This window comes from Kaistia defluvii (genome assembly GCF_040548815.1).
In the GTDB taxonomy this organism is placed as follows: domain Bacteria; phylum Pseudomonadota; class Alphaproteobacteria; order Rhizobiales; family Kaistiaceae; genus Kaistia; species Kaistia defluvii_A.
In genome coordinates this window covers 56,429-285,027 of the sequence record NZ_JBEPSM010000002.1, presented here as the reverse complement: position 1 = coordinate 285,027, position 228,599 = coordinate 56,429, and the positions used below count along the sequence as shown (strand labels likewise).

The following is a 228,599-nucleotide window of genomic DNA, read 5'->3' as shown; positions in this document are numbered from 1 at the left end:
CGCGGGCCGTCCCGGGCGTCGGAAGGCCCCCGCTTAATCGTCTTCGCCGTTGCCGGCGTCGCGCTCCACCACCGGAATGGCATAGGCGCCCGACAGCCAGCGGTGCAGGTCGACATCCTTGCAGCGCTTGGAACAGAACGGATAGAAGGCGCGGACGGTATCCTTGCTGCAATTGGCACAGCGGCGCGGCGCACGCAGCGGCAGGATCTCCGCGACCTTGGGAGTGGCGGGCTTCTTGGGTGCTGTCATGAATCTGTCCTTAACTCAGGCCGGCCCAAGCCAGCCCTTGCGGACGGGAAAACCCTCCCCGTCCAGCATCGCGATCGTCTCGTAAAGCGGCAGGCCGACCACGGAGGTGTAGGAGCCGACCAGCTTGACGACGAAGGTGCCGGCAAGGCCCTGGATCGCATAGCCGCCGGCCTTGTCGCGCCATTCGCCGGACCCAAGATAGGTATCGATTTCCTGCCGGCCAAGGCGCTTGAAGCGCACCTTGCTCTCGACCAGGCGCTGGCGGACGGATCCCTTCGGCGTCAGCAGGCAGACCGCCGTGTAGACACGGTGCGACCGGCCCGACAGGAGGCGGATGCATTCTGCCGCCTGGTCGTGAAACTCCGCCTTAGGCAGGATGCGCCGGCCCACCGCCACCACGGTATCGGCGGCCAGGATATAGGCATCGGCGAATTCGGGCGTGCGCGCCGCCATGGCGCGGGCTGCGTCCGCCTTGCTGCGCGCCAGCCGCTTGGCGAGGCTGCGCGGCAATTCGTTCTTCAGCGGGGTTTCGTCGACCGAGGTGGGCAGGAGACTGTCCGGTTCCAACCCTGCCTGGGCGAGTAGCTGCAGCCGTCGCGGGCTGCCCGATGCAAGCAGGAGTTTGGCAGTGCCTGTCATTCTTCCGTCCGGTCGATTGTCGGGTGGCGCCACGGGGATCGCCCGTGGCGGAGCGGCGGGACCGTAGCCGAATTGCCGAGGCAAGGAAACAGATCGTGACAGGCCGCGTGCGCCCTACCCGCTCGGCAGCGGAACCCAGCCGAAGCGGTCCTTGATGCGGCGGCGCAGCTGGTCGCGTACATCGCGGTAGGCATCGAGAATCTGCTCGCGCGTGCCATCGACCAAGGTCGGGTCGGGCGTCGGCCAGTATTCGACCGTCACCGCCATGGTGCGCGTCAGCTCCAGCGCGCGGTGATGCGCCTGCGGCGAGAGCGTGACGACAAGATCGAAATTCGTATCCTCGAGTTCCTCGATCGTGTGCGGCCTGTGCCGACCGAGATCGAGGCCGCTCTCCTCCATCACCACGGTGGCGAAGGGATCCGGCTCGCCCTTGCGCACGCCGGCGGAAGCAACGTAAAGGCGCGGAAACAGCTGCGTCGCGATCGCTGCGGCAATGGGCGAGCGTATGGCGTTCATGCCGCACATGAACAGGACGGAGGCCGGTGGCCGCTGATCGCGGGGCTGGAATACACCCGGAGCATCGGCTGCTTCCAAGGCTCAGCCTTTCCAGTGCAGCGCGCAGACCAGCGTGAACAACCGCCGCGCCGTCTCGAAATCGACCAGGATCTTGCCCGCCAGACGCTGCATCAGCAGATGCGAGCCGTCGTCATGCACGCCGCGCCGGCCCATGTCGATCGTCTCGATCTGGCTCGGCGTCGCGGTGCGGATGGCGGCGTAGTAGCTGTCGCAGATCAGGAAATAGTCGCGCACAATCTTGCGCAGCGGGGTCAGCGACAGCGCGTGCAGGATCAGCGGCGCGTCCTGCTCGTCGCGCACGTCGAACACCAGCCGGTTCTCGCGGATGGCGAGATGCAGCCGGTAGGCGCCGGCCGGATAATCCGGCAGCGTGAAGCGATTATCCTCGACCAGATCGTAGATCGCGATCTGGCGCTCGTGGTCGACATCGGCCGAGGCCCGGCCCAGCGTCGCCCCGTCGAGGGCGACGGCAACGAGCTTGCCGGCGATCTCGGATTCGGAAGCGCTGGCCATGTCGGGTTCCGCTTTCATCGATCGGCGGCTCGATCCTGCTACAGATTGAGCCGGATCGCCACCGATCGCGCATGCGCGCCGAGGCCCTCGGCCTCGGCCAGCGCGATGGCGGCCGGACCGAGAACGCGGAGCTGCTCCGGCCCGGTGCGCAGGATCGAGGTGCGCTTCATGAAATCGAGCACCGAAAGGCCCGACGAGAAGCGGGCGGAACGCGCCGTCGGCAGCACATGGTTGGAGCCGCCGACATAATCGCCGATCACTTCCGGCGTCGTGCGGCCGACGAAGATCGCGCCGGCATTGCGCACCTTCCGGACCAGCGGCTCGGGATCGGCGACCGCGATCTCCAGATGCTCCGGCGCCATGCGGTCCGACAGCGGCACGGCGTCGTCCAGCGAGGCGACCACGATGACGGCGCCGAAATCGCGCCAGCTCGCCGCCGCGGTTTCTCCGCGTGGCAAGGTCTTCAATTGCCGCTCGACCGCGAGCTCGACGGCATCGGCGAGCTTCGGATCGTCGGTCATCAGGATCGACTGCGCGGCTGTGTCATGCTCGGCCTGCGCCAGCAGATCGGCGGCGATCCAGTCCGGATCATTGTCGCCATCGGCGATCACAAGCACTTCCGACGGGCCTGCGATCATGTCGATGCCGACCGTGCCAAACACCTGCCGCTTCGCCGCCGCGACATAGGCATTGCCGGGACCGACGATCTTGTAGACCGGCTGGATCGTGTCCGTGCCATAGGCGAGCGCCGCCACGGCCTGCGCGCCGCCGATTCGATAGAGCTCGTCGACGCCGGCCAGGCGGGCCGCCACCAGCACCAGCGGGTTGATGACGCCGTCGGGGGTCGGCACGACCATCACCAGGCGATCGACACCGGCGACCTTGGCCGGCACCGCGTTCATCAGCACGGAGCTCGGATAGGAGGCCGTGCCGCCCGGCACATAGAGGCCGACCGCCTCGATCGCCGTCCAGCGCGAGCCGAGCTCGACGCCGAGCGCATCAGTATAGCGGTCATCGACCGGCTTCTGGCGGGCATGGTGCGACTGGATGCGGTCGCGCGCCAGCACCAGGGCGGCACGGGTGCGGTCATCGACGCGCTTGTCCGCCGCTTCGAACTCTGCTTCCGAGACGCGCAGCGCATCGGCGGTCAGCTCGAGCCGGTCGAAGCGGGCCGTATAATCGAGCACGGCGGCATCGCCGCGCGCGCGGACATCGGCGAGGATGCCGCGCACCGTGGCGTCGACATCTTCCGACACTTCGCGCTTGGCGGCGAGCAGCGCGCGGAAGCGCGTTTCGAAATCGGGATCGGTTTGGGACAGGCGAATGGCCAAGACGTCGGCTCCTCAGATGCGCGCGACGTCTCTAGCGCGGTTCGGGCGGGCGGGAAAGGCCGCAAGCGCGTTCCGGGTCTTGCGCAGCCTCCAGGGCCGCGCAATCCACTCAGGCGGACTGTTCGTCCAGGCGGTGCTCGGGGCAGCACTGGGTGGACCAGGCCGGGCCGAGATCGCGAACCGCCGCCTCGATGCACTCGACGTCGAGCGCGATGGCGCCGCCGCCGGCGAAGATCAAGGTGATGGTGCCGGCCGGCTCTTCCTTGCCCTCGAAGGCGATGGCGAGAAGATCGAGCACGGCGTCGGGCCGGCTGCGGTCGATGCCGGTCGAGCGGACGGCGAGCACGCGGTCGAAATGAAAGCCCGAACGACGGCGCTCCCAGTTCTTCTTGCGCGCGTTGCCCTCGGGCTGCTTTTCCCAGACGAACCGATTGATGACGCCGGCAAAACGCTTCTCCTTCGGAATGAAGGCGATGTCGCCAACCTTCAGAACGGCGTCCTGAACATGCGCGGACACGACGGCGAGGTCTTCTGCGTCAAACGCGGCGAGTTTAAGCTGATCCATGAGCACACCTGTCGGCCTGTTTACTTGAACCGACAGGTAGGGTCTGTGTGATCGGACCGCAACAGGGCAATTGCACCGCGCGGCCCGTCTGCAGGGCTTTTGATCGATCTCAGCCGGAAATCCGCTCGATCGTCGCGCCGCAGCGCGAGAGCTTGTCTTCCAGCCGCTCAAAGCCTCGATCGAGATGATAGACGCGGTTGACGATCGTCTCGCCCTCGGCGACGAGACCGGCGATCACCAGCGACACCGAGGCGCGCAGATCGGTCGCCATTACCGGCGCGCCCTTCAGCCGCGGCACACCGACCACGGTCGCCTTCTGGCCATCCAGATGGATCTCGGCGCCGAAGCGCGCCAGTTCCTGCACGTGCATGAAGCGATTCTCGAAGATCGTCTCGCGAATCACCGACGTACCCTCGGCCCGCGTCACCAGCGCCATCAGCTGCGCCTGCAGATCGGTCGGGAAGCCGGGGAACGGCTCGGTCGAGATGTTGACCGGCTGCAGATCGGCGCCATTGCGATAGACGCGCAGGCCCTCATTGGTCTCGGTGATCTCGGCGCCGACCTCGCGCAGGATCTCAAGCGGACGCATCAGCGTATCGGCGCGCGCGCCTTCCAGCAGCACGTCGCCGCCGGTCATCGTCACGGCCATGGCATAGGTGCCGGCCTCGATGCGGTCGGGCATCACCGAATGGCGCGCGCCGTTCAGGCGGCTGACGCCCTCGACGCGGATGGTCGAGGTGCCGGCGCCATGGATCTTGGCGCCCATCTTGATCAGGCATTCGGCGAGATCGACCACTTCCGGCTCGCGCGCCGCGTTCTCGATTGTAGTCTCGCCCTTGGCGAGGGTGGCCGCCATCAGCGTCACATGCGTCGCGCCGACCGTCACCTTCGGGAAGACCACGCGGGCGCCCTTCAGGCCGTTCGGGGCGCGAGCGATGACATAGCCGCCTTCGATGTCGATTTCGGCGCCCATGGTCTGCAGCGCCTCGAGGAACAGGTCGACAGGCCGCGTGCCGATGGCGCAGCCGCCGGGCAGCGATACTTTCGCAAAGCCCTCGCGCGCCAGCAGCGGGCCGATGACCCAGAAGCTCGCGCGCATGGCCGAGACCAGCTCATAGGGCGCGGTGGTGTCGACGATGGTGCGGGCGGTCAGATGTACCGTCTCGCCGGAAAGCTCGGCCTCGCCGAGGCGCTTGCCTGATACCGTCATGTCAACGCCGTGATTGCCGAGGATGCGCTTCAGCTGCGCCACGTCGGCGAGGCGCGGCAGGTTTGCCAGCGTCAACGTCTCGTCGGTCAGCAAGCTCGCGATCATCAGCGGCAGAGCGGCGTTCTTGGCGCCGGAGATCGGGATCGTGCCGTTGAGACGCGCGCCACCGACGATGCGGATTCTATCCATGAGAAGCCAAGCCTTTCCGAAGCGAAGGTGTCGAGCGGCGGCCCTGCATGAAATCGTGCCCCACCCCGAATGGTCTGTCGCTCTAATGCAGGAATGAGGCCGATACAAGGAAAAGCCGGCTATGGCATCGCGCGAGCCGGCCCGATCGCCCTATTCGCTGTCGCGCGCGGCCCTGGCGGCCGCTTTGCGGCGGGAAAGGTTGGTCCGCAGCGCCGCCGCGAGCCGTTCCTCGCGCGCCTTGGCGGCGCGGGCGACCGAGGCCTGGTGGGCCGAAAGCGCAGGCGCCTCGCCGGCGGAATCGGCTGCCTCGCCCGGCGCAGGCGCAGCGGCCGGGTCGTGCAACGGAGAATCCGCCACGGGCGGTATCGTCTCATCGGCAGGTTTGCGGGTCATGCCACTCGGTCCCGAATTCGAACAGTTGAACAAGTCGCCAGCGAAACGGCGGCGTGCTGGTTTCTATAGGCCAACCGTCACGCCGCGCACAAAGTCATTTGCACGGGCGTCGGTCGCGGACGATCGGGTCGGATACTCGTGTCCCGCCTTGCATCGCTGCTGGCCGCTGTATGCAGGGGACCGTGGCCGCGCGCCGCACCCGCCGGGTCCGGGTGCGGCTATCTTGCCGCCTTCGCTTGGGCCGGCGTGCCGCTGAGCCGGCCTGCTCCTGCGCCGGCCATCTCCCTGGTGCGACCTCGCTATGCCTTCCCACCATCCGCCATGCGCGGCCTGAGCCATCCGCCTGGCCCGACTTCAGCGGTTCGCCGTGCCACCTTCCGCACTTCCGCGACGCCCAGCCCCGCCCGGAGCCTCGCGCTGGACCATGCCATGGCGGCCTTCCCGCCCCTGCCCCCGGTACCGAACCCAAATGGCTGGCTCCGAGCCCGACCGCGCTCCGCTTTTTGCTTTTGCCGCCGGATCTTGGACGGGCCGCCTGTGGATGACTTTGTCTTTCACAGGCCTTTTCGGCTGTAATCGGCCGGATTATGCGTTTCCGGCGAGAAAGACCGGGAACTGTGCCGGCAGGCGCTTGATCCCACCGCCTCGCTGTGGCAATAGACCGCCGTCCGGGAAATTCACCGGCCGGCGCTGCAGTAGCTCAGTGGTAGAGCACACCATTGGTAATGGTGAGGTCGAGAGTTCAATCCTCTCTTGCAGCACCACCTCATCCCCTTGATATCGTTAGAAAACTGCGTCATTCCTAGGGTTCGGCTTGCTCCACCGTGCCACAGGAGCGTGCCACAATGGTGCTCAGAATGCCGCGTCCGACAGCCCGCCGAGATAGCTCTCGGCACCAATTGAAGCTTCGTGTTCCCGCCGATATCCGAGAACGTGCGAGAGGCCTCCCAGTCCGATTTGACTTCCCCGCAAACGGAAATTCCCCCGAGCATTGCGTTGTCGTCACCCTAAGCGAGACCGTGCGCTGTTCCTTGGCGACGAGTGACGAGGCAGTTGGCCGTCAGCGTCAGGGGCTCGCTCTGGCTCACCTTGAGACCGTTTGGCAAAACCTCAGGACTGGTCCCACGACGCTCTCGCAGCGGCGCATCAACGCCCTGTCGGGGGAAGTCTACCGGCTATTCAAGGACCGCTTCGAGGAGAACCCCGGAACGCCCGAAATGTGGATTGCCGTGAAGGCGTTCAACAGAGCTACCCGCGAGGGCCGCGTTTCGTCGCCGCCGTTGCTCTCCCCGGATATCGGAGACGCTGCGCAGGACGCCCTGAATGCCTTTGGAACCGATGTGAGCGGAGCTATCGACGCCCTGCCCCGTATGACTTCGACGGCCTTTGAGGGCATGGAGCGCCGCTTTGGCTGGCTCACGGACTGGGTATTGGCGGGCTACGGCGAAATCGTTGACACTGACAGTCGGGGGCGGCTCCTGCTGGCTATTGAGCGCGCCTCGACTGACGCCGCTGTCACGCTGAAGCGTTATTCCCGCGATGACTATTCTCCCGATCCGGTAGAGCAGCGCTTCGTGCCACTGGAGCCACCCGCCGCCGTCTCTGTCGTTAGTGGTGCGGGATCGTTCGAAGATGTGTTTGCTACCTATGTGCGCGTTCCCGGCAAACACGGCTCCCGATCGGCAAGAACTATCCGCTCCTACCGGAGCATCTTCGTTGAGGAGTTCGGGGGCTTCGTCCAGCGAGAGCGCAAGATCACAGATCCTATGCGCATATCTCGGGCCGACATTGCCGCTTGGCGCGACCATCTGCTGGCCTTGGGGCTGTCGGCAAAAACGATCAGCTCGAAGAAGCTGGCGTGCGTGCGAGCCGTCTATGAACGCCAGGTCGCTGACGGAGCTTTGGGCGTCAACCCCGCCAGCGGGACACTCATAGGCGCGGACAAGAAGCAGCGGAACCGGGAGAAAGGTTTTACCGATGCCGAGGCAAAGGCAATCCTGTCTGCGTCTCTCAGTGTCGAGAAGGGGCGTCGAGTTGGCGCGTCTCACAGGGCCCTTCAATGGCTGCCATGGCTTATGGCTTACTCTGGGGCTCGCGTTGCTGAGGTGGCCCAGCTTCGCGGCTCCGATGTCCGTAAGGAAGCGGGCGGGTGGGTGATGCGACTGAAGCCCGAGGCGGGGTCTACCAAGTCGGGCATCTACCGGGACGTGCCGGTTCATGCTGACCTCGTGGAGCGCGGCTTTCTGGCGATGATCGATGCAGTCGGGGCCGGTCCGCTTTTCATCAATGATGCTGGAAACCAAGAGAAGAACTCGGGACGGGCTAAGGCGGCTGGCGGCCGCTTGAGCGAATGGGTGCGCGAGGTCGTCGGGGTGACAGACAAGGAAGTACAGCCGAACCACGGTTGGCGGCACCGTTTTGTGACACGCGCACGAGCCGCCGGGATTGACCACGAGAAACGCGAATTCATCGTGGGGCACCGTCTCCCCGGCTTGGGCGACACCTATGGCGACATGGGTGGCCTCCGAGCCGAGATGGACAAGTACCCTAAGGAGCCATTGAAATAGGTGGCCTGACGACGGGGGCGAAAAGCGGCCCTAGTGCGTCTCGCTGTGACCTGCACAATGCCATCAGCCCCCCCCCCTAAATGCACTAAGTCGTCGCCGAATATCCAATCAAGCTATTGACGGTTCAGCGATCTCAAGCTTCGCCTTCAACAGCGCCCGAAAGTCGGAAACCGCCTTTTTGATCGCGGGCTTACCGTCCAAATCCTCGATTGGAAACTCCAGTTTGATTGCACGAACGGGATAATCGTCAATCTGCAAAACATCCCCACTTGTTGGCCAATCGGAATAATTCCAAATATCACGAAACCAATCAGCCTTGGTATCTCGTGTACACTTCCAAGCCACCAACGAGATCATAGAATTGCTATTCTCAGGGCTCAGAAATTTCAGCGCATCAGGTTCGCCAGCCCGGTAGCCTTTAAAATCAATGTCGTCCGAATTTACATAGAATTCGAGCAACCACTCCCCCGCCTTGAGCGACCCACGATCACTACCGACAGCCGTGTATAAGAACGAGGCCTGGTAGAGGGGTAGAAGATCCCAGGCCCACTTCTTGAGTGGGTTCGTTCCCCGCTTCGCGGGGGGATCCCGGTCTAACGTCTTCCAACAGTAGAATTCATGGGTATCGAACTCATCGGCCATCATATTCAGAATGTCCATAATACGACGCTGGTAGCCCCAGATCAGCCGGTAAGCACGGCGGACATCGGTCAATGTTTCCTTCGGTATAGGCACCAAAATATCCTTACAAGGGGGCCCGCAGAATGCGGAGGCTGTCGGGGGATCTCAATGCTTCGAAATTCACGAGAGTACTGATTTCTTGGATATGGCCGTGCCCAAATAGCTCAAGCGCTTGAGCTACATCATCAAGCACCCTCTGGGTTTGCTGGTTGCCCACCTTCGTCTCTTGGATAGCCGTGGCCAATCTGCTCCACTCGGCCGCAGCGGCGACAACTCGGATGTGCTCATCTAGGGCTGCTGGGGCGGGATCCGAAAGGCGAGCGATCACCTGGCGAGCAGGAGCGTCAAGCCCACCGATTGCCAGAAAATAGGCCGCGTCGACTTCCCGGCCCCCGCCATCATCAATCGATCGCTTCTTGTAGGACTGTATCTGGCGACGCCATTGGTCGGCATATTGTTGCCCACCCAGCTTTGCCTCAACGATAAGGTCAACTTTTCGGGGAGGATCATCACCAAGTTCAAATTGGAGCAGGACGTCGGGCTCCACACTTCTCCCCTCATTTAAACTGTCTGACCACCTAGGCCAAAACTCAATTTTTCTCATGATGGCAATAGGATGCTCGGGCAACACAGGGCCAAATGTTGAACACAATATCTGCCAACACGTTGGTCCATCGAGGTATGAAAGACGCTCGAAGATCGTTGCCGTCAGGAGATCCTCATTCGTCCTAAATATGTGCCTCCATGAAACGTTTTCCTCGGCCCCTATCGATGCAGACCCAGCCTTGCCGGAAAGGATCGCGTTCAGCATTTTGCCCCAAATCATGACGTAGCGACGTTTCGGCGCTTAGCTAAACACCTTTGCGCACAAATCGCATCACATGAGTGCAGCCCGCGTGACGCAGTTGGGGCGACCCCGCAATGGCGGGGCCGCTTTCCGTTCTACTGACGACCGCCCTTGTTCCGCTTCTGGCGCTCCTCTCGGAGGGCCTTCGCGCGCTCCTGTTCACCCCTGAGGCGAACCTCCTGAGCCGCCTCAACGCGCTTGTTGAGCCGGTCCTCGTGCGCATCGGCTAGCCAGTTCATGAAGCGGCCACCACTCTTCCGGGTCTCCGCAAGGCGGGCCCGATCAGTGGAGACTTCCTCGTTGAACTGCCGCTCGGCTTCAGCCCGCTTGGCGTCGTCCTTCGCGACCATGGCTCGGGTCAACTCGTCCTGCGCTGCCTGACGGATGCCCCTACGCCGGTCTAGGATGGCGGGTGTGATCATGCTCGCCCCTACTGGCTGTCGGAGCGTCTTACTCCAAACGGACCACTTGCTCTCGCCGCTCTCGGCCACGATGAACAGGTCGCTCGCGTCAGGGAGGCCGTAGCGCTTCCCGAACACCTCGAAGACGCCCTTAAGTTCGTCCTGAACGAGATCCGGAAAGTCGTCCGGAAGGTCCCTGTGGTCGAACACCAGTACCCCGTTGATCGGCACCGAGGTGTCCTCGATCTCCTTCTGAAGCTCGGCCTTGATCTCCTTCTCGGAAGCCCCCGAGCGGGACATGTCGTGGATGCGGCCCATCACGAAGGCGGCATTCGCCCCCTCACGCTTGAGCCCAAGATCCCGGAGGAGGCGCTCCGCGATCTTTCCGGCGTCCTGCTGTGACACCATCGACCGCACCTTCATGATCTCGTCCTTGGCCACCTCATGCGCCGCCATCAACAGCGCCTCGTCCGGCTGCATTCTCCTCGTGGTGATCGCCCTGTCGTAGACCTCCAGGAACTCCCGCGACGCCTTGTCGGTGATCAGGGTCGAGAGGTAGCCGGGATTGGCCGCCTTCAGGTTCCGATAGAGATCCGCGTTGGCCGTCATCTGCGGTAGAAGCTGACCGCGCTCCGCGATGGTCTCAGGGGTGACAAGACTGGCGATACCGTTGAGGGCATGGGACCACTCTGCATTGTCCAGCCTGTTCATGGAGTACCAAGCGATGCGGGCGCTCTGCACCTGCTTCGCGGCAACATCCTCCGGGGTGCCCTGTGCGATCTTCTGCGCCTTCTGGTCCTCAAGGTTCTCTTCGAAGAGGTCCGTCACGAGTTCGATGGACTTGGCGCGGGAGAGCGTCGTCGTGCCCTCGCCTGTCGGACTAGGGATTTCGACATCCCGGATACCGGTGATGCCGCCGACCCGCTGCATGGCGCTGTACGCTTGGGCAATCACGCGCCCTCGCTCCCGCTCGGAGTTGACCCTCAGGGCCCGCTTCTGCTCGTCGGTGGCCTTCTTGTTCTGGATGGCAGCACCGGCCCGCTTGGACTGGTCCACCATGTTCGCCAGTTCAGGGTCGGTATAGACGCCGGTATTGCGCCGCTTCTCCGCTTCGGCCTCGGTGAAGGCCCCGCGCATGATCAGGTCGTCATCCTCGACGCGGACCTTGAAGCTGCCCTCGCGGGCGTTCTTGTCCCGGATGGCCCCGGCCTGTTCGATCAGGCGAATGGACTTGTCCGCGTAGCCGGCGATCTTGGAGAGGGGCGGAAGGTCCTTGCCATCAGCGCCCTTTCGGACACCATCCAGCAGCGCTCGGGCCAACTCTTCGTTGCCCTTAAGCGCGTACTCCTCGGCAATCGCGAAGATGGTCTCGTTCTGCTCCTGTCCGGAGAGCCCGAGGAAATCCCGGTTCGAAGCCGACTTAGTGAAGACGATCTCGGCGGCCTTGGCCGGGTCCAGCTTGTGGATGTTCAGGCTGTCATCGATCGAGTTGCGGAAGCTGTCGATGACCGTGGTGTTGATCTGCTGCTTGACGTAGCTCGTCTTCTCCTCAACGTCCTTCTGCATCCACGCCGACTGGTGGTCCTTGGTCAGCCGGTAGAAGCTGGCCTTAGCCAGGTCGTTGGGGAGGGCCTCGGCGGTCTCCTGTCGGAGGCGCTCGTACTCGGCAGCGGCGTCGCCCGTCGAGCGGTCGAACTCGGTGTTGTAGAAGGTCGTCCAGCGGGTGCGGAAGTCGTCGTTGGCCTTCTCACCGAGCAGCGCGTTGAGCGCATCCTCCCGCACCCGAACGCCCGCAGGGGTGCCCAGACGGGCCTCCTCGCGAAGCTGATCGGTGGACATGAGTTGCCGCTTGGCGATCCAGTCGCGGTTTGCCCGAGACTGCGGATCTTCCTCCTCCTTGGCGACAACCGTGCCGTAGGTTTGGAGGGCGCTGTTGAGACCTCCGAGGGCGTCCGCAAGGGCCCGTAGGTTGCCGCCCGCGTCGCGCTGTTGAGGGCGGACGAAGGTGCTGCCGGGGACGGCGGCGGGCTGTAGCTGCGCCTGTCGGATTTCCGGTGCGGCGATGTTGGTTCCAAAGAGGCCGTTGGCCATGGGCGGTAATTCCTTGTGCTGATGATGAATACGAAAAGGCCCCCGAGCGGGTGACACTCGGAGGCCGGAAGGGTGTGCTGATAGAAGGATGAGCGCGGCGGTCAGGCGGCGTGGCGGCGCGGCCTCTTCGGGATCGCCGCCTTCGCCAGAGCGTCTACGGCCTCGTTTAGTGGGTCGCCGGAATGACCCCGCACCCACTCCCAAGTGATGTCCATGCCCCCTGACAGGAAGTCGAGCGATGCCCAGTGGCTCCGGTTCTTAACTGGCCCCTTGTCGGAAGCCTTCCAGCCATTTGTGAGCCAGTTCGGTAGCCAGGTATTCATGCCGTTGACGAGATACTGGCTATCGCTGCGGATGAGGATCGGGGTGGTCACCGCGAAGCCATTCTGCTCCTTGATCCAGACAAGCGCCTCTATTGCCGCCGTCAGTTCCATTTGCTGGTTCGTGGTCGTCGGGTCCTCATCGCCGCCGCTCATCTCGTGGCGAAATGACTTGGCGTCGCCGTTCCAGCCAATGATGATTGCTGCCCAGCCTCCGGGAGCGGGATTGCCGGAACAGGCCCCGTCCGTGTGAACGGTGATGCGGGTGGTGTCTGTCGGGATCGTCTTCATGTCGATGACATGCATGGATGTCTGCCTCGCTTTCGTTGGTTTCGTGGCGATGGTTGCCCTTTGGTCAAGCTTATGGTGCTCACTAAGGGAGATAGAGGGGGGGTGGTGGGGGTGATGACCGGCTCCCTAACGGTGCTCCTCCCATCAGGGACGGACGGAAGTCCGATCCAGTTAGGGCTTCACAGAGACAGGCACCGTGTGGCCCACGACATAGCGGGCAGCATCGGCCATGATCTGCTGGACCATGAAGGCTGCGGATGCGGGGCAGAGAACGGCGTCGTGGATCGGCAGGACCGTGATGCCGAGGGCGATGCAGCCCATGAGCACACGGCACATGATGCAGCTTTCCCGGTTCATCAGCCGATAGCCGATCCCAGTGTTGAGGAGGTCGGTGATTGCGGGATGCCGGCCGACGAGCGCCTTCCGGAATGCCCCCACCGAGCAGCCCGAAGGAAGCCCCTCGGCAATCTCAGGCGGCCACTTCCGCATCGTCCCCGCCTTGAACATCAGGGCGTTGAACGCTTTCTTGACTGTGTCCCGATGATCCGACCCGATGCCAGCAAGCTGCGGGAGGTCGTACAGGTCATCGTCGTCGGATGGCGGACCGGCTTGAACATGAGAATAGGCTAGCCGGGGGAACATCTGCCTGTAGTCGAGTTCGACAATGGGCTCCCCGCTGATGCGGATATGCCGACGAGCCCCCCGCTTAAGCCCTTGCCAGAAGCCGCCGAACATTCGCCCGCCAAGGTCGAGGGAAGGCCGAGATACGTGAGGCGGGTGATTGAAGTAGCGAGCCATCAACCTGTCGCTGGTGTCGACAGGATCATTGCCGACATAGGCGATATCCGCCGAGGCCAAATAGCCGTTGATCGCCTCCATCTCCTCTCGATAGAGGGCAGCCTCCGCTGTCGTCGGTATGGCGAACGCTTCCCGCTTTCCTTGCCGGTCCTTTCTGTTGAGGTGGATGCAGTCGATCACCGGGCTCCATCGGAAATCGTGCGTCGTAAATGCGTGCAACAGGACCTCGCCCCGGAAGCCCTCAGAGGGCGCTATCGTGGTTGCCTGATGGAGTTCAGTCGGAAGAGTGACAATGGCCACCCCGATTGCCTGAAGCCCCTGTAGGACCGCCTTGAGCCCCCTGCCGAAGCCGGGCAGAACTGGAGAAATTCGGACCTTTCGAGCATTCGCCAGCGGCAGGATGATCGCAGCTGACGCGGCCGAGAAGACCGTGGAATGCACCAGGTTGGCGACGATGCCCGCGACAACATTCCGGAGCCCATCCAGGTCTCTAGGCTTCCTCTTCCGCTTCCTGACGTGGTGTTTGTCTTCGTACCGTAGGAGCCGCTCCACAATGTCGGCCACGAGGTTCCTCAGGGCGTCGCTCGCGGGGAACAGGTCATGGCGGAACCTCCGGTCACGAACAGTCGCCTCAGGATGCAGAAGCATTGCCGCGTGACACCTTGATCTGACTATCCCGCCGCTTCGCCTTGCCCCGCCTCGACAGCAAGTTCATGACGCGAAGGTCGAGACTATCGCCGTTGGCGTAGCGGATGACCTCGCCCGGTCCTGCATCCATGATCACGCGGGCAATCAGCGTGAGTGTGCTTCGGCTTCCCGGCGCCGCAGTGCGGACATACCGCCGCCCATGACCGTTGCTGTTCGTGAACCACATTCCCGTCAGGCCACTGTCGAGGACGCGCTGATAGGCACGGGGCCCAACGATGGCGTGGTTTCGTCCGTGGTTGTCGAGGGGGACCTTCAGCGCCGCCATTCCGAACTCGTCAATGAAGGCGATGGGCTGACGATTGGCGGGATGTCGGGGACGGTCGAGCGGATCGCGCTGTTGCTCTGATTGACCAGAAGTCATTGATTTCCTTTCGTGAAATAAAGAAGGCCCCGAAGGTTGTTCCTTCGAGGCCCTGAGGTGGATCGATGATGGTGGCGGCGGCATCAGCGCCCGAGCGCAATACATGCCTGTAAACAGGTGGGCAGACACAGACGCGGAGATGAGCCCGGTGCGAATGCCTGTTGTCCTATTGGGCGTCGCTGTTCAATGCGGGCCCGACGAGCAGTCGGAACAACGCCTGTATCACCTAGTGGACGGCGTAATGCCCCCCGCGTCGGCAGTACCGTCGAGAAAATGCCGAGGCCCGCGCTCTACGCCTGTGCCCGTTCCAGCACCTGAAGCGCTGCCTGAAGGGCGTCCGGTCGGATCTGCATATATCGCATCGTCGTGGTCAGGTTGCTGTGCCCCATCCATTCCATGACGCGCTTCACGTCCACGCCGCCGAGGATCAGCCGGGTGCAGCAGGTATGGCGCAGCGTGTGCGGCGTCACGTCGTGCAGCCCCAACGTCTCCTGCATCGCATCCCACCGGACCGCCATCGTTCCCTTCCGCATCATCGTGAACGGGCCCGCGTTGTGGCCGTGCAGACCGCGCCGTCTAGCGAGGATCTCTCGGCTCCGCTTTGTGATCGGCACGGTGCGCGGCTGGTTCGTCTTCGTTGTCCAGAAGGTGACAGAAGCGTTGTGCGGACCGAAGGCGTCCCAGTGAGCCGCGACCATTTCCGAGAAGCAGCGCGCCCCGGTGTCCACTAGAAGCGTCGTCAAGTCGGCGTAGTCGGTCCACCCTCGGGCGTTCCAATAGGCCATGATCGCCCGCTCTTCGGTCTCATCGATATAGCGGAAGCGGGTTTTCACCTCGACGTTGCGCCTGATCTTCGGGACCTTGGCGAGAACGCTGGCCTCGACCGCCACATGCAGCATCTTCGACAGCGCTGCGCACTTCCGATTGATCGTCGCCGTCGAGTTACCGCGCTTGGCGAAGTGGGTCTTGAGGTCAGCGATGTCGGGCATCTGGATCTCGCGGACATCCTTGTTCCGCCCGAAATACTCGACCACATGGAGCCCGTTGCGTTTCAGGTCAGCGGCGGCACGCATCGCGTCCCACTCGCTCTTGCAGACGAAATCGTACAGGACGCCCAACTGGCTGAGGTCTCGGGCTGCCTCAGCGCGGGGCATATCGAGCGCCTTCGGGATCGGCTTCCCGAGCAGCACAGCGTCTCGCGCTGCTTCCTCCCACTGCATCGCCGCCTCCTCAGTTGCGAAGGTCGGCCTCAGGCGCTTCCCGTCGGCCGTGGTCACATCGCCCTGCCAGCGTCGACCTCTCAACCGCGCCATATCACTTGCTCCCCTTGGTGGGCTTCGGGGCGCTCAACGAAGCTAGCCACTGCGCGGGGAGCGTCTGCGCCTCTTCGGGCAGAAGACGGTTGAACTCGATGAGCTTCATGAGGGCCCGCCTGTACGGCTCTAGGACCTCTCCGTGCCCGATGGGGAACCCGGAGGCCATCGCCACAGCGGCCTCGAAGACAAAGCCATTGACCTTCCGCAGCGCCGCCACGGCGTCTTTCTCGGGATAAGTGAGCCCCGCGCTCGTGGCCATGGCCGTGAGAAGGTCCTCGGCGGCCACAATGTGGGCTGCGATCTGGTCTTGGGGGCGGGCATTCGCCCGACAGCACGAACGGTGGCTAGATGGCACAATAGATCTCCGAAGTGGCGTTAATCGACCCCGGATTTGTGCGACCTAAATATTAGTTCGGCAATGTTGAAATATGATCGGCGATCAGCGCTTCTTATGACTGCGCGTGACATCGTCACCGTATGATGACGACTATTGTCGAGAGCGTATTTGCTAGGATAGATCGACCCATTGTGGTAGTCATCATATGGTGATTTACTGACATATTGCCGCACGATAGCGCGCCACCTTGTCCTCCATCATCCGCATGGCGGTCAGGATGAACTGGTCCTCGGTCATCTCGCCGGTCGCGAGCTTCTCCTCGCCCATGACATAGCCGCCATCCTTGCGGATCGACGGGAGGACCACCTGAGTGACCCAGTTCTGGAACTCCTTGGCCTTCGGCTTGTCGGAGCGCATCACAAGTTTGTAGAGGCCGCTCTCGGTGATAAGCACCGCCCGAGCAACGCTCCCCGGAAAGAGTTCAGGAGCAATCCCACCGTGGGTGGGTTTGGTCACGGTTTGCTTCTGGACGGTCGGACCTCGGCACTTAGTGCATTTGGTGCACTAAGAGGGCCGCAACACACCGCGATGGACAGGGGACCCACGTCTCTGCCGCGTGGGTCTTGCACGATGCCGCAACCCTGTATCTGACACAGGGTGCTCTCTGTCGGGTCGAGGCGGGCCGTGGCGTTTCCGTGACTGCCTTGGGACGTTCCTTTCCCATGTACCAGATGCTTGGGAACGGCCCGCTTCTTGGCCTTCCCAACTGAGTTATCATTGGGAATACGGCGGATCGCACTGAGGCAATCTCAGGGGTTTCAGTCCACCCCCACGCCTGATCCACGTTTGAACAGAGGTCAGACATCTGTTCAAAGCAGCTGCGCCATCAATCGAAGAGCCCGAAGCCTCGCAGAACGCCAGCCAGTCCGCCGACAGCGAAGACACCCGCGATTGCACCCACGATCACCATGACGATCACCTCCACCATGGCCCTCAAGCCTCCGCCGTGTTCGTCTGCATGGGCTCGTCAGCCAGCCGCTTCGCTAGCCGTGACAGCGTGGACATAGAGCAGCCTGTCGCCGCAGCGATGTCGCGCCATTTCTGTCCGCCCCGGAGCATCTGAAGGATAGCCGCGTTCCGCTCTGTGTCCTCGGGGCGGCCCCGATAGGCCCCTTCCTCCTTCGCCTTGGCGATCCCTTGAGCCTGACGACGGAGCCGGTCCTCGTAGTCCTTGCGGGCGATGGCGGCGAGCATGTCGAGCATCATGGCGTTGATCGCGTCGAGCATCCGGCTCTGGATATCGTTAGGGTTAGACTGGATCATGCTCCACGATGTCGGGAGGTCGAGCGCTACGACTTTCACACGACGGGATCTGATCTCGCCCTTGAGGCGCTCCCAGTCGGTGGCGTTTAGGCGGCTTAGTCGGTCCACCTGCTCGATCAGCAGCACGTCGCCGGGCGAACAATCAGCCAGGAGCCGGAAGAGTTCGGGCCGCTTGAGCGATGCGCCGCTCTCATTCTCGACGTAGGAGGCCGCGATCTTCAGCCCGCGCTCCTCCGCGAACTTGTGAAGGTCGGACTGGGCCCGCGTTGCGTCCTGCTCTTTAGTGGACGCGCGGAGATAGGCTCGGATGAACATCAGGGACCGCTCTGCTTCGTTTTGGATGCTTCGATTAATGCCGCTACGGTCTGGATGGTCAAGCGATATTATCGAAGCAGCGGAAATGGCAGTTCTTGGTGGGCCGACACGCTTCCGCCCAAGCGTACAAAAGCGAAGCAGCGCCGGGCCGTGCAAAGTTGCAGAGGGCGAGGTATTGCCGGGATGATCGGAGAAGCGGCTTGCCTCACCTTGTCGCGCGGCCGATGACGCGAGGTGGTGGCCTCGGCGGCCTTCCGATGAGCGAGCATCCGGTGGCCGTCATGGCGTTGGCTTTGGTGACTGAGAACGGAGTCCCGATGACGGGCCTACGGATCGCCAATGGGCGGCGGGGGGGGTGATGCCCGCGCAACAAAGCTGGATTTCGACCCCTCGGATTTTTTCGCCATTTTTCGGTCGCCTACAAGGCGGCGCGCCGCTCGAACTCACTCATCTTGATACTCGAACTGATGATTGTACTCGCGGGCAATCTCTTCGGTGTCGACATAGTCCATAGGATCGATGCCGAAATGCTCTACAGGGTCGACTTCTTGCCGGGAGACGAATTCATGGTCGAATTTGGCGGCCATCAATTCGTCCAGCCCCTTGATCATCAGATCACAAACTTTGCATTCGAAGATTTCTGGGACGACCCTGACCTCCTGGAAGATTTCATTCTCCTCCAGTATTGGGGCGCTGACGCCGACTGGCCTACCACCTAGGTATCCGTCGGATCCGCAAGCTGGGCATTTAGTAACAAGAATGTGGTGCCCCGATTTCATCACAGCGGACTGGAAGCCGGCTCTGCCGTTCTTGCGAAGGTCGTCCTGCTGCGCCTTGGGAAGACCATAAAAGCGGTCCTTGTGGATGTTGATTAGCTGACGAACACGCTCCTTACGATTGTGCGCCAGTGCGGCAGAAGTGGCGACGGCTTGCTTTCCGTCGTCGCTGCCCATCAACACCTCGATATCTTGTCCAGCAAAGCGGGACATCTTCACGATAAAGGACAAGATCTGCGGCTTGAAGCTAACATCCTTGACTGGGACCGATGAGAGCGCATCACCGTCCCCGTGGAGCTCCTCATTACGCGTGTCAAAGAGCAACCGAACGGCCTGAACTTCCTCTTCACTGAGATCGGCGACGAGCCTTTGACAGCGGCTAATTGCTTTATCCATACCGACGCTTCGGGCGGGCTTACGGGGCGCGATACCGTTCGAGAACAGCAAGCTCTCCTCATCTAGCTCGGCATTCAAGGAGGGGTGCTGATGGACTAGTGCACCGCGCGCGACAAACTCGACCACAAAAGAAAGCTGCAACAGGAACTGCTCCGCATCCCGAACTGAAGCGGTATTTCTCTCCCAGTATCTCTGCGCCTTGGCGAAGTATCTGTCCGAGTGCCAAGTCATTTCCACCTCAAAGCCAATCGCCAAAGCCAACCAACATTATCCGCGACTGCCGATCTTCCATGCAAGAAACGCCAATTGTCAATTACCACGAAAACTGTCGTAGACCAGTCGACAACCGTGCACGGATCTAGAGCGGTAGAAATCTTGTCCGCCAGTTGCCTCGCATGGCCGTCGAGTGGAAGCATAGTGTCGGAATTGTATCGGATAAAGCTCTCTGCCCCCCGTCGGGAAAGGAAGCGCGTAGAAAAGTTCTTTCTATTGGTAGAGACCCGAAACACCCCGGCCATAGCGTCATTGGAACCCAACAGCGGCTGTGGATCATAAATCAAGGTGTGCGCGGAACGCCGAACGGGGCAGACAAGAGCGATATAGCGGGGAGGCGTGTCGTCCAGGGCGAAGTCAGTATGTGGCGGGAATGCCCCCACGCCATAAGATGCCGAAAGCGATCGAGGCCGCGCAGCAAACGCGGGGCTAGGCCGCAGCCTTGCTACTTGAACACCCTGTGGCGCAAGCTCCTGTACCAAGCCAAAAAGAGCTTTTACGCCGCCGCCCCGTCGTTCACAGAGCAGCAACCCGCGAGATTTCAACTCTTCAAGGAGACAACCGCTCGTCTGGTTCCGCACTACCCCCCCCCTCGTCATGAATGCAGAATATACAGCCAACAGAAAAATGCGCGGCCCAGCTACCGGCGAGCGTCAATGCACGCCATACCCGCACTTAAGCGAAAGGTGAACTTCTTAGTCGCGATGCCCCCGCCCCGGACAAAACCCCGAAGAGCGAGACACCTGATGGTATTGATTTATTGGGTTAATCTGGAATTCCTCCGTTCCCGGACTCATAGCTTTTGAAGAATTTTGACATGACGCCATCAGCCAGAACGGGATGATGACATGCCTCCTACTTGCACCCACCCAAAAACCAAGTAGCGGGAGCCCACAGCAAATCATCTCGACACTCGGTGGTCAGAGCAGCAAATTGAATGGCTAACCAGTGAGTCGCAGCAGCATGAGGGTGAGTTGAAACAACCTAAACGCAAGCAAGTGCCGGCAGCGGATCCGATCCGCGAGATGCTTCGCGCACTGCATTCAAAAGGCGATTTGCGTCGGGGATTGGCTAAGCTACGCGCCCAAATTCATCCACGACAAATCCCCCCGCTAATATCGCGGATGTACGCAACACCCATCTACCGCTCGCTGCTTGCCAACGCCCTATTTCCTGCACACCCAGACGACGTCACGATCAAGTTTCCCGGTCATGAGCCCGATCCATGGCGGGATTACGCTTGGACAGCCGCCATATGCGCCCAACACTGCTCTAGTTTAAATCGTTTTGTCGAACTGCGGGAACAGTTTGAACGCCTCGCGATGACCGGCCTAAATGCCGAGGCTCATGAAGTCCTCGAACGTGTTCGAGCCGAGCTAGGATTTTCGCTGTGGTACATAGAAAATAAGCTTCAACTAATTCAAGCGTCTCAAGGCCTGAAGGCCCAGAAGGATTATCTGTCGGAGATAATCGAAACAAAGAATATAGACCCCACAATTGCCTATCTTATATATCTTTTTAGCATCAAATCAGAACCCCACATATCAGTTGAATACCTAGACGACATTATATATGCGATAAATGGCGCAGGTATAAGTGAAGTTAGAGCTGCATTTTTCGTCTATTTTATACACCCGCTAAGGATGCATGAAATGGACGCGCCATTCCACTGCGTTCATTCATGCGATAGCCTCCCCTTGATCGACCGCTACATGTCGCTGATGAGATGTATGCAAATCGACTATTCGAAACTGGACACGGATAGGCAGTCCAGTATCGAGGCCGCACTTGTTCTCTTAGCCGGAATTTCGGACGACCAGCTCGAAACGCTACGATTTCTGGGATCATGCGCCCCAGAAGGGCGATCGACGACGCTAGCAATCGATCCCATAACCCTAGCTTGCGACGCTTATACAGAGGGACGATACCTAGACGCAATCGAGCTATCGAAGAGCGACGTATCTAGTCGCCCAAGCAGCAGTCCACTGTGCGAACTACTCGTGAGATCGTGCAGACTCGGCGATCAACCTCTTTCCCCAGTTGCCCCCCCTTCATCTCTTCTGTCTCAAGCGCTAACAGACATTGACAATATAATTAGCATGAACAGCGACTATCGCGGATCTTTCGTAAGATTGGAAAGAATCGCACTCAGCTTACCAAACACTCCATTTAGCATAGCTATATTCGCCATAAAGGAGAGGAGACACCATTTTGAACCGGATTGCTCCTTCTCTTCATTGGACCTCCTATGGGCAATAATCTGCTCGCCAGCAAATCCATGGCACTATTACATTCTCAAAGCGATTAAGCCCGGTATCGAACAACATATACAGGAGGCTGTTGGCGCCTCTCCCGCCTTCACGCTTAGAGTAGCATTTGACCAATTAGATGAGATAGCGACAGCGGCGGCAATCAGAAGACTGAACGCGCCCCAAGAAAGGATCGAAAGCTATCTCGGCCAAAATGCAATGAGGGCTCGAAATCTGACCGCCGCAATTGCTCACTTCAGCCACCCAGCGCATTCCAGTAGTTCTCTCGCCGAGATATCGGCGAATTCAAAGCTATTCAAGGCCTTACTACTGGATGGAAATTTTGAGCGATGCATTGATCTGGCTTGTTCATCCTATTACGCCAATGACAATTACATTTCAGCATTTGACCTCTCTACTCTCATCCACACTGCTATAGCAAATCAACCGGATATTCGCTCTTCGATCAAGTTTAACAACGTCGTAAGCTTCGTCGCCATCACCTCGCCAAACAAATTCGAGGGCACGCTTTCAGATTGCTTCGAAGACACACTCGACGCGTATGGCGTGCGAGTGCCTTCAGAGTTGGTAGCTTTAGGCGGCCACGATCAACTTGATCTCATTCATTTTGTCGCCAAAGTTGCCTCTGTGCGAACTATGGAAGATTGCACCAATTTTGCTGACTTGGACGAGATCGAAGCCGAAAGGATTAGGCTGTGCATCTGGTTGACCAACGCAGACCCCGCGAATGCGGCCATTTATTCGGGAGAAATACGACAGATCACCCGAGACAGGCAGATGAGCTCTCTGCACGCCAAAATAAACTCGAGCAAAATATACGTTGACGAGGCCGGAATAAAATCATCCATGTCCTCTCAGCTAGAAGACGGGCACAGTCGTTATGTCGAACTACTGGGAACTCCGGATCTAAGTTATCGAGTTGAGCAAATAACGAGACGAATTGGAAGACTTCTTGATACAATTGACAATTCCGGAGCCGACAAAGCGGCATCGGATATGAAACGCTTGAGGCTTCCGTCTACCGAACGATTGGGCGTTCTTGAAGAGATCTATACCGCATTTTTGTCAAGGTTTCTCTTCAGCCCAGAATTCGGATTGGACACGCATTTGAGTGCCAACATAAGGCACGGCACGTTTGTGGGCCAGGCTCGACGGAGTGTGGCCGAGGAGCACCTTGTCACGGTCCGCGATAGTGCCAGTTCGAATTATGAGGAAAACGCCTATTGGATAAGTAGGTATGACGCACTTGGTGAGATTTCGTCGATAATTGACGAGAAGTTGCGCCGGTTCTCCTTGAGGCTCGACGGGTTGCTGCACTACGTCAATGACGAATTAATGCATATTAGAGGAGAGCGCAGACCTCACGGATTATTCAGATTTTCTGATACCACCGACGCCGTCAACAATATTGCGGCCCAAGTTAGCCAGAGCACTACGCTTGAGGAATTCGAGGCGGCATTAATAGACGCCGCGTGGCAGCAAACGAACGCGTCAATGAGCACAATTCGCGCCTATCTCCTGGAAGATTTCAGCCGAGATGCGAACAAGTACTTTGATTTGCTTGTATCCGACCTAGAAAGCGCGATTTCGCGAGAGAGAATTGTTGACCTTCTTGATGCGATCGCGCGAGCACGGACCGACTTTCACCACAATATCCAAGAGATATCGCATTGGTTTCGTCCGCCTGGGAGAATTGATAATCACCCCTACCCTTTCGATATCGTCGCAGAGGTTGCGGAACGTGAAGTCACGAGCTGCTACGGGGATAGAAACTTTGCTTTCAGAAAAGACATATCTGCGCAGCGCAATGTAAGCGGCCGCAAGATTTTCGGATTTATAGAAATACTATTTATTCTTCTGCAGAACGCGATAATTCATAGCGGCCAGCAAGCCCGTATTTTGATTGAGATGGCAATCATAGAAAGCGATGGCTATCTAGAAATTTCTGTTTCAAACACCCTCGGCTTAGGAGTTGATGCAAACGAATTGCGCAATAACGCTCAGACGGCTGTTGCCCGGTATTCTCAGTCGGCCATCGAACTTGTTAGACAGGAGGGCGGATCAGGTCTTTCTAAGATATGGAGAACTGCGGAGCATACATTGAAGGTTCCCCATACGGCAGACATGACTGTTGTTGACGATCGAACGTTTAAAACAACGCTGCTTCTTCAGTCAGATGGACTATTCGCGTGAGAATCCTCTTGATCGAAGACGATATCCTGAAAGCTGCAAGGATAATCGAGTATATATCCAGGCGGGATGCGGGCCACGAGATCGTTCACCATCGCTCTTATCAAAGCGGCCTCAAGAGCATTCAAGAGACCGTCCCCGATCTGATATTTTTGGATATGAGCATACCCACCTTCGATATGGGGCCGACTAGTAGGGAAGGCCGCCCCCGGTCGATGGGTGGGCGAGATGTAATGAGAAAACTTGTGCGACGCGGAATCAACTGCGTCGTCGTGGTGGTTACCCAGCTGGAGACCTTTGGGGAGGGTGCCGATGCGGTCACATTCGAACAACTCGGTCAACTGTGCAAAACCGAGTTTCCAGATCTCTTCTCCGGGATAGTTCACTATCATGCGACGTCCAGCGCATGGATCTCGGAACTCGATAGAATACTTGAGTGGGAGGTAGGTTCGAAGTGATACGCATACTACTGGTCGAGGACGAGACTGAAAAAGCACGCGTGGTATCAGACGCAATAGTCAATGCGAGCAGCTTGAATATAAACTGCCTCACCCACTGCAACTCGCTCGTGGAGGCCAAAAGAAATCTTCAGAATAATTATTATGATCTAATGGTCATAGATCTTAATATCCCGACCCGTACAGACCTACCGGTTAAAGGTGGCGCGGGCATTGAGTTGCTACAGAGCTTATCCAGCCACAGTGATAAATATAATATCCCAAAATACGTGATTGGGCTGTCGGCGTATCCCGAATCCATTGAAGGCGCGGAACTAAAGATAAAGAATCCTCTGTGGCCGATCCTGAAATTTGCGCACGACGAAAGTGATTGGGTTCACGGCCTGCAATCTGCTGTTCGACATATCGTCACCAGTGATAGGCCTCCTTTTGTAACCGACGGTAGGACTTATCATACCACGCTTGGCGTTGTTGTAGGATTGGAGGACCTAGAGCTTGAGAGCGTTCTGGCTCTTGACCCCTCGTTTAAGCAGATCTCTGTTCGTCATGATCCGACCCGGTATTTTGCAGGTACGTTGAGCGGCGACGGAAGGATTGTCGATGTCGTTGTCGCGGCGGCGCCCAAAATGGGACTGCCCGTGTCGGCCGTGGTCGCCACAAAACTGGTCGAAACATTCCGCCCGCGCTACTTGGCCATGACCGGCATTTGCGCCGGGGTGCGGGGGAAAACAGAGATCGGAGACATCCTGATTGCCGATCCCTGCTGGGATTGGGGAAGCGGGAAGCTGGGCGTGGATCAAGACGAGCGGGAGCGTTTCCTAAATGCGCCATACCAATGGCGTCTCAACGCGGAGCTGCGTAGCAAGGCCAAGGATATATCTACCGATAGCGAGTGGCTCAAGACGGTGTTTATGGAGTGGGAAGGAGAGCGCCCCATTAACAAGCCCCGTATCTTGATCGATGCGGTAGCGAGTGGTGCATCTGTTCTTCAGCGTAGGTCTGCGATGGACGCAATCGTGGGCCAGCACAAAAATCTTATTGGAGTTGAGATGGAGATTTTCTCAGTACTCACTGCTGCAGAGATAAGCACCGCGCCCCAGCCATTGGCTATTGGTTTCAAATCGGTTTGCGATTTTGGCGACGAGAACAAGAACGACGGCCATCAGAGATACGCCGCATATACCAGCGCGAGGTTCTTAAAAAAGATCGCATTGGCCGCCATGGCTCCGTCTTTGGAGATACCCGAGGAGGACCCGTTGGAGTCAGCGGTATAATTGAGCAAAATTGTAATCTGTTAAACGGCTCTGGGCGGCATTGGCCAAAGCGGCTCCCAATCTGCTCGAAGAGGAAATTGGTTCCTGTTCAGACTGTGCCCGTGCTACAAGACCGTGCCACAGCGTTGCGGGCCGCCTTGCGAAAACCCGCAGTTTTCCTAGGGTCTTGAGCGTGCGGAGCGAGTTCAATCCTCTCTTGCAGCACCACTCATTTGAAAAAATCCCTTTATTTTCAATTACATAAGAATTTGGTGGATATTCCAATCCACCCATGGACCCACCTTGCTGGTGACGCTGCCGTTAGTGATTGCAAGAGCTGACAGCACAGGCCGCTACCCGGCCCAGCCTGGAAAACGCATATGATCTGGGACCGAGAGCGGCTTTACCTCGAAGTCTGGCAGTCGCCGATGATCGAGTTGGCGGCGAGGCTTGAGGTCTCGGGTACCAATCTGAAGAAGATCTGCGTGAATGCCGACATTCCAGTCCCGCCTCAGGGCTATTGGAACAAGCTAGCTGCTGGCAAACCTGTCCCAACACGGCCGCCGCTTGGGCCATCGAGAAGAGGGATCGAACGAGCTCAGTACCCTGGGCCTCGTCCGCAAGAAGAGAACCTTTTAACCCAAGCTGACAGAGACGAAGTGACGGCCTCGGTAAGCTCGGTGGCTGTCCCTAAGTCACTAAAAAGCCCGCACCCACTGATTGCGCGACTCCTAGACAACGTCGGCTTTCGGCTAAAGCACGTCGGCATGATTTCCAACGGCGCAATGCGGGAAGCCCTCCAAATTGCAGAGCTGACCGCTACTGATGAGCGACGACTTCGAATCCTCGACACTTTGTTCAAGGAGCTTGCGCCGCGCGGGTGGCAGATCAAGTTGGAGAAGTCACGGCAATTTTCAGCGGTCCACGAGGAAGGACGGATCTACTTCAAATTGAATGAGCGGATCCGTCGGGAATCGATTGCCCGCCGACCGCCAACCAACGCATTCGAAGAGCTGATTTGGAGACCGACAACCCAAATTTTTCATCGATCCAAATGGGAAGACAGCGAGAGAGCTGGCGTTGAAGCGCGCCTTCCGGATATCCTAGGCTCCTTCCTACTGTGGGCACGTCTCTGGAAGCACGAGAAACCGCAACGCCAGTTGCGCGCCGCGCAGATGGCCGAGGCCGAAAGCGTTCGCAAAGAGCAGATGGCTGAGGCCGCCCGCGTTCGAGAAGCGGCTCAGACAGAACAACGACAAGAGAGGGAGCGCTGGGCCTCACTGCTTGGAGCTTCTGAAGCTTGGCGCGACGCAGCGGTAGCAAGGGCGTTTGTCGAGGAGTTGGCTGCCCGGATTGGGAGCTCCAATGAACATATCGACGGGAAGCCGACCTCTGATTGGCTGGAATGGGCACGTCGCCGGATAGCGGAGACGGACCCGCTAGCAAGAGGCGCGATGGCGGCCCTTTGTCGGATTGTGGGGAAAAGCTAGCGGTCATCGCCCCACCTCCTCTAGATCCTCATAGCCCCCGGCCCCCCAAGCGATTTGAGCGCAAGCCTTGTCGAGGTGATGGCCGCCCCAGCTCGGATGTCGCTCGGACGCCCCCTAAAGATGGCTCGGCGTCGTCCCCTGCTTCCCGGTCGTCGTAGCCCCCTGCCCCAGGTCGTCTGGTAGTACTTCTCGGTCCAGCCAGAATTGAGCGCCGGGGCGCCGAGTGACGACTCGTTGTCATTGTCGCCGTCCATCCAATCGAGAATCGAAAGCAGCCGGGCTAGTTCGCGTTCCGTCTCGGATAGAAGCGTCGCCAATCGCTCGGCTTCCCTCTCCATCGACACGCGAGTGCACGGAAGCGCGAATTGCTGAGGCTCGGGCCCAATCCTCATCGTTCGCGCTCCTGTTTCAACGGCGCCAAGCCGAGCGCGCGCTCTTCAGCCTCAATCAGTTTGACGACGCACCAGAAGAGGGCGCGGGCGAGGATGATGCGGATAAGGCTCATTGCACCAGCCCCCTGCGGATCAGTTCGGCTTTGAGGGCGCGCGCGTCCGCCCTGCGGTCGTGGCGCCAGGCCCGCGCCAGCTTCAGCTTGTCGGGGCTCAGCGCATAGGGCTCGGCCACGTCCAAGCTCGTGACGGTGGCATCCCGGCCGTCTTTCCAGCCGCCCACCATCAGAACGATGGAATGACCTTCGGCGAAGTCTTCGTCGATATGCGCCGCGGCGCAGTGCTCATGCTGCCTCTCCTGCGATGGGCAGGAAGGTGTTTACCAAGGCCCTAAGGGTGGCGGCGAAATCCGGCGTGATAACCAACACTTTTGCCCGCAGCGCGTCGTCGACGCAGGAATTCGACACGTAGTAGGCGAACGGGCAGTCGGGGTCGTTCTGCACGACGGGCGTGAACCGCTCCGGCATGTGCTCCACGAAATCGAGCAACTGCTGGACGTTGATCCTAGCCAAGGGCGAGGGGGCGTTCTGGGCAGGCGTCATCATGCCGGCACCCGTGAGAGTTCATAGAGCTGAACGCATAGCGTGCTCATCTTCCGCGATGCCTGAACCAGCTCACAGGCGATGAAACCCAATCCCTCGACGCGTTCCCGATCCAGCGGGCCAACTTCCATCAAGACGTCGTAGATTATCGCCGCGAAGCCGCGGAGATTGCGCATATCCGTTTCGCAATCGGAGGCCAGTTCGAAAAGCGCTCGATGCGCGACCGGCTTATCTGCGAGGCGCTTCATGCTGCACCTGGCGCGGCCTGCAGCCGCAGCTCCAGCTCATTCTGGATCTCGCCGAGCTTGTACTCCGCGAAGTGTAGAACGGTTTGGATTGCGCCCTGGTCTTCCTTACCCAGCAGCGCCTCGGCAGCCATGAAGGCGGCACGGATCAGGCGGCCGAGGTCGTTGGCCGTGTCGGCCAGATTAAGGTCGGTCTGGCGAACCGACGCCCGCCGATCAGATTGGGTTGGCTTAACGCTCATGGGTTTCCTCGTGTTGGCTGGCGGTCAGGCGGCGTAGCGGATCTCGTCGATCCGGGCGTAATCGGCGGCGGTAAGGCTTTCCTGCGTCTCAATGGCCATGATGGCGTCGGAGCGCTGGCGCTGGGCCTCGGTCTGGAAAGCCCAGACGGCGCGGAAGCCAGCGAGCTTCTTCGCGGCATGCCAGGCGTTACGCAGCGCCCAGGCGAACGTCTTGCGATACTCGCCGGGCTTGGCGACGCGGCGGGCCGTGGCGTGGGCTTCTCTCATGATGGCGGCGCGGTCGAAGGCAGACATAGCTTCTCCGTTCGCGGCAAGGGTGTTGTCGGCGTCTTGCGTAATGGGAACTAGAAGGGGCTTGGTGGCCGGCTTAGCCGGCGCGGGCGTTCGGTCTGTAGGCTCGGTAATGCGCGAGATGCGCCTCCACCTCGACTGCGGTCATGAAGCCGGTGATGGACAGGATGTCGATGGGCACGCCGGCGCAGGCGATGCGGTTCTGCTCGGTGACGAGGGCTTGGATTAATTCTGGGCGGGTCATGATCTAGGGTCCGGACCCAATTGAGCCAGTAGGCGCGGATTGCGGCCAGGAGCACGCCGGAGAGGTAGTTCCTGGCCAGCTTGTCGTATCGGGTGGCGACGCGGCGGAAGTCCTTGAGCCTGCACCACATGCGCTCGACGCGGTTTCGATCCTTGTAGGCGATGGTGTCGTAGGGGATGGGTGCCCGTCGCGAGGCGGTGTACGGGATCACGGCCTCTGTGCCTTGGGCGGCCAGGCGCCGCCTGAGGTGGTCCGCGTCGTAGCCTTTGTCGGCCAACAAAAGCCGGATCGGCCCTGCCGCCTGGATCAGCGCTTCGGCCATGCTGATATCGTTGATATTCCCGGCACTGAGCAGGAGGACGCGCGGCCGGCCACGGTCGTCCACCAACCCGTGAACCTTGGTGGTCCGTCGTCCACGCGAGCGGCCTACGGCTTGGGCGAAGGCCCCCCTTTTGCGCCTGCTGCGGAGCGATGTGCCGTGATGTGGGTGGCGTCGATCGCCGCGCCGCCGAAGATGCCGCTGTGCCCGGTCAGCGCTTCGAACATCCGCAACCAGAGCCCCTGTCGGCGCCAGCGATTGAAGCGGTTGCAGTCCGTCGTGTACGGTCCAAACTCCGATGGACAGTCGCGCCATCGGGCTCCGCTCTTCAGCATATGGACGATGCCCGAGATCACGCGCCGGTCGTCAAAACGATGAGCACCCCTGCGTCCGCGCGGCAGCAAGGGCTCCATCCAACTCCACTCCTCGTCGCTAAGCCACTGAACCTGCTTCGTCATATTCAAGGCTCCCTTCCAGAAGCCTTGAATCAGAAACACACCAATGTCGCCACACCTTATTGAGTACGGACCCTAGGCTATCGATAACGCTTTTCGTTAATCTTAACGTGAATGGCCATGTTGGTTGCGTCAACAGCTTTATGTTACGGATAACGATAATAGTTATGATGGAGAGAGCTGTGACACTGACACCGGCGCAATGCCGGGCCGCCCGCGGCCTGGCTGATTTGTCTCAAGCGGAGTTGGCCACCGCGTCAAATGTCGGCCTAAGCACGGTGAGGAATTTCGAGGCAGGGCGGACGGTGCCAGTCGCCAACAATCTTGTCGCAATTATCAAAGCACTCGAAGCAGCCGGCGTCGAATTCATCCCTGAGAACGGCGGTGGTGCCGGTGTCCGTTGGCGGGACCGACAGACAGCACCCGACCAGGGCGAGCCCCCCGACGAACTGACGAGCGAGAACGCCGGATGAGAAACGTTAGTATGAGCCCGCCCGACCAAGCTCAATCTGATCGGCTCACGGCCATTGTCGCTGCGGCACATGCGAAAGACTGGGACCAATTCAGAGCGCTATCGGATCAGGCCTTTGTGAATGAAGCGGCCATGCGGGAGCAATTCGACACTAGCTGTGCTTCTGCTGATTTCACACTGGTGCGAATTCCAGATAACGTTCGAGCCGTAAGGGACGGACGCAAGGGAACAATGCTCAGCATGGAAATTCCCAACCGCACCAAAGGCGAGCCGGGAATTATGCTGATGGTCTATGAACCCTCTCGGAAGGACAACGTCCGAGAGTTTGGCATCTGGGTCTTCTGCGGGATACCCAATTTCGATTGAGACGCGACCCTACCCCGTCCCTGGGCCAGCTAGACATCATGTCCCAAAGGCATCACCGGCTTCCGGTCTATCATGTTCGCTGCCGCAGCGATGTTGGTTCCATGCCGGTAAGGTCATGGCGCATCAATCCGCCTGCGTTGAAATCGGCCTGTTGGCCGGGGATTGACCTAGGGGCAGAACCGCGCGTCCATCTGCCCGAGGATGGAGGGGCGAATGGACGCAAAGTACCGCTTGAGCGGGAATCCGATACCAGAGGGATTCCGTATCTATCTCGACAGATTGCCGGTAATGGGGCTGCAGCAACGTAAGAGAGACGCCGCCGCGTTCTGTGGAGCACAAGGCCCTGAGCTTTCACTCGAGCGCGAGCCAAGTAGCAGGCACGACGCAAACGCCATAAAGGTAATTGGGTCTTGGAAGGGCTGGTTCGGACGCAAGCGCAGACAGTTGGGCTATGTCCCCGCCGAGCATGCCGCAAAGCTGATTTCACTCGGCCTAGCGGAGAACGTGCATTCCCGGCTTCTCAAGACGTACCTGGGCACTGATGGCTTCGTGGAAATCGAGTTCCAGATCGTTGGGCCCAAAGACCTCTACCGGACCTTCAATCCGCTCAAGCCGTCAAAGGCACTTAGCCCCGAGGAATCAACCGCCGCAGACGACGCGGCATTAGCGCGCCTAGACGCTCTCATCACGTTCTTGAAGGAGGCGAAGAAGCCCTCCTCTCAGCATCTGGAGAAGTTGCGGAGGGCTCAAAGCGAACTGACGACATCGCGAATGTTCGAGAATGGCGAAACATACGGGCAGGCGTCCGGGGCGCCCGCATTTCTCAACCTGCCGGAGGTCGATTTTCGCAATCACCTACGGTCTATCGACAACGACCTGTCGGCGCAGATCGATATCGTGGACACGGCATGCCGGTCATATTTCGAGACAGGGGAAGTGCCGGCGCCCTACTATCCGTGGCGCATTGCTGTCATCCTCAGCAAGCGGAAGTTGAAGGATCGGGAGCGGGAGTTTCTTGCCGCGTGGTGCAGACATTTCACTTCAGGCAGCGGCGAGCGATACGTGGCCTTGGCAGAGCGCGCACGCAAGCTTGGCGTGCACGTCTGATCGCGCGCCCCTTCGACTCCACCATCGAGAAGCACGGCACCGCCACGGTCTGCGTCAGCCGCACCCGCGGCTCCCAGGCGCGCCGCGGGGCCAGGAGGCACGGCAGACGGCGATGTCATGCTGAACCCTCTCGCTCCAGTTTGGATGCTGGCCTAGTTGAACTCGTATCCGCGCGCCCGCAAGCCGACTGCCGATTGGGCGGTCGCCGTTCAATGCGGCGCGGAAGCTGCAAATCCTAACGCGAACGCAATTCGCCTCAGAACTCAGATGCATTCAGACCAAAACGGCGCCCGATGTCTGCGACCTTTGGTAGAAGTTCGAGCCTGACAATGTTCGGGTAATTCAGAACCGCGCATTTTCCGTGGTCGTAGAAGACGAACGGACGGATATCTTCGTTCTCGACTAACTCCTGATCGATGGCTTTTCGGAACCCGGCTATATCGCTATCCCCGATAGCCGGATGATCGCCAGTGGTGGCAAACTGCGAGGTGATATCGCCAAATTTCACAGCCTTCTTCTTTCGCTTCGAAGACGTGTCATATTCTTGCGACCAACACCACAGAAGCAAGTTCCCCGTCATTCATATTCCCTCCATGGAGCACGAGACAGCGACGGGCTATGTTCGCCAGATGCACGGCGTGATCAAACTGAGCGCCGAACTTTCCCGGCCAATGACCATACCAGAGCGGCGATCCAACCAAGGCCGGTCCAACCAAGTGCCAGGTTCAACAAGGTGACGGTTCGGGCGTTTACATGACGGCGGTGACACGCAATTAGCCCAGGGCTCACGTAGGCCAAAAACGACAGAGCAACTATTGCCCAATACCATATATCGAATAGATCCATGCCGGCCCCCCTGCCAAGGAAATCGTGGCGCAAAGTCCGGAGCGGGTCAATTCGGTGGGCAACGCTGTTCAGGACGGAACTTCACGCAAAAAGGCGTCGCAGAACGAAGCACAGAGGGATCTATAGAGGTGCTCAAGGTCATGGCCGGGTTTAACGAGAGAACGATCGATGGCGATCTGGTCATTCTCGAATTCGGAGGGCGGTCAGTCTCAGATGTTTTTTCCGACGCGGACAGGTTGAGCGTTCACCGCGTGTTGCTCCACCCAGACACTGATGACTTCACGGTGGAGGCCGACCTTGCATATCGCTATGTCGGCGAGTTGATGGAGGACGGGTGGGTAGCGCGGCCAATTTGGTCGACCTTAAAAAGGACCTAGGGCGAATTAGAGCAGCAGGTGCGAGATCCGCAAAGATGGCTACGGCTTCCAGCCTCGCCAGGCAGCCAGGAATCCAATCGCTACGAAAACGGCCCCATAAGCTAGGAACGGCCAAATCGACAAAATATCCTGTTGCCAAGAGAGCCCGAGAGAGACGAACGATACAAGCCCCACTGCGCTAAATGGCCATCGAATGTCAGGCTTCTCGAAGGGCCACGCATTCTTCTCCGAGGCAAAGCCTGTCACCACAAAACCGACTTGACCAAAAAATGCCCATATCAGAAGTGCAGTCGCGTCGCCGCGTGAAGCTAACAGGCCAGCTATGTTTACGAGTAGAACGGCGGGGATGATGATGCGCATGGATTCCCAACAGCGGTCAAACGCTGGAACACGCTCTTCCTAAGCTTAGGGAGAACTTGGATAAACCGTTTTCTGGCAGACACCCTGTCCGTTTTGAACGGGCTCAACGCAATCATCATATTCGCTCCGCTTCGATCGGCTATTGGTCGAACCGCCCATGTGAGCTGATGCTCGGTCTGCTCGCAGGGATAATTGTAGCGGCGTTGGCGTGTGGCGTTCTTACATTTCTGGCGCTCATCGAAAGCCACCTGAATGTTCTGGCTGGCGGAAGGCCCGGCAGCATAGATTATCAACGTCCTAAGCGGCCGGAGCGGACAGGACCTAGGCTCTGAATCAGTCCCTCGACAACTCCATACCGCGACGTCATTCTCTCGCGGCTTGGGAGGGCAAATCATGAAATCAGCCACTCTATTGACGGCCGCCGGGATCGTGCTCGCGGGCTGCGTTTCCAGCAACGCCTTGAACGTCATCTACAAAGAAGGCTCGTCCAGGTCTCAGCGAGTGAGCGCTGTAGACGCTTGTCGCATCGAAGGCCTTCGGAAAATCCCCCAAGCGCTCACCACTGAGTATTCCCCCGAATATTCAAAACCCGGAGCAGAGCAGTGCAGGACGACTGGCACCACAACAAAGTGCAGACGCGTTGGAACAGTCAGTGTCCCCGGCAAGGTGCCGCCGTACGACAAGAATCAAAAGATGCGCGAACGCTTCATGACCCGATGCCTGACAGCCAAGGGGTTTGGGTTCATTGAAGTGCCGCAGTGCGTGATGGCGAAAGATAAGAAAGCCGTTCGGAAGTTCGTCGACCGGCAGCCGCCCAGATCACAAATTGCCTGCTGGCCGGCGGATTATCCACTCCACCGATAGACACCGCCAGTAGGATAGAGCTGTTGCGCAGGCGGAGGCCCGCCATCCCGTTAGGGACGCCCTCACCCACGCTGTGCGCGTTTCTGGGGGCGGATATGGGAGGCTTCCCAGCCGGGTCGCGGAGTTTTCCCACGCTCCAAAATAGCGCAATTTACTGGATCGCGGCGGGACGGCGCGCGCTTGAATTTCATCAAGGGAAATCAAGTCTGCCCATGCTGGCCTCGGCCCCGACCTGAAGAAACCTGAAGCACGCTTGTTAAGAAATGTTGAGGTTTACGGCGCCCTCGCGCCCGTTTGCTATCAAATGTAGACATCGCAGCAGCCAGCCGCCCCCTTCGGCCTGTTATCAAATGTTATGGTCGCCGCAGCCGCGGACCTGACAAGACCTGACATCACGGCCGAGGATCCCGACGTTGCAAGGTCGGCGAAGACTTTTTGCCAGTCACATCGCGCGAAGGTTTTGGTAAGGTCACAACGCGAGGCCTGGCCGCCGAGATGCAGACCAGTTAGCTCCTAACCCGCTCACCACGCCAATGGCTTAGGGGGAGATGCCAACGCCCGATAGTGGCTGGCCGATGTCAACAAATGTCAACAATCTGCCGCCTAGCCGGGCAGCCGCCTGTTGGTGAGGTTTGTAGCCGGCGGGTCTAGGTTTAGCTCTCGTCCAAAGTCTCGACGAGGCTGATAAAACGACGATACTTGCCGAGGCCTATATACAAGAGGCTGGATATCCTGGCGCGGCTGCAACGAGGGGCTCGAGAATGGCTTGGCGAATCTGGTTGTTGTCGGCGGTCTCGATACCGGCGATCTTCTCGGAGCCTTTTTGGGCATACGCACAGAACGAAACCCCGGCCAAGGAGGTTTTACAGGCCTGTAATGAGGGCCCTGAAAATGTGCGGCCGCGGCCGACAGACCCACTCCAAATAGCCCAGTTGGGGCGGTGCGCTGGCACCATTGAGACCCTCTTAACCTTGAGCAGAATGCTCAAGGAGCCGGTGAGATTCTGACCGCCAGCGGGTGCTACATTTGAGCAGGGTCGGCAGGCGGTGGTCAGGTATAGGAACGAGAATCCCAAAGCGTTGGACATCCCGTTCTATGCGGTGGCTGTTCTAGCCTTCCAAGATGCCTGGCCCTGCAAATAGCAGACATACCGACAGCATGTGGCCTTCACGGAGTTTGCAACCCTTATGGTATCTGCTTGGCTCTTTAGGTCGGCATTCGTGCGCCGCTTCGATCGGCTATCGGTCGAACGGCCTAGGTGGGCTGATATTCGGTCTGCTCGTAGCGATAATTGTAGCGGCGTTAGCGTGCGGCGTTCTTGCATTTCTGGCGCTCATCGAAAGCCACCTGAATGTTCTGGCTGGCGAAAGGCACGGCAGCATAGATTATCAACGTCCTGAGCGGTCGGAGCGGACAGAACCTAGGCTCTGAATCAGTCCCTCGACAACTCCGTACCGCAACGTCATTCTCTCGCGGCTTGGGAGGGCAAATCATGAAATCGGCCACTCTATTGACGGCCGCCGCGATCTGCTCGCAGGCTGCGTTTCCAGCAGCGCCTTGAACGTCATATACAAAGAAGGCTCGTGGGCTGAGATTCCAGCCTAGTCCAGCGCCAGAATGCCGGCCTCGCGCACAGCTTCACGAACACGACCCGCGCGTCGCTGTTTAACGCCTCGCCCTCCAGCGCCAGAAGGCACATTTACATGGCGTCCACATGGGGCTCGGTGCCCCGGAAGTCAGGCGGCCAATGGTCGGTCAGCCACTCCGTCGTGCGGGCGCCATCGCCTGTCGTTCAACGTGCCCCCAGCCCTCCCATATGAACACCAGCTCAAAGATATCTGCTATTCGAGGGCATATAGGACGGCCTGCTCGAAAACCCTTCACACGTGCCGCAAGTGCCGATATGGCGATGCCGGAAGATCTATAGACGGTGGGGCGACATGATCAGGAATTTCGGCGCGGCAGCGGGCGGTATGTGGGCATGGTTTCGGCCCCGCCCGCCATTCGTTCAACTCCTACTTGTCGTTCCAATTCTCTGTGCAATTACGTTGACCGTCTTGGTAGGGAATACGGGCTTGGCCTTAATGGGGACGGCCGTGGCTCTGTCCTCCCCTGTAGTCGGCTGAGTCGGTGGCTTTTTCGCCCTTATCATAGCAAAAGCCGGGATCATCATCGCGAAGGACCGGCTGCGGTCTTAGGGCGGAAGGCCAATCTTCGCGCCCCGCGCACCTATACGCACGCGAGGGGAACCCCTTACTTCCTGAAATCGCCTGCGGTGCCCGCTGGCTGGGATTTAGGTGCTGGCGGCCATGGGCGGCGGCCACCACGCGGAACGTAGTCAGGAGCCTCGCCTGGCTCGGGAATAGCTATGGCCCGCCTTTCAAGAGCTCGGTCATCATTGGATCCATCTCGCTTAAAGTCGGGTTGCCGTCAGATGCCTTGCCTTTCCAGGTCCAAATGGGTCTTGAGCGCCTGCCAGCCTTGTCGCGTAACCTCAATGGCCCGCGTCGACGGAGAGCGCTGCAACCAGCCAAGCGTGCAAGCCAGCGCCAGAAACTGCGTTCCGAGCGGGCCGGCAAGATGGTGTTCGCGCTCGGTCCAGTCGAGGCATCGTCGCGCTATGCCATGCCGGCCCGGCGTGATCCGGGCAACATCCAGTCCCAAGCGGCCGAACCATTCGGCTCCGTCCCCAGTGACGACGAAAGCTTTTCCTCCTCCATCAGCGAGGTAGGCGCGGCTGAGCATCGCCTTGGCAATGCCGACTCCCAAGCTCCCGGCAAGGTGGTCGTAGCAGCAGCGCGCGAAGCGAAGTTGCTCCATGTCCCGATTGGGCGCTTTGCGCCGCACCGGTCCTCCGGTGTCGAAAGAGGCCAGATCCTTGAGTAGGGAAACGACATCCGGGCCGGTCAGCCGGTAATAGCGGTGGCGGCCCTCCCGCTCGACGCTCAGCAGCCCTCCAGCCAGAAGCTTGGCCAAATGCGAACTGGCGGTCTGGGCCGAGACCCCAGCGTTATAGGCCAGTTCTCCAGCCGGCCGAGCGCGTCCGTCCGACAGCATCAGCAGCATGGCCGCGCGCGCCGGATCGGCAATCAGCGCGGCGACGTTCGTGATGGCAGCTTGCGGGTTCATGACGGGGCTCCTTGCAAGCGACAACTATAGCACGGGCTCAGACGCATGTTTCGATCAAGGTCGAAGCATCGGGCATCCGTTCGAAACTATGATTAGCCTCATCACCGCACAGGGAGCCGATCTTGATGGCAGACACCGAAGCCGCTATCCGTCGCATATACGAACAATGGCATGAGACCGTTATAGGCCGTGATATCACAGGGCTGATGGCGCTCTATGCCGAGGACGCCATTCTCGAAAGCCCGCTGGTTTCCGCCGTGCAACCGGGCCTCGGCTCCGGCGTTCTTCAGGGCAAGGCGGACATCCGCGACTTTTTCGCGGCGGGGTTCCGTAGTCCGTCGAATGGCCTTGGCCGTTGGTATAGGACGGGAACCTTCTTCGCCAACGGCCGCCAACTGACTTGGGAATATCCCCGCACAACACCGGACGGCGACCAGATCGATCTGGTCGAGGTCATGGACGTGGCGGCCGGCCTCATCACGCATCACCGCGTCTATTGGGGCTGGGTCGGGTTCAGAACGCTGTCCAACCTTGCCTCAGGGGCGAGGTGAGCGCAGATGGACACGGCAGGGACCGAACGCCACCGCATTTGTTGTTGTCATCCTCGCCACGTCCGTTGTGAACTTCGTGTTGGAATGTCTGAAGCGCAGCCCGATTTGTCGAAGCAGTCTCCATCCGGGATTGTCGGACTTCGAGGTCCGTTGCCGCACTTCAAAGGCGCTGCGCCGCCTGCCACCAGGTTTCGCCCTCGACAAACGGCACGCTGCCAGCGGCGACGCAGTTCGAGGGGCGTGAACCATCGATCAGCCCTGCCGTCGCCTTTGAGTTCGGCCTTGCGGCTTTCGAATGCGTCGAGGGCGATGTCTTTAGGCATGTGCACATCGCGGGCTGCCTCCCGCGCCTGCCGGTCTCTCTCCTTGATGGGATCCTGGTTGGCTCGAACGATGGCGCGAGCACTTTCAGCCGCCCCTCGGGCTTCCTTGAGCGACACAGAGGATAGGGACCCAAGCCCCATCTCGCGGCGCCGCCCGTGGATCGTGAAGCGCAATATCCACTGGCCACCGCCATCCGGTCGCTTTTGCAACCAAAGCCCGCCGCCATCGCAATACTTTCCGGATGGCAGTGTGCGGGCTGAAACCGCCGAGAGCTTGTTCAGGGAACGGGACATTTCTCATCCACCTCTGGACCCACCTTTTGCATCGCGACGGGCAGATATCCAGTGATAGGGGATGATTTCGAACGAAACAAGAACAATGAGGACCCGCGCGTACTTTGATCGGTGCTGATACACCGCGAAATGCGGAGCGATTACAGTACGTTGCCCTCTTGCAGCACCACCTCATCCCCCAAAACTAAATAAACAAACTCCCACAATTCAGTCGCTTGGGGCCTTTGCGGCTTGTGCGCTTCGTCGTTCCGCGTGCTGCATTCGCTGCGAGACGCGCGTCGCGGAGATGAAACCGCGAACGCGGCGGCCGAGCACCCCTCCCCTCCCGTGTGCAACGCGCACGATCGGTCCTCTCCGACCCGCCAGGGGAACCGGGCATCAGAAGGTGAGCGGGGCGGATCTTTTGGTGGCGCTCAGGGTGCCCTGGAGCACCGCGCAGCGATTGGCCAGCGTCTCGCCCAACTCGAAGGGCTTTGCGTTGAGCATGAACGGAACATGCGCGCCCGGCGGAACCGCGACCGAGCCTTTCCGGACATTGCCGCTGAAGTCTATCTTGTACTCGACGAAGAAGTTTTCAGCAGCGTCCAGCGATACGGTGACGACCGCTCCGACCGTCGGAGAGATGATCACGTCACCGCCGATCGGGTGCGCGGCGCCCGGCCCGCCGACAACGAGATCCGAGCTCTTGTGGGAAAAATGCGCGCCGAGGAACTGGGTTGTTCCGAAGGCCGGGTCGCTCGGGCGCAGCGAGTAGCTGATCAGTAGCAACTCGCCATGCAGTTGATACGCCAGCAACGGGGTGTCGATGGGAGATGCCATGGTTTCGCTCTATCCGGCAAGAACTGGGCTGATCGTCTGCGGCGATCAAAGCCCATTGCCAACGATCGGACAAGATCTCTATTCGATCCGATCGAAGCTCTGGCTTCTTGTCTAGATCCCACAGCGGGACATGGACTTCGGCAAAGCCGACTTTATCACCGACTCCTTTACGTCATGTCGGTCGCCAGCCCGTCCTGCAACCGCTTGCCGGCGGCCCGCAGCGCGGCTGGTTGCCTTCGGCATGACACGGGCAACGCCGGAAAAATTCATCACACGTTACTTTACGTCATCATAAAATATTGATGCAATAACAGCGCCGGGTTTCTGGCTTCCAGCATTCATTTTTCAGAACAGTTTCCGCCTTCAGGATCCTAATCGCAAAAAATTGCATGGGAGGCTTTCATGAAATTGCTCACCAAATTTGCAACCGCGTCTTTCTTCGTTTCGGCCGCGCTCTGTTCCGGCATCGCCTCGGCGCAGGAAAAGCCGAACATCCTCTTCATTATGGGCGACGATATCGGTTGGATGCAGCCGAGCATCTATCACGGCGGACTGGCCGTGGGCGAAACGCCCAACATCGACCGGATCGGCAAGGAAGGCGCCAAGTTCATGGGCTATTATGCCGAGCAGAGCTGCACGGCCGGCCGCAACGCCTTCTTCACCGGAATGCACCCGCTGCGCACCGGCATGATCCCGCCGCAGCTTCCCGGCAGCCCTAGCTATCTGCGCCCGGGCACGCCGGCTCTGGCCAAGTTCCTGCATGACCTCGGCTACAACACCGGCGAATTCGGCAAGAACCATCTGGGCGATCACACCGACGCCTTGCCAACGGCGCATGGCTTCCAGGAATTCTGGGGCTATCTCTACCATCTCGACGCCATGCAGGGCGTGAGCTTCCCGGACATCAACAAGAGCCCGACCACGCAGGGGATCGCACCGCCCTGCAGGAACACGCCGGTTCCCGGCCTCTCGGATCCCCCCGGTGCCGTGGATCCGCTGACCACCACCTGCCTGATGCCGCCCCGCCCCATCATCGCCTGCAAGTCCTCCGATGGCACGGCGGCGAACCAGAGCTGCGTCGACGAAGGCCCCCTGACGCTCGACCGGTCGCGCGGCGTGGACGAGGAGATCTCGAGCAAGGTCGTCGACTACCTCGACCGCAACGACCCGAAGAAGACCGGCAAGCCGTTCTTCGTCTGGTATAACCCGGCCCGCATGCACATCACGACGATGCTTTCGCCCAAGTATGAGGCGATGCTCGGCGAACAGGGCGGCAAGGACTGGGGCATCAACGAAGTCGGCATGAAGCAGCTCGACGACAATATCGGCGTCGTCCTGCAGAAGCTCGAAGCCATGGGCGCGCTCGACAACACCATCGTCGCCTTCACCACCGACAATGGTGCCGAGGTGATCACCTATCCCGACGGCGGCACGACCCCGTTCAAGGGCGGCAAGCTGACGACGTGGGAGGGCGGCATGCGCGTGCCGATGCTGGTTCGCTGGCCGGGCCATATCCAGCCAGGAACGGTGCTGAACCAGATGTTCGCCTCGCTCGACTGGCTTCCGACGCTGGTCGATATCGCCGGCGGCCCGAAGGGCAACGAACTGAAGGCGCAGATCGAGGCCGGGACCTATCCGGGCATCGTCAAGACGACTCTCGATGGCGTCAACCAGCGCGACTATCTCGAAGGCAAGGGTCCGTCGGCGCGCGATACGTTCTTCTACTATGCCGGCGCCAAGCCCTCTGCTGTTCGCTATAAGAACTGGAAGTTCTACTACACCATGGCCGGGACCTGCCCGACCTGCGGCCTGACCGGCGACGTGACCTATGGCTGGACCCAGATCGTCAATATCGGGCGCGACCCGTTCGAGATCTCGGCGATGGACGATTCGAAGACCATCCTCGGCATGGGCGGCGCGCTGGCGGCGCCGAGCACCGCCTATATCTATGACTGGAACATCCTGCCCATCGGCCAACAGCTCTGGCTGAAGGAACTGCAGTCCTACCAGACCTTCCCGCCGATGCAGGATCCTGCCAGCTACAATCTCGACCAGGTGCTGGCGCAGCTGAAGAAGGCTCCCGGCACGCCAAGCCAGTAGATGTCTGGCCCAAAAAGAACATCCCGGGACCAGCCCGGGATGTTTTCGGTCATGCGTGGCGCGAGGCGGGGATCAGTCGCGCAGCAAGCTGTAGAGCAGCTCGAAGAAGCGGTCGGAGTCGACCTCTTCGCAGACCTGGGCGTTCGGCGGCAGGCCGCGCTCGTTCCAATAGTCCGCGACCGTGGCACCGAAGGTATAGGTGCCGGTCAGGTCGACGCCGATATGGGCCGGGCGCGTCTTGACCAGGGTCGGGTCGATGATCAGGGCGAGCGCGAGCGGGTCGTGCAGCGCGCCGCCGACGCCCATCGAGTTGCGATGCAGCTTCTCGTAGAACTTCAGCCAGTCGAGCACGACGCGGCCAAGCTCGGTGTCGATCTTCTCGAACTCGCGATATTGCGGCTCCTCGACCAGCACCTTCATGGTGACGTCGAGGCCGACCATGGTGATCGGCACGCCGCTGTCGAGCACGATCTTCAGCGCTTCCGGATCGCAGAAGGCGTTGAATTCGGTCGGCGTGATGTATTCGCTCTTGCGCCAGAAGACACCGCCCATCCAGGTGATGTCCTTGATCTTCGAAAGAAGCTCCGGATATTTCAGCACGAACAGGCCGAGATTGCAGAGCGGGCCGGTCGCGACGATACGCAGAGGCTCGTCCTGCTCGCGCAGCGTCTTGGCGATGAAGTCGACCGCATGCATCGGCTCGACCTTCTTGGTCGCCTGCGGCAGGTAGGGCGAGCCTTCCAGGCCGCTCGGGCCGTCGGCGGTGCCGAGCACCAGCGGACGGGCCAGCGGACGCACGCAGCCGGCCGCGACCGGCACGTCCTGCGCGCCGATGAATTCCAGGATGCGCAGCGTGTTGGAGACGGTCTTTTCCGGCTCCGCATTGCCGCAGGTGACGGTGACGCCGAGAAGGTCGATCGCCTTGGAGCGATGTGCCATCACCAGCGCGATGGCGTCGTCATGGCCGGGATCGCAATCGAGCAGGATCGGCGTCGGGCGGATGCTGTTGAGGTCGGTCGTGGTCATGGGGATGCCCTTACGCCTTGGCCGTCTGGTAGCGGACGATCGTTTCCTTGAAGAGCTTCATGAAACGGCGGCCGTCGATATCGGTGCAGATGCGGGTGGTCTTTGGTCCGCCGCCGGGAAGCAGCTGGCGGCCGCGATAGGCGACGGTCTGGCCGCGCGCCACCCGCCCGTCGAGCACGATGTCGCAGAACAGCGGCTCGGTCATGGTGCAGAGCGTCGGGTCGAAGGCGAGCGCGACGGTGATGATGTCGTCCATCGGGAAGCCGACGAGATCGAAGAACTCGCGCCAGATGTCGATATAGATCGGGAAACTGTCCTGCAGCATCTGCAGCACGGGATGGTCGCCGGCGTCCTTGAGGTCGGCCAGGTCATCGCGGGTCAGCATCGAGGCGGCGGCGCGGTTGTCCTCGCAGACGTCGAGCGGCACCAGGATCGTGTCGACGCCCTGGTTGAGCACGACGCGGGCCGCTTCCGGGTCGGCCCAGATATTGTATTCCGACAGCGGCGTGATGTTGCCGGGGGTGATGAAATTGCCGCCGAGCAGGACCATGCGCTTCAGCGCCTTGGCGAGCGCCGGCTCCTGCAGGAAGGCCATGGCGGCGTTGGTCATCGGACCGGTGACGACCAGCGTGATCTCGCCGGGATTGGCCAGCGCCGTGTCGATGATGAAATCGACGGCGTGCTTGTCGATCACCTTCAACGTCGGGGTCGGCGCCGGCGGGTTGAACTTCTTCAGCCGGTCGCCGAAGCGCGCGACGAGGCGCTTCTCGAAATGCACCGGCGCCTGCATGTCTTCCTTGGAATTGCCGACGATCGGGCGCCAGGCGCCCTTGGCGACCGGCACGTCGCCCTTGCCGGCCAGCGCCAGCGTGTTGAGCACGACATTAGTCACCTGGTCGATCGGGCCGGCGGCCCCGGTGCAGGTGGTGACGCCTTCGAGCTTCATCGACGGCGAGATCGCCGCGAAAAGCACCGCAAGAATATCGTCGCCCGCGGAGTCGACGTCGAGAATGATGCGTTCCATTTTATCCCCTGTCACGGCTTGGAAGCGTCCGTGGCGGCAGCTGGTTGGATGGTGTTGGACTTGACGGAAAGGGCGCGGCCCATGCTGGCCAGCGTCTCCTGGATGACGCGCGGACGCGACCGGTAGGAGAGCGCGAAGAGCGCGATCAGCGCGACCAGATAGGGCACGGCAAGCACGAGGTAGGACGAGATGCCCAGTGTCTGCAGGCGCAGCGAGAGCGCATCGGAGAAGCCGAAAAGCAGGCAGCCGAGCAGGATCTTCAGCGGGTCGCCATTCGAGAAGATCAGGATCGCCACCGCCATGAAGCCGCGGCCGGACGACATGTTCTCGGTGAACATCGTCGTGTAGCCGAGCGCCAGATGCGCGCCGGCGAGGCCTGCCAGCAGGCCGCAGAGCAGCGACGAGACATAGCGGATGCGGGTGATCGAGATGCCGAGGGCTTCGGCGGCTTCCGGCTTCTCGCCGACGACGCGGATATAGAGGCCGAGCCGGGTGCGGTTATAGAACAGGATCAGCACCGGCACGAGCAGGAAGGCGGCGTAGACCAGCGGCGTGTAGCCGGAGAGGATCTGGCCGAACCAGCCGAAATCCTTGACGTTGGGCAGCCGCAGCGCCGGCAGGCCGACCAGGCCATGGCCGAAGATCGAGCCGCGCGTGCCGAAGATCGCCTTCATCAGCGAGACGGTGAGCCCGCCCGCCAGGATGTTGAGCGCCAGGCCGACGACGACCTCGTTTGCCTTGAAGCTGACGACCAGCAGCGCAAAGATTAGCGCCAGCGTCAGCGCGGCAGCGACGCCGCAGAGCACGCCCAGCCAGGGCGAGCCGGTGGCGATGGTGCCGATCACGGCGAAGAAGGCGCCGACCAGCATCTGGCCCTCAAGGCCGATGTTGAAGATGCCGGCCTTGGTGGTGAAGGAGCCGCCCAGCGCGACGAGCAGGATCGGTGCCGTCGTGCGGATCGTCGCGACGACGAGCGAGATGTTGAGGAGGCGTTCTAGAATTTCCATCGACGCTCTCCCGCGGTCGAATCCGATGCCTTGCGGCGGATGGTGATCTGGGCCGAGACGGCGAGAATGATCAGCGCCTGGATGACGGTGATGATCTCGCGCGAGGCGGTGGTATCGACTTCCAGCAGCAGCGAACCACTGCGCAGCGCGCCGAAGAACAGCGCCGTGAAGATGGTGCCGATCGGGTTGCCGTTGGCGAGCAGCGCCGCGATGACACCGTCGAAGCCGAAGCCGGGCGCAAAGCCCTCCATGAAGCGGTGGTGCACGCCGAGCGCCTCGACGCCGCCGGCCAGGCCGCCGACCGCGCCCGAGGCGATCAGCACCAGGAAGGTCTGCTTCTTGATGTCGATGCCGCCATATTCGGCGAATTTCGGGTTGGCGCCCATCTCGCTGACGGCATAGCCGCGCGCGGTACGGGTGAAGAACAGATAGACGCCGACCGCTAGCACGAGGCCGATGATGAGGCCCCAGTTCAGCCGCGAGAACGAGAACAGTTCGGGCAGGTAGGCGCTCTCGAAGATCGGCGGCGTCTCGGACTGGCCGCCGGAGCGCTTGAACCAGTTGATGGTCAGGTAGGAGGTGAACAGGATCGCGACATAATTGGCGAGGATGGTCGAGACCACCTCGTTGGTCTTGTAGCGAGCCCGGAAGAAGGCGGGGATCGCGATCCAGGCCATGCCGGCGATCACCGCCGCGGCCATGGCGAGCAGCAGGTGCAGCGCCGGCGGCAGGTTGAACGAGAAGCCGACCCAGGTGGCCCAGAAGCCGCCCATGAAGAGCTGGCCCTCGATGCCGATGTTGAACAGGCCGCCGCGGAACGAGATGCAGGCGGCGATGCCGCAGATCAGGATCGGCGTCGTCTGCAGCAGCGTGCCGGCAATCCGCTCCGGGCTGCCGAAGGCGCCGTTCAGCAGGGTGACGAAGACGCGGACCGGGCTCTCATCGACGGTGAGGATGACGAGGGCGCCAAGGCCCAGGGCGAACAGGATGGCCAGCCCCTGGCCGAAGAGACTATCGAAGCGGTCCGACATCAAGCGGCCCCCACGGTGTTGGAATGCGTCTCGGGAACGACGCCGGCCATCAGCATGCCGATTTCTTCCTCATCGACCCGGTCGCCCGGGATCTCGCCCATGATGGTGCCGCCGAACATCACCAGGATGCGGTCGGCGAGGCGGATCAGTTCGTCGAGCTGGACGGAAATCAGCAGGATGGCCTTGCCGGCGTCGCGCTGGCGCATGATCTCGCCGTGAATGGCCTCCTGCGCGCCGATATCGACGCCGCGCGTCGGCTGGTCGATCAGCAGGCAATCGGCGCTGCCGGTGAATTCGCGCGCCAGCACGATCTTCTGGATATTGCCGCCGGAAAGGCTCTTGGCGGTCGATTCCGGGCCGCGCGCGCGGATGTCGAAGCGCTTGATCAGCGCCTGGGTCTGCTCGAGCAGGTAGGAGCGGTTGATGATGCCATGCTTGGACCACGGGCTCTGGTCCTGGCGCCCCATCAGCAGGTTCATCGAGATCGAGGCGTTGCGGTCGACGCCGCGCACCAACCGGTCGCCGGGCACATGGCCGACGCCGGCGGCGCGGATCTCGCGCGCCGAGGCGCCGGTGATGGTACGGCCGTTGAGCTGGATCGAGCCATGGCTGGAGGGGCGCAGGCCGGACAGCACCTCGGCAAGCTCGGTCTGGCCGTTGCCCGCCACGCCGGCAATGCCGACGATCTCGCCGGCGCGGACGCCGAAGGAGACACCGCGCAGCGCCGGCAGGCGGCGATCGTCGCGCGCCCAGAGATCCTCGACCTCGAGCACGGTCTTGCCGACGCTGGCCACGCGCGGCAGGCGATCGAACGATACGAGGCGGCCGACCATCAGCTGGACGAGATCGGACTTGGTCAGTTCCGCCGTCGGGCGCGTGGCGACATTCTTGCCGAGCCGCAGCACCGAGACGTTGTCGGAAACTTCCATCACCTCTTCCAAGTGATGCGAGATGAAGATGACCGTCATGCCCTGGGCGACGAAGCCGCGCAGCGTCTGGAACAGCTCGCGGCTTTCCTGCGGCGTCAGGACGGCAGTCGGCTCGTCGAGGATGATGATGCGCGCGCCGCGCGCCAGCACCTTCAGGATCTCGATGCGCTGCTCGATGCCGACCGACAGCAGGCCAACGCGTTCGGTCGGATCGACCTGAAGGCCGAACTGCTTGGAAAGCTCGGCCGTGCGCTTGATCTGGGCGGCATGGTCGATCAGGCCGCCCTTGCGGATCTCCATGCCGAGGAAGACGTTTTCGGCCACGGTCAGCGACGGCACCAGCTTGAAGTGCTGATGCACCATGCCGATGCCGGCGGCGATCGCCGCAGCCGGATTGGGCAGGCTCTTCTTCTCGCCATCGATCCAGATCTCGCCCTCGTCCGGCTGCAGCAGCCCGAACAAGACGTTCATCAGCGTGGTCTTGCCGGCTCCGTTCTCGCCGATGATTGCGTGGATCTTGCCGCTTTCGACGGCGAGGTTCACGTCCTCATTCGCGACAAAGGCGCCGAACCTTTTGGTGATCGATTTCAGCTCGATGGCTAAGGGCATGGTGGGTGTCCTCGGGACGAATTCTCGCGTCCGCGCCTTCGCCTGAACGTCCGGCGGCGCGACACGGCGACTGGGCCCCGGCATGGCAATCACGGCGCGGGACCGGCACACGCCTTATGGCACATGCACGCTCCCTCACCGCAACCCCTTGCCGAAACCGCAGGCCGGCTTCGGCCCTCCCTTCGCAAAGGGAGGGCGATGGCAGCGGAAGACGCCGTTTACTGCGTCGTCGTGGCGACCTTGATCTTGCCCGAAGCGATGTCGGCCTTCAGGGCCTCCAGCTTCTCCTTGACGTCGGCCGGGATCTTGTCGGCGACGCCGGGGCAGAGCAGCAGCTCGACGCCCCCGGACTTGACGTCCGCCGTGTGGACGCTGCCGGGCTCGAGCGTCTTGCCATCGACGAGATCCTTGACCAGGTCGTAGACGGCGACGTTGGCATTCTTCAGCATCGAGGCCATGACATGGCCCGGCGCAACGTCGCACTGGTTGACGTCGACGCCGATCGAGTACTTGCCGGCGGCGGCGCTCGCCTGCAGCACGCCCTCGCCCGTCGGGCCGGCGACGTTGTAGACGATGTCCGAACCCTGGCCGTAGAGCGCCATGGTCAGCTCGCTGCCCTTGGCCGGATCATCGAAGGTGCCGGCGAAGACGGCGTCGAGGCGCACGTCCGGAGCGGCGGTCTTGGCGCCCTGCTCGTAGCCGACCATGAAGTCGCGGATGACCGGGATATCGCGGCCGCCGACGAAGCCGATTGCCTTGCCGTCGCCGAGACCGTCGATCTCGCTACCCTTCTCGGCCATCATCGCGGCCAGCGCGCCGGCCAGAAACGAACCCTGATTCTGGGCGAAGTTGGCATAGATGATCTGCTTGGAATCGAGCACGCCGTCGATGAAGACGAACTTGGTGTTCGGATAGGCGGCGGCGGCCTTCTGCAGCGCGTCGACGAGCTCCCAGCCCATGACGAAGACGACGTCGTACTCGCCGCCCTTGGCGAGGTTGTTGAACTGCTCTTCATAGTCGAGGGCGCGGTTGCCCGTGTCGACCAGCTTGACCTTCACACCGAGGTCCTTCTCGGCCTTCTTCAGGCCCTCGACGATGGCAACGCCAAAACCCTGGGAGAAGTAGCCGGAGATCGCCGCGACGGAGACGTCCTTGGCGAGCGCGGCCTGGCTGGCGAGCGCGATGACGGAGGCGCCGCACAGCGCGACGAGACGACGAGACCAACTGGACATGATGAAACCGACCTCTGGAGCTGAAAACAGGTGTTCGTTGTCGACACCCACCCTCGACATCTGACGAGCCCGACAGTTTCCCCTGCACCGGTCACTCGAATATCGTTGATGGCCATATGAGATTGCGGGGAACGCAGGATGCTGTCAATGCGGAAATGCGCGCCAAAATCTGCCCGATATATCGTGAGGGATAGATCGACTGGCTAATTAACAAGATTCAGGCGGCGGCCTCCAACTTGGATGACCACCAACAATTATTTCGACCAAGCGCGAAGCCAGCCCGCCGCTGCCCGACCGGGATAGGCCACCATTCCCGGCTCCGGAACGCAAGAAGGATGCCGGCTACGCTCCAAGGCGGAGCGCGCCGGGCAGCCCGCCGTCACGAGGGGGTGAGTTCGCCGATCGCGGCGCGGATCGGATCGAGCGAAGGACGGATGACGCCTTCCGTGGGCGCGGCCAGTTCCAGGATCATGAAAATGCCGCCGGCGACGGCCACCGAACAGAGGAACAGCGAGGCCAGCGCCGTGGCGTTGCGCGGCGCGAACAGCCCGAAGCTCGCGAACAGGATCGCCAGCCAGAAGATCAGCAACACCAGGAACGGCACCGGCACGGCGCTCTTGTCGTTCTCGATCAGCAGCCAGCGCGCTTCGGAAATGCTGCTGATGAGTTGCAGCGCCTGCTCCTGGATATGGCGCTGGCGATCGTCGGCTGGACGCAGGTCCACGACCCGGTCGCTGATGGTCTCCAGCATGGCCAGCGTCTGCATGCCCATCTCGTCGCGCCGGACGCCGGTGCCCAGTTCGCCGATCTTGGCCTGCGCATAGGTGCGGAGCGAGTCCCGGATGGGATCGGCTTCCGGCCCATAGCGGACCAGCGAGCGGTTGAGCCGCACCATATCCACGGCGAGATTGCTGATCGCGTGGGTTCGGGCGGAGAAGGAGGTGCTGGCGGTCGAGATCAGCAGCCCGATGACGAGCGCGGAAAGCGTGCCCACGACAGCCATGGACACGGAAACGGCGGTTCGGGTCTCGGGGCCGAGGTGCTGATCGGGCAGAAGACGAGCGCCCGTGAGGCCGAGCAGCGCGCCGCCGAAAATGGCGAGGAAGGCAGCGATGCCGGTGGTGATCGACGTCATGCCCGCCCCTCTACCCTAGAGCGCTCGATCCGCGCCGGGTTCGCCATCGGGCCGGCGGCATCGCGACGGGCCCGGTTTCGACGGCCTGGGGCCCTCGTAGCAACTCCGAACCCTTCCAAGCGAGGCTGGCTTCTCTGCAACGGTCTCATGAAATCCTGCTGTATTTCGTCGAAGCTTCCCGAACGGCATGCGGCGCATCTTCAAAAGACAGGCCATTGTCCTGTAAGGTCAAGCGGCTTCGTTCGCGCCCGAGAATCATTTGGGCCGGGACGATGCTGTGGGGATGCGTAAACAGGACAGGAATGGACCCGCGAGCCCGGCCTCGCGCACGGAGTGTCCGTTCGACCTGCTGCCGCAAAGAATGGAGACGAGGGGAAATGAGAGCATCCTGCCTGCATGTCCCGCTTCTGCTTGCGGCCATGGCGGCTCCAGCGGCCGCGGCCGATCTGGCGCTGCAGCCGGTGGAAAACGTCGCCCCTGCGGAAGCCTGGCGTTTCCAGGCCACCCTCTATGGCTGGGCCGCCGGCGTCAGCGGCGATGTCGGCGTTCTGGGCCTGCCGCCCAAGAGCATCGACATCACGCCATGGGACGCCCTCGAGAACCTCCAGGGTGCGGTGATGGGGTCCTTCCTGGCCGAGTATGGCAACTGGATGATCCTGACCGACCTGATGTGGGTCAAGGTCGGCAGCGATGGCCCGATCGGCAGCAATGGCGGCCAGATCGACTTCGTGCAGAAGCAGCTGACGGCCTCGGGGCTGGTCGGCTACCGGCTGCCCCTCGACATTCCCAATCTGCAGCTGAGCGCGACGGCGGGCTTCCGCTATCAGCATCTCAATGTCGACCTCGATTTCGATGCCGCCGATCCGCGATTCTCCTTCGACGTGGACCGGACCAAGCAATGGATCGACCCCACCGTCGGCCTGAGCCTGCATTATGATTTCAACGACCGCTGGTTCCTGAACGCGCTCGGCGATATCGGCGGCTTCGACGTCGGTTCGAACCTCACCGCACAGGGTTTTGCCGCGGTCGGCTACAACTGGACCAAGACGATCTCGACCGCACTCGGTTACCGTGTAATCTACACGGACTACGAGAAGGACGGATTCGTCTACGACACCACCCAGCAGGGCGTCTTCACCAGCCTCGGTGTGCATTTCTAGACAGATTTGATCCGCCAAACCGATTTCAGGAAGGGTTCAATCATGTTCTTCGTATCCCGGAATATGCCGGCAGCTTCACGCGTGCGGACCGCGGCGCTCGGTGCCGGCCTCGCCGTCGCGGCATCGCTGCTGATGGCCTCCGGCGCCATGGCGCAGTCCGCGACCAAGGTCGGCACGCTGAAATGCGATGTTTCCGGAGGCGTTGGCCTGATCCTGGTCGAAAAGCAGACCATGACCTGCCAGTTCGTCCCCGCCCAGAACGCCGGCCCCACCAACAACTACACCGGCAAGATCGAAACCTTCGGCGTCGCGCTGGGCGGTGTCGAGCAGGGCCACCTGATCTGGGGCGTGATCACCCAGACGAACAATGCGCCCGCGGTCGGCGCCTTGGCCGGCAAGTATGTCGGCGCCAGCGCCGACGCGGCCTTCGGTCCTGGCCTCGGCGCCAATGTTCTCGTCGGCGGCTCGGGCGATGCGTTCGCGCTGCAGCCGATCTCGGTCGAAGGTGAAATCGGCATCAACATCGCCGCCGGCGTGACGCAGCTGACGCTCGTTTCCGCCCCCTGATCCCGGCCAAACGCTTGGTTGACACGGCGCGCGACAGGGTCGCGCGCCGTTCTGCCTGTGCGCCCGTCGGGGCGATGGCGACCTCGAGCCTCTCGATCGGCAGACGGCCGGAAGCACGTACCATGAAGCGGGCCTGTGTGGCCCGGTCGACGCTTCACCGCGACAGACGAGCCGTGTAACAGTAGCGTCAGGATGCCGGAATAGAGTGCTGGCGGATCCGGGATGCTTGCGGGGGCTCTGTGTCGTCAGTTGCGTGTTTTCTTTCCAGGGCCGTCCTGCTCCTCGGACTGACGCTGAGCCTTGCCGCCTGCGCATCGCGACCCCAAGGGGTGCTGGCGCCCGTCAAGGCCAATGCCGCCGCGGCGCAGAAGGTCGACCTGCTGGTGGCCACCACCCGCGCGCCGGCGCCAGAGCCCGGCGTCTATTTCAACGGCGAGCGTGGGCCGGATCTTTCGCTCAGCAATATCGTCGTCTCGATCCCCGACCAGCGCCCGGTCGGCAGCATCCAGTGGCCGAGCCGCGTGCCAGGCGACCCGGCGCGCGATTTCGTCACCACAAAGGTGACGCCAATGCAGCCGGACCAGGCTAAGGCCTGGTTCAAGCGCACCGCCGGCAAGCCGAAGCGCGTGCTGATCTTCGTTCATGGCTTCAACACGCAATTCGCCGACAGCGTCTTCCGCTTCGCGCAGATCGTGCATGACACCGATGCCAATGTTGCGCCGATCCTGTTCTCGTGGCCGTCGCGTGGCAGCGTCTTCGACTATAATTACGACCGCGAAAGCGCCAATTATTCCCGCAGCGAACTGGCCTCGGTCATCCTCGCCGCCGCCAACAGCCCGGCTGTTTCCGACGTCACCATCATGGCCCATTCGATGGGCGGCTGGCTTGCCGTCGAGTCGCTGCGCCAGATCGCGCTGCAGCAGGGGCGCGTGCCCGCCAAGGTCTCGAACCTCATCCTGGCCTCGCCGGATCTCGACATCGACGTCTTCCGCAAGCAGGTGCTGGAGATGGGCCCCAAGCGCCCGCACATAACCCTGTTCGTGTCGCAGAACGACCGGGCGCTGCGCCTGTCACGCCTGCTTTCCGGCCGGATGACGCGGCTCGGCGCCGTCGACATCACGCGCGAGCCTTATCTGTCGCAGATGGAATCGGCGACCAACATCACCGTGCTCGACCTCACGGCGCTGCAGAATGGCGACCGGCTCAACCACAGCAAGTTCGCCACCAGCCCGGAGGTCGTGCAGTTGATGGGCGACCGCCTGATCCAGGGGCAATCGGTGACGGATTCGACTCTCGGCAGCGCGGGCGGCCTCGGCGCCACGACCCTGGGCGCCGGCCAGGTGCTGGGTTCCGCCGCCGGCGCCGTCCTGACGGCCCCGATCCTGATCTTCGAGAGCGCCGGACGGAAATAGGCGTTCTAAGCAGGAGGCGCTCGCACCGGCGCAACGCTCCTGACGGGCGTCCGGGCAGACCCTATTTCACCTCTCGCTGAGAAGTCCTTCACGCAACCCAATTTGAAAAGCGAGCCCCGCTCATCGGGCGTCATCCCGGCGAAGGCCGGGATCCAGACGCGCAGGACTAGGGTGGCGAGGCTGGCCACCACACTTGCATTGGCTTGTGTCTATGGGCCCCGGCCTCCGCCGGGGCGACGAGCCTTCGTGCAAGCGTCCTGCATGGCTGCGCTAGCGGGCGCCACACATCCCCGAGCAGGATGGAGACGATACAATTTCCGAAGGGAGCCTCCCAAAAAACGCAAAAGGCCGCGGAATTCCGCGGCCTCCTGCAATTCGTCGTCCTGACGGGCGTCAGGCGGCCGTGACAGCCGCCGTCGCGGCGACGGGGGGCTTGGGTGCCGGCTCGCCTTCCTTGCCGCGATAGAAGGTCACGTACAGCGTCGGCAGGAACACCAGCGTCAGCAAGGTCGCGACCAACAGGCCGCCCATGATGGCGAAGGCCATCGGGCCCCAGAAGATCGTCGCCGCGATCGGGATCATGCCCAGCACGGTCGAGATCGCCGTCAGCATGATCGGCCGGAAACGCGACACCGTCGCTTCGAGCACGGCATCCCAGATCGACAGGCCGCGCGTCCGCTCGGCCTCGATCTGCTCGATCAGGATCACCGCATTCTTGGCGATCAGGCCGAGCAGCGAGAGAATGCCGAGGATGGCGACGAAGCCGAGCGGCCTGTTGAACAGGAACAAGGCGCCGACCACGCCGATCAGCCCCATCGGCACGACGCAGAGCACGATGAACAACCTGCCGAAGCTCTGCAACTGCGCCATCAGGAACGAGACCATCAGGAACAGCATGATCGGGACGACCGCCATCACGGATTGCAGCGACTGCGCGCTCTCCTCGACGACACCGCCGACGGCGATGTTGTAGCCGGGCGGCAAGGTGGCCCGCAGCGCCTCGACGGAATCCGTCAGCTCGGCCACGACCGCCTCGGGCGACCCGCCCGGGCGAACGTCCGACTGCACGGTCAGCGTGGGCACGCGGTCCCGGCGCCAGATCAGCGGATATTCCTGCCCGTAATCGAACGTCGCGAACTGGCTGAGCGGCACCGTGCGCCCGTTCGGCAGCGGCACCTGCAGCGTCTGCAAATTGGCGAGCGAGACACGCTGCTCGTCGGTGGCGCGCGCGATGACGTCGACGAGGTAGATATCGTCTCGAACCTGGGTGACCGTGGTTCCGGTCACCACCGCGTTCAGCGCGGAAGCCAGCGCCTGCGAACTGAGCCCGAGAAGGCGCGCCTGGTCCTGGTCGATCTTGACGCGCACCATGCGCGCCGGCTCCATCCAGTCGAAGTTGACGCGCTTGGTGTCCGGATTGGCCGAGACGATCTGTGCGAGGCGCATGGAGATGTCGCGCACCTGATCGACGTCCGGGCCGCTGACGCGGTACTGCACCGGCCAGCCGACCGGGGGCCCGAGCTCGAGCGGAGCGACGCGCGAAACCGAGTCCGGGAACTGTTCCGCGAGCTTGGTCTCGAGACGCTCTTCCAGCCGGAGCCGCGCGTCGACGTCCTTGGCGATGACCACCGCCTGGGCGAAGAACTCGTTCGGCAGCTCGACATTGAGCGGCAGGTAGAAGCGGATGGCGCCACGGCCGATATAAGTGCTCCAGCGCTCGACGTCCGGGTCGTCCTTCATGATGGCGTCGAACCGGGCCGAGACGTCGCCGCTCTGATAGATCGACGTGTTCTGCGGCAGGCGCAGGTCGACCATCAGTTCGGTGCGGTCGGATGCCGGGAAGAACTGCCGCGGCACGTGAGGCAGCAGCAGAAGCGCGCCGACGAAGCAGGCGAGCGTCAGGCCGATCGTGATCCAGCGCATCCGCATCGCGGTGAGCAGGATCGAGCGGAAGACCCGGACGATGATGCTGACCTTGTTGGGATCGGGCTTGTCCTTCGGCGCCTTGAGCAGGACGGCGCCGATCAGCGGCGAGAAGATCACCGCGCCGAGCCAGGACACGACCAGCGCGATGCCCACGACGGCGAAGATCGAGAAGGTGTATTCGCCGGCGGACGAACGGGCGAAGCCGATCGGTACGAAGCCGGCCGCGGTGACCAGCGTTCCGGTCAGCATGGCCAGCGCCAGCGTCCGGAACGTATTCGCCGCCGCATCCTCCTTGGTCTCGCCGGCGGCCAGCCTTGATGTCATCGAATCGACGGTCGTCATCGCGTCATCGACCAGCAGGCTGAGCGCGATGATCAGCGCGCCGAGCGAAATGCGCTGCAGGTCGATGCCAACGATGTTCATGACGGCGAACACCATGGCGAGCGAAATCGGGATCGCCAGCGCCACCACCGTGCCAGCACGGATGCCTAGGCTGACAAAGCTCACCACCGCGATGATGGCGATCGCCTGCCACAGCGAGGTGGTGAAATCGCCGATCGCTTCGTCGACGACGACGGCCTGGTCAGCGACCAGCGACGGCTGGACGCCGAGCGGCAGGTTTGTCGTGATCTCGGCCATCACGGTGCGGATGTTCTTGCCGAGCGCCAGGATATCGCCGCCATCGCGCATGGCGATGCCAAGGCCGATCGCCGGCTTGCCGTCGACGCGGAACTGCGGCTGCGGCGGGCTGGCATAGCCGCGCCGGACTTCGGCAATGTCGCGCAGGCGGATGAGCCGGCCATTCGAGACGACGTTGAGATCGAGCAGGTCCTGCTCGTTCTGGAAGGCGCCGGAAACGCGCAGCGAAATGCGCTCCTCGCCCGTCTCGAGCACGCCAGCGGGGCTGACGACGTTCTGCGCCCGCAGCGCATTCAGAAGCGCCTGACGATCGATCCCCATGCCCGCGAGCTGCTTGGTCGAGAATTCGACGTAGATCTTCTCGTCCTGCGCGCCGATGATCTCGATCTGCGAGACATCTGGCACCTGCAGCAGACGGGAGCGGGCCGCCTCGACATAATCGCGCAGTTCGCGATGCGAGAAGCCGTCGGCGGTGAAGCCGTAAATGATGCCGAACGTGTCGCCGAAGCTGTCATTGAAGAACGGGCCGAGCACGCCGGAAGGCAGGGTCTGGCGGATGTCGCCAATGCCCTTGCGCACCTCGTACCAGACGTCGGGGACCTCGGCGGAGGTCACTTCCTGGCGCAGATTGACGAACAGCGTGGTGCTGCCGGCGCTGGTCGACGAGCGGACGTCGTCGACCTCGGGGATTTCCTGGATCTTGCGTTCGAGCCGCTCGGTGACCTGGTTGAGCGTGTCCTCGATCGTCGCGCCGGGCCAGACCGCATGCACGATCATAGTCTTGATGGTGATCGGCGGGTCTTCGTTGCGGCCGAGGCTGATGAAGGAGGCGATGCCCGCCACCATCACCGCGATCATCCAGTAGACGATGAAGGAGCGATGGTTGAGCGACCAGGCAGAGAGGTTGAAGCCGCTCATTTGGCGGCCCCGAGCAGGCGGACCTTCTGGCCCGGATGAAGCGCCTGGACGCCGGCCGTGACGATGATGTCTCCCGTATCGATGCCGCTGGAGACAATCACGGTCGCCGGATCGTGCCGGACGATCTCGATATTGCGCAGCGAAACGGTCGAGGCGACCGGATCGACCACCCACACGGCCGGGTTCTGCTCGGCGGTCGTCAGCGCGCTCGCGGGAAGTGAAATCACGGGCACGGAATCCATGACCATGGTGCCGGTCACCGTCGAACCGAGGCGGAGGCCGGCGGGCGGGTTGTCGAGACCGACGCGGACGGGGAAGTTGCGGGTCTGCGCATTGGCTTGGGGCGCGATTTCGCGGACGCGGCCGACGGCCGAAACGGTGGGATCGTCGGTCAGGCGGACGCTGACGACCGGATCACTCGGCGCCGTGCGCAGCATCTGGGCCGGCACGTCGAAGACGGCGTCGCGGCCATCCTGGCGCGCAAGCTGGACGATCATCTGCCCGGCCTGGACCACTTCGCCGGGCTCGGCGCCGCGAGCGGTGATCGTGCCGGAAACGTCGGCCTTCAATTCGGTGAAGGCGACGCGATCGCTGGCGATCTCGAGCTGGGCTTCGGTATTGTCGACCTGCGCCTGCGCGGTCTGCAGCGCCTGCTGCGCCTGGTCGAAATTCGCGCGGGTGGTGAAGCCGTTGCGGAGCAGATGCTCCTGGCGGCCAAAGGCGTTGCGCGCCTGGACCAGCTGGGCCTCGGCGGCGACGTTCGCCGCCTGCGCCGAGCGCAGCGCGTTCAGCTCGTTGACGGGATCCAGCCGGGCCAAAACCTGGCCGGCCTCGACGCGGTCGCCGACATTGACCGGTCGCTCGATCATCCGGCCGCCGATGCGGAAGGCCATCGCGGCTTCGTTCTGCGCCTCGATCAGGCCGGTGAGGACCACCTTCTCGCCGGCCTTCTCGCGCGTGGCGATGACGGTCCTGACGGGACGAATTTCCGGAGCCTGGGTTTCGGCTTCCCTCTGGCAGGCCGCCAGAACGGGGGCCGCGACAAACAGGACAGCGGCGACGCGCATCAAGCCACGCACGCTCTTCCGACGATCGGCCGGTTTCGTCACGAGATACCCCCAAACCAAAAATGCCCGGGGATCCTGGCTCGGGCGAAATCGCACCTCGCAGCCACGCTTCACCCGGAACCGACACGCCATCTGGCGCAAGATAAACTCTTGTCTGGAACGAGACCCGGAAGCAGTCAAGAGCGGAGCTCGACCTGCCACCGAGGCCCCTACCGGACCGCTCGCAGCCAGACACACGCGGCGGAACCTAGCGGCTCCGACCGCCAAAGGCATGAGCCCGGCGTCCCGACCCTGTGCCGCGCATCCCAAACACCATCCCGATGGATGCGGTGCAACAGAGCGAGCGGTTCACCCCGCCCGAGGCAAATGACTCAGGCGCGGAGCCGCCGGAGCAGCTCTCCGAAATCCGTGCTGACATCGCCGACGCCGCTCATGCGCCGGATGGCGGACGCAATCGGCGCGCCGACGGCGGCTGCAAGGCGCGCCTCGCTGGGGCTGTGGCCGAACTCCTGCTTGAAGGCGCGGCTGAATCCGGAGGCATCGCTGAAGCCCAAGCCCTCGGCGATCTGGATGATCGGGGTCTTGTTGGCGGGATCGGACAGGGCTGCATGGGCGGCCAACAGGCGCTGCCGATGGACATAGCGAGCCACGCCGCCGAAGGGCTCGAACATCCGATAGAGCCTGGAACGCGACACGCCGAGCGCCTGGCCGAGCTTGTCCGGCCCAAAGGTGACCGAGCGCAGGTTCTGCCCGACGATCACCCGCGCCCGCTCCATCAAGGTGGCGACGATCGCGTCCTGGGCGATCTCGATCCGGTCCAGGGACGGGCGGACGCAGGCGGCGATCATGGCGCGCGTCGCCTCGACCACGTTGGGAAGATCCTCGACCGCCACATCGGGCAATCGCTTTTCAAGACTGAGGAAATAGTCGGCAAGCAGGGCGCCGATCCCCCGATCCGCCACCGTGTCGATCGCATGGTCGATGCCGCCCAGATTGCCGCCGAACAATTCGCGCGGCGCATAAAGCGTCAAAACGCTGGTATCCTTCGCAGCGCCGTCGAAGGGCCTGCCCAGCGAACGGAAGAAGAGCTGCCGGGGCTCGGCCGGACTTCCCGGCAAGGACGGTCCCGTGCCGTCATTCACCAGTACGAAGCACCAATGGTCGAGCGGGTTCTTCCGGACGTGCTGCCAGACGCGCGTCTGCCCGTCGGCCGGCAGGCGGGCCCGCGTCAGCGCAAAGCCGCCGACATCCCAGACGCGCTGTTCGGCGTCGAATCCGCCGTCGCGGTCGCCGGCAAGATCGAGATCGATGACCGGCGACATCAAGGAACGCCACGCCTCGAACTGGTTACGGACAGGGACGGACCGGGTGCTGAAATCGATCGGTTCGATCCGCGTGACAGGCGCTTCCACGGGAACAGCCGACTGCGGTTCGGGAACATTCTTCATCGCACCCGTCGACTCCGATCCAAGCGGAAACACGCCGCCAGCTTGGCCATTTCCTATCAATACAAGTTGCGTGTGACAAATGATATGGATCAATATCGCAGTGCAGCATTACCCTTAGGGAATGGCTTGTGGTCGCTTCCGCGATTCGCTTGTCCACCTGTCTCGGCGAGGCCCGATGTCCCGTGCACCGAAAAGCCCGAAGCGCTCCGCTTCCGCCCCGCTCCCGGTCGACCTCGCGCTGCAGGGTGGCGGTTCGCACGGCGCCTTCACCTGGGGCGTGCTGGAGCGCCTGCTCGAGGAACCCTCGCTGAAGATCGACGGCATTTCCGGGACGTCGGCGGGTGCGATGAACGCCGCGGTGCTGGCGGATGGCTATGCCGCCGGGGGCGCCGAAGGCGCGAAAGCCGCGCTCGAAGCCTTCTGGCGCGCCGTTTCGAAGTCGGCGCGCTTCAGCCCGTTCCAGCGCAGTCCGATCGACGTGCTGCTCGGCCGCTGGTCGCTCGACCATTCGCCCGCCTATGTCGCCGTCGACCTGATGTCCCGCGTCTTCTCGCCTTATGATCTGAACCCGAGCGGCAAGAACCCGCTGCAGGACCTGCTCGTCGAGAGCATCGACTTCGAGCGGCTGGCCCGCTCGCCCGTCCGCCTGTTCATTACCGCCACCAATGTCCATACCGGGCGCGGCCGCATCTTCCGCAATCCCGAGATCACTGCCGACGTGCTGCTCGCCTCGGCGTGCCTGCCGACCATGTTCCAGGCCGTAGAGATCGACGGCGTCCCCTATTGGGACGGCGGCTATGCCGGCAACCCGACGATCACGCCGCTGGTGCGCGAAAGCGATGCCAGCGACACCATCTTGGTGCAGATCAATCCGCGCGAAAGGCTGGAAACGCCCAAGACGGCGCCGGAGATCATGAACCGCCTCAACGAGATCTCGTTCAACTCGCCGCTGATGAAGGAACTGCGCATGATCGCCCTGCTGCGCCAGGTTGCCGATCCCGGCAATGGCGAAGGCGCGCGCTGGGCCGGCATGCGGACGCACCGGATCATGACCGAGATGATGGTCGATCTCAGCGCCTCGTCGAAGCTGAATGCCGAATGGGCGTTCCTGTCGATGCTGCGCGCCGAAGGACATCGCGCAGCCAGCGCCTTTCTCGACGAGCATGGCGACGATCTCGGCCAGCGCTCGACCGCCGATCTCGATGTGCTGCTCGGGGAGTGCTGAGCGATGGGGCTGCTCGGCATCCTTCTCGGCCTCGGCCTGCTGATCTGGCTGGCGTTCCGGGGCTGGAGCATCCTGCTGCTGGCGCCGATCGCCGCCTTGATCGCGGCGCTCTTTTCCGGCGAGCCGCTGCTGGCGCACTGGACACAGACCTTCATGGCGAGCGCCGCACAGTTTCTGGCGCAGTTCTTCCCGATCTTCCTGCTCGGCGCCCTTTTCGGCAAGCTGATGGAAGACAGCGGCTCCGTCACGGCGATCGCCAACACCATGGTCGAAAGGCTCGGCGAGCGGCGGGCGATCCTCGCGGTCGTATTGGCCGGCGCGCTCGTCACCTATGGCGGCGTCAGCCTGTTCGTCGCCTTCTTCGTGCTGGCGCCCATGGCGATCGCGCTGTTCCGGCGCGCCGCCATTCCGCGTCGCCTGATGCCGGCCGCCATCGCGCTCGGCACCTCGACCTTCACCATGTCCGCCCTGCCCGGCACGCCGGCGATCCAGAACGCCATCCCGATGCCGTTCTTCGGCACGACGCCCTTCGCCGCCCCCGGCCTCGGCATCATCGCCTCGGCGATCATGCTCGCCTTCGGCCTCTGGTGGCTCTCGCGCGCCGAGGCCCGGGCCCGCCGCGCGGGCGAGGGTTTTGGCGACATGCCGGAACCGGTGATGGACGAGGCGCTAATCCGCGAGCGGGCGACCGTCGCGCATGAGTTCGATCCGGCCGAGATCCACCATGGCGTTCCGAGCCCGAGCGCGCCGCCGATCTGGATCGCCGCCCTCCCGCTGGTGGTGGTGATCGTCGTCAACCTCGTCATGAGTTTCGTCGTGCTGCCCCGCCTCGACACGGCCTATCTCGCCGAACCGGTCTGGGGCTCCACCTCGATCACCGCGGTCGGTGGCGTCTGGTCGGTGATCGTGGCGCTGACCGCCGCCATCCTGACGCTGCTCGCGGTCAGCGGCCGTCGCCTGCCGACCCTGCGTGCCACCATCGACGCGGGCGCGAATGCCTCGGTTCTGCCGGCCTTCAGCGTCGCCAGCCTGGTCGGCTTCGGCGCCGTCGTCGCCGCCGTGCCTGCCTTCGAGCTGGTCCGCGACTGGGTGCTTTCGATCGATGGCGGCCCACTGGTCTCGCTGGCGATCGCCACCAACATCCTATCGGCGCTGACCGGCTCGGCTTCCGGCGGCCTCACCATTGCACTCGACGCGCTGGGCGGCACCTACATGAAGCTCGCCGCCGAACAGGGCATCGACCCGGCCCTGCTGCACCGGGTCGCCGTGATCGGCGCCGGCACGCTCGACAGCCTGCCGCATAACGGCGCCGTGGTGACCCTGCTCGCCGTCTGCGGCTCGACGCATGGCAAAAGCTATTTCGATATCGTCATGGTTGGTATCGTCGGTGCATTAATCGCTCTGGCGGCAGTGATTCTGCTCGGCTCCGCTTTCGGATCCTTCTGATACCCGTCAAAGATCGACCCGGGGGCCCGCGGAGGCTCGGCAGAACAGGTACAGACTGACGTGACGACCGTAGCAGTTCCCGGATTCCTGAGCCTGACGATCGCGATCGTCGTCTTCTTCGTCGGCACGGGCCTCAATCGCTGGATCGCACCGCTGCGGCGCTGGAACATACCGGAGGCGGTGACCGGCGGCCTGCTGGCAGCGCTTGCCACGCTGATCGCCTATCGGGTTTTCGACACCAGCATCGCCTTCGATCTCGCGGCGCGCGACATGCTGCTGCTCTATTTCTTCACCGGGATCGGCCTCAACGCCCGGCTGGACGACCTGCTCTCCGGCGGCAAGCCGCTGCTGGTGCTGCTGGCGCTGACGCTGATCTTCCTGGTCATCCAGAACCTGATCGCCGCCGGCAGCGTCGCGCTGCTGGGCCTTCCGGACGGCATCACCGTGCTGCTTGGCTCGGCCTCGCTGATCGGGGGCCACGGCACGACGATCGCCTGGGCGCCGATGATCGCCAAGCAGTTCGGCCTGCAGAATGCGATGGAAGTCGGCATCGCCGCGGCCACGCTGGGCCTCGTCGTCGCCAGCCTTGTCGGCGGCCCCGTCGCCAAGCTGCTGATCGCCCGTTACCACCTGAGCGGCCCCACCGGCAGCAAGCCGATGGTCGGCCTGCCGAAGAGCGCAGAGCAACCCGGCAAGGACGAGATCAGCCACATCAGCCTGCTGCGCACCATCCTGGTGCTGAACGTCGCGGTGCTGATCGGCTTCACGCTGGACGAGATCTTCACCGAGCTCGGCATCCGCCTGCCGCTCTTCGTCGCCTGCCTGCTGGTGGCAATCGTCCTGACCAACACCATTCCGCGCGTGCTGCCTCAAGTCGCCTGGCCGACGCGAACCCGCGCGCTGGCGCTGATTTCCGACCTGTCGCTGAACATCTTCCTGGCCATGTCGCTGATGAGCATGCAGCTCTGGACGCTGGGCGACCTCGGCCCGTCGCTGGTGCTCGTGCTCGGCATCCAGACGATCGCCGCCGTGCTCTACATGCTGTTCGTCGTCTTCCCGGCCATGGGCGGGAATTACGAAGCGGCGGTTCTTTCGGCCGGCTTCAGCGGCATCAGCCTCGGCGCCACGCCGACGGCGATCGCCAACATGACGGCCGTCACCAAGGTGCATGGCGCGGCGCCGATGGCCTTCATCATCCTGCCGCTGGTCTCGGCGTTCTTCATCGACATCGCCAACGCCTTCGTGATCGGCTTCTTTCTGCGCTGACAGCGCACTATCCCGGGCCGATCGCCGGAGTGAGACGATCGGCCCGTGTTCGCCGCTACGGCGGCGACACGGTTCCTTGATCCGGCCTCGGCGGCATCAGAGCCTCGATCCGCTCGACCACGTAGGGAAAGAACGGATTCGAGGAAATCCGCATCAGCGTATCCAGGCCGACGATCAACGTCCCGCGTTCGCCGCGCGAGGCGATGTCCCCGAGATGGATGCCAAAATCATCCGCAGAGTCGGGATTCGTCCCGTAGAGCCCGTCCTCGACGGGAAACGGCAACGCGACATGCGACAGCGAGTAGATGTCAGGGGGATAGACGAGATTGAGCGCCTGCTTCTGCTGCTCCGTCTGGCCGGGCTCCATCACCCGCGCCTCGACCAGATCGCCATCCGGCGCCGCGTTGGTGATCACGTCCATCCGGTAGCGGCGCGGCGCCGCCGGCAAGATACGCTCGACCGCCGTCTCGGCGGCCGGGCTCAGCAGCGGCCCGAGATCGGCGTTTCGATTGATGTCGAACAAGACCAGCTCGCTGCCGTTCTCGGGCAGATTCCCATAGAGCATGGACACGACGGCGGGCGCGCTGACGGTAAAATCGACGATCGACTGGAAAGTCAACACCGGCGCCAGATCGGCGAGCCGGTTGTCGCGAGCGAGCCGGGTGATCCGATCCTGCAGGGCCGCGGTCAACTCATAGGACTGGCGAGCCGCGTTGACGGGAAACGAATTGTATTTGAACGGATTGAATTCCGGCATCAGACCCAGCCAGGCCGTCTTGGCGAAGGCAGGGAAGATGGACGGGAGACCGGCGAGGCCGGCGAAGCGGGCGAAGCGCGTGACACCGACCATCGGCGAGAACAGCACCAGTTGGTCCGGCCGGGCAAGGGCCGGATTGTCGAGCGCATCCAGCGCATAGAGCAGTGCCAGCGCGCCGCCATTCGAATAGCCAACGAGATGCAGCGGCTTCTCACCGCCGGCCAGTCGCCGCGCCTCGCGCACCGCGAGTCGGGTTGCCGCCAGCCACTGTTCCCAATGAACGGTCGTCAGCCCGGCCGGAACCGTTCCGTGCCCGGGTACGCGCAAGCCGACCGCGACGAAGCCCCTATCCCGGTAGAGCTTCGCGATATGGCGGAGGCTGTAGGGGGAATCGGTCAATCCGTGCAGCAGCACCACCACGCCGACTGGCGGACCCTCCGGGGTCAATATGAAGGACCGGTTCCAGTCCGTCTGGAAGTGGGGCGGATAGAGCGGGCTGCCGTCGAAATAGCGATTGGCCCGGAGCTGCTGGGCCGGCTTCAGCTTGTCCGTCACATGGGTGCGAACGTCCTCGAACGCCGCCTGCTCTGCCTTGAGATAATCCTCCCAGGTGGCCCCATCCAATTGCTTCACCGACAGTTCATGCGGCGCGTGTTTGTGCCAGAGCTGCAACGGCGGGCCGCGCAGCACATCGACGACCCGGGCGGCGAGCAGCGTCAGCGCGATCACGACAAGGATGACCGTTGCGCGCTTTAGATAGCGCAGAAACCGGCGGGTCATGGAGCGGGATGTCTCCGAGAAAGGCAGCATCGAGATGACGTCCGCATGGCAGCGCGGCCATGCGGGCGGTCCATCTTCAATGAGCGACAATCAAGACCGACGCAACCACGGATCGCAGTGCGCCGGCCCGCCGGGACAGAGTGTGTGTCGTGGCCGATAGTCCTGCCTAGTAGTCGACCGCGTCGCGGATGATCGGGCAGGTCATGCAATGGCCGCCGCCCCGGCCGCGGCCGAGTTCGGCGCCGGTGATGGTGACGACCTCGATGCCTTCCTTGCGCAGCAGCGTATTGGTGTAGGTGTTGCGGTCATAGGCAAAGACAACGCCGGGCGAGGCGCAGACGAGGTTGGCGCCGGAATCCCATTGCGTGCGCTCGCGCATATAGGCGTTCCCGCCGGTCTCGACCACGCGCATTTTCTTCAGCCCGAGAGAGTCCCGCACCGTCTCGACGAAGGTACCCTTGTCCTTGGAAAGCTCGAGGCCGCCCTTGCCATCCGGCCGATACGAAAAGGCCTCGATGCCATTGACGATATCGGGATACAGCAGCACGCAATCGCGGTCGGCGAAGGTGAAGACGGTATCGAGATGCATGGCCGCACGCAGCTTCGGCATGGCGGCGACGATGACACGCTCGGCGGCGCCCTTGTCGAAGAGGGCCTGCGCGACCTGGCTGATCGCCTGGCGCGAGGTGCGCTCGCTCATGCCGATCAGCACATTGCCCTTGCCGATCGGCATGACGTCGCCGCCCTCGAAGGTGGCGAGGCCGTGGTCCTCGGTCGGATCGCCCCACCACACATTCACCTTGCCGGCGAAGTCCGGATGGAATTTGTAGATGGCGGTGGTGAGGATCGGCTCCTCGTGCCGCGCCGGCCAATAGAGCGCGTTCAGCGTCACGCCGCCATAGATCCAGCAGCTGGTGTCACGGGTATAGAGCGTGTTCGGCAGCGGCGGCAGGAGATATTCATTGGCGCCGGCCGCGTCGCGCACGAGCGCCATCATCTCGCCGCCCAGCGTCTCCGGGAATTCCTCGGTCGATAGCCCGCCGATCAGCGTCTCGGCCAACGCGCGCGGCGCCAGTCCTTCGAGATAGGAGCGCACCTCGTCGACGAGGCCGAGACCGACCTGGTTCGGCACGACCTGGTTGTCGAGGATCCATTTCTTGGCTTCGGGAATCGCGACCGTCTCGGCGAGCAGATTGTGCATCTCCAGAACCTCGACGCCGCGATCGCGCATCTTGGTCATGAAGTCGAAGTGGTCGCGCTTGGCATTGTCGACCCACAGCACATCGTCGAACAGCAGGTCGTCGCAATTGCTGGGCGTCAGGCGCTGATGTGCGCGGCCCGGGGCGCAGACCAGCACCTTGCGAAGCTGGCCGACTTCCGAGTGGACACCGAACGGGGTTTCATTCGCCATGATGTGACTGCCTTTCCATTCAGGGTGTGATGGTGCCGCTCAGCAGGCCGTAGGCGCCGATCAGGCCGGCAACCAGGGTGACGGCGAAGACGATGAGCTCAGTGGAGGTGAACAGCCGCGCGTTCTGCTCGCGGCGGGCCCAGACGTAGAGAATGGTGCCGGGCACGAAGAGGACGGCGACGAGCAGCACATATTTGAGGCCCGCGGCCACGAACATGACCAGCGTGTAGAAGACGGCGATCCAGGCGAAGATCTGGTCGCGGCGGCGCTCCTCCGGGGTGGTCTCATAGCCTTCGCCGCGGCGCGCCAGCAGCACGCCATAGCCTGCCACCAGCAGATAGGGCAGCAGCGCCGTGACGCTGGTCATGTCGAGCATGAAGTTGAAGGCGTCGCGCGACCAGTAGGTCGAGATGACGAACAGCGACACGACGATGTTGGTCAGCCACAGCGCGTTAGCGGGAACGCGGTTGCCGTTCTGGGCGGCGAAGAGTTTTGGCATGTCCTTCGATTTGGCCGCGGCGAACAGCACCTCGGCGCAGATCAGCGACCAGGCGAGATAGGCGCCCAGCACCGAGATCAGGACGCCGATCGAAATGAACACCGCGCCCCAATGGCCGACCACCAGCTCCAGCGCCCCGGCCAGGGACGGGTTGCTGACGCCGGCGATCGCGGCGCGCGGCTGGGTGGCATAGGGCAGCAAGGTGATGGCCACCATCAGGCCGGTCACGCCGACAAAGCCCAGGATCGTCGCGGTGCCGACATCGGCGCGGGTCTTGGCGAAGCGCGAGTAGACGCTGGCGCCTTCGATGCCGAGGAAGACGAACACGGTGATCAGCATGGTGTCGCGCACCTGGGCGACCAGCGTCTTCTCCGGCATGCCGACACCGCCGAAGAAATTCTCCGCGAACTGGTGGTAGTTGAAGGCAAACAGGAAGGCGAGGATCGCGACAAGGATCGGCACGATCTTGGCGACGGTCACGACCGTGTTGATGAATGCCGCCTGCTCGACGCCGCGCAGTATCATGAAATGGAACAGCCAGATGCCGGCGAGCGACACGATGATCGCTGTCGGCGAACTGCCGTCGCCGAAGATTTCCGGAAAGAAGCGGCCCAGGGTCGAGCCGATCAGCACCCAGTAGAAGACGTTGCCGAGGCAGCTGCCGAGCCAATAGCCGAAAGCCGACAGGAAGCCCATATAATCGCCAAAGCCTGCCTTGGCATAAGCAAACACGCCGGAATCAATATCGGGCCGCTTCTCGGCCAGGGCCTGGAACACCCGCGCCAACATGTACATGCCGGTGCCCGCGATGGCCCAGGCGATGATCGCGCCGAACGGCCCGGTGGCCGCGCCGAAGCGCCCCGGCAGGTTGAAGATACCCGCCCCGACCATCGAGCCGACGACCATGGCGGTCAACGCCCCGAGAGACAACTTTCCAGCCGTCGTCGACGCCATCGTCTTCCCTCCCCGGTTTCCAAGACGTAGAGACTTTATGCCCGCTTCCCGACAGGGAGGCATGAGCGAGGAATCCCAAGTCTAGCCGTGCCGTTCCATTCTTCCGGCATCTTGCGGTTACGCTAGGGAATATACCTGCCGCGACCGTCCGACAACGGCGGCGCCCAAGTGATGGCCAGGGGAATGCCATGCCCGCCTTGGAATCCCGAAGTAAAGAGATGCAGGACGCAGGCCAGAAGTCTCTGGGATCGCGCTGCGCCATGGCGTGAAAATTGCTTCGGATATCCCGCAGCCCGCTTGAACGTCCCGCCTGGCTGCGGCGCATCCCAGCCCGGAATTTGCATGCCCTTCGATCTCGTCCTGCGCAACGCCCGCCTGCCCGAACGCGGTCCGGAACCCGTCGATATCGGCGTTCTCGAAGGCAGGATCGCGGCGATCGGGGCCCGCCTCGGCCCGGCCCTGCGGAGCGAGGATGCGCAGGGCCGGCTGGTCCTGCCCGGCTTCGTCGACAGCCACATCCATCTCGACAAGTCCTGCATCCTCGATCGCTGCACGGCGGAGGGAGCGCTCTCGGAGGCGATCGCCGAAGTGGCGCGGCTGAAGCGCGACTTCAGCGAAGACGACGTCTATGCCCGCGCCGAGGCGACGCTGGTGAAGGCGATCCTGCAGGGCACGATGCGCATCCGCACCCATGTCGAGATCGACCCGCGCATCGGCCTGCGCTCGTTCCAGGCGCTGAAGCGCCTGCAGCGCGATTATGCCTGGGCGGTCGATCTCGAACTCTGCGTCTTTCCGCAGGAAGGGCTGCTGAACGATCCCGGCACGGAGGAACTGCTTGTCGAAGCCTGCGAAGCCGGCGCCGAGCTGATCGGCGGCTGCCCCTATACCGACAGCGATCCGGTTGCCCATGTCGACCGGATCTTCGCGATCGCCGGCCGCTTCGATCTCGATATCGACTTCCACCTTGATTTCGACCTCGACCCGAGCTGGATGCATCTCGACGCGGTCATTGCCGCCACGGAGCGGACGGGCTGGGCAGGCCGCGTCGCCGTTGGCCATGTGACCAAGCTTTCCGCCCTGCCGCCAGACGCGCTGACCGCCATCGGCAACCGGCTCGCGGCGGTCGGCATCGCCGTCACCGTGTTGCCGGCGACCGATCTGTTCCTGATGGGGCGAAAACAGGATCACAACGTACCGCGCGGCGTCGCCCCGGCGCATCGGCTGGCCGAGCTCGGCGTCACCTGCTCGCTCGCCACCAACAACGTCCTGAACCCGTTCACGCCCTTTGGCGACGGCTCGCTGAACCGCATCGCCAATCTCTACGCCAATGTCGCGCAGCTCGGCCGCAAGGCGGAGATGCTCTGCTGCCTCGACATGGTGACGGCGAGCGCGGCCCGGTTGATGCGCTGCGCCGATTACGGCATCGACATCGGCAAGGCCGCCGATTTCGTCATCATGGATGCGACCGACTCCGCCTATGCGGTCGCCGAGATCGCGCAACCGCTGATGGGATTCAAGCGCGGCATCCAGACGTTCGAGCGCGCCGCCGCCCGCCTGATCCGTCCCTGACGATCTCCATCCAGCGCCCGGCCGCATTGACAAGGCCGGCGGGGTCCTGTCCGATCCGCTCCGGATTGGACAGAGAGGCTGGCGTGGTCGGAGAAGTGCGTCTGGGAACAATGGCGACCGTGGCGATGGTCGTCGTGCTGGCGAGCCTCGGACTGGTCGATGCCCTCGACCGCTTCGGCGCATGGCCGGTGCTGCCGGCGCTGTTTCCGCTCGTGCCGCTGGCGATCGCCGCCGCCGTCGCGATCGCCATGCGGTCGCTCGATTTCAACGACATCCTACGTGGCGGCAACATCCAGTCTTCCAGCATGGGCTGGGCGCTGGGCGGCGCGGCTCTTTCCACCGTGGTGCTGGTCGCAAGCCCTGTCGCGACCGCGTTGGGCGGCGGACGCGGCGTGGTCCTGATCGCCGCCTTCGTCGTCGGCCTTGCGCTCGCGAGCCTGGTCGTCGCGCCCGCCATGCGATCGGCGCAGACCACAACGCTGGCGGAAGCGATCGGCCTGCGGTTCGGCGCGCCGACGCGCACCATCGCGGCCGTCGCCGTCCTGCTGACGCTGCTGCCGCTGCTCGCCGCCGAGACGACGCTGGCCGGCACCGTCGCGGCGCGCATGCTCGGCCTCTCGCCGCGGCTCGCCGAAGACATCATTCTGTGCCTTGCGGCCATCGCCTGTATCGCCGGCGGCCTGCGCGCGGCTATCGCGCTCGCCGCCGTGCTCGGCCCGGTGGTGGCGCTCTCCTATCTGGTGCCCGTGGCGGCGGTGTCGCTCGGCGAGACCTGGCTGCCCATGCCCTGGATCGGCCTGGTCGAACCCGACACGCTGACAACCGCCACGCGGATCCCTGATGTCGTCATCCTCGCCTTTTCGGTGTCGCTGGTGGCCGGCGTCGCAGTGATGCCGACCCTGCTCTTCCCGGCCTGGACAACCGCCAGACGACCTCCGGCCCGCCGGCATGTGCTTTGGGGCGTCGCCTTCGCGGCCATCATCCTGCTGGCGGCGCCGAGCTATGCCGTCTATGGCCGCCTCGCCGGCATCGACGCCGCGAGCGATCCGCTCGGCCTCGTCGTCAGCTTCCCTGATCGCGTCGGTCTTTCCGCCATGCCGGCCGTGCTGCTGATCGGCGGGCTCATATCGGCCGCGCTGATCACCATCGCCATGGCGCTGGCGACCGCCGCGACGACGCTGGGCCACGACCTCTATGGCGGGTTCATCGAGCGCCGGGCGCCGGCCGGACGGCGGATCTTCATCACCCGCCTCGGCATGATCCTCCTCGGGCTGGCGATCCTCGGCCTCAACCGCCTGTCGATCGGCAGTGTCGCCATGCTGGCCGGCCTGTCTTTGTCGATCGCGGCCGCCAGCCTCGCGCCGGTGCTGCTGCTCGGCTGGCGCCTGCCCGCCACGACCCCGGCCGCGACTTTCGCGGCCATCGCGGTCGGGCTGTGGCTGACAGTCGCCAACGTGCTTCTCGCCCGTTTCGCGCCCGAATTTTCCAGCGCCTATCTCGGCATGAGCACGGTGACGCCGACCGTATTGGGCCCGACCGGCTGGTTCGGCCTGCCCGTCGGGCTTTCCGGCCTGATCGGGCTTTGCTGCGGACTGGCGACCTTGCTCGCCGTCTCGCTCCTGCCGCGGGTGCAATGGCCGCTGCTGTGGCTGCGCGTTCGCTATACGGTACGACGGCTGAAGCGAAAGCTCGCCGCCGCCCGCCCCAGACGAGCCCACGCGCCCGTCGTCTCGCCGCCAGCGGCGTCCGTCCCGGATGCGGCTGCCGAACCCGTGGCGGCGGAGACCGCGCCCGAAACCGAACCCAGGCCCGAACCCGGGACGGAGGTCGCCGCGCCGGCGGCCGCTGTTCCGATGTTCGGCCCGTTCCCCGAATTCGTCGGCCCGACGGAGCCCGGCGCCCCCCACCCGATCCGTCGCCTTCCTGGAGTTTGACATGCCGCCTGATTCATCCGCGCAGAGCCGCCTGCAGCTGTTTCCCGCCATCGAGCCCTATGCGGTCCACCGGCTCAAGGTGTCGGATCTGCACGAGATCCATGTCGAGGAATGCGGCAATCCGCAGGGCAAGCCGGTGCTGATGGTGCATGGTGGCCCGGGCGCCGGCTGCGGCCCTAACATGCGGCGCTATCACGACCCCGCCGCCTATCGGATCATCCTGTTCGACCAGCGGGGCTGCGGCCGCTCGACGCCGCATGCGGAACTGCGCGAGAACACGACCTGGGACCTGGTCGCCGACATGGAGCGGATCCGGACCCATCTCGGCATCGAGCGCTGGCAGCTGCTGGGCGGTTCCTGGGGCTCCTGCCTGGCGCTCGCCTATGCCGAGACCCATCCCGAGCGGGTGAGCGAACTGGTGCTGCGCGGCATCTTCACCCTGCGCCAGCGCGAACTGCTCTGGTTCTACCAGGAAGGCGCGTCCTGGCTATTGCCGGAGGCGTTCGAGATCTACCAGGCACCGATCCCGGAAGACGAGAGGCACGACATGATCGGCGCCTATCACCGACGCCTGACCTCGGGCGACGAAGCCTCGCAGATCAAGGTGGCGCGCAACTGGGCGATGTGGGAGGGCAATGCGCTGTCGCTCTTGCCGGACCCGCTGCGCGTCTCGGCCTTCGGCTCGCCCTATTACGCGCTCGCCTTCGCCCGCATCGAGGCGCACTACTTCGTCAACAAGGGCTTCTTCGAGCGCGACGACTACCTGCTGGCGAATGCCGGGCGGATCGCCGACATTCCGGGCGTCATCGTGCATGGCCGCTACGACCTCTGCACGCCGGCGGCGATCGCCTGGGACCTGGCGAAGGTGTGGCCGAAGGCGGATCTGCACATCGTGCCGGATGCCGGCCACGCCATGTCGGAGCCTGGCAACATTCACGAACTGGTCGCAGCGACCGAGCGCTTCAAGACAGGCTGATGCGATCGCGGCGGCGGCTCAGCTCTTGTCGCCGTCCGCCTCGCGCTTCATCTCGCGCACCATGCCGAAGAAGCGGCTCATCAGCTCCTCGCTGAAATTCAGCGCCTTGTCGAGTTCGGGATCCCCTGTCGGCGCTACGGCGCGCGTGTTGGCGCGTCCCTCGACGTCCTCGAGCCGGGCGCGCAGATCGGCAACCTCGTGTTCGAGTTCCGTGACCTTGGCACTGAGCGCGACGGCGGGATCAGGGCGGGACAGAACGTCCTCGGGAATGGCGGCGCAGGTCCAGACGGAGCCGCTCGCGGCATCTCCTCGCCGGCAATGCGATACCGTGCCGGTTTCCGTGTCGAGGCGGACAAAGCCGCCTTCGGCGGGAACCATGGTGTAGCGCCCGGGGCGGGCCGCGTCGGCGGCAGCCGGTGGCGGCGGCGAGACCGTCGGCGTCTCGGCAAGGGCCGAGGTCGATATCGGCATGACCGCCAGTCCGAACAGGATCAGTCCGGCACGCAAGGCGGTAAACAAGATCCGCATCGGCTTCCTCCCTCTGATTGGCCCCCGAAGCATGCTAGCACGGAGAACCCATCGGGCGAACCCGGCATGGCTTGTCGGAATGCCAAGGCCGGTGCCCGCGGTAGGAGATTTCCGGGCACCGACCTCGGTGGCGCGCCGAAAAGCGGCGCAGCCAGCCAACCTCGTTCCGGCGCCTTAGGCGGCGCCGGCTTCCTTCTGGCGCAGCAGACCGGCGACGACGTCGACGGTGCGGCGCAATTCGTCGAGCGCCTGCTCGATGTCGACCTTCTGGCGCTCCAGAACGTCGATCTGTTCGTTGAACTTGCGCAGCGCCAGGCGCATCTGCAGAACCTGGCCGTCCTTCAGATCATAGAGATCGAGCATCTCCTTGATCTCGGTCAGCGAGAAGCCGACCTTCTTGCCCATCAGCACCAGCTTGAGGCGCGAACGGTCGCGGCGCGAATAGATCCGGTTCAGCCCTTCCCGGCGGGGGTTCAGGAGGGCCTTGTCCTCATAGAAACGCAGCGTGCGAAGCGTTACGTCGAATTCGCGAGACAGATCACCAATGGTGAAGGTGGTCTGCTTGTTGCCATCAGAGGCACCGGCACCATCGATGTCGTCGCGGGAAATTCCCGCAAGTTGGGCCATGCTCATCTTGTCATCCTTATTCTTGATCGTCGCGAAAAACGGCGGGCCAACGGGCGGCCCGTCGAAATGCGTTCTCCAGTCATGCAGGTGTCGCAGCGTCAGGTAAAGCGCTTTAGCGTCACCTAACGGAAATCTCTTTCCTGATAACTGTTAAGTGGGACTTCAAAAGCGGCGGTTTACGGCGAGAAAGGGAGCAATTCGGGGGAAAACCGTTAAGCCTCCTTACCGAAGCGTTGCCGATGGCGCAGAGGGTTAACGCGTTGTTTACCATGTTGCGGCCAATCTTCGTGAACACGCGGGAGTGGGAATCACGCGTCGCTGCAGCCGAATGCGACGGCACGGAGCGCGGCGAGACGATGAAACGGGGACGATGCCGCTGATAACGGGCATCCGGGGGTTGGACGTCATGAAAACTGGCAGCAGGTCGGGTTATGGAGCGAACCGTTCGGGCCCGGACGTGCCGCCGCGTTCCGCGGCCGACCTCCCGCGACGCTCCGAGCCCGATGGCGCCGAACGTCTGGCCGCCCTCTCCGCCCTCGTCGACAGCCTCTCCCAGCAGATCGAAGTGATCGAAGGCACCTCGGCGCGCCAGCCGATCCGGCACGCGACCCAGCGGCCGGCCGCGCCCGCGCCGACCCCCGCCCCGGCCAAGGCCGCCGAGCCCGATCCCCGCATCTCGCTCGAAGGCCGCTTCGACGCCCTCGGCCGCCAGCTCGACGAACGCCAGTCGGAACGGCTGAGCGGGATCGAGACACGGCTCGCCGGCATCGCATCCCAGCTGGCCGCGGCCAAGGCGGCCGCCGCACCGGCGCAAAACCCTGCCTTCCGTGCGCTCCCCATCGAGGAACCCGCCCGCCCGCGCGAAACGCTGAGCAGCCTGCAGGCGGCGATCGCCGAGATCTCCAGCCGTCAGAAGGCGATCGATCACGAGATCAGCGCGCCGGCGAACCAGTTCGACGCCATTGCCATCGAGGACGCCATCGCGGCGCTGCGCGACGACATCGCGCTGCTCGGCCGCCGCGTCAGCGCCGAATCGCGCCGCCATGACGAAGCCGCCCAGACGCTGAAGAACGAACTGGCCGCCCGCATCGAGGCCCTGAGCGGCGCTCGGGCGGCGCCTGAAACCGACGCCATCGCCCAGTTGCGCCAGGACCTCGCCGAGATCCGCCAGTCGCTGGATCTCGCGGCGCGCGAGACGACGCTCGCCAGCATCGAATCCGGCTATGGCCACATCATCGAGCGGCTGGACGACATCGTACGCCGCGAGCCCGAGACCGAACGCTTCGACCGGCTGGCGCGCGAGATCGCGCAGCTGGCCAACTCGATCGAGTCCGTCGCGCCATCGCGCGAGGTCGAGACCGAGCTTGAGGATATCCGCAATGCGGTCGCCTCGCTGTCGATTTCCCGCTCCGACGCGGTCAGCGCCGCCGTCGAGCGGCAGATTTCCGGCCTGCATGCGGCGATCGACACGCTGGCCGCCCGGCCCGCGCCTCCCGTCGACCTTTCCGGCATCGAGCGCGAGATCGACGCGCTGCGCCGCGACATGGACGGCTTTTCGCGCGGTGCCGATCCGCTGGCCCTGATCCGGCTGGAAAAGCAGATCGCCGGCATCCGCTCGACGATCGACGAGATCGACCCGCGTCCCGTGGGCCTCGATTCCACCGCGCTGTCGCGGCTCGAAGACCGGATTGACGCGCTGGCCGGCCGCTTTGACGCGCTCGCCGAACTGCCGACGCTGCGGGCGCCCGCCGCTCCCGACGCGCTGGACGGGCTGCGCTCGGAAATCACGCAGCTGCGCGAGGATTTTGCCCGGCCGACGCGGTTCGACGCCATCGAAGAGCAGATGCAGGCCCTGGTTCGCCGGCTCGACGCAACGACGCGCCAGGACGACAACCAACAGCTGGCGCAGCTCGAAGCGCAGGTCGGCGCTCTCGCCGAGCAGTTTTCCGCCGTTCCCGGCGTGCACACGCTGGCCCGCGTCGAGGAAAACCTCGACCGGCTGCAGGACCTGCTCGGCAATACCCGGCAGGACACGATCGAAGCCGCCCGCGACGCGGCGCGCTCGACCTTCCGCGAATTCGCCAGCACCCTGCCCGCCCGCACCGACGACGCGCTGATCCAGGCGCTGCGCGAGGACATGCGCCAGTTGCAGCAGGCAGCCGAGCGCTCCGACCGGCAGACGCATGACACGCTGGAAGCCGTGCACAACACGCTCGCCAAGGTCGTCAGCCGCATCGCGCAGCTGGAGATCGACGAGGGAGCGGCATCCGGCGCCCTGACCGCGACGCGCGCCCCTTCGCCGCGCGAAACCGCTTCTTCGCTCGCCGATGGCCTGCCCGAGGCGGACCGCCCGCTGGCGCCGGGCTCCGGCCGCCCGGTGCTGCCACCCTTCGTCGAACCCGAAGCGAGCATCGCCCGCACGCAGACCAGCGTCGCGCCGCAAACCACCCGCCCCGGCGACCGCAAGGCCGACTTCATCGCCGCCGCCCGCCGCGCTGCCCAGGCAGCGCAGGCCGAGTCCGCCGAAGCCGTCGCCGAAGACCATGAGGCCCGCCCGAGCACGCTGGCGCGGATCGGCGATGCCCTGCGCTCGCGCCGCCGCCCGATCGTGCTGGCGATCGCCGCCATCGTTCTGGCGATCGGCGCGATGCAGCTGACGCCGCCCCTCTCGCGCCAGGCCCAGAAGCCCGCCACCGACCCGGTCGCCACCGGCTCGATCCCGGCCACGCCGATGCGCGACGTCACGCCGCCGCCGGCCGCGGCCCCGCAGCCCAACGCCATGGTCGCGCCCTCGACCGACGGCACCAGCGCGCTCGCTTTCACGCCGCCCGAAGCGGGCGACAGCGAGATCGCGGCCCTGGCGACCGACCCGCCGCCGGCGACCAGCTTCAGCGCCATTCCCGACCTCGCCGAGGATGGCTCGGCCCTGCAGACCGCTGCCGCCAAGGGCGATCCCATCGCCGCCTTCGAGGTTGCCCGTCGCCTTGCCGAGGGCAGCAACGGCACGCCGCAGGACCCGCGTCTCGCCGCCGACTGGTACGAGCGCTCCGCCAAGGCCGGCTTCGCCATGGCGCAATACCGCATCGGCAGCCTGTATGAGCGCGGCGAAGGCGTACCGCGCGACCTGTCGCTCGCGCAGTCCTGGTATGCCAAGGCGAGCGAGAAGGGCAATGCCCGCGCCACGCACAATCTGGCCGTCCTGCTCAGCGAGGGCGCCACGGCTGAGCCCGACTACGTCCGCGCGGCGCAATATTTCACCCAGGCCGCCAATCTGAATGTCGCCGACAGCCAGTATAATCTGGGCGTGCTCTATGCCCGCGGCCTCGGCGTCGGCGTTGACCTGGTGCAATCCTACAAATGGTTCGCGCTGGCGGCCCAGCAGGGCGACCGCGATGCCGGCAAGCGCCGCGACGAGGTCGCCAAGGCGATGAAGCCCGACGCGCTGGCCGCCGCCCGCGCCGCCGTGCAGACCTTCAAGCCGAAGCCGCTCGACACCACCGCCAATTCGGAACCCGCGATCAAGCCGGAATGGAAGCAGACCACCGCGCGGACGTCCCTGCGCGACACCAAGCCCGGCGTCCCGACGCGCGGCTAGCGGAACCAACGGCTGGCGCGTTCGCCGCTGCCGCCGGAACAGGCGTTGACAGGGCTGGCCCAAGCGGCTTTATCGGCCCGGTCGGCGATCGCGTCATGATTTCGTCAGCGATGCCGCCTATGGCCTTGCCGGGCTGATGCCCGGCCGGGCTTCGTCGGCCGTCCCGGCCCTTGCCTCCACGCCACCCTTCGCCAGCGGTTCGGTCGTCGTGCAGATCTACCTCCCCATAGCCGAGATGCCGGTGAACATGTTCATCATCTTCGGCATGGGCGGCGCCGTGGGCTTTCTTTCGGGCCTGTTCGGGGTGGGCGGCGGCTTCCTGCTGACACCGCTCCTGATCTTCTCGGGCATCTCGCCGGCCGTGGCAGTCGCCAGCACGACAGCGCAGGTCGTCGCCTCGTCCTCCTCGGCCGCGATCACCTATTATCGCCGCCGGATGATCGACATGAAGCTCGCCGGGGTGCTGGTCGCCTCCGGCGTGGTCGGCTCGTCGATCGGCGTCGGGATCTTCAGCCTGTTGCGCCGCTGGGGCCAGCTCGATCTCGTCATCGCGCTTTGCTACGTCACCTTCCTCGGCCTGGTCGGCGGGCTGATGCTGACGGAATCGATCCGCGCCATGATCAATGCGCGCAAGGGCCGCCCGGCGCCGCTACGCCGGCCCGGCCAGCACAATTGGGCGCATGGCCTGCCGTTCAAGATGCGCTTCAAGCGCTCCAAGCTCTATGTCAGCGTCATCCCGATCATCGCCATCGGCGTCGGCATCGGCATCCTGGGCTCGCTGCTCGGCATTGGCGGCGGCTTCATCCTCGTGCCGGCGCTGATCTACCTGCTGCGCGTGCCGACCAACATCGTCATCGGCACCTCGCTGATCCAGATGACGGGCACCATGGCGGTTGCCACCGTGCTGCAATCGACCAGCAACCACACGGTCGATGGCGTGCTGGCGCTGATCCTGATGGTGGGCGGCGTCATCGGCGCCCAGTTCGGCGCGCGGGTGGGCGCTCATGTGCGCGGCGACCAGCTGCGCGCCATGCTGGCGCTGCTGGTGCTAGGCGTCGGCATCCGCTTCTTCGTCGATCTCGTGCAAACGCCGGCGGAATTGTTTTCGCTGGCGACGCTGGCGGGCGACACGCGGTGACGAGGTTCGCCGCCTGGTTCACGCTCTGCGCCCTCGCGCTGGCGGCGACGCCCGCGCGCGCCGAGCAGCTGATCGTCGCGCTTTCGGCCGAGGAAGTCCGGATCACCTCCAACTTCACCGGCACGAGCATCACGGTCTTCGGCGCGATCGAGCGGGACGCTGCAACCGTCTCGCGGGCCGAGTTCTACGACGTCGTGGTTTCCGTCAAAGGACCGCCCGAGACCGTCGTCACCCGCCGCAAGGACCGCTTTGTCGGCGTCTGGCTCAACAGCGCATCGCGCACCTTCGTCAACATTCCCTCGTTCTATGCGGTGAATGCGTCTCGGCCGCTATCCGAGGTGACCACGCCGCAGATCCTGAAACGCTTCCAGATCGGCGCCGACGACCTCGTCTTTCCCGTCTCGGCCGACGACGGAGCGCAGAGCGCCGGACAGGACGATGCGTTTCGCCAGGCCTTCGTTCGCCTAAAGCAGCAGGACGGGCTCTATCGCAGCGAGGCCTATGGGGTGAAGTTCCCCGGCACGGAGATTTTCCAGACCGCCGTGCAGATCCCGGCCAATGTGCCAGTCGGACGCTACGTCGTGACGGTCTATCTGTTCCGCGACGGCGCGATGCTCGCCTCCGACCAGTCGGAGATCCGCATCTCCAAGATGGGCTTCGAGCAGTTCACCTTCGACCTCGCCCACAATCAGGGCCTGATCTACGGCCTGATCTGCGTCATCCTCGCCGTCTTCACCGGCTGGCTGGCCGGCGTCATCTTCCGCAGGGATTGAGCGGGGTCGCGGAAGTCCTCAGCCGCCCTTGCCGAGATTGAGCAGGCGGATGACGATCCAGACCGGGATGACGATCACCGCACCGAGCAGGAAATACTGCCAGACCCATTCGATCGCGCCGAAGCCCATGTTCCAGACGCGCCGGACCATCTGCTGGGCGTTGTGGACGATATCGTAGGGCGAGATGCCGAGCGCCGACAGCACGATGCCGACGATCAGGGAAATGACGATCAGCCGAAGCAGAACCTGGGCGGGCGAGCCGCCCATGAAGCGTTGAAGGCCGTTCATCGTCATCTCCTGTGACGCCGCCCCGACGTGGGGCCGGCGTTCGATTCGGCCGGATGATAGCGGATCCCTGCGGCGGGAAAACGGGCTAAAATCGTAGCCCGCGTTTCACCCCGCCTCGGGCTCGAGCAACGCTTCCAACGTCTCGATGCGGTCCGCCTCGCGGGGCGGCTTGTCCCAGCGCAGCCGGCTGACGCGGGGAAAGCGCATCGCGACGCCCGACTTGTGCCGGGCCGACCGGTTCAGCCCCTCGAACGCGACTTCCAGCACCAGCCCGACATCGGCGTTGTGGGTTACCTCGCGCACCGGCCCGAAGCGGTTCAGCGTGTTGCGGCGGACAAAGCGATCGATCTCGACCAGTTCCTCGTCGGTGAAGCCGAAATAGGCCTTGCCCACCGGTACCAGCTCGTCGCCGCCCTCGCCGGCCTTCCAGACGCCGAAGGTGTAATCCGAATAGAAGGACGAGCGCTTGCCATGGCCGCGCTGCGCATACATCAGAACGGCGTCGACGGTGTAGGGATCGCGCTTCCACTTGAACCACGGACCCTTGGGCCGGCCCGGCTCGTAGACCGAGTCCCAGCGCTTCAGCATCAGCCCTTCGATGATGGGCACCGGCGGCAGGCTGCGCTTCGCCATCAGGTCGTCGGCCGTGTCAAAGGCAACCAGCGGCGACAGGTCGATGCGGCCGGCGAGCGAGCGGGCGACCATTGTTTCGAGCCGCGTCCGCCGCTCGCGGAACGGCAGCGTTCGAAGATCGTCCGTGCCGTCGACCAGGCAATCATAGGCGCGGATGAAGGCCGGATGGCTGGCGATCAGCTTGCCGGAGACGGTCTTGCGGTTGAGCCGCTGCTGCAACTCGGAGAACGAGCCCGGCTCGATCGCCTCGCCCGCGCGCCGGCCGACCAGCAATTCGCCATCGATGGCGCCGTCGAAATCGAGCGCGTCGAGCATGTCGGGGAAGGTATCGCCGATATCCTCGCCGGTGCGGGTATAGAGCCGTCGCACGCCGGCGTCCGACACGGCCTGGACGCGGATGCCGTCCCATTTCCACTCGGCCGCATAGACCTCCGGCACGATGCGCGGAAGGTCGTTTTCCTCCAGCGGCTGCGCCAGCATGACCGGCCGGAACGGACCGCGCGCCGAGGAGATCGGCTTTTCCTCCCGCCCCTCCAGCCAGGCGAACAGCGCCAGATAGGGCGGCTTCAGCCCGTGCCAGAGCTCCTCGATTTCGTTGACCTGCAAGCCCTCGATCTTCTCGGCGCCGAAATCGGCCAGCGCCTGCTTGGCAAGCCGCGCCGAGACGCCGATGCGCAGCCCGCCGGTGACGAGCTTCAGCAGCGCCCAGCGGCCATCGGAATCGAGCGCGTCGAGAAACGCCGCCACCCGCTTCGGCCCATCGGCGCGCGACGAGGCGAGCAGCGTCTCGACGATCGCCGAGATCGACGGGATGTTGCTGCCGGTTTGCGCGGTGGGGTTGGCGCGCATCGTCAGGCCGCCGCGCTCGTCCCACACCAGCGCGATCGTCTCGGCGAGGTCGCCGACATAGTCATAGGAATAGGCGAACAGCACCTCGTCGATGCGCTCGGCCACCAGCGCACGCAGCATGGCCGGCTTCACCGAGGGCACGTCGAGCCCGCCAGTCAGCGCCGCCAGCGCCCAGCCGCGATCGGGGTCGGGGGTGACCCGGAAATACTCCGCCATCAGCCGCAGCTTGGCGTTGCGCGAGGGCGTCAGGATCAGGCGGTCGAGGAGGGCGGCAAAATCCTGCATGGCGCCAATCTAGGTTCTGCAACCGGCTGCGAAAAGCCCCTGCCCGGCCACGGGTTGCGGTGATGCGGCCAAGCGCCTAAATATCGGCGGCTCGGCCTCGCGGCCGGGACTCGTTCTCAGGGCGGGGTGCAACTCCCCACCGGCGGTAAGAAGGTTTTCCTTCAAGCCCGCGAGCGCCTTTCCGTTCCAACGGGAAGGGTCAGCAGATTCGGTTGAATTCCGAAGCCGACGGTCATAGTCCGGATGGAAGAGAACGGCGAAGACGATGCGAACCGGCCGCTTGCGGCCGGCGCGTGCCTATTCGCTCATGCCCTGATTTCGTGTTGTCGAACCCGATGGGAACCAACATGAGTCAGTCTACCCTTACCAAACCTTCCGCTCTCGGAGCGCCCGTGGCGGGCGCCTTCTGGATGATCCTGGCCGGCGTCGCCTTTGCCGGCGTCAACACGCTCGAACAGATCGCCACCGTCACCCTGCACCTGCCGGCGCCGACGGCGGCCTTCCTGCAATATGCCGTCGCCCTCGTCGTCATCCTGCCCTGGGCGGCGCGACGCGGCCTGCCCTCGCTCAGATCCCGCCGTCCCGGCCTGCAGGCGTTGCGTGTGCTGTTCGCCGCCGTGGGCGTGCAGTTCTGGGTGCTCGGCCTCTCGCATGCCGTGCCGATCGGCCAGGCGATCGCGCTGGTCATGACCTCGCCCTTCATCGTCACGCTCGGTGCCGGGATGTTCCTGGGCGAAAAGGTCTCGCTCGAGCGCTGGCTCGCCGTGCTGGTCGGCTTTGCCGGCGGGCTGATCATCCTGGATCCGTTCTCCGCCAGTTTCACCACCGCCAGCCTTTATCCGCTGGTGGCCTCGGTACTGTGGGCCGGCGTCTCGCTGATCCAGAAGAAGCTGCTCGCCGAGGACAGCCCCGAGACCGTGACGGCCTGGCTTCTGCTGCTGCTCGCGCCGGTCAATCTGGTGCTGGCGCTGCCTTCCGGCATCGCCATTCCCTCCGGCGATGCCTGGATGGCGATCGTCGCGGTCGGTGTGCTCACCGCCGCCGCGCAGGGCTTTCTGGCGCTCGCCTATGCCAAGGCGGACGCCGCCTATGTGCAGCCCTTCGACCATGTGAAGCTGCCGCTCAACGTGCTCGCCGGCTGGCTCGTCTTCGGCTGGGTGCCGTCAAGCCAGCTCTGGCTCGGGGCGGCGCTGATCGTCGGCGCGTCGATGTTCCTGCTCTGGCGCGAAACGCGGCACTAGCTGGGGCAAACGCAGGCACCATTCTTCACCTCTCCCTGAGGGAGAGGTAAGAAACCAAGCCTACTCCGCCTCGTCCTCGTAGCCGACCATGTGCAGGGGACGGGCGCGGATGCCGGCCAGTTCGCACCATCGCACCAGCGCCTCCTCGCGGCCATGCGTGACCCAGACCTCGGCGGGAGCAATCTCGGCGATGGTCTCGGTCAGTTCGCCCCAGTCGCAATGATCCGAGATGATCAGCGGCAGCTCGACGCCGCGCTGCTTGGCGCGCTGGCGGATCGACATCCACCCCGAGGCAAAGCACGAGACCGGATCGGGAAAGCGCCGCGCCCAGCGATCGGCGAAGGCCGATGGCGGCCCCACTACCACGGCACCGGCGAAATCGACGGCGTCCTTGGATTTGCGCCCGGTTTCGACGGTCGCCTGCTCCAGCGGGCCCAGGTCGATGCCCTCTTCCTCGTAGAGCCGGCAGAGCTTTTCCAGCGCGCCGTGGATGTAGATCGTCCGGTCGTAGCCTTCCTCGCGCAGCCGCTTGATCACCCGCTGCGCCTTGCCCAGCGCATAGGCGCCGACCAGATGCGCCCGCTCCGGGAAGGCCGCGAGCGAGGCCAGCAGCTTGTGGATCTCGTGGCTGTCATCGGGATGGCGGAACACCGGCAGGCCGAAGGTCGCCTCGGTGATGAAGACGTCGCATTGCACCGGCTCGAACGGCGCGCAGGTCGGATCGCGCCGGCGCTTGTAGTCGCCGGAAGCGACGATGCGCAGACCCTTCGCCTCGACAGCGATCTGCGCCGAGCCCAGCACATGGCCGGCGGGGTGGAACTGCACGGTGACGTCGCCGATGCGCGTGACCTCGCCGAAATGCGCCACCGTCTGGCTGGTGGTGAAACCCTCGCCATAGCGCGCCGCCATGATCTTCAGCGTCTCGCGCGTCGCCATCACGGCCTGATGGCCGGGGCGGGCGTGGTCGGCATGGCCATGCGTGATCAAGGCGCGCGCGACCGGACGCACGGGATCGATATGGAACCCGCCGAGCGGGCACCAGAGACCATCGGGCGTCGGGCAGAGGAGTTCTTCGGGACGGATCATCTCCTTAGGATAGGGATGGAATTTGGCAATGAAAGCCCCTGCAGCCGATCTCGAAAGAGGACGATGGAGCGGATAAGCCTCAAAAACCCTTCCTCTCTTTGCGGTCCAAGACTCCATCCTCATCCTGAGGTGCCCGGCAGAGCCGGGCCTCGAAGGAAGATCCAGACGACACCGTTGGCGAAGGGATCTATTGGAACTCCAGTGAAAGAATGGCCTGCTCCGCTGGACCCTCCTTCGAGGCTTCGCTGACGCGAAGCGCCTCAGGATGTTGGCTGAGGGCGTGGCTGCACGCGTTCGCGCCCGATGCTCAACACCCTCGACTTCCGCCCTCCCCGCTCCTACCTCTAGATCGTGACCGAAAGCCCCGACGCCGGATCCTCCCCAGACCTCCTGCCCGCCCCCTTTCTCGACTGGTTCGCCCGTCGCGGCTGGGCGCCGCGGCCGCATCAGCTCGCCCTTCTCCAAAAAGCGCGCGAGGGGCATTCCGCGCTGCTGATCGCGCCGACCGGCGCCGGCAAGACTCTGGCCGGCTTCCTGCCCAGCCTCGTCGACCTGGCGACCCGGCCGCCGGCGGGCAAAGGCGGGCGCGGACCGCACACGCTGTACATCTCGCCTCTGAAGGCGCTCGCCGTCGACATTGCGCGCAATCTGGAAGCGCCGGTCGCCGAGATCGGCCTCAAGATCGCGATCGAGACCCGCACGGGCGATACGCCGGCGCACAAGCGCCAGCGCCAGAAACTGAAGCCGCCGGAAATCCTGCTGACGACGCCGGAGCAACTGGCGCTGCTGATTTCCAATCCCGATGCCGGCCGCTTTTTCGGCGATCTCGAGACCGTCATCTTCGACGAATTGCACGCGCTGGTGACGGCCAAGCGCGGCGACCTGCTTTCGCTCGGCCTCGCCCGGTTGCGCAAGCTGGCGCCGGGCCTGCGTGCTGTCGGCCTTTCAGCCACCGTCTCGGAGCCCGACGATCTGCGCGCCTGGCTGATGCCGCAGGCGCCGGAAGCGGAACGGGTGCTGGCCGATCTCGTCACCGTCTCCGGCGGCGCCAAGCCCGAGATCACCATCCTCGACACGGAAGAGCGGCTGCCCTGGGCAGGCCACTCGGCCGTGCATGCGATCGGCGAGATCTACGAGGCCGTCCGCGCCAACAGCATGGTGCTGGTCTTCGTCAACACCCGCAGCCAGGCCGAACGGGTCTTCCAGGAGCTCTGGCAGGTCAACGAGGACGCGCTGCCGATCGCGCTGCATCACGGCTCGCTCGAGGTCGGCCAGCGCCGTAAGGTCGAGACGGCGATGGCGGCCGGCAGCCTGCGCTGCGTCGTCTGCACCTCCACGCTGGACCTCGGCATCGACTGGGGCGATGTCGACCTCGTCATCAATATCGGCGCGCCGAAAGGCGCCAGCCGTCTGGCGCAGCGCATCGGCCGCGCCAACCACCGCATGGACGAGCCCTCGCGCGCCCTGCTGGTGCCGGCCAACCGCTTCGAGGTGATGGAATGCACCGTGGCGCTGGAGGCGAGCACATCCGGTGCGCAGGATACGCCGAGGCTGAAGGCGGGTTCGCTGGACGTTCTGGCGCAGCATGTGCTGGGCATGGCCTGCGCGGCGCCGTTTTCGGTCGAGGCGCTGCATGACGAGGTCACCTCCGCCGCTCCCTACACCGAACTGCCGCGCGAGATCTTCGAGCAGGTGATCGATTTCGTCGCCACGGGCGGCTATGCGCTGCGCAATTATGAGCGCTTCGCCAAGATCCGGCGCGGCCCGGACGACCTCTGGCGGATTTCAAACCCCGCGGTTGCCCAGCAGTACCGGCTGAATGTCGGCACCATTGTGGAGTCCCCCATGCTGAAGGTTCGCCTGGCCTCGCGCAGGCGCGGCGGGCCGCTCGGCATGGGCGGCCGGGTGCTCGGCGAGGTCGAGGAGAATTTCGCCGAAGCCCTTTCGCCGGGCGACACCTTTCTGTTTTCCGGCCTGGTGCTGCGCCTGGAAGGCATCCGTGACAATGAAGCGATCGTCAGCCGCACGGTGAACGAGGCGCCCAAGGTGCCGTCCTACCAGGGCGGGAAATTTCCGCTCTCGACCTACCTCGCCGACGGGGTGCGCGGCCTGCTCGCCGACGAATCCGCCTGGGGCCGGCTGCCGCACCAGGTTTCGGACTGGCTCGCCCTGCAGCAATGGGCGTCCGTCCTGCCGAAGCGCGACGAGCTGCTGGTCGAGACGTTCCCGCGCGGAAATCGCTTCTACATGGTCGCCTACCCGTTCGAGGGACGGCTGGCGCACCAGACGCTCGGCATGCTGCTGACGCGGCGGCTGGAGCGGGCCAAGCTGAAGCCCATGGGCTTTGTGGCTTCCGATTATGCGCTGGCGGTCTGGGGGCTCGGCGACATGGGCGCGGCCTTCGCCAAGCAGAAGCCTTCGGTCGGCGACCTGTTCGACCAGGACATGCTGGGCGACGATCTCGACGCCTGGCTGGCGGAGAGCCATCTGCTCAAGCGGACCTTTCGAAACTGCGCGCTGATCTCCGGGCTGATCGAGCGCCGCCACCCCGGCAAGGAGAAGTCCGGCCGCCAGGTGACGATCTCGACCGACCTGATCTACGACGTGCTGCGCTCGCACGAGCCCGACCACATCCTGCTGCAGGCGACCTGGGCCGATGCCGCGACCGGCCTGCTCGACGTGCGTCGCCTTTCCGACATGCTGGCGCGGGTGAAGGACCATATCCGCCACCAGCCGCTCGACCGCGTCTCGCCGCTCGCCGTGCCTGTCATGCTGGATATCGGCCGGGAGCCCGTCGCGGGCCAGGCCAACGAGGAAATCCTGCGCGAGAATGCGGACGATCTGGTTCGCGAGGCCATTGGCGAGATGACCGAAGCGCCAGCCGAAGTGGAGTGAGGTTTCCGTCCGCTCCCTGCCCTTGCCTCCATCCTCGACTCCTCCATCTGGACCGCTGCGGCGATCGGAATCAGGGCTTCGGGGTGTTCGCCGCGTCTTCGAATGCTAAACTCGACGTGAATCGGATGCGTCGGGCGAGATTCCCCGGAGACGAAGGCTGGAATGCAGAGCGAGGCAGTGGCGCGAATCGAGACGGAAACGGCGCAGCCGGGCCTTTCGGTCGCCTCCGTGTCGCTGATCCCGCTCGTCGAGGGCGCCCTCTGGTGGCCAGAGGAGCGGACGCTCATCGTCGCCGACCTGCATCTTGAAAAAGGATCGTCCTTCGCGCGGCGCGGCCAGATGCTGCCGCCCTATGACACGATGGCGACGCTGCAGCGGTTGGCCGCGATCCTCGCCCGCCTGGCGCCTTCCCGCGTCATCGCGCTTGGCGACAGCTTTCATGACCGGAGCGCCGGCGACCGGTTGAACGCCGCCGACCGCGCCTCGCTGCGCGCGATGACCGCCGCGGCGGAATGGATCTGGATCGCCGGCAACCACGACCCCGACCCGCCGCGCGACCTCGGCGGCTGGTCGACGAGCGAGCTTTCGATCGGCCCCCTCACCTTCCGTCACGAGCCCCGTCCTGGCGCGCAGCCGGGCGAGATCGCCGGCCACCTGCACCCCTCCGCCCGGCTTGTCGGCCGTGGCCGTTCGATCCGCCGCCGCTGCTTCGCGGCCGATGGCCGGCGCCTGGTCCTGCCGGCCTTTGGCGCCCTGGCCGGCGGCCTCAACGTGCTCGACGCGGCGTTCCGGCCCCTCTTCGACGGCCGCGCCTTCCACGCCTGGATGCTGGGCGACGCCGTCCACGCCATCGCCGGCCATCGCCTGGTCGACGGCTAGCCTTCCCGATCAGCCAAGAGAAAGTCCCACGCTGCCCCCTCCGCCTGGCCGCGCCCTTCTACGTTCCTTCCGCGACGGCCCCAGTGCACCAGACGGCCCCGGCAACCGCTGCCGGTCGTCGCTGACGCCCTTGAATACCCCTGAAAGGAAACCGCGATGCGCCGCCTGGCCCTGATCCTGCCTGTCCTGATGGCCACCCTGCCGGGTTCTGCGCTCGCGGTCGACCCCGGCCTTGCCGCCAGCCTGAAGGAACTCGACGCAACGACGCGCCTGATCCAGGTCTGCGACATCGCCGTGATGGACAAGACCTCGAGCCGCAAGGACGGCGTCACGGACCGCGCCTTCATCGACATGCTGCACCGTCCGGAGATCAACGGCGATGTCGCCGTAGGCGATGGCGGCGCCTTTCGGCGCAAGGGCGAATGGTACGAGTTTTCCTATCGCTGCGCCGTCACGCCGGACCATATGCAAACAACCAAGCTGAGCGTGAACGGCATCCGGCACGTGCCGCATTCCGAATGGGAAGCGAAGAACTTCTATCCCTGACCGGCCAAGCCCGTCCGGCCCGTGTATGGTGCCGGCGATTGTCCCTGCAACCATGGAAATGCGCGCTTGATACCCTGGGTCCGGCTCGATACGGCAACCATTCCCGGCGCCAGCGGCGAACTGCGGCTGATGCAGCGCGGCGCCGAATTCTCGATCATGATCGGCTCGAACGAGCTGATGAACAGCCGGCTGAGCGGCTCGGAAGAGGCGCTCGCCTCCCTGTCGGCCGCGAAGATCGCGGGTCGGCCCGGGGCCAGCGTGCTGATCGGCGGCCTCGGCATGGGCTTCACGCTACGCGCCGCGCTAGCCGAGTTCGCCCCCGACGCAGCGATCACCGTGGCGGAGCTGGTGCCGGCGGTCGTCGCCTGGGCGCGCGGCCCGATGCAGCCGGTGTTCGGCGATTGCCTCGACGATCCCCGCGTCACCATCCACGAGGGCGATGTCAGCCCGCTGATCCTCGCCGGCCGCAAGGGTTTCGACGCGATCCTGCTCGATGTCGACAATGGCCCGGAAGGGCTGACGCGCGAGTCGAATGACGGGCTCTACACGATGCGCGGCCTTGGCGCCGCCTTTGCCGCGCTGCGTCCCGGCGGCGTGCTCGCCGTCTGGTCGTCTGGCCCGAACGCCGCCTTCACCCAGAGGCTGAACAAGGCCGGCTTCGCCGTCGAAGAGGTCAAGGTCAAGGCCCATCGCGGCCGCAGCGGCGCCAAGCACGTCATCTGGATCGCCGTCCGGCGCGATTGATCAGGCTTGCCGCAGCCGTGATCGCGGCGCTGCCAGCAGCCTCGGCGGCCGGGGCGGCGGGGCCTGAGGGATCTTGGCGGCCATCGCCTGGGCGGGCGGTTGCTGGCCGTGATGCCGGGTCTTTTCCCAGTGATGCGGCGCGACGATCAGCTGGAAGAAGGCGCGATAGCAGGCGAGCGACAGCAGCAGCCAGTAGCCCGGCAGGAAGGGCAGCACGCCCGGCTGCCGCTTCTTGCGCCTCAGCCGCAGCGTGGCGCGCGACAGCATCCCGAACGCGACATAGCCGGCAACGAAATTGAACACGTTCAGGAAGATCACCGCGGCCGCCAGCGGGCTGCCGGACCGCCAGATGATCGTCGGATCGATCACCAGCGCCACCGCCGAGGCGATATAGACCGGGTGGATCGCCGCCGCGACCAGCGTTCCGAAGCCGGTCAGCACGAAGCCGAGCATCCGTCGCGTGCCGATGCCGCGCCATAGCTGGATCGGGTGGCGGGTATGGACCAGGGACGTCTGCATCCACCCCTTGAGCCAGCGCGTCCGCTGCTTCAGCCAGAGCCGCATCGTGCGCGGCGCTTCCTCATAGGTCGGCCGCGTGATCGTGCCGGAACGATAACCACAGCGCACGAAGCGTATGCCGAGATCGGCGTCCTCCGTCACATTGTACGGATCCCAGCCGCCGACCGCGCGCAGCGCCTCGATGCGGAAATGGTTCGACGTGCCGCCGAGCGGCAAGGGCATGTCGAGCGCCGCCAATGTCGGCAGCACGCCGTCGAACTGCATGGAATATTCCATGGCGAAGAAGGCGGTCAGGCCGTTGACGTCATCATTGTCGATCAGCAGCGGCGCCTGGATGCAGGCGAGGCGCTCGTCCCCCGCCTTGAAGACGAGGTAGGCCTCCAGCAACTGGCCGGGATCGGGCCGGTCCTCGGCGTCATAGACGGTGACGAAGCGCCCGCGCGCCAGCGGCAGGGCGAAATCGAGCGCCTTCGGCTTGGTGCGCGGGGCGCGGTCCGGCACGACGAGGATCTCGAAATGCGGGCCGAGATCGAGACGGTCGAGCGCGCGCTTCGTCGAGCGGTCGCGCGCCTCGACGATGAACTTGATGTCGAGCCGGTCCTTCGGCCAATCGAGCCGGTCGAGCGCCCGGGCCAGGTCGGCCACCATATGCGCCTCGTCATAGAGCGGCACGAGGACGCTGTAGACCGGCAGGCGCGACCGATCGACCTCGATCGAGGGCGGCGGGCGGAAGGTGCGCTCGAGCGCGACGCTGATCGAGAGCAGGCGCAGCATGACCAGCGCCAGGAACAGCAGGCCGGCGGCGATGTTGAAGATCTGCACCACCAGCCAGCCGGTCTGCCACAGCGCCAGCGCCACCAGAGCCAGGAACACCAGCCCGCCCAGCGACTGGGCCGGCGTCAGCAGGCGACGGGCCGACCAGTCCGGATGGTTTCGAGCCAGTCCGAACACCGCCTCCTCGACCAGTTGCGGCGCAGCCGCCTCTGTGAGGCAGCGCCGGATCGCCGCGGGCGTGGTGACCGTCAGCCGCGCCGCCAGTTCGGGCTTGCGGGCGAGCGCCTCCGCCAGCCTGTCCGCATCCTGCGGACGGGGCGCGATCACCAGGCGGCGCGACCCGCCATCGTCGAGCATGGCGACACGGCCGGCGCGAATGCCCGCCGCGAGGCGTTGCACGTCACCGACGCCACCCTCGTGCGGCACCACGGTTTCAAAATTCTTCTTCGGCGCGAGATCGAAGGGAAGCCCGAGGCGTGCGGCCAGAACCGCATAGCGCAGCGGCTCGTCCGGCGGCTCCCCGCCCGGCGGATTCCACCCATAGCCCATTGGCTCCCCCGCCACGCCTGTCCGGGCAGCCCGATTGTCCGGGTTCGTGCCCATCGACAATTCGTCTATAGTCCCGCACGCGCCATTCTCATGGCTTACGTAACGGCAACCAGAACGCAGAGTGATACAGGCATGCGACGGCATTTGGCAAGCATCGCAATCTGGACGAGCATCGCGATGCTGGCGGGCCTGATGGCGACCGTCGGCGGGGCGAAGGCCCAGGATGCGGCCGCGACGCCGGCAGTCAATTCTGCGCCTGCCGTCGCCATTCCCAACCTGTGGGACCCTAACCGCCGCCTCGACCGGCCTGCCACGACCGCGCTGACCGGCATCCGCTTCACCACGACCGACGATTTCCCGCCCTTCAACTTCACGGGCCCGGACGGCAAGCTGACGGGGTTCAATGTCGATCTCGCCCGCGCCATCTGCCGCGAACTGAGCGTGCCCTGCACGATCCAGGCGCGCCCCTGGGACGGCCTCGTCGAGACCATTGCCGTGGGCCGCGTCGACGCAGCACTGGCCGGCATCGCCATCACGCCGGAAAACCGGGCGAAGCTGGATTTTTCCGACGTCTATCTCCGCCCGGTCGCGCGCTTCGCCGGCCGCAAGGGCGAATCCGCCGCGCGGCTCAACGCCGAGGGGCTGGCCGGCCGCAAGATCGCCGTCACCAAGGGCAGTTCCCACGAGGCCTATCTCGCCGCCTTCTTTCCGGCGAGCACTCGGGTTGCCGTCGAGACGCCAAGCGCGGCCGAGGAAGCGCTGAAGGCGGGAAGCGTCGACCTCGTCTTCGGCGACGGGGTGCAGTTGGCCTTCTGGCTGCAATCCGAACCGGCGGCGGGCTGCTGCGATTTCGTCGGCGGCGCCTATGTCGAGCCGCATTTCTTCGGCCAGGGCCTGGCGATCGCGCTGCCGCCCAACCGCAACGACCTGCGCCTCGCAGTCAACTGGGCGCTCGACAGCCTCTATGACAAGGGCGTCTTCGCCGAGCTCTATCTGCGCTATTTCCCGGTCGGATATTTTTAAGGGCGGGCGACGGGGGCACGCTTAAGCAAGCAAGCCCCTCACCCAACCCTCTCCCGCGAGCGGGAGAGGGCCAAGCCCGAGATTTTGATGGCTGTTCACGAGGCACCGCCGACCCCCCTCGCCCGCTTGCGGGAGAGGGTTGGGGTGAGGGCCTTCTCCGGTGAGGACATAAACCCTCACAGGAACCTACGGTCCGACCTCTCCCTCAGGGAGAGGTGAAGAATGTCAGATCGTGCGGTGACGGGCGCGGGCGCCGCGCTCGATGGCGGCGGCCGTCAGCGAATCCACGTCGAGCACGTCGCGCAGCAGTTCGAGGAAGCGCAGCTCTTCCTGCTCGACATGCAGGTCGGCCGCCGCGACCTCGACGGCGAGCGCATAGGCCGTCTCATGCAGCTTCTTAGGGAGCGAAGTGGCGATCGTCGCCAGCACGGCGTGCAGGCCGTCCTCTTCCCGGGTGATGGCGGCGCAGGCCTCGGCGATCTTGATCAGCCGGTCGGTATCGAAGCCGCCGAAGATCGGCAGCGTGTTCACGACATCGCCGATCTTGCGCAGTTCGCGATCCGTCATCTGCTTGTCGACCGCCGAAAGCGTCACCATCGCATAGATCAGAGCCTCCTGCGGGGAGACCGTGCTGCCGGTGGGCTTGTCCATGTCGAAACGCTCCTAAGGCGGACGGTTGCCGTCCAGAATTGACGGTCCTTAGGGTAGGATCTCTTGCGTCGCCATTCAACAGGCCGGCATGGCATCGCCAAGGCCGATCTCGCGGGCGGACCATTGACGCGGCGCGGGCCGCTGCCTAGGGTCCGCGCCCACGCGCGCCGTCTCGCGCGCGTTTCCCCAGAAGAGGTTTTCGATGTCGACCGGTACGCTCCCAGTTCTCGATCTTGCGCCCGAACTCGTTCAGGCTGCGCAGGTTTCGAAAGCGTGGCCGTTCGAGGAAGCGCGACGGATCGTCGAGCGGCTGAAGCGGCAGGGACGTCCGGACGGCCCGGTGCTGTTCGAGACCGGCTACGGCCCCTCGGGCCTGCCGCATATCGGCACGTTCGGCGAGGTTGCCCGCACCACCATGGTGCGCAACGCCTTTCGCCTCCTGACCGAAGACAAGATCCCGACCCGGCTGCTCTGCTTCTCGGACGATCTGGACGGCCTGCGCAAGGTACCGACCAACGTGCCGAACCAGGAGATGATGCAGGCCTTTATCGGCAAGCCGCTGACCCGCGTGCCGGACCCGTTCTCGAACGAATATCCCTCGTTCGGCGCGGCCAACAACGCCCGCCTGCGCGCCTTCCTGGATGGCTTCGGCTTCGCCTACGAATTCGCCAGTGCGACCGACTACTACACCTCCGGCCGCTTCGACCACGCGCTGCTGCGCATGCTCGAGGTCTATGACGAGGTGATGGAAATCATCCTGCCGACGCTCGGCCCCGATCGTCGCGCCACCTATTCGCCCTTCCTGCCGATCTCGCCCACCACCGGCGTCGTGCTGCAGGTGCCGATGGTCGACCGCAATGTCGAGAAGGGCACGATCACCTATATCGACCCCGACACGAATGAGCGCGTCGAGGTGCCGGTCACCGGCGGCGCGGTCAAGTGCCAGTGGAAGGCCGACTGGGCGATGCGCTGGTTCGCGCTCGGCGTCGATTATGAAATGAGCGGCAAGGACCTGATCGACAGCGTCAAGCTCTCGACCCGGATCTGCCGGGCGCTTGGCGGCGAGCCGCCGGAAAGCTTCACCTACGAGCATTTCCTGGCCGAGAACGGCGAGAAGATATCGAAGTCGAAGGGCAACGGCCTGACGATCGAGCAGTGGCTGACCTATGCCGACAATGACAGCTTGGCGCTCTACATGTATTCGAAGCCGAAGACGGCGAAGCGCCTTTCCTTCGAGGTGATCCCGCGCACGGTCGACGAATATTTCGGCTTCGTCGACGCCTATCCGCGTCAGCCGGTCGAGCAGCAGCTGGGCAATCCCGCCTGGCACATCCATTCCGGCCACCCGCCGGCGGAAGCCTCGCCGATCCCCTTTGCCATGCTGCTGAACCTCGTCAGCGTCTCGGACGCCACCGACAAGGGCGTGCTCTGGGCCTATATCTCGCGCTACATGCCGCATCTGACCGCGGCGACGCATGAGAAGCTCGACCGCCTCGCCGGCTATGCGATCCGCTACTTCAACGACGTGCTGAAGTCCGGCAAGCACTATGTCGTGCCGGAAGGCGCCATCCGCGAGGCACTCATCGCCCTCGACGCGGCGCTGGCCGAACTGCCGGCGGGCTCCACCGCCGACGAGATCCAGACCATCGTCTTCGATATCGGCCGCCAGTATTTCCCGGACCCGAACAAGAAGGGTCCGGACGGCAATCCGCCGGGCGTTTCGCTCGACTGGTTCCGCGGTCTCTACCAGGTGCTGCTCGGCCAGGATCAGGGCCCGCGCTTCGGCTCCTTCGTGGCGATCTACGGCATTCCGGAGACGCGCGACCGCATCGCCAAGGCGCTCAAGGGCGAACTCGCGGCTGCCTGAAGCGCCAACGACCCATCGCGATCCGATAGTTTTGACCGGATCGTGATGGGTTGTGCATCGCCACTGAAGCAACGATTGCCATAGTCAGTCGTTGCTGTTCGGGAGCGATTGCCATGACCTTGTTAAGAATCCTTGTCCTCGCAGTCCTGTTCAGCCCGGCGGGCCTCGCCTTGGCGGACGAACAGGGCTTTCTGAACCGCTTCACCGGCGACTGGTCGGGCAGCGGCGCGGTTCGGCGCAATGCGCAATCGCCCGTCTTCAACGCCCGGTGCACCGTCGCCGGCGACCACGCCGCCAACAGCATGTCGATTGGCGGCATCTGCCGGGGCGCCATCATCGTCTCGCGCGATATCAGCGCCAATGTCCGCTACAACGCCGCCACCGGGCGCTATACGGGCACCTATGTCGGCGCGCGCGCCGGGCCGGCGGCGATTTCCGGCAAGCGCAATGGCGACCGCGTCAATTTCACCATGGTGTGGCCGAAGCCGGTTAATGGCAGCACCAAGGCGCGGATGACGATCGTCAATGACGGCAAGGGCCTGCTGCGCATCCAGGTCGTCAGCCAGCCGGATCCGAACGGCCCCACGACGACGCTGTCGGACCTGACGTTTCGAAAGAATTGAGCGGCCTACCTCAAGCCTCCCCGGCGGAGACCTTCGCGCAACGCGATGATTGGCTTGCAGTACTCGGTCTCCAACATCCTGAGGAGGTTTGCGGAGCAAGCCGTCTCGAAGGACGCACGACGCCAGGGCAGGTCGTGGTGTCGACGCCGCTCTGCGTGCTTCGAGACGGCCCCTTGGGCCTCCTCAGCATGTTGAGGATGGGGTTCCGCGACGATCTTGCTCGGGAGAAGCTACCCCGCAAACGCCGCCGCCGCGTGGTGCAGCAAAGCGTGGCGGCGGGCGATTGGCTCGACGTCGGCGCCATAGCCGCCGCCGATCACCCCGGCCAGCGGAATACCCCGGCTGCGCACCGCTTCGATCACACGCCGGTCGCGCTCCGCCAGCCCGGCATCGGACAGCGACAGACGGCCGAGCCTGTCCTCCTCATGCGGATCGACACCGGCATTGTAGAAGACGATATCCGGATGGGTGCGATCCAGCAGAGGCGCCAATATGCCGTCGAGCGCCGCGAGATAGGCGCGGTCGTCGGTCCCGTCGGCGAGGCCGATGTCGATCGTCGACTGGCGCTTGCGGACCGGATAGTTCTTCTCGCCATGCAGCGACAGCGTGGTCACGGTGGCGTCGGCGGCGAAGATCTCGGCGGTGCCGTCGCCCTGGTGCACGTCGCAATCCACCACCAGCGCCGTGCCGATCATCCCCTCCGCCATCAGCACCCGGATCGCCACGGCGACATCGTTGAAGGTGCAGAAGCCGGCACCCTGGTCGCTCCGCGCATGATGGCTGCCGCCGGCCGTGTTGCAGGCCAGTCCATGCGCCAGCGCCAGCCGCGCCGCCAGGATGGTGCCGCCCGTGGCGGCAGCGGCGCGTCGCACCACCGTCTCGTTCATCGGCAGGCCGATCTCGCGTTCGATCGCAGGCGGCACGGCCAGCGCCAGCACGGCCTCGACGTAGGACCGGTCATGCGCCAGCGACAATTGCGCCGAGGTCGCGGGCTCCGGGACGACGAAGCCCGCCGGCGCGAGCCCGTCGGCTGCCACGATCTCCGCCAGGCGGCGGTATTTCTGCATGGGGAAGCGATGGTCGGCCGGGATCTCGGCGGTATAGGCGGGATGGTGGACGATGGGCGGGAGCATGCGCCGAACATAGGGCCTCGCAACGAGCGCGTCGACGCCGGCCGGAGAAGCCGCTATCGCTTTTCAGGCCCCACCACAGCCGCGCGCACCCCGATTCCATGACCGCCATCCGCCCTTTCGAAGTCACCCATCGCGGCATCCTGGCGATCGCCGTGCCGATGACGCTCGCCTATCTCTCGACGCCCCTGCTCGGCCTTGTTGGCATGGGCGTGATCGGCCGGCTGGGCGACGCCGCCCTGCTCGGCGCCGTGGCGCTGGGCGCGGTCATCTTCGACTTCGTCTTCGCCACCTTCAATTTCCTGCGCAGCGGCACGACGGGACTCGTCGCCCAGGCGCTGGGCGCCGATGACCGCACCGAGATCCAGGCGACCTTCTTCCGCGCGCTGATCGTCGCCTTCGGCATCGGCCTTGTCGTGATCCTCCTCTCCGGGCCGATCCTATCGGTCGCGCTGGCAGCGCTCGGTGGCAGTCCCGCGGTGCAGGCCGCGACGTCGGAGTATTATTCGATCCGCGTGTTCTCGACGCCCTTCGCCCTGGCCAACTACGTCATGCTGGGCTGGCTGATCGGTCTCGGCCGCTCGACCCTCGGCCTGTTCCTGCAGACATTCCTGAACGGCCTCAACATCGTGCTCAACATCGCCTTCGTGCTGGGCCTTGGCTGGGGGATTGCGGGTTCGGCCTGGGGCACGACGCTGGGCGAGGCGGTGACCGCCATTCTGGGCCTCGCCATCGTGATGCAGCGACTGGATTCCGCGCACCGGCCGTCCATGGCGCGGATCCTCGACCGGACGCAGATCCTGCGCATGGTCGCGGTCAATCGCGACATCATGATCCGCTCCTTCGCGCTGCTGTTCGCCTTCGGCTTCTTCGCCTCGCGCGGCGCCAAGATGGGCGATGTCGTGCTTGCCGCGAACGCGATCCTGATGAACTTCTTCCTGGTCGGCGGCTATTTCCTCGACGGCTTCGCGGCAGCGGCCGAGCAATATGCCGGCCGCGCCATCGGCGCGGGCTACAAGCCCGCCTTCCTGCGCTCGATGAAGCTGACGCTGGGCTGGGGCTATGTGCTGGCGACGATCGCCGCGCTCTGCTTCTGGTTCGGCGGCCCGTATCTGATCGACGCCATGACGGTGAACCCCGAGGTTCGCGAAACGGCCCGCCACTACCTGTTCTGGACGGCCCTGACGCCGCTTGCCGGCGTGCTCGCCTTCGAGATGGACGGCGTCTTCATCGGCGCCACCTGGTCGGACGACATGCGCAACATGATGCTGCTATCGCTTGTCCTCTATCTCGCCGTATGGGCCGTGGCGGAGCCGCTCTGGGGCGCGCATGGCCTGTGGCTGGCCATGCTCGTCTTCCTGTCGGCGCGCGGATTCACCCTGCTATGGCGATGCCGGGTCCGCACGCGGGTCGCCTTCGCGGGATCATGACGGCGAGAAGCGGGCATAGCCCTTGACGAGGATCGGTCCGGTCGGCTTACCCGTCGGCGAACCGGGGCTCGGCTCCAGCGTGATTTCGTAGAGCTGCCCCTCATGCGGCAGCGGCAGGTCCGGTCCCTGCAGGCGCGTCGTCGCCTGCCGCGGCAGCGTGCCGAGGGAGACCGGCCCCGTCTCGCGGTCGGGCAGCGTCCAGACCTGCAGGATCTTGCCTTCCGGGACGGTAAAGGCGCGCAGCGGCCGCAGCGTGACGCTGTCGTCGGCATAGGCCTGCACGATCGCGCCGGGCATCGAATCCGTCTCGTTGAGCAGGACCGCGACGGCGACGGGCTCGCGCGGCGCGCCAAGGCGCGTGCCCGCAAGGTAACCAACGCCCAAGGCCAGGACGACGCTGGCGGCAAGGGCCGCCGGCACCCAGCGCCGCCGCGCCCGCGCCGCTTCCAGGCTGACGACCGTCTCGGCGCGGACCGGGCCAAGCTGCGCCATGCCGGCGGTGCGCGCCTCGATCGCCTTCCACATGCCGCGGGGAATGGCGGCGGGCGTCACGGTGTCGTCCAGCGCCTGCATCGATTGCGCCAGCCGGTCGACCATCGACGCCAATTCGGCATCAGCCTGCATCGCCACTTCGAAATCATCGCGCTCGCGGCCTTCCATCTGGCCGAGCACATAGCGCCCGGCGCGGGCCATCTGGTCCTGGCGGCTCATGACAGGCACTCCTGCAAGGCGATGACGCCGCGCCGGATCCAGGACTTCACCGTGCCGAGCGGCGCCTTCATCGTCGCGGCGACCTCGCCATGGTCGAGCCCGGTGACGTAGCAGAGCAGGATCGCCTGGCGCTTCGGCTCGTCCAGCGCGCCGAGGCAGGATTTGAGCGCGTCGCGGTCGGAAAGCTGGTTCAGCGCCGCCATCGCGTCGGCGGCGCGGTCACCGATGGCGGCGACATCCTCGGCGTCGTGAAATTCGAGGCGGGCATCGTTGCGGATCAGGTTGAGGGCGCGGTTGCGCACGATGGTCGTCAGCCAGGCTCGGGCCGAACCCCGCTGCGGATCGAAGCGCGCGGCCGATTGCCAGGCCGAGACGAAGCCGTCCTGCACCGCCTCCTCGGCCAGATCCTGCCGCCGGACGATGCGGCGCGCGATGGCGATCAGCGGGCCTGCCTCCGCCTCGAACAGCGCGGCAAAGGCGGCGCGGTCGCCGCGCGCCATGGCGAGCATCCATCCGTCCGGTGTCTGATCCAGCATCGGCTCCTGCGGCATGGCGTGGGCGGTCATTCCCTTCATACACATGGCGGCGGCCTCGCGATGCAGGATCGAGAATTATTTTTCGCCGCTGCATCCAGCAGCCAGACTGGTGGGTAACGGACCTGTAGGGCTGCGACCCGCAGTCGTTCCAAAGGAGATGATCGTGCCCAAGAACCAGACCGCCATCCACCAGACCGCCATCCGCCTCGCCGCCACCGCCTTCGTCAGCGTCGCCGGGCTCTCCGCCGCCGCGGCCGCCCCCGCCATCGGCCTGACGGGCGACAAGACGCTGGTGATGTTCGATACCGAGACGCGCAAGGTCACCGGCTCCATGGACGTCGCCGGCGTCGACAAGCTGCATGGCATCGACGTGCGCCCGGCCGACCAGATGCTTTATGGGGTCGCCTCGGATGGCCGCATCGTCACGATCGACCCGGCTTCCGGCAAGGCGACCGACAAGAGCAAGCTGTCGCAAATGCTGCCCGATGGCGTCTCGGCGATCGTCGACTTCAATCCGGCCGCCGACCGCCTGCGCCTGATGGGCACGGACGACACCAATCTCCGCGTCAATGTCGATGACGGCAAGGTGACGGTCGACGGCTCGCTCGCCTATGAGGCCGGGGATATGCATGAAGGCGAGAAGCCGGCGATCGTTGCCGCCGCCTATACCAACTCGGTCGGCAAGCCGGAAAAGACGGCGATGTTCGACATCGACGCCACCATCGTCGCGCTGATCCAGCAGACCAAGCCGAATGACGGCACGCTGAAGGCGATCGGCAAGCTGAAGATCGACGGAGCGCCGGGCTACGCCTTCGACATCCATTCGACTGGGGATCTGGTCAATACGGCCTATCTGGTCGCGGGCGACACGCTCTATACGGTCGATCTCGCCAGCGGCGAAGCCAAGGCATCGGGCAAGCTGGAAGGCCTGACGGGCACGCTGCGCGACATCGCCATCCTGCCGTAAGCGGCGCAAGACAGGGCAAGGGCTCGGGCGAGCCTTTGCCAAGGGGCGGCGGAACGGTCAGGCCGTTTCGCTCGCCCACTTTTCCGTCTCGATGCCGACGGCCTCGGCGATCGAGGGGATGCCGCGACGGTCGAGGATGCGCGACAGCCCGGCCAGCATGGCGGCGGGCAGACCGGGGCCACCATAGACGAAGCCCGAATAGAGCTGCACCAGGTCGGCGCCAGCCGCGATCTTGGCGAAGGCGGTCTCCGCCGACTCGATGCCGCCGACGCCGATCAGCGGCAGGTCGGGGCCGACCAGCTTGCGGAAACGGGCGAGCTGGATCGTCGACAAGCGGAACAGCGGCCGGCCGGAGAGGCCGCCGGCTTCCTTCGCCGTCGCCGCATCGATCAGCTTCGGCCTGGAGATCGTCGTGTTGGAGACGATGACGCCATCGATTCCGCGCGCCAACGCCACATCGGCGACGTCGGCGAGCCCTGCCTGGTCCATGTCGGGCGCGATCTTCAGCAGCACCGGCACGCGCCGCGACTGGGCGTCTCGCGCCTCGAGCACACGGGAAAGCAACTCGTCCAGCGCGCCACGCGCCTGCAGGTCGCGCAGGCCGGGCGTGTTAGGCGACGAGACATTGACGGTGAAATAGGAGGCGAGGTCGGAGAAGGTCTCGATCCCCGCAACATAGTCGGCGATGCGATCGGTGGCATCCTTGTTGGCGCCGATATTGACACCGACGATTCCGCGCTTGCCGCGCCGTGCCTCCAGCCGGCGCCGTGCCGCCGCATGGCCTTCATTGTTGAAGCCGAGGCGGTTGATCACGCCATGGTCCTCAACGAGACGGAACATGCGCGGCTTGGGATTGCCGGGCTGGGCCAGCGGCGTAACAGTGCCGATCTCGACGAAGCCGAAGCCCATCGCCAGCAGCGGATCCGGCACCTCGGCATTCTTGTCGAGCCCGGCCGCGATGCCGATGGGATTGGGAAAATCCAGCCCGAACAGTTTTCGCGCAAGGCGCGGATCGCGGTCCGGACGGACCGACGGGTGCAGCCCCGACGACAGCACCTTGATCGAAAGGCCATGCGCCTTTTCCGGATCGATCCGGAACAGCAGCGGCCGGACGAGGCTGCCGAACGCGCTCATGCGGCGAGCTCGGGGAAAATGTGCTGGCCATCGGTGCCGACCGGCAGCGCCTTGGTCCAGAGCACGGCGGAGAAATCGAGCGAGCCGTAGAGATGCGGGAACAGCGCGCCGCCGCGCGAAGGCTCCCATTTCAGCTTGTCGCCGAGCTTCTCGCCATCGACGGCGACCAGCAGCAGGTTGGTCTGGCCGTGGAAATATTTGTCGGCCGTCTCGCGCGCCTGCTCGGCGGTCGAGAAGTGGATGTAGCCATCGGCGTGGTCGATCGGCGCGCCGGTGAAGACGCCCGCGTCCTTAGCCTCGCTCCAAAGGATGTCTGGTGCGATCTTGAAGATGATGGTCATGTGGAATCCTTGACAAGCTGGCCGCAAACTAGTCACGCGGCCTCGCCGGAACAAGGGCCGCCTTGCCGCAAGCCGCAAAATGCCGAATGGGCGGCTGGACAGGTCTGGCGCGCGGGGATAAAGCTGGTGGAAAGGGATATATTCCTTTCCGCGGCCTTCCAGGCGCGGGACGACGCGGGCGTGGGCCCGCATTCGCAGAGGTGTCCGCCATGTTGTCGCACGAGCGGATCTGGGCGGCGATCGATCGCCTGGCCGCCCGCAATGCCCTGACGACCTCGGGCCTTGCGCGCAAGGCCGGTCTCGACCCGACGACCTTCAACCGTTCCAAGCGGATCGCTGGCGACGGCCGGTTGCGCTGGCCCTCGACCGAGAGCATCTCCAAGATCCTCGACGCCACCGGCGAACCGCTCGACGGCTTCATGGAACTGATCGCGGCCAGGCGAACCACGCCGCCGGAGCAAGCCGGCCCCTTCCGCCATGTGCCGCTACTGGGTTTCGCCCAGGCCGGCGCAGGCGGCTATTTCGACGATGGCGGTTTCCCGGTCGGCCAGGGCTGGGACGAGGTCGCCATTCCGCAGACCAACGCCACCGAAGGCGTCTATGCGCTGGAGGTCTCGGGCGAATCGATGATGCCGCTCTATCGCGCCGGCGACATCATCATCGTCTCGCCGACCGCGACCTGCCGTCCCGGTGACCGCGTCGTCGTGCGCACCCAGGGCGGCGAGGTGATGGCCAAGGTGCTGGCGCGGCGGACGACCAAGGTCGTCGAACTCATCTCCCTCAATCCCGAGCACCCCAATCGCGAGATCGCCGCGCGGGAGATCGAATGGATGGCCCGGATCATCTGGGCGAGCCAGTGAGGACGGCGCTCGCCGTGCTCTGCCTCGCCGCGATGCTCGGCCTCGCCTATATCGTCACTTCCCAGATCGGCGGCCTCGACCGAAAGGAACTTGCGGGGCTGATGGGCGCGCCCGCTCCCGGAACAGTTTCGCCCGCGAAGGAGGAACCAGACCCGACGGACGCCGATCCATTCGACGGCCAGGCTGTCGACGAGGACAAGCCTTTGAGCGCCGCCACGCCGGCGTCTCCGACGATGCCGCCGCCCCAGCCGCAAACGGCCAGCGAGACCATCCCGGAACCGCCCCCGCTGGAACCGACCGAGCCTGTCGCGCGCGCGACGCGAAATGTCACCGCGCCGGGCATGACCCCGGCGCCTTCGGGCACCGGCCCGCTCGAACGCGAGGCGCTGCCGAAAAAGGCGCCGACGCCGCCGCGCTGGAAAGCCTATGCGCCGGTGGTGGTGGAGGAAGCCGGGCTGCTCGATATCGGCCCGCGCAAGGTGCGGCTCGCCGGGATCAACACGCCCACCGCCGACCGGCTCTGCAGCCCGCCCGCCAGCGATGGTACTGAGGCCAGGGTGGCCTGCTCTCATCTGGCGCTGGTGGCGCTCCGCCGGCGGATTCGCGCGTTTGGGGTCGAATGCCGGATTTCCGCCAACGAGACAGCCGATCCGGTCGTTGCGCCTTGCCGCATCGGCCCGACCGACCTTGCGCTCTGGCTGGTCGAACAGGGCTGGGCGCAGGCGGCGAAGCAAGCGCCCGAGGGCTATGTCGCCGCCGAGAAGGAAGCGCGCTGCGCCAGGCGTGGTGTATGGCGGGAAGTCGAGACGCCGCCCGATTGCCTGCAGAACTAGCGAGGCTTGCGGCGGCGCAAGCCGGTTACGCCGGGCTTTGCAAGGGCATTGATTGCTGGAGATATGATGCCGTCCCGGCCCTCAGCACCGGAAGCCGGAAATGCAGCTTTAATCAGTCTCAGACCTTGCGGGCCGGCTTGGCCAGGGTCTGCTTGCCGTCGGAGGGCTGCAGGCATTCCGGGGCGATATAGGGCCAGGACTGAATTTCGCAGCCCTTGCGGCCGCCCACCGAAGCCTTGTCGAACAGCGTCAGCGCGGTCGGATCCTTGGCGCCGCTCGTGCGGCTGATGGCTTGTCCGCCATAGACCGTGACGCCGAACGCGACCAGCGCCGCGGTGGTGATCAGACTGATGGTAGTGCGCGTGGTGACTGCTGTCATTTTCGATCTGCGTCGCGTTAGACGCCCCCTGTTTCCCGTTGCAGGCCCAACGCCCGCTGTCGTGAGTTCGTTCCACCATGACGGCAGGGAACCGTCAGTGATGGCCATCACAAACTGAGGGATATCAGGCGAAAACACGGCCATCGCGCCAAGGCGGGCGGCGGGGGTTTTCCTTTTCAAGAAATGCCGTCGCGGCAACACTCCATTTTCTTGATCAAACTACTCGTCATTCTGTCCAATGGAGCTCCAGGACGCGCCTCGTCCCCCACCTTCAAACGCCTGCGCCTCGGAGACTCGCCATGCTCACACGCCGTCATTTCGGACTTCTCGCCGGCACCGGCCTGGTCGGCCTCGCTGCCACGACCCTCGCGGGACGCACCGCCTCGGCTGAAACGGCCAAGACGCTGCGGATCGGCTACCAGAAGGCGGGGCTGCTCGCCGTCGCGCGGCGCGAGAAAACGATCGAGAAGCGGCTCGAGGCCGATGGCGTTGCTGTCACCTGGGTGGAATTCGCCGCCGGGCCGCCGCTGCTGGAGGCGCTCAATGTCGGCGCCATCGATTTCGGCTGGACCGGCGACGCCCCGCCGATCTTCGCGCAGGCCGCCGGCGCCAATCTCGTCTATGTCGGCGCCGCCCCCTCCAACGGCAAGGGCGAGGCAATCATCGTCAAGGACGGCTCGCCGGTGAAGGCGGTCGCCGACCTCAAGGGCAAGAAGATAGCCGTCACCAAGGGCTCCAGCGCGCACAACCTTCTGGTCGCCGCGCTGGAAAAGGCGGGCATCGCCTTTGCCGACATCACCCCGGTTTACCTCTCGCCCGCCGACGCCGCCGCTGCCTTTGCCAGCGACAGCGTCGATGCCTGGTCGATCTGGGATCCCTTCCTGGCGCTGGCCGAGGCGCGCCAGCCGGTTCGCCTGCTGACGACGACGGCCGATACCATCGCGGTCAACACCTACCTGCTCGCCAACAAGACCTTCGCCGGCGCCAATCCCGCCATCGTCACCAAGACGATCACGGGCCTCGGCGACACCGCCGACTGGGCCAATGCCCATCGCGGCGACGTGGCCGCGGCGCTGACCGAGATCACCGGCGTGCCGAGCGGCCCGCAGACGGTGGCGGTCGAGCGCGCCGTCTACGGCATCCTGCCGCTGACCGACGCGATCGTCGCCGGCCAGCAGGTGACCGCCGACCGCTTCTTCAAGCTCGGCCTGATCCCCAAGCAGATCACCGTCTCCGAAGCCGTCTGGAGCGCACCGAAGGCTTGATGGAGCGTGCTTCGAGACGGCCTGACCGGCCGCGTCTCGAACCACGCACGCGCACCCGAGAAGACCGTGCCCCACCACAAAGGCCGCCGCCATGACCGTCACCACCGATCCGCTCAACTTCTTCTGGTTCATCCCGACCTATGGCGATGGCACCTATCTCGGCTCCGAGACGCAGCAGCGGCCGCCCGAGTTCGGCTATTTCAAGGAGATCGCCCACGCGGTCGATCGCCTCGGCTTCGGCGGCGTGCTGCTGCCGACCGGGCAGGCCTGCGAGGAAAGCTGGGTAACGGCGGCCGGTCTCGCGACGGTGACGGAAAAGCTCAAATTCCTCGTGGCTCTGCGCCCCGGCGTGGTCCAGCCCGCCTATGCAGCGCGGCAGACTGCGGCGCTCGACCGCCTCTCCAACGGCAGGCTGCTGCTCAACGTCGTGGTGGGCGGCAACCCGGTCGAGTTGGCCGGTGACGGCGTGTTCCTGCCGCATGACCAGCGCTACGAGCAGGCGGCCGAATTCCTCAGGATCTGGAGCGGCCTCGTCTCCGGCGAGCGGGTCGATTTTTCCGGCAAGCATTACCGCGTCGAAAAGGGCCGGCTCGACTTTCCACCCGTGCAGAACCCGCCGCCGCTCTATTTCGGCGGCTCGTCGGAAGCCGGCATCGATCTCGCCGCCGAGCAGTGCGAGCTTTACCTCACCTGGGGCGAGCCGCTCGAGGCCGTCGCCGCCAAGATCGAGACGGCCCGCGCCCGCGCGGCGAGCCATGGCCGCAAACTGCGCTTCGGCATCCGCCTGCATTTCATCGTCCGCGAGACCGAGGCCGAGGCCTGGGCCGCCGCCGACAGGCTGATCAGCCGGATCTCCGACGAGCAGATCGAGATCGCATACAAGCGCTTCACCAAGGAAATGGATTCGGTCGGCCAGCGCCGGATGGCGGAACTGCATGGCGGCCGGCGCGACAAGCTGCTGGTCGCGCCCAACCTCTGGGCCGGCGTCGGCCTGGTGCGCGGCGGCGCCGGCACGGCCCTGGTCGGCACGCCGCGCCAGGTGGCGGAACGGCTGCGCGAATATCAGGCGCTCGGCATCGACACGGTGATCGGCTCCGGCTATCCGCATCTGGAGGAATCCTACCGGGTGGCCGAACTGCTGTTCCCCGAGCTCGGCATCAACGTGGCACGGCGCGGCGTCAGCCGGGCGATCCAGAACGAGTTTGGCGTCGACGAGACGGCGCGCAAGCTCGCCTCGGCCTCGTGATGACGATCCCGCGCGCGCTCATCGGCTGGATCCTGCCGGTGGTGGTCCTGATCGTCTGGGAACTCCTCGCCCGCATCGGCTTCATTCCGGAGAACGTGCTGCCGGCGCCGACCGCGGTCGGCGTGGCGCTCTGGCGCGTGCTGCAATCGGGCGAACTGGTCGAGAACATCCGGGTCAGCTTCTGGCGCGCCAGCGTCGGTTTTCTCATCGGCGGGGCGGTCGGCTTCGCCTTCGGGCTCGCCAACGGCCTCTCCCGCTTCAGCGAAGCGCTGACCGACACAACGCTGCAGATGGTGCGCAACGTGCCGCATCTGGCGCTGATCCCGCTGGTCATCCTGTGGTTCGGCATCGACGAGCAGGCCAAGCTCTTCCTCGTCGCACTCGGCGTGTTCTTCCCGATCTACATCAACACGCTGGCCGGCATCCGCTCCGTCGACCCTCAACTGGTCGAGATGGGCAAGACCTACGGCATGAACGGCAACGACCTGTTCTGGAAGGTGATCCTGCCGGGCGCCCTGCCCTCGATCTTCGTCGGCGTGCGCTTCGGCCTCGGCATCATGTGGCTGACCCTGATCGTCGCCGAAACGATCGCCGCCTCCTCCGGCATCGGCCATATGGCGATGCAAGCGCGCGAGTTCATGATGACCGACGTCGTCGTGCTGACGATCCTGATCTATGCGCTGCTCGGCAAGCTCGCGGACACCACGGCCCGGATCCTGGAACGGCGGACGCTCGCCTGGAATCCGGCCTTCCAGAATGTTTGAGGGAAGCCACGCCATGTTCGCCGATACGCTCGCCTTCATCGAGACCGCCAGCCGCACGGCGCCGCGCGACCTGCCGGCCTCCCGCCCGGCCCCGTTCGAGGTCACCAACGAGGCGGCTCCCGGCACGCGCGGCATGGGGCTTTGGATCCGCGGGCTGGTAAAGGCCTTCGACGGCGCGCCGGTGATCCGAGGCATCAACCTTGAGATTCCCGCCGGCCAGTCGATCGCAATCGTGGGAAAGAGCGGCTGTGGCAAGAGCACGCTGCTGCGCCTGATCATGGGCCTGGAAACGCCGACCAGCGGCACGATCACCCGGCTCGGCGAGGCATCACGGGAATCCGCCCGCTTCATCTTCCAGGAGCCGCGCCTGCTTCCCTGGGCGACCGTCGCGAACAATGTCGCTATCGGCCTCGGCCGGGCCGGCACGGCCAAGACCCGTCGCGAGGCGGCGTTGAAGGCGCTGGCCGAAGTCGGCCTCGACGGCCGCGCCGACGCCTGGCCCTCCGTGCTTTCCGGCGGCCAGAAGCAGCGCGTGGCGCTCGCCCGCGCGCTGGTCTCGCGGCCGCGCCTGCTCGCCCTCGACGAGCCGCTCGGCGCGCTCGATGCGCTGACGCGGATTTCGATGCAGGGGCTGGTCGAGCGCGTCTGGCGGGCGCAGCGTTTCACCTCCATCCTCGTCACCCACGACGTCTCCGAGGCGATCGCGCTGGCCGACCGCATCCTGCTGATCGAGGATGGCCGCATCGCGCTCGATCTCGCCGTGCCGCTGGCCTGGCCGCGCCAGCGCGGAACGCCAACCTTTGCCAGCCTGGAAAAGACCGTTCTCGACCGGCTTTTCGGCGGCTTCGAAGGTGGTGCAGCGATCTGACGCGTTCGTTCCGGGAGGCGATCCATACTATGCCGGGCGCAATTCGAACCACCGGCAGGCTTATGATGCACGACCAGACCCAGACGATCCGCCCGCGCCTCTTCCTCGACAGCGCGGACAGGGCGGCCTGGGACGAATGGCTGCCGACCGGCCTGTTCCACGGCATCACCACCAATCCGACCATCCTCGCCAATGCCGGCATTGCCAACACGCTGTCCGAGCTGAGCCGGCTGTCGCACATCGCCTTCGAGGCCGATGTCAGCGAATTCCAGGCCCAGACCTGGGGCCGCAGCAGCGAGGCGCTGGTCGACAATGGCCGCGTCATCGCCGCGCTGGATCCGCGCATGGTGGTCAAGGTGCCGATCACCCGGGAAGGCGCCATCGCGGCCGCGACGCTGAAGGCCGAGGGCGTGCGCATCACCATGACCGCCGTCTATGCCGCGCATCAGGCGCTGAGCGCCGCTGCGCTGGGCGCCGATTACGTCGCGCCCTATCTCGGCCGCATGAACGATGCCGGCCGCGACGGCTTCGGCGAGATCGCCGCCATGCAGGAGATCATCCGCGCCTCGCGCAGCGAAACCCGGGTCCTCGTCGCCAGCCTGCGCGCCGCGGACGACCTGGTCCGCCTCGGCCGGCTCGGCCTCGACACCTTCACCTTCTCGCCCAACGTCGCCGCCTCCCTCTTCGCAGAGGAACTCACGGAAGCCGCGGCCGAGGTGTTCGAGATCGCCGCCGAAGGCTGAGGCTTGCTCCGGCGCGGTTTTTGTCTAGATTTATTCTAAACAACTCCGCGCCAGCGAGGCATGATGCAGCAGCCGGTCACCCGAGGCTATTCGGCCAGTCAGATCGCGTTGCATTGGCTGATCGTCGTCATGGTGCTCTTCCAGCTCATCTTCGGCGAGAGCATGTCGCACAGCGTCCGGGCGGCCCGGCGCGGCACGGCGCTTGACCCGTCCGACGCGACGCTCGCCACGCTGCACATCTGGGTCGGCTTCGCCATCCTGGCCGCCGTCGCCATCCGGCTGGTGCTGCGCCTGCGCTTCGGCGCGCCGCCCCTGCCCCCGAGCTCGGCCCTGCTGGGGACGCTGGCCCGCCTCACCCATATCGCCTTCTATGTCCTGCTGGTCGCCGTGCCGGTGACCGGCATTCTCGCCTACTGGTTCATCCCGTCGCTGGGCGACGTGCACGAGCTTGGCAAGCCGGCCTTCATCGTGCTGATCGCGCTGCATGCGGCGGCGGCCTTGTGGCACCAGCTCTGGCTGCGCGACGGCCTGCTGCTCCGCATGCTCAAGCCCGGTAGCTGACGGGCATCCTCATCCGCTCAGTCTCTACGATTGCTTCGGAACCCGTTTGGGCCGCTCCGCGCCCCAAGGGTGCGCTCCAGATATGCCCGTTGGCGGCGCAACCTCAAGTTATACGCAGCTAACAATACACGACAACTCGAAGTAATCGTCTGGCGCAGTCTCTACTCTCGCCGATTTCGCGGCTAATAAAGATGCAAAAGCGCAACAGCATCCCGTTGGGTAATATGTATATTGGGCTTACAGATTTACTTTCTCGCACCACTGGGAATGTCATGAAGCTCCTTCGTATCCTTTCGGCCACTACCGTCCTCGCCTCTGGCGTCGTTGCAGCCCAGGCGGCTGATCTCACCTACGAGCCCGCTCCGGCGGTCGTGGAAGTTGCCCCGGTTGGCAACTGGACCGGCTTTTATGTCGGCGGCAGCGTTGGCTACGCCTGGGGCAAGACCGACCAGACCGATGGCTTTGACGGCCTGATCACCGCGAATTCGGGCGACCTGAAGCCGGATGGCTTCATCGCCGGCCTGCAGATCGGTGGCGACTACCAGTTCCCGAGCAATGTCGTCATCGGCGCCCTGGTCGACGTGTACTATTCGAACGCCAAGGACACGTTCAACTTCGACGACGGCGATTTCAGCTACACGACCGAATCGAAGATCCAATATTTCGGCACGGGCCGCGTCCGCGCCGGTTACGCGATGGACAAGTTCCTGCCTTACGTCACCGGCGGCTTCGCCTGGGCGAACAACAGGATCGACGACACGGTCTATGGTTCGGACAGCCAGACCCATTTCGGCTGGACGGCCGGCGCCGGCGTCGAATACGCCTTCACGCAGAATTGGACGCTCAAGGCCGAATACCTCTACACGGACTTCGGCTCCAAGACCTACACGTTCCCCGACGACAATGGCTCGTATGACGTCGGCCTGAAGTCGCAGACCGCCACCATCGGCGTGAACTACCGCTTCTGATCGAAGCCCGAATTTCTGGATGCAGAGACCTCGCCGAGACGATCGGCGGGGTCTTTTTTGTTGACCTGCCCGCCTGCGGCGCCCCCGAGGCCAACGCTTTTGCTATCGCATTCGGGATTCGCGTGGACAGGCGAAAGGGCTGGATTGACTCCTGCCGCCATGGGAACAAAATAGGAACATGCCTTTTTGGAGTTCCGCTCATGGCCGAAGCCGCCCACCCGATCGATCCGGCGCAGAGCGCCCTGGACCAGCGTGTCGACAGCCTGATGTTGGCCCATCAGGGCGACGCTCGCGCCGTGATCGAAACCCTGTTGCTGGCCATTGACGCGCGTGCGGAGCGGATTTCCTTCGGCTTCGTCCGGGGCCGATTGCCGGGCCCCGATGGCGGCGAGATCTGAGCGCGCGGAGGGCTGGTTTTGCCCCGGCGGAAGGGAACGACGCCCGGTTGGCGGCGTTGTCGATCGGTGGCGGGCAGGTTGCAATGTGGAGGGCCGGAAAATGGCGACGTCGACGGAATTGAAGGACAGCCTGCAGAGGATCTCTGCGCTGATGGGCCTGCTCCGCTCCGACTTCCTCGAACTGTCGGAGGCCAAGAGCGCCCTGCAGCGCGGCCCCATCGTCGAGCATATCCAGTGGATCGCCGACCAGCTGGACGAATTGCGGGACGAACTGGCTGCCGACAAGCCGCGCCGCTCGCATGCGACGCACTCTCATTCCAAGGAGGCGGAGCCGAAGCACACGGCGCGCCATGACGCCAAGCATCACGCCGAAAGCGTCGAGACGCCGCCCATCCCCGACGATCCGAAACAGCCCGATGTCGGCTTGGACGACGTCGACCTCTTGAAGGGCGAGCCGGCGCCCATGCCGGAAGAACCTCAGCCCGCTGCATCCCATGACGAGGCCGCGGCAATTCCGCCGCCACCCGACGTGCCGAAGCCGCACGATAACGACAAGACCCACTGATTTCCCGACCGCGACTACCCCGGGCGGCCCTTGCGGGCGCTTCGGGAGTGCACCTTGCCAGCGCCTCGCCATGGCGGCGCGCTCTGCCGCCATGACGAGATTGCAATGCCATACCCACGCCAGCCCGGGCGGCCCTTGCCGCTTGCACCGCGAGCAGCCAGACGGACATGACGACGACGCTGCTGATGTCAGAATTGATCATTTGCGAAGTGCTGACCGCCCTCGAGCAGCACGAACCGGTAGACCTTCGCGCTTCCGCCCGCCGCTGCAAGGAGCGGCTGCCGGCGCATCACGAGACCGAGGCAGAACTTTGCGAGCGTCTCGAAAGGCTGGCCATGGAATATGGCGCCGCCATCGTCATCGAAGGTTAGGCTGCCCGCTCGGTTCCATCCCGGTCCTGGCATCTGCCATGCCGCCTGTCCCGCTGCCCTCCTTTGGTAAGAAATCCCCTGGGTCGCATGACGCGGCCTTGATCCCGGCGGGATGAAACGGGTACAACGTTCCAGCCTCTTCGAACCATTGGATGGGCGGCTCATCGCGCCGGACTCATCGATTGGGGGCGGCAGATGCGCGGGCGTAGTTCAGAGGTAGAACGTCAGCTTCCCAAGCTGAATGTCGTGGGTTCAATTCCCATCGCCCGCTCCATTTTCCTCGCAGGACCCGGCCTGCCAGCCCTGTGCTGCAAACCGTGCTACACTCATAAATTGCGCCACGGTCCGAAAACACGTATCGATCGTGGGCGCGTCGCCACGCCTTTGCGCGAGGCGCACTCCATGTCCTGAAGCAAATTCCTCGGGAATAGGTAAGGGCAGATGGAAAATCTAACGATCGCGGCCGTCATACCCCTTTATAACGGCAAGGATTTCATCGCCGAGGCGCTGCGGAGCGTCCTGTCGCAAACCGTTCTTCCGGACGAGGTCATCGTCGTCGACGATGGATCGACCGACGATGGCGCCGACATCGTCCGCGCCATTGCCCTGGAAAACGATCGCGTCCGGCTGCTGACCAAGAGCAATGGCGGCCAGTCGTCGGCGCGCAACCTCGCCATCCGCAGCACGCAATGCACCCATATCGCGCTGCTGGATCAGGACGATGTCTGGTACGACGACCATATCGCCATCCTGAAGGCCGCCGCCCTCGACTTCGACCGGTCCAATCTCGCGCTGATCTATGGCGACCTCGATCAGATGGACGAGACCGGCCGGATGTTTTTGCCGTCCTGCCTGCGCTCCAATCCAAGCCCCCAGCCGAAGCGGTCGCTGTTGGAATGCCTGTCGCGCGACATGTTCATCCTGCCGGGGGCCTCCCTGGTCCTGCGCGAGGCGATCCTGGATGTCGGCATGTTCGACGAGCGCCTGTCGGGCTACGAGGACGACGATCTGTTCCTGCGGCTCTTCCTGAGGGGCTATCGGAGCCTCTTCGTGCCGAAGGGCGTGACGAAATGGCGGATCCATTCGGGCTCAACCTCGTACAGTCCGAGGATGGACCGGTCGCGTCGGATCTACTTCGGCAAGCTGGTCGAGATGTTCCCGGACGATCCGCGCCTCGAACATTACTGGATCCGCGATGCGGTGGCGCCCCGGTTCCTTGGCAAGGGATTGAGCGAGTTCGTGTCGGCCACCCGCGCCGGCGACCGGGCGCGCATGGAGGAAGCCTTGCGCGACATGGACTCGATCCTCCCCTACGCCAAGCGCAAGGTCCGGCGGCGCAGCCGCTGGCTCATGCCCCTCATCCGGGCCCTGGGGCCGACCCGGTTCGACGGGCTCGCCCGGACGCTGGCCCGCCTCTGTTTCCGCGATCGCCCTCCAAAGCCGCGCTACCCGGCCCCCTCCGCCGACGATCGCGGCTACCAGACCTGAGCGCCCGGAAAGCCACTCTTTTAGGTCCGGCACACCCTGCCGGGCGGGGGAAGTCTATCGCCGGGCCAAAGCCTGGCGAGGCGCGGCGGGAACCAATCACCAGCCACCACGTTTCTCGTACGCCGGGGCAAATCTGTCTGCCAGACTGATGATCAGCTGGACAGAGTCAAAGCGTTTCATCTATCCGTAGGCTCGAGTCTTTTGGGTCTGGTCAATTAACGTGACCCGCCTTGGCGCCCGCAGAACCCTGCTTGGGCGCAACAGGCAGGGTCACATGGGAAGGAATACACATGGGTTTGAGCAAATTCAGCACGGCGGCCATGGCGTTCGTTTTCGCCGCTGCGGCCATGCCGGTGCAGGCAGCGCCGCTTATGCGCGTCGATCCGGGCGCGAGCACCTCGTCGGATGTCATCCAGGTCCAGGGCCGGCCCTGCCCGCCGCAGGGTTGCCGTCCGGGCGATCGTCCCGGTCGTCCCAACCATGGCGGCCCGAATCGTCCCGGCCCCGGCGGTCCCGGCTGGAACGGTCCTGGCCACGGTCCCGGACATGGCGGTCCCAACTGGAATCGCCCCAACAACCGTCCGGGCTACTGGAACGGCCACCACGGCTATAACGGTCCGCGCAACGGCTATCGCCGTCACAGCGACGGCTACTGGTACCCGCTGGCAGCCTTCGGCGTCGGCGCGCTGATCGGTGGCGCGATCGCCAACCAGGGCGGCCGCGAAGTGGCTCCGCCGAGCCTGTCGCGCGACCATCTGCGCTGGTGCGAGAACCGCTACCGTTCGTTCCGCGCCTCGGACAACAGCTTCCAGCCGAACAACGGCCCGCGCCAGGCTTGCGTCTCGCCCTACTATTGAGATCGCTCGCCATAGAGTGTTGAAGGAGCCCGCCTTTTGGCGGGCTTCTTTTTTGTCCGCCCGATATCGGACAGGCTGACCGCGTTCAGTTCCGCAGCACAACGCACGCGCCGCCAAGCTTCTGCAAGGCGTTGCAAAGCTGGTTCGCCTTGCCCAGCGTGTCGGCCGGCAGGCGCACCCGGTAGAACGCGCGCCGGCCGCGACCGGCGAGGCGCGAGCCCAGGATCAGGGTCGGCTTGCCCTCCAGCAACGAGGGATAGCGCGCCACCTGGCGGTGATAGGAGGCGATCGCGCGGCTCTTGGAGAAATTGCCGGACAGCTGGACCCCGAACGGCGCATAGGCGCCCTCGATCAGCGCCGGACGATAGGCGCGGATCGCCGCCACCAGCGTGACGCAATCCCTCGCCTTCGGCTCGGCCCTGGCGGCTAAGGATTTCTGCTTAGCCGGATTCGGATCGGCCGCTCTCGCCTCGGCCGGCCGCGGATCGGATGGCCTCGGCTCGACCGCGCCGGGCGGGTCCAGAACCTCGATCTCGCCGGCTTTCCAGTCCTGAACGCTGCGGCCGGTGACGAAGGCGACATAGTCCTCCGTCTCGCCGGGCAGATAGCCGCCGCGCTCGATCCAGCGCGCCAGACGCGTCGGGCCGGCATTATAGGCCGCCGCAGCAAGACCCAGATTTCCAAACCGATCCCTTAAGCTTTTCAGATATTTGGCGGAGGCAGGAATCGCGAATTCCGGATCGAACGGGTCGTCGAGCCCCTGCTCTTCCGCGGTGCCCGGCATGAATTGCGCAATGCCCTGCGCGCCGGCGCTGCTGGTCACATGCGAGCGAAAGCTCGACTCGCGCCAGATCAGCCGTGTGAAATAATCGCGCGGCAGGCCCTGCGCATCCGCCGCCGTCTCGATCAGCCGGCAGATCGTCTGCACGGTCGTCTCCTCCGCCGCCCGCGCCGCAAAGGGAAGCAGCATCGCGCCAACGAAAAGCAGCCCGGCCAGGGCGGAGGGGCGAAGCAACATCAGGCCGCCCTCCACGCCCGGTCAGACATAGGCGGAAGGATGCTTCTGCGCGAAGCCGAGATGACCGCGCAATTTCTCCAGCAGATCGGCGGCGGCTTCGGTGACCGGCGTGCCCGGCGGGAAGATCGCCGCAGCGCCCGCTTCCATCAGCGCCTCGAAATCGCCGGGCGGGATGACGCCGCCGACGACGATCATGATGTCCGGCCGACCCTGCCGGGCCAGTTCAGCCTTCAGTTCCGGCACAAGCGTCAAATGGCCGGCGGCGAGCGACGAGACGCCCACGACATGCACCTGTTCGGCGATCGCATGCGAAGCGACCTCCTCCGGCGTCGCGAAGAGCGGACCGATCACGACGTCGAAGCCGAAATCGGCAAAGGCGGTGGCGATCACCTTCTGCCCACGATCATGGCCGTCCTGGCCCATCTTGGCGACGAGGATGCGCGGCGGCCGGCCCTCGTCCTGGGTGAATTCGGAGACGAGGCCGGACAGCCGCTGGATCGGCGCGGGATCCTGGCCGAACCCATCGCGATAGACGCCGGAATTGACCTGGATGACCGCCTTGTGGCGCTTCCATGCCTTCTCCAGCGCCGCGGAGATTTCGCCCACCGTCGCCTTGGCGCGGGCGGCATCGACCGCGAGCGCCAGCAGATTGCCCTCGCCCGAGCGGGCCGAGCCTGCCAGCGCCGCGAGCGCAGCCTCCACCGCGCCCGGATCGCGCTCGGCGCGCAGCTGGCGCAGCTTCTCGATCTGCTGCGCGCGGACGGAGGAATTGTCGACCTTCAGCACGTCGATGTCAGGCTCGTCGTCGAGGCGGTATTTGTTGACGCCGACCACGGTCTGCTGGCCGGAATCGATCCGCGCCTGCGTCTTCGCTGCGGCTTCCTCGATGCGCAGCTTCGGAATGCCGGCCTCGATCGCCTTGGCCATGCCGCCGAGCTTTTCGACCTCGTCGATATGCGCCATGGCGCGCTCCGCCAATTGCGCCGTCAGCGCCTCGACATAGTAGGAGCCGCCCCAAGGATCGATGATCCGCGTCGTGCCGCTCTCCTGCTGCAGAAAGAGCTGGGTGTTGCGGGCGATACGAGCGGAAAAATCGGTCGGCAGCGCCAGGGCCTCATCGAGCGCATTGGTATGCAGCGACTGGGTGTGGCCCTGCGTCGCCGCCATCGCCTCGATCGTGGTGCGGACGACATTGTTGTAGACGCCCTGCGCGGCGAGCGACCAGCCGGAGGTCTGGCAATGGGTGCGCAGCGCCAGCGACTTCTCGTTCTTCGGCTCGAACTGGCGGACCAGCTTCGCCCAGATCAGGCGCGCGGCGCGCATCTTGGCGACTTCCATGAAGAAGTTCATGCCGATCGCCCAGAAGAACGAAAGACGCGGCGCGAACTGGTCGATGTCGAGGCCGGCCGCCAGACCGGCGCGGATATATTCGACGCCGTCGGCCAGCGTATAGGCGAGCTCCAGATCCTGCGTCGCGCCGGCTTCCTGCATGTGATAGCCGGAAATGGAGATCGAGTTGAACTTCGGCATATGCTGCGAGGTATAGGCGAAGATGTCGGAGATGATCCGCATCGACGGTTCCGGCGGGTAGATGTAGGTGTTGCGGACCATGAACTCCTTGAGGATGTCGTTCTGGATCGTGCCGGAGAGCTTTTCGGGCGGCACGCCCTGCTCCTCGGCGGCGACGATATAGAGCGCCAGGATCGGCAGCACGGCGCCGTTCATCGTCATCGACACGCTCATGCGGTCGAGCGGGATGCCGGAAAACAGCGTGCGCATGTCGTAGATCGAGTCGATCGCCACGCCCGCCATGCCGACATCGCCGGCGACGCGCGGATGGTCGCTGTCATAGCCGCGATGGGTGGCGAGATCGAAGGCGACCGAAAGCCCCTTCTGCCCGGCGGCGAGATTGCGCCGGTAGAAGGCGTTCGAATCCTCGGCCGTGGAGAAGCCCGCATATTGGCGGATCGTCCAGGGCTGGTTCACATACATGGTCGGATAGGGCCCGCGCAGGAACGGCGCGGCGCCTGGGAAGCTGTCGATCGCCTCCAGTCCCTCGCGGTCGGCGGCGGTGTAGAGGGGCTTCACCGCGATCTCTTCCGGCGTGAGCCAAGGCGCGCCATCGGCCGGCGCCGAAAGCGGCGCATCGGCGAAGGGAATGGACGAAAAATCCGGAACACGGGTCATGGCTGGCCCTCGATCCCGTCGAGCAGTTTCGAGGGATAGTCGGTGATGTCGCAACCGGCATACAGGAAAGCCTCGACGCCAGCATGGCGATAGGCTGCCTCGCGCTCGCCAGGCCGACCGGCGAGGGCGACATGCTCGAACCCAGCCTCGACCAGCCGCCGCGCCGCCGCTTCGGCCAGCGTCTCGCCCTCGGAGCCGATCTCGCTCGCATAGGCCTCGTCGGAGGCGCAGAGACAGGCAGCCGCCGCGCCGGAGTCGCGCGCCGCAGTGACCAGTTCGTCGAGCGAGGCGAACCCGTCCGGCATCGGCGCCGCGATGCCCGCGGCCTCGAACACGCCCTTGGCGAAGCCGGCGCGGGCGCCGAACGAAGCAGCCTTGCCGAGCGTCGCCAGGAAGACGGAAGGGCGCCGACCCGTTACCTCGGCCAAGGCATCGGCGCGGTCGCGCAGTTGCTCGAACGGCTCGGCGGTGCGATGCGACACGAGACGCGAGGGGTCATGCGCCAGGGGCGCCGAAGGCCGCGCCGGCGCCAGGATCGTGACCGGCGCCTCGGCAAGGTTGGGGAATTCGCTGGTGCCGGTGATCGGCAGCTTGCGGCGGCGGACGTCTCGATCGCGCTTGGCCGCGACGGTGCGGATCTCGCCCGCCACCCAGCCGGAGCCAAGGGCCGCCGGCAGCCCGCCCTGCCGCTCGATCTCTTGGAAAATCGCCCAGGCCTTGTCGCAGAGCGCGTCGGTCAGCGCCTCGAAGCCGCCCGCGCCGGCAGCGGGATCGAAGACGTGGCCAAGGCCGGATTCCTCGAGCAGGATCGTCTGCGTGTTGCGCGCCAGCCGCCTTGCGCCCGCATGGGCAAGGCCGAGCGGCGCGGTGAAGGGCAGCACGGTGACGCTGTCCGCACCGCCCAGGCCTGCGGAAAATGCTGCGATCGTGCTGCGCAGCATATTCACATGCGGATCATGCCGCGTGGTCATGCGGAAGCTGGTTTCGGCGTCGAGCTGGATCGGCTTCGGCGCCAGGCCGCAGGCGTCTTCGACCCGCGCCCAGAGGCGGCGCAGCGCGCGAAACTTGGCGATGGTGAGGAATTCGTCGGCATCGGCGGCCAGCAGGAACGATATCAGGCCCCGCGCCCGGTAGAGCGGGACGCCGCGCGCCTCCAGCCCGCGCAGGCCGGCGACCCCAGCCGCAAGCGTCAGCGCCAGTTCCTGCGCTTCCGAAGCGCCGGCCTCGTGATACACGCGCCCGTCCGCCCGCAGTAGACGGGATCCTGCCTCCGGGCCGAACAGGCCGGCCAGCTCGACCGCGGCATCGAGCGCCGCGGCGATACCGTCCTCGCCATCGCGCGCCAGCGCCGAGAACGGATCGAGGCCGAAATCGAGAGAGAGGCTGTCGAGATCGAGGCCCTGGCCGCGCACCAGCGCCAGGACGGAGCGCGCCGCCTCGACGCCGGATCGTCCAGCTTCCAGGCGCAGCGAGACGAGATCCAGCATCACGCCATCGAGGGCGGCGGCGACCGTCGCCGCGTCGGCGGCGGCAAGGCCGAAGCCGCGCGCGGAAACGGCATCAGCGAAGACCAGCGCCAGGCCGCTGGCGCCCTGGTTCAGATCCTCCAGCGCCTGAAGGCTGGCCGCGCCGGCCTCCGGCAGATCGACGCGCTGGACGACGCGCCAGGCGCCGAGCGTGGCGCGGACCGGACGGGCGTGATCACCCTCGGCCTTGGGATAGAGCGGTTCGATGCGGATGTCGTCGGCGGTGCGGGAGACCAGCTTCGCCTCGAAATCGGCACCCTGGATCGCCTTCACCGCCCTTTCGCGCCAGGCGGATTCGGCGCTGCGAATCCCGGGTGACGCCTCTGGCCTGCTCATTGCCGCCTCGATCCTTGCCGCTTTCGTCCTGCCGTTTCGACCATGGATAGGCCGTGGCGCGCTTGCGTTCAACGTGCGAACCCGTCGCGCCCGTGCAAGCCACTGGAACAAAGTCGCCGCTTATGAATTGATGCTTCGATAAGCTACTCGGTTCTATTGGGAAATTGTTCGAAAGGATGATCGCACCTTGACCCGTCTCTTCACAAAGATCTGCGCCGGCACACTGGCCGCCGCCTTCCTGTTCTCGGTGCCGCTGCCGGCCATGGCCTTGCCGGCCGTCGCCGATCCCGGGATCCGCCCGGACGCCGCGTCCAACGTGCTCGACGTGCAGTATCGTCACCGCGGCCGCGACTATTATCCGCGCCATCGCCCGGGCTATCGGCCCGGTTATCATCCCGGTTACCGTCCCGGCTATCGGCCGGGCTACTGGAATGGGCATTACGGCTACCGCTATCAGCGGCCGGGCTATCGCTACTACAATGGCTGGTGGTACCCGCTGGCAGCCTTCGGCGTCGGCGCGGCGGTCGGATCCGCCATCGCCCAGCCGACCTATCGCGGCGGCTACTCCAACGCCCATTACCAGTGGTGCGAAGATCGCTACCGTTCGTACCGGGCTTCGGACAACACGTTCCAGCCCTATAACGGCCCGCGCCAGCAATGCGTCTCGCCCTACTAAGGCGCTCCGCCCGCTGAACGACAAAGCCCGCCAATCGGCGGGCTTTGTTTTGCGCGCAATCGGCAGCCGGTCCTATACCTCGCGATGCGATTCCAGGAACCAGAGCGACTTGTCGAGGCTGCGCGAGAAGCCGGTGAGGATATCGGCGCTGTCGGCATCGCCGAGGTCGGCGGCCTTGTCGATGCCCTTGCGGACCTCGTTCGCGACTTGAGCGTAGTGCTCGATCAGCTGCGCCAGGTGATCCTTGATCGCCGAGATGTCGGTCGGATAGGGCTTGAGCTTCGTCGCGGCCGACACCGACTGGACCGTGCCGAGTGCAAAGCCGCCCAGCTGCGCCACACGCTCGGCCACCGTGTCGACATGGTCGTCGAGATCGGCCCGGAACGTATCGAGCATCTCGTGGATGGCGATGAACTGCGGGCCCTTCAGGTTCCAGTGCGCCTGCTTGGTGACCAGCGACAGATCGATGCCGTCCGCCAGCACGGCGTTCAGCAATTCGATCGAGGCGGTCTTCGTATTGGACTTCAGATCAATCGAGGATTTCAGGGGCGCCATCGCGTTTCCTTTTGTCAATCAACTCTGGAGCCTGCGGACAAGGCCCCGCGGGCTGCGATCGCAGCGGCGAAGCGGGCCTATAGATCGCCGCGCCGCCGATTCCGATCGCGTTGTGGACGATACGCCCTGGCAACGCAGGCGGGAAGCACGACGAGGGCGGGCGCGACATTCCTGCCGCCCGCTGCCAACTGTCATCTGGCCGGAAGGCCGCAGCTGCGCTAGGACGGTCGCCACTGGGATGATGTCGAAGAGGACAATATGAAAAGCGTGATCTGCGTGGAACCGGGCCGGCTGGAATTCATCGAGCGGCCCGACCCGGAGGCGCCCGCGGCGGGCTTTGCCGTCGTCGACATCAAGCATGTCGGCATTTGCGGCACCGACTACCACATCTTCGAGGGCAAGCACCCCTTCCTCGAATATCCGCGCGTCATGGGCCATGAGCTTTCCGGCGTCGTCTCGGCGGTCGGTCCCGGCGGCACGCTCAAGGTCGGCACGCCGGTCGTGATCAATCCCTATATCGCCTGCGGCCACTGCGTTGCCTGCCGCAAGGGCAAGCCGAACTGCTGCACCTCGATCCGCGTGCTCGGCGTCCATACCGATGGCGGCATGGCCGAGAAGATCACGATGCCGGAAGGCAATCTCTATCCGGCCGAGGGGCTGTCGCTGCGCGACGCGGCCATGGTCGAGTTCCTGGCGATCGGCGCGCACGCCGTCCGCCGTTCGCAGCCTGAGGGCGGCCGCGCGCTCGTCGTCGGCATTGGCCCGATCGGCCTCGGCGCGGCGATCTTCGCCCGCATCGCCGGGCTCGAGGTGACGCTGCTCGATTCGAGCGAGGAACGGCTCGCCTTCGCCCGCGAGACGCTCGGCTTCCAGAATACGGCGCTGACCGGCCCCGACGCCCAGGCGACGCTGCTGGAGCAGACCCAGGGCGACGGCTTCGACGTGGTGTTCGACGCCACCGGCAATGCGCAGGCAATCGAGGCCGGCTTCGCCCTGGTCGCGCATGGTGGCGCCTATGTGCTGGTCTCGATCGTCAAGGACAGGATCAGCTTCTCCGACCCCGAATTCCACAAGCGCGAGATGATGCTGATCGGCAGCCGAAACGCCACTAAGGTCGATTTCGACCATGTCGTCGCCTCGATCAAGGCCGGCCTGGTGCCGCTCGACGCGCTGGCAACCCACAGCACCACGCTGGACCGGCTCACCACCGACATGCCGGTCTGGAGCCATGACAAGCGCGGCCTGATCAAGGCGATCATCGCCGTCTGACGCGGCGCTTCCCCGGCGAAATCCCGCTTTGACAGCGCTGTCCGAATGCAGGACGGTGCTGTCCCAATTTTCTCCGGAATCAACCGCAACGGCATAGGAGCGGACGATGGAATATCGGCAACTCGGCAATTCGGGCCTGAAGGTCTCGGTGCTGACGATGGGCACCATGACCTTCGGCGCCAAGGGCGATTTCGCCAAGGTCGGCAACATCACCGATGTCGGCGAAGCGCGCCGCCAGATCGAGATGGTGATCGACGCCGGCGTCAACCTGCTCGACACGGCGAACGTCTATTCGGCCGGCGATTGCGAGGCGATCATCGGCGACGCGCTCGGCGGCAAGCGCAAGAACGACGTGCTGATCGCCACCAAGGCGCGCTTCCCCACCGGTGACGGCCCGAACAATCGCGGCCTGTCGCGCTATCACCTGATCCGCGAATGCGAGGCCAGCCTCAAGCGGCTGAAGACCGACGTCATCGATCTCTACCAGGTGCACCAGTGGGACGGCGTGACGCCGCTGGAAGAGACGCTGGAAGCGCTCGACAGCCTCGTGCGCCAGGGCAAGGTCCGCTATGTCGGCTGCTCCAACTATTCCGGCTGGCACATCATGAAGGCGATGGAGATCGCCCGCCGCGACAACCGCATCCCCTTCATCTCGCAGCAGATCCATTACACGCTGCAGGCGCGCGAGGCGGAGCAGGAGCTGGTGCCGATCAGCATCGACCAGAAGCTCGGCATCCTGGTCTGGAGCCCGATCGCCGGCGGCCTGCTCTCGGGCAAGCATCGCCGCAACAAGGAGACGCCGAAGGACAGCCGTCTGTCGCAGGGCTGGACCGAGCCGCCGATCCACGACTGGGACCGTCTCTGGGACATCGTAGACGAACTGGTCTCGATCGCCGACGCGCGCGGCGTTTCCGGCGCGCAGGTGGCGCTCGCCTGGCTGCTCGGCCGTCCTGGCGTCACCTCGGTGATCATCGGCGGCCGCACGGAAGCCCACTTCAAGGACAACCTCGCCGCCGCCGAGCTGAAGCTCACGGCCGAGGAGCGCGCGCGCCTCGACAAGGTGAGCCAGAAGCCGCTGGATTACCCCTACTGGCACCAGGTCGCCGCCGCCAAGGACCGCCTCGGCGCGGCCGACCTCGCCTTCCTGCAGCCCTATGTGAATGGCTGAGGCCAGGCGGCTTTAGAACGGAAGAGGCCCGGCATGACCGGGCCTTTTTTTCATCGCAAGACCCACGCTCCGGTGTCGGACGCCCCCACACTCTGGCGTCATCCTCGCGAAAGCGAGGATCCATGCAGCCGGGGATTCGGGAGGTTCTTGCGGGCCAATCGCACGGCTGAATGGATCCCGGGTCAAGCCCGGGATGACGGCGAGGGTCGTGAGAGGCAATATCTCGCGAGACCAGCGCCGTGGAACGGACGCCGCAACGGCTACCGACGTTGATCCCGCAGCCCCACACACGCGCCGTCATCCCGGCGAAGGCCGGGATCCATACAGCGGAAATTTCGGGAGGTTGGCTCGGACTCGACTGCGCAAGATCTGGAGCGCACCATGTCACGGCCGGTGCTTGGGACCGCCACGGATCCCGGCTTTCGCCGGGATGACGGCGAGGGTGGGGCAACCGGGTCGGCAACCGTCCGCGGTGGAAACCACCCGGCTCCAACGGCCGCCGGCAGCGGCCAACCTCGGCAAAAGCCCTAGAACTTGTAGTTCAGGCCTGCCTTGACCGCGTTGGTGGTCACGCCGGCTTCGGATTGGGCCGGGGTGCCTTCGAAGATCGTCTTCTTGCCGAGATCGACATAGTCGTATTCGAGCCGGCCGGTGAGGTTCTTCGTGAAGCCATATTCGACGCCGGCGCCGGCGGTCCAGCCGATCGCCCACTGGCTGTCCGAGCCGAGCCCGGCCTGCTTGGCCTCGATATCGCCATAGGCGATGCCGCCCTTGCCGTAGAACAGCCACTTGTCATAGGTGAAGCCGATGCGGCCGGTGGTCGAACCGATCCAGTTCAGATCGAGCGCCGCGCTGCCTGCGGTGTCGCTGAGGCCGCTATAGGCGATGTCCGTCTCGAAGCCGACCAGCCAGGGATCGGCCTGGTAGTTGTAGCCCGCCTGCACGCCGAACAGCCCGCCGCTCAGGCTGTCGAGGAAATCGGCGTCCTTGGTGCCGCCACCCCAGCCATAGCCGCCATGCACGCCGGCATAAAAACCGTTCCAGTCGAAACCGGCCGGGGCCGCGGGAGCAACCGGGGCCGGCGATTCATACGCGATGTCCGCGGCGGAAGCCGCGCCCGAAAGCGCCAGCAGGGCAACACCCGCCAAGATCCAATGCTTCATCACGTACCCTCTCGACCGGAAACGCCGTCGATACCCGCCGCCCGGATCCAAAATGCCGCCCAAAAAAGGCGTCACGGTGGCTCATCCAGCCCAGAAATCGGTATCCGCAGCCCTCCCGTCAAGACAAGCGGGCGTGAGCATGACGAAGAGTCATGCGGCGCAGCATCCTTGCAACAGGCATTCGATGGAATCCCGAAGCAATTCGTCCGGGATTGCGACGGTCAGCGGACGAGGATCGCCCTGAAATCATTGACGTTTGTCAGTGTCGGGCCGGTAACAACCAAACGCCCCAGCGCCTCGAAGAACCCGTAGCCGTCATTGTCGGCCAGGCGCGCCACCGGGTCGATCCCCCTCGCCCGTGCCGCCTCCAGGATGCCGGCATCGATCCAGGCGCCGGCATTGTCCTCGGAGCCGTCAATGCCGTCTGTATCGCAGGCGATCGCGGCGATCCCCTTGTGGCCGCCGAGCGCGACGGCCAGCGCCAGCAGGAACTCGGCATTGCGTCCGCCCCTGCCGCGCCCGCGCACGGTCACGGTGGTTTCGCCGCCCGAGAGGATCACGCAGGGCTTTGCCACCGGCTGGTCATGCGCCGCCGCATAGGTGCCGATCGCCGCCAGCACGCGTGCCACGTCCCGCGCCTCGCCTTCCAGCGCATCGCCCAGCACCAGCGGCATAAGCCCGATAGCGCGCGCCGCCTCGGCCGCCGCATCCAGCGCCATCTTTGGCGTGGCCAGCATCTCGACCGTCCCGCCTTCGCCGGCCTCGACCGCGTTGGCGCGGATCGCCTGCTCGATGCGCGGCTCGATGACGATGCCATATTCGGCGAGGATCGAAAGCGCGCCCTCGGGATCGGAGGCTTCCGGAATGGTCGGCCCGGAACCGATGGCGCCGGGATCGTCGCCCGGCACGTCGGAGATCAGATAGGTCACCCGGCGTGCCTTCGCGGCGGCAGCGGCGAGACGGCCGCCCTTGATCGCCGAAAGCGCCTTGCGCACGCGGTTCATGGCGCCGATCGGCGCGCCGCTCTTCAGCAGCGCCCGGTTCAGCGCCTGCTTGTCTTCCAGGCTCACGCCCGGCGCCGGCAGCGCCAGCAGCGACGAGGCGCCGCCCGACATCAGGAAGACGACGAGATCGTCCGTTCCCGCCGTGCCGGCATAATCGAGGATGCGCTGCGCCGCCGCCATGCCGGCGGCGTCGGGGACCGGATGCGCGGCTTCCACGACCTCGACGAAACGGGTTGGCGTGCCATGGCCATAGCGGGTGACGGCCAGGCCCTCGGGCGCCCGGTTGCCGGCCGCCTCCCACGCATCCTCGAACGCCCGTACCATGCGCGCCGCGCCCTTGCCGGCGCCGAGCACGATGGTTCGTCCTTTTGGAGCGACGGGAAGCCGGCCCTCGAACCGGCCATCCGGCAGCGAGGCCGCCAGCGCCGCGTCGAACAGCGCGCGAAGAACCGCCTCGTCGGGCGAATTCGTGTCGAGTGTCATGGTCACATGTCTGTCCGCAAAGAAGCCGAATCGTCCACTTTCATAGCGCATTCCCTCGATCGGGCTGCCGCTGGATCACCGCTCGGCATCAATCCGCAGCGTGCGGATGAGCGCCTCGAACAGCGGACGTGCCCTGTCGAGCGCCGCCGCGGTGGTGGCGCAGGAAAGGCTGATCCGATAGGCCGGGGTCTCGGCGAGGGCGATGTATTGACGGACATTGGCATGGTCCGGCCCGAAATGCGGCGTCATCACCGCCGCGACTCCGCGAACGCCATTGCCGAAATCGAGCGGCTCGATGGAACCGACACGGCCCATCAGCGCCAGCGTCGAGCGCACGGACTCGACCTGTCCTTGCAGCATTTCCGGGTCGTTCAGCGCCCCCTGGTCCAACGCCCGGACTTCTTCCGGCTGCGTCTTCAGCGCGGCGCCGCACAGGCTTTTCGACGTCCCCGCGCGGGGAAGAGCCGGATCGGCGCTATGGATCTCGATGACGAAATCATGCCCACGATGACCGCGCCGCTGGCCGATGACGAGCGGCGATGGCGCGGAGAAGGCGAGCCCGGTTTCGGGGTCGCGAAAATCCATCCGGGCCGGTGTCGCCGATGTTTCGGCGGCCGCGTCCATCGAGCCACCGGCGCCAAGGCCCAACGCACCGAGGCATGCCAGCACAGCGATGCGCCGGCAGGCAGGAAGCCAGGTCGTCCGGTTCGCACAGTCCCCCGGGAGCATCGCGCGCTCAGTCGCGCACGCCGACGACATAGTCCTGGATCTGGTCGACGATGGCGCCGGTCATCGGGATGGCGGCGTCGCTCATCAGGAACAGCGCCAGGCGGGCGACGTCCTCCGGCTTGATCAGCCTGCCCCAGGGCATCATCGCCTCGGCCTCTTCCAGCCAGCCCTCGCCCTTGCCGAGCTTGACCGCCTGCATCTCGCGCTCGCCCGGCGTGTCGGCCCAGCCGAGATTGATGCCGTTGACGCTGATGCGGTCGAAGCGGTGCGAATGGGCGGCGTTCTTGGTCAGGATCGACAGCGCCGCCTTGGACGAGGCATAGACGCCCAGCTCCGGCGTGCCGCCATAGGCATTGACCGAGAGGATGTTCACGATCGTGCCGGGCGCGCCGCGCGATTTCAGGTGCTGGATGACGCCCTGCATCAGGAACATCGGCGTGCGCACATTGGTGGCGAACACCTTGTCGAAGAAGTCGATATCGGCATCGGCGATCGAGCCGCGATCCGTGCTGGCGGCGGCGTTGACGAGGCCGTCGACATGGTCGAACCGGTCGAGCGTCGCGTCCATGACGATCTCGGCCGCATCGGAATCGGCGAGATCGACGGAGACGAAGCCGCCGCCGACGCCAAGCGCCTCCAGCTCGGCCACGACATCCGCGCCGCGCTGAGGATTGCGCCCGACCAGCATCACGCCTTCCGCGCCCGAATGCGCCGCCTCCAGCGCCACGGCCCGGCCCACGCCCTGCGTGCCGCCGGTCACCAGAAGGATCTTGCCGTCTACACGCGCTTCCATCGTCTCATCCCTGCCCGTTTTCGCTGTTCGTCAGCGGATCTGATTGTTCGCTCTTGCCCCCAGCGCGCCGTCGCGGCACGCTGGCCCGAGGGGCGGAGACACGATCTGCGAGCGATCCTAGCCGGGCTCGTTCCGGCGATGCAACTCATGCGCGCCCCGCTTCGAGCCGAAAAGCCGTCACGCGCCAATCCGGAATCGCCCATGCCTCAACCCCTTACGCCGCCAAAGGATGCCGCCGCCGCGCGCATCGCGGACGCCCGCATCGCCCTGGCGGCCCTGGACCTGCTTCCCGAAGCGATCCGGCCGGCGGACGAGGCGAGCGCCTATGCCGTGCAGGCGGCCGTGCACCAGCGCCTGGCGGCGAGCCGCTATGGCCGGCGGATCGGGTGGAAGATCGGCTGCACGACGCCGGTGATGCAGACCTATCTCGGCATTCCGAACCCTTGCGGCGCCGGCCTGTTCGAGGGCACGCGACATGCTTCCGGCGCGACGATCTCGGCAGCCGGGTTCCGCCATGTCGGAATCGAATGCGAGATCGCGGTCCAACTCGCGCGCGACCTGCCGGCGAGCGGCGCGCCGTTCACGGCGGAGCGTGTCGCGGATGCGGTCGGGAGCGTGATGGCGGCGATCGAGCTGGTCGACGACCGCTATGCCGACTGGCGCCAGACCGACACGCCGACGTTGATCGCCGACGATTTCTTCGCCGCCGGCTGCGTGCTGGGCGAGCCGCTTGCGCTTGCTGACGCGCCGGATCTCGCCGCCGTCGTCGGCGTGACGCGGATCAACGATGTCGAGGTCGGCCGCGGCGTCGGCGCCGACGTGCTCGGCCACCCCTTCAAGGCGCTCGCCTGGCTCGCGGACAGCCTGGCGGCCCGAGGCGAGATGCTGCGGGCGGGCGAGATCGTGCTGACCGGCAGCCTGGTCGAAACCCGCTGGCTCAAGGCCTGCGACCGGGTGGAGATCGAAATCACCGGGCTTGGCGGGGTGGCACTGACGGTTTCGGAGTAGGCGGCGGACGCGCCATTCCTTCACCTCTCCCATCGGGAGAGGTCGACGCACGAAGTGCGGCGGGTGAGGGGTTCAGGCCTCACCGGTCAGATCGCATCCCCTCACCGGGAGCTTCGCTCCGACCTCTCCCCATGGGAGAGGTGAAGGAAAAAGCTCAGACCGTCGCGATCGCCCCCTCTCCCGCTCGCGGGAGAGGGCTTTGTCGAATACCCTGACCGACAGGCTGCTGCAGTCCCTTCACCTCTCCCTCAGGGCGAGGTGAAGGAAGCACCCTTATCCGGCAATCCTACCGAAAATGCTTCGAGAGCTTCAGGCCCTGGGCCTGGTAGTTGGAGCCGAGGTCGCTGCCGTAGAGCTTGGCGGGACGTTCCGACATCGTCTCGTAGACGAGGCGGCCGACCGTCTGGCCATGTTCGAGGATGAACGGCACCTCATGGCTGCGCACTTCCAGCACGGCACGGCTGCCGGCGCCGCCGGCTGCCTGATGGCCGAAGCCCGGATCAAAGAAGCCGGCATAGTGAACGCGGAATTCGCCGACCAGCGGGTCGAAGGCGACCATTTCGGCGGCGTAATCCGGCGGCACGTGCACGGCTTCGCGCGAGACGAGGATGTAGAACTGGTCGGGATCGAGGATCAGCTCGGCCTTGCCGCGGACCGGGATCGGCTCCCAGTAGTCGAGCACGTCGCAGGCGGCGCGCTTGTCGACGTCGACGACGCCCGTATGACGCTTGGCGCGATAGCCGATGATGCCGTTCGAGCCCTCGAGATCGATCGACAGCAGCAGCCCGCCCGAAGCGCGGAACGCGCCATCGACCAGCGGCTCACGGGCATTGAGGGCAGCCAGTTCGGTATCATTCAGATGGGTGTCGCCGCGGCGAAACCGGATCTGCGACAGGCGCGAGCCAGTGCGCGCGACGATCGGGAAGGTGCGCGGGGAAACTTCGAGATAGAGCGGGCCGTGATAGCCGGCGGGAATCGTGTCGAAGGACTGCGCCCGGTCGGTGATGACGCGGGTGAAGATGTCGAGCCGGCCGGTCGAGGATTTCGGGTTGGCCGAAGCCTGGATATCGGGCGGCAGCGCCAGCCCTTCCAGCAGCGGCACGATGTAGACGCAGCCGGTCTCCAGCACCGATCCGGCCGATAGGTCGATCTCGTGCAGGGTGAGCTCGGCGAGGCGGTCCTTCACCAGCACGTTCGGGCCCGGCAGGAAGCTGGCGCGCACCCGGTAGGCGACGGCGCCAAGGCGCAGGTCGAGGCTCGCCGGCTGCACCTGGTCGTCATCGAGCGGCCGGTCGATGACGATTTCGCCCAAGGCGAGGCTCGCCCGGATCTGCTCGGCCGAGAGAATTCCGATTGCTGCGTTACCCGTCATCCGCTCCGGTCCTGCCTAATCTTCACCTCTCCCTGAGGGAGAGGTCGGCCCGCAGGGCCGGGTGAGGGTTTACGCCCTCTCCGGAAAATTCCCTAACCCCTCACCCGCCGGCTACGCCGTCGACCTCTCCCTCAGGGAGAGGTGAAAACGCGCCGCGGGACCGAAGGAAGCACTTAGCTCAACTCGCCGTTGACGCCAAGCCGCCAGAGGCATATCAGGAAACGCACCATCCGTGGTCTATTTGAGCCGACCGGCTTGCCGCCACGTTAAACAATGTCGCTAAAAGGTCGGTTGCCGGAAATCCGACATCCGATTTTTGCCCGACCTCGCGTCGGGTTTTTCTTGATCGGGATCAGAGCCAAATGTCCGAAGACAAAGCCAAGCGCCCCCGCCGCCCCGCCACCCAGCTCGTGCATGGCGGCACCCTCCGTTCGCAATTCGGCGAAATCTCGGAAGCGATGTTCCTGACCCAGGGCTTCGCCTATGACACGGCCGAAGCCGCCGAGGCGCGCTTCAAGGGCGAGGATCCGGGCTTCATCTATTCGCGCTTTTCCAACCCGACCACCTTCATGTTCGAGGAGCGCATCCGCCTGCTCGAAGGCGCCGCCGCCGCTCGCTCGACCGCCAGCGGCATGGCCGCCGTCACCGCCGCGCTGATGTGCATGCTGAAGGCGGGAGACCACGTCGTCGCCGCCAAGGCGCTGTTCTCATCCTGTCTCTATGTCGTCGAAGACCTGCTGCCGCGCTTCGGCGTTCAGTCGACGCTGGTCGACGGCACCGACCTCAACCAGTGGCGCGACGCCGTGCGGCCGAACACGAAGGCGTTCTTCCTGGAGAGCCCCACCAACCCGACGCTCGAAGTGATCGACATCGCCGAGGTCGCCAAGATTGCGCATGAGGCCGGCGCTCTGCTCATCGTCGACAACGTGTTCGCGACGCCGATCTGGCAGCAGCCGATCAAGCTCGGCGCCGACGTCGTCGTCTATTCCGGCACCAAGCATATCGATGGCCAGGGCCGGGTCCTGGGCGGCATCATCCTTTCGGCCGATGAAGCCTATGTCACCGACCACCTGCACAATTTCCTGCGCCAGACCGGCCCGACGCTGTCGGCCTTCAATGCCTGGGTGCTGCTGAAGGGGCTGGAGACGCTGGATATCCGCGTCCGCCGCCAGACCGAGAGCGCCGCGAAGATCGCCGACGTGATGGCCAGGCACCCGAAGGTCGCGAAGCTGATCTATCCCGGACGCGCCGACCATCCGCAGGCCGATGTCGTCAAAAAGCAGATGGGCGCCGGCTCGACGCTGATCGCGTTCGAGGTCGAGGGCGGCAAGGAAGCGGCCTTCCGCGTCGCCAGCGCCATGGAGGTCGTCACGATCTCCAACAATCTCGGCGACGCCAAGAGCCTCATCACCCATCCCTCGACGACGACGCATCAGCGCCTCTCGGAAGAGGCGCGGCTCGGCTTCGGCATCACGCCGGGCATGCTGCGCCTGTCGATCGGCCTCGAAGACGCGGACGACCTGATCGAGGACATCACCCTGGCGCTCGACCAGGCCTGATCCCGCCGACAGGAAGAAAGCCGCCGGAGGCGCCCGCCCAGGCGGCTTTTTCGCATCCCGAAACGCGGTCAAGGCGTTGCTGGAATAAGAAAAGTTGCAAGATGCGCTAAATTGCGCAGTGGCGGCGCAGGCGCGGCCATGATTATTGACGCCAAGTTGACTGCCGCCAAAGCCAAACGTCGTTGGACTCGCTGTGATTCCCGCGCTAGTTTGGAACCCATCCAAAAAGCGGGCGCTGCTGATGGACTATCAATCTTTCTTCGTAGACGCGATCGACGCTCTCCATTCCGAGAAGCGTTATCGGGTCTTCGCCGATCTCGAGCGGATCGTGGGCCGCTTCCCGCATGCGATCTGGCGCTCCGAGCGCGGTCCGCGCGAAATCACCGTCTGGTGCTCCAACGACTATCTCGGCATGGGCCAGCATCCGGACGTCGTCCGCGCCATGGTCGAAACGGCGCAGGGCATGGGCACCGGCGCCGGCGGCACGCGCAACATCTCCGGCAACAATCACCCGCTGGTCGAGCTGGAGCATGAGCTCGCCGACCTGCATGGCAAGGAAGCCGGCCTCGTCTTCTCCTCGGGCTTCGTCTCCAACGACGCAGCGCTGTCGACGCTCGGCAAGTTGCTGCCCGACTGCCTGATCCTGTCGGACGAACTGAACCACGCCTCGATGATCGAGGGCATCCGCCGTTCCGGCGCGCAGAAGCGCATCTTCCGCCACAACGACCTCGAGCATCTCGAAGAGCTGCTCAAGGAAGCCGGCCCCGGCCGCGCCAAGCTGATCGCCTTCGAGAGCGTCTATTCGATGGATGGCGACATCGCGCCGATCGCCGGAATCTGCGATCTGGCCGAGAAGTATGGCGCCATGACCTATCTCGACGAAGTGCACGCCGTGGGCATGTATGGCCCGCGCGGCGCCGGCATCGCCGAGCGCGAGGGCGTCATGCACCGCGTCGACGTCATCGAGGGCACGCTGGCCAAGGCGTTCGGCACGTTCGGCGGCTACATCACCGCCAGCCGCGCCGTGGTCGACGCCGTGCGTTCCTATGCGCCGGGCTTCATCTTCACCACCGCCCTGCCCCCGTCGATCGCCGCCGCCACCACCGCCTCGATCCGCCACCTGAAGGCTTCGCAGGTCGAGCGCGACCTGCAGCAGCATCACGCGCAGCGGACCAAGGAAGTGCTGATCGCCGCCGGCCTGCCGGTGATGCCGTCCGAGACGCATATCATTCCGCTGTTCGTCGGCAATCCGGACCTTTGCAAGAAGGCCTCGGACATGCTGCTCGACGAGCATGGCATCTACATCCAGCCGATCAACTACCCGACCGTGCCGCGCGGCACGGAGCGGCTGCGCATCACGCCGACGCCCTGCCATGACGAGACGCTGATCCTCGGCCTGCGCGACGCGCTGGTCGATGTCTGGCACCGTCTCTGGCTGCCGCTCGGCCGCACCGCCCCGGCCAAGACCGCCCGCCTGGTCGCCAATGGCGGCAGCTCGCATTTCGACGTCTTCCCGCCCGCCGGCGGCTGACGGTTTCGAGTTCGATATTCAAAAGGCCCGCCGAGCGATCGGCGGGCCTTTTTTGTTTGGTATCCTGCTGGAGCCCCTCTCTCACCTCTCCCATGGGGAGAGGTCGACGGCCGCAGGCCGGCGGGTGAGGGGTTGCGATCCCTTCTGCAAGGCCTGATCCCCTCACCCGGAGCTCCGCTCCGACCTCTCCCCTTGGGAGAGGTGAAAGGCATGGCTCCACCCGCCCCCTCCCCCGCTTGCGGGAGAGGGTTGGGGTGAGGGTCTCACGCAGCGACCTCCGCCGCCTCGGGCTCACCGATCTTCGCGATGTCGAACGGCACCGTCTGGTAGATCTCGTTGATCCAGTTGCCGTAGAGGATATGCGCATTGCCGCGCCAGCTGTTGACCGGCGGCCGGGTCGTGTCGTTCTTCTGGAAGTAATCGACCGGCAGGGCGACATCGATCTTGGCGTTGATATCGCGGAAATACTCGTCGCCCAGCGAGTGCGTGTCATATTCGAGATGGTTGAACATGTGCAGCGCGCGGTGGCGCGTGTCGTCGAGCAGGCAGAGGCCCGTCTCCTCGCTCTCGGCCAGCACGACCACGCCGCTATCGGCCGGGATCTCGCTCTTGCGCACTTCCGACCAGCGCGACACCGGCACGGCGAACTCGTCGGCGAGACCGCGCAGATAGGGCGATGTCGCGGCGGGGCCGGGGATCTGGTGGCGGAAGATGCCGAACGCCTTGCCCGGCAGGTCGTATTTCTGCATGCCGTGGAAATGGTGCACGGCCGCCTGCGCCGCCCAGCAGATGTTGAGCGAGCGGTGCACATGCGTCTGCGTCCAGTCGAAGATGCGGCGCAGCTCGTCCCAATAGGTCACGTCCTCGAACGGCATGCGCTCGACCGGCGCGCCGGTGACGATGAAGCCGTCGAAGCGCTCATGCTTCACCTCCTCCCAAGGGCGGTAGAAGGAGAGCATGTGCTCGGCCGGCGTGTTGCGCGGCGCGTGGTCGGTGATCTGCACCAGCGACAGCTCGATCTGCAGCGGCGTCGCGCCGAGGAGGCGGGCGATCTGCGTCTCGGTCGAGATCTTGTTGGGCATCAGGTTGAGCAGGCCGATCCGCAGCGGACGGATATCCTGGCGTACCGCATCCGCCGCGCGCATGACCATGACGCCTTCGGCCTCAAGCTTGCGGCGGGCTGGCAGGTCGTCGGGGATCTTGATCGGCATCGGGCATCGTCCTGTACTGGAAGAGCCGACGCTGTGTGACTGGGTCCGTATTCTTGCCGGATCGGCCACATCCTCCCTTGCAGGAGTGCCACCTTGCCCGGATAGGCAGGTTGGCGTCGGGCGTCGGCCCAACTCTTGATGTATGCGCCTGATTTAGCCGAGCCAAGGCCACTTGGCAATAGAATCTGGGGGGCCCATCGGCGGCGGCGCGGTGGGACAAGAGGCTTGCGATGGAAAGCGGCGTGAAGTTCGGCTTCGCCCGCACACTCGCGGTCATCCTCGCGAAAGCGAGGATCCATACAGCAGCGGCTTATCCCGACAACCAGAATCCTTCGCCACGAACGCTCCACAACCCGGACGCATGGATCCTCGCTTTCGCGAGGATGACGGCGGAGGGAGGCGAGACGTCTCGAGCGAAAGCTGCTCAGGAGAAGTGTCTGGCAAGACCGCCGGACGCCTCCCCTGAAGCGAAAGGCCCCTTACTTCGCCAGCCACTCGGCCAGCCGGCGGGTGGCTTCGCGGATCTGGTCGAGGTTGCGCAGGTAGCAGAGGCGCATGAAGCCGGCGCCGCCCGCGCCGAACGCGTCGCCCGGCGCGAGGCCGACATTCGCCTCGTCGACCAGCCGCAGCGCCAGCTTGCGCGTGTCGGGCTCGCCGTCGACGGAGAAGAAGGCATAGAACGCGCCGGCCGGACGCACGAGACGGATGCGCCCCGTCTTTTCCAGCCCGGAACAGACGATCTCGCGCGCTTCCACGGCACGCTGGCGCTGGAAGTCGATGAAGGCGTCGCCCTGCTCCAGCGCCGCGACCGCGCCGCGCTGCAGGAACTTTGGCGTGCCCGAGCTCGAATATTGCACCAGGTTCTCGATTACCTGGCCGAAGGCCGGCGGCGCCGACAGCCAGCCGACGCGCCAGCCGGTCATCGCCCAGTTCTTCGACATGGTGTTGACGTAGAGGATGCGATCGTCCGGCTCGGCGATATCGTAGAAGGAGGGCGAACGCTCGCCCTCGTAGAAGAAGCGCGTATAGACCTCGTCGGAGATGATCCAGAGGCCCCTGGCGCGGGCAAAGTCGAGAATGGCCTGAAGCTCGTCGCGCGTCGCCGTCCAGCCGGTCGGGTTGCAGGGCGAATTCAGGAACAGCGCCTTGGTGCGCGGCGTCACCGCCTCGAAATAGCGGTCCAGGTCGAGCGTCCAGCCGGCATTGCCATAGGTGAGCGGCACCTCGACCACCTTGGCGGCTCCGACTTCCGCGGCGGCGGCGAAATTCGGCCAGGCCGGGGTCGGCACGACCACCTCGTCGCCATGGCCGGCCACCATGCGCAGAGCGATCTGGATCGCCGGCATGCCGCCCGAGGTGACGAAGAAGCGCTCGGGGTCGAACGGCCGGCCATAGAGGCGCGCGTGATAGCCCGCCAGCGCCTGCCGGAGCTCGGGAATGCCACGCTGGTGGGTGTAGAAGGTCTCGCCCGCCGTCAGCCCCGCCTGGGCCGCCTCGCTGATGAAGCCCGGCGTCGGCAGGTCGCCCTCGCCGACCCAGAGCGGGATCAGCCCCTGGCGGTCTCGGCCATAATTGAAGACCTCGACGATGCCGCTTTCGGGAGCCTGGCTCGCTTCGGGGCGCAGCGTATTCAATGCGGGATGGACGGGCACGCACGTTTCCAATGTCTGCAGGCGCCAAATCCACGGGCGGGCGACGCCATTGGGGATGATGTAGCGGATTTTAACGGCCAACCAAGACAAAACGGCGGCCAGGAAGCCGCCGTTTCACTGCGCGCTGGCGTGGCAGCAAGGCCGGCCGGATTACTTCTTGGCGAGCAGGTCGCGGATCTCGCGCAGCAGGGCCACGTCTTCCGGCGTCGCGACCGGGGCTGCCGCGGCGGCGGCCTTCTCGCGCTTCATGCGGTTCATCCCCTTGACGATCAGGAACAGGATCCAGGCGACAATGATGAAATTGATCAGCAGCGTCAGGAAGTTGCCGTAGGCGATTGTCGCGCCGGCCTTGCGCGCGGCGTCGAGCGTCGGCTGCGGGTCGCCGGCCAACTGGATATACTTGTTGGTGAAGTCGATGCCGCCCGTGATCACGCCGACGATCGGCATGATGATGTCATTGACGATCGAATTGACCAGGCCGCTGAAGGCGGCGCCGATGATGATACCGATGGCCAGGTCGACCACGTTGCCCTTGAGGGCAAACTCTCGGAATTCCTTCAGCATTCAATGTTCCCTTTTCGCCCGGCTCGATGCGAACCTGTCTTCACAACCCACGCGACTATAGCGCAGCGGATTCGCAGGCGAAACGTGCCGGCAGCAACTGTCGCGCGGTGTTGCCAGGCTGCACTGCGCGGCGGCGAACGCGCGCGATGCGGCGCAGCGCGCAATTGACGCCCTGCCTCCCTTGGCGTTATGAGCCACGGATCATTTTCGAAAAGAGCGCCGATGTATCGAACCGTCACGCGATCGATCCAGGTGACCGTGCGGCCCAGCTTCGTCGAGGACGATTCCTCGCCGGGCGAGAACCGCTACGTCTGGGCCTACACGATCGAGATCGTCAATCTCGGGCTTGAGAACGTCCAGCTGCGTTCGCGCTTCTGGCGGATCACCGATGGCAAGGGCCGCACGGAAGAAGTGCGCGGCGTCGGCGTCGTCGGCAAGGAGCCGTCGCTGAAGCCCGGCGAGAGCTTTGAATATACCAGCGGCTGCCCGCTCTCGACGCCGTCGGGCATCATGGCCGGCACCTACCAGATGCAGACCGAGAGCGGCGAGATGTTCTCCGTCGAGATCCCGGCCTTCTCCCTCGACGTCCCCAACGCGCCCCGAGTGTTGCATTAGGATCTGGGCCGGCACGCGCTTTCTCGAATGCGCTGCTGCTCACCTCTCCCCGCGGACACCTTCGCACAACACGATCCTCGACATGCTGAGGAAGCCCGCAGGGCCGTCTCGAAGCACGCAGGGCGTGGCAGTATGAAGATTTGCCCTTAGGCAGTGCGTCCTTCGAGACGGCTTGCTCGCGCAAGCCTCCTCAGGATGTTGGGATCGAGATTGGCGCAACCGCTTTCCAGGTTCCGCGAGAGTCACCTCAGGGAGAGGTGAATGGCACCCCACCTCCGCCGTCATCCTCGCGCAGGCGAGGACCCATGCAGCAGGGTTTTGGGGCGTCGGCGGTCTAGCCAGTCCTTGGCCAATCCCAAGCTATCGGCTCGAATGGATCCTCGCCTGCGCGAGGATGACGCCGAGTGTGGCAGTAGCCGCGGGCTCGTCGCCCCGGCGAAGGCCGGGGCCCATACGCTCAGTCTTGAGAATGGGGCGCAGCCCTAAGGCCAAGCGCCGGTGTGTCCGGATCCCGGCCTTCGCCGGGATGACGCCGAGCGGGTGGAAGTCGCCGGCGCCTTTCCGGAGCTAAGCGAGCAGAGGACTCGTCGCCGGGCATCCCCTTGCCCGATCCCAACCCCTGTCCCGTCATCCCCATCTCCGCCGTCATCCTCGCGAATGCGAGGACCCATCCAGCAGTGTTTTGGGGCGTCGACGGCTCAGGCGGTTCGGGCAGTCCTTGGCCACTCCCAAAGCATCGGCTGAATGGATCCTCGCCTGCGCGAGGATGACGCCGAGCGTGGCAGTAGCCGCGGGCTCGTCGCCCCGGCGAAGGCCGGGGCCCATACGCTCAGCCTGGAAAATAGGGCGCAGCCCTAAGGCGAGGCGCCGGTGTGTCTGGATCCCGGCCTTCGCCGGGATGACGCCGAGCGCGTGGAAGTCGCCGGCGCCTTTTCCCGCGCGGATCCCGCCGGTGACTCGCCTCAGGGGACATTCTCCTGCCCCTTCCAAGCCTCAGGCCCGTCATCCCCACCTCCGCCGTCATCCTCGCGCAGGCGAGGATCCATGCAGCAAGGTTTTGGGGCGTCGGCGGTCTAGCCAGTCCTTGGCCACTCCCAAGGCATCGGCTGAATGGATCCTCGCCTGCGCGAGGATGACGCCGAGTGTGACAGTAGCCGCGGGATCGTCGCCCCGGCGAAGGCCGGGGCCCATACGCTCAGCCTTGAGAATGGGGCGCAGCTCTAAGGCCAGGCGCCGGTGTGTCTGGATCCCGGCCTTCGCCGGGACGACGCCGAGCGGGTGGAAGTCGCCGGCGCCTTTTCCGGCGCGGATCCCGCCGGTGACTCGCCTCAAGGGACTCTCCTGCCCCTCCCGAGCTTCCGCAACATCATCCCCACCTCCGCCGTCATCCTCGCGTAGGCGAGGATCCATGCAGCAAGGTTTTGGGGCGTCGGCGGTCTAGCCAGTCCTTGGCCACTCCCAAGCCATCGGATGGATGGATCCTCGCCTGCGCGAGGATGACGCCGAGCGTGGCAGTAGCCGCGGACTCGTCGCTGGGCATTCCCCTGCCCGATCCCAACCCCTGTCCCGTCATCCCCATCTCCGCCGTCATCCTCGCGAATGCGAGGACCCATCCAGCAGGGTTTTCGGGCGTCGACGGTCCAGCCAGTCCTTGGAAACTCCCAAGCCATCGGCTGGATGGATCCTCGCATTCGCGAGGATGACGCCGAGTGTGGCAGTAGCCGCGGGCTGGTCGCCCCGGCGAAGGCCGGCGCCCATACGCTCAGCCTTGAGAATTGGGGCGTGGCCCTAAGGCCAGGCGCCGATGCGTCTGGATCCCGGCCTTCGCCGGGATGACGCCGAGTGGGTGGCTGCCGCCTTCCCTCAACGGGAGAAGGCCGGGCGCGGCGCTTGCCTACCCCCGCCCTCAACGTCGCAAAGACACCTCAGCCAAGGAATTCCTGCGGATCAAAACTGTATTTTTGGCCGCAGAACTCGCAGGTCACGGAGATCTCGCCGTCCTCGATGCTCGCCGTGATTTCCTCGGCCGAGAAGCTGCCGAGCACGCCCTGGATGCGGTCGCGCGAGCAGGAGCACTGCTCGCGGACAGCCATCGAGTCATAGACGCGCACGCCGCGCTCGTGGAACAGGCGATAGAGCAGCCGTTCGGCCGGGACGTCGGGATCGATCAGCTCGTGATCCTCGACGGTGGAGACCAGCGAGGTCGCCTCCGCCCAGGCATCCTCTTCCTCAGCGTGGTGCTCCATGCCTTCCGGCGCGTCGCCACCCGGCAGGTCGCGCTGGACGCCAATCGAGGCTTCCGGCAGGTACTGCACCAGCAGGCCGCCGGCGCGCCAGCTATGCGCGGCGCCGCCATCCTCGCGCGTCATCATCTCGGCCACCGCCAGGCGGACGAGGGTCGGGATCTGTTCCGACTGCGAGAAGTAGAGATGCGCCACTTCCTCGAGGCTGACGCCATCGAGCTGGACGATGCCCTGGTAGCGGCTGGTGAACTCGCCTTGGTCGATGGTCATCGCCAGAATGCCCTTGCCGAGCAGAAGCTCGGGCTTGGACAGACCGTCAACATCCATCTCGGCCACCCGCTCCTTGTTGAAGCGGGCATAGGCGCGGATATCGCCCGAAGTGCGATAATCGACGACCAGCATGTCGACCGGGCCGTCCGTCTGCGTCTGCAGCAGGAACTGGCCCTCGAACTTCAGCGACGAGCCGAGCAGCACGGCGAGCACGACGGCTTCGCCCAGCAGCTTCGACACCGGCAGCGGATAATCGTGGCGCGCCAGGAGGGCCGACAGCGCCGGCCCCATCTGGATCGCGCGACCGCGCACGTCGAGACCGTTGACCTCGAAAGGCAGCACGGCGTCATCACCCGCCGGATCGATCGATCCGGGGCCGAACGGGATTTCTTCCATCAAAGTGCCTCCGGGCCGCCCAGGCACCAGGCAAGGATGCCCTTCTGTGCGTGCAGCCGGTTTTCGGCCTCGTCGAAGACGACCGATTGCGGTCCGTCCATGACTTCGGCCGTCACCTCCTCGCCGCGATGGGCGGGCAGGCAATGCATGAACAGCGCATCCTTCTTGGCGCGCGACATCAGGCGGGCGTTCACCTGGTAGGGCTTCAGCAGGTTGTGCCGGCGCTCCGCCTCGCTGTCGCCCATCGACACCCAGGTGTCGGTGACGATGCAGTCGGAATCGGCCGCCGCATCGTCCGCGTCCTCGCCAGCGATCACCTCGCCGCCATTGGTGCGCGCCCAGTCGAGCAGCTTGTGCGACGGCGCAAGCTCCTCCGGCGTCGCGATCTTCAGGCGGAAGTTGAAGCGCGCGGCGGCGTGGACCCACGACGCCATGACATTGTTGCTGTCGCCCAACCACGACACCGTCTTGCCGGTGATCGGGCCGCGATGCTCCTCATAGGTGAGGATATCGGCCATGATCTGGCAGGGATGCGAGCGGCGCGTCAGCCCGTTGATCACGGGGACGGTGGCGTTGGCCGCCAGTTCCTTCAGCGAGTCATGGTCAAGAATGCGGATCATGATGCCGTCGACATAGCGCGACATGACGCGCGCCGTGTCGGCGATGGTCTCGCCGCGGCCAAGTTGCATCTCAGCGCCGGTCAGCATCAGCGTCTGGCCGCCGAGTTCGCGCATGCCGACGTCGAAGGAGACGCGCGTGCGGGTCGAGGGCTGCTCGAACACCAGCGCCAGCACCTTGCCGGCCAGCGGGCCGACACCGTCGCGCGCGCCATTGCGCACCGACTTGATGCGCTTGGCGCCTTCCATGATCTGTCTAAGGGTGGCGGAATCGAAATCCGTCAGGTCGAGAAAATGCCGAACCATAGGTCTGTCCTGTCCGCTCAGGCGGATTGCCGTGCCGCTTGCGCAGCCTCGGCTTCGATTGCGGAAAAGGCGGCATCGAGCTTGTCGATCGCCGCGTCGACTTCTGCCTTGCCGATGTTGAGCGGCGGCAGCAATCGCAGGACATTGTCGCCCGCGCCGGCGGCCAGCATCTTCTGCTCGCGCAGCGCCGCCACCACTTCGGGCACCGGCTTCAGCGCGTGCAGGCCGATCAGCAGGCCCTCGCCGCGAATGTCGTCGATGACGCCGGGATGGCTGTCCATCAGCCCGCCAAGGCGCTGGGTCAGATAGCGCGCGGTCTCGCGCACATGCTCGAGGAAGCCATCGCCGAGCACGACGTCGAGCACGGCATTGCCGACCGCCATCGCCAGCGGATTGCCGCCGAAGGTGGTGCCATGCGTGCCGGGGGTCATGCCCTTGGCCGCCTCGTTGGTGGCGAGGCATGCGCCGAGCGGGAAGCCGCCGCCAATGCCCTTGGCCGCCGTCAGGATGTCCGGCGCGATGCCGGTCCATTCATAGGCGAACAGCTTGCCGGTGCGGCCGATGCCGGTCTGGACTTCGTCCATGATCAGCAGCATTCCCTCGGCGTCGCAAAGCGCGCGGAGCTCGCGCAGGAAGGCGTTCGGGAAGGCGCGCACGCCGCCCTCGCCCTGGATCGGCTCGATCATGATGGCGGCGGTCGCCGGCGTCACCGCGGCCTTGATCGCCGCCATGTCGCCGAACGGCACCTGGTCGAAGCCGTCCGCCTTCGGGCCGAAGCCGTCGAGATATTTCTGCTGCCCGCCGGCGGCGAGCGTCGCCAGGGTCCGGCCGTGGAACGCGCCCTCGATGGTGAGGATGCGGTACCGGTCGGGCTGGCCGTTGACGTAATGATAGCGCCGCGCCGTCTTGATGGCGGCCTCGTTGGCCTCGGCGCCCGAATTGGCGAAGAAGACCCGGTCGGCGAAGGTATTGGCGACCAGCGTGTCGGCAAGCTTCTCCTGGCCCGGGATCCGGAACAGGTTCGAGGTGTGCCAGAGCTTGCCGGCCTGTTCGGTCAGCGCCTGCACCAGGATCGGATTGGCATGGCCAAGCGTGTTCACCGCGATGCCGGCGGAGAAATCGAGATAAGCGTCGCCCTCTCGCGTAAAGACCCAGGCCCCCTCGCCTCGCTCGAACTCGAGCGGCGCACGCGAAAAGGTGTCATAGAGGCTGGACGAGGTCTTTTTAACGCTGGTATCGGGGGCGCTCATATCCCCTCCTTCGGATGAAACCACGGAAATGGGTGCTTAAAAATCAAAGGTGCCGCCCGAGGCCAACGCGCCGGGCAGCACCTTTATGCGTTGCCCTTATATCACGGTCGTGACGATTTGTGTCAATGAAAACGCCGCTCGCGCGCGGTCATGACGGCTAAGCGATTGACGAGACTCATGGATCCGAAATCCGTCGCAAGTTGGGGAAAACAGCCCGATCGGCCGCTACCCATCCCTCCGACTCTTGTCACCGAGTCACGCCATATAGTATCTTAATTTTCGTTAAGACACGAAATATCGAGCAGGTACCTCCCCCTGACCCTTGTATGGCGTCCGCAGTCGTCCGGCATCCCGGCTGAACGACCGCGACAGGATTCCGGGTATCGCTCCGACCGACAAGGACACGCTATGACTTGGACGGACGAACGGGTTGAGTTGCTGAAAAAACTCTGGACCGACGGCTTGAGCGCAAGCCAGATCGCTTCGGAACTCGGCGGCGTAACGCGCAATGCGGTCATCGGCAAGGTACACCGGCTGAGCCTTTCCGGCCGTGCCAAGCCGGCAACGGCGCCGGTCGCTCGCGCCCGCAAGCCCGCGGCTGCCACCAACGGACGCTCGGTCACGACAGGGCGCCCCAATCCCGTCAGGCCACTCGTCGCCGGCAACACGGCCCTGAAGCCGATGAGCCAGATCGCACCCGAGCCGCGGCGCGTGCCCCGGGCAGTTGGTTCGGACGACGTCGTCGTTCCGATCAGCCTGCACGCGACGATCCTCACCCTGACCGAGCAGACCTGCAAGTGGCCGATCGGCGATCCGAGCACCGAGGATTTCCACTTCTGCGGCCAGCGCTCGAATTCCGGCATTCCCTATTGCGAATATCATTCGCGGGTTGCCTATCAGCCCGTGCATGATCGTCGCCAGAAGAAGGCTGTCGGCGCCTGATTGCGCCGCGCCGCGGCTGACGGCCTCCTCCCACCGTCGGACTGCGATGCAAGTCTGGCCGTGTCGCCTCCCCCGGGGCGCACGGCCTTTTTTTCTGCCCTGGCTCGTTGCATGCAAAAAGCCGCGTGGAGGGCCACGCGGCTTTTTGGTTGGGCTGAATTTTCGGAAGACTGCCCCGCCCCTCCCATCAGGAAGCGGCCACGGGATCCCCTCACGCCATCGCGAACTGGTCGTCGAAGGAGTAGCCGGAGCCGCGCACCGTGCGGATCGGGTCCTTGACGCGGCCGCGATTGACCGCCTTGCGCAGCCGACCGATATGCACGTCGACCGTGCGCTCGTCGACATAGACGTCGCGGCCCCAGACGCCGTCGAGCAGCTGCTCGCGGGAAAACACGCGGCCCGGGCTCTTCATCAGATATTCGAGCAGGCGGAACTCGGTCGGGCCGAGATGCAGCTCGCGGCCGGAGCGGCGGACGCGGTGCGTCTCGCGGTCGAGCTCGATGTCGCCGGCGCGCAGCAGCGAGGCGATCACCTCCGGCTTCGAGCGGCGCAGGATGGCGCGCACGCGGGCCATCAGTTCCGGCACGGAGAACGGCTTGACGACATAGTCGTCGGCGCCGGTGGCGAGGCCCCGGATGCGTTCCTGTTCCTCGCCGCGCGCCGTCAGCATGATCACCGGCAGGGTGCGGGTCGCGTCGCGTGCCCGCAGGCGGCGGCACAGCTCGATGCCGGAAATGCCCGGCAGCATCCAGTCGAGCAGCAGCAGGTCGGGTACGGTTTCGAGCAGGCGCATCTCGGCGTCGTCGCCGCGCGGCACCACCTCGACGGCATAGCCCTCGGCTTCGAGGTTGTAGCGGAGGAGGAGGCTCAGCGCCTCCTCATCCTCAACGATCATAACGCGTGGCGTCATTCACGGATATCCCAGTAAACCTGACGCAGGGGTCAGTTCTTCTCATACGCGACGGCGGTCGTGCTGGATTCATCCTGCTTGGGACGATCCTCGGCCAGGACCTGGCCGGTGACGACATAATAGACCGTCTCGGCGATGTTGGTCGCATGGTCGCCGATGCGCTCGATGTTCTTGGCGCAGAACAGGAGATGCGTGCAGAAGGTGATGTTGCGCGGATCTTCCATCATGTAGGTCAGCAGCTCGCGGAAGAGCGACGTGTACATGGCGTCGATTTCTTCGTCACGCTTCCAGACCTGGTAGGCCTGGTCGACGTCGCGGGTCGCGTAGGAATCCAGCACGTCCTTGAGCTGCGCCAGCGACAGCTGCGCCATGTGCTCGACGCCGGTGTTGAAGCGCTTGGACTGGATGTGGCCGTCCAGCGCAATGACGCGCTTGGCGATGTTCTTGGCTAGGTCGCCGATGCGCTCGAGATCGCTGGCGATGCGCTGCGCGGCGATGACTTCGCGCAGGTCCATCGCCATGGGCTGGCGCCGGGCGATGATCATGATGGCGCGCTCTTCGCATTCGCGCTGCAGCACGTCGAGCTTCTTGTCGTCCGCGATGACGGTGCGGGCGGTCGCGGCATCGACGCGCATCAGCGCGCCGACCGCGACGTCGACGAGACGCTCGGCCATGCCGCCCATCTCGGCGATGCGGCGGGCGACGTCGTTCAGTTCTTCGTCGTACTTGGAAACGATGTGTTCGGACATGTCGTGCTCCTACCCGTGGCCCGGCTTAGCCGAAGCGACCGGTGATGTAGTCCTGCGTGCGCTTGTCGCTCGGGGCGGTGAAGATCTTCGTGGTCTCGTCGAACTCGATCAGCTCGCCGAGATACATGAAGGCCGTGTAGTCCGAGACGCGGGCGGCCTGCTGCATGTTGTGGGTGACGATGGCGATCGTGTAATCGGTCGTCAGCTCGTCGATCAGTTCCTCGATCTTGGCGGTCGAGATCGGATCGAGCGCCGAGCAGGGCTCGTCGAACAGCACGACTTCCGGCCGCACCGCGATGGTGCGGGCGATGCAGAGGCGCTGCTGCTGGCCGCCGGAGAGGCTGAGACCGCTGGTGTGCAGCTTGTCCTTGACCTCGTTCCAGAGCGCGCCGCGCGTCAGCGCCGCCTCGACCCGGCCGTCCATCTCGGAGCGCGAGATGTTTTCATACAGGCGGATGCCGAAGGCGATGTTGTCGTAGATCGACATCGGGAACGGCGTCGGCTTCTGGAACACCATGCCGACGCGGGCGCGCAGCATGTTGCGGTCCTGGTCGGGGTCGAGCACGTTCTTGCCGTCGAAGATCACCTCGCCCTCGGCCCGCTGGCGCGGATAGAGGTCGTACATCCGGTTCAGCACGCGCAGCAGGGTCGACTTGCCGCAACCCGACGGGCCGATGAAAGCGGTGACCTTCTTCTCGAACAGCGGCAGGTTGATGGTCTTCAGCGCGAGGTTGTCGCCGTAGAAGAACTTCAGATTGCGGATCGAGATCTTCTCGGCCATGCCGGCCGTGTTCATCGCGGACTGGGTCATTTTTGAGCCTTGGGGCTGAGGAAGGCGCGAGCGACGATGTTGAGCGCCAGCACGGTAAAGGTGATGAGCAGGGCACCGGTCCAGGCCAGCTTCTGCCAATCCGGATAGGGCGACAGGGCGAACTGGAAGATCGTCACCGGCAGCGACGACATCGGCGCGTTCAGGTTGGTGCTCCAGAACTGGTTGTTCAGCGCGGTGAAGAGCAGCGGGGCGGTTTCGCCGCTGACGCGGGCGATCGCCAGCAGCACGCCGGTGACGATGCCCGACATCGCGGCCTTGTAGGCGACGTGGCGGATCATGATCGAGCGCGGCAGGCCGAGAGAGGCGGCAGCCTCGCGAAGCTGGTTCGGCACCAGGTTGAGCATGTCCTCCGTCGTGCGGACGACGACCGGGATGACCAGGATGGCGAGCGCCGCCATGCCGGCGAAGGCCGAGAAGTGCCCCATCCGGACGACGACCACCTCATAGACGAACAGGCCGATGACGATCGACGGCGCCGCCAGCAGGATGTCGTTGATGAAGCGCACGACCATCGTCAGCTTGTTGTTGCGGCCGTATTCCGACATGTAGGTGCCGGCCAGGATGCCGATCGGCGTGCCGATGATCACGCCGCCGAAGGTCATGACCAGGCTGCCCATGATGGCGTTCAGAAGGCCACCGGCCGAGCCCGGCGGCGGCGTCATTTCGGTGAAGACCGCCAGCGAGAGACCGCTGAAGCCCTGATAGAGCAGCGCGCCGAGGATCAGCACCAGCCAGGCCAGGCCGAAGATGGTGGCGCCGACGGAGAGCGTCAGCAGGATCTTGTTGCCGCGACGGCGGCGACGGTAGATCGCCTGGGCGGCGGGCGTCGAGGCGGCGGAAAGGCCGCCGGAGCCGATTGTGCCGAGATTGCTTGCCATGATCGGGCGCCTCAATTGCCGGCTTTGACGTTCATGCGCATCAGCAGCAGACGCGCCGCGGCGAGAACGATGAAGGTGATGACGAAGAGGATCAGGCCGAGCGCGATCAGCGACGAGGTGTAGAGATCGCCGACGGCTTCCGTGAATTCGTTGGCGATCGAGGCCGAGATGGTCGTGCCCGGCGACAGGATCGAGGCGGAGATCTTGTGGGCGTTGCCGATCACGAAGGTGACGGCCATGGTTTCGCCGAGCGCGCGGCCAAGGCCCAGCATGACGCCGCCGATGACGCCGACGCGGGTATAGGGCAGCACCACCTTGGTCACGACTTCCGAGGTCGTGCAGCCGAGGCCGTAGGTCGCTTCCTTCAGAACCGGCGGCACCGTGTCGAACACGTCGCGGGTGATCGAGGTGATGAAGGGCAGCACCATGATGGCCAGGATGAAGCCGGCGGTCAGGATGCCGATGCCGTAGGGCGGGCCGGCGAAGAGATTGTTCAGCACCGGGATGGGCGCGAAGATGTCGATCAGGAAGGGCTGGATCGTCGTCTGGAAGAACGGGGCGAAAACAAACAGGCCCCAGATGCCGTAGATGATCGAGGGAATGCCGGCGAGCAGTTCGATGGCGACGCCGATCGGACGCTTCAGCCAGGGCGGGCAGAGCTCGGTCAGGAAGATGGCGATGCCGATGCCGACGGGAACGGCGATCAGGAGCGCGATAAAGGAGGTGATGACCGTACCGTAGATGGGCGCCAGCGCGCCGAACTTCTCGGTGACGGGATTCCAGGACTGGCTCGTGATGAAGCCGAAGCCGAAGGTCGAGAGCGCCGGGATCGAGCCGTGCACCAGCGAGATGATGACGCCGCCCAGCAGCACCAGAACCATCAGCGCGGCGCTCAGGGTCAACGCCCGGAAGGTGGCATCCCCGGCCTTGAACCGTCTCATGCGTTTCAGCTTGGCACTATCCATGCCGGCGCTGATCGCGCCTGTCATCGCAGCATCGACCATGTTGTTTTCCCGGTTCCGCATTGGGAGCCAATATTGTGAAGGAAGAAAGAGGGGCAGTGCGCCCCTCTTTCCGTCTGATCGAGCCTAGTTTGCAGCGAAGACCGGCTTGCCGTCGGCGCCAAGGATTTCCTTGGCCCAGGTCGCCTTGATGTTGGCGACGACCGAGTCGGGCAGCGGGATGTAGTGCAGCTCTTCCGCGGCTGCGTCGCCCTTGTCGTAGGCCCAGCTGAAGAACTTCAGGGCCTCGGCGACGTCGGCGGCGTTGTCCGGCTTGGCGTGCACCAGGATGAAGGTCGCGGCGGTGATCGGCCAGGAGGTCGCGCCGGGCTCGTTCGTCAGGATGACGTAGTAGCCGGGAGCATTGGCCCAATCGACGTTGGCGGCGGCGGCGGCGAAGTTGGCCGCTTCCGGAGCCACGATCTGGCCGTCCTTGTTGACGAGCTTGGTGTAGGACATGCCGTTCTGGGCAGCGAAGGCATACTCGACGTAGCCGATCGAACCCTGGGTCTGGCCGACATTGGCGGCGACGCCCTCATTGCCCTTGGCGCCGAGGCCGACCGGCCATTCGACGGCCGAAGCGGCGCCGACTTCGTCAGCCCAGGCCTTGGAGGACTGCGACAGGTAGGTCGTGAACACGAAGCTGGTGCCCGAACCGTCCGAGCGGCGCACGACGGCGATCGCCATGTCCGGCAGGTTGACGTTGGCGTTGAGCTTCTTGATCGCCTCGTCGTTCCACTTGGTGATCTTGCCCTGGAAGATGTCGGCCAGCGTCTGGCCGTCGAGGGTCACTTCACCGGGCTTCAGGCCGGGGACGTTGATGATCGGAACCACGCCGCCGATGACGGTCGGGAACTGGACCAGGCCGGCCTTGGCCAGCTCTTCCGGCTTCAGCGGCGCATCGGACGCGCCGAAGGTCACCGTCTTGGCCTTGATCTGCTTGATACCGCCGCCGGAACCGATCGACTGGTAGTTCATGCCGACGCCGGTTTCCTTCTTATAGGTGTCCGCCCACTTGGCGTAGACCGGATAAGGGAAGGTCGCGCCGGCGCCGGAAATGTCCGCTGCCTGGGCCGAACCGAAGCCGATGGTGGCGGCGAAAAGGCCGGCCGCGAGTGCGAATTTCTTGAATGTCACCTGACGTCTCCCTGACGGGGTTCCGGAACTTGCGAGTTGCTTGCCCCGACGACTTGCGACCGGGACGCGAGCGGACCCTAGTCACCACAGGTAATGGTTCTATGACGGTATCATCACTCTTTTATGACAGTCTAAATATAGGAAACATCACGGCTTTTTCCTTCAGCGGGCAATGAAGCCCCGGAGAAGGCAACGTTGAATGCGACAGTGAAGCTCGACCCCTCGCCTGGGCGGCTCTCGATCAGCAGGCGGGCGCGATGGCGATTGAGGATGTGCTTGACGATGGCGAGGCCGAGGCCGGTGCCGCGCTGGGCGTGACTCGCCTGGATGTCGGCGCGGTAGAATCGCTCAGTCAGGCGCGGCAGGTGCTCGGCCGGGATGCCGGCGCCGAAATCGCGCACCGTGACCACCGGCCCGCCGCGTCCGCCGGGCGGCGGCGTCGCCGTCACCTGCACGCGCTGGCCGAGCTTTCCATATTTGCAGCCATTCTCGATCAGGTTCTGGAAGACCTGCACCAGCTCGTCGCGGTCGCCCGGCACCACCAGCGGCGTCTCCGGCAGCTCCGTCTCGATGGTGACGCCGAGATCGCGCGCCAGCGGCTCCAGCGCATCGACCACGCCGCGGATGACGCCGGTCAGGTCGACTGGCGCCTCGGGGCGCATATGCGCCTTCATCTCGATGCGCGACAGCGACAGGAGATCGTCGATCAGCCGGCTCATGCGCGTCGCCTGGTCGTGCATGATGCCGAGGAAGCGCTGGCGCGCCACCGCGTCGTCCTTGGCCGGGCCCTGCATCGTCTCGATGAAGCCGGAGAGCGAGGCGAGCGGCGTGCGCAGTTCGTGGCTGGCGTTGGCGACGAAATCGACGCGGATCTTCTCGCTCACCCGCTGCTCCGTCAGGTCGGAGAAGATCAGGATGATGAAGCCGGAGCGGTCGCTGGCGCCGCCGGCCGGCTCCAGCGCCGAGAACCAGGCCAGGTACCAGCGCTCGGTCGCGCCGCGCTCGAGAAACTGCACCTTCTCCGCCGCGCCGCCGGCGGCGACGCGGTCGAAGGCGCCGACGAAATCGGGATTGCGCAGCCGGAAGGTCAGGGGATCGCCCGGCCGTATCGGGAAGGTCGCCTCGGCGCGGCTGTTGGCATAGCGCACGACGCCGCGCCGATCGAGGATGACGCAGGGATCGGGCAGCGCGTCGGCCATGCGCTTGATGCCGGTCTCGGGCCAGATCGACGGCGGCGGGCGGCTGCTGAGGCGGACCGGCAATTCGTCCGGCCCACGCAGGAAGAGCGCGAAGAAGCCGATCGTCGCAGCCAACACCAGGCCGGCGGCGACCGCGCTGGCCTGGTCGATCAGCACGAGGAAAAGAAGCAGCGCCGCCATCGTCAGGAAAAACGGCCGCGCCTCGACCAGCCGGGCCATCGCCCCGCGCTTCGCGGCCTCCTGCGCCTCGTCCTCGACGATCCGGTCCCTGTCGCTCATTCCGTTTCCGCTTCCCAAGATGGCGCTCCCCAAGCGGGAGATCCGCCATGACTATGCCGGCTCATCATCGCATGTCGTACAGGACAAGCAGATGACAGCATGGCAGTGTCGTCCTCCAAACGGCTCCTATGTAAGAGATCGGGATCGACATGGCGAATTCAGACAAGAAGAAGTCCAAATCCGACAATCTGAAAGCGGAAGCGGGCAAGTCCGACGAGCCGAAGACCGGCAAGGACGCCGGCAAGAGCGACGAAGGCAAGAACGGCAACGGCAAAAACGGCGACGCCAAGAAGAACGGCAAGAATGGCGACAAGGGCAAGCCCGAAGAGGGCAAGGCCGCCGCGCCGCTGCCCAAGCAGCTGGAGCCCAGCGTCGACTCCCCGCCGATCGAAACCAAGCTCGGCAGCTTCGACCTCGACGATCCCGTCCTGCCGGCCTGGGTCGAGGAGGCAGCGTTCCGATCGGGCGGCTATCCCTACGACAAGTCGATGAAATCCGACAAATACGAGGAGGAACTGACGGCGCTGCAGATCGAGCTGGTCAAACTGCAGCATCACGTCATCGAAAAGGGCCTCAAGGTGGTGATGCTGTTCGAGGGCCGCGACGCCGCCGGCAAGGGCGGCGCCATCTTCGCGCTGCGCCAGTATCTCAATCCGCGCAACGCACGCGACGTCGCCCTGCCGAAGCCCTCCGATACCGAGCGCGGCCAGTGGTATTTCCAGCGCTATATCGAGCAATTGCCGACCGCCGGCGAGATCGTCACCTTCGACCGCTCCTGGTACAACCGCGCCGGCGTCGAGACGGTGATGGGCTTTTGCACGCCGGACGAGCGCAAGGTGTTCCTCAGCCAGGCGCCGCTGCTGGAGGCCGGGCTGATCGATGCCGGCACGATCCTGTTCAAGTTCTGGCTCGATATCGGCCAGGAGATGCAGCTGAAGCGCTTCCACGAGCGCCGGCATAACCCGCTGAAGATCTGGAAGCTGTCGCCGATGGACTATGCGGCGCTCGGCAAATGGAAGGACTATTCCAAGGCCCGCGACTCGATGCTGGAATCGACCCACACCGACAAGTCGCCCTGGATCATCGCGCTCGCCAACGACAAGCGCCGCGCCCGCCTCAACATCATCCGCTACGTGCTGAGCAAGATCGACTATCCCGGCCGCGACAAGAACGTGGTGCGCGAGCCGGATCCGCTGATCCTCGGAGCCGGTCCGCGCTTCCTGAAGAAGGGTTGAAACACGCGGCTCCTTCGGGATTCAGCCCCTGAAGGAGCCGCGCGCTTGCCGAAGTTTCGCCTTCAGGCGGTGCTATCAACCGTTCGTTCACCCTTTTCCGGTCATTCCCGAGCGTTATGAGCCAACTCCAAACGGTCCTGCGCCGCTCCGTCGCGCACCTCGCCCCATCGGACCACGACGGTCGGGAGCGCATGTTCACCAGCGCGCGCGAAGCGATGATCCGGCTTCTGTGGTCCTACGACCCGCCGCTGACGCCGAGCGAGATCGACAGCAAGATCGACGAGTTCGACGGCGTCGTCGCGTCGATCCTCAGCGAACACCGGAACGCGGACGGCGATGCGCCCGAGGACGACGAGGCCGAGGACGAACCGTCCAGCCTGGTCACGCCCGAGCCGGGCGTGCTGGCCAAGCCGGAAGCCCTGCCCTTTTCGACCGCGCTGGCGCTGCCGCCGCGCGAACCCGCGCGCAAGCTGGCGCGCTTCGAGCCGCTGTCGCAGATCGGCTCGCCGACGCCCGCCCGCAGCGACGGCGAGAACAGCGCGAGCACCGCGCAGCGCGCCGATGCCGCCCTGTTCGCCGCCCTTGCCGCGCTCGACGGCACGGTTTCCGACAAGCCGGCCGGCCGGCGAGACAGCGCCATTCTCTCCAAGTCGACCCAGGCAGCCCCCGCGGCCGCGCCCGGCGCGACGCAGGGCTGGCGCCCGGAAGAAGAGTCCGACTCCGCCGATGAGGAAGCGTCGCGCCCCTGGGACGAGCCTGCCGAGGACGAGCCCGCCGAGGACGCCGAGGACGCCGAGGACGATCGGCCGTCCGAAGAGGAGCAGACGGAAGAACTTTTCGAGGAAGAGTCCGCGGACGACGCGGATTCCGACGAGGCCGAGCTTCTGGACGAGGAAGAGACCCGCGACGACGAGCCCGACGAGGAAGAACCGGCGGACGACGATTCCGGCCGGGAATCGGCCGAGGACATCCTGCGCCGCCACCGCGAGCGCTTCGACGTTCGCGCCGCCTCCCGCGCCCAGCCGCTCCCGGCTTTGGAAGACGAGGTCGAAGAGGACCGCGACGAAGACGCCTTCGACGCGGATGCGCAGGACGAAGACCCGCTCGACGAAGACGAGCCCCGCCGCGGCCTTGGTGACAGGCTACGCGATTTCGCCGGCGCGGTCAGCGGCCGGATGATCGGCATCATTGCCGGCGTCATCCTGCTGCTCGTCGCGGGCCTCGGCGGCGCCGCCTTCCTGCTGTCGCGCAGCCCGGCACCGAGCGCGACCGCCACGCAGACCGAGCCTTCCACCCCCGACCCGGCGCAGCCCGCGCCGCCGACCGATATTGCCGGCGTCATCGCCGCCGCCCCCCCGGAAGAGGCCCCCACCCCCGCCACGCCTGCGACCCCGGCGCCGGTGGCGGAGATCCCGGCCGGCGCGCTGGCGCTCGAGACGCTCAACCTGTTCGATGGCCGCGATCCGAGCGTGTTCCAGTCGCTGCCGGACAATCCGGTCCGCTTCGAGGGCGACACGCAGGGCGGCTTCGCGCGCGTCTCCTCCTCGATCCATTCGACGGGATCACGGATCACGGTCGGGCGCGGCGTCTATGAACGCCTGGCCGGCCGCACCATCCGCATCGTCGTCGTGGCGCGCGCCGCCGCAACCAGCCCGACCCACTCGCTCCGCTTCGCCTATCAGAACGGCCGCAGTCTCAGTCCCTGGAAGGACGGCGAACTGGGCAAGGACTACGCCCCGCTCTCGGCGACCTGGACGGTGCCGAAAGAACGCGGCGGACCCGAGACGGACGCGGTTCTGATCGAACCCGGCATCCCCGGCGATGGCACGGCCGCCGACATCAAGTCGGTGCGGATAGAAGTCCTGAAATAGGAAGCCCCTCGTTCCGCTGGATCCTCCTTCGAGGCTTCGCTGCGCGAAGCACCTCAGGATGATGGCGGAGATTGTTCAAATGTCGGTGAGGCGAACTCCACACGACGATCCGACCTCGCCGTCATCCCGGCGAAGGCCGGGATCCAGACACTCCGTCTTGCACCAGACAATTCGCCAGGGTTTGCGCGGCCGGTGTTCATGGGCCCCGGCCTTCGCCGGGGCGACGGACTTTCCTGCCCCCGCCATTTGCGTGGGAATCTTCTAGGCGGCTCCCTCACCTCTCCCTGAGGGAGCGGTGAGAGTTTGTGGCCTCGCCCGATGGTTCCCTACGCCCTCACCCGTCGTCCTGTGGCCGTCGACCTCTCCCAACGGGAGGGCCGGTCGAGCGCGAATTTTCGCGCTATGTCCGACGGCAAAAACCCTCCCCAACCCTCGACCATCATCCTGAGGTGCCCGGCGAAGCCGGGCCTCGAAGGAGGGTCCAGGGAGCGCCCATGATCATGACCGCCAAGCGGCCTTCGTTCCGCTGGATCCTCCTTCGAGGCTTCGCTGCGCGAAGCACCTCAGGATGATGGCCGAGAGTGTCCAACGGACGGTGGGAAGCGGCTCCCTCACCTCTCCCGGTGAGCGGGGGGAATCAACCCCCGGCTGTCCTACCCCGCCGAATAGCCCTTCGCCACCAGATAGGCGACGATCTCATCGGCGAGCTGTTCGCTGTCGCCCGAGGTCGTGTCGAGGTGAATGTCGGCGGCGAGCGGGGCTTCATACGGGCTGTCGATACCCGTAAAATTCTTGATCAGCCCTTCGCGCGCCTTCTTGTAGAGGCCCTTCACGTCGCGCGCCTCGGCGACCGCCAGCGGCGTATCGACGAAGATCTCGATGAACTCGCCCTCTTCCACCAGGTCGCGCGCCAGCTGGCGCTCCGAACGGAAGGGCGAGATGAACGAGACCAGCACGATCAACCCGGCGTCGACGAACAGTTTCGCCGACTCGGCGACGCGGCGGATGTTTTCGACCCGGTCGGCGTCGGTGAAGCCGAGATCGCGGTTCAGGCCATGGCGGACATTGTCGCCATCCAGCAGGTAGGTGTGCCGCCCCATCAGGTGCAGCTTCTTCTCCACCAGATTGGCGATGGTCGACTTGCCCGCGCCCGAAAGGCCGGTGAACCAGAGAATGCCTGGCTTCTGGCCCTTGGCGGCACTGCGCGCCGCCTTGTCGATGTCAAGCGCCTGGCGATGGATGTTGGTGGCCCGACGCAGGCCGAAGCGGATCATGCCGGCGGCGACCGTCTGGTTGGTGAAGCGGTCGATCAGGATGAAGGCGCCGGTGGCGCGATTGTCCTCGTAAGCGTCGAAGGCAATCGGCTCGGCCAGCGAGAGATTGGCGAAGCCGATGTCGTTCAGCGCCAGCGTCTTGGCGGCGAGCGGCTTCAGCGTGTCCGCCTCGACCCGGTGCTTCAGCTCCGTCACCGCCGCGCCGACCGTGCGCGTGCCGATCTTCATCAGATAGGGCCGGCCGGGCAGCATCGGCTCCTCGGCCATCCAGATCAGATGGGCGGCAAGCTGGTCGGACACCTCCGGCCGCGCCTCGGCCGCCACGAGAACGTCGCCGCGCGAAACATCGATCTCGCGGTCGAGCGTCAGCGTCACGGCCTCGTCGGTGCCGGCGACGGCGAGGTCGCCATCATGCGTGACGATGCGCTCGATTTTCGCGACCTGGCCCGAGCGCGCCACGACCAGTTCGTCGCCCGGACGCACCGTGCCACTGGCGATCGTGCCGGCATAGCCGCGGAAGGTCAGGTCCGGCCGGTTGACCCATTGGACGGGAAAACGGAACGGCCGGTCGATGCCGGGTTCCAGCTCGACATTTTCCAGATGCTCGATCAGCGTCGGGCCGCGATACCAGTCGGTGTTCGGGCTGAGCGCGCTGACATTGTCGCCATGGCGGGCTGACAGCGGGATCGCGACGCGGCTGCCGAAGCCATAATGGGCGGCATCCGCGTCGAAGGCGGCGACGATGGCGTCATAGACGCCGCGATCGAAGCCGACGAGATCGATCTTGTTGATCGCCAACACGACATGGCGGATGCCGAGCAGCGAGGCGATGGTGGCGTGGCGGCGCGTCTGGGTCAGGATCCCCTTTCGCGCGTCGATGAGCAGCACCGCGAGATCGGCGGTCGAGGCGCCGGTCGCCATGTTGCGGGTATATTGCTCGTGGCCCGGCGTATCGGCGACGATGAACTTGCGCTTGTCGGTGGCGAAGAAACGATAGGCGACGTCGATCGTGATGCCCTGCTCGCGCTCGGCCTCGAGGCCGTCGACCAGCAGCGCCAGATCCATGTCGTCGCCGACGGTGCCGAACTTCTTCGAATCCTTTTCGAGCGTGACCAGCTGGTCCTCGAACAGCTTCTTGGTGTCGAACAGCAGCCGGCCGATCAGGGTCGACTTGCCGTCGTCGACGCTGCCGCAGGTCAGGAAGCGCAAAATGCCCTTGTCGTCCGACGCGGCGAGGAAGCTGGCGCCGTCATCGGGAGCGACGGCATGGGCGGAAAAGATCTCGGCCATTAGAAATATCCCTCGCGCTTCTTCTTCTCCATCGAACCGGATTCGTCATGGTCGATCAGCCGACCCTGACGCTCGGACGTGGTGGCGAGGAACATTTCGCGGACGATTTCGGGCAGGGTGTCGGCGTCGGATTCGACCGCCGCCGTCAGCGGATAGCAGCCGAGCGTGCGGAAGCGGACGCGGCGGTTCTGCGGCACCTCGCCGGGCAGGAGCCGCATCCGGCTGTCATCCGCCATGATCAGCTGGCCGTTGCGCTCGACCACCGGCCGCTCGGCCGAGAGGTAGAGCGGCACGATCGGGATCTCCTCGGCGAGGATGTATTGCCAGATGTCGAGCTCGGTCCAGTTCGACAGCGGGAAGACGCGGATCGTCTCGCCGGGCTGGATGCGGGTGTTGTAGAGCGACCAGAGCTCGGGCCGCTGGTTCTTCGGGTCCCAGCCGTGATTGGCCGAGCGGAAGGAGAAGATGCGCTCCTTGGCGCGGCTCTTCTCCTCGTCGCGGCGGGCGCCGCCAAAGGCCGCGTCATAGCCGCCGGCGTCGAGCGCCTGCTTCAGCGCCTCGGTCTTCATCACCTGGGTATAGTTGGACGAGCCGTGATCGAACGGATTGATCCCGGCCGCCTTGCCCTGCTGGTTGGTATGGACGCGAAGCTCCAGCCCCAGCCGCTTCACCGTCTCGTCGCGAAACGCGATCATCTCGCGGAACTTCCATGTCGTATCGACATGCAGCAACGCGAAGGGCGGCTTGGCCGGATAGAAGGCCTTCATCGCCAGATGCAGCATGACCGACGAATCCTTGCCGATCGAATAGAGCATCACGGGATTTTCGAAATTCGCCACGACCTCGCGCATGATGAAGATCGCCTCGGCTTCGAGGCGGCGAAGATGCGACGGGGCATGCGGCGATGGGGGGCGTGGCGACATCGGGGAACTCCGGACTGGAGCCGAAACCTAGTCTGCCGGGGGCCTTCGCCTCAAGCAACGGGGATGCCGTATATCCGCGCGGATGCCGCGATCCGTGCCGCGATCGGCCCAAATCCCGCAACCTGATTTCAGTAAACTAGATCGATTTAGTCGTCTAAGGCCCGGATCCAACCCTTGCGCCGCGGGCGACGAACCACGGATTGGCATAGGCCCGCACGCCCTCGCCCGGGCCGGGGCCATAGGCCAGCGCGGCGCCGCCGACCGTCTCGACCGCACCGCCGGCCGCCCGCAGCACGGCGTCGCCCGCCGCCGTATCCCACTGCATGGTCGGCCCCATGCGCGGATAGAGATCGGCCTCGCCGGCGGCCATCAGGCAGAATTTGAGCGACGATCCCGCCGCGACCAGCGACGCGCCGGGGAAGCGGGCGATGAAATCATCCGTCTCGGGCGTGCGGTGCGAGCGGCTGGCGAGGATGCGCGGCGGACTTTGCGCGGGATCGGCAACCTGGATGCTCCGGCGGGCCGAAACCTCGAAATCGACGATGGAAAGATGCTCGGCGCCAAGGCCGATCCGGCCGGCATAGAGATCGCCCCGCGCCGGCGCATAGACGAGACCGAGCACCGGCACGCCATTCTCGACCAGGCCGATATTGACCGTGAAATCGCCGTTGCGGCTGATGAATTCGCGCGTGCCGTCGACGGGATCGACCAGGAAGAACGAGCGACCGACCGTCGGGATGCGCCCCTCGGCGCAGGATTCCTCCGCCACCACCGGGATCTCCGGCGTCAGGCGCGCCAGATCTGCGAGGATGACGATCTCGGCCTGCTTGTCCGCCTCGGTCACCGGCGAGGCATCGCCCTTGTGCTCGACCGCGAAGGCGCCGTCATAGACCTGCATCACGACGCGGCCGGCGGCGATCGTCGTCGCGATCAGGGCTTCGTAGAGGGCGTCGTCGAGCGCGGGCATCGGATCTCGCTGGGCTGGCGAAGGAAAGTCTCCGCGGCTCGTAGCCCGATGCGCGGCCTTCGACAAGCGCCAAGCGCGGTCGCGATTGCCAGCCGGCCGCGCCGACGCCATGATCGTGCCGACCCGAGAGGACACCGACATCGCCACTTCGCCGCCGACCCCTGGCCATCCCGCGCGCAAACCCTTCGCGCTGGCCCCCCTCCCCGTCTTTCTCGCCGCCTTCGCGCTCTGCCTGGTCATCCGGCTGTCGACGCTGGGGCATCTGGGGCTCTGGTTCGACGAGACGATCACCGCCGACGTCATCGCCGGCTCCTGGCGGGACCTCGTCGCCGACCGGCTCGCCAACGGTCATTTCCCGACCTATTTCGCGCTGCTGAAAATGCTGGGGCTGGCCGGGGCCGACGAATTCTGGCTGCGTCTGCCCTCCGCCATCCTCGACAGCCTGGCGGGCGGCCTCATCGCGCTGGTGGCGCTCCGCCTTTCCGGCGGGATCGGCGCCGTCGCGGCGGCGGTTCTCTACGCGCTTTATCCGGCGCTGATCCAGTATGGCCAGGAGGCGCGGCCCTATGCGCTGATGCTCGCCTTCATCGCCCTCGCCATTACCGGCCAAATCGGGCTGCTCACCCGGCGCGCCCCGCCGCGCCGGCAGGCAATCCTCGCCACGATCGGCACCATCGGCGCGGCACTGGCCATGCCCGCTGGCATCGTCTCGGTCGCCATGCAGCACTTCGGCTTGCTCGCCTGCGGCTTCCGCCGGTTCGAGCCGGCCGAGAAGCGGCTCTGGATCCGGCATATCGCCGTGACCTGGGCCGCCATCCTCGCCGCCGCGTTGTGCCTGCTTCCCGCCATCCTCGACCAGGCGGCCAAGCCGGTCGGGCTGATGAAGTGGCAGAGCCGGATCCCCTCGGCGTTCCGCATCCGCGAGGCATTCGGCGAGACCTATGGCCTGGCCGTGCCGCGCGACCTGCACCGCTTCCTGCCGGAGGAATGGACCGCGCCGCTGGCGCTCGCATTGCTGGCACTGATGGCGATCGGCCTAATCGCCAACCGCCAGCGCGCGCCGCACCGGATGCTCGCCGTCTCGGCCTTCCTGACGCCGCTGGTCTTCCTCGCGCTCGGCGCCTTCTCCGCCAGCGCCGGGCGCTACCTGATCGGAATGCTGCCGGCCGCGATCCTGCTCGCCGCCGCCGGCGTCGCCGCCCTGCTGGCCGATCGGGGCATGCGGCTTGCCGTCGGCGCCACGCTGGCGCTGCTCGCAGCCGGGCTACTGCTGCAGGCGCTCGACATGCTGGTTTCGCCGCGCAAGTTCGACTGGCGCCCGGTCGCCGCCCTGCTGCACGAGAAGGGGGTGCGCGACACGACGATCCTGGCCGATGCGCCGCCGATCGAAAAGGCGCTGCGCCACTACGCCCCGGCGTCCGACCATCTCGCCTTCGAAACGCTCGACCCCGACACCGACCCGATCGCCATGCTCTGGGCCAAGGCGGCGGACCGGCCGATCGCCTTCCTCGTCCTCGGCGCCTACCAGACGATCCCGGCGGCGATCGCCAGGGACGCCACCGTCTGCGCCTTCCCGCTCGGCGACGTGCAGCTCGTGATGGTCGCCCGCGACGCGGCCCTCATTCCGCTGGCGATGCAGGGCTGCACTCGGGTTGAGTGAAGACGCTCTTCACCTGTCCCTGCGGGAGACCGTCGCTTCCTCGACAATGGCTTTGAGTGCCCCGGCGCATGGCAGTGTGCGTCGCCCCGGCGAAGGCCGGGGCCCATGAACACCGGCCCCACAAGCCCTGGCCGGCCACTCCCCGGCGAGCCTGCGCTTATGGATCCCGGCATTCGCCGGGATGACGGCTGAGGGAGGCAGGCTTAGGCGCTCTACAGACGAGCCGCGAAGATCTACCTCCGGGAGAGGTGAAGGGATGGCTCCGCCTCTGACAGTCGACATCCTGCCCCCATATTTCGGCCGCCGCCGAAACGTCCTTCGATGACCGCCTGCGCGGGGCGGGTTATGCTGGCGGCATGAGCAACCTCGTCTCCGGCACCACGCTTGCAGAAATCGCCGCCCTGATCGGCGATGTCGCCCGCGCCAACATGCTGTCCGCGCTGATGGACGGGCGGGCGCTCTCGGCCGGCGAACTCGCCTTCCATGCCGGCGTCGGCGCGCCGACCACCAGCGGCCACCTCGCCAAGCTGACCGAGGCAAAGATCCTCGCCGTCGAGAAACAGGGCCGCCACCGCTATTACCGGCTGGCGACGCCCGCCGTGGCCGAGGCGCTGGAAGCGCTGATGTCGCTGGTCGCCGATGGCCCGAAGCGACACCGCCCGACCGGCCCGCGCGACGAGGCGATGCGCGCGGCGCGCACCTGCTACGATCATCTCGCCGGCCGCCTCGGCGTCGCCATCGCCGACAGCCTGGTGGCGCGCGGCCATGTGAGGCTCGCCGATGGCGCGGGGCTGGTGACGCCGGAGGGCGACCGCTTCCTGTGCGATTTCGGCATCGATCTGAACCGGAAATCGGGCAGCGCCCAGGCAAACGCCTTTGGCGCTCCGGTCGCCAGGACTCTCGACAAGGGCTCGCGCCCGCTCTGCCGGACCTGCCTCGACTGGAGCGAGCGCCGCCATCATCTGGCCGGCCGGCTCGGCGCCGAGCTCTGCCGACACCTGCTCGAGCGGGGCTGGATCGAGCGGATCAAGGACAGCCGCGCGATCGCGGTCACGCCCATGGGCTCGGCCGGCTTCGCCGAGGTGTTCGGCTTCGTGCTGGAGTAGGATTCTCCCGCGCCAGTCCGGCGAAGGGACTCCGGCGCCGCCCCAGCCTCGCCGGAATCCCGGGCTGCTTCTCCATGGAAGCTTCCGGGCGCGCAGATGCCTGGATCTCCCGGCTTGCGCAGGGATGGCGGCGGAGCGGGGCTCCAGCGTGAATGGCCGGGAAGCTCCTGCCCGCCCCTGCCGACGACGGCTCGCAGAGGCCAGATCGTCGCGTCAACTAATAAGCCTGCCTTCGCAACTTAACGTAGTCCCTGCCAACGCCTATCTTGGATAGGCCGGCATGGGCGCGCGTTGCCGATCCGGCGATCAAACAGGAGGATCATCATGTCCGATACCAATCGTCTCGACGGCAAGATCATCATCATCACCGGCGCGGCCGGCGCGATCGGCGCCGCCGCTGCGCGCGTCATGCTGGCGCGCGGCGCCACCGTTGTCGCCGTCGACTATTCCGCCGACGCGCTGGCCAAGCTCGCCAAGGAACTCGGCGCCGGCGACAAGCTCGTCACCCTGACGGCCGATGTCAGCGACGAGGCTGCCGTGAAGGCCTATGTCGACGAGACGGTGAAGCGCTTCGGCCGCATCGACGCCTTCTTCAACAATGCCGGCATCGAGGGCGAGACCCACCCGATCCCCGATTATCCGCTCGCCGCCTTCCAGAAGGTGTTGGCCGTCAATGTCGTCGGCGTCTTCCTCGGCATGAAATACGTGATCCCGGTGATGGCGAAGGCCGGCAAGGGCAGCATCATCAATACATCGAGCGTCGCCGGCCTTTCCGGCTCGCCCAACATGGTCGCCTACAACACCTCGAAGCATGCCGTGATCGGCCTGATGCGGGTCGCCGCGGTCGAATGGGGCGCCAAGGGCATCCGCGTCAACACCATCAACCCCGGCCCGATCGAAAGCCGGATGATGGATTCGCTCGATTCGACCCGCGCCGCCAATGCCGACGCCATCCGCAAGGCGACCGAGGCGGCGATCCCGGCCGGCCGCTATGGCAAGCCCGAGGAGGTTGCGGCGCTTGCCGCCTTCCTCGCCTCGGACAACGCCAGCTACATCAATGGCGGCATCCACACGGTCGATGGCGGCCTGACCGCCGGCTGATCGCCCCACGAACCGAGTGATCCAAACGACGAACGGGCGCCCAAGGGCGCCCGTTCCTGTTTCCGCGATCCGGCGTTGTGCAGCCCGCCTACTTCAGGCCCGCCGCATCGGTCACGGCATGCGTCCAGGCGCCGGTCGGCTCCTTGGTGATGACGGGCGATTCACCGCCGGCTGCCAGCAGCGTCGCGACGGTGCGCTTGTAGTCGGCTTCGTCGAGCGCGCCGGTCGTGCCTTCGGTCAGCTTGTTGACCTCGCCCATCATGAACTTCTGGTGGGCTTCGGTCTGCGCGCCGGTGTCGTCGTTCTCCAGAACGATCTTGGCGGCTTCGTCGGTATTGTCGCGAGCATAGGCCCAGCCCTTCATCGAAGCGCGGACGAACTTCGCCATCTTCTCGACGAAGGCCGGATCCTTCAGCTTGTCTTCCATGACATAGAGGCCGTCTTCCAGCGTCGCGACGCCCTGGTCCTCATATTTGAAGACGATCAGTTCGCTCTCCGGGATGCCCGCGTCCAGCACCTGGCCGAACTCGTTATAGGTCATGGTCGAGATGCAATCGGCCTGCTTCTGGATCAGCGGGTCGACGTTGAAGCCCTGCTTCAGCACGGTGACGCCGTTGGGACCGCCCTCGGTCGAAAGGCCGAGCTTGGCCATCCAGGCGAGGAAGGGATATTCGTTGCCGAAGAACCAGACGCCGAGCGTCTTGCCCTTGAAGTCGTCCGGCGACTTGATGCCGGTTTCCTTACGGCAGGTCAGCATCATGCCCGACTTCTTGAAGGGCTGGGCGATGTTGACGAGCGGCACGCCCTTTTCGCGGGAAGCCAGCGCCGCCGGCATCCAGGTGGTGATGATATCGGCGCCGCCGCCGGCGATCACCTGCTCGGGGGCGATGTCGGGACCGCCCGGCTTGATCGTCACGTCGAGGCCTTCCTCGTCGTAGAAGCCCTTCTCCTTGGCGACATAGTAGCCGGCGAACTGGGCCTGCGGGACCCATTTCAGCTGCAGCGTCAACGCATCGGCCGCATGGGCCGAGACGCTGGTCATGAGCCCCGCCGCGATCGCGAGCGCTCCAATCATAAGCTTCTTCATTGACCCCTCCAGGTTCTTCGTTAGCTGGCCCCGCCCTCAGGTGCGGAAGGACGGATGCCAGAAGGTCGAGGCGCGCTCGATGAGCGCGATCACCCCGTAGAAGACGGAGCCGGCGAGCGCCGCCACCGCGATTTCCGCCCACACCATGTCGATGTTCATGCGCCCGACTTCGGTGGAGATACGGAATCCCATGCCCACGATCGGCGTTCCGAAGAACTCGGCCACGATGGCCGCGATCAGGGCGAGTGTCGAATTGATCTTGAGTGCATTGAATATGAAGGGCAGCGCCTCGGGAAGCCGGAGCTTGAAGAGAGACTGCCAATAATTCGCGGCATAGGTGCGCATCAGGTCGCGCTGCATCGGCTGCGAGGCGGCAAGGCCCGTGACGGTATTGACCAGCATGGGGAAGAAGGTCGCCACCACGACCACCGCCGCCTTGGACGGCCAGTCGAAGCCGAACCACATCACCATGATCGGCGCGATGCCGATGATCGGCAGCGCGGAGACCAGATTGCCGACCGGCAGCAGGCCGCGCTGCAGGAAGGGAACGCGGTCGACCAGGATGGCGACGAGAAAGCCGGAGCCACAGCCGAGCACATAGCCGGCGATCACCGCCTTCAGGAAGGTCTGGCGGAAATCGGCGGCAAGGATCGGGATCGACGAGATCAGCTTGCTCCAGATCGCCGAGGGTGGCGGGATCAGCACGAACGGCACCTGGAGGGCGATGACGATCACCTGCCAGAAGACCAGCAGCCACGCGCCGAAGATCAGCGGTATGGCGAGCTTGAGCGCGAAGCCGGCCGGGCCTGCGCGCGGCTTGATGGCGGCGAGTTGCGACACCAGCGCCCAGGCGAGCAGCCAGGCCGTGAGCAGCAAGGCCCAGAAGCCGGGCCCCGTATGGCCGGCAAGGCCGGGGAGGATGTCGAGCGCCGCCCAGGCGCCGGCGCAGGAGGCCAGCGCCAGCAGGATGGCGGTGACGGGGCTGCGCTCCGCCTTGACCGCGGCATAGGCAGCGGCCGCCAGGAGAAGGATCACGATCCAGCCGAAAGCGCCCTCCCGCGGCAGCAGACGCCAGCCATCGGCGGAATCCAGCGGCAGGCCGACGGCCGCCAACAGGCCGAGAAAGGCGATCCAGGGCTGGAGATGCCCGCGCTGGTGGGTGGCGCCCATGGCCCTCATGACCGGCCCTCCGCGTGCTCAGAGTGCCCTCGCCCACTTGCGGCAGAGGTTTGAGTAAGGGTCTTGCTTGCTTCGAACTTGCGGGCGGCTTGGGTGAAGGAAAGAAAGCCCCTCACCCCCGCCCTCTCCCGCAAGCGGGCGAGGGAGCGATCCGCGCTCCGTCCGGCTCGAAAAAGCCCTCTCCCGCCCGCGGGAGAGGGTTGGGTGAGGGTCTTGCTTGCGCGGGTTTTGCGGAGGCTCTCGTTCATCGCGCCATCCCCATGCGCCGCACGACGAGCCGGTTGGCATAACCGACGATCGCCACCAGCACGGCGGCGAGGATCGAGGCGGCAAGAAGCGCCGCCCAGATCTGCACCGTCTGGCCATAATACGAGCCGGCCAACAGCCGCGCGCCGAGGCCCGCCGCCGCGCCGGTCGGCAGCTCGCCGACAATGGCGCCGACCAGGCTGATCGCGATGGCGATCTGCATCGAGGTGAAAAGGTAAGGCAGCGAGGCCGGGAAGCGCAGCTTCCAGAAGGCCTGCCAGCCCGTCGCCGAATAGGTCCGCATCAGATCGAGATGCATCGGATCCGGAGAGCGCAGCCCCTTCACCATGCCGACCGTGATCGGGAAGAAAGACAGGTAGGTCGAGATCATCGCCTTGGCGAGGAAGCGCGACGTATCGGTCGAGAGGCCGAGCTGGCCGTTCATGAGGTTGTAGCCGACCACGACGATCATCGGCGCAATCGCGACAATGGGGATGGTCTGCGAGGCGACGACCCAAGGCATCAGGCTCTTGTCGAGGCTCGAGACATGGACGATGCCGACGGCGAGCAGCAGGCCGAGCAGCGTGCCGATGACAAAGCCGGCGAGCGTCGCCGAGAGCGTCACCCAGCCGTGATAGACGAGGCTGCGCTTCGAGTTGATGGCGTAGCCGGTCGTGCTCTTCCAGAGCTCGGTCGCGACCTGGTGCGGCGCCGGCAGTAGCGGCCGCTCCATCGAATAGGTGGCGCCGATCATTTGGCTGAGGGTCGGCTCGACCTTCTGGCGGGCGAAGACGTCGCGCGCCAGCTGGGCATTCAGGAAAAACGCGCCGACATACCAGATGGCGAGGATGGCGACGACGACGACCATCACCGGAAACAGCTGGCCGGGCTTCTTAAGCGGGCGGGGTGCAGGGACGGCGAGCGTAGTCATGCCGCGAGCCCCTCCTCATATCTTGCGCTACCATGAGACAAAGACGCAGCCAGCCGAGGGAAACCCAGATGAGCACCACGACCGCGACCCGGCCGACCTGCCGGATCATCCGACCCAACGAGGCCTATGCCGGCAAGCAGGGCTTTTCCTATCTGGAGGGCATCTCCGCCCAGTCGGTCGGCTCGACCGGCCTGTGCATGGTGCTGCTCACCATCCCGCCCGGCGGCCGCGCCAGCGCCCACAAGCATGAGCACCACGAGACCGCGATCTACGTGATCGCCGGCGAGGCCGAGACCTGGTTCGGCGAGCGGCTGGAGAGCCATGTCGTCGTCAAGGCCGGCGAGATGTTCTACATCCCCGCCGACATGCCGCATCTCGCCGCCAACCGGGGCACCGAACCCTGCGTCGCGGTCATCGCCCGTACCGATCCGAACGAGCAGGAAAGCGTCGTCCTGCTGCCGGAGCTGGAAAGCCTGGTGCCGCGCTGACGAGAGGATAACGGATGGGTAACGCGCCGGGTGCGTGTTAACCCCCTCCCCGGCGGTGCGCGCGACGTCAGTCCTCATAGGAGTGCCCCGCCCGGAGACCGTTGCGGACGCGGGCGGCGACCTCCAGGAATTCCGGCGTCTCGCGGATGTCGAGCGTCCGGTCGCGGGGAAAGCCGCAATCGATGATGTCGGTGACGCGGCCCGGGCGCGGCGACATCACGACGATCTTGGTCGAGAGGAAGACGGCCTCGGGGATCGAATGGGTGACGAAGACGACGGTTTTCTGCGTCTTCGCCCAGAGCTTCAGCAGCTGTTCGTTGAGGTGGTCCCGGACGATTTCGTCAAGCGCACCAAAGGGTTCGTCCATGAGCAGCAGCTCCGGCTCGACCGCGAGGGCGCGGGCGATCGAGGCGCGCTGCTGCATGCCGCCGGAAAGCTGCCAGGGATATTTCTTCTCGAAGCCGGCCAGGTTGACCAGCGCGAGGTTGTCGGCGATCCGCCGTTCGCGCTCCACCCTGGGCAGGCCCATGATCTCGAGCGGCAGAGCGACGTTCCTGGCGATGGTGCGCCAGGGATAAAGTGCTGCCGCCTGAAACACATAGCCATAGGCGCGGGCCTGCCGCGCCTCCTCCGGCGACACGCCATTGACCGTGATCGACCCGCCGGTCGGCTGCTCGAGATCGGCGATGACCCGGAGCAGCGTGGTCTTGCCACAACCCGATGGCCCGATGAACGAGACAAAATCGCCCCGCTTCACATCGAGATCGATGTTGGACAGTGCCTGGACCGGCCCGTCATTCGTCTCGAAAGTGAGCGAAAGCCCACGGATATCGATGACGGATGCGGCGTTCCCGGCTGCAGGCTGACCGTCGGCTCTCTCCTCGAAAGGCTGGAACACGGCGCTCATCCCCGCCTCAAACGCCGATCGGCATATGCTCGGGCGAGCGGGTCACGGCGCGCGGCGCCGTCACTTCCTTCCACTTCGAAAGGGCGGCGTTGACCGCCGGGAACGGCTTGCGCTTGATGAACTTGCCGCGGCCGGGCTGGGGCTGCGAATTCTGCCCGTCGGCCCAGACGATCTCGCCGCGCGACAGCGTGTAGCGCGGCAGGCCGTTGACCGTGAAGCCCTCGAAGACATTGTAATCGATGATGGATTTCTGATTGGCCGCGGAGATGGTCTTTGAAAGCTTCGGATCCCAGACGACGAGATCGGCGTCCGAACCCGGCAGGATCGCGCCCTTCTGCGGGTAGATGTTGAGGATCTGCGCGATGTTGGTCGAGGTCGCGGCGACGAACTCGTTCGGCGTCAGCCGGCCCGTCTCGACTCCCTTGGTCCAGAGCACGGAGAGCCGGTCCTCGACGCCGCCGGTGCCGTTCGGGATCTTGGCGAAATTGCCGAGGCCAAAGCGCTTCTGCTCGGTGGTGAAGGCGCAATGGTCGGTGGCGACCACCTGCAGCGAACCGGCGGCAAGGCCCGCCCAGAGGCTGTCCTGGTGGATCTTGTTGCGGAAGGGCGGCGACATCACGCGGCGAGCAGCATAGTCCCAGTCGCGGTTGAAGTACTCGCCCTCGTCGAGGGTCAAATGCTGGATCAGCGGCTCGCCATAGACGCGCATGCCCTTCTGCCGGGCCCGGCGGATCGCCTCGTGGCTCTGCTCGCAGGAGACATGCACGATGTAGACCGGCACGCCGGCTGCGTCGGCGATCATGATGGCGCGGTTGGTCGCCTCGCCCTCGACTTCCGGCGGGCGCGAGAAAGCGTGGCCTTCCGGTCCGGTCGTGCCTTCGGCCATGTATTTCTGCTGCAGGGCGGCGACGATGTCGCCGTTCTCGGCATGGACGAGCGGCAGCGCACCCAGCGCCGCGCAGCGCTGGAACGACGCGAACATCTCGTCGTCGTTCACCATCAGCGCGCCCTTATAGGCCATGAAGTGCTTGAAGGTGTTGATGCCGCGATCGACCACCTTGGCCATGTCGTCAAAGTGCTTCTGCGACCAGCCGGTGACGCACATGTGGTAGGAATAGTCGGAGGACGCCTGCCGCGTGGCGCGGCCTTTCCATTCCTCCAGAGCCGCCAGCATGCCGGCTTCGCCCGGAATGACGAAGTCGACCACGGTGGTGGTGCCGCCGGAAAGGGCGGCGAAGGTGCCGCTTTCCCAGGTTTCGGCCGCCGTCGTGCCCATGAAGGGCATTTCCAGATGGGTGTGCGGATCGATGCCGCCGGGGATGATATAAGCGCCCGACGCATCGACGACCGTATCGCCGGAGAGACCCGGCCCGATCGCCTGGATGGTCTCGCCTTCGATGAGGATGTCGGCTTCGTAGCTGCGGTCCGCCGCCACGATCGTTCCGCCCTTGATAACCGTCGACATGGTGAAATTCCCTCTGGTCTCTCGGCCGACTTTGCCAGCCCTTTTGTTCTTTTGCCGGAGGTTAGAGCCTTTCGCCGTTTCGTTGAACGGCGAAAGGCTATAACGCCCTGACTGGTCGCGTTTTCTTCACGCGAACCGGAATCCACTTCGCTCGAAAACGCGCTAGCCGGCGATCTCGGCAGTCTCCAACACGGCGTGGAACAGCACGTCGGCGCCCGCCGACGCCCATTCCGGACTAATTTCCTCGGCCTCATTATGCGACAGGCCGCCGACACAGGGGCACATGATCATCGTGGTCGGCGCGACCTTGGAGGTCCAGCACGCATCGTGGCCCGCGCCGGAAATGATATCCTTGTGGCTGTAACCGAGCCGTTCCGCCGCGCTGCGCACGCGCCCGACCAGGATCGGATCGAAGGTGACGGGGTCGAAATGGCCGACGGCCTCGATGGCGCAGCCGACGCCCAGCGCATCGGCGATCTTGGCGGCTTCCGCTTCGATGCGGGCGCGCATGGCATTCAGCTTGGCGAGGTCGGGCGTGCGAATGTCGATGGTGAAAACCACCTTGCCCGGCAGCACGTTGCGCGAATTGGGCGTGAAGAACATCTGGCCGACGCCGCCCACGGCGCCCGGCTGATTGTCCATCGCGACGGCCTGGACCATCTCGAGGATGCGCGCCATGGCGAGGCCGGCATTGACGCGCAGGTTCATCGGCGTCGAGCCGGTATGCGCCTCGCGGCCGGTCAGCGTCACTTCCAGCCACCAGAGCCCCTGGCAGTGCGTGACGACGCCGATCTGCTTCGACTCGGCCTCGAGGATGGGTCCCTGCTCGATGTGATATTCGAAGTAGGCGTGCATCTTGCGGGCGCCGACTTCCTCGTCACCGACCCAGCCGATCCTCCTCAGCTCGTCGCCGAAGGTCTTGCCCTCGGGATCCCTGCGCTCATAGGCGTAATCGAGCGTCAGCGCGCCGGCGAACACGCCGGAGGCCAGCATGGCGGGAGCGAAGCGCGCGCCCTCCTCATTGGTCCAGTTGGCGATGGCGACCGGATGCTTGGTCCGGATGCCGAGATCGTTGAGGCTGCGGACAACCTCCAGCCCGGCCAGGACACCCAGCACGCCGTCATACTTGCCGCCGGTCGGCTGGGTATCGAGATGGCTGCCCATATAGACCGGCAGCGCGTCCGGATCCGTGCCGGGACGGACGGCGAACATGCTGCCCATCTTGTCGACGCCCAGCGTCATGCCGGCCGCCTCGCACCAGGATTTGAAAAGGTCGCGGCCCTCGGCATCGGCGTCGGTCAGCGTCTGGCGGTTGTTGCCGCCGGCAATTCCCGGCCCGACCTTGGCCATCTCCATCAAGCTTTCCCAAAGGCGCTCGCCATTGATGCGGAGATTGTCGGTCGGGCCAGTCATGCGTTCATCTCTCTACAGGAAGGCTTTCAGCCGTCATTACGGTCAGAGCCGGGACATTCCCGCGTTGCATCCAGCCGGAAGAAGCGCCGGCCGGATGCGTCCCCGGCCAAGCGGGGATCGCGGCAGCAAGATTCTGTCCCGACAACACCTTAGCGTCACATCGTCGGGAAATTGAAGACCGCGCCGGACTTGATCCCGTCCGGCCAGCGCGTCGTCACCGTCTTCAGACGGGTGTAGAAATGGACGCCCTCCGGTCCGTAGATGGCGTGGTCACCGAAGATCGACCGCTTCCAGCCGCCGAAGGAATGATAGGCGACGGGGACCGGGATCGGCACGTTGATGCCGACCATGCCGGCCTCGACCTTGTCGGCGAAGGAGCGCGCGGCGTCGCCATCGCGGGTGAAGATCGCGGTGCCATTGCCGAATTCGTGGGCATTGATGAGTTCGAGGGCATCGGCATAGGAGTTCGCCCGGAGCACGGAGAGCACGGGACCGAAGATCTCCTCGCGGTAGATCGTCATGTCCTTGTCCACATGATCAAAAAGCGTGCCACCGACGAAGTAGCCGTTCTCGTAGCCCTGCAGCTTGAAGCCGCGGCCGTCGACGACCAGCTTGGCGCCTTCAGCCACTCCCTGGTCGATATAGCCGAGCACCTTTTCCATGTGCTGCTTCGTGACCAACGGCCCCATCTCGGCGTCGCGGTCGGTGGCCGGGCCGATCTTCAGCGCGCGCACGCGCGGCGCCAGCGTCTCGATCAGCGCGTCCGCGGTCTTCTGGCCGACGGGCACCGCCACGGACACGGCCATGCAGCGCTCGCCGGCCGAACCATAGCCCGCGCCCATGAGCGCGTCGGCCACCTTGTCCATGTCGGCGTCAGGCATGACGACCATGTGGTTCTTGGCGCCGCCCAGCGCCTGGACGCGCTTTCCGGCCGCCGTTCCGGTCGCATAGACATATTGCGCGATCGGCGTCGAACCGACGAAGGAGACGGCCTTGATGTCGGGATGATGCAGGATCGCGTCGACGACTTCCTTGTCGCCATGCACGACGTTGAGCACGCCGGCCGGCAGGCCCGCCTCATGCAGCAGTTCCGCCACCAGCATGGCGGCGCCCGGATCGCGCTCCGACGGCTTCAGGATGAAGGTGTTGCCGCAGGCGATCGCCACCGGATACATCCAGAGCGGCACCATGCAGGGGAAGTTGAACGGCGTGATGCCGGCGACGACGCCGAGCGCCTGGCGATCGGAATAGGTGTCGATCGCCGGGCCGACATTCTTCGAATATTCGCCCTTGAGCAGATGCGGGATACCGCAGGCGAACTCGACCACTTCGAGGCCGCGCTGCACTTCGCCGAGCGCATCGTCATGCGTCTTGCCGTGCTCGGCCGAGATGGCGCGCGCGATCCGGTCGGCGTTCTGTTCCAGCAGGTCCTTGAACTTGAACATCACGCGGGCGCGCTTCATCGGCGGCGTGTCGGCCCAGGCCGGAAACGCCGCCTTGGCCGAGGCGACGGCGGCGTCGAGCTCGGCCGCGGTCGAAAGCGGCAGCGTCGCGGACGGCTCGCCGGTCGCGGGATTGTAGACCGGCTGGCTGCGGGTCGACGTCGAGGGCGACGGTTTGCCCCCGACGAGATTGGTGATGGTATTCAAGGCGATGGCGTCCATGGTTTCCTCCACGAGCCTCAGTCGATCTGCTTCAGCACGCTCGAAAGCGTATCGAAGATCTCGTCGATCTGACTCTTCTCGATGATCAGCGGCGGCGACAGGGCGATGATGTCGCCGGTCGTGCGGACCATCAGATTGCTTTCATAGGCCTTCAGGAAAGCCTGGAAGGCGCGCTTGGTCGGCGCACCCGGGATCGGCTCCAGTTCGATCGCGCCGATCAGGCCGAGATTGCGGATGTCTATGACATGCGGCAGGCCCTTCAGGCTGTGCAGGCCGTCTTCCCAATATTGGGCGATCTCGGATACCCGGGTCAGCAGGCCTTCCTCGGCATAGACGTCGAGCGTGGCGAGCGCCGCGGCGCAGGCCACCGGATGGGCCGAATAGGTGTAGCCGTGGAACAGCTCGATCGTGTTTTCGGGCGCGTTCATGAAGGCTTCGTAGATCTTGCTCGACGCGAACACGGCGCCCATCGGCACGACGCCGCTGGTCAGGCCCTTGGCGGTGGTGACGAGATCCGGGATGACGTCGAAATAATCGACGGCGAAGGGGGTACCGAGGCGGCCGAAGCCGGTGATGACCTCGTCGAAGATCAGCAGGATGTCGTGCTTGTCGCAGATCTCGCGCAGGCGCTTCAGATAGCCCTTCGGCGGCACCAGCACGCCGGTGGAGCAGGCGACCGGCTCGACGATCAGCGCCGCGATGTTGGACGCGTCATGCAGCGCGATGACCTTTTCCAGATCGTCGGCGAAATCGGCGCCATATTCCGGCTGGCCGCGCGTGAAGGCGTTGTGCGCCAGGTCATGCGTGTGGCGGATGTGATCGACGCCGGTCAGCATGGTGCCGAAAGTCTTGCGGTTGCCGGAGATGCCGCCGACCGAGATGCCGCCGAAGCCGACGCCATGATAGCCACGCTCACGGCCGAGCAGGCGATACTTGGTGCCGTTGCCCTTGGCGCGGTGATAGGCGAGCGCGATCTTCAGCGCGGTGTCGACCGATTCCGAGCCCGAATTGGTGAAGAACACATGGTCGAGCGGCTTCGGCATCATCGCCGCGAGACGCGCCGCCAGCTCGAAGGCCTTGGGGTGGCCCATCTGGAAGGCCGGCGCATAGTCGAGTTCCGCGACCTGCTTCGACACCGCCTCGACGATCTTGGGACGGCCGTGGCCGGCGTTTACGCACCAGAGGCCCGCCGTGCCGTCCAGGATCTGCCGGCCATCCGCCGAAGTGTAGTGCATGTCCTTCGCAGCGACGAGCATGCGCGGATTCTGCTTGAACTGGCGGTTGGCCGTGAAGGGCATCCAGAAGGCTTCGAGATTGTTCGAATACTGCGCGCTGGTCATTTTTTCGGGGGTCCTCATACGGCCGACTTCCCTGTACGGCCGATCATTTTTATGAACGTATCCGCAGGGTATGGGCCGGTCAATTCGTTGCTACCGTTAAGAATGTTCTTTATATTGAACGGATGAACGCTTCGAATTTCGATGTCGACGTGGGCGCCCGGCTGCGCGAACTGCGCGTGCGCCACGGCCTTTCGCAGCGCGCGCTGGCCAAGCGCGCCGGGGTCTCCAACGCGACCGTATCGATGGTCGAGGCGAACCGCATGAGCCCTTCCGTCTCCGGCCTGCGGCAGATCCTGTCGGGCATCCCGTTCAGCTTGTCCGAGTTCTTCGCCGAAGCGAAGCCGACGGTCGAGCAGGTGGTGTTCCGCGCCTCGGAGCTGAAGGAGATCGCTGGCGGCAAGATCTCGTTCCGCCAGGTCGGCAGCAATCTGGAAGGGCGCTCGCTGCAGATGATCCATGAGCGCTACAAGCCGGGCGCGGTTTCGGGCAAGGCGATGCTGTCGCACCAGGGCGAGGAAGCCGGGCTGATCATTCGCGGCCGCATGGGGCTGGAAGTGGACGGCGCCCGCTACGAGCTCAATCCGGGGGACGCCTATTTCTTCGACAGCCGCAAGCCGCACGCCTTCAAGAATATCGGCGATGAGGATCTGGAACTCGTCTCGGCCTGCACGCCGCCGAGCTTCTAGCCGCCGCGCCAGAGGCGAAACCATTGAAGTCGAGCTAGAATCGACCGAAAGTCGAGTGGGGATGGTAAGTCGGCGTCGCGACGCTCCGCGAAGGAAGGCCGGAACTTGCCGGGTGGTCGGGCGCGCCACGGAGAACCAACGGGAAAATCGGCCACCACCATGACACCTGCCAACACCGCCCGCGCCGGCCAGACGAAGAAGCGGACGCGCATCCAGGAAGAAAACGAGGAGCGCATCCTCGACGCGGCGCTGGAGATCTTCTCGAGCTACGGCTTTCGCGGCGCGACGGTCGACCAGATCGCTGAGCTGGCGGGCATGACCAAGCCGAACCTGCTCTATTATTTCCGCCGCAAGGACGACATCTATCTCGCCATCCTGCGCCGGACGCTGGAGCTCTGGCTGCAGCCGCTGGAATCGCTCGGCGACGGCGACGACCCGGCGACCGAGATCCGCGCCTATATCGACCGCAAGCTGGAGATCTCGCGCGACAACCCGAAGGCGTCGCGGCTCTACGCCATGGAAATTCTGCAGGGCGCGCCGGTGATGGGGACCATTCTGAACAGCCGGCTGAAGACCCTCGTCGACAGCAAGGCGGAGGTGATCCGGCGCTGGATCGACGAAGGCCGCCTGGCGCCGATCGATCCCTACCATCTTCTGTTCATGATCTGGGCGACGACGCAGCATTACGCGGATTTCGATGTTCAGGTCCGTGCCATGCTGGGTGACGAGACCGATGACAACCGCCATTTCGCGACGGCGACGCGGACGCTCGAGGACCTGTTCCTCAAGGGCATTTTCCGCAGCTAAAACAGCAGGGCCCTCGCCGCTTCTCTCGACAGAGGCAAGGGAGGCCGACGCCCCGCTCTAAAACAGACGCCCAATCCAGGAAGCACCCTCTCCCGCTCGCGGGAGAGGGTTACCCTTGTTATTCGGCGGGCTCGACGACCGCGACGGGAGCGGCCATCGGGTTGTTCTTGTGCGTCGTCCAGTTGGCATATTCGCCGGTGATGGCGTAGCCGGTGCGCGGATCGACGCCGTCGACCATCTGCTCCATCGTGATGCAGTTCTCGACCGGGCAGACATTGACGCAGAGATTGCAGCCGACGCATTCGGCGTCGATCACCTCGAAATGGCGGACGCCGTCGAGCATCGAGGTGATCGCCTGGTGCGAGGTGTCCTCGCAGGCGATGTGGCAGCGACCGCACTTGATGCAGGCATCCTGGTCGATCTTCGCCTTGGCCACGTAGTTCAGGTTCAGATACTTCCAGTCCGTGACATTGCCGACCGCGCGGCCGACGATCTCGTCGACTGAGGTGAAGCCGTGCTTGTCCATGTATTCGGACAGGCCGGTGATCATCTCCTGCACGATGCGGAAGCCGTAGGTCATGGCAGCGGTGCAGACCTGCACATTGCCGGCGCCGAGCGCCATGAACTCGACCGCGTCGCGCCAGGTCGTGATGCCACCAATGCCGGAGATCGGCAGTTCGCGGGTCTGCGGATCGCGGGCGATCTCCGCCGTCATATTGAGGGCGATCGGCTTCACCGCCGGGCCGCAATAGCCGCCATGGCTGCCCTTGCCGTCGACCGTCGGGATCGGCGCGAAATTGTCGATATCGACGCCGATGATCGAGTTGATGGTGTTGATCAGCGATACCGCATCGGCGCCGCCATTATGCGCGGCACGAGCCGAGGTGCGGATGTCGGAGATGTTGGGCGTCAGCTTGACGATGACCGGCATGCGCGTGTGCTGCTTGCACCAGCGCGTGACCATTTCGACATATTCCGGCACCTGGCCGACGGCGGCGCCCATGCCGCGCTCGCTCATGCCGTGCGGGCAGCCGAAATTCAGCTCGACGCCATCCGCCTCGGTGTCCTCGACCTTGGCGAGAATGTCTTTCCAGTAGTGCTCCTCGCAGGGAACCATCAGCGACACGACCAGCGCCCGATCCGGCCAGTCGCGCTTAACCTCCTTGATCTCGCGCAGATTGACGTCGAGGGGACGGTCGGTGATCAACTCGATATTGTTGAGGCCGATCAGCCGGCGGTCGTTGGAGTGGATCGCGCCATAGCGCGGACCGGAGACATTAACGACCGGCGGATCGGTGCCGAGCGTCTTCCAGACGACGCCGCCCCAGCCATCCCGAAACGCGCGGATGACGTTATAGGCCTTGTCGGTCGGCGGCGCGGAGGCCAGCCAGAACGGATTGGGCGACTTGATGCCGACGAAACTGGACGCGAGATTGGCCATGGGTTCCTCCTAGGCCGCGACAGACGAGAGCGCGCGATGGATGGACTCGGCGGCGATGCGGCCGTCGGCGACGGCAGCGACCGTCAGATCTTCCCCGGTGGCGGCGCAATCCCCGCCGGCCCAGACGCCGGGAAGCGTCGTGCGTCGCTCGTCGTCGACGCGGATCTTGCCACCATCCAGCGCGATCGTCTCGGCCGATCCGTTCAAAGCTGCGGGAACGAGGGTCTGGCCGATCGCCTTGAACACGGTGTCGGCGGGAAGCGTGAAGGTGACGCCGGTGCCGACCAGCCGGCCGGCCTGCTCGATCGTCTCCTCGAACTCGATCGCCGCGACGCGGCCATCCTCGGTCAGGAGACGGCTCGGCTTGGCGTTGTGGCGGATGACCACGCCGTCGGTCTGGGCGAGATCCTGCTCATAGCCGGATGCGCCCATTTTCTCCTGGCCGCGCCGATAGACGACGGTCACGTCCCGGGCGCCGAGGCGCTTCGATTGCACGGCGACGTCGATGGCCGTCATGCCGCCACCCACCACGACGACACGAGCGCCGACCGGCAGGGTCGAGAGATCGGTCGCCTGGCGAAGCTCGGCGATATAGTCGACCGCATCGGCCACGCCGTCGAGATCCTCGTTTTCGAGGCCGAGCGCATTGACGCCGGCAAGGCCCATGCCGAGGAACACGGCATCATAGCTGTTGCGCAGGTCCGACAGTTCGACGTCGCGGCCGATCGCCTTGCCATGCTCGACGGTGATGCCGCCGATCGACAGCACGAAGTCGACTTCCTTCTGGGCGAAATCGTCCGGTGCCTTGTAAGCGGCGATGCCATATTCGTTGAGGCCGCCGGCCTTGGGACGCGCATCATAGATGACGACGTCGTGGCCGTGCATGGCGAGGCGATGGGCAGCGGCAAGGCCGGCAGGTCCGGCGCCGACCACGGCGACGCGCTTGCCCGTGGAGGGGGCGCGGGCAAATGGCTGCTCGCCCTGCTCTTCCATCAGCACGTCGGTCGCATAGCGCTGCAGCAGGCCGATCTTGACCGGCTTGCCCTCCGCTTCCTCGCGAACGCAGGCTTCCTCGCACAGCGTTTCAGTCGGGCAGACGCGGGCGCACATGCCGCCCAGAATGTTCTGCGACAGGATCGTCTCGGCCGAGCCGATCGGATTGTCGGTCATGATCTGGCGGATGAAGAGCGGGATGTCGATCGAGGTCGGACACGCCTTCACGCAGGGCGCGTCATAACAGAAGTAGCAGCGATCCGCCTCGACCACGGCTTGGTGGTGGTCGAGCGGCGGATGGATATCGAGAAAATTGGCGGCATATTCGTCGGGCGCAAGACGGCCCGATGCGATGCCCGGCAGATGCGACGGCATGCGCTGATCCCTCCCTACCGGCCAAGCGTGGCCCTGGGTTCCCATGGTCCGGCAGGCGCTCCGCCCACCGGTCGAAACTGCTGCCGCGACCACCCCTCATTTTTTGATTTTTGGGGTCGCGGCTCAAAAGCTTGATCATTTGGACAAATTCTAGAAATTTCGTCAAGGCTTGATTTGAGCCATTCCAAAGTGTGCGCCGCACAAGATCGAGGCAGTGGCGCTGCGCCCCGGAAACGCGCGGATTCGCTTCTGCATGGAAATTGCGCAGCGCCCTGAAAACGGGCTGCCCATCATTCGTCAGCCAATCGGACTGCTTAAAAATTCGGCAGGCATCTTATTTCGCCATGCCAAACAGTCGCGCCCTCTCTAACCTCCAGCCTTTCCCAATGGGAAAACCGCGGAATTCCGCCGCTGGCACGCGATTTGCCACTCTCTCCGCAGGTTCCATTGGAGACGATGATGGCACGACCCGCAGATCTGGAATTGGCATCGGTCACCAAAAGCTATGGCGGCACGATCGCCGTCGACGCGATCAACCTCAAGATCAAGGCCGGCACCTATTGCTGCCTGCTTGGCCCCTCGGGCTGCGGCAAGTCCTCGACGCTCCGGATGATCGCTGGCCACGAGGTCGTCTCCGATGGCGACATCGCGCTCGGCAACGAAATCGTGAACAAGCTGCCGCCCGCCAAGCGCGGCACCGCGATGATGTTCCAGTCCTACGCGCTGTTTCCGCATCTCTCGGTGCGCGACAACGTCGCCTTCTCGCTGAAGATGAAGGGGGTCGGCAAGGTCGATCGCTCGATCAAGGCGACCGAGGCGCTGAAGCTCGTGGACATGGAGCGCTATGCCGAGCGTCTGCCGGCGCAGCTTTCCGGCGGCCAGCAGCAGCGCGTGGCGCTGGCCCGCGCGCTCGTCACCGATCCGCAGATCCTGCTGCTCGACGAACCGCTCTCGGCGCTCGATCCGTTCCTGAAGATCCGCGTGCGCGCCGAACTGAAGCGCTTCCAGCGCGAGCTCGGCATCTCCTTCATCCATGTGACGCACAGCCAGGAAGAGGCGATGGCCCTCGCCGACCTGATCGTCATCATGAACAACGGCAAGATCGAGCAGGCGGGCACGCCGCGCGAGATCTTCAACGCCCCGGCGAGCGAGTTCGTCGCCCGCTTCATCGGCGGCCATAACGTCCTGCCGGTCGACGGACGCACGGTCAGCGTCCGCGCCGACCGGCTGAGCGTCTCGCCGGGTGGCGGCGAAGGCGTCGCCGCCGCGGTGCGCGACGTCGAGTACCAGGGCACCGCCGTCTATCTGAGCCTCGCGACCGACGCCGGCATCGAGATGACGGCCATCGTCCCCGAGCGCGCCTTCTACCAGCAGCCTTTCGAGACCGGCGACACCGTCACGGTGCACTGGGATCCGAACGATGTCCACGAACTCTCCGCCTCGGCCTGAGCGCGGATCACGGCAACAAACCCAGAGGAGAACAGGGAATGAGCGACAAGACCAAGAGCGGGATCTCCCGCCGTACGCTGCTGAAGGGCTCCGCGATCACCGCCGGCTTCCTCGGCACCACGGCCGTGACCGGCTTCCCGGCCGTGCATGCCGACGAACCGATCACGCTGCGCTACCTCTCGACCGCGACCAACCAGTCGCCGGCCATCGCCGCCAAGGCGAAGGAAATCACCGGCATCAACATCGAATACGTCACCGTCACCACCGATGACGTCACCAAGCGCATCATCACCCAGCCCGACTCGTTCGATCTGGTCGATACCGAATATTTCTCGCTGCGCAACCTGATCCCGTCCGGCAACTTCCAGGCGATCGACGCCAAGAAGGTCAAGCTGGTCGACAAGCTCGCGACCGCCATCACCAAGGGCGAGATCGACGGCAAGAAGATCGGCGACCAGGGCACCGCGCCGCACAAGGTGATGTATCTCGAGAAGCAGCGCGGCAAGGAGTTCGCCAAGGAGCAGACCGAGTGGATCACCCTGATCCCGACCACCTACAACGCCGACACCCTCGGCATCCGTCCCGACCTGATCAAGCGCCCGATCGAGAGCTGGGCTGAGCTGCTCAACCCGGAATTCAAGGGCAAGACCTCGATCCTCAACATCCCGTCGATCGGCATCATGGACGCCGCGATGGTCAACGAAGCCCTCGGCACCGTGAAGTACGGCGACAAGGGCAACATGACCAAGGAAGAGATCGACAAGACGATCGCGACCCTGATCGAAGCCAAGAAGGCCGGCCAGTTCCGCGCCTTCTGGTCGGACTTCAATGAGAGCGTCAACCTGATGGCCTCGGGCGAGACGGTCATCCAGTCGATGTGGTCGCCGGCCGTTACCGCCGTCCGCCTGAAGGGCATCCCCTGCACCTTCCAGCCGCTAAAGGAAGGCTATCGCGCCTGGGCTTCGGGCTTCGGTCTGCCGAAGACGCTGAAGGGCAAGAAGCTCGACGCCGCCTACGAGTTCATCAACTGGTTCCTCGACGGCTGGGCCGGCGCCTACCTGAACCGCCAGGGCTACTACGCCGCCGTGCTCGATACCGCGCAGAAGAGCATGGAACCCTATGAGTGGGCGTTCTGGATGGAAGGCAAGCCGGCCGAGAAGGACATTCTCGGTCCGGATGGCGGCCTGCTCGAGAAGGCCGGCTCGATCCGCGACGGCGGCTCCTACAACACCCGCATGGGTGCCGTGGCCTGCTGGAACTCGATCATGGATGAGAACGCCTACATGATCCAGAAGTGGAACGAGTTCATCGCCGCCTGATCGGCCATGACCTTGCCTGCGGGCGGGATCCCACCCCCCGCCCGCAGGCAAACCGCGATCCCAAGCGCTCGCGCCCGCCCTTCTCGCCCAGTCGCAATGTCCCCGCCCATACGCGGCATGAACGATGCGATCTCCGGCTTTCCGCCTTCTTCCATCGAAATGGAGCCTGCCCGACCATGCTGGAAATGAAATCGCGCTGGGCACCCTATTGGCAGGCCGCGCCGCTCGCGATCGTCTTCCTGATCTTCTTCGTGCTGCCGCTCCTGGTGACGCTTGCCGTCAGCTTCTGGACCTATACGGGCTACTCGATCGAACCGGCCTTTGTCGGCGACAATTACGCCACGGCGTTCGACAAGTGCCTGGCCTCGCTGCCGGACCTCTGCACCACCTTCCGCACCTATCTTTCGACGCTGAAATTCTGCCTGATGGTCTGGCTGATCACGCTCGTGCTCGGCTTCACGATCGCCTATTTCCTCGTCTTCGAGATCAAGTCCAACAACATGCGCCTGATCCTGGCGCTGGTGACGACGATCCCGTTCTGGACCTCGAACGTCATCCGCATGATTTCCTGGATCCCGCTGCTGGGGCGCAACGGTGTCGTCAACCAGTGGCTGATGAGCGTCGGCCTCACTTCCGAGCCGCTCGACTGGCTGCTCTATTCGAATTTTTCCGTGGTGCTGGCGCTCGTCCACCTCAACACCGTCTTCATGATCGTGCCGATCCTGAACTCGATGTCGCGCATCGACAAATCGCTCGTCGAGGCTGCCTATGACACCGGCGCTTCCGGCTGGCAGACGCTGTGGAACGTCATCATCCCGCTATCCAAGACCGGCATCGCCATCGGCTCGATCTTCGTCATCACGGTGGTGATGGGCGACTTCATCTCGATCGGCCTGATGGGCGGCCAGCAGATCGCCTCCGCCGGCAAGGTGATCGAAAGCCAGATCAACGCGCTGCAATTCCCGATCGCCGCCGCCAACGCCGTCGTGCTCCTGGCCATCGTGCTGATGATCATCTGGACGCTGCTGCGCTTCGTCGACATTCGCAAGGAGCTCTGAGCATGACCGAAGGACGCTCCCGCGCATTCTACGTGCTGTCGGCGGTTTTCGCCCTCTATGTGCTGTTCCTCTACGGCCCGACGATCACCATCCTAGTGCTGTCGTTCCAGGGCCCGAACGGCGGCATGACCTTCCCGATGAATGGGGTCTCACTGCACTGGTTCCACAATCTGTGGGCCGGCATCGGCGTGCCCAATGTCGTTGACGCGCTGATCAACTCGCTGAAGCTGGGCCTCGTGGTGACGCTGGTCACCGTGGTGATCTCGGTGATGGCCGGCTATGCCTTCCGGCAGAAGTTCAAGGGTTCCAACATCCTGTTCTTCACCGCGATCGCCAGCCTGATCCTGCCCTCCATCGTCGTGTCGCTCGGCATCGCGCTGGAATTCCAGCTGTTCAACCAGACCATCACCGGCCTCGGCGACCGCCTCGTGGAAAACTATGTCGACATCCCCGACCCGACGATGTGGACGAACTTCCTCGGCAATATCGGCATCCTGATCCAGGACAATTTCCAGACGCTGATGGGGCTGTTCACCTCCGGCCTCGGCGCGCACCTGACCTGGACGCTGCCCTTCGGCCTGCTGATCATGTTCGCCGTCTTCAACCGCTTCAACCCGGCCTATGAGGAAGCGGCGCGCGACCTCGGCGCCTCGTCCTGGCAGACCTTCCGCTATGTCGTGCTACCGATGATCGCCCCGTCGCTGGTCGGTGTCGCGCTGTTCGGCTTCACCCTGTCCTGGGACGAGATTGCCCGCTCCAGCCAGACGGTCGGCTCGGTCAATACCCTGCCGCTGACGCTGCGTGGCCTCACCACCACGGTGACCACCCCGGTCATCTACGCTCTGGGCACGGTGACCACGGCGGTTTCCTTCGCCGTCATCGGGCTCGCCATCATCGCCATGCTGGTCGTCCAGCATCGGCGCAAGCGCCATGGCTCCGACGCAGGCAAGGGCACGACCTGAGTCGCCCGGCCGGGCGCGAAGAGCGCTCGGCCTATTCAAAGATTGACACGTTTCCGCCGCGTCCGGGCCCCCCGGGCGCGGCGGATTGCATTGGGCAGGCCATGCACGAGCCGTGAAGTGCGGCCGCGATCCTACTGGAACCATTGGCGATTTGGACCGTTCTCCTTGCGGGTCGCTTGGAATGAAACCAGGATGGAACAAATGATCGCATATCAGGGATATGCCGGCTTTTGGCGGCCCGGGGACATCGTCGAGGATAAGGTTCTCTCGGACAGCCAAAAGGCGGAAACGCTTCTGCATTGGCGGAGGGCGGTCAGCCGGCTGGCGCCCCTTGCATCAGCCGAAGAGCGGGAAGCTTATCAAAAGCTAACCATGGAACTCTCCACCGCGCTGAAACATGTCGACAACTCGACCCCCACGCCGCATATACTTCCGGGTAGATCTCTCAAGCCTTCTTAAACTTGAGCAACGCACAGGAGTGCCAAAATGGTGACCAAGACAGACGGTTCGGACCTCTCCGACCAGGTGAAGGCCATTCAGGCCGAATTGGCCTCGCTGACGGATACAATTCGCAAATTCGGCTCGGAACAGGCGAGCGCCGGTGCTGACGCGCTGCACAACGCCGCTGGCCGCGCCAGCGAAACCTTCCGCGCCTCGGCCGACGAGGCTCGCCGCCGCGGGCAGCGGGTCGCCGAAGATATTGAAGGCCAGATCACCGGCAATCCGGTTCCCGCCGTGCTGATCGCAGCCGGCATCGGCCTCTTCATCGGTGCGCTCATAGGCCGGCGATGAGCGGCCTGTTCCAGGCCCTGACAAGCGTGGCGGCAGCAGCCGCCACGCAAACCACCGTGCGCACCCTTAAGCGGGTCGGCCTTCTGGCGATCGCGGGGGTGTTCATCACCGTTGGCGTATGCTTCGGCGTCGCGGCCGGCTATCAGGCGCTTGCCTACAGCTACGGCTCGCTGGTGGCCAAGCTGGTCGTGGGCGGGGCTTTCCTGGTGGTCGGATTGATCATCCTGCTGGTGGCGAACTGGCGCAAAGGCCGCCGCCAACAGCAGGAGGTCGGCACCACGAGCGTCGCCCTCGCCTTCGCCATGGGCCTTCTGGGTGGCTTGGCGCGCAAGCGCTGAATTCCCCCGGGCATGAGCCCCGGCTGACATCCAAATCGCGGTAACAGAGAGGAGCCTTTGACGGGCTCCTTTTTTGTTGGGCGGTCGGCAAGCAGCCATGCCGCCGAGACCCCGACGGGCCTCAGTCCAGCGCGTGGCTCGAGGGGATGTCGATCTCGCAGACGACGCCGCCCGGCGTGAACTCCAGCGTGACGATGCCGTCGAGCGCCTGGCCGACGCTGCGCTCCAGCAGCGTGACGCCGAAGCCGGTCTTCTCCGGATGCTGCACCATCGGCCCGTTGGTCTCCTCCCAGCGGAGGTGAAGCCGATCGCCGTTGCGGATGCCCCAATTCAGCGAGATCCGTCCGTTCGGAACCGACAGCGCGCCATACTTGGCCGCGTTGGTCGTCAGTTCATGCAAGGCGAGACCGATATTCTGTACGGCGTCCGGCCGAAGGCTCAGCGTCGGCCCTTCGATGACCAGCTGATCGGAGCCTGGATCGATCGCCTGCGAAAGCTGGGCGCTGACGAGGTCGTTCAGCGTGGCGCCGTGCCATTCGCGGGCGACCAGCAGATCGTGCGACGCCGCCATCGCCCGCAACCGCGCGGAGAAGCGGGTGACGAAGGTCTGGGGATCGTCCGAGCGGGCGGCGGTCTGGCGCGCCATGGCCTGGATCACCGCAAGCAGGTTCTTGGAGCGGTGCGTCAGCTCGCGCATCACCAGCCGCAGATGCAGTTCCTGCTGATGCGCCTCGGTGACATCCACCGCCACGCCCGCCAGTCCCTGCACGCTGCGATCGCGCCCGAGGATCGGTTCCAGCCGGAGCTGGAAATAGCGCTGCTTGTCGTCGAGCGTCATGACGATTTCGCCATGCTGCGCTTCGCCGGATGCCACCGCCGCCTTCTTCATCTCGACGATCGGCTGGCTGCCCTCGCCCTGCCAGAACTCTTCGTCGGTGCGGCCGATCATGTCATCGGCATTGAGGCCGATCGCCGGGTTGTAGACCCAGTTGTAGCGGAGGTCACGATCGTGGCTGAACACCATGATCGAGGAGCCGCGCAGCGCCATGTCGAACCGGGCATTGGCCTCGGCCAGGCCGGAGGTCAGCGCCGACAGGCGCGTCTCGTAGTCATGGCGCTCGGTCAGGTCGACGACGGCGGACGTCAGGCCGATGATCTCGCCGGCACTGTCGCGCATCGGCTCGATCGAGAGGCGCAGATATTGGGAGGCGCCATCCGTCTTGACCACCACGTTGAGCGAAGTCCCCTTCCCGCTCTCCAGGACGCTGCGCTTGGCATCCATCACGGAAGGCGCGACATCTTCCGGGAACAGGTCGGCATCGGTCTTGCCCACAACCTCCTCCGGCGTCAGGCCGCGCCGCGGGTCATAGGCCCAGGTAAAGACCAGGTGCGTGTCCTGGTTGAAGACAGCAATGTCCGAACCGGAAAGCGCCGCCTCGAAGCGCTGCTTGGTCGCCGTCAGCTCGCGCGTGCGGACATGCACCTTCTCCTCGAGATCGCTGCGGATGTCGGTCAACTGCCGCATCGTGTCGATATGCGCATCGATCTCGGATTTGAGATGGCGATTGTTGCGCTCCAGCAGCCGGGGCGACGGCAGGGCGAGCAGCTCCGGAAGGACGTAGCGGATGAGGAACACTGCCACGAGCGCGCTGAGGGCCGCGACGATCTCGAAGACGCGGGCATAGAAGGACGGGCGCAGAACCGGGAAGGCCGCGATCAGGTAGGAGATCGAGATGCCGAACAGCAGCAGGATAAGGGACAGCGCCACGCGCCGATAGACGGGGGGGAGATCGCGGCGACGCCACAGGAACGATATCGCGGCCACCGCGATCGCAAACGTGCTGACCGAAACAATCAGTCTCGGAATCGATCGCAACAGATTTCCGCCCAGCGCATCCGAACCCTGAGAAAGGATGTTGAGCAGCCAATCCATGGAATGGTCCTTTTGCGCGCTGCGTAGATGCGGGAACGATCCGGCCGACCCACCATTGATCTTCCACTACTCCACCCGAAAGAGGAGACGGACAATGAACCGGGACGCAGTCCAAGGCAATTGGAAGCAGTTCAAGGGCTTGGCCCGCCAGCAGTGGGGAAAGCTCACCGACGACGACCTAGCCGTGGCGGCTGGCAAGCGCGAGGAACTGGCCGGCCGGCTTCAAGAGCGCTACGGCATCGCCCGCGAAAAGGCAGAGGCCGAAGTCGACGAATGGATGAAGCGGCTTTCATGATCCGGCGGGAGAGGCCCGGCTTCGCGCCGGGCCTTCGCCTCAGGCTGCGACCGATGCCGTCGAGTTGAAGAACAGAGCCTGGCTGATCGCCGCCTTGACGGTGCGGGGATCGAACGGCTTGGTCAGCAGGAACGTTGGCTCCGGACGCTCGCCGGTCAGCAGGCGCTGGGGGAACGCCGTGATGAAGATGACGGGAAGCGTGAAGCCGGAGAGGATATCCTTGACGGCATCGATGCCGGAGGAACCGTCGGCCAGTTGGATATCGGCGAGCACCAGACCGGGCTGCTCGCGTGCAGCGGCCTCGACGGCGTCGGTGCGGGTGCGCGCCACGGCGGCAACCTCGTGACCGAGTTCCTGCACGATGCCGGTCAGATCCATCGCGATCAGCGGCTCGTCTTCGATGATCAGAACGCGGGTGCGGGTCTGGCGATCGATTTCCGCGAGCGCGTCGGTCAGCAGCGGCTGGATGCGCTCGGCGGGGATGCCCATCACGGAGGCGGCATCCTCATCCGAGAAGCCTTCCATCGTGGTCAGGAGCAGGGCCTGCCGGCTTTCCGGCGTCATGGCGGCAAGACGCTGCTGCGCCGTCGTCTCCTGACGGCTCAGGCCGTCGATGACAACGTCGTTTCCAAGCTGCGTGCCCGACCAGATGGCGTGAAACAGGCGATAGAGAGCGATTTTGGGATGGACCGTGCGATCGATGATCGCGGGTGCATTGACGATCGCGAGCAGGCAAGCCCGGACATAAGCGTCGCCGCTGATCTGGCCGCCGGTCAGGGCACGCGCGTAGCGCCGCAGAAACGGCAGATGCGGCGCAAGCGCCTGCGACAGACTTTCGGGCATCTATTCCCCCTTCAAAAGGATCGTTCCAGCCAAGAGAACGCGGTGCGTTCAATTCGGTTCCAAAAATTCCGGAACCTTTTTTAGGGTCCCGCATTGCCACCGACAGAGAGACGCGCCGCACTCACCAACGGAGCGCAAATTGGGCACAGCCAGGACAAGAAACGTGGATAATAACGATAGCAACGCGAAAAGCGCCGAGTTTCGCTCCGCGCCTCCTTCGGCCAACAGCCAGGGCGAGAAAGAGGACTGGATCGGCCGGCAGTTGCGCCGCGTCTTCGACAATTCGTTGAGCGAACCTCTTCCCGACGACATCATGTCGCTTCTCGACCGGATCGACGACGAGCCGTCGAAGTCCGAGCAGTCGCCGCCGAAAGGCGCCGAGTGAGACTGCTGCCGCATATCCTGAAACTGCCCCAAGGCATGGATTGCCACGGAGACAGACATGAAGAATGAACTGGTCGACGCACTGCCCATGCTGCGCGCCTTCGCTCGCTCTCTCAGCGGCAATCGCGATCGCGCCGACGACCTTGTGCAAGAGACTGTCATGCGTGCCTTGGCCAACAAGGACAAGTTCCAGGTCGGGACGAACCTGCATGCCTGGCTGGTGACCATTTTGCGCAACCAGTACTATTCGGAAGGCCGCAAACGCCGGCGCGAAGTCGAGGATGCGGAAGGCACGCACGCCGCCCGTCTGTCCGATATCGGCGCCCAGCACGGCCATCTAGAACTGGACGACTTCCTGCGCGCCATGCAGCTTCTGCCCGACGAACAGCGCGAAGCACTCGTCCTGATCGGCGCCAGCGGCTTTTCCTATGAAGAAGCGGCCGAGATCTGCGAAGTGAAGGTCGGCACGGTGAAGAGCCGCGTCTCGCGCGCCCGCGCCCGGCTGGAAGAAATCATGAGCGGCGGCGTTCCCTTGCCCCCGGCCGAAACCGCGAAGCGCTCCGCCGACGAGATCGAACAGGCGATGGCTTTGCGCACCGGCTGAGCCATCCACCTCAATAGTCCAACAAAAAACCCCGCGATCCGAGATCGCGGGGTTTTTTCGTCTGGCGCGCTCTAGAGCGTCAGGCCCGACGCATCAGGTGCATGACACCGGAGATCAGGAACAGAACGATCGCGACAACGAAGATGATCTTCGCGATGCCAATGGCCGTACCGGCAATGCCGCCAAAACCAAGAATGGCAGCCACAAGCGCGACCACAAGAAAAAATATCGCCCAGCTCAGCATCAAACCCCTCCATGGGTGTACGCGGTATCACACCGCTCACGCATCTAATGCGGACGGAGGCTGGCGGTTCCCTCCCCTGGGCGAGGCTTGCGAGGTCAGCCCGTTGAAATCATTCGTCGGATGCTTCGCGGCCCGTGATCGCGATGCCAAAGCCCTGCAGGCCGACATATTGGCGCTCCTGCGAGGACAGCAGGCGGATCGAGCGGACCTTGAGATCCCGCAGGATCTGGGCGCCGACGCCGATCTCGCGCCAGCGCTCCTTGCGCTGCCGTGCCGACATGTGACGCTCCTCGCCGTCGCCAGCGGCCGAACCATCCGGACGCACCACCGCGGGATCGCGGATCAGCACGAAGACGCCGCGATCGGCGGAGCCGACCTTGCGCAAGGTCGTTTCGAGCCAGCCCTTGGAGTCCGGGCCGCGCGAGATCAGGTCGGAGATCGGATTGGCGCGATGGATGCGGACGAGCACGTCGGGCTGCTCGGCGACATCGCCGAAGACGATGGCCAGATGCTGCAGCGGATCGAACGGGGTCTCGTAGACGAAAGCCGTCGCGGTGCGGCCGCCGACCGGAACCTGGAAACTGTCGACCACCTTGACGAAGTTTTCCGTCCGGGCGCGATAGGCGATCAGATCCTCGATCGAGACGATCTTCAGGCCATGCTCCTTGGCGAACTCCAGCAATTCCGGCAGGCGCTTGACGGTGCCATCGTCATTGACGACCTCGGCCAGCACGCCGGCCGGCTCCAGTCCGGCCAGGCGCGCCAGGTCGGTCGCCGCCTCGGTATGGCCGGAACGGATCAGCACGCCGCCCTCGCGCGAGATCAGCGGGAAGATATGGCCGGGACGGAGGAAGTCCGACGCGGTGCAATTATCATTGGCAAGCGCCTGAATCGTATTGGCGCGCTCCTCGGCCGAAATGCCGGTGGTGAGGCCCACCTTGTAATCGACCGTGACGGTGAAGGCGGTGCGCATCGGGTCGCGGTTGTTGGCGACCATCGGCGGCAGATGCAGCGCCTCGGCGCGATCGGCGTGGACGGGAACGCAGATGATGCCGCTGGTATGGCGTATCATGAAGGCCACCTTCTCGGCGGTCGCCTTCGACGCGGCCATGATCAGGTCGCCCTCATTCTCGCGATCCGTATCGTCGACGACGACAACCAGTTCGCCGGCAGCGATCGCGGCGACGGCTTCTTCAATCGTATTGAGGGCCATGAACCATGTCCGTGAGCAGAAAAGATCCTGTCCTTATAAGCAATCGACCGCCGAGTGCCACTCCGCAAGCGCGCAAAACGGGTTGTCTGATGACCGTATGGGCCTTACCAGTATCGCCACCGTAGAAGCGGCGTTGTTCGGACGCGGACAGAGGAAGAATAGACGAATGGCAGATATCAAGCGTTTTTCCGGTCGGGGAGCGATCGTTACGGGCGGCGCTTCGGGAATCGGGTTCAAGACCGCCGAGCGCATTGTCTCCGAGGGCGGAACAGTCTGTATCTGGGACGTGGACGCAGCCCGGATCGACGCTGCCAAAGCCGCGCTGGGCCCGAACGCGCATGGCGTGCAACTGGATATTTCCAAGCCTGACCAGGTCGAAGCCGCCGCCAGGACCGCCGAAAGCCATCTCGGCAAGATCGACATCCTGATCTGCTCGGCCGGCATCGCCGGCAAGAACGCGCTCGTCGTCGATTATCCGATCGAGGAATGGCAGCGCGTGTTCGAGATCAACGTCCACGGTCTGTTCTACTGCAACCGCTTCGTCGCGCCGCTGATGAAGAAGAACGGCTATGGCCGCATCGTCAACGTCGCCTCGATCGCCGGCAAGGAAGGCAATCCGACGGCCTCCGCCTATTCCGCCGCCAAGGCCGCGGTGATCGGCTTCACCAAGTCGCTCGGCAAGGAACTGGCCAAGGACAACATCACGGTCAACGCCATCACGCCGGCGACGATCGACACGCCGATCCTGAAGCAGGTCAGCCAGGCGCATATCGACTACATGCTGTCGAAGATCCCGATGGGCCGCTTCGGCACGGTCGAGGAAGCCGCCGCCATCCTGACCTGGCTCGCCAGCGAGGAATGCTCCTTCACCACCGGCGCCGTGTTCGACCTCTCGGGCGGCCGCGCGACCTACTGATCCGAACCCGAAGGGCCCTCTGGCCGACGCATCGCGCTAAGCCGGAGGGCCTTTCTTCACCTCTCTCTGAGGGGGAGGTGGGGAGATTCCCCCGGTCTACCTGCTCTCAGCCAGCCTTGCGCAGGCCCAGCGCCGCCTTGCCGGCATAAACGGCTTCGGCGCCGAGCGCTTCCTCGACGCGGAGCATCTCGTTCCACTTCGCCATCCGCTCGGAGCGCGAGAAGGAGCCGACCTTGAACTGCCCGGCATCCCAGCCGACCGCGAGATGGACGATGGTGACGTCCTCCGTCTCGCCGGAACGCGCCGAGACGATTGTGCCGAAGCCCGCCTTCTTGCCGGCATCGAGCGCCGCCTTGGTCTCGGTGACCGTGCCCGCCTGGTTCGGCTTGACCAGCACCGCCGTCGCGGAGCCCTTCGCCGCCGATGCCTCGACGCGCGCCGCGTTGGTGACGAGGAAGTCGTCGCCGATCACCTGGCAGCGATCGCCATAGCGCTCGGTGAAGGCGAGGAAGCCTTCCTCGTCATCCTCCGCTACCGGATCTTCGATCGAGAGGATCGGATAGGCGTCGAGCCAGCGCCCGAGCAGGTCGATCATGCCGCCCGTGTCGAGTTCGCGGTCGTCCAGCGCCAGCTTGTAGCGGCCGTTGCGGCCGAATTCGGATGCGGCGATATCGAGCGAGATGCCGATATCGGGGCCGGGCGTGAAGCCGGCATCGGTGATCGCGCCGACCAGTTCGTCGAGCGCCTCTTCGTTGGAATGGAAGGCCGGCCAGAAGCCGCCCTCGTCGGCGACGCCCTGCAGCTTGCCGGCCTTCTTCATCCGGAGACCCGCGGCGCGATAGACCTCGGCAGTCCAGTCGAGCGCCTCGGCGAACGAGCCTGCGCCCGGGCAGATCAGCATGAAATCCTGCACGTCGACCCGCCGTGCCGCATGCGCGCCGCCGCCAAAAATCTGGATTTCCGGCACCGGGATGCGAACCTTGTTGCTACCCGCGAGATAGCGCCAGAGCGGCCGGCCCTCCCCCGCCGCCGCCGCATGCAGGACGGCCATCGAGGTGGCGATCAGCGCGTTGCCGCCAAGGCGGGCCTTGTTCGGCGTGCCGTCGAGCGCGATCAGCGCCGCGTCGATCCCGGCCTGATCGGCAGCCTTCATGCCGACCAGCGCCGAGGCGATTTCGCCCTGCACCGCCGTTACGGCGCGAACCACATCCAGGCCCCCAAAGCGCTCGCCGCCGTCGCGGAGATCCACCGCCTCGCCGGTGCCAGTCGAGGCGCCCGCCGGCGCGATGGCCCGGCCGATGGCGCCGGAGGCGAGATGGATCTCCGCCTCGACCGTCGGACGGCCGCGCGAATCCCAGACGCGGCGCCCCAGCACCTTGCGGATCGTGGTGTCGGTCACTTCGAAAGTTCCTCTTCCCAGGCGTCGCGGATGGCGGCGAGTGTCGTTGGCGGTGTGGCGATCAAGGGCCGGGCGACGCGACGAACGCGGTCCCGATCCGGCTCGGTGGTGACGTATTCGACCGGCGATTTGCCATCGACCCGGGCCAGGAATAGGCCGGGCAGCAGGCGGGCGGCGCGCACCTCGACCTTTTCCCTGGGTTCCCAGCCCACGGCATCGAGGTAGGCTTTTGCGAGCGTATCGAACGCGGCGAGGTAGTCGTCGCGGGACGTCGGAACCCAGAGGCATTTCAGCAGCAGATGGTTCAGGCAGAAGGCAAGGTCGAAGGCCGGGTCGCCATACCAAGCGCATTCGGCATCCAGGAAGATGGGCCCCTTTGGCCCGACCAGGATGTTTTTCGGGCTGACATCGCCATGCACCAGCGCGATCTTGGTCGCGAGCGTTTCGCGCGACAGCGCCATCAAGTGTGACGCGAGATCGGGATGCGCTTCTGCGGTCGCCTCCAGATAGGGCTCGAGCCGGATCGAGTGGAAGATCGCGTCGGTGTCGAAACGGGCAGCGATCTCGGCCGAATGGGCGGTTGCGCCATGGATGGCGGCTATCACGCGGCCCACCGCCGCGGCGAAAGCGGGATCGGCCCGGCCGGCGCGCAGTTCCGCCTTCCAGACCGGATGGTCCTCGGGCCGCAGATATTCCATGGCGAAGGCGCCAACCTCGGCGTCCTGCGCCAGCACATGTGGCACCGCATCCGGGACGATCCGACCGGCCTGCAGAAGCCATTCGACTTCCTTGCCATTGCGCGATATCGGGGCGTGCCAGTCGCGCGCGACGCGGAGCTTTTCTAGCGCCCGCTTGACCGCGAAGCTGCGCCCTCCCGCCTCGACCCGCCAGATGTCCGATGCCACGCCACCGGTCAGCGGTTCCGCGATGATCGCGTTCGGGTCCTCGACGAGACCGGCGCGCGCCAGCCACGCCGCCAGTTCGCGGTCGATTGTCTCCACCCTCGCCTCCCCAGGCCTCTCGGATCTCCGACCATTCCTCAGCGGAAACCAGCGGTCCTGTCTAAGGGATTTGCCAGGCAAATGCACCGGGAGAGGAACCGCAGCCGCGCGCGGTGGAGCCATTCCCGCCCTGCTGTGTCGTCAATATCTCACCCCACGTCGGCCGACGACCTTGCAGACGGCCGGGTCGCTCCCGATCTCTGCATCCTGCGCGACCGTGTCGGACGAGTTGTGACGGATTTGCCGCAGATTTGCGGTGCCGACGAAGATTCGGCAGCGGCGCTTCCAGCCGCATCTTGACTTAAGGGCATGGCGACGGCATCTGCTGCGAGCGAACATTCATTCGCAAGTCAGTCCGGATGCTAATGACCCAGCTCGCGCAACCTGAAATCACCGAACTCTCGCCGCGCGAAAGCGCGCAGGATGCGCGACGCACGCAGATCCTCGACGCGGCGCGCACCTGCTTTGCCCGCTCCGGGTTTCGCGGCGCCTCGATGCAGGAGATCTGCCTCGAAGCCAAGATGAGCCCCGGCGGCCTCTATCGCTATTTTCCTTCCAAGGAAGCGATCATCGAGGCCATCGCCCAGGAGGAACGCTGCGGCGCTGCCGAGCTGATCGAGACGATGCGCGGAACCGGGCCGCTGCTGGACCGGATGATGAGCTGCGCCATGGGCTATTTCGCCTATATGCGCGATCCCGGCGCCTGCGAGCTGATGGCGGAAATCAGCGCGGAAAGCCTGCGCAATTCCGAGATTGGCAAGCGCTTTGCCCAGATCGACGACAGCGTGCGCGACATCATGCGCGAGGTCTTCCTCGAGGCGATCGAGACGGGCGAAATGCCGCCGAACGCCGATCTCGATGCGACGATCAGCATGCTGCAGGCCGCCGTCGACGGCATTGCGCTGCGCCAGATTAACGACCCCGACCTATCGCTTGCCCGGGTGGAGCCGCTGCTGCGGCGGCTCGTCGCCGGTGTTTTGGGAATGAAAGCCTGAGCGGCATGACGGCGGCGTGAGACCGCCCGTGCCAACCTGACCAGAGGGGCCGCTTGAGGCGGCCGAACGAACATGAAGCGTATGACCCGTCTCGCGGCCTCTGCCGCTTTCGTCGCCGCCATCGCCGCCGGGGCCCTCGCCCTGCCGGACTCGATGTTTTCGGCGTCGGCCAACGAACCCAAGCCCGCCGCGGAAGCACCCAAGCCGCCGGCGATCACCGTCATTCCGGCTGCGCGCAAGGAGGTCGTCCAGACCGCCATCGTCATCGGATCGCTGGTGCCGCGCGAAGAGGTGCTGGTCGGCGTCGATCTCGACGGCTACCGGCTGACCGAGCTTTCGGCCGAGGAAGGCGACCACGTCAAGGCCGGCCAGGTTCTGGCACGGCTTTCGACCGACATGCTCGATGTGCAGCTCGCACAGAACGCCTCGTCGCTCGCCCGCAATGACGCGGCGATCGCCCAGGCCAAGAGCCAGATCGCCGAGGCCAGCGCCGTCGAGGCGCAGGCCAACGCCTCCTTCGATCGCGGCCAGTCGCTCAAGACCAAGGGCATCGTCGCCCAGGACACGCTGGACCTGCGGGAATCGACCGCCAAGACGGCCGCCGCCCGCCGCGACGCCGCCGCCCAGGGCCTGGCGCTCGCCGAGGCCGACAAGACGCTGACTGAGGCGCAGCGCCGCGAACTGGAGCTGCGCGTCGCCAAGACCGAGATCAAGGCCCCGACCGACGGCCTCGTGCTGTCGCGCTCGGCCCGCATCGGCGCGATCGTCTCCGGCGGCGGCGAACCGCTGTTCCGCCTGGCCGAAGATGGCGCCATCGAGCTCGAAGCGCAGGTGCCGGAAGCCGAACTGGCGCAGATCGCCGTCGGCCAGCCGGTCCTGGTTACCGTCCAGGGTGTGCCGGAAGGCATTCCGGGCACGGTGCGCCTCGTTGCCCCGCGCATCGACAATGCGAGCCGGCTTGGCCGCCTGCGCGTCGCGCTGCCGGCCGACGTCAAGGTCAATGCCGGCGCCTTTGCGCGCGGCACGGTTGAACTCGCCCGTCATGAAGGCGTGACGATCCCCGTCTCCGCCGTCGTCACCACTGCCGGCGAAGCCACCGCGCAGGTCGTCGTCGATGGCAAGATCCAGACGCGGCCGATCAAGACCGGCATTTCCGGCAAGGGACTGGTCGAGGTCGTCGAAGGCATTTCGCTGGGCGACGCCGTGGTGCTGCGCGCCGGCACGTTCGTGCGCGATGGCGATGCGGTGACCCCGGTGGAAGCCAAGCGCGAAGGCGACAGCGAGGGAGCGAAGGGATGAGCTGGAACTTCTCAGCCTGGGCGATCCGCAATCCGGTTCCGCCGATCCTCCTGTTCGTCGTGCTCTGCGCCTTCGGCATCGTCTCGTTCATGGGACTGCCGATCACGCGCTTTCCCAACATCGACGTGCCGATCATCTCGGTCACCGTGACCGATGCCGGCACGGCGCCGGCCGAGTTGGAAACCCAGATCACCAAGAAGGTCGAGGACGCGGTTGCCGCCATCACCGGCGTCAAGCACGTCTCCTCGACCATCACCGACGGCCAGTCGACGACCGCCATCGAATTCCGCCTCGAGGTTAATACCGACCGCGCGCTGAATGACGTCAAGGACGCGATCGCCAAGATCCGCGGCGACCTTCCGCGCACGGTGGACGAGCCGATCGTCCAGCGCATCGACGTCGAAAGCCAGTCGATCATCACCTATGGCGCGCTGGCGCCGACCATGTCGCCGGAACAGCTCTCCTGGTTCATCGACGACAGCGTCATCCGTGACCTGCAGGCGCTGAAGGGCGTCGGCCGCGTCGAACGCATGGGCGGCGTCACCCGCGAAATCCAGATCCGTCTCGATCCCGACCGCCTGATGGCGCTCGGCGTCACGGCGGCGGACGTCAATCGCCAGCTCCAGATCACCAATGTCGACCTCGCCGGCGGCAAGGGCGAAGTCGGCAGCCAGGAGCAGACCATCCGCACGCTGGCGGGCGCCAAGTCGATCGAGGATCTCGCCAACGCCCGCATCGTGATTTCCGGCGGCCGCGAGGTCCGGCTCGGCAATCTCGGCACGGTCGAAGACCATTGGGAAGAGCCGAAATCCTTCGCCCGCCTCGACGGCAAGCCGGTCGTGGCGCTGGCGATCTATCGCGCCAAGGGCGCGAGCGACGCCTCCGTCGCCGAGGTCGTGGACGCCAAGATCGCCGAGATCGGCCAGACGCATCCCGACGTCACCTTCTCGGTCATCGACAACACCGTCCACTACACCTACGGCAATTACGAAAGCGCGATGGATACCCTCTATGAGGGATCGATCCTCGCCATCCTCGTCGTGCTGCTGTTCCTGCGCGACTGGCGCGCGACGCTGGTCGCGGCGATCGCGCTGCCGCTTTCGGCGATCCCGACTTTCTGGGCGCTGTCGATGCTGGGCTTCTCGCTCAACCTCGTCAGCCTGCTCGGCATCACGCTGGTAACGGGCATCCTCGTCGACGACGCCATCGTCGAGATCGAGAACATCGTCCGCCATACCCGCATGGGCAAGAAGCCCTATCGCGCGGCGCTGGAAGCAGCCGACGAGATCGGCCTCGCCGTCATCGCCATCTCGGCGACGATCATGGCGATCTTCGCCCCGGTCTCCTTCATGGGCGGCATCGCCGGCCAGTACTTCAAGCAGTTCGGCCTGACGGTCGCCGTCGCCGTGTTCTTCTCGCTGCTGGTCGCCCGCCTGATCACGCCGATGATGGCCGCCTATTTCATGCGCGCGCCCTATCTCGGCGATGGCTCGGACGGCGAGCCCGTCTATGGCGGCTTCGTGAACGATCTCGGCCGCAAGCTCCGCGCGATGATCCCCATCGCCGTGGTGATCGGGCTCGGCGCGCTCGTGCTGCAGATCACCGGCGAAGCGCTGGTCGGTGTGCCACTGCTCGGCACGCTCGCCGAACGCGTCGCCTCGATCGGCTGGACCAGGATCGCGCTTGGGGCGCTGGCGCTGGCCGCCGGCTTCGCCCTGGTGCGCGCTTGGCTCGGCCAGCCGCACCCGGCCGAGGAGCATGATGGCCTCATCATGCGGATGTATACCGGCCTGCTCCGGGCGACGCTCGCCCGCGGCATGCGCTGGGTGACGCTCGGTATCGGCATCGCTACCTTCGCGGTCTCGATCTGGGCGACCGGCCTGCTGCCGTCCGAGTTCATCCCGGAAGGCGACGAGGGCCGCCTGATGGTCTCGGTCGAACTGCCGCCGGGCACAGGGCTCGACGAAACCACCGTCACCACCGACAAGATCGCCGCGGCGCTCGGGCAATTGCCGGAGATCCAGCGCGTGTTCGTCATGGGCGGCACCTCGCCGACCGGCACGCTGGAAACCCGCCGCGCCGCCGTCATCCTGGAGCTCGTGCCAAAGAAGGAGCGCAGCGTCAGCCAGAAGGACATGAAGCCGATCGTGGCTTCGGTCCTCTCGACCATTCCCGACATCCGCTTCTACGTCGTCAACGAACGCGGCGACCGCGAAACCACGATCGCCGTTACCGGACCGGATGGCGACGGCGTCGCCAAGGCATCGGGCGACCTCGAGGCGGCGATGAAGGCCGACCCGATGTTCCTGAACCCGGTCGCGCTCTCCTCCTTCGCGCGTCCGGAAATCCGCATCGTGCCGAAGCTTGACGAGGCTTCCGCGCTCGGCATAGCCCCGGACCGGATCTCGGAGACGATCCGCGTCGCCACCACCGGCGACGCCGACGCCAACCTCGCCAAGTTCACGGTCGATGGCCGCCAGGTGCCAATCCGGGTCGAACTCGACCGCGTCGCCCGCTCCGATCTTTCGGTGCTGTCGGCGCTGCGCGTACCCTTGCCGGCCGGCGGTTCGGTGCCGCTTTCGACGGTTGCCGATGTCAGCTTCGGCCAGGGTCCGGCAACGATCGAGCGCTATGACCGCGAACGGCTGGTCAAGGTCGGCACCGACATGGCGCATGGCTTTACGTCGGGCCAGGGCACCGAGCGCATCAAGACGATGGACGCCGTCAAGAACTTCCCCGAGGGCGTCCGCCTGCAGGAAACCGGCGATGCCGAGGCGCAGGCCGAGGTGTTCTCCGCCTTTGGCGTCGCCATGGGCTCGGGCATCCTGCTGGTCTTCGTCGTGCTGATCATCCTGTTCAACAGCGTGTTCCAGCCGCTCACCATCCTCGCCTCGCTGCCGCTCTCCATCGGCGGCGTGGTCGCGGCGCTGCTGCTCACCAACAACGCCTTCTCGATGCCGGTGATCATCGGCATGCTGATGCTGATGGGCATCGTCACCAAGAACGCGATCATGCTGGTCGATTTCGCGGTCGAACAGGTCAAGCACGGCATGGACCGCAAGGAGGCGATCATCGACGCCGGCCGCAAGCGCGCCCGGCCGATCGTGATGACCACCATCGCCATGGGCGCCGGCATGCTGCCGGCGGCGCTGGCGCTTGGCGAGGGTGGCGAATTCCGCGCGCCGATGGCAATCGCGGTGATGGGCGGGTTGTTCCTGTCGACGATCCTGTCGCTGGTCTTCATCCCGTCGGTCTACACGATCATGGACGACCTCTCCCGGCTTGTCGGCCACCTGTTCCATCGTGCCTTCGCACCGAACGAGGTCGACGAAGACGAGCCCCATGCCGGCCACAAGCCGACCCCGGCCGCGCCGCCGCTCTCGAAGGAACTGCGGATCGCGGCGGAATAAGGCTGCGATTTCGGCTGTTCAAAGCCCCTCACCCCAACCCTCTCCCGCGCGCGGGAGAGGGAGTCTTCCCTCCCCGGCGCCGCATCGACCTTCCGGTTCATGGCTGGCGCCTGGACCTCACCCTTTGGCCGCCTCGGGCCAGAGCCTTGGCCCGCGCGCGGGAGAGGTTGGGCAAGGGTGCTGCTTCTGGCGGCATGCGGCTTCGAAACAGCGTGACGCCCTGTCCTCCGACCGCCTATCCTGCGGGCCACGGAGGAAATCCAGAATCATGATCACCCACTGCGTCTTCATCAATTACCGCGCCGACACCACCGCCAAGACCAAGGTGGCGATCCTCGACGCGCTGCTGGCGCTGCGCCCGCGCATCGACGGCCTGATCAACATCATCGTCGGCAACAACATGAGCCCGGAAGGGCTCGACAAGGGCTTTTCCGAAGGCTTCATCGTCACCTTCCGCGATGTCGCGGCGCGGGACCAGTATCTGGCTGACGAAGAGCACGCCAAGGTCGGCGCCGCCATCGTCGCCGCCGCCGAAGGCGGCCTCGACGGGATCCTGGTCTACGATCTGGAGCACTGAGCGCGGCCGAGGTTTCGGATAGTTCCTGGGCCTCCCAGGCTAAACGCGTCGCCATCTAGCTCTCGCCTTCATTCCGGACTCAGCGAAGCGGAGATCCGGAATCCATTCAGCCGAGGCGTTGGGAGGCTCGTGACGGGCAGCCTGCCGGATACCGTCCCCCATCATCCTGAGGGGCTTGCGCAGCAAGCCGTCTCGAAGGACGCACGGCTTCGCTGCAAGGCTTCGAGCGGATGGCATGAGCACCCTGCGTCCTTCGAGACGCCCCTTCGGGGCTCCTCAGGATGATGGGTGGAGAGCATGGCATGCCGGCCGGTTGCCAGACGGTGCCGGCATGCCGCGCAGAGCATCATGGGCCCCTCAGTGAAAGTCCCGCGATTTCGGGATGATGCGGACGTTGCGCGGGTGGCTGCCGCCGGGGTGGCGGGGCTGTTGCGGGTGGACGAATTCGTCGGCCCGCGACAGAGCCAGGTTCGGGCGACGGTCTTCGTCGAGGTGATCGAGGTCGCCCGTGCGGTCGATCAGCTTCTTCGCCACGAGATGGACGATGCCTTCCGCGCTCTTCTGGATGTTGCCCTCGACCAGCACCAGCTTGGCGCCGATGATGGTGCGGCGGAACTCGTCGAACAGCCGCGTCCAGACGACGACATTGACGATGCCGGTCTCGTCCTCGAGCGTCATGAACACGACATTGCCCTTGCCGGGACGCTGGCGGACCAGAACGACGCCCGCCGTCCGCGCGAAGGCGCCATCGGCCAGCGCCGTCATCGCTGCGGCGGACAGGATGCGCTCGCTCGTATAGCGCTCGCGCAGGAAACGCATCGGATGCGCCTTCAGCGACAGGCGAAGCGTCTGGTAATCGGCAACGACATGCTCGGAAAGCGGCATGGCGGGTAGCGGCATATCCTGCTCGCGGCCCAGTTCGGCCGCATCGGCGGCGGCGAAGAGCGGCAGGATGTCGGAACTCGGCAGGCGGCGCACTTCCCAGAGCCCCTGCCGCCGGTCGAGCCCGAGAGAGCGCAGCGCATCGGCGTCGGCAAGCTTTTCGTAAGCCCGCCGCTCCAGCCCGGTATGGCGGACCAGATCGTCCATCGCCGCGAACCCGGCCTCGCCCCGCCTTGCCGCGATCATCTCCGCCCAATCCTTGCGAAAGCCGTCGATCTGGCGAAAGCCGAGCCGCAGCGCCAGCCCCCTTTCGGTCGGCTCCAGCGTGTTGTCCCAAAAGCTCGCATTGATGTCGACGGGATGGATCGGCACGTCGTGATCGGCGGCGTCGCGCACGATCTGCGCGGGGGCGTAGAAGCCCATGGGCTGCGAATTCAGCAGCGCCGCGGCGAAGGCGGCCGGATGGTGGCACTTGATCCAGGCCGAGACATAGACGAGCCGGGCAAAGCTCGCGGCATGGCTTTCGGGAAAGCCATATTCGCCAAAGCCCTTGATCTGCTCGAAGCAACTGTTGGCGAAAGCGGGGTCATAGCCGCGCGCGATCATGCGCCCGACCATCTTCTCCTCATATTGGTGGATGGTGCCATTATGCCGGAAGGTCGCCATGGCACGGCGCAGGCCATTCGCCTCGTCGCCGGTGAATTTCGCCGCGACCATGGCGAGCTTCATCGCCTGTTCCTGGAAGATCGGCACGCCCAGCGTCCGCGACAGAACTTCCTTCAGCTCGTCGGGATGGCCATGCTCCGAAGATGGCGAGGGATAGGTCGGCTCTTCGAGGCCGGCGCGGCGCTTCAGATAGGGATGCACCATATTGCCCTGGATCGGGCCCGGCCGGACGATCGCCACCTGGATGACGAGATCGTAGAACCGGCGGGGCTGCAGGCGCGGCAGCATGTTCATCTGCGCCCGGCTCTCGACCTGGAAGACGCCGATCGAGTCGCCCTTGCAGAGCATGTCGTAAACGGCCGGATCTTCGGAGGGCAAGGTGTGGAGTTCGTGACGCTCTCCGCCCGCCTCCGCGATGAGGTCGAAAGCCTTGCGGATGCAGGTCAGCATGCCGAGGGCCAGGATATCGACCTTCATCATGTCGACGGTATCGATGTCGTCCTTGTCCCATTCGATGAAGCTGCGATCCTTCATCGCCGCCGGGCCGCTCGGCACGAGGTCGTTCAGGAGGCTCTCGGTCAGCACGAAACCGCCGACATGCTGCGAGAGGTGGCGCGGAAAGCCGCGCAGTTCCATGGCCAGCTTGACCGCGCGCTCGATCTCCGGGTTTTTCGGATCGAGGCCGGAATCGGTGATGTGCTTGTTCTGGATGTCCGAGCCCCAGCCGCCGCCCCAGACCGTGCCGCCGAGCGCAACGATGACATCCTCCGGAAGCCCCAGCGCCTTGCCGACCTCGCGAATGGCGCTTTTCGTCCGGTAGGAAATGACGGTGGCGCAGATCGCGGCGCGGTCGCGGCCATAGCGCTCATAGATAAACTGGATCACCTCTTCGCGCCGCTCATGCTCGAAATCGACGTCGATATCGGGCGGCTCCTCGCGCTCCGACGACAGGAAGCGCTCGAACAGCAATTGATGCTGGACCGGGTCGACCGAGGTCACACCCAGGCAATAGCAGACGGCGGAATTGGCGGCGGACCCACGTCCCTGGCAGAGAATGCCGACGCTGCGCGCGAAGACGACGATGTCATGCACGGTGATGAAATAGGCGGCGTAGTTACGCTCCCGGATCAGTGCGAATTCCTTGGCGAGCGTCGCTCGGACCTCGGCGGGGATGCCCTGGGGATAATGACGCTCCGCCCCCTGCCAGGTCAGGATCTCGAGATAGTCCTGCGGGCTCATGCCTTTCGGCACGGCCTCATGCGGATATTCGTATTTTATCTCGTCGAGGGTGAAGGTGATGCGCTTCAGGAAGCGCATCGTCTCGCCGATGGCGCTTGGAAAATCGCGAAACAGCCGCGCCATCTCGAAGCCGGGCTTCAGATGCCGCTCGGCGTTGGCCTCCAGCAAGCGCCCCGCCGTCTCGATCGTCGTCTTGTGGCGGATGCAGGTCAAAACGTCCTGCAACGGACGCCGCTCGGTCGCGTGATAGAGCACGTCGTTGACGGCGATGAGCGGCAGCCGGCATTCCCGCGAAAGCTCCGCAAGGGCGGCGAGCCGGCGGCGGTCGTCGCCCTTGCGGTAGAGCACGGCGGCGATCCACGCCCGGCCGGGCGCGAGAGCGGCGAGCTTTCGCGCCGTCGCGCCAAAATCTCCCGGCACCCGAGCGGGCGGCATCAGGATGAAGAGCGAGCCCTCTGCATGATCGGCCAGATCGTCGAAATCGAGATGGCATTCGCCCTTCGGCGCGCGACGCTTGCCAAGGCTCAGCAACTGGCAAAGCCGACTATAGGCGGCCAGATCCGCGGGATAGGCGAGGATATCCGGGGTGCCATCGCGAAACACCAGCCGGACGCCGACGACGAGGCGGAATCCGGCAGCCCGCGTGTTGCCATAGTCCTCGCTGGACCACGCATCATGCGCCCGGACGATGCCGGCAAAGGTGTTGCGGTCGGCGATGCCGATGCCTTTCAGCCCCAGCGCATGCGCCTGGACGATGAGCTCATAGGCATGCGACCCGCCCTCCAGGAAGGAGAAATTCGACATCACGGCGAGTTCGGCATAGGGGCTCATGCAGCCTCGCAGAACGCATAGGGTTCACACGGGCCCGTCGCCCCGGCGAAGGCCGGGGCCCAGGAACACCGGCCCAATCGCAGGATCGCCAACCGATGGATCCCGGCCTTCGCCGGGATGACGGCCTCTGCGGGCCTTTCTCCGATCCTCATGCGAACAGCCCATGCAGGAACCAGCGCGGCTGCGGCCGGTCGGCCGCATAAAAGCCTTCCCGGTAGAGCCAGAAACGGCCGCCATTGCGATCTTCGACGCGGAAGTAATCGCGGTCGGGCCCATCGCCGCCGGCGCGCCACCATTCCGGCGCGATCCGCTCCGGTCCCTCGGCGCGCGCCACCTGGTGCAGCACGCGGCGCCAGCGAAAGCTGAGCGGCGGCCCGTCCGGCACCTCGCCCAGCGCCTCGACCGGCTCGGGCGGGTCGAACAGGCTGAGCGGCCGGAGCGGCGGGTCGCCGGGCGCCAGTTCGTCCTGCCAGGGGGCCGTATTGCCGCCCATGGCGAAGACCGGCACCCGCCGCGTGCGCCGCTCGGGAATATGCGTGTCTTCCCGCAGGAACCCCTGCACCCGCTCGGGCCCGAAACGGGCGCCAAGACGATCGACCAGATCGGCAACCGCCTCGTCGTCAAGCGCATGCCCCTCGAGGCTCGATTGCGCGGCCAGGAAAGGTTCGGTGCGAAAGGCGCCGAGGCGGATCAGGTCGAAGCCGAAGCCGGCGTCGAGCGGATCGGAAAGCGCGTCCAGTTTCTCATGGAACAGTCTGGCGATTGCCTTCGGCGCCCGGTTGGGCCGCGCGGTCGTAACATCGATCCGCCGCACGGCGCCGTCGACGCGATAGAAGCTCGCCTCGAAATGGCGGCCGCCCTCGCCGCGCGCCTCCAGCAGCGAGGCCACATCGGCGGCGAGGCGGGCAAGCGTGGCGGCGATATCGTCCTGATGGGCGATCGGCTGGAAGAAGATGCGTTCGGCCAGCGCCGCGGGAACCGGCCGGCGCGGCGAAATCGGGTGCTCGGCAATGCCGGCCAGCCGTTCCAGCCGTTCGACGCAATCGGCGCCGAAGCGGGCGGCGAGCGGGGCGCGCGGCCGGTCGATCAGATCGGCGACGATCTTCAGCCCGGCCCGACGCAGCGCCTGCACCCGCGCGGCGTCCAGCCCCAGCGCCGTGATCGGCAGGGGCCGGACCGCCTCCGCCTCGCGGCCCGGCGGCACGATCACGCGATCCCGGCCGCGCGCCAGCGCACGGGCGGTTGCCGGCGCGCCGGCGATCGCGCCATGGGCGGTAAGGCCAAAGCCGGCAAGCCGCGTCAGGAGGTCCTCGAGCAGCGCCGCCTCGCCCTGGAAGAGATGGGCGACGCCGGTGATGTCGAGCATCAGGCCGCGCTCGCCATGGCGGGCGACCAGCGGCGTATAGCGATCGCACCAATCGGCGATCCGCTCCATCAAGGCCTCGTCGGCGGTGGGGTCGTGCTCGGCCACCACCAGATTGGCGATGCGCGCCCGTGCCTCGGCCAGCGTCAGGCCGGGGCCAAGTCCCTGCCGCAACGCCGCCGGGTCCGGCGCGGCCAGAGCCAGCGCGCCCTTCGCCTTTTCGACGATCAGCAGCGGCGCTTCAGCCGGCAAGCCGGAATGGGGCGCGTTCGGCAGGTTTCGGAGCCGGTTCGATGCGAGGAACGGCAGCCGGATCGCGCAATAGCGCCGGGCGCTTGAAGAGTTTTTCATCGCGGTTCCACTCCAGCCGCCAGGGTCCGCCGGGCGGTCCGTGGCGATGGCGCAACAAGGTCAGGTCAAAGGTCGGATGGCCCGGCGCGTTCATCGCCAGTGGCACGGCCGGTTCGGAACGCACGAGCCAGCGGGTCTCCGCCCCGCCCGGCATCGGCCGCGCGCCCGGCCGCAGCAGCAGGACGGTGACGCCCGAAGCCTCCGCCGCCAGCGAAAAGCGGCGCTGCGTCGTCAGGTCGAGCGCCTTCGGTTCGCCCCAGGGCTCGATGATCACGGCGCCCAGCGCGCCGCAGCGGGCCGCCTCGCCGCCGGCGCGCAAGACGGCCAGCGCATCCCGCAACTGCACCAGGATCAGCGCGGAGGGATCGAGACCCAGCGCCTGCAGGCCATCGGCATGAAGGTCGCCGCCCTCGCGGGCGGCATAATCCTGCCGCACCCAGACGATCGGTCGCCCGGCGGGGGCCGCGGCCAGCGCCAGGGCCAGCGAAAAGCCCGACGCCGCGATGGTGTCGGCGCCCGAAGCGGCATGGATCTCATGCAGCGCGCCGCGCGCCAGCCCACCCCCCAGCGCGGCATCGACCGCATCCCGGTCGAGCGCGATCCGGGACGCGCGCGCGGTTGCCCTCGGCGAAAGAGCCTCGCCCGGCGGCGCGGGCCGGGCCGTCGTCTCCAGCGCGGCAATGCGCTGCCGCAATGCGGAAAGGGTCGTCCTTGCGGTATCCATCCTGGTCGTCGCTATCCGATCCGATCGCCATTGTTCCTGTTTTGTTCTATCCAATACGACTCCAAATCAGGCAAGAGTCAATCGCGCGGCAAGCGAACTACCCAGCCTGTCGCGTATCAGAACGGGTACCGTCATCCGGAGGGGGCGATCGCCTGCGGGGGAGATCCTGGAGCGTCACGAAGAGGCGAAGGACCGGGGATCGCCGTGCCAATGCTGCCAGTTTATGGCATCATGGGATGAAAGGGATGCCCCATGTCGCGATCGCAACGCCTGCTGGACCTGATCCAGATCCTGCGCCGTCACCGCCGGCCAGTGAGCGGCCAGGTGCTGGCCACGGAACTCGGCATCAGCCTGCGCACCCTCTATCGCGACATCGCCACGCTCCAGGCGCAGGGCGCGTCGATCGAGGGCGAAGCCGGCATCGGCTATATCCTGAAGCCCGGCTTCATGCTGCCGCCGCTGATGTTCTCCGAGGACGAGATCGAGGCGATGGTGCTGGGCTCGCGCTGGGTTTCGAAACGCGCCGATCCCCGGCTGGCGCTCGCCGCCAGCAATGCGCTGGCCAAGATCGCCGCCGTTCTGCCCGCGGATCTGCGCGAGGATCTCGACAGTTCGACGCTGCTGGTCGGCGCCAGTTCGACCGAGACGCCCGGTGTCGACCTTGCCGCCATCCGCGCGGCGATCCGCGGCGAGCGCAAGCTTGCCTTCGCCTATGTCGACGCGGTCGGCGCCGCTTCGCAGCGTACGGTCTGGCCGTTCGCACTCGGCTTCTTCGAGAAGGTGCGCGTGCTCGTCGCCTGGTGCGAGACACGGGAGGATTTCCGCCATTTCCGAACCGAGCGGATGGCCGATCTCGTCGTCACGGAAACGCGCTACCCGCGCCGGCGGCAGGCGCTGCTGAAGGAATGGAAGATCGCCGAGGGCATCAGCCATCCGACACTGCTGCCATAAACTGACAGCAGGCTCGACTACACCTGCCTCCATCGACAACGGAGGCAACACCATGACGACCCCGAACATGATCCTGCTCTATGTGAACGACACGGCCGCCAGCGCCGCCTTTTATGGTCACCTGCTCGGCCATCCGGCCGCGAGCCTGTCGCCCAACTTCGCCGCGCTGCCGCTCGACAACGGCCTGACGCTCGGCCTCTGGGGCCGCGCCCAGGCCAACCCCGCCACCACCGCCGCGGCAAACGGCGCCAATGGCGAGATCGTCTTCATGGTCGAGAACAAGGACAGGATCGACGCGCTCTATGCCGACTGGCAGCAGCGCGGGCTCCAGATCGAGCAGGCCTTGACCGTCCTCGATTTCGGCCCGACCTTCGTCGCCCTCGACCCCGACGGCCACCGCCTGCGGGTCTGCCTGCAGGACGAGTAAGGTCGTCGCTTGAACCCACCCCTCGAGGGAGGGTTCAAAGGCGAGGCGTTCCCTATTTCCACATGCCCCGCATCCGGGCCGCTATGTCGACGGGGACGCGCGGCATGGCGGCGGCTCCCGCCACTTCGCTCGGCGCCGGAGGCCAGATCACCTGCTGGAACAGGCCGATGATGGCGGAAGGAATGAAGCGGGTACGGGTCGCGTAGATGTGACGGTCGCCGCCGCGCGTCTGCTGCGTGACGAAGAAGCGCTGCGGCATGACGAGGTGCAGTTCGTCCTTGGCGCGCGTCATGGCGACATAGAGCAGCCGCCGTTCCTCCTCGATCTCCTCGGCCGTGCCGGTCGAGAGATCGATCGGCATGCAGCCATCGACGACGTTGAGCACGAACACCGATTTCCACTCCTGCCCCTTGGCGGAATGGATGGTCGAGAGGATCAAATAGTCCTCGTCGAGCAGCGGCACGCCCGCCTCGCCGCTGGTGGCGTCCGGCGGATCGAGCGTGAGTTCGGTCAAGAAGCGCTCGCGCGAGGCAAAGCCGGCGGCGATCTGCTCCAGCTGCACAAGGTCGGCCAGCCGCACTGTCGCGTCCTCGTGGATGCGCTCGAGATGCGGTTCGTACCAGCTGCGCACCGCCTCGATCTCGGCCGGCCAGCCCAATTTCGCCTGGCGCAGATGGCCCACCAGCTCGACAAAGGCCGGCCAGTCGGCCGCCGTCTTCTGGGGCGGCTTGAACTCGGCCAGCGCCGCAACCGGATCGACGGCGCCGGCCATCGATTCCAGCATCTTGCCCGCTGTGCCCGGCCCGACGCCCGGCAGTAATTGCGCGACACGAAAGCCCGCGACGCGGTCGCGCGGATTTTCCACGAAGCGCAGGACGGCGAGCAGATCCTTCACATGCGCCGCGTCGAGGAACTTCAGCCCGCCAAACTTGACGAAGGGGATGTTGCGCCGGGTCAGCTCGAATTCGAGCGGGCCCGAGTGATGCGAGGCGCGGAACATCACCGCCTGTTCCTTGAGCGCCACACCGCGCTCGCGCGCCTCCAGCACCGTCTCGACGACATAGCGCGCCTGCTCGGCCTCGCCGCGCACGGTCACCAGTTGAGGCTTGTCGCCGCTTTCGCGTTCGGTCCAGAGGTTCTTGGTGAAGCGCTCGGTTGCCAGCGAGATCACGCCATTGGCGGCGGCGAGGATCGGCTGGGTCGAGCGGTAATTGCGCTCCAGCGTGACGATCTCGGCGGCCGGCGAGAAATGGCCGGGGAAATCGAGGATGTTGCGGACGGTCGCGGCGCGGAACGAATAGATCGACTGCGCGTCGTCGCCGACCACCGTCAGCCCGTCCCCCTTCGGCTTCAGACCGAGCAGGACGGAGGCCTGAAGCCGGTTGGTGTCCTGGTATTCATCGACCAGGACATGGTCGAAGCGGGCGGCGATCTCGCCCGAGATCGAGGGCTCGGCCATCAGATAGGCCCAGTAGAGCAGCAGATCGTCGTAATCGAGCACGTTCTGCGCCTGTTTCGCCTCGACGTAAGCGGCGAACAGCGCCTTCAACTCGTCTTTCCACATGGCGCACCAGGGGAAGACCCGGACCAGTACCTCGTCGATCGTCGTCTCGGAATTGACCACGCGCGAATAGATGGCGAGGCAGGTGCCCTTGGCGGGAAACCGGCTTTCTTTCTTCGAGAGCCCGCGCTCGTGCCGGACCAGGTTCATCAGATCCGCGGAATCCTCGCGGTCATGGATCGTGAAGGCAGGATCGAGGCCGATCCATTGCGCGTGCTCGCGCAGGATTTTGGCGCCGACGCCGTGGAACGTACCGGACCAGGCGAGCGCATCGGTCAGCACGCCACCCTTGGCGCCGAGCACGCTCGCAGCGATGCGCTCGACCCGCTTCGCCATCTCGCTCGCCGCGCGGCGCGAAAAGGTCATCAGCAGGATGCGGCGCGGATCGGCGCCGTTCAGGATCAGGTGCGCAACCCGGTGCGCCAGCGTGTTGGTCTTGCCGGAGCCGGCGCCGGCGATCACCAGCAGCGGGCCACGCTCGAGCGTGGTGACCCCGAATTCGACGGCGCGGCGCTGGTCGTCGTTCAGCCGGGCGAGATGGGCAGCCGTCATGGAAATGGGTGGTTCCGTCGAATCAAGGGCGGGATCGTCCCGGATTGGAGCATGTTTCCCGTTTTGTTCGCAATGCGGACGACCGCCGCATGGGCCGGTGTTGACTCGCCATTTCCGTTACGTCACCTTGGGTTGTGCGGCCGACTTCCTGCATCCAGGACCGCCGCGCCCAGCATCTGCGAAACGGATCGGCTTCGACGGGGGAAGTCAGGATGTCGGACGGCAGGGGCCTGCGCCTCGCCTCGGAGGATGGCCAGGCCTCGCCTGCGCCGCCGCCCCCCGGGCCATGGGCCGCATCGCGCGCGGAGCCTCCCGATCCGTGGCGGCTGTTCCGCCTGCTGCGCCGGCAGGCTTGGACTTTTCTCGGCGTCGTCATTGCCATCAACCTGCTGGCCGCGCTTTTCCTCTGGCAGGCAACGCCGGCCTACAAGGCCTCCGCGCTGGTCATCGTCGATCCCTGGCAACGCAGCATGCTCGACGCGGACCGGCCCGAAGGCGGCAGGCCGGCCGATGCGGCGCGGGTCGAGAGCGAGGTCGAGATCCTGCGCTCACCCTCTGTGCTGCTGTCAGTGGTCAACACGCTGGACCTGGTTCGCGACCCAGAATTCGCGCCGAAGCGAGGCTTGCGGGCACGTCTGGCAAGCCTGCTTGGCCTTGGGCCAGCCACGCTGTCGACCGAACAGGCGACCCGGCTGACGCTGAAGCGGCTGAGCCAGGCGATTACGGTCACCCGGCGGGGGGCGACCTATGTCATCGAAGTCGCGGCCCGTTCCCGGGATCCCGAAAAGGCGGCGCGGATCGCCAACCAGCTGGCCGCCGCCTATATCGACGCGCAGATCCGCGCCAAGGTCGATTTCGCGGCCGATATGCAGAAGCGGCTCGCCCAGCAGCTCGAAAGCGCGCGCGCCGCGCTGCGCGAGATCGACCGCAAGCTCGACAGTTTCCTCGACGACAATATCCTCCAGATCGAAGACGCCGAGCTTCGCGCCGAGCTGCGGGAAATCCGCTCCGCCATCAAAGAGCAGGAGGCGAACCGCCTTCGCTACGACGCGCTCGCCGGCCGATCGCGCGAACGCGCCCGCAAGCGCGAATGGGACGCCCTGATCGCCGAACTGAACTCCGAGCGGATGGTGCGGCTCCAGGCGCAGGCAGCGGCGATCCGTCAGGGACCCGCTCCCGCCGACAGCGCCGACACGCAGACCCGGCTCGCCCAACTCGACCGGCAGATCGACAAGGAGGCCCAGGCGGTGATCGCGCGGATCGCCGCCGAGGCGAGCACGGCGCAGCAGAACGAGGCCGAGTTGCGCAACCGCCTCAGCCAGCGGCTGACGGGGCCCGACGTGCCGGCCGACCTTGTGCTGCATTTTCGCGAGGTCGAGGGGGATGCAGCGGCGCTGCGCCTGGTCGTCGATAAGCTCACGACCAATTCGACGACCGCGACGGCCGAAATCGACCTGCAGCTTCCCGACAGCCGGATCGTTTCGGCAGCCCTGCCCCCCTCCACCCCGACCTATCCGGACACGCCGCTAATCGCAGGCCTCGCCATGGCTTTCTCCCTGCTGCTCGGCGTATCGGCCGCCATCCTGCGCGACAGCCTTTCTGGAGGTTTCGCGGACGAGAGCGCGCTCGAGGCGTTCTCCGGCGTGCCGGTGCTCGCTTCCCTCCCCGCTATCGAGGTGCGACGCCCGGGCGACAAGCCGGCGGGCGAAATCCTCGACAATCCAGCCGGCCCTTATCCCGAAAGCGTGCGCCGATTGCGCCTCGGGCTCGATCTCGCCCCGTCGGTTCCGCGACCGCAGGGAACCGCTCGCGTGGCGCTGGTGACGGCGGCTCTCCCCGGCGAGGGCGCAACGCTGACCGCGATTGCGCTGGCGCGATCCTTCGCGCTGTCCGGCCGCAAGACCCTCCTGATCGATGGCAATCTGCGCGAGCCCGGCATTCACGCCGCGCTGGATCGCGATCGCCGGCATGGCCTCGCCGATCACCTGGCCGGACGCATCGCCGCGGTCCTGCCCGCCGACGCCTTCCTGTTCGACGACGTGACGCCGCATCTCACCGTCGCCGCCGGCCCCGGCGATGCGCGCCTCCGGGTGGATGCGCTGCTGCAATCCGGCCGGCTCGGCAACTGGCTGCAGACGGTGCGGCCTGCCTATGACCAGATCGTCATCGACAGTTCGCCCGTACTGGGCGTCGTCGACACGCTGCTCTGGCTGCGCCATGTCGACGATGTCGTCCTGGTCGTCGAGGCCGCGACGCGGGCCCGCGATGTCCGCGCCGCGCTCCGGGCGATGGCGCGCGGCGGGCGGGGCACGGCACATCTCTGGCTGGCGCTCAATCACGCGGCCCGCCCCCGACACCGCGCTTTCCGAACGGCCCGCATCGCTCCGCCGACGCAACCATTCGGAAAGAATGTTCCAAACTGACGGGTCCGAACCGAACTCCTGAGAGACCCGCGCGTTGAATTGGTAACCCCCGCCATGCAACATCCCCGCAAAGCGAGGGGGCATCCCCGGCAAAAGGCGCATGAAGCGCAAGCTGCGTTTGAGAGGCTATCACTATGGCAGGTTCGAAGATTGTTCCGGTTATTCTGGCGGGCGGATCGGGAACACGACTCTGGCCGATCTCGCGCGACAGCATGCCGAAGCAGTTTTTGGCGCTCGGCTCCGATCGCACCTTCTATCAGGACACGCTGCTGCGCGTGCCGCCGAAGAGCGCCGGCGGCACCGACCCGATCATCATCACCGCCGATGCCTTCCGTTTCTTCGCCCGGCGTCAGGCGGCGGAAATCGGCGTCGACGTCACCATCATCCTGGAGCCGGCACGGCGCGATTCCGCGGCGGCGCTGATCGTCGCCGCCCGCTACGCGCAGAAGATCCATGGCGATGATTGCCTGGTGCTGGCGCTGGCCGCAGACCATCTGGTGCCCGACGTGGCCCTGTTCCAGCAGGCCTGCCTGGACGCCGCCGCGGCCGCCGAGGAAGGCCATATCGTCACCTTCGGCATCACGCCGACCGAGCCGCGCACCAGCTATGGCTATATCAAGCCGGGCAAGCCGCTTGGCACGCCGGGCGCCTTCGCCGTCACCTCCTTTGTCGAGAAGCCGGACCGCGAGACCGCGGAACGCTATGTCGCCGACGGCTATCTCTGGAATTCCGGCAATTTCATCTTCCCGGCCGCGCTGATGCTGTCCGAGGCCGCCAAGTTCGAGCCGGAGATCGCCGCCGGCGCCGAGAAGACGATCGCCGGCGCGATCGAGGACATCGGCTTCATCCGCCTGGATGAGAAGAGTTTCGTGGCGATGCCGGCCAAATCGATCGACTATGCCGTGCTGGAGCGCACCGACCGCGCCGCCGTCATCGAGGGCCGCTTCAGCTGGTCCGACATCGGCAGCTGGGACGCCGTGCGCGACAGCCGCGAGGCCGGCGAACATGGCAATGTCACGTCCGGCCCCGTCGCGCTGATCGACAGCCACAACGCCTTCATCCACTCCGAGGGTCCGCTGATCACCGGCATCGGCCTCGACAACATGACCGTCGTCGCCTCCGAGGATGCGATCCTGATCATGCCGTCCGACCGGGCCCAGGACGTCAAGCATCTGGTCGCCAGCCTCAAGGCGGAGAAGCGCCACGAGGCCAACGAGCACATCAAGATCCACCGGCCCTGGGGCACCTACCAGACGATCTGCCGGGGCGACCGCTTCCATGTGAAGAAGATCGTCGTCGAGCCCGGCGCCAAGCTGTCGCTGCAGAAGCACCACCATCGCGCCGAGCATTGGGTCGTCGTGCGCGGAACCGCCGAGGTGACGCTGAACGACACCGTCAAGACAGTGAACGAGAACGAGTCGATCTACCTGCCTCTCGGCGCGATCCACCGCGTTTCCAACCCCGGCCTGATCCCGCTCGAACTGATCGAGGTCCAGACCGGCTCCTATCTCGGCGAGGACGACATCGTCCGCATCGAGGATATTTACGCGAGGGTGTGAGGGGCGCCAAACGCCCGCATGGCCGGAAGCGTGGACCACCACGCCTACCCACCATAGCCTGGGAACGGAGACGCCCCCGCGCTCCCCCACCTTGCCGTCATCCCGGGCGGAGACCCGGGATCCATTCAGCAGGGTTGCCAGCCGTGCCAAACGCCCAAGTTCACGGCTGGATGGGTCCTCGCCTTCGCGAGGATGAGGGCGGAGGTTGGGCGTTGGCGGGAGCGCGGGCCCAAAAAGGCCCCTACTTTTCCAGCCGGGCGATGAGGCTCGACGTGTCCCAGCGGTTGCCGCCCATGGCCTGGACGTCGGCGTAGAACTGGTCGACCAGCGCGGTCAGCGGCAGCTTCGCGCCGTTGTTGCGCGCCTCATCGAGGCAGATGCCGAGATCCTTGCGCATCCAGTCGACCGCGAAGCCGAACTCGAACTGGCCGGCATTCATCGACTTGTAGCGGTTCTCCATCTGCCAGGACTGCGCCGCGCCCTTCGAGATCACCTCGACCACGGCCTCGACGTCGAGGCCGGCGCGCTTGCCGAAATGCAGCGCCTCGGCCAGGCCCTGGACGATGCCGGCGATGCAGATCTGGTTCATCATCTTGGCGAGTTGGCCGGAGCCCACGGGTCCGAGCAGGCGGCAGGCGCGGGCGTAGCTGGCGATCACCGGCTCGACGCGGGCGAAAGGCTCGGCGTCGCCGCCGCACATCACCGTCAGCAGGCCGTTCTCCGCACCCGCCTGGCCGCCGGAAACGGGCGCATCGATGAAGGCGAAGCCGCGGCTCTCGGCCTCGGTGTGCAGTTCGCGCGCCACCTCGGCGGAAGCGGTGGTGTGATCGACAAAGACGGCGCCCTGGCCAAGCCCGGCAAAGGCGCCGTCCGGCCCGATGGTGACCGAGCGCAGATCGTCGTCATTGCCGACGCAGGCGAAGACGATGTCCTGCCCCCCGGCAGCTTCCTTCGGGGTCGCGGCGGCGCGACCGCCAAATTCGGAGACCCACTTCGCGGACTTGGCGGCATTGCGGTTGTAGACGGTGACCTCGTGGCCCTTCGCCTGCAGATGCCGCGCCATCGGATAGCCCATCACGCCGAGGCCCAGGAACGCTACCTTCGTCATCTCGATCTCCGTCCAATTCAATCCTGCCGGCATCGATCCGCGACGCCCTGGCACAGGCCTAACATGGCACCCGCTTCCTGACACCCCGCCTCGGCCGAGACACCGCCCTGCCCCATGAAAAAAGCGGGCGCCGGTGAGAGCCGCCCGCTTCCTTCCTTCTCATAGGTGTCCGGCGCCGCGCCGTTCAGTGGCGCGAGCTCTTCAGGAACTCGTTGAGACGCTGGCTGCGACCCTCGCCGAAGATCTCCGCAGGCGTGCCTTCCTCAGCGATCCGGCCCTGCTCCATGAAGACGATGCGGCTGGAGACCTCGCGGGCGAACCGCATCTCATGCGTGACGATCAGCAGGGTCGCGCCATCATCGGCGATGCTCTTGATGGTGGTCAGCACTTCCTGCACCAGTTCTGGATCCAGCGCCGAGGTCACCTCGTCGAGCAGCACCAGCTTGGGGTTCATCGCCAGCGCGCGGGCGATCGCGACGCGCTGTTGCTGGCCACCAGAAAGCTGGCTCGGATAATGCTCGAGCCGCGCGCCGAGCCCGACCCGGTTCAGCCATTTCTCCGCGATGACAAAGGCTTCCTCCTTGCCGAGCTTCTTCACCTTGCGCAGGCCCAGCATGACGTTGCCGGCGGCGGTCAGGTGCGGAAACAGGTTGAAGCTCTGGAACACCATGCCGGTCATGGCGCGTTGGCGCGACAGTTCGGCGTCGCGGAGCCGAACCCGCTTGCCGCCGATCGTCTTGTAGCCGATCGTCTCGCCATCGAGGATGATGTCGCCGCCCTGGAATTCCTCCAGCAGGTTGACGCAGCGAAGCAGCGTCGTCTTGCCGGACCCGCTCGAACCGATGATCGAGACGACGTCCTTCGGACGGAGGCTGAGATCAACGCCCTTGAGGATTTCCACGGCGCCGAAGTTCTTCCGGAGCCCGCGAATGTCGAGCAGCGGTCGCGCGGTGTCTGTCGTGGTCATTGGCGGGCTCCGAGGCGGCGTTCCATCGACTTGCCGAGCAGGTCCAGGGCGATATTCACCACCAGATAGAGGACGCCGGCGAAGACGTAGAATTGAATGGTCATGAAATTGCGGCCGATCACTTCCTGCGTCTTCAGCAGCAGTTCGCCGACTCCGATCATCGAGAGCAGGCTGGAGCCCTTGATCAGCTCGACGCCGGTGTTGATCCAGGGCGGCAACGACGTGCGGAGCGCCTGCGGCAGCAGCACGTTGGCGAGGATCTGCGGGAAGGTGAGGCCGATGGAACGACCCGCCTCGATCTGGCCGGGCGGGATCGCCTGCAGCGAACCGCGCAGCAGCTCGCCAATATGGGCGCCGGCGAACAGGCCGAGCGCCAGCGTGCCGGCCTGCGCCGCCGACAGCGATAGCCCCAGCACGGCCGGGATGTAGAAGGCGGCGAGGATGAGGACCAGGAGCGGCGTGCCGCGCATGATATCGACATAGGCGCGGAACGGAAGACGGAGCCAGAGCGGCGCGAAGACGAGCTGGATGCCGACGATGCAGCCGAGGATCGTGCCGAACACGATCGCTCCGACCGAAATGCGTAATGTCATCAGGAAGCCGTCGAATATCGGCCATCGGGCGATCCAGAGCTGGGCGAGAAAAGCGTCCATTGGATAGGTGTGACCCGATCAGAATTTGGGGAAGCGGCGCTCGAGCCTTCGCAGCAAGGCGGCGATCGTGAAGCAGGCGGCGATGTAGAGGCCGCTCGCGACGGTCCAGGTCTCGACCACACGGAATGTGTCGACATTGATCTTGCGGGCTTCGAAGGTCAGCTCGGGAATGGCGATCGCCGCGGCGATCGAGCTGTCCTTGAACATGCCGATGAAGGTGTTGCCGAGCGAGGGCAGCGAGTTGCGCAGCATCACCGGCATGACGACCGACAGATTGGTCTGCATCCGCGTCAGGCCGATCGCCCTTCCCGCCTCGACGATGCCCTTCGGCACCGAAAGCAGCCCGGCGCGGAACACCTCGGTCAGATAGGCGCCGGCATAGAGCGCCAGCGAGCCAATGAAGCTTTCATATTTGTCGAGCCGGATCCCGGTTGCCGGCAGGGCGAAATAGACCAGCAGCACCAGAACCAGCAGCGGAATGTTGCGGATCAGCAGGACATAAGTCCCGCTGATCCCGCGCAGCACGCGTGATTTCGACACGCTGGCAAAGGCCGAAAGCAGCCCGAGGACGGTGCCGACCGCCACGGCGGCGACGGCAAGAGCCAGTCCGATGGCGAGCCCGGCCAGAAGATGGTCGAAGCTCGCCCAGACGGCACCGAAGTGCAGCGTGTAGTTCACGGTGGAAGCGGTCCCCGACTAGCGGAATTCAGCCGGGAAGCCGATCGTCGGCTCGGACGGCGACGTGCCGAACCAATGCTCATACGCCTTCTTGTACATCGGGAAGGTCGTGCCGGTCATCGACTCGCGCAGCGCGACATTGACGAAGTTCAGCCAGTCCGGATCGCCCTGCTTGACGATGCAGGCATAGGTCTGCGGGTTCCAGCTGAAGCCGGAGTCGACGTAGCGACCCTCATTCTGCTTCATATAGTAGGCGAGCGACGACGTGTCGGTCGCCGCGGCGTCGGCACGGCCGGAGTTCAACGCCTGGTACATCAGGTCGACGCTCTCGAACTGATCGACCTTGGCGTCGGGCAGCGCGGCCTTGACCATGCCCTCGGCGAAGACGTTCTGCAGCACCGAGACGGTCACGGCATTGCCGGCAGCCTTGAGCGCGGCATAGTCGGGATACTTGCCGCCGGCCACCATCATCAGGCTGACGCCCTCGCGATAATAGGGAACGGTGAAGGCGACCTGCTGGGCGCGGGCGGCCGTCACGGTGATGAACTGGCAGCTGATGTCGACCTTGTCGGTGACGATGTTCGGGATGCGGGCGTCGGACGCCTGGTTCACGAACTCGATCTTGGTGTCGTCGTCGAACAGGCCCTTGGCGATGATCTTGGCGACGTCGATGTCGAAGCCGACCAGTTCGCCCGCTTCATCGCGGAAATGCCAGGGCGGATTGGTGCTGCCGGTGCCGACGACCAGCTTGCCTCGGCTCAGCACGTCCTGGAGCTTGCCGGCGGCGGAAGCCACCTGCGTGAAAGACATCGCCAGCGAAAGGGCACCAAGACCCGCCGCAACCTTCAATGCAGTAGAGCGCATATTATTCCCCTTTGTCAGGCAGCGCGACAAATCCGAAGACTTTCCCTGTCGCGCGGCGATTGGATAAGATTGCGTGGCGAATTAAACTTCACCTACCCAAAATTTCACTCTCGATTTTGCTGGCGCGGGCACGGCTTGGCGCCGTTTCTCTGCGCCGCAGTTTCGAAGCTGCGGCGCACAACGTCCCCTGCGGATGGACGCAAAGCAAGACGGCATCGTTTCACGTGGTGGAATTTTTCCCGACCGCCGCGCTTTACAACCTAAAGGATACCGCGGCCCTTCAGCTCGCCCACAGCGCCGTCGACGGCCGCCAGGGTGGCGTCGATAACGGCCTCGTCATGCGTCACCGAGAGGAACCAGGCGCCGCGTTCGAGCGCGCGAACGCCGCGCTGCAGCAGCGCCGTGGTGAAGGCGACATAGGCCTTCTTGTCGGAGCGGGCGAGATCGCGATAGTCGCGCGCCGGCGCATCGAGGCCGAAGGCGACGTGGAAGATTTGCGGATAGCCGGTGACGACCGCCTTGACGCCGGCCTTGTCGAACACGGCGCGCATGCCTTCCATCAGCCGCGTGCCGTTGCGGCCGATCGTGGCATAGAGCTCCGGCGTCAGCGACTTCAGGGTCGCGACGGTCGCCGCCATCGACAGCGGCTGTGAGTTGTAGGTGCCGCCATGCACGACGCCGCCGGACACGAACATGTCGAGCAGGTCGGCGCGGCCCGCGATGGCCGCGACCGGGAATCCGTTGGCGATCGCCTTGCCGAAGGTGGAGAGGTCGGGCTTGACGCCGAAATGCGCCTGCGCGCCGCCGGCGCCGAGGCGGAAGCCGGTGATCACCTCGTCGAAGATCAGGATCGTGCCGGCCTTGGTGCAGGCCTCGCGCACGCCTTCGAGATAGCCGGGCGCCGGATGAATGGCGCCGGCATTGCACATCGTCGCTTCCATGATCACGCCGGCGACGTCGCCCTTGGCGAGACGCTGCTGCAGCAGCGCGAGATCGTTCCAGGGCAGGACTTCGAGGCCCTCGACCGATTGCGGCAGCTGGCCCTTGCTGCCGGCGAAGGGCACGGGCTTGTCGGCCGGGCCGGCGGCGTCGAGCGGCGGCGCGGTCGACCACAGCACATTGTCGAACCAGCCGTGATAATGGCCTTCGAACTTGATGATGACCTGGCGGCCGGTGGCGGCACGCGCCAGCCGCAGCGCGGCCTGGTCGGCTTCCGAACCGGACGAGGCGAAGCGCATGCGCTCGGCGCTGGGGACCATCTCGCAGACAAGGCGCGCGGCCTCGACTTCGACCTTCGACTGGCCGCCGAACAGGATGCCGTGCTGCATCTGCTCGGTGACGGCGTCGGTGAGCGCCTTCGGATTGTGGCCGAGGATCATCGGCCCCATGCCGAGGTAGTAGTCGATGAGCTTGTTGCCATCGACATCGAACAGATAGGGGCCTTCCGCCTTCTCGAAGACGAGCGGCGTCGGCGAGATGTTCAGGCGGAAGTTGCTGTTGACGCCACCGGCGATCCACTGGGCATTGCGGCGGATTTCCTCCGCGGAACGCTCGAAGGTCAACGGCTTGGACGACTGGGCGGTTTCGGTGGACGTGCTGGCCGCCTGGTTGTGGATGGTCAACGCTAGCTCCTCTGCTTGGTATGCCCAGCACCAAGCCAGAAGGCCCGTTTCATGTAAACGAGCGCTTGTTTCGCGTGACGGAAAAAAGCTAGTTTCCGGGCGGCGGAAGCAGGAATGGAACGACCGGCGATGAGCATGGAAACAGACGACCGCTATATTGTCGGCCCGGTCCTGAAGGCCCTCAAGGTGCTCGATGCGATCGCGCAGAAGGGCCATCCGGCCTCGCTGACGACGATCGCCAGCGAACTGGGCCTGCCAAAGACCAGCGTGTTCCGCTATCTGCGGACGCTGAGCGCCGCCGGCTTCCTCACCTATGACGCCAATCGCGACCGATACAGCGTCGGCATCCGCTTTCGCGCGCTGGCGACCGCCGACAAGAGCATCCAGAGGCTGCGCGAATGCGCCCTGCCGGCGCTGACCGAGATCAACCGCGAATTCAACGAGACCACCAACCTCGCGGTCCTCGCAGACAACCACGTCGTGTATATCGACATCATCGAATCGACCCGCGCGCTGCGCATGCAGGCGCGCATCGGCAGCCGCGATCCCGTGCACTCGACCGCGCTCGGCAAGGCCATCCTGGCCCAACTGCCCCTCGCCGAACGCACGCAACTGCTCTCCGACGCACTGCCGCAACGCACGCTGCGCACCATCACGCAGTTGAAGACGATCGAGAAGCAGCTCGTCGAAGCCGCGGCGACCGGCGTCGCCATCGAGATCGGCGAGAACGAGGAAGGCACGATGTGCATGGGCGTCGCCATCCTCAACGAGACCGGCTATCCCGTCGCCGCGATCAGCATCTCGGCGCCCGAGCGACGTGTCACCGCAGAAATCCGGCCCCGCCTCATCGCCAGGTTGCAGGAAGCGACGGCGCAGATTTCGCAGAAGTTGTCCTCGTCGCAATTGCAGCGCCAGACCGCCGACTGACCCCGTCCGTTGCGACCGCCCCGGCAACGCCGAACGGCGTCGCGCACCTTTGTGGATCGGTCCTGTCGCGGCGCTCGAACGTGCTGCGACGCGCAGAAAACCGCGATTCTTTTTGTGCATCGCAGGCCCGAGTCGGGCGAGAATCGGCGATCTGCCCATTTCCGCCGCCGCTCGTGTCACGCTAGAGTGGCGCGGTAACCGGCCGGTCGGCGACGCCAAGATCTGCTCAAGCGGACGGACGGACAACGGAGGGACTCATGCTGAAATCGATCAACCCGCTTTTGAACGCGGACGTGCTGTACGCCCTCAGGGCGATGGGCCATGGCGACGACCTCGTCATCTGCGACACCAATTTCCCCGCCGACTCCGTCGCCCGCGAAACCGTGCTGGGCGAGCTCCTGCGGATCGACAACGTCTCGGCCGCCGAGGCGGCGCGCGCGATCCTCTCCGTCCTGCCGCTCGACAGCTTCGTCGACCAGCCGGCACTGCGCATGGAAATCGTCGGCAGCCCCGACCAGCTTCCCGACGTGCAGAACGAAGTGCAGGCCGAGATCGACGCCGCCGAAGGCCGCTCCTGGCCGATGGGCTCAGTCGAGCGCTTCGATTTCTACGAGCGCGCCCGCAACGCCTATTGCGTCATCCAGACCGGTGAACGCCGCTTCTATGGCTGCTTCATCCTGAAGAAGGGCGTCATTCCGCCCGACGCGCGCTAGGCGGAGGCGCAACATGACGGATACGAGGCGCGGCGTCGCCATTCTCGGAATCTTCGTGGCGGATCTCGCGTTTCGTGCCGGCCGGATGCCGGGCGTCGGCGAAACCATCGCCGGCTCCGGCTTCAAGATGGGCCCGGGCGGCAAGGGGTCCAACCAGGCCGTCGCGGCGGCCCGCGCGGGCGCCCCGGTCACTTTCCTGTCCAAGATCGGCAAGGACGCCTTTGGCGCCGTGGCGCTCGACACCTGGCGGGCCGAGGGCATCGCCGCCAATGTCACGGAGATGGCGGACCAGCCAACCGGCGCCGCCTTCATCTATGTGAATGATGCGACGGGCGAAAACGCGATCATCGTCGTTCCCGGCGCGGCGGCGACGATCAGCGCCGTCGATGTCGAGGCGGCCGCGGACGTGATCCGCGAGGCGGCGGTGTTCATCACCCAGCTCGAACAGCCGGTCGAGGCAGCAAGGCGGGGGCTGGAGATTGCCCGCGCCGCCGGCGTGGTGACGATCTTCAATCCGGCCCCGGCAGAAGCCTTCGACGACGCGCTCTACGCCCTTTGCGACTATGTCACGCCGAACGAGAGCGAAGCGGCACTGTTGACCGGCATCGCCGTCACCGACCTCGCCAGCGCGCGCCAGGCGGGCGATGCCTTCCTTGCCAAGGGCGTCGGCACGGCGTTGATCACGCTGGGCGAAGCCGGGGTGCTGCTGCATAGCCGCACCGGCTCGATCCATATCCCGGCGATCAGCGCCGGCCCGGTGGTGGAGACGGCCGGCGCCGGCGATGCGTTCAATGGCGGCTTCGCTGCGGCACTGGCGAGTGGGGCCGATCCGGTCGCCGCCGCCCGTTTCGGCTGCGCCGTCGCCGGCATTTCCGTCACGCGCGCGGGCACCGCGCCCTCCATGCCCTATCGGGCCGAGGTCGAGGCGCAGCTTCAGGCGGCTGCCCCATGAGGTGGAGAATGCGGCGCCGGCGATGACCGCACGGGCACCGGGCAAGGGAGGATAGCAACAGTCTTGGAATATCGCAGAGGCAGATAGTATAGCTTCCATACTTTTTTGATTTTTCGCATATGAAAAACAAAAAGCAAGGAAGAAAAACTTACCCGTTGACGCCGAGTGCGATTGCCGCTTTTGTTGCTTCCAAGCCCCGCGGGCGCAGACTTTGCGCCACGCCGGCCGGATAGGGAATTGTGCCGCCGCAAGGCGGCATGGAGGAAGGTGAATGCACGCGCTCGCCAGATGAACCGTCAAACGGTCCGGCATCAGCAGCGGCAATCACCGAAACGTCATCTCAATCGGGAGGATTTCATGAAGACGCAGGACTACGAACAGCATTCGAAGTGGCTGGCCAGCCGCCGCGGCATCCTGAAGGGCGCCGCTGGCCTCGGCGCGCTCGCTGCTACCGGCGCGCTCGGCATGGGCGGCGCCAGCCTGTTCGCCCAGCCCGCCATGGCGCAGGCCGGCGACCTTCGCGCCCAGCTTCTGGCGGTTCCCGGTGTCGGCAAGGGTTCGCCCACCGACGCGGACTGGCAGAAGGTCGGCGAGATGGTGCTCGACGCCACCAAGAAGAACGTCAAGGAAGGCGAGTTCGCCGGCGTTGAGCTGACCTTCATGGGCCTCAACAACCAGAACCTGCACAACATGCTGTTCCGCGGCTTCCTGAAGCCGTGGGAGGCCTATACCGGCGCCAAGATCAACTGGATCGATCTCGCCCAGGCCGATTATAACGCCCGCCTGCAGCAGTCGATCGCCACCGGCACCGTCGATTTCGACGTCATCGAGATGGGCGCTCCCTTCGAGGGCGACGTCTGCGGCAAGGGTCTCGCTTCCGAGATGCCGGACTGGGTCAAGGCCCAGATCGACATGGACGACTATGTCGGCTACCTCAAGGCACCGGTCGGCACCTGGAACGGCAAGACCTATCGCGTCTCGATCGACGGCGACTGCCACACCTTCAACCACCGCACCGACGTGTTCGCCGATGCCGACCTCGCCAAGGCGTGGAAGGACGAAGGCCACGAGGGCGAATGGGGCGTGCCCAAGACCTGGCAGCAGGTTCAGGCCGCGACCAAGTTCCTCAAGGGCAAGAAGCTCGGCGGCCAGGACCTCTACGGCTATCTCGACGCGCCGAAGGCCTGGGGCGGTTTCGGCTTCTACTTCCTCGGCAGCCGTGCGACGGCCTACGCCAAGCATCCCGACGACAAGGCCTGGCTGTTCGACGCCGACACGATGAAGCCGCGCATCAACAATCCGGCCTGGGTGCGCGCCATCCAGGACGTGATCGACGCGCTGCCGTCGGAGCCGGCCGACCAGATCAACGCCGACCCGAACACGACCGCCTTCCAGCAGTTCCTGGGCGGCACCGGCTCGATGGTCTCGTGGTGGGGCGATGTCGGCTCCAACGCCAAGACCAGCGACACCTCGGTCGTCGGCGACGTCACCGGCTTCTCGATCCTGCCGGGTTCGGACGACGTCTACAACGCCAAGACCGGCCAGTGGGACAAGCTCGCCTCCGGCCCGAACTATGCGCCCAACATGGCCTTCCTCGGCTGGGGCGTCTATGTCATGGCGCGCGTCGATGCCGACGAGAAGAAGAAGAAGGCAGCCTGGTCCGCCGCCGCCCATCTCGGCGGCAAGGACATCGCGCTCTGGATGTCGGCCTATCCCTCGGGCTTCCAGCCCTACCGGAACAGCCAGTTCAACATCCCGGAATGGGTCGCTGCCGGCTATGACGAGGCGTTCATCACCGCCTACCTCAATGCCAACAAGGACAGCTACAACCACCCGAACGCGGCGATCGAGCCGCGCATCCCCGGCATCTTCCAGTACTACTCGATCGCCGAGGACGAACTGGCCAAGACCTTCGCCGGTCAGGGTACAGCCCAGGAAGGCGCCGACAAGATCGCTGCTGCCTGGGAGAAGCTGACCGACCAGATCGGCCGCGACAAGCAGATCGAGCTCTACAAGGCCTCGCTCGGCGGCTAAGCCTGGTACACGCCGGTTCCGGCGCCAGCAGGCGGTTCTTCGGGCCCCAGGGCCGGGGAAACGTTCATCGGCCGCAAGCCGGCGGACATGCCAGCGGAACGTAATGGGCTGGCGGCGCGAATGCGTCGCCAGCCGGTTTTTTTCTGGGAGCGTCGTTCGCGACGTTCATTGATGAGCAAACCTCTATGCAGACGTCCCAAGTTGCCGCGCCGCAGGACCTGATCGCCACGCACGACATACCGCCGGCGCGCCGCGCGGCGGGCAAGTGGCTGATCACGCTGGCGACCCTCGCGCTCGCCGCGATCGTGCTTTTCCAGATGCTGTACGCCGCCGGCCAGACGGAAACCGGCTTCGCCAACTGGCGTCCGGTCCTCTACGCCTATCTCGCCTGGGGCGTCGCGCTCGGCGCCGGCCAGGTGATGATCCGCGGCGAGGGCGGCAAACGGGCGCTGTTCGTGCTGCCGGCCATCCTTTTCACCGTCGCCGTGGTGATCTTCCCGACGGTCGCCGGCCTCTATATCGCCTTCACCGACTGGAACCTCGCCTCGTTCGAGGGCCGCTCGTTCAACGGCCTCGCCAATTTCTGGGCGCTGATGCAGGACGGCTACTTCTGGAACGCGCTGCGCAACATGGGCTATTACGTGCTGGCCGTGCTGGTGCAGTACGCCATCGCCTTCGGCCTCGCGCTGCTCCTCAACGCCGAAATCCGCGCGCGAAAATTCTTCCGCGTCGCCTTCCTGATGCCCTTCATGCTGAGCCCGGTCGCCGTCGGCTGGATGGTCGGCAAGTCGCTGATGGAATATCGCTTCGGCCCGGCCGCCACCCTCGCCCGCCATCTCGGCTGGGAGAATCCCGCCTTCTTCGCCTCGCCCTGGATCGCCCGCTTCTCGATCATGGCGATGGACGCCTGGGTCTGGATCCCGTTCGTGATGATCCTGCTGCTTGCTGGCCTGCAGGCGCTGCCCAAGGAAATCATGGAGGCCGCCAAGGTCGACGGCGCCAATGGCTGGCGCTCGTTCTGGCAGATCGTCTTCCCGCTGATGCTGCCGGTTTCCATCACCGCCATCATCATCCGCATCATCTTCCAGCTGAAGCTCGCCGACATCGTCATCACCGTGACCTCGGGCGGCCCGGGCGGCTCGACCGACACGGTGTCGAGCTTCATCTTCCGCGAATATCGCGACCGTTCGAATGTCGGCTACGGCACCATGGTGGCTGAGTTCTACTTCATCCTGATCGCCCTGTTCATCGCCCTGCTGCTCTGGGGTTCCAGCCGCTGGATGAAGCGGGTGACCGGATAATGGCCACGAGCATGAAAGCACAAACCGCCATGGCCACCCGCTATCAAGCCTATCGCGAACCGCCGAGCGAGCTCGTCAGCAATTCGAAGCGCATCGCCGGCAAGGTGGCGATCTACACCCTGCTGATCCTGTGGACCTTCATCGCGCTGTTCCCGATCTACTGGACCATCACGACGTCGTTCAAGGTCGCCGTCGACGTCACCCAGGGCCATATGATCCCCTGGTATGACTACACGCCCGACTGGCGAGGCTGGCGCTCGATCGGCCTGTCGCCGGACACGATCTTCAGCACGTCGACGGTGCGCGAAGAGTTCATGAAGCGCTTCCTGAACTCGGCCATCATGTCGATTGGCGCCTCGCTGCTGGCCGTCATCCTCGGCTCGCTCGCCGCTTACGGCCTGGTCCGCTTCGACTACAAGTTCGCGATATGGCGCAACCGCGACATCTCGTTCTTCTTCCTGTCGCAGCTGATCCTGCCGCCCGTCGTGCTCGCCATGCCTTTCCTCGTTCTCTACAAGGAGCTGGCGCTGCTCGACACCCGCATCGGCCTGATCGTCGTCTACACGCTGATGGTGCTGCCGATCGTGATCTGGATCATGCGCGACCAGTTCCGCGGCATTCCCGTCGAGCTGGAACAGGCAGCCCTCGTCGATGGTTGCTCGACCTGGGGCGCGTTCATGCGCATCGTGCTGCCGATCTCGCTGCCGGGCATGGTCGCCGCCTTCATCCTGTCGGTGGTGCTGTGCTGGAACGAGTATTTCTTCGCGGCCCTGCTGACCTCGACCAACGCCAACACGCTGCCGGTGATGGTAGCGAGCCAGACCGGCTCGCAAGGCATCAACTGGTGGTCGATGGCCGCGCTATCGACGGCCGCGATCGCGCCGCTCGCCATCGTCGGCATCTTCCTGGAGCGCTACATCGTTAAGGGCCTGACGGCCGGCGCGGTGAAGTAGCGGAGCGAGCTTCAAGCAAGCCCCTCACCCCACCCTCTCCCGCTCGCGGGAGAGGGCTTTTCGGTCGGCGGGCTTCACCAACTGCAGTTTATCCAGCGCAGCTCTATCCCCTCTCCCGCACGCGGGAGAGGGCTAGGGTGAGGGTCTTTCTACCCAGCTGCTAGAGCCCAAGAGAGACGCTACTTCTTGGCCGCCCGGGCCTTCTTTTTGCCGGCCGGAGCAATTTCCAGCGGCTTGGCCGCCTTGCGGAAATCGGCCCAGGGAACGGTGCCAAGCGAGGCCAGCCGGGTCGGCATGTTGAGCACCGTGAAATAGGCCGGGCCGATCGCCGGGCTCAATTCTTCCCAGGCGAGCGGCGCCGAAACCGGCGCGCCAGGGCGCGCGCGGGTCGAATAGGGCGCCACCGCCGTCTGGCCGCGCTGGTTGCGCAGATAGTCGATCAGGATCTTGCCGGGGCGCTTGGCCTTGCTGATGGTCGAGACGTAGAGGTCCGGGCTGTCGGACGCCATCGCGTCGGCGAGCCCCTTGGTGAAGGCCTTGATATCGGGCCATTCGGCCTTCGGCGCCAGCGGCGCCACGACATGCAGCCCCTTGCCGCCGGATGTCTTGACGAAGGCGGCGAGCCCCGCATCGGCCAGCCTCTGCCGGACCTCCTGGGCCGCGTCGATCACCGCCTGCCAGTCGGTACCCTCGCCGGGATCGAGATCCAGGATGATCATGTCCGGCTTCTCCCAGGCGTCGAGCGTCGAGCCCCAGGGATGGATTTCGAGCACCGCCGATTGCACCAGCGCCGTCAGCCCGTCGAGATCCTCGATGCTGATCAGCTGCTCGACTTCCTGTGTCGACGGGTCGTCGACCAGGACGATTGCCTCGTTCAGCCCCTTCCAGGCGTTCTTCTGGAAGAACTGCTCGCCCGTGATGCCGCTCGGACAGCGCAGCAATGACAGGGGGCGATGAGTGATATAGGGCGCGATCGAGGGCCATATCTCGGCATAGTAGTCGGCCAGGCCCTGCTTGGTGACGCCCGCATCCGGCCAGTAGACGCGGTCGGGATGGGTCAGCTTGACGGTGGAGCGCGCAGGTCCTCCCCGCGCAGGCTTCTTCTTGCTCGCCGGCTTCTCATCCATGGCAGCGGTCTCCCGGGTAATCTCGACGGCCGGCTTGTCCTCCCGCAGTCCGCGAAAGGACGCATGCCGGAGATGGCCATCCGCAGTCCAGGCGCGGAACTCGACTTCGGCGACCAGATCCGGCCGGACGAACCGCACCTGACGCCCCTCCTCCGCCGTCAGCGGCGAGCCGAACGGACTTTCGCTGGTCCGCATCCTTTCGAGCGTCTTGAACAGATCCTCCGCCACGCTCACGGAAAAGCCGGTGCCGACGCGGCCGACATGCTGAAGCGCCCCGCCGTCCTGAACGCCCAGCACCAGCGAGCCAATGGCGCGACGCGAGGTCGTCGACGGTACATAGCCGCCGATGACGAATTCCTGCCGCTTCGAACTCTTCGTCTTCAGCCAATTCTTGTTGCGGCCGGAACGATAGGGCGAATCCGCCACCTTGGAGACGATGCCTTCGAGGCCCAGCCGGCTCGCATGACGGAACACGACCGCGCCATCATCCTCGAAATGCTGGCTGAGCCGCAGGCATGGCGCGCTCTGGGCCACGACTTGGGCCAGCAGTTGCTGGCGTTGGGTAAGCGGCAAATCGCGAAGATCGTATCCGTCGAGATAGAGCAGGTCGAAGACATAAAACACGAAGCGATCCGAGCGCCCCTCGCTCAGATCGGCCTGCAGCGCCGAAAAATCCGACGCGCCGCCATCCGTCTCGACCACCAGTTCGCCATCGATCCAGGCCGTGCCGATCGGCAACGCCTGCAGCGCGCCGGCGACCTCCTTGCCAAACTTCTTGGTCCAGTCGAGGCCCGTGCGGGTGAGCAGCTTGACCCGCCCGGCCGCGACATGCGCGAGCAGCCGGTAGCCGTCGAACTTGATCTCGTGGATCCAGCGCTCGCCGGCGGGCGGCGTATCGGTAAGCGTCGCCAATTCCGGCTCGATGGAGGCCGGCATGGCCATCTTCTTGGCGCCCTCGAACTGGGCCGGGTCCGGCAGTGGCGGCGGAGGCTCGGCTTCGTCCTCCGACGCCGCTTCGGCCTTTGCGGAAGAATCTTTTCCAGCCGCCTTGGCCCTGGCCGGCGCTTTGGCTTTGGTCGGAGGCTTGGCCTTTACCGCCGGCTTTGCCGCGGCCTCGGGCTTTGCCTTCGCCCCCGCCTTGCGGGCAGGCTTGGCCTTTTCCGCTTCGTCCTCGCCGTGCTCGATCTTGCCGGTCTTGGACGACCAGCCGGGCTCTTCGCCCGCGACATCTTCCAGCGCACGGCCGGTCTTCACCGAATCCGGCATTTCCTCGAGGATATCCGGCGCACCGGGCGGACGGGCGGCCTCGTCCTCGGCCTTGATCAGCAGCCAGTTCTCGCGCTTCTCACCCGGCCGGCCATGCATCTTCACGAGGTGCCAGCGGCCATGCAGCTTCTCGCCTTTCAACTCGAATTCCAGATGCCCCTTGGCGTAGCCCTTGTGCGGGTCACCAACCGGCTCCCAGTTGCCGCGATCCCAGACGAGCACGGTGCCACCGCCATACTCGCCCTTCGGAATAGTCCCTTCGAAACCGCCATATTCCAGCGGGTGGTCCTCGACGTGCACAGCGAGGCGCTTTTCGGAAGGGTCGAGGCTTGGGCCGCGGGTCACAGCCCAGCTTTTCAGGACGCCGTCCATCTCCAGGCGAAAATCGTAGTGCAGCCGCGTGGCGTCGTGCTTCTGGATGACGAAGCTGTGGCCCGCCTCTTCGACCTTGGCCGCTTTGCGATTCCTGGGGGCCTTGCCGCCTGCCGGCTCCGAGGTGACCTTGAAATCGCGCTTGCTGCGATAGACTTCGAGCGGCGCGGCCATATCAGCTGGCCTTGCGGCGCGGCGCGGCCGCGGGCTTCGCCGTCTTGCTCTTGCTCGCGGTCTTGGCCTTGCCCTTGGCCGGGGCGCTCTCCTTGGCCTTCACGCCCGCGCTTTCGCGCAGCGCCGCCATCAGGTCCACTACCTTGGCAGTCTTGCGCGGCGGCGGCGCCTTGAAGGTCTTGCCTTCGAGCTTCGCCTTGACCAGATCAGCAAGGGCCGCCTCGTACCGATCGTCAAAGGCGGCTGGGTCGAAGGTGCCGCGCTTGGTTTCGATGATGTGCTTGGCGAGTTCGAGCATCTCGCCTTCGATCTTCAGCTTCGGGATCGGATCGAACGCCTCCCGCGCCGGGCGAACGGCATAGTCAAAACTCAGCGTCGTTGCGACCAGGCCCTCCTCATCGGGCCGGATCAGGACGCTGCGCATGCGGCGGAACAGGACGGCCCGGGCGATCGCGACGGCCCCGCTCTTGCGCATGCCGTCGCGGATCAGCACGAAGGCCTCCATCGCCGCCTTGTCGGCGGGGGTCAGGTAATAGGGGCGATCGAAATAGACGTCATCGACCTGGTCGAGTTTAAGGAAGGTCTCGACGGCCAGCGTCTTGTCGCTCTCGGGCGTCGCCGCGGCGATCTCCTCCGGGTCGATTTCCACATATTCGCCGGCGGCGATCTCATAGCCCTTGATCTGCTCGTCGGTCTCGACAGGCTTGCCGGTATCCTGATCGACGAATTGCCGGCGGATTCGGTTGCCGGTGGCGCGATTGAGGGTGTGGAAGGCGATGCGTTCGGAGGTCGAGGCGGCGGTATGCAGCGCCACCGGACAGATGATCTCGGCCACCTTGAGGTAGCCCTTCCATACAGCCCTTGGAGCCATCTGCCGTACTCCCACGCCACCACCACACGATCCGCCAACCCTAGCAAGGGGTGCGAACGGAGAGTCCAATGACCATTGCGTGATTCAGTTCCGGTTCAGCGAAGCCCTCCGGGTAGAGGGCGGCACCGGGCACCGCCCCCGATGGATGACGGCGGAGCCAAGACTCCGCCGCCCTGTCCCGTCAGACGAAAGGCGTCTCGTCCAGGAAGCGCTCGAGCACGTTCCAAGTGATGCGCGAGACGTTGTTGTCATAGTCGTTGTGCGAGAGCGAACCGCACCAGGCGATCGACGAAGTGGCGAACAGCGCGCCGCCCGATGGCGTCTCGCCGAAAGCGAGATCGGCGTGGACGCGCTCGTTCTGGTCGCCGCCGAGATTGGGCGGCACCACGCCGAATTCCTCGTTGACCAGCATCATCATGGCGCTGTGCCCGTCCGACGAGGCGAGCCGCAGCATGTTGGGCGGGCCGCCAAGATTGGCCGAGATGCAATCGAGCTCGATGCCGGCCGCGCCGCCGCCAACCAGGCCGAAATCGCCGATGATCTCGTCCGGCACATCCTTGAAGATGAAGGCCGCGCGCGGATTGTCCGCGTCGGGTGCGCGCCGGTAGAAGGTCGAGATGTCGAAGCCTTGGGCGATGAAGCCGACGCCGGCCATGACGTTCGGCGCCCGACCGATGCGCCGCCACAGGCCGCCGAACTCGCCGTTGAACGACTGGTAATATTCGCCAGGCTCGGCCGCCCAGGTGCGGATACCGTCCTCGGCGCGCCGCACCTCGATGACGCCCGGCTCCGTCTTGTGGAAGCCGATGCGCCAATACCAGCCATTGCCGCCCATATACATGAGCCGGCCGCCGCGATCGATCCACGCCTTCATGCCGTCCCACATCGCCGTGGAATGGTATTCGGGATGGGTGCCGGTGATGACGATGCGATAATCGGCGAGAAGGTCGTAGCCCTCCTCGTGCAGATCCTCGTCGGTGATCAGGTCGTAGTCGACCCCCTTGTGGTCGAGCCAGTCGAACAGATGCGTGTCGGCATTGTACTGGTAGAGCGCCGAACCGGGACCACCGAGCCAGGAATGATAGCGCGGCGAGAAGTTGAGGTTGGGCCGCAGACGGCTGGAATAGCAGACGCCCGATCCGTCGGCATGGGTGTCGTAGTGGGAACCGCCCAGTTCGGGGTGGTCGTACATGTAGAGATCGGTGTGGCCGAAGGTCAGTAGCCGGCCCATCTGCCGCTCCGCGCCACGCGCCGTGATGTGCTCGGCGTGGTTGCAATAGGAAAGATAGGACATGGTCGGCGCCAGAACCAGGACGGGCGGGCGCTTGCCGCGCTTGGCCTTGTCGCGCGGCGGGCGGACGAAGAAGGGAATGTAGGTCTCGCGCGTCGCGGTCTCGTCGCTGTCGCCCGACCAGGCATGCAGCGCATAGGCGCCGCTCTTCAGATCGTCCGGGATGCTCAGCGAGACCGAGGTCTCCCACTGGGCATCATAGATGTCGTCATGGTGGAAATGCACCGCGCCGTAATGCTCGGGCTTGTTCGGCCAGGCCTGTTCCTCGCCGGTCCAGTTATGGCCCTTCATGGCGCGGGCCGGCATCTGCATCAGTCGGCCATGCCGGCCGGACGGGCCGACATCGATCGCGTTGACGCTCTCGATCTCGCGGGAAAAATCCCAATGGGCGATCCGCGCCGTCACCACGTCCTGCGGCGCGCTGCCGGCCAGCAGGCCATCATGATCGGCATGGGTGCGAACGCCCGAAAGCAGGATCGGGCCGTCGATCTTGCCATCGAAATGATGGCCGACCGTGCCGTCGGTGTTGGGCCGGCCGGCGAGATAGAAGGCGACCGGCGGCGCCTGCACTTCCAGGCGGATGCGGCCGCGATACTGGCCATGGTCGCGGACCACCGCATAGGGGATGAGCGGACGCTGGTCGAGCGTGACCTCGCCGCTGGCCGGATCGAAGGTGACGGCGATCTGGTACCACTGGCGCTCCAGCATCGGATGGTCGACGCGCACCGTCTCGGTGCCGCCGCTGCCGTCGCCGACCGTCAGCGAAAGCCGGCCCTCGTCGCCGATGCCGATCTGGAAACCGGCCTGGGTCGCGGGATCCCATTGCGCCGCGATCACCTGTTCGTCGCGCCTGGGCATTGTCGGCCAGACGAAGCCGAGGAAGGAGAAGGTCTGCGCGGCCACCGCCGGCAGGTCCGTCGCGACCATGTAGGAGCCGGCATCGATGCGCTGCGGCTTGCCGGCATGGATGCCGTCGATCTCGGTCGGGATGTGGGGGAACTTCAGGCCGGGGCCGGCGGGATTGCAGTCGCCATTGACGACGCGGACCAGCCGAGCCTCGAAGGTCTCGCCTTCCTCCAGAGAAATCTTGAAGGCGATCTCTTCGCCCGGGGCGACGCTGTAGCGGTCGGGATAGCCGACGATCTTGAGCATGGAATGAAATCCGGATTGGCGCATGAAACGGGACCGCCGTGGCGGCGATCTGCTTTTCGAACGGGAAGGATCAGTCGCGCAGCGGCCGATTGATGCTTTCGCCTGTCAGCAGGCGCCAGCGGCGACGGAAGACTTCCCATTCCGCCTCTTCGATGTCGGTGAAGACGGGACCGTCCTCGATCGCGATCGGTTCGCGACGATCGGCCGGCATCAAACCCAGCACCCATTCCTCGAACGGACGCTTGCAGACCAGCACCACCTGCTTGCCGGAAGGGTCGTGGCGCATGGTGTTGAGAAGCCGCTGCAGGCCGGGGCTGTGCGCGCCGATCGGCTTCTGCCGGAACTCCTCGATGTAGTGTCGATCTATCTCCGGATCGATCTTGTAGACCATGAGCACTCCCCCTGCGTCGAACCTACAATGGAAACTGAAGCAACTCCGACAAGACAAGACCGGCCGCGCCCAGCAGGGCTGCGCGGTCTTCCGTCTCGCCGATCGCGAAGCTGATTTCTCCCCCGCTGCGCGATGGTACGAGGGCGCGGACATGTCCCGCAATCGCCTCGGCCATGATTTCCCCGCCACCCACGACATCGCCGTGCAAAACGTAGAAATTCGGCGCCACGGTCTGCTGCAGATTGGCGATGCCGACGGCGACGTTGCGGGCGTAGAGATCGAGCAGGTCGCGCGCGCCCGGCACGCCCGCGCCGGCCAGGGCGACCAGGCGGCGCGAATTGATCTCGTCGGGCGTGTCGAGGCCGATGGCGCGCGCCTGGCGGCGCAGCCAGCCCACCGTCGCGATCGTCTCCCAGCAGCCGCGCCGGCCGCAGGAGCAGACCTCACCGTCGACCTGCACGAAGGTATGGCCGAGTTCGCCGCCGGCGCCGCTGCGGCCGCGATAGAGATGACCGCCGAGATAGAGCGCGCCGCCCAGCACCTCGCCGGTGTAGACGGCGGCGAAATTCTGCATGCCGCGTCCCTTGCCGAACCAGCGATCGCCGACCAGCAGAGCGCGCGGATGATGATCAAGCAGGGCCGGCAGGCCGTAGCGCCGGGTCAGCATGTCGCCGAGTTCGAAGCCGTTCAGCACCGGCGCCAGATTGACGGCGATGATGGCCCGCCGATCGGTGTCGACCATGCCGCCG

Annotated in this window: 199 protein-coding genes, 2 tRNA genes, 3 pseudogenes and 3 riboswitches (1 of these 207 cut by a window edge); of the genes and pseudogenes, 91 read left to right on the top strand and 113 right to left on the bottom strand. The window is 65.2% G+C overall.

The genetic code is table 11. The annotated features are described in order from the left end of the window. Nucleotides 1-33 precede the first annotated feature (33 nt). From yacG to ABIE08_RS14290, 8 genes are all read right to left on the bottom strand, one after another. On the bottom strand, nucleotides 34-249 hold the full coding sequence (yacG, locus tag ABIE08_RS14325; RefSeq protein ID WP_354552045.1) for a DNA gyrase inhibitor YacG: 216 nt from the start codon (nucleotides 247-249) through the stop codon (nucleotides 34-36). 15 nt (nucleotides 250-264) lie between these two features. Further along, the gene (locus tag ABIE08_RS14320) at nucleotides 265-888 is read right to left on the bottom strand and encodes a Maf-like protein (protein WP_354552043.1); all 624 of its coding nucleotides are present in this window, start codon (nucleotides 886-888) and stop codon (nucleotides 265-267) included. Nucleotides 889-1,002: 114 nt separating this feature from the next. Further along, nucleotides 1,003-1,482: a low molecular weight phosphatase family protein gene (locus ABIE08_RS14315; RefSeq protein WP_436409555.1), complete on the bottom strand. Its 480-nt coding sequence runs from the start codon at nucleotides 1,480-1,482 to the stop codon at nucleotides 1,003-1,005. A 3-nt stretch (nucleotides 1,483-1,485) separates the two neighbouring features. After that, nucleotides 1,486-1,977, bottom strand: a complete 492-nt coding sequence (locus tag ABIE08_RS14310; RefSeq protein ID WP_354552042.1) for a UPF0262 family protein — start codon at nucleotides 1,975-1,977, stop codon at nucleotides 1,486-1,488. Between the two features lie 38 nt (nucleotides 1,978-2,015). After that, nucleotides 2,016-3,308: a histidinol dehydrogenase gene (hisD, locus tag ABIE08_RS14305; RefSeq protein ID WP_354552041.1), complete on the bottom strand. Its 1,293-nt coding sequence runs from the start codon at nucleotides 3,306-3,308 to the stop codon at nucleotides 2,016-2,018. Nucleotides 3,309-3,417: 109 nt separating this feature from the next. Continuing rightward, nucleotides 3,418-3,873, bottom strand: coding sequence for a DUF2948 family protein (locus tag ABIE08_RS14300; protein WP_354552039.1), 456 nt, complete (start codon nucleotides 3,871-3,873; stop codon nucleotides 3,418-3,420). Nucleotides 3,874-3,982: 109 nt separating this feature from the next. After that, nucleotides 3,983-5,272, bottom strand: a complete 1,290-nt coding sequence (gene murA, locus ABIE08_RS14295) for a UDP-N-acetylglucosamine 1-carboxyvinyltransferase (RefSeq protein ID WP_354552037.1) — start codon at nucleotides 5,270-5,272, stop codon at nucleotides 3,983-3,985. 150 nt (nucleotides 5,273-5,422) lie between these two features. Continuing rightward, entirely contained in the window at nucleotides 5,423-5,665 is a 243-nt protein-coding gene (locus ABIE08_RS14290; protein ID WP_354552036.1) for a hypothetical protein, read from the bottom strand. A 689-nt stretch (nucleotides 5,666-6,354) separates the two neighbouring features. On the opposite strand from ABIE08_RS14290, the gene ABIE08_RS14285 reads away from it, so the two are divergent. Together ABIE08_RS14285 and ABIE08_RS14280 are read left to right on the top strand one after the other, a co-directional pair. Then, nucleotides 6,355-6,429, top strand: a tRNA-Thr gene (locus ABIE08_RS14285). 267 nt (nucleotides 6,430-6,696) lie between these two features. Then, the gene (locus ABIE08_RS14280; protein ID WP_354552034.1) at nucleotides 6,697-8,232 is read left to right on the top strand and encodes a hypothetical protein; all 1,536 of its coding nucleotides are present in this window, start codon (nucleotides 6,697-6,699) and stop codon (nucleotides 8,230-8,232) included. Between the two features lie 108 nt (nucleotides 8,233-8,340). On the opposite strand, the gene ABIE08_RS14275 is transcribed toward ABIE08_RS14280, so the two are convergent. The 11 genes from ABIE08_RS14275 to ABIE08_RS14225 all read right to left on the bottom strand — a co-directional run bounded on the left by ABIE08_RS14275 (nucleotide 8,341) and on the right by ABIE08_RS14225 (nucleotide 19,454). Further along, nucleotides 8,341-8,967 carry a hypothetical protein gene (locus ABIE08_RS14275; protein WP_354552032.1) on the bottom strand — a complete coding sequence of 209 codons (627 nt, stop codon included), beginning with the start codon at nucleotides 8,965-8,967 and terminating at the stop codon, nucleotides 8,341-8,343. Nucleotides 8,968-8,977: 10 nt separating this feature from the next. Then, entirely contained in the window at nucleotides 8,978-9,724 is a 747-nt protein-coding gene (locus tag ABIE08_RS14270) for a hypothetical protein (RefSeq protein ID WP_354552030.1), read from the bottom strand. Between the two features lie 131 nt (nucleotides 9,725-9,855). After that, nucleotides 9,856-12,252: a hypothetical protein gene (locus tag ABIE08_RS14265; protein ID WP_354552028.1), complete on the bottom strand. Its 2,397-nt coding sequence runs from the start codon at nucleotides 12,250-12,252 to the stop codon at nucleotides 9,856-9,858. 101 nt (nucleotides 12,253-12,353) lie between these two features. Further along, on the bottom strand, nucleotides 12,354-12,878 hold the full coding sequence (locus ABIE08_RS14260) for a ribonuclease H family protein (protein ID WP_354552026.1): 525 nt from the start codon (nucleotides 12,876-12,878) through the stop codon (nucleotides 12,354-12,356). A gap of 156 nt (nucleotides 12,879-13,034) precedes the next feature. After that, on the bottom strand, nucleotides 13,035-14,309 hold the full coding sequence (locus ABIE08_RS14255; RefSeq protein ID WP_354552024.1) for a hypothetical protein: 1,275 nt from the start codon (nucleotides 14,307-14,309) through the stop codon (nucleotides 13,035-13,037). After that, nucleotides 14,293-14,730, bottom strand: a complete 438-nt coding sequence (locus tag ABIE08_RS14250; RefSeq protein WP_354552022.1) for a hypothetical protein — start codon at nucleotides 14,728-14,730, stop codon at nucleotides 14,293-14,295. The genes ABIE08_RS14255 and ABIE08_RS14250 overlap by 17 nt, the downstream gene beginning before the upstream one ends. A 290-nt stretch (nucleotides 14,731-15,020) precedes the next feature. Continuing rightward, nucleotides 15,021-16,043 (bottom strand): tyrosine-type recombinase/integrase, encoded by a 1,023-nt coding sequence (locus ABIE08_RS14245; protein WP_354552021.1) that lies wholly within the window; start codon nucleotides 16,041-16,043, stop codon nucleotides 15,021-15,023. A gap of 1 nt (nucleotide 16,044) precedes the next feature. Next, nucleotides 16,045-16,332: a hypothetical protein gene (locus tag ABIE08_RS14240; protein WP_354552019.1), complete on the bottom strand. Its 288-nt coding sequence runs from the start codon at nucleotides 16,330-16,332 to the stop codon at nucleotides 16,045-16,047. Nucleotides 16,333-16,596: 264 nt separating this feature from the next. Continuing rightward, nucleotides 16,597-16,899 carry a BRO-N domain-containing protein gene (locus tag ABIE08_RS14235; protein ID WP_354552017.1) on the bottom strand — a complete coding sequence of 101 codons (303 nt, stop codon included), beginning with the start codon at nucleotides 16,897-16,899 and terminating at the stop codon, nucleotides 16,597-16,599. 477 nt (nucleotides 16,900-17,376) lie between these two features. Next, nucleotides 17,377-18,021, bottom strand: a complete 645-nt coding sequence (locus ABIE08_RS14230) for a recombinase family protein (protein WP_354552015.1) — start codon at nucleotides 18,019-18,021, stop codon at nucleotides 17,377-17,379. Between the two features lie 443 nt (nucleotides 18,022-18,464). Next, a complete protein-coding gene (locus ABIE08_RS14225) occupies nucleotides 18,465-19,454 on the bottom strand; it encodes a hypothetical protein (protein ID WP_354552014.1) in 990 nt (329 codons plus the stop codon). Nucleotides 19,455-20,590: 1,136 nt separating this feature from the next. Between ABIE08_RS14225 and ABIE08_RS14220 the strand changes: the two genes are divergently transcribed. The 4 genes from ABIE08_RS14220 to ABIE08_RS14205 all read left to right on the top strand — a co-directional run bounded on the left by ABIE08_RS14220 (nucleotide 20,591) and on the right by ABIE08_RS14205 (nucleotide 27,127). Next, complete coding sequence (locus ABIE08_RS14220) at nucleotides 20,591-23,929, top strand: hypothetical protein (protein WP_354552012.1); 3,339 nt, start codon at nucleotides 20,591-20,593, stop codon at nucleotides 23,927-23,929. Nucleotides 23,930-23,937: 8 nt separating this feature from the next. Further along, nucleotides 23,938-24,384, top strand: a complete 447-nt coding sequence (locus tag ABIE08_RS14215) for a response regulator (protein WP_354552010.1) — start codon at nucleotides 23,938-23,940, stop codon at nucleotides 24,382-24,384. Beyond that, nucleotides 24,381-25,658: a phosphorylase family protein gene (locus ABIE08_RS14210; protein WP_354552008.1), complete on the top strand. Its 1,278-nt coding sequence runs from the start codon at nucleotides 24,381-24,383 to the stop codon at nucleotides 25,656-25,658. The genes ABIE08_RS14215 and ABIE08_RS14210 overlap by 4 nt, the downstream gene beginning before the upstream one ends. Nucleotides 25,659-26,017: 359 nt before the next feature. Beyond that, nucleotides 26,018-27,127, top strand: a complete 1,110-nt coding sequence (locus ABIE08_RS14205) for a hypothetical protein (protein ID WP_354552006.1) — start codon at nucleotides 26,018-26,020, stop codon at nucleotides 27,125-27,127. Nucleotides 27,128-27,628: 501 nt separating this feature from the next. On the opposite strand, the gene ABIE08_RS14200 is transcribed toward ABIE08_RS14205, so the two are convergent. The 7 genes and pseudogenes from ABIE08_RS14200 to ABIE08_RS14170 form a co-directional block, all read right to left on the bottom strand. After that, the gene (locus ABIE08_RS14200; protein ID WP_354552004.1) at nucleotides 27,629-27,751 is read right to left on the bottom strand and encodes a hypothetical protein; all 123 of its coding nucleotides are present in this window, start codon (nucleotides 27,749-27,751) and stop codon (nucleotides 27,629-27,631) included. A gap of 109 nt (nucleotides 27,752-27,860) precedes the next feature. After that, on the bottom strand, nucleotides 27,861-28,121 hold the full coding sequence (locus ABIE08_RS14195) for a hypothetical protein (RefSeq protein ID WP_354552002.1): 261 nt from the start codon (nucleotides 28,119-28,121) through the stop codon (nucleotides 27,861-27,863). Then, the gene (locus tag ABIE08_RS14190; RefSeq protein ID WP_354552000.1) at nucleotides 28,118-28,366 is read right to left on the bottom strand and encodes a hypothetical protein; all 249 of its coding nucleotides are present in this window, start codon (nucleotides 28,364-28,366) and stop codon (nucleotides 28,118-28,120) included. The genes ABIE08_RS14195 and ABIE08_RS14190 overlap by 4 nt, the downstream gene beginning before the upstream one ends. Further along, nucleotides 28,363-28,605 (bottom strand): hypothetical protein, encoded by a 243-nt coding sequence (locus ABIE08_RS14185; protein ID WP_354551998.1) that lies wholly within the window; start codon nucleotides 28,603-28,605, stop codon nucleotides 28,363-28,365. The genes ABIE08_RS14190 and ABIE08_RS14185 overlap by 4 nt, the downstream gene beginning before the upstream one ends. A 24-nt stretch (nucleotides 28,606-28,629) precedes the next feature. Further along, nucleotides 28,630-28,899 (bottom strand): hypothetical protein, encoded by a 270-nt coding sequence (locus ABIE08_RS14180; protein ID WP_354551997.1) that lies wholly within the window; start codon nucleotides 28,897-28,899, stop codon nucleotides 28,630-28,632. A gap of 73 nt (nucleotides 28,900-28,972) precedes the next feature. Continuing rightward, complete coding sequence (locus ABIE08_RS14175; protein ID WP_354552843.1) at nucleotides 28,973-29,140, bottom strand: hypothetical protein; 168 nt, start codon at nucleotides 29,138-29,140, stop codon at nucleotides 28,973-28,975. A gap of 25 nt (nucleotides 29,141-29,165) precedes the next feature. After that, nucleotides 29,166-29,917: pseudogene (locus ABIE08_RS14170) on the bottom strand (IS5 family transposase); the annotation flags it as partial. 179 nt (nucleotides 29,918-30,096) lie between these two features. Here ABIE08_RS14170 and ABIE08_RS14165 point away from each other — a divergent pair. The 3 genes from ABIE08_RS14165 (at nucleotide 30,097) to ABIE08_RS14155 (ending at nucleotide 31,859) form a co-directional block, all read left to right on the top strand. Beyond that, nucleotides 30,097-30,387, top strand: coding sequence for a helix-turn-helix domain-containing protein (locus tag ABIE08_RS14165; RefSeq protein ID WP_354551995.1), 291 nt, complete (start codon nucleotides 30,097-30,099; stop codon nucleotides 30,385-30,387). Nucleotides 30,388-30,398: 11 nt separating this feature from the next. Next, nucleotides 30,399-30,752 (top strand): hypothetical protein, encoded by a 354-nt coding sequence (locus ABIE08_RS14160; protein ID WP_354551993.1) that lies wholly within the window; start codon nucleotides 30,399-30,401, stop codon nucleotides 30,750-30,752. A 213-nt stretch (nucleotides 30,753-30,965) separates the two neighbouring features. Further along, the gene (locus ABIE08_RS14155) at nucleotides 30,966-31,859 is read left to right on the top strand and encodes an HIRAN domain-containing protein (RefSeq protein WP_354551991.1); all 894 of its coding nucleotides are present in this window, start codon (nucleotides 30,966-30,968) and stop codon (nucleotides 31,857-31,859) included. 256 nt (nucleotides 31,860-32,115) lie between these two features. On the opposite strand, the gene ABIE08_RS14150 is transcribed toward ABIE08_RS14155, so the two are convergent. Both ABIE08_RS14150 and ABIE08_RS14145 read right to left on the bottom strand, forming a co-directional pair. Next, nucleotides 32,116-32,439, bottom strand: a complete 324-nt coding sequence (locus ABIE08_RS14150) for a hypothetical protein (RefSeq protein ID WP_354551989.1) — start codon at nucleotides 32,437-32,439, stop codon at nucleotides 32,116-32,118. Between the two features lie 62 nt (nucleotides 32,440-32,501). Then, nucleotides 32,502-32,705 (bottom strand): superinfection immunity protein, encoded by a 204-nt coding sequence (locus ABIE08_RS14145; protein ID WP_354551987.1) that lies wholly within the window; start codon nucleotides 32,703-32,705, stop codon nucleotides 32,502-32,504. A 1,130-nt stretch (nucleotides 32,706-33,835) separates the two neighbouring features. On the opposite strand from ABIE08_RS14145, the gene ABIE08_RS14140 reads away from it, so the two are divergent. Beyond that, on the top strand, nucleotides 33,836-34,306 hold the full coding sequence (locus ABIE08_RS14140) for a hypothetical protein (protein WP_354551986.1): 471 nt from the start codon (nucleotides 33,836-33,838) through the stop codon (nucleotides 34,304-34,306). A gap of 1,022 nt (nucleotides 34,307-35,328) precedes the next feature. Continuing rightward, nucleotides 35,329-35,448, top strand: a pseudogene (locus ABIE08_RS14135) (hypothetical protein); the annotation flags it as partial. A gap of 1,288 nt (nucleotides 35,449-36,736) precedes the next feature. On the opposite strand, the gene ABIE08_RS14130 reads toward ABIE08_RS14135, so the two are convergent. Further along, nucleotides 36,737-37,435, bottom strand: coding sequence for an ArsR/SmtB family transcription factor (locus tag ABIE08_RS14130; protein WP_354551984.1), 699 nt, complete (start codon nucleotides 37,433-37,435; stop codon nucleotides 36,737-36,739). Between the two features lie 125 nt (nucleotides 37,436-37,560). Here ABIE08_RS14130 and ABIE08_RS14125 point away from each other — a divergent pair, with 125 nt between their 5' ends. After that, entirely contained in the window at nucleotides 37,561-37,986 is a 426-nt protein-coding gene (locus tag ABIE08_RS14125; RefSeq protein ID WP_354551982.1) for a nuclear transport factor 2 family protein, read from the top strand. Nucleotides 37,987-38,216: 230 nt separating this feature from the next. On the opposite strand, the pseudogene ABIE08_RS14120 reads toward ABIE08_RS14125, so the two are convergent. Together ABIE08_RS14120 and ABIE08_RS14115 are read right to left on the bottom strand one after the other, a co-directional pair. Further along, nucleotides 38,217-38,603: pseudogene (locus ABIE08_RS14120) on the bottom strand (Arm DNA-binding domain-containing protein); the annotation flags it as partial. A 378-nt stretch (nucleotides 38,604-38,981) separates the two neighbouring features. Then, complete coding sequence (locus ABIE08_RS14115) at nucleotides 38,982-39,422, bottom strand: hypothetical protein (protein ID WP_354551981.1); 441 nt, start codon at nucleotides 39,420-39,422, stop codon at nucleotides 38,982-38,984. Between the two features lie 504 nt (nucleotides 39,423-39,926). Here ABIE08_RS14115 and ABIE08_RS14110 point away from each other — a divergent pair. Beyond that, nucleotides 39,927-41,522 (top strand): arylsulfatase, encoded by a 1,596-nt coding sequence (locus ABIE08_RS14110; protein ID WP_436409568.1) that lies wholly within the window; start codon nucleotides 39,927-39,929, stop codon nucleotides 41,520-41,522. A gap of 72 nt (nucleotides 41,523-41,594) precedes the next feature. Here ABIE08_RS14110 and ABIE08_RS14105 read toward each other — a convergent pair whose 3' ends face one another. The 7 genes from ABIE08_RS14105 to ABIE08_RS14075 form a co-directional block, all read right to left on the bottom strand. Next, nucleotides 41,595-42,548, bottom strand: coding sequence for a nucleoside hydrolase (locus ABIE08_RS14105; protein ID WP_354551978.1), 954 nt, complete (start codon nucleotides 42,546-42,548; stop codon nucleotides 41,595-41,597). 10 nt (nucleotides 42,549-42,558) lie between these two features. Continuing rightward, complete coding sequence (locus ABIE08_RS14100; RefSeq protein ID WP_354551976.1) at nucleotides 42,559-43,572, bottom strand: nucleoside hydrolase; 1,014 nt, start codon at nucleotides 43,570-43,572, stop codon at nucleotides 42,559-42,561. An 11-nt stretch (nucleotides 43,573-43,583) separates the two neighbouring features. After that, a complete protein-coding gene (locus ABIE08_RS14095; RefSeq protein WP_354551974.1) occupies nucleotides 43,584-44,579 on the bottom strand; it encodes an ABC transporter permease in 996 nt (331 codons plus the stop codon). Beyond that, nucleotides 44,567-45,610: an ABC transporter permease gene (locus ABIE08_RS14090; RefSeq protein ID WP_354551973.1), complete on the bottom strand. Its 1,044-nt coding sequence runs from the start codon at nucleotides 45,608-45,610 to the stop codon at nucleotides 44,567-44,569. The genes ABIE08_RS14095 and ABIE08_RS14090 overlap by 13 nt, the downstream gene beginning before the upstream one ends. Further along, a complete protein-coding gene (locus tag ABIE08_RS14085) occupies nucleotides 45,610-47,148 on the bottom strand; it encodes an ABC transporter ATP-binding protein (protein ID WP_354551971.1) in 1,539 nt (512 codons plus the stop codon). Before ABIE08_RS14085 ends, ABIE08_RS14090 begins: the two co-directional genes overlap by 1 nt. A gap of 218 nt (nucleotides 47,149-47,366) precedes the next feature. Next, complete coding sequence (locus tag ABIE08_RS14080; RefSeq protein ID WP_354551969.1) at nucleotides 47,367-48,380, bottom strand: BMP family lipoprotein; 1,014 nt, start codon at nucleotides 48,378-48,380, stop codon at nucleotides 47,367-47,369. A 379-nt stretch (nucleotides 48,381-48,759) separates the two neighbouring features. Further along, nucleotides 48,760-49,515, bottom strand: coding sequence for a hypothetical protein (locus tag ABIE08_RS14075; protein WP_354551967.1), 756 nt, complete (start codon nucleotides 49,513-49,515; stop codon nucleotides 48,760-48,762). Nucleotides 49,516-49,892: 377 nt separating this feature from the next. Here ABIE08_RS14075 and ABIE08_RS14070 point away from each other — a divergent pair, with 377 nt between their 5' ends. The 3 genes from ABIE08_RS14070 (at nucleotide 49,893) to ABIE08_RS14060 (ending at nucleotide 52,654) form a co-directional block, all read left to right on the top strand. Continuing rightward, nucleotides 49,893-50,675: an outer membrane protein gene (locus tag ABIE08_RS14070; protein WP_354551965.1), complete on the top strand. Its 783-nt coding sequence runs from the start codon at nucleotides 49,893-49,895 to the stop codon at nucleotides 50,673-50,675. Nucleotides 50,676-50,717: 42 nt separating this feature from the next. Beyond that, complete coding sequence (locus tag ABIE08_RS14065) at nucleotides 50,718-51,242, top strand: DUF992 domain-containing protein (RefSeq protein WP_354551963.1); 525 nt, start codon at nucleotides 50,718-50,720, stop codon at nucleotides 51,240-51,242. A gap of 329 nt (nucleotides 51,243-51,571) precedes the next feature. Beyond that, complete coding sequence (locus ABIE08_RS14060) at nucleotides 51,572-52,654, top strand: alpha/beta hydrolase (protein ID WP_354551961.1); 1,083 nt, start codon at nucleotides 51,572-51,574, stop codon at nucleotides 52,652-52,654. Between the two features lie 393 nt (nucleotides 52,655-53,047). On the opposite strand, the gene ABIE08_RS14055 is transcribed toward ABIE08_RS14060, so the two are convergent. The 3 genes from ABIE08_RS14055 to ABIE08_RS14045 all read right to left on the bottom strand — a co-directional run bounded on the left by ABIE08_RS14055 (nucleotide 53,048) and on the right by ABIE08_RS14045 (nucleotide 58,652). Beyond that, entirely contained in the window at nucleotides 53,048-56,137 is a 3,090-nt protein-coding gene (locus ABIE08_RS14055; protein ID WP_354551960.1) for an efflux RND transporter permease subunit, read from the bottom strand. Beyond that, complete coding sequence (locus tag ABIE08_RS14050; protein WP_354551958.1) at nucleotides 56,134-57,204, bottom strand: efflux RND transporter periplasmic adaptor subunit; 1,071 nt, start codon at nucleotides 57,202-57,204, stop codon at nucleotides 56,134-56,136. Before ABIE08_RS14050 ends, ABIE08_RS14055 begins: the two co-directional genes overlap by 4 nt. A 371-nt stretch (nucleotides 57,205-57,575) precedes the next feature. Then, the gene (locus ABIE08_RS14045; protein ID WP_354551956.1) at nucleotides 57,576-58,652 is read right to left on the bottom strand and encodes a helix-turn-helix domain-containing protein; all 1,077 of its coding nucleotides are present in this window, start codon (nucleotides 58,650-58,652) and stop codon (nucleotides 57,576-57,578) included. A gap of 175 nt (nucleotides 58,653-58,827) precedes the next feature. Between ABIE08_RS14045 and ABIE08_RS14040 the strand changes: the two genes are divergently transcribed. The 3 genes from ABIE08_RS14040 to gltS are packed head-to-tail and all read left to right on the top strand — an operon-like array spanning nucleotide 58,828 to nucleotide 62,589. Further along, nucleotides 58,828-59,877: a patatin-like phospholipase family protein gene (locus ABIE08_RS14040; RefSeq protein WP_354551954.1), complete on the top strand. Its 1,050-nt coding sequence runs from the start codon at nucleotides 58,828-58,830 to the stop codon at nucleotides 59,875-59,877. A 3-nt stretch (nucleotides 59,878-59,880) separates the two neighbouring features. Continuing rightward, nucleotides 59,881-61,323, top strand: a complete 1,443-nt coding sequence (locus ABIE08_RS14035; protein WP_354551953.1) for a GntP family permease — start codon at nucleotides 59,881-59,883, stop codon at nucleotides 61,321-61,323. 60 nt (nucleotides 61,324-61,383) lie between these two features. Beyond that, nucleotides 61,384-62,589 (top strand): sodium/glutamate symporter, encoded by a 1,206-nt coding sequence (gene gltS, locus ABIE08_RS14030; protein ID WP_354551951.1) that lies wholly within the window; start codon nucleotides 61,384-61,386, stop codon nucleotides 62,587-62,589. Between the two features lie 55 nt (nucleotides 62,590-62,644). Here gltS and ABIE08_RS14025 read toward each other — a convergent pair whose 3' ends face one another. The 3 genes from ABIE08_RS14025 to ABIE08_RS14015 form a co-directional block, all read right to left on the bottom strand. Next, nucleotides 62,645-64,126: an alpha/beta hydrolase gene (locus ABIE08_RS14025; protein WP_354551949.1), complete on the bottom strand. Its 1,482-nt coding sequence runs from the start codon at nucleotides 64,124-64,126 to the stop codon at nucleotides 62,645-62,647. Between the two features lie 166 nt (nucleotides 64,127-64,292). After that, complete coding sequence (arcA, locus tag ABIE08_RS14020) at nucleotides 64,293-65,537, bottom strand: arginine deiminase (protein WP_354551948.1); 1,245 nt, start codon at nucleotides 65,535-65,537, stop codon at nucleotides 64,293-64,295. Between the two features lie 19 nt (nucleotides 65,538-65,556). Continuing rightward, the gene (locus ABIE08_RS14015; RefSeq protein ID WP_354551946.1) at nucleotides 65,557-66,990 is read right to left on the bottom strand and encodes a basic amino acid/polyamine antiporter; all 1,434 of its coding nucleotides are present in this window, start codon (nucleotides 66,988-66,990) and stop codon (nucleotides 65,557-65,559) included. A 342-nt stretch (nucleotides 66,991-67,332) separates the two neighbouring features. Here ABIE08_RS14015 and ABIE08_RS14010 point away from each other — a divergent pair, with 342 nt between their 5' ends. The 3 genes from ABIE08_RS14010 to pip all read left to right on the top strand — a co-directional run bounded on the left by ABIE08_RS14010 (nucleotide 67,333) and on the right by pip (nucleotide 71,469). Further along, complete coding sequence (locus ABIE08_RS14010; protein ID WP_354551944.1) at nucleotides 67,333-68,559, top strand: amidohydrolase family protein; 1,227 nt, start codon at nucleotides 67,333-67,335, stop codon at nucleotides 68,557-68,559. A gap of 83 nt (nucleotides 68,560-68,642) precedes the next feature. Further along, nucleotides 68,643-70,493 (top strand): sodium:solute symporter family transporter, encoded by a 1,851-nt coding sequence (locus ABIE08_RS14005; RefSeq protein WP_354551942.1) that lies wholly within the window; start codon nucleotides 68,643-68,645, stop codon nucleotides 70,491-70,493. 1 nt (nucleotide 70,494) lies between these two features. Further along, entirely contained in the window at nucleotides 70,495-71,469 is a 975-nt protein-coding gene (pip, locus tag ABIE08_RS14000; protein ID WP_354551941.1) for a prolyl aminopeptidase, read from the top strand. A gap of 18 nt (nucleotides 71,470-71,487) precedes the next feature. Here pip and ABIE08_RS13995 read toward each other — a convergent pair whose 3' ends face one another. Together ABIE08_RS13995 and ABIE08_RS13990 are read right to left on the bottom strand one after the other, a co-directional pair. Continuing rightward, nucleotides 71,488-71,997, bottom strand: coding sequence for a hypothetical protein (locus ABIE08_RS13995; RefSeq protein ID WP_354551939.1), 510 nt, complete (start codon nucleotides 71,995-71,997; stop codon nucleotides 71,488-71,490). Nucleotides 71,998-72,171: 174 nt separating this feature from the next. Then, complete coding sequence (locus ABIE08_RS13990; protein WP_266330781.1) at nucleotides 72,172-72,630, bottom strand: MerR family transcriptional regulator; 459 nt, start codon at nucleotides 72,628-72,630, stop codon at nucleotides 72,172-72,174. Between the two features lie 451 nt (nucleotides 72,631-73,081). Here ABIE08_RS13990 and ABIE08_RS13985 point away from each other — a divergent pair, with 451 nt between their 5' ends. From ABIE08_RS13985 to ABIE08_RS13975, 3 genes are all read left to right on the top strand, one after another. Then, on the top strand, nucleotides 73,082-76,219 hold the full coding sequence (locus ABIE08_RS13985) for a hypothetical protein (RefSeq protein WP_354551937.1): 3,138 nt from the start codon (nucleotides 73,082-73,084) through the stop codon (nucleotides 76,217-76,219). Between the two features lie 208 nt (nucleotides 76,220-76,427). Further along, nucleotides 76,428-77,357 carry a sulfite exporter TauE/SafE family protein gene (locus ABIE08_RS13980; protein ID WP_354552791.1) on the top strand — a complete coding sequence of 310 codons (930 nt, stop codon included), beginning with the start codon at nucleotides 76,428-76,430 and terminating at the stop codon, nucleotides 77,355-77,357. Further along, a complete protein-coding gene (locus tag ABIE08_RS13975) occupies nucleotides 77,354-78,130 on the top strand; it encodes a TIGR02186 family protein (RefSeq protein ID WP_354551935.1) in 777 nt (258 codons plus the stop codon). The genes ABIE08_RS13980 and ABIE08_RS13975 overlap by 4 nt, the downstream gene beginning before the upstream one ends. A gap of 18 nt (nucleotides 78,131-78,148) precedes the next feature. Here the strand turns inward: ABIE08_RS13975 and ABIE08_RS13970 are convergent, their stop codons facing one another. Together ABIE08_RS13970 and ABIE08_RS13965 are read right to left on the bottom strand one after the other, a co-directional pair. Beyond that, a complete protein-coding gene (locus ABIE08_RS13970) occupies nucleotides 78,149-78,418 on the bottom strand; it encodes a DUF6460 domain-containing protein (protein WP_354551933.1) in 270 nt (89 codons plus the stop codon). 105 nt (nucleotides 78,419-78,523) lie between these two features. Beyond that, nucleotides 78,524-80,185 (bottom strand): cisplatin damage response ATP-dependent DNA ligase, encoded by a 1,662-nt coding sequence (locus tag ABIE08_RS13965; RefSeq protein WP_354551931.1) that lies wholly within the window; start codon nucleotides 80,183-80,185, stop codon nucleotides 78,524-78,526. 108 nt (nucleotides 80,186-80,293) lie between these two features. Then, a riboswitch (FMN riboswitch) is annotated at nucleotides 80,294-80,444 on the top strand. Nucleotides 80,445-80,532: 88 nt separating this feature from the next. Here ABIE08_RS13965 and ABIE08_RS13960 point away from each other — a divergent pair. After that, entirely contained in the window at nucleotides 80,533-81,426 is an 894-nt protein-coding gene (locus tag ABIE08_RS13960) for a DMT family transporter (protein ID WP_354551929.1), read from the top strand. Nucleotides 81,427-81,486: 60 nt separating this feature from the next. Here ABIE08_RS13960 and ABIE08_RS13955 read toward each other — a convergent pair whose 3' ends face one another. Continuing rightward, nucleotides 81,487-82,509: a ligase-associated DNA damage response exonuclease gene (locus ABIE08_RS13955; protein ID WP_354552790.1), complete on the bottom strand. Its 1,023-nt coding sequence runs from the start codon at nucleotides 82,507-82,509 to the stop codon at nucleotides 81,487-81,489. 354 nt (nucleotides 82,510-82,863) lie between these two features. On the opposite strand from ABIE08_RS13955, the gene ABIE08_RS13950 reads away from it, so the two are divergent. From ABIE08_RS13950 to ABIE08_RS13935, 4 genes are all read left to right on the top strand, one after another. Beyond that, nucleotides 82,864-85,407, top strand: coding sequence for a ligase-associated DNA damage response DEXH box helicase (locus ABIE08_RS13950; protein WP_354551928.1), 2,544 nt, complete (start codon nucleotides 82,864-82,866; stop codon nucleotides 85,405-85,407). Nucleotides 85,408-85,569: 162 nt separating this feature from the next. Next, nucleotides 85,570-86,286 (top strand): ligase-associated DNA damage response endonuclease PdeM, encoded by a 717-nt coding sequence (pdeM, locus tag ABIE08_RS13945; protein WP_354551926.1) that lies wholly within the window; start codon nucleotides 85,570-85,572, stop codon nucleotides 86,284-86,286. 156 nt (nucleotides 86,287-86,442) lie between these two features. After that, complete coding sequence (locus ABIE08_RS13940) at nucleotides 86,443-86,832, top strand: DUF930 domain-containing protein (protein ID WP_354551924.1); 390 nt, start codon at nucleotides 86,443-86,445, stop codon at nucleotides 86,830-86,832. Nucleotides 86,833-86,898: 66 nt separating this feature from the next. Beyond that, a complete protein-coding gene (locus ABIE08_RS13935; protein ID WP_354551923.1) occupies nucleotides 86,899-87,576 on the top strand; it encodes a spermidine synthase in 678 nt (225 codons plus the stop codon). Here ABIE08_RS13935 and ABIE08_RS13930 read toward each other — a convergent pair whose 3' ends face one another. Further along, nucleotides 87,577-89,418 carry a glycosyltransferase family 2 protein gene (locus ABIE08_RS13930; RefSeq protein ID WP_354551921.1) on the bottom strand — a complete coding sequence of 614 codons (1,842 nt, stop codon included), beginning with the start codon at nucleotides 89,416-89,418 and terminating at the stop codon, nucleotides 87,577-87,579. Nucleotides 89,419-89,562: 144 nt separating this feature from the next. Here ABIE08_RS13930 and ABIE08_RS13925 point away from each other — a divergent pair, with 144 nt between their 5' ends. Continuing rightward, nucleotides 89,563-90,441, top strand: coding sequence for a transporter substrate-binding domain-containing protein (locus tag ABIE08_RS13925; RefSeq protein WP_354551919.1), 879 nt, complete (start codon nucleotides 89,563-89,565; stop codon nucleotides 90,439-90,441). A gap of 225 nt (nucleotides 90,442-90,666) precedes the next feature. On the opposite strand, the gene ABIE08_RS13920 is transcribed toward ABIE08_RS13925, so the two are convergent. Next, nucleotides 90,667-91,092: a tellurite resistance TerB family protein gene (locus tag ABIE08_RS13920; protein ID WP_354551917.1), complete on the bottom strand. Its 426-nt coding sequence runs from the start codon at nucleotides 91,090-91,092 to the stop codon at nucleotides 90,667-90,669. A 202-nt stretch (nucleotides 91,093-91,294) separates the two neighbouring features. Between ABIE08_RS13920 and ABIE08_RS13915 the strand changes: the two genes are divergently transcribed. Further along, nucleotides 91,295-92,959, top strand: a complete 1,665-nt coding sequence (locus ABIE08_RS13915) for a lysine--tRNA ligase (protein ID WP_354551915.1) — start codon at nucleotides 91,295-91,297, stop codon at nucleotides 92,957-92,959. A 113-nt stretch (nucleotides 92,960-93,072) separates the two neighbouring features. Continuing rightward, nucleotides 93,073-93,582, top strand: coding sequence for a hypothetical protein (locus tag ABIE08_RS13910; protein WP_354551913.1), 510 nt, complete (start codon nucleotides 93,073-93,075; stop codon nucleotides 93,580-93,582). A gap of 230 nt (nucleotides 93,583-93,812) precedes the next feature. Here the strand turns inward: ABIE08_RS13910 and ABIE08_RS13905 are convergent, their stop codons facing one another. Beyond that, the gene (locus ABIE08_RS13905; RefSeq protein WP_354551911.1) at nucleotides 93,813-94,715 is read right to left on the bottom strand and encodes a histone deacetylase family protein; all 903 of its coding nucleotides are present in this window, start codon (nucleotides 94,713-94,715) and stop codon (nucleotides 93,813-93,815) included. 98 nt (nucleotides 94,716-94,813) lie between these two features. On the opposite strand from ABIE08_RS13905, the gene ABIE08_RS13900 reads away from it, so the two are divergent. Continuing rightward, on the top strand, nucleotides 94,814-96,142 hold the full coding sequence (locus ABIE08_RS13900; RefSeq protein WP_354551910.1) for an MATE family efflux transporter: 1,329 nt from the start codon (nucleotides 94,814-94,816) through the stop codon (nucleotides 96,140-96,142). Here ABIE08_RS13900 and ABIE08_RS13895 read toward each other — a convergent pair. Further along, nucleotides 96,137-96,853, bottom strand: coding sequence for an anti-sigma factor (locus ABIE08_RS13895; protein WP_354551908.1), 717 nt, complete (start codon nucleotides 96,851-96,853; stop codon nucleotides 96,137-96,139). The genes ABIE08_RS13900 and ABIE08_RS13895 overlap by 6 nt on opposite strands. Then, a complete protein-coding gene (locus ABIE08_RS13890) occupies nucleotides 96,850-97,434 on the bottom strand; it encodes a sigma-70 family RNA polymerase sigma factor (RefSeq protein WP_354551906.1) in 585 nt (194 codons plus the stop codon). The genes ABIE08_RS13895 and ABIE08_RS13890 overlap by 4 nt, the downstream gene beginning before the upstream one ends. A 118-nt stretch (nucleotides 97,435-97,552) precedes the next feature. Here ABIE08_RS13890 and ABIE08_RS13885 point away from each other — a divergent pair, with 118 nt between their 5' ends. Further along, on the top strand, nucleotides 97,553-98,356 hold the full coding sequence (locus ABIE08_RS13885) for a DUF4394 domain-containing protein (protein WP_436409554.1): 804 nt from the start codon (nucleotides 97,553-97,555) through the stop codon (nucleotides 98,354-98,356). 57 nt (nucleotides 98,357-98,413) lie between these two features. Here ABIE08_RS13885 and ABIE08_RS13880 read toward each other — a convergent pair whose 3' ends face one another. Beyond that, nucleotides 98,414-99,490, bottom strand: coding sequence for a quinone-dependent dihydroorotate dehydrogenase (locus tag ABIE08_RS13880; RefSeq protein WP_354551904.1), 1,077 nt, complete (start codon nucleotides 99,488-99,490; stop codon nucleotides 98,414-98,416). Next, nucleotides 99,487-99,831, bottom strand: coding sequence for a DUF952 domain-containing protein (locus ABIE08_RS13875; protein WP_354551902.1), 345 nt, complete (start codon nucleotides 99,829-99,831; stop codon nucleotides 99,487-99,489). The genes ABIE08_RS13880 and ABIE08_RS13875 overlap by 4 nt, the downstream gene beginning before the upstream one ends. Nucleotides 99,832-100,040: 209 nt before the next feature. Here ABIE08_RS13875 and ABIE08_RS13870 point away from each other — a divergent pair, with 209 nt between their 5' ends. Beyond that, the gene (locus tag ABIE08_RS13870) at nucleotides 100,041-100,691 is read left to right on the top strand and encodes a S24 family peptidase (RefSeq protein WP_354551901.1); all 651 of its coding nucleotides are present in this window, start codon (nucleotides 100,041-100,043) and stop codon (nucleotides 100,689-100,691) included. After that, on the top strand, nucleotides 100,658-101,524 hold the full coding sequence (locus ABIE08_RS13865; RefSeq protein ID WP_354551899.1) for a thermonuclease family protein: 867 nt from the start codon (nucleotides 100,658-100,660) through the stop codon (nucleotides 101,522-101,524). The genes ABIE08_RS13870 and ABIE08_RS13865 overlap by 34 nt, the downstream gene beginning before the upstream one ends. 118 nt (nucleotides 101,525-101,642) lie before the next feature. Here the strand turns inward: ABIE08_RS13865 and ABIE08_RS13860 are convergent, their stop codons facing one another. Next, on the bottom strand, nucleotides 101,643-101,903 hold the full coding sequence (locus tag ABIE08_RS13860; RefSeq protein ID WP_354551897.1) for a hypothetical protein: 261 nt from the start codon (nucleotides 101,901-101,903) through the stop codon (nucleotides 101,643-101,645). A 299-nt stretch (nucleotides 101,904-102,202) separates the two neighbouring features. Here ABIE08_RS13860 and ABIE08_RS13855 point away from each other — a divergent pair, with 299 nt between their 5' ends. The 13 genes from ABIE08_RS13855 to ABIE08_RS13795 all read left to right on the top strand — a co-directional run bounded on the left by ABIE08_RS13855 (nucleotide 102,203) and on the right by ABIE08_RS13795 (nucleotide 111,997). After that, on the top strand, nucleotides 102,203-103,168 hold the full coding sequence (locus ABIE08_RS13855) for an aliphatic sulfonate ABC transporter substrate-binding protein (protein WP_354551896.1): 966 nt from the start codon (nucleotides 102,203-102,205) through the stop codon (nucleotides 103,166-103,168). A 91-nt stretch (nucleotides 103,169-103,259) separates the two neighbouring features. Then, nucleotides 103,260-104,414, top strand: a complete 1,155-nt coding sequence (ssuD, locus tag ABIE08_RS13850; RefSeq protein WP_354551894.1) for an FMNH2-dependent alkanesulfonate monooxygenase — start codon at nucleotides 103,260-103,262, stop codon at nucleotides 104,412-104,414. Continuing rightward, nucleotides 104,414-105,178, top strand: coding sequence for an ABC transporter permease subunit (locus ABIE08_RS13845; RefSeq protein WP_354551892.1), 765 nt, complete (start codon nucleotides 104,414-104,416; stop codon nucleotides 105,176-105,178). Before ssuD ends, ABIE08_RS13845 begins: the two co-directional genes overlap by 1 nt. A 13-nt stretch (nucleotides 105,179-105,191) precedes the next feature. After that, entirely contained in the window at nucleotides 105,192-106,046 is an 855-nt protein-coding gene (locus tag ABIE08_RS13840) for an ATP-binding cassette domain-containing protein (protein ID WP_436409553.1), read from the top strand. Between the two features lie 65 nt (nucleotides 106,047-106,111). After that, entirely contained in the window at nucleotides 106,112-106,789 is a 678-nt protein-coding gene (locus ABIE08_RS13835) for a transaldolase family protein (RefSeq protein WP_354551890.1), read from the top strand. 60 nt (nucleotides 106,790-106,849) lie between these two features. Continuing rightward, nucleotides 106,850-107,350 carry a cytochrome b gene (locus ABIE08_RS13830; RefSeq protein ID WP_354551889.1) on the top strand — a complete coding sequence of 167 codons (501 nt, stop codon included), beginning with the start codon at nucleotides 106,850-106,852 and terminating at the stop codon, nucleotides 107,348-107,350. A 272-nt stretch (nucleotides 107,351-107,622) separates the two neighbouring features. Beyond that, entirely contained in the window at nucleotides 107,623-108,318 is a 696-nt protein-coding gene (locus ABIE08_RS13825) for an outer membrane protein (RefSeq protein ID WP_354551887.1), read from the top strand. 200 nt (nucleotides 108,319-108,518) lie between these two features. Next, nucleotides 108,519-108,716, top strand: a complete 198-nt coding sequence (locus ABIE08_RS13820; protein WP_354551885.1) for a hypothetical protein — start codon at nucleotides 108,519-108,521, stop codon at nucleotides 108,714-108,716. A 100-nt stretch (nucleotides 108,717-108,816) separates the two neighbouring features. After that, nucleotides 108,817-109,281, top strand: coding sequence for a hypothetical protein (locus tag ABIE08_RS13815; protein WP_354551884.1), 465 nt, complete (start codon nucleotides 108,817-108,819; stop codon nucleotides 109,279-109,281). Nucleotides 109,282-109,448: 167 nt separating this feature from the next. Continuing rightward, nucleotides 109,449-109,652, top strand: a complete 204-nt coding sequence (locus ABIE08_RS13810; protein WP_354551882.1) for a hypothetical protein — start codon at nucleotides 109,449-109,451, stop codon at nucleotides 109,650-109,652. Between the two features lie 199 nt (nucleotides 109,653-109,851). After that, nucleotides 109,852-109,926, top strand: a tRNA-Gly gene (locus tag ABIE08_RS13805). Between the two features lie 167 nt (nucleotides 109,927-110,093). After that, nucleotides 110,094-111,140: a glycosyltransferase family 2 protein gene (locus tag ABIE08_RS13800; protein ID WP_354551880.1), complete on the top strand. Its 1,047-nt coding sequence runs from the start codon at nucleotides 110,094-110,096 to the stop codon at nucleotides 111,138-111,140. Nucleotides 111,141-111,424: 284 nt separating this feature from the next. After that, on the top strand, nucleotides 111,425-111,997 hold the full coding sequence (locus tag ABIE08_RS13795; RefSeq protein ID WP_396309410.1) for a BA14K family protein: 573 nt from the start codon (nucleotides 111,425-111,427) through the stop codon (nucleotides 111,995-111,997). A gap of 85 nt (nucleotides 111,998-112,082) precedes the next feature. On the opposite strand, the gene ABIE08_RS13790 is transcribed toward ABIE08_RS13795, so the two are convergent. The 3 genes from ABIE08_RS13790 to ABIE08_RS13780 are packed head-to-tail and all read right to left on the bottom strand — an operon-like array spanning nucleotide 112,083 to nucleotide 117,064. Beyond that, nucleotides 112,083-113,015, bottom strand: coding sequence for a lytic transglycosylase domain-containing protein (locus ABIE08_RS13790; RefSeq protein ID WP_354551876.1), 933 nt, complete (start codon nucleotides 113,013-113,015; stop codon nucleotides 112,083-112,085). A 21-nt stretch (nucleotides 113,016-113,036) separates the two neighbouring features. Next, nucleotides 113,037-115,202: a methylmalonyl-CoA mutase gene (scpA, locus tag ABIE08_RS13785; protein WP_354551874.1), complete on the bottom strand. Its 2,166-nt coding sequence runs from the start codon at nucleotides 115,200-115,202 to the stop codon at nucleotides 113,037-113,039. Beyond that, nucleotides 115,199-117,064 carry a methylmalonyl-CoA mutase subunit beta gene (locus tag ABIE08_RS13780; RefSeq protein ID WP_354551872.1) on the bottom strand — a complete coding sequence of 622 codons (1,866 nt, stop codon included), beginning with the start codon at nucleotides 117,062-117,064 and terminating at the stop codon, nucleotides 115,199-115,201. The genes scpA and ABIE08_RS13780 overlap by 4 nt, the downstream gene beginning before the upstream one ends. Nucleotides 117,065-117,251: 187 nt before the next feature. On the opposite strand from ABIE08_RS13780, the gene ABIE08_RS13775 reads away from it, so the two are divergent. Next, the gene (locus tag ABIE08_RS13775; protein WP_354551870.1) at nucleotides 117,252-117,740 is read left to right on the top strand and encodes a BA14K family protein; all 489 of its coding nucleotides are present in this window, start codon (nucleotides 117,252-117,254) and stop codon (nucleotides 117,738-117,740) included. A 72-nt stretch (nucleotides 117,741-117,812) separates the two neighbouring features. Here ABIE08_RS13775 and dps read toward each other — a convergent pair whose 3' ends face one another. Then, a complete protein-coding gene (gene dps / locus ABIE08_RS13770; RefSeq protein ID WP_354551868.1) occupies nucleotides 117,813-118,295 on the bottom strand; it encodes a DNA starvation/stationary phase protection protein Dps in 483 nt (160 codons plus the stop codon). Nucleotides 118,296-118,553: 258 nt separating this feature from the next. On the opposite strand from dps, the gene ABIE08_RS13765 reads away from it, so the two are divergent. Both ABIE08_RS13765 and ABIE08_RS13760 read left to right on the top strand, forming a co-directional pair. After that, nucleotides 118,554-119,564: a zinc-binding alcohol dehydrogenase family protein gene (locus ABIE08_RS13765; RefSeq protein ID WP_354551867.1), complete on the top strand. Its 1,011-nt coding sequence runs from the start codon at nucleotides 118,554-118,556 to the stop codon at nucleotides 119,562-119,564. A gap of 106 nt (nucleotides 119,565-119,670) precedes the next feature. Further along, nucleotides 119,671-120,732, top strand: a complete 1,062-nt coding sequence (locus tag ABIE08_RS13760; protein WP_354551865.1) for an aldo/keto reductase — start codon at nucleotides 119,671-119,673, stop codon at nucleotides 120,730-120,732. Between the two features lie 527 nt (nucleotides 120,733-121,259). Here the strand turns inward: ABIE08_RS13760 and ABIE08_RS13755 are convergent. From ABIE08_RS13755 to ABIE08_RS13740, 4 genes are all read right to left on the bottom strand, one after another. Continuing rightward, on the bottom strand, nucleotides 121,260-121,895 hold the full coding sequence (locus ABIE08_RS13755) for an outer membrane protein (protein ID WP_354551863.1): 636 nt from the start codon (nucleotides 121,893-121,895) through the stop codon (nucleotides 121,260-121,262). A 221-nt stretch (nucleotides 121,896-122,116) separates the two neighbouring features. Continuing rightward, on the bottom strand, nucleotides 122,117-123,382 hold the full coding sequence (locus ABIE08_RS13750) for a glycerate kinase type-2 family protein (RefSeq protein WP_354551862.1): 1,266 nt from the start codon (nucleotides 123,380-123,382) through the stop codon (nucleotides 122,117-122,119). Nucleotides 123,383-123,457: 75 nt separating this feature from the next. Next, nucleotides 123,458-123,967 (bottom strand): hypothetical protein, encoded by a 510-nt coding sequence (locus ABIE08_RS13745; protein WP_354551860.1) that lies wholly within the window; start codon nucleotides 123,965-123,967, stop codon nucleotides 123,458-123,460. 151 nt (nucleotides 123,968-124,118) lie between these two features. Then, nucleotides 124,119-124,904 carry an SDR family oxidoreductase gene (locus ABIE08_RS13740; protein WP_266330737.1) on the bottom strand — a complete coding sequence of 262 codons (786 nt, stop codon included), beginning with the start codon at nucleotides 124,902-124,904 and terminating at the stop codon, nucleotides 124,119-124,121. Nucleotides 124,905-125,105: 201 nt separating this feature from the next. Here ABIE08_RS13740 and ABIE08_RS13735 point away from each other — a divergent pair, with 201 nt between their 5' ends. Further along, complete coding sequence (locus ABIE08_RS13735) at nucleotides 125,106-125,912, top strand: 2-keto-4-pentenoate hydratase (protein ID WP_354551859.1); 807 nt, start codon at nucleotides 125,106-125,108, stop codon at nucleotides 125,910-125,912. Between the two features lie 286 nt (nucleotides 125,913-126,198). Here the strand turns inward: ABIE08_RS13735 and ABIE08_RS13730 are convergent, their stop codons facing one another. After that, a complete protein-coding gene (locus tag ABIE08_RS13730; RefSeq protein WP_354551858.1) occupies nucleotides 126,199-127,284 on the bottom strand; it encodes a 2'-deoxycytidine 5'-triphosphate deaminase in 1,086 nt (361 codons plus the stop codon). 222 nt (nucleotides 127,285-127,506) lie between these two features. Further along, a riboswitch (SAM riboswitch) is annotated at nucleotides 127,507-127,587 on the top strand. A 59-nt stretch (nucleotides 127,588-127,646) separates the two neighbouring features. Between ABIE08_RS13730 and ABIE08_RS13725 the strand changes: the two genes are divergently transcribed. Continuing rightward, nucleotides 127,647-128,843 (top strand): O-succinylhomoserine sulfhydrylase, encoded by a 1,197-nt coding sequence (locus tag ABIE08_RS13725; RefSeq protein WP_354551856.1) that lies wholly within the window; start codon nucleotides 127,647-127,649, stop codon nucleotides 128,841-128,843. Between the two features lie 241 nt (nucleotides 128,844-129,084). Next, a complete protein-coding gene (gene hemA, locus ABIE08_RS13720) occupies nucleotides 129,085-130,374 on the top strand; it encodes a 5-aminolevulinate synthase (RefSeq protein WP_354551855.1) in 1,290 nt (429 codons plus the stop codon). Nucleotides 130,375-130,637: 263 nt separating this feature from the next. Here hemA and ABIE08_RS13715 read toward each other — a convergent pair whose 3' ends face one another. The 3 genes from ABIE08_RS13715 to mscL form a co-directional block, all read right to left on the bottom strand. Further along, nucleotides 130,638-131,585, bottom strand: a complete 948-nt coding sequence (locus ABIE08_RS13715) for a homoserine O-succinyltransferase (protein ID WP_354551854.1) — start codon at nucleotides 131,583-131,585, stop codon at nucleotides 130,638-130,640. A 39-nt stretch (nucleotides 131,586-131,624) separates the two neighbouring features. Further along, nucleotides 131,625-131,732: riboswitch (SAM-I-IV-variant riboswitch) on the bottom strand. 332 nt (nucleotides 131,733-132,064) lie between these two features. Continuing rightward, nucleotides 132,065-133,237 (bottom strand): pyridoxal phosphate-dependent aminotransferase, encoded by a 1,173-nt coding sequence (locus tag ABIE08_RS13710; protein WP_354551853.1) that lies wholly within the window; start codon nucleotides 133,235-133,237, stop codon nucleotides 132,065-132,067. A 150-nt stretch (nucleotides 133,238-133,387) separates the two neighbouring features. Beyond that, entirely contained in the window at nucleotides 133,388-133,801 is a 414-nt protein-coding gene (gene mscL, locus ABIE08_RS13705; protein WP_354551851.1) for a large conductance mechanosensitive channel protein MscL, read from the bottom strand. A 222-nt stretch (nucleotides 133,802-134,023) separates the two neighbouring features. Here mscL and apaG point away from each other — a divergent pair, with 222 nt between their 5' ends. Then, nucleotides 134,024-134,416, top strand: coding sequence for a Co2+/Mg2+ efflux protein ApaG (apaG, locus tag ABIE08_RS13700; protein ID WP_266330728.1), 393 nt, complete (start codon nucleotides 134,024-134,026; stop codon nucleotides 134,414-134,416). Nucleotides 134,417-136,341: 1,925 nt separating this feature from the next. Here the strand turns inward: apaG and ABIE08_RS13695 are convergent. The 3 genes from ABIE08_RS13695 to ABIE08_RS13685 all read right to left on the bottom strand — a co-directional run bounded on the left by ABIE08_RS13695 (nucleotide 136,342) and on the right by ABIE08_RS13685 (nucleotide 139,498). Then, the gene (locus tag ABIE08_RS13695; protein WP_354551850.1) at nucleotides 136,342-137,325 is read right to left on the bottom strand and encodes an Hsp33 family molecular chaperone; all 984 of its coding nucleotides are present in this window, start codon (nucleotides 137,323-137,325) and stop codon (nucleotides 136,342-136,344) included. Then, complete coding sequence (gene argF / locus ABIE08_RS13690; protein ID WP_396309409.1) at nucleotides 137,325-138,191, bottom strand: ornithine carbamoyltransferase; 867 nt, start codon at nucleotides 138,189-138,191, stop codon at nucleotides 137,325-137,327. The genes ABIE08_RS13695 and argF overlap by 1 nt, the downstream gene beginning before the upstream one ends. A 74-nt stretch (nucleotides 138,192-138,265) precedes the next feature. Continuing rightward, nucleotides 138,266-139,498 carry an aspartate aminotransferase family protein gene (locus ABIE08_RS13685; protein ID WP_354551847.1) on the bottom strand — a complete coding sequence of 411 codons (1,233 nt, stop codon included), beginning with the start codon at nucleotides 139,496-139,498 and terminating at the stop codon, nucleotides 138,266-138,268. A gap of 408 nt (nucleotides 139,499-139,906) precedes the next feature. Between ABIE08_RS13685 and ABIE08_RS13680 the strand changes: the two genes are divergently transcribed. Further along, nucleotides 139,907-140,440, top strand: coding sequence for a GcrA family cell cycle regulator (locus ABIE08_RS13680; RefSeq protein ID WP_354551846.1), 534 nt, complete (start codon nucleotides 139,907-139,909; stop codon nucleotides 140,438-140,440). Between the two features lie 211 nt (nucleotides 140,441-140,651). Here the strand turns inward: ABIE08_RS13680 and phoB are convergent, their stop codons facing one another. The 7 genes from phoB to ABIE08_RS13645 all read right to left on the bottom strand — a co-directional run bounded on the left by phoB (nucleotide 140,652) and on the right by ABIE08_RS13645 (nucleotide 147,425). Next, nucleotides 140,652-141,350, bottom strand: a complete 699-nt coding sequence (phoB, locus tag ABIE08_RS13675; RefSeq protein ID WP_266330722.1) for a phosphate regulon transcriptional regulator PhoB — start codon at nucleotides 141,348-141,350, stop codon at nucleotides 140,652-140,654. A gap of 32 nt (nucleotides 141,351-141,382) precedes the next feature. Then, entirely contained in the window at nucleotides 141,383-142,099 is a 717-nt protein-coding gene (gene phoU, locus ABIE08_RS13670; protein WP_354551845.1) for a phosphate signaling complex protein PhoU, read from the bottom strand. 25 nt (nucleotides 142,100-142,124) lie between these two features. Further along, complete coding sequence (gene pstB, locus ABIE08_RS13665) at nucleotides 142,125-142,910, bottom strand: phosphate ABC transporter ATP-binding protein PstB (RefSeq protein WP_354551843.1); 786 nt, start codon at nucleotides 142,908-142,910, stop codon at nucleotides 142,125-142,127. Continuing rightward, nucleotides 142,907-143,809 (bottom strand): phosphate ABC transporter permease PstA, encoded by a 903-nt coding sequence (gene pstA, locus ABIE08_RS13660; RefSeq protein ID WP_266330719.1) that lies wholly within the window; start codon nucleotides 143,807-143,809, stop codon nucleotides 142,907-142,909. The genes pstB and pstA overlap by 4 nt, the downstream gene beginning before the upstream one ends. Before the next feature lie 11 nt (nucleotides 143,810-143,820). Next, nucleotides 143,821-144,813 carry a phosphate ABC transporter permease subunit PstC gene (pstC, locus tag ABIE08_RS13655; protein WP_436409552.1) on the bottom strand — a complete coding sequence of 331 codons (993 nt, stop codon included), beginning with the start codon at nucleotides 144,811-144,813 and terminating at the stop codon, nucleotides 143,821-143,823. Between the two features lie 84 nt (nucleotides 144,814-144,897). After that, the gene (gene pstS / locus ABIE08_RS13650; protein ID WP_354551842.1) at nucleotides 144,898-145,947 is read right to left on the bottom strand and encodes a phosphate ABC transporter substrate-binding protein PstS; all 1,050 of its coding nucleotides are present in this window, start codon (nucleotides 145,945-145,947) and stop codon (nucleotides 144,898-144,900) included. A 131-nt stretch (nucleotides 145,948-146,078) separates the two neighbouring features. Then, nucleotides 146,079-147,425, bottom strand: a complete 1,347-nt coding sequence (locus ABIE08_RS13645) for an ATP-binding protein (protein ID WP_354551841.1) — start codon at nucleotides 147,423-147,425, stop codon at nucleotides 146,079-146,081. Nucleotides 147,426-147,772: 347 nt separating this feature from the next. On the opposite strand from ABIE08_RS13645, the gene ppk2 reads away from it, so the two are divergent. After that, entirely contained in the window at nucleotides 147,773-148,660 is an 888-nt protein-coding gene (gene ppk2, locus ABIE08_RS13640; RefSeq protein ID WP_396309408.1) for a polyphosphate kinase 2, read from the top strand. A gap of 116 nt (nucleotides 148,661-148,776) precedes the next feature. After that, a complete protein-coding gene (locus tag ABIE08_RS13635; RefSeq protein WP_354551838.1) occupies nucleotides 148,777-150,531 on the top strand; it encodes a hypothetical protein in 1,755 nt (584 codons plus the stop codon). A gap of 653 nt (nucleotides 150,532-151,184) precedes the next feature. Here ABIE08_RS13635 and cysN read toward each other — a convergent pair. The 3 genes from cysN to cysQ form a co-directional block, all read right to left on the bottom strand. Next, nucleotides 151,185-153,095, bottom strand: coding sequence for a sulfate adenylyltransferase subunit CysN (gene cysN, locus ABIE08_RS13630; RefSeq protein WP_354551837.1), 1,911 nt, complete (start codon nucleotides 153,093-153,095; stop codon nucleotides 151,185-151,187). Then, nucleotides 153,095-154,018, bottom strand: coding sequence for a sulfate adenylyltransferase subunit CysD (gene cysD / locus ABIE08_RS13625; RefSeq protein WP_266330713.1), 924 nt, complete (start codon nucleotides 154,016-154,018; stop codon nucleotides 153,095-153,097). The genes cysN and cysD overlap by 1 nt, the downstream gene beginning before the upstream one ends. Nucleotides 154,019-154,172: 154 nt before the next feature. Then, complete coding sequence (gene cysQ, locus ABIE08_RS13620) at nucleotides 154,173-154,985, bottom strand: 3'(2'),5'-bisphosphate nucleotidase CysQ (protein WP_354551835.1); 813 nt, start codon at nucleotides 154,983-154,985, stop codon at nucleotides 154,173-154,175. Nucleotides 154,986-155,070: 85 nt separating this feature from the next. On the opposite strand from cysQ, the gene ABIE08_RS13615 reads away from it, so the two are divergent. From ABIE08_RS13615 to ABIE08_RS13605, 3 genes are all read left to right on the top strand, one after another. Then, on the top strand, nucleotides 155,071-156,645 hold the full coding sequence (locus tag ABIE08_RS13615; protein ID WP_354551834.1) for a hypothetical protein: 1,575 nt from the start codon (nucleotides 155,071-155,073) through the stop codon (nucleotides 156,643-156,645). A 356-nt stretch (nucleotides 156,646-157,001) separates the two neighbouring features. After that, on the top strand, nucleotides 157,002-157,751 hold the full coding sequence (locus tag ABIE08_RS13610) for an ArsR/SmtB family transcription factor (RefSeq protein ID WP_354551833.1): 750 nt from the start codon (nucleotides 157,002-157,004) through the stop codon (nucleotides 157,749-157,751). A gap of 324 nt (nucleotides 157,752-158,075) precedes the next feature. Then, nucleotides 158,076-158,852 carry an SDR family NAD(P)-dependent oxidoreductase gene (locus ABIE08_RS13605; RefSeq protein ID WP_354551831.1) on the top strand — a complete coding sequence of 259 codons (777 nt, stop codon included), beginning with the start codon at nucleotides 158,076-158,078 and terminating at the stop codon, nucleotides 158,850-158,852. An 88-nt stretch (nucleotides 158,853-158,940) separates the two neighbouring features. Here ABIE08_RS13605 and ABIE08_RS13600 read toward each other — a convergent pair whose 3' ends face one another. From ABIE08_RS13600 to ABIE08_RS13590, 3 genes are all read right to left on the bottom strand, one after another. Further along, nucleotides 158,941-159,939 carry an ABC transporter substrate-binding protein gene (locus ABIE08_RS13600; RefSeq protein ID WP_354551830.1) on the bottom strand — a complete coding sequence of 333 codons (999 nt, stop codon included), beginning with the start codon at nucleotides 159,937-159,939 and terminating at the stop codon, nucleotides 158,941-158,943. Between the two features lie 36 nt (nucleotides 159,940-159,975). Continuing rightward, the gene (locus ABIE08_RS13595; protein ID WP_436409567.1) at nucleotides 159,976-161,109 is read right to left on the bottom strand and encodes an ABC transporter permease; all 1,134 of its coding nucleotides are present in this window, start codon (nucleotides 161,107-161,109) and stop codon (nucleotides 159,976-159,978) included. Between the two features lie 253 nt (nucleotides 161,110-161,362). Then, nucleotides 161,363-162,295, bottom strand: a complete 933-nt coding sequence (locus tag ABIE08_RS13590) for an ABC transporter permease (RefSeq protein WP_354551827.1) — start codon at nucleotides 162,293-162,295, stop codon at nucleotides 161,363-161,365. 68 nt (nucleotides 162,296-162,363) lie between these two features. Between ABIE08_RS13590 and ABIE08_RS13585 the strand changes: the two genes are divergently transcribed. Beyond that, nucleotides 162,364-162,783 (top strand): cupin domain-containing protein, encoded by a 420-nt coding sequence (locus tag ABIE08_RS13585; protein WP_354551826.1) that lies wholly within the window; start codon nucleotides 162,364-162,366, stop codon nucleotides 162,781-162,783. A gap of 67 nt (nucleotides 162,784-162,850) precedes the next feature. Here the strand turns inward: ABIE08_RS13585 and ABIE08_RS13580 are convergent, their stop codons facing one another. The 5 genes from ABIE08_RS13580 to ABIE08_RS13560 all read right to left on the bottom strand — a co-directional run bounded on the left by ABIE08_RS13580 (nucleotide 162,851) and on the right by ABIE08_RS13560 (nucleotide 169,572). Then, on the bottom strand, nucleotides 162,851-163,690 hold the full coding sequence (locus tag ABIE08_RS13580; protein WP_354551825.1) for an ABC transporter ATP-binding protein: 840 nt from the start codon (nucleotides 163,688-163,690) through the stop codon (nucleotides 162,851-162,853). 7 nt (nucleotides 163,691-163,697) lie between these two features. Further along, the gene (gene hydA / locus ABIE08_RS13575) at nucleotides 163,698-165,155 is read right to left on the bottom strand and encodes a dihydropyrimidinase (RefSeq protein WP_354551823.1); all 1,458 of its coding nucleotides are present in this window, start codon (nucleotides 165,153-165,155) and stop codon (nucleotides 163,698-163,700) included. A 162-nt stretch (nucleotides 165,156-165,317) separates the two neighbouring features. Next, the gene (locus ABIE08_RS13570) at nucleotides 165,318-166,568 is read right to left on the bottom strand and encodes a Zn-dependent hydrolase (RefSeq protein ID WP_354551822.1); all 1,251 of its coding nucleotides are present in this window, start codon (nucleotides 166,566-166,568) and stop codon (nucleotides 165,318-165,320) included. A 155-nt stretch (nucleotides 166,569-166,723) separates the two neighbouring features. Then, the gene (locus ABIE08_RS13565; RefSeq protein WP_354551821.1) at nucleotides 166,724-168,232 is read right to left on the bottom strand and encodes a CoA-acylating methylmalonate-semialdehyde dehydrogenase; all 1,509 of its coding nucleotides are present in this window, start codon (nucleotides 168,230-168,232) and stop codon (nucleotides 166,724-166,726) included. A gap of 17 nt (nucleotides 168,233-168,249) precedes the next feature. Then, nucleotides 168,250-169,572: an aspartate aminotransferase family protein gene (locus tag ABIE08_RS13560; RefSeq protein ID WP_354551819.1), complete on the bottom strand. Its 1,323-nt coding sequence runs from the start codon at nucleotides 169,570-169,572 to the stop codon at nucleotides 168,250-168,252. Nucleotides 169,573-169,694: 122 nt separating this feature from the next. On the opposite strand from ABIE08_RS13560, the gene ABIE08_RS13555 reads away from it, so the two are divergent. Next, a complete protein-coding gene (locus tag ABIE08_RS13555) occupies nucleotides 169,695-170,258 on the top strand; it encodes a cupin domain-containing protein (protein WP_354551818.1) in 564 nt (187 codons plus the stop codon). Nucleotides 170,259-170,417: 159 nt separating this feature from the next. Continuing rightward, on the top strand, nucleotides 170,418-171,065 hold the full coding sequence (locus ABIE08_RS13550; RefSeq protein WP_354551817.1) for a TetR family transcriptional regulator C-terminal domain-containing protein: 648 nt from the start codon (nucleotides 170,418-170,420) through the stop codon (nucleotides 171,063-171,065). A gap of 118 nt (nucleotides 171,066-171,183) precedes the next feature. Here ABIE08_RS13550 and preA read toward each other — a convergent pair whose 3' ends face one another. Continuing rightward, nucleotides 171,184-172,506 carry an NAD-dependent dihydropyrimidine dehydrogenase subunit PreA gene (preA, locus tag ABIE08_RS13545; RefSeq protein ID WP_354551816.1) on the bottom strand — a complete coding sequence of 441 codons (1,323 nt, stop codon included), beginning with the start codon at nucleotides 172,504-172,506 and terminating at the stop codon, nucleotides 171,184-171,186. A gap of 9 nt (nucleotides 172,507-172,515) precedes the next feature. After that, complete coding sequence (locus ABIE08_RS13540) at nucleotides 172,516-173,874, bottom strand: NAD(P)-dependent oxidoreductase (protein WP_354551814.1); 1,359 nt, start codon at nucleotides 173,872-173,874, stop codon at nucleotides 172,516-172,518. Nucleotides 173,875-174,333: 459 nt separating this feature from the next. Here ABIE08_RS13540 and ABIE08_RS13535 point away from each other — a divergent pair, with 459 nt between their 5' ends. The 7 genes from ABIE08_RS13535 (at nucleotide 174,334) to ABIE08_RS13505 (ending at nucleotide 179,792) form a co-directional block, all read left to right on the top strand. After that, the gene (locus tag ABIE08_RS13535; RefSeq protein WP_354551813.1) at nucleotides 174,334-175,323 is read left to right on the top strand and encodes an ABC transporter ATP-binding protein; all 990 of its coding nucleotides are present in this window, start codon (nucleotides 174,334-174,336) and stop codon (nucleotides 175,321-175,323) included. A 38-nt stretch (nucleotides 175,324-175,361) separates the two neighbouring features. Beyond that, nucleotides 175,362-176,642, top strand: coding sequence for an ABC transporter substrate-binding protein (locus tag ABIE08_RS13530; protein ID WP_354551812.1), 1,281 nt, complete (start codon nucleotides 175,362-175,364; stop codon nucleotides 176,640-176,642). A 176-nt stretch (nucleotides 176,643-176,818) separates the two neighbouring features. After that, a complete protein-coding gene (locus ABIE08_RS13525; protein ID WP_354551810.1) occupies nucleotides 176,819-177,700 on the top strand; it encodes an ABC transporter permease in 882 nt (293 codons plus the stop codon). A 2-nt stretch (nucleotides 177,701-177,702) separates the two neighbouring features. Further along, a complete protein-coding gene (locus ABIE08_RS13520; RefSeq protein ID WP_354551809.1) occupies nucleotides 177,703-178,662 on the top strand; it encodes an ABC transporter permease in 960 nt (319 codons plus the stop codon). Nucleotides 178,663-178,854: 192 nt separating this feature from the next. After that, complete coding sequence (locus ABIE08_RS13515; protein ID WP_354551808.1) at nucleotides 178,855-179,121, top strand: hypothetical protein; 267 nt, start codon at nucleotides 178,855-178,857, stop codon at nucleotides 179,119-179,121. A gap of 27 nt (nucleotides 179,122-179,148) precedes the next feature. Beyond that, nucleotides 179,149-179,454 carry a DUF883 family protein gene (locus tag ABIE08_RS13510; protein ID WP_266330691.1) on the top strand — a complete coding sequence of 102 codons (306 nt, stop codon included), beginning with the start codon at nucleotides 179,149-179,151 and terminating at the stop codon, nucleotides 179,452-179,454. Then, nucleotides 179,451-179,792: a hypothetical protein gene (locus ABIE08_RS13505; RefSeq protein ID WP_354551806.1), complete on the top strand. Its 342-nt coding sequence runs from the start codon at nucleotides 179,451-179,453 to the stop codon at nucleotides 179,790-179,792. The genes ABIE08_RS13510 and ABIE08_RS13505 overlap by 4 nt, the downstream gene beginning before the upstream one ends. Before the next feature lie 121 nt (nucleotides 179,793-179,913). Here the strand turns inward: ABIE08_RS13505 and ABIE08_RS13500 are convergent, their stop codons facing one another. Continuing rightward, complete coding sequence (locus ABIE08_RS13500) at nucleotides 179,914-181,725, bottom strand: PAS domain-containing protein (RefSeq protein WP_354551805.1); 1,812 nt, start codon at nucleotides 181,723-181,725, stop codon at nucleotides 179,914-179,916. A gap of 94 nt (nucleotides 181,726-181,819) precedes the next feature. On the opposite strand from ABIE08_RS13500, the gene ABIE08_RS13495 reads away from it, so the two are divergent. Then, nucleotides 181,820-182,020 (top strand): CsbD family protein, encoded by a 201-nt coding sequence (locus ABIE08_RS13495; RefSeq protein ID WP_354551804.1) that lies wholly within the window; start codon nucleotides 181,820-181,822, stop codon nucleotides 182,018-182,020. Nucleotides 182,021-182,059: 39 nt separating this feature from the next. On the opposite strand, the gene ABIE08_RS13490 is transcribed toward ABIE08_RS13495, so the two are convergent. Continuing rightward, nucleotides 182,060-182,863: a response regulator gene (locus tag ABIE08_RS13490; RefSeq protein ID WP_354551802.1), complete on the bottom strand. Its 804-nt coding sequence runs from the start codon at nucleotides 182,861-182,863 to the stop codon at nucleotides 182,060-182,062. A gap of 139 nt (nucleotides 182,864-183,002) precedes the next feature. Between ABIE08_RS13490 and ABIE08_RS13485 the strand changes: the two genes are divergently transcribed. Next, entirely contained in the window at nucleotides 183,003-183,248 is a 246-nt protein-coding gene (locus tag ABIE08_RS13485) for a NepR family anti-sigma factor (protein WP_354551801.1), read from the top strand. 57 nt (nucleotides 183,249-183,305) lie between these two features. Beyond that, the gene (locus ABIE08_RS13480) at nucleotides 183,306-183,851 is read left to right on the top strand and encodes a sigma-70 family RNA polymerase sigma factor (protein ID WP_354551800.1); all 546 of its coding nucleotides are present in this window, start codon (nucleotides 183,306-183,308) and stop codon (nucleotides 183,849-183,851) included. A 79-nt stretch (nucleotides 183,852-183,930) separates the two neighbouring features. Here ABIE08_RS13480 and ABIE08_RS13475 read toward each other — a convergent pair whose 3' ends face one another. Together ABIE08_RS13475 and ribB are read right to left on the bottom strand one after the other, a co-directional pair. Further along, entirely contained in the window at nucleotides 183,931-184,095 is a 165-nt protein-coding gene (locus ABIE08_RS13475; RefSeq protein ID WP_266337211.1) for a DUF1328 domain-containing protein, read from the bottom strand. 109 nt (nucleotides 184,096-184,204) lie between these two features. Then, a complete protein-coding gene (gene ribB / locus ABIE08_RS13470; protein ID WP_354551798.1) occupies nucleotides 184,205-185,308 on the bottom strand; it encodes a 3,4-dihydroxy-2-butanone-4-phosphate synthase in 1,104 nt (367 codons plus the stop codon). Between the two features lie 166 nt (nucleotides 185,309-185,474). On the opposite strand from ribB, the gene ABIE08_RS13465 reads away from it, so the two are divergent. Further along, a complete protein-coding gene (locus tag ABIE08_RS13465) occupies nucleotides 185,475-186,224 on the top strand; it encodes an SDR family NAD(P)-dependent oxidoreductase (protein ID WP_354551797.1) in 750 nt (249 codons plus the stop codon). 106 nt (nucleotides 186,225-186,330) lie between these two features. Here the strand turns inward: ABIE08_RS13465 and eno are convergent, their stop codons facing one another. Both eno and ABIE08_RS13455 read right to left on the bottom strand, forming a co-directional pair. After that, nucleotides 186,331-187,623: a phosphopyruvate hydratase gene (gene eno, locus ABIE08_RS13460; RefSeq protein ID WP_354551796.1), complete on the bottom strand. Its 1,293-nt coding sequence runs from the start codon at nucleotides 187,621-187,623 to the stop codon at nucleotides 186,331-186,333. Continuing rightward, nucleotides 187,620-188,624: a phosphotransferase family protein gene (locus tag ABIE08_RS13455; protein WP_354551794.1), complete on the bottom strand. Its 1,005-nt coding sequence runs from the start codon at nucleotides 188,622-188,624 to the stop codon at nucleotides 187,620-187,622. The genes eno and ABIE08_RS13455 overlap by 4 nt, the downstream gene beginning before the upstream one ends. Before the next feature lie 365 nt (nucleotides 188,625-188,989). Here ABIE08_RS13455 and ABIE08_RS13450 point away from each other — a divergent pair, with 365 nt between their 5' ends. The 4 genes from ABIE08_RS13450 (at nucleotide 188,990) to ABIE08_RS13435 (ending at nucleotide 194,905) form a co-directional block, all read left to right on the top strand. Continuing rightward, a complete protein-coding gene (locus ABIE08_RS13450; RefSeq protein ID WP_354551793.1) occupies nucleotides 188,990-189,619 on the top strand; it encodes a TetR/AcrR family transcriptional regulator in 630 nt (209 codons plus the stop codon). A 72-nt stretch (nucleotides 189,620-189,691) separates the two neighbouring features. Continuing rightward, complete coding sequence (locus ABIE08_RS13445; protein WP_354551792.1) at nucleotides 189,692-190,918, top strand: efflux RND transporter periplasmic adaptor subunit; 1,227 nt, start codon at nucleotides 189,692-189,694, stop codon at nucleotides 190,916-190,918. Further along, entirely contained in the window at nucleotides 190,915-194,328 is a 3,414-nt protein-coding gene (locus tag ABIE08_RS13440) for an efflux RND transporter permease subunit (protein ID WP_354551791.1), read from the top strand. Before ABIE08_RS13445 ends, ABIE08_RS13440 begins: the two co-directional genes overlap by 4 nt. Nucleotides 194,329-194,596: 268 nt before the next feature. Further along, nucleotides 194,597-194,905: a Dabb family protein gene (locus ABIE08_RS13435; RefSeq protein WP_354551790.1), complete on the top strand. Its 309-nt coding sequence runs from the start codon at nucleotides 194,597-194,599 to the stop codon at nucleotides 194,903-194,905. 357 nt (nucleotides 194,906-195,262) lie between these two features. Here ABIE08_RS13435 and ABIE08_RS13430 read toward each other — a convergent pair whose 3' ends face one another. The 3 genes from ABIE08_RS13430 to ABIE08_RS13420 form a co-directional block, all read right to left on the bottom strand. Further along, nucleotides 195,263-198,523 (bottom strand): error-prone DNA polymerase, encoded by a 3,261-nt coding sequence (locus tag ABIE08_RS13430; RefSeq protein ID WP_354551789.1) that lies wholly within the window; start codon nucleotides 198,521-198,523, stop codon nucleotides 195,263-195,265. Nucleotides 198,524-198,671: 148 nt separating this feature from the next. Then, a complete protein-coding gene (locus ABIE08_RS13425) occupies nucleotides 198,672-200,237 on the bottom strand; it encodes a Y-family DNA polymerase (protein WP_354551787.1) in 1,566 nt (521 codons plus the stop codon). Continuing rightward, nucleotides 200,128-200,961, bottom strand: coding sequence for an ImuA family protein (locus tag ABIE08_RS13420; protein WP_354551786.1), 834 nt, complete (start codon nucleotides 200,959-200,961; stop codon nucleotides 200,128-200,130). Before ABIE08_RS13420 ends, ABIE08_RS13425 begins: the two co-directional genes overlap by 110 nt. A 252-nt stretch (nucleotides 200,962-201,213) precedes the next feature. On the opposite strand from ABIE08_RS13420, the gene ABIE08_RS13415 reads away from it, so the two are divergent. Next, nucleotides 201,214-201,912, top strand: coding sequence for a helix-turn-helix transcriptional regulator (locus tag ABIE08_RS13415; protein ID WP_354551785.1), 699 nt, complete (start codon nucleotides 201,214-201,216; stop codon nucleotides 201,910-201,912). A 52-nt stretch (nucleotides 201,913-201,964) separates the two neighbouring features. Further along, nucleotides 201,965-202,339: a VOC family protein gene (locus ABIE08_RS13410; RefSeq protein WP_354551783.1), complete on the top strand. Its 375-nt coding sequence runs from the start codon at nucleotides 201,965-201,967 to the stop codon at nucleotides 202,337-202,339. Between the two features lie 52 nt (nucleotides 202,340-202,391). Here the strand turns inward: ABIE08_RS13410 and ABIE08_RS13405 are convergent, their stop codons facing one another. Continuing rightward, nucleotides 202,392-204,452: an ATP-dependent helicase gene (locus tag ABIE08_RS13405; RefSeq protein WP_354551782.1), complete on the bottom strand. Its 2,061-nt coding sequence runs from the start codon at nucleotides 204,450-204,452 to the stop codon at nucleotides 202,392-202,394. A gap of 212 nt (nucleotides 204,453-204,664) precedes the next feature. Between ABIE08_RS13405 and ABIE08_RS13400 the strand changes: the two genes are divergently transcribed. Beyond that, a complete protein-coding gene (locus tag ABIE08_RS13400; protein WP_354551781.1) occupies nucleotides 204,665-206,875 on the top strand; it encodes a GumC family protein in 2,211 nt (736 codons plus the stop codon). Between the two features lie 134 nt (nucleotides 206,876-207,009). Continuing rightward, nucleotides 207,010-208,434, top strand: a complete 1,425-nt coding sequence (locus tag ABIE08_RS13395; RefSeq protein ID WP_354551780.1) for a mannose-1-phosphate guanylyltransferase/mannose-6-phosphate isomerase — start codon at nucleotides 207,010-207,012, stop codon at nucleotides 208,432-208,434. A gap of 241 nt (nucleotides 208,435-208,675) precedes the next feature. On the opposite strand, the gene ABIE08_RS13390 is transcribed toward ABIE08_RS13395, so the two are convergent. From ABIE08_RS13390 to ABIE08_RS13365, 6 genes are all read right to left on the bottom strand, one after another. Continuing rightward, complete coding sequence (locus ABIE08_RS13390) at nucleotides 208,676-209,542, bottom strand: NAD(P)-dependent oxidoreductase (protein ID WP_354551778.1); 867 nt, start codon at nucleotides 209,540-209,542, stop codon at nucleotides 208,676-208,678. A gap of 184 nt (nucleotides 209,543-209,726) precedes the next feature. Next, complete coding sequence (locus ABIE08_RS13385; RefSeq protein ID WP_354551777.1) at nucleotides 209,727-210,509, bottom strand: amino acid ABC transporter ATP-binding protein; 783 nt, start codon at nucleotides 210,507-210,509, stop codon at nucleotides 209,727-209,729. After that, nucleotides 210,506-211,162, bottom strand: a complete 657-nt coding sequence (locus ABIE08_RS13380; protein WP_354551776.1) for an amino acid ABC transporter permease — start codon at nucleotides 211,160-211,162, stop codon at nucleotides 210,506-210,508. The genes ABIE08_RS13385 and ABIE08_RS13380 overlap by 4 nt, the downstream gene beginning before the upstream one ends. Nucleotides 211,163-211,180: 18 nt before the next feature. Continuing rightward, nucleotides 211,181-211,840 (bottom strand): amino acid ABC transporter permease, encoded by a 660-nt coding sequence (locus tag ABIE08_RS13375; protein ID WP_354551774.1) that lies wholly within the window; start codon nucleotides 211,838-211,840, stop codon nucleotides 211,181-211,183. A gap of 18 nt (nucleotides 211,841-211,858) precedes the next feature. Then, nucleotides 211,859-212,689 (bottom strand): transporter substrate-binding domain-containing protein, encoded by an 831-nt coding sequence (locus ABIE08_RS13370; RefSeq protein ID WP_436409566.1) that lies wholly within the window; start codon nucleotides 212,687-212,689, stop codon nucleotides 211,859-211,861. Between the two features lie 275 nt (nucleotides 212,690-212,964). Beyond that, nucleotides 212,965-214,326, bottom strand: coding sequence for an aspartate aminotransferase family protein (locus ABIE08_RS13365; RefSeq protein ID WP_354551773.1), 1,362 nt, complete (start codon nucleotides 214,324-214,326; stop codon nucleotides 212,965-212,967). Nucleotides 214,327-214,455: 129 nt separating this feature from the next. Here ABIE08_RS13365 and ABIE08_RS13360 point away from each other — a divergent pair, with 129 nt between their 5' ends. The 6 genes from ABIE08_RS13360 to ABIE08_RS13335 all read left to right on the top strand — a co-directional run bounded on the left by ABIE08_RS13360 (nucleotide 214,456) and on the right by ABIE08_RS13335 (nucleotide 221,206). Then, nucleotides 214,456-215,253 carry an IclR family transcriptional regulator gene (locus ABIE08_RS13360; RefSeq protein WP_354551772.1) on the top strand — a complete coding sequence of 266 codons (798 nt, stop codon included), beginning with the start codon at nucleotides 214,456-214,458 and terminating at the stop codon, nucleotides 215,251-215,253. Between the two features lie 257 nt (nucleotides 215,254-215,510). Beyond that, entirely contained in the window at nucleotides 215,511-215,966 is a 456-nt protein-coding gene (locus ABIE08_RS13355; protein ID WP_354551770.1) for an RbsD/FucU family protein, read from the top strand. A gap of 13 nt (nucleotides 215,967-215,979) precedes the next feature. Then, nucleotides 215,980-216,918, top strand: coding sequence for a ribokinase (rbsK, locus tag ABIE08_RS13350; protein ID WP_354551769.1), 939 nt, complete (start codon nucleotides 215,980-215,982; stop codon nucleotides 216,916-216,918). Between the two features lie 357 nt (nucleotides 216,919-217,275). Beyond that, on the top strand, nucleotides 217,276-218,952 hold the full coding sequence (locus tag ABIE08_RS13345; RefSeq protein WP_354551768.1) for a sugar ABC transporter substrate-binding protein: 1,677 nt from the start codon (nucleotides 217,276-217,278) through the stop codon (nucleotides 218,950-218,952). Between the two features lie 185 nt (nucleotides 218,953-219,137). Beyond that, nucleotides 219,138-220,253, top strand: a complete 1,116-nt coding sequence (locus tag ABIE08_RS13340) for a carbohydrate ABC transporter permease (protein WP_354551767.1) — start codon at nucleotides 219,138-219,140, stop codon at nucleotides 220,251-220,253. Nucleotides 220,254-220,264: 11 nt separating this feature from the next. Next, nucleotides 220,265-221,206 carry a carbohydrate ABC transporter permease gene (locus ABIE08_RS13335; RefSeq protein WP_396306833.1) on the top strand — a complete coding sequence of 314 codons (942 nt, stop codon included), beginning with the start codon at nucleotides 220,265-220,267 and terminating at the stop codon, nucleotides 221,204-221,206. Between the two features lie 179 nt (nucleotides 221,207-221,385). Here ABIE08_RS13335 and ligD read toward each other — a convergent pair whose 3' ends face one another. The 5 genes from ligD to ABIE08_RS13310 form a co-directional block, all read right to left on the bottom strand. Continuing rightward, nucleotides 221,386-224,145 carry a DNA ligase D gene (gene ligD, locus ABIE08_RS13330; RefSeq protein WP_354551765.1) on the bottom strand — a complete coding sequence of 920 codons (2,760 nt, stop codon included), beginning with the start codon at nucleotides 224,143-224,145 and terminating at the stop codon, nucleotides 221,386-221,388. 1 nt (nucleotide 224,146) lies between these two features. Continuing rightward, nucleotides 224,147-225,016 carry a Ku protein gene (locus ABIE08_RS13325; protein WP_354551764.1) on the bottom strand — a complete coding sequence of 290 codons (870 nt, stop codon included), beginning with the start codon at nucleotides 225,014-225,016 and terminating at the stop codon, nucleotides 224,147-224,149. A gap of 181 nt (nucleotides 225,017-225,197) precedes the next feature. Continuing rightward, nucleotides 225,198-227,459 carry a N,N-dimethylformamidase beta subunit family domain-containing protein gene (locus ABIE08_RS13320; RefSeq protein ID WP_354551763.1) on the bottom strand — a complete coding sequence of 754 codons (2,262 nt, stop codon included), beginning with the start codon at nucleotides 227,457-227,459 and terminating at the stop codon, nucleotides 225,198-225,200. 70 nt (nucleotides 227,460-227,529) lie between these two features. Next, nucleotides 227,530-227,850: a hypothetical protein gene (locus ABIE08_RS13315; RefSeq protein ID WP_266330652.1), complete on the bottom strand. Its 321-nt coding sequence runs from the start codon at nucleotides 227,848-227,850 to the stop codon at nucleotides 227,530-227,532. Between the two features lie 22 nt (nucleotides 227,851-227,872). Continuing rightward, nucleotides 227,873-228,599 carry the 3' portion of an ROK family protein gene (locus ABIE08_RS13310; protein WP_354551761.1) on the bottom strand. 494 nt of this gene lie beyond the right edge of the window, so only the last 727 of its 1,221 coding nucleotides appear in the window; its start codon lies off the right edge, out of view; it ends in the stop codon at nucleotides 227,873-227,875.

Bases quoted from the DNA above. Each gene is read 5' to 3' on its own strand.
- yacG (WP_354552045.1), bottom strand. From the start codon at position 249: ATGACAGCACCCAAGAAGCCCGCCACTCCCAAGGTCGCGGAGATCCTG.
- ABIE08_RS14320 (WP_354552043.1), bottom strand. From the start codon at position 888: ATGACAGGCACTGCCAAACTCCTGCTTGCATCGGGCAGCCCGCGACGG.
- ABIE08_RS14310 (WP_354552042.1), bottom strand. From the start codon at position 1,977: ATGGCCAGCGCTTCCGAATCCGAGATCGCCGGCAAGCTCGTTGCCGTC.
- ABIE08_RS14300 (WP_354552039.1), bottom strand. From the start codon at position 3,873: ATGGATCAGCTTAAACTCGCCGCGTTTGACGCAGAAGACCTCGCCGTC.
- murA (WP_354552037.1), bottom strand. From the start codon at position 5,272: ATGGATAGAATCCGCATCGTCGGTGGCGCGCGTCTCAACGGCACGATC.
- ABIE08_RS14290 (WP_354552036.1), bottom strand. From the start codon at position 5,665: ATGACCCGCAAACCTGCCGATGAGACGATACCGCCCGTGGCGGATTCT.
- ABIE08_RS14270 (WP_354552030.1), bottom strand. From the start codon at position 9,724: ATGCTGAACGCGATCCTTTCCGGCAAGGCTGGGTCTGCATCGATAGGG.
- ABIE08_RS14265 (WP_354552028.1), bottom strand. From the start codon at position 12,252: ATGGCCAACGGCCTCTTTGGAACCAACATCGCCGCACCGGAAATCCGA.
- ABIE08_RS14260 (WP_354552026.1), bottom strand. From the start codon at position 12,878: ATGCATGTCATCGACATGAAGACGATCCCGACAGACACCACCCGCATC.
- ABIE08_RS14255 (WP_354552024.1), bottom strand. From the start codon at position 14,309: ATGCTTCTGCATCCTGAGGCGACTGTTCGTGACCGGAGGTTCCGCCAT.
- ABIE08_RS14250 (WP_354552022.1), bottom strand. From the start codon at position 14,730: ATGACTTCTGGTCAATCAGAGCAACAGCGCGATCCGCTCGACCGTCCC.
- ABIE08_RS14245 (WP_354552021.1), bottom strand. From the start codon at position 16,043: ATGGCGCGGTTGAGAGGTCGACGCTGGCAGGGCGATGTGACCACGGCC.
- ABIE08_RS14230 (WP_354552015.1), bottom strand. From the start codon at position 18,021: ATGTTCATCCGAGCCTATCTCCGCGCGTCCACTAAAGAGCAGGACGCA.
- ABIE08_RS14220 (WP_354552012.1), top strand. From the start codon at position 20,591: ATGTACGCAACACCCATCTACCGCTCGCTGCTTGCCAACGCCCTATTT.
- ABIE08_RS14205 (WP_354552006.1), top strand. From the start codon at position 26,018: ATGATCTGGGACCGAGAGCGGCTTTACCTCGAAGTCTGGCAGTCGCCG.
- ABIE08_RS14195 (WP_354552002.1), bottom strand. From the start codon at position 28,121: ATGATGACGCCTGCCCAGAACGCCCCCTCGCCCTTGGCTAGGATCAAC.
- ABIE08_RS14190 (WP_354552000.1), bottom strand. From the start codon at position 28,366: ATGAAGCGCCTCGCAGATAAGCCGGTCGCGCATCGAGCGCTTTTCGAA.
- ABIE08_RS14185 (WP_354551998.1), bottom strand. From the start codon at position 28,605: ATGAGCGTTAAGCCAACCCAATCTGATCGGCGGGCGTCGGTTCGCCAG.
- ABIE08_RS14180 (WP_354551997.1), bottom strand. From the start codon at position 28,899: ATGTCTGCCTTCGACCGCGCCGCCATCATGAGAGAAGCCCACGCCACG.
- ABIE08_RS14175 (WP_354552843.1), bottom strand. From the start codon at position 29,140: ATGACCCGCCCAGAATTAATCCAAGCCCTCGTCACCGAGCAGAACCGC.
- ABIE08_RS14160 (WP_354551993.1), top strand. From the start codon at position 30,399: ATGAGCCCGCCCGACCAAGCTCAATCTGATCGGCTCACGGCCATTGTC.
- ABIE08_RS14155 (WP_354551991.1), top strand. From the start codon at position 30,966: ATGGACGCAAAGTACCGCTTGAGCGGGAATCCGATACCAGAGGGATTC.
- ABIE08_RS14150 (WP_354551989.1), bottom strand. From the start codon at position 32,439: ATGACGGGGAACTTGCTTCTGTGGTGTTGGTCGCAAGAATATGACACG.
- ABIE08_RS14145 (WP_354551987.1), bottom strand. From the start codon at position 32,705: ATGGATCTATTCGATATATGGTATTGGGCAATAGTTGCTCTGTCGTTT.
- ABIE08_RS14140 (WP_354551986.1), top strand. From the start codon at position 33,836: ATGAAATCAGCCACTCTATTGACGGCCGCCGGGATCGTGCTCGCGGGC.
- ABIE08_RS14130 (WP_354551984.1), bottom strand. From the start codon at position 37,435: ATGAACCCGCAAGCTGCCATCACGAACGTCGCCGCGCTGATTGCCGAT.
- ABIE08_RS14125 (WP_354551982.1), top strand. From the start codon at position 37,561: ATGGCAGACACCGAAGCCGCTATCCGTCGCATATACGAACAATGGCAT.
- ABIE08_RS14115 (WP_354551981.1), bottom strand. From the start codon at position 39,422: ATGGCATCTCCCATCGACACCCCGTTGCTGGCGTATCAACTGCATGGC.
- ABIE08_RS14110 (WP_436409568.1), top strand. From the start codon at position 39,927: ATGGGCGACGATATCGGTTGGATGCAGCCGAGCATCTATCACGGCGGA.
- ABIE08_RS14105 (WP_354551978.1), bottom strand. From the start codon at position 42,548: ATGACCACGACCGACCTCAACAGCATCCGCCCGACGCCGATCCTGCTC.
- ABIE08_RS14100 (WP_354551976.1), bottom strand. From the start codon at position 43,572: ATGGAACGCATCATTCTCGACGTCGACTCCGCGGGCGACGATATTCTT.
- ABIE08_RS14095 (WP_354551974.1), bottom strand. From the start codon at position 44,579: ATGGAAATTCTAGAACGCCTCCTCAACATCTCGCTCGTCGTCGCGACG.
- ABIE08_RS14090 (WP_354551973.1), bottom strand. From the start codon at position 45,610: ATGTCGGACCGCTTCGATAGTCTCTTCGGCCAGGGGCTGGCCATCCTG.
- ABIE08_RS14085 (WP_354551971.1), bottom strand. From the start codon at position 47,148: ATGCCCTTAGCCATCGAGCTGAAATCGATCACCAAAAGGTTCGGCGCC.
- ABIE08_RS14080 (WP_354551969.1), bottom strand. From the start codon at position 48,380: ATGTCCAGTTGGTCTCGTCGTCTCGTCGCGCTGTGCGGCGCCTCCGTC.
- ABIE08_RS14075 (WP_354551967.1), bottom strand. From the start codon at position 49,515: ATGACGTCGATCACCACCGGCATCGCTGCCTTCCTCGCCATTTTCGGC.
- ABIE08_RS14070 (WP_354551965.1), top strand. From the start codon at position 49,893: ATGAGAGCATCCTGCCTGCATGTCCCGCTTCTGCTTGCGGCCATGGCG.
- ABIE08_RS14065 (WP_354551963.1), top strand. From the start codon at position 50,718: ATGTTCTTCGTATCCCGGAATATGCCGGCAGCTTCACGCGTGCGGACC.
- ABIE08_RS14055 (WP_354551960.1), bottom strand. From the start codon at position 56,137: ATGAGCGGCTTCAACCTCTCTGCCTGGTCGCTCAACCATCGCTCCTTC.
- ABIE08_RS14050 (WP_354551958.1), bottom strand. From the start codon at position 57,204: ATGCGCGTCGCCGCTGTCCTGTTTGTCGCGGCCCCCGTTCTGGCGGCC.
- ABIE08_RS14045 (WP_354551956.1), bottom strand. From the start codon at position 58,652: ATGAAGAATGTTCCCGAACCGCAGTCGGCTGTTCCCGTGGAAGCGCCT.
- ABIE08_RS14040 (WP_354551954.1), top strand. From the start codon at position 58,828: ATGTCCCGTGCACCGAAAAGCCCGAAGCGCTCCGCTTCCGCCCCGCTC.
- ABIE08_RS14035 (WP_354551953.1), top strand. From the start codon at position 59,881: ATGGGGCTGCTCGGCATCCTTCTCGGCCTCGGCCTGCTGATCTGGCTG.
- ABIE08_RS14025 (WP_354551949.1), bottom strand. From the start codon at position 64,126: ATGACCCGCCGGTTTCTGCGCTATCTAAAGCGCGCAACGGTCATCCTT.
- arcA (WP_354551948.1), bottom strand. From the start codon at position 65,537: ATGGCGAATGAAACCCCGTTCGGTGTCCACTCGGAAGTCGGCCAGCTT.
- ABIE08_RS14015 (WP_354551946.1), bottom strand. From the start codon at position 66,990: ATGGCGTCGACGACGGCTGGAAAGTTGTCTCTCGGGGCGTTGACCGCC.
- ABIE08_RS14010 (WP_354551944.1), top strand. From the start codon at position 67,333: ATGCCCTTCGATCTCGTCCTGCGCAACGCCCGCCTGCCCGAACGCGGT.
- pip (WP_354551941.1), top strand. From the start codon at position 70,495: ATGCCGCCTGATTCATCCGCGCAGAGCCGCCTGCAGCTGTTTCCCGCC.
- ABIE08_RS13995 (WP_354551939.1), bottom strand. From the start codon at position 71,997: ATGCGGATCTTGTTTACCGCCTTGCGTGCCGGACTGATCCTGTTCGGA.
- ABIE08_RS13990 (WP_266330781.1), bottom strand. From the start codon at position 72,630: ATGAGCATGGCCCAACTTGCGGGAATTTCCCGCGACGACATCGATGGT.
- ABIE08_RS13970 (WP_354551933.1), bottom strand. From the start codon at position 78,418: ATGAACGGCCTTCAACGCTTCATGGGCGGCTCGCCCGCCCAGGTTCTG.
- ABIE08_RS13965 (WP_354551931.1), bottom strand. From the start codon at position 80,185: ATGCAGGATTTTGCCGCCCTCCTCGACCGCCTGATCCTGACGCCCTCG.
- ABIE08_RS13960 (WP_354551929.1), top strand. From the start codon at position 80,533: ATGAGTCAGTCTACCCTTACCAAACCTTCCGCTCTCGGAGCGCCCGTG.
- pdeM (WP_354551926.1), top strand. From the start codon at position 85,570: ATGCAGAGCGAGGCAGTGGCGCGAATCGAGACGGAAACGGCGCAGCCG.
- ABIE08_RS13940 (WP_354551924.1), top strand. From the start codon at position 86,443: ATGCGCCGCCTGGCCCTGATCCTGCCTGTCCTGATGGCCACCCTGCCG.
- ABIE08_RS13930 (WP_354551921.1), bottom strand. From the start codon at position 89,418: ATGGGCTATGGGTGGAATCCGCCGGGCGGGGAGCCGCCGGACGAGCCG.
- ABIE08_RS13920 (WP_354551917.1), bottom strand. From the start codon at position 91,092: ATGGACAAGCCCACCGGCAGCACGGTCTCCCCGCAGGAGGCTCTGATC.
- ABIE08_RS13915 (WP_354551915.1), top strand. From the start codon at position 91,295: ATGTCGACCGGTACGCTCCCAGTTCTCGATCTTGCGCCCGAACTCGTT.
- ABIE08_RS13910 (WP_354551913.1), top strand. From the start codon at position 93,073: ATGACCTTGTTAAGAATCCTTGTCCTCGCAGTCCTGTTCAGCCCGGCG.
- ABIE08_RS13905 (WP_354551911.1), bottom strand. From the start codon at position 94,715: ATGCTCCCGCCCATCGTCCACCATCCCGCCTATACCGCCGAGATCCCG.
- ABIE08_RS13900 (WP_354551910.1), top strand. From the start codon at position 94,814: ATGACCGCCATCCGCCCTTTCGAAGTCACCCATCGCGGCATCCTGGCG.
- ABIE08_RS13895 (WP_354551908.1), bottom strand. From the start codon at position 96,853: ATGAGCCGCCAGGACCAGATGGCCCGCGCCGGGCGCTATGTGCTCGGC.
- ABIE08_RS13890 (WP_354551906.1), bottom strand. From the start codon at position 97,434: ATGTGTATGAAGGGAATGACCGCCCACGCCATGCCGCAGGAGCCGATG.
- ABIE08_RS13880 (WP_354551904.1), bottom strand. From the start codon at position 99,490: ATGAGCGCGTTCGGCAGCCTCGTCCGGCCGCTGCTGTTCCGGATCGAT.
- ABIE08_RS13875 (WP_354551902.1), bottom strand. From the start codon at position 99,831: ATGACCATCATCTTCAAGATCGCACCAGACATCCTTTGGAGCGAGGCT.
- ABIE08_RS13870 (WP_354551901.1), top strand. From the start codon at position 100,041: ATGTTGTCGCACGAGCGGATCTGGGCGGCGATCGATCGCCTGGCCGCC.
- ABIE08_RS13865 (WP_354551899.1), top strand. From the start codon at position 100,658: ATGGATGGCCCGGATCATCTGGGCGAGCCAGTGAGGACGGCGCTCGCC.
- ABIE08_RS13860 (WP_354551897.1), bottom strand. From the start codon at position 101,903: ATGACAGCAGTCACCACGCGCACTACCATCAGTCTGATCACCACCGCG.
- ABIE08_RS13855 (WP_354551896.1), top strand. From the start codon at position 102,203: ATGCTCACACGCCGTCATTTCGGACTTCTCGCCGGCACCGGCCTGGTC.
- ssuD (WP_354551894.1), top strand. From the start codon at position 103,260: ATGACCGTCACCACCGATCCGCTCAACTTCTTCTGGTTCATCCCGACC.
- ABIE08_RS13845 (WP_354551892.1), top strand. From the start codon at position 104,414: ATGACGATCCCGCGCGCGCTCATCGGCTGGATCCTGCCGGTGGTGGTC.
- ABIE08_RS13840 (WP_436409553.1), top strand. From the start codon at position 105,192: ATGTTCGCCGATACGCTCGCCTTCATCGAGACCGCCAGCCGCACGGCG.
- ABIE08_RS13835 (WP_354551890.1), top strand. From the start codon at position 106,112: ATGCACGACCAGACCCAGACGATCCGCCCGCGCCTCTTCCTCGACAGC.
- ABIE08_RS13830 (WP_354551889.1), top strand. From the start codon at position 106,850: ATGATGCAGCAGCCGGTCACCCGAGGCTATTCGGCCAGTCAGATCGCG.
- ABIE08_RS13825 (WP_354551887.1), top strand. From the start codon at position 107,623: ATGAAGCTCCTTCGTATCCTTTCGGCCACTACCGTCCTCGCCTCTGGC.
- ABIE08_RS13820 (WP_354551885.1), top strand. From the start codon at position 108,519: ATGGCCGAAGCCGCCCACCCGATCGATCCGGCGCAGAGCGCCCTGGAC.
- ABIE08_RS13815 (WP_354551884.1), top strand. From the start codon at position 108,817: ATGGCGACGTCGACGGAATTGAAGGACAGCCTGCAGAGGATCTCTGCG.
- ABIE08_RS13810 (WP_354551882.1), top strand. From the start codon at position 109,449: ATGACGACGACGCTGCTGATGTCAGAATTGATCATTTGCGAAGTGCTG.
- ABIE08_RS13800 (WP_354551880.1), top strand. From the start codon at position 110,094: ATGGAAAATCTAACGATCGCGGCCGTCATACCCCTTTATAACGGCAAG.
- ABIE08_RS13790 (WP_354551876.1), bottom strand. From the start codon at position 113,015: ATGTTGCTTCGCCCCTCCGCCCTGGCCGGGCTGCTTTTCGTTGGCGCG.
- scpA (WP_354551874.1), bottom strand. From the start codon at position 115,202: ATGACCCGTGTTCCGGATTTTTCGTCCATTCCCTTCGCCGATGCGCCG.
- ABIE08_RS13780 (WP_354551872.1), bottom strand. From the start codon at position 117,064: ATGAGCAGGCCAGAGGCGTCACCCGGGATTCGCAGCGCCGAATCCGCC.
- dps (WP_354551868.1), bottom strand. From the start codon at position 118,295: ATGGCGCCCCTGAAATCCTCGATTGATCTGAAGTCCAATACGAAGACC.
- ABIE08_RS13765 (WP_354551867.1), top strand. From the start codon at position 118,554: ATGAAAAGCGTGATCTGCGTGGAACCGGGCCGGCTGGAATTCATCGAG.
- ABIE08_RS13760 (WP_354551865.1), top strand. From the start codon at position 119,671: ATGGAATATCGGCAACTCGGCAATTCGGGCCTGAAGGTCTCGGTGCTG.
- ABIE08_RS13755 (WP_354551863.1), bottom strand. From the start codon at position 121,895: ATGAAGCATTGGATCTTGGCGGGTGTTGCCCTGCTGGCGCTTTCGGGC.
- ABIE08_RS13750 (WP_354551862.1), bottom strand. From the start codon at position 123,382: ATGACACTCGACACGAATTCGCCCGACGAGGCGGTTCTTCGCGCGCTG.
- ABIE08_RS13745 (WP_354551860.1), bottom strand. From the start codon at position 123,967: ATGGATTTTCGCGACCCCGAAACCGGGCTCGCCTTCTCCGCGCCATCG.
- ABIE08_RS13740 (WP_266330737.1), bottom strand. From the start codon at position 124,904: ATGGAAGCGCGTGTAGACGGCAAGATCCTTCTGGTGACCGGCGGCACG.
- ABIE08_RS13735 (WP_354551859.1), top strand. From the start codon at position 125,106: ATGCCTCAACCCCTTACGCCGCCAAAGGATGCCGCCGCCGCGCGCATC.
- ABIE08_RS13730 (WP_354551858.1), bottom strand. From the start codon at position 127,284: ATGACGGGTAACGCAGCAATCGGAATTCTCTCGGCCGAGCAGATCCGG.
- ABIE08_RS13725 (WP_354551856.1), top strand. From the start codon at position 127,647: ATGTCCGAAGACAAAGCCAAGCGCCCCCGCCGCCCCGCCACCCAGCTC.
- hemA (WP_354551855.1), top strand. From the start codon at position 129,085: ATGGACTATCAATCTTTCTTCGTAGACGCGATCGACGCTCTCCATTCC.
- ABIE08_RS13715 (WP_354551854.1), bottom strand. From the start codon at position 131,585: ATGCCGATCAAGATCCCCGACGACCTGCCAGCCCGCCGCAAGCTTGAG.
- mscL (WP_354551851.1), bottom strand. From the start codon at position 133,801: ATGCTGAAGGAATTCCGAGAGTTTGCCCTCAAGGGCAACGTGGTCGAC.
- apaG (WP_266330728.1), top strand. From the start codon at position 134,024: ATGTATCGAACCGTCACGCGATCGATCCAGGTGACCGTGCGGCCCAGC.
- ABIE08_RS13695 (WP_354551850.1), bottom strand. From the start codon at position 137,325: ATGGAAGAAATCCCGTTCGGCCCCGGATCGATCGATCCGGCGGGTGAT.
- argF (WP_396309409.1), bottom strand. From the start codon at position 138,191: ATGGAAGGCGCCAAGCGCATCAAGTCGGTGCGCAATGGCGCGCGCGAC.
- ABIE08_RS13685 (WP_354551847.1), bottom strand. From the start codon at position 139,498: ATGAGCGCCCCCGATACCAGCGTTAAAAAGACCTCGTCCAGCCTCTAT.
- ABIE08_RS13680 (WP_354551846.1), top strand. From the start codon at position 139,907: ATGACTTGGACGGACGAACGGGTTGAGTTGCTGAAAAAACTCTGGACC.
- phoB (WP_266330722.1), bottom strand. From the start codon at position 141,350: ATGACGCCACGCGTTATGATCGTTGAGGATGAGGAGGCGCTGAGCCTC.
- phoU (WP_354551845.1), bottom strand. From the start codon at position 142,099: ATGTCCGAACACATCGTTTCCAAGTACGACGAAGAACTGAACGACGTC.
- pstB (WP_354551843.1), bottom strand. From the start codon at position 142,910: ATGACCCAGTCCGCGATGAACACGGCCGGCATGGCCGAGAAGATCTCG.
- pstA (WP_266330719.1), bottom strand. From the start codon at position 143,809: ATGGCAAGCAATCTCGGCACAATCGGCTCCGGCGGCCTTTCCGCCGCC.
- pstC (WP_436409552.1), bottom strand. From the start codon at position 144,813: ATGGTCGATGCTGCGATGACAGGCGCGATCAGCGCCGGCATGGATAGT.
- ABIE08_RS13645 (WP_354551841.1), bottom strand. From the start codon at position 147,425: ATGAGCGACAGGGACCGGATCGTCGAGGACGAGGCGCAGGAGGCCGCG.
- ABIE08_RS13635 (WP_354551838.1), top strand. From the start codon at position 148,777: ATGAGCCAACTCCAAACGGTCCTGCGCCGCTCCGTCGCGCACCTCGCC.
- cysN (WP_354551837.1), bottom strand. From the start codon at position 153,095: ATGGCCGAGATCTTTTCCGCCCATGCCGTCGCTCCCGATGACGGCGCC.
- cysD (WP_266330713.1), bottom strand. From the start codon at position 154,018: ATGTCGCCACGCCCCCCATCGCCGCATGCCCCGTCGCATCTTCGCCGC.
- cysQ (WP_354551835.1), bottom strand. From the start codon at position 154,985: ATGCCCGCGCTCGACGACGCCCTCTACGAAGCCCTGATCGCGACGACG.
- ABIE08_RS13610 (WP_354551833.1), top strand. From the start codon at position 157,002: ATGAGCAACCTCGTCTCCGGCACCACGCTTGCAGAAATCGCCGCCCTG.
- ABIE08_RS13605 (WP_354551831.1), top strand. From the start codon at position 158,076: ATGTCCGATACCAATCGTCTCGACGGCAAGATCATCATCATCACCGGC.
- ABIE08_RS13600 (WP_354551830.1), bottom strand. From the start codon at position 159,939: ATGAAGAAGCTTATGATTGGAGCGCTCGCGATCGCGGCGGGGCTCATG.
- ABIE08_RS13595 (WP_436409567.1), bottom strand. From the start codon at position 161,109: ATGGGCGCCACCCACCAGCGCGGGCATCTCCAGCCCTGGATCGCCTTT.
- ABIE08_RS13590 (WP_354551827.1), bottom strand. From the start codon at position 162,295: ATGACTACGCTCGCCGTCCCTGCACCCCGCCCGCTTAAGAAGCCCGGC.
- ABIE08_RS13585 (WP_354551826.1), top strand. From the start codon at position 162,364: ATGAGCACCACGACCGCGACCCGGCCGACCTGCCGGATCATCCGACCC.
- ABIE08_RS13580 (WP_354551825.1), bottom strand. From the start codon at position 163,690: ATGAGCGCCGTGTTCCAGCCTTTCGAGGAGAGAGCCGACGGTCAGCCT.
- hydA (WP_354551823.1), bottom strand. From the start codon at position 165,155: ATGTCGACGGTTATCAAGGGCGGAACGATCGTGGCGGCGGACCGCAGC.
- ABIE08_RS13570 (WP_354551822.1), bottom strand. From the start codon at position 166,568: ATGACTGGCCCGACCGACAATCTCCGCATCAATGGCGAGCGCCTTTGG.
- ABIE08_RS13565 (WP_354551821.1), bottom strand. From the start codon at position 168,232: ATGGACGCCATCGCCTTGAATACCATCACCAATCTCGTCGGGGGCAAA.
- ABIE08_RS13560 (WP_354551819.1), bottom strand. From the start codon at position 169,572: ATGACCAGCGCGCAGTATTCGAACAATCTCGAAGCCTTCTGGATGCCC.
- ABIE08_RS13555 (WP_354551818.1), top strand. From the start codon at position 169,695: ATGAACGCTTCGAATTTCGATGTCGACGTGGGCGCCCGGCTGCGCGAA.
- ABIE08_RS13550 (WP_354551817.1), top strand. From the start codon at position 170,418: ATGACACCTGCCAACACCGCCCGCGCCGGCCAGACGAAGAAGCGGACG.
- preA (WP_354551816.1), bottom strand. From the start codon at position 172,506: ATGGCCAATCTCGCGTCCAGTTTCGTCGGCATCAAGTCGCCCAATCCG.
- ABIE08_RS13540 (WP_354551814.1), bottom strand. From the start codon at position 173,874: ATGCCGTCGCATCTGCCGGGCATCGCATCGGGCCGTCTTGCGCCCGAC.
- ABIE08_RS13535 (WP_354551813.1), top strand. From the start codon at position 174,334: ATGGCACGACCCGCAGATCTGGAATTGGCATCGGTCACCAAAAGCTAT.
- ABIE08_RS13530 (WP_354551812.1), top strand. From the start codon at position 175,362: ATGAGCGACAAGACCAAGAGCGGGATCTCCCGCCGTACGCTGCTGAAG.
- ABIE08_RS13525 (WP_354551810.1), top strand. From the start codon at position 176,819: ATGCTGGAAATGAAATCGCGCTGGGCACCCTATTGGCAGGCCGCGCCG.
- ABIE08_RS13520 (WP_354551809.1), top strand. From the start codon at position 177,703: ATGACCGAAGGACGCTCCCGCGCATTCTACGTGCTGTCGGCGGTTTTC.
- ABIE08_RS13515 (WP_354551808.1), top strand. From the start codon at position 178,855: ATGGAACAAATGATCGCATATCAGGGATATGCCGGCTTTTGGCGGCCC.
- ABIE08_RS13510 (WP_266330691.1), top strand. From the start codon at position 179,149: ATGGTGACCAAGACAGACGGTTCGGACCTCTCCGACCAGGTGAAGGCC.
- ABIE08_RS13505 (WP_354551806.1), top strand. From the start codon at position 179,451: ATGAGCGGCCTGTTCCAGGCCCTGACAAGCGTGGCGGCAGCAGCCGCC.
- ABIE08_RS13500 (WP_354551805.1), bottom strand. From the start codon at position 181,725: ATGGATTGGCTGCTCAACATCCTTTCTCAGGGTTCGGATGCGCTGGGC.
- ABIE08_RS13495 (WP_354551804.1), top strand. From the start codon at position 181,820: ATGAACCGGGACGCAGTCCAAGGCAATTGGAAGCAGTTCAAGGGCTTG.
- ABIE08_RS13490 (WP_354551802.1), bottom strand. From the start codon at position 182,863: ATGCCCGAAAGTCTGTCGCAGGCGCTTGCGCCGCATCTGCCGTTTCTG.
- ABIE08_RS13480 (WP_354551800.1), top strand. From the start codon at position 183,306: ATGAAGAATGAACTGGTCGACGCACTGCCCATGCTGCGCGCCTTCGCT.
- ABIE08_RS13475 (WP_266337211.1), bottom strand. From the start codon at position 184,095: ATGCTGAGCTGGGCGATATTTTTTCTTGTGGTCGCGCTTGTGGCTGCC.
- ribB (WP_354551798.1), bottom strand. From the start codon at position 185,308: ATGGCCCTCAATACGATTGAAGAAGCCGTCGCCGCGATCGCTGCCGGC.
- ABIE08_RS13465 (WP_354551797.1), top strand. From the start codon at position 185,475: ATGGCAGATATCAAGCGTTTTTCCGGTCGGGGAGCGATCGTTACGGGC.
- ABIE08_RS13450 (WP_354551793.1), top strand. From the start codon at position 188,990: ATGACCCAGCTCGCGCAACCTGAAATCACCGAACTCTCGCCGCGCGAA.
- ABIE08_RS13445 (WP_354551792.1), top strand. From the start codon at position 189,692: ATGAAGCGTATGACCCGTCTCGCGGCCTCTGCCGCTTTCGTCGCCGCC.
- ABIE08_RS13440 (WP_354551791.1), top strand. From the start codon at position 190,915: ATGAGCTGGAACTTCTCAGCCTGGGCGATCCGCAATCCGGTTCCGCCG.
- ABIE08_RS13435 (WP_354551790.1), top strand. From the start codon at position 194,597: ATGATCACCCACTGCGTCTTCATCAATTACCGCGCCGACACCACCGCC.
- ABIE08_RS13430 (WP_354551789.1), bottom strand. From the start codon at position 198,523: ATGAGCCCCTATGCCGAACTCGCCGTGATGTCGAATTTCTCCTTCCTG.
- ABIE08_RS13425 (WP_354551787.1), bottom strand. From the start codon at position 200,237: ATGAAAAACTCTTCAAGCGCCCGGCGCTATTGCGCGATCCGGCTGCCG.
- ABIE08_RS13420 (WP_354551786.1), bottom strand. From the start codon at position 200,961: ATGGATACCGCAAGGACGACCCTTTCCGCATTGCGGCAGCGCATTGCC.
- ABIE08_RS13415 (WP_354551785.1), top strand. From the start codon at position 201,214: ATGTCGCGATCGCAACGCCTGCTGGACCTGATCCAGATCCTGCGCCGT.
- ABIE08_RS13410 (WP_354551783.1), top strand. From the start codon at position 201,965: ATGACGACCCCGAACATGATCCTGCTCTATGTGAACGACACGGCCGCC.
- ABIE08_RS13405 (WP_354551782.1), bottom strand. From the start codon at position 204,452: ATGACGGCTGCCCATCTCGCCCGGCTGAACGACGACCAGCGCCGCGCC.
- ABIE08_RS13400 (WP_354551781.1), top strand. From the start codon at position 204,665: ATGTCGGACGGCAGGGGCCTGCGCCTCGCCTCGGAGGATGGCCAGGCC.
- ABIE08_RS13395 (WP_354551780.1), top strand. From the start codon at position 207,010: ATGGCAGGTTCGAAGATTGTTCCGGTTATTCTGGCGGGCGGATCGGGA.
- ABIE08_RS13390 (WP_354551778.1), bottom strand. From the start codon at position 209,542: ATGACGAAGGTAGCGTTCCTGGGCCTCGGCGTGATGGGCTATCCGATG.
- ABIE08_RS13385 (WP_354551777.1), bottom strand. From the start codon at position 210,509: ATGACCACGACAGACACCGCGCGACCGCTGCTCGACATTCGCGGGCTC.
- ABIE08_RS13380 (WP_354551776.1), bottom strand. From the start codon at position 211,162: ATGGACGCTTTTCTCGCCCAGCTCTGGATCGCCCGATGGCCGATATTC.
- ABIE08_RS13360 (WP_354551772.1), top strand. From the start codon at position 214,456: ATGAGCATGGAAACAGACGACCGCTATATTGTCGGCCCGGTCCTGAAG.
- ABIE08_RS13355 (WP_354551770.1), top strand. From the start codon at position 215,511: ATGCTGAAATCGATCAACCCGCTTTTGAACGCGGACGTGCTGTACGCC.
- rbsK (WP_354551769.1), top strand. From the start codon at position 215,980: ATGACGGATACGAGGCGCGGCGTCGCCATTCTCGGAATCTTCGTGGCG.
- ABIE08_RS13345 (WP_354551768.1), top strand. From the start codon at position 217,276: ATGAAGACGCAGGACTACGAACAGCATTCGAAGTGGCTGGCCAGCCGC.
- ABIE08_RS13340 (WP_354551767.1), top strand. From the start codon at position 219,138: ATGCAGACGTCCCAAGTTGCCGCGCCGCAGGACCTGATCGCCACGCAC.
- ABIE08_RS13335 (WP_396306833.1), top strand. From the start codon at position 220,265: ATGAAAGCACAAACCGCCATGGCCACCCGCTATCAAGCCTATCGCGAA.
- ligD (WP_354551765.1), bottom strand. From the start codon at position 224,145: ATGGCCGCGCCGCTCGAAGTCTATCGCAGCAAGCGCGATTTCAAGGTC.
- ABIE08_RS13325 (WP_354551764.1), bottom strand. From the start codon at position 225,016: ATGGCTCCAAGGGCTGTATGGAAGGGCTACCTCAAGGTGGCCGAGATC.
- ABIE08_RS13320 (WP_354551763.1), bottom strand. From the start codon at position 227,459: ATGCTCAAGATCGTCGGCTATCCCGACCGCTACAGCGTCGCCCCGGGC.
- ABIE08_RS13315 (WP_266330652.1), bottom strand. From the start codon at position 227,850: ATGGTCTACAAGATCGATCCGGAGATAGATCGACACTACATCGAGGAG.